This is a genomic window from Chitinophaga sp. 05T412 (assembly GCF_056396465.1).
The window spans coordinates 346,029-576,714 of sequence record NZ_JBFTLN010000002.1; the positions used below are offsets into that span (position 1 = coordinate 346,029).

General features: G+C 44.6%; 204 protein-coding genes, 8 tRNA genes and 1 other RNA gene (2 of these 213 only partly in view). 77 read left to right on the plus strand and 136 right to left on the minus strand.

All coding sequences use genetic code 11. The annotated features are described in order from the left end of the window. The 4 genes from AC1DFM_RS04995 to AC1DFM_RS05010 all read right to left on the minus strand — a co-directional run. Positions 1-1,055 carry the start of a TonB-dependent receptor gene (locus AC1DFM_RS04995; protein ID WP_477075630.1) on the minus strand. It extends 2,305 nt beyond the left edge of the window, so the window shows 1,055 of its 3,360 coding nt (coding positions 1-1,055); its start codon is at positions 1,053-1,055; its stop codon lies beyond the left edge, outside the window. Between the two features lie 106 nt (positions 1,056-1,161). Further along, on the minus strand, positions 1,162-2,193 hold the full coding sequence (locus tag AC1DFM_RS05000) for a FecR family protein (RefSeq protein ID WP_477075631.1): 1,032 nt from the start codon (positions 2,191-2,193) through the stop codon (positions 1,162-1,164). An 89-nt stretch (positions 2,194-2,282) separates the two neighbouring features. Further along, on the minus strand, positions 2,283-2,834 hold the full coding sequence (locus tag AC1DFM_RS05005) for an RNA polymerase sigma factor (RefSeq protein WP_477075632.1): 552 nt from the start codon (positions 2,832-2,834) through the stop codon (positions 2,283-2,285). A 97-nt stretch (positions 2,835-2,931) separates the two neighbouring features. After that, positions 2,932-4,470, minus strand: coding sequence for a hypothetical protein (locus AC1DFM_RS05010; RefSeq protein WP_477075633.1), 1,539 nt, complete (start codon positions 4,468-4,470; stop codon positions 2,932-2,934). Between the two features lie 248 nt (positions 4,471-4,718). Here AC1DFM_RS05010 and AC1DFM_RS05015 point away from each other — a divergent pair, with 248 nt between their 5' ends. Continuing rightward, positions 4,719-6,407, plus strand: coding sequence for a hypothetical protein (locus AC1DFM_RS05015; protein WP_477075634.1), 1,689 nt, complete (start codon positions 4,719-4,721; stop codon positions 6,405-6,407). A gap of 308 nt (positions 6,408-6,715) precedes the next feature. On the opposite strand, the gene AC1DFM_RS05020 is transcribed toward AC1DFM_RS05015, so the two are convergent. Together AC1DFM_RS05020 and AC1DFM_RS05025 are read right to left on the minus strand one after the other, a co-directional pair. After that, complete coding sequence (locus tag AC1DFM_RS05020) at positions 6,716-7,075, minus strand: cupin domain-containing protein (RefSeq protein WP_477075635.1); 360 nt, start codon at positions 7,073-7,075, stop codon at positions 6,716-6,718. A 300-nt stretch (positions 7,076-7,375) separates the two neighbouring features. Further along, positions 7,376-8,473 carry a Fic family protein gene (locus tag AC1DFM_RS05025; protein ID WP_477075636.1) on the minus strand — a complete coding sequence of 366 codons (1,098 nt, stop codon included), beginning with the start codon at positions 8,471-8,473 and terminating at the stop codon, positions 7,376-7,378. 394 nt (positions 8,474-8,867) lie between these two features. On the opposite strand from AC1DFM_RS05025, the gene AC1DFM_RS05030 reads away from it, so the two are divergent. The 10 genes from AC1DFM_RS05030 (at position 8,868) to AC1DFM_RS05075 (ending at position 24,041) form a co-directional block, all read left to right on the plus strand. Continuing rightward, positions 8,868-9,470: an RNA polymerase sigma factor gene (locus AC1DFM_RS05030; RefSeq protein WP_477075637.1), complete on the plus strand. Its 603-nt coding sequence runs from the start codon at positions 8,868-8,870 to the stop codon at positions 9,468-9,470. Positions 9,471-9,527: 57 nt separating this feature from the next. Beyond that, complete coding sequence (locus tag AC1DFM_RS05035; RefSeq protein WP_477075638.1) at positions 9,528-10,709, plus strand: FecR family protein; 1,182 nt, start codon at positions 9,528-9,530, stop codon at positions 10,707-10,709. A 140-nt stretch (positions 10,710-10,849) separates the two neighbouring features. Continuing rightward, complete coding sequence (locus AC1DFM_RS05040; RefSeq protein ID WP_477075639.1) at positions 10,850-14,278, plus strand: SusC/RagA family TonB-linked outer membrane protein; 3,429 nt, start codon at positions 10,850-10,852, stop codon at positions 14,276-14,278. Positions 14,279-14,290: 12 nt separating this feature from the next. Continuing rightward, a complete protein-coding gene (locus AC1DFM_RS05045) occupies positions 14,291-15,790 on the plus strand; it encodes a RagB/SusD family nutrient uptake outer membrane protein (protein WP_477075640.1) in 1,500 nt (499 codons plus the stop codon). 13 nt (positions 15,791-15,803) lie between these two features. After that, positions 15,804-16,553, plus strand: coding sequence for a hypothetical protein (locus AC1DFM_RS05050; protein WP_477075641.1), 750 nt, complete (start codon positions 15,804-15,806; stop codon positions 16,551-16,553). Positions 16,554-16,629: 76 nt separating this feature from the next. Next, a complete protein-coding gene (locus AC1DFM_RS05055) occupies positions 16,630-17,550 on the plus strand; it encodes an ABC transporter ATP-binding protein (RefSeq protein WP_477075642.1) in 921 nt (306 codons plus the stop codon). A gap of 15 nt (positions 17,551-17,565) precedes the next feature. Beyond that, on the plus strand, positions 17,566-19,884 hold the full coding sequence (locus tag AC1DFM_RS05060) for a Gldg family protein (RefSeq protein ID WP_477075643.1): 2,319 nt from the start codon (positions 17,566-17,568) through the stop codon (positions 19,882-19,884). 12 nt (positions 19,885-19,896) lie between these two features. Then, positions 19,897-21,204 (plus strand): MutS-related protein, encoded by a 1,308-nt coding sequence (locus tag AC1DFM_RS05065; protein ID WP_477075644.1) that lies wholly within the window; start codon positions 19,897-19,899, stop codon positions 21,202-21,204. A 10-nt stretch (positions 21,205-21,214) separates the two neighbouring features. Further along, positions 21,215-22,528: a MutS-related protein gene (locus tag AC1DFM_RS05070; protein ID WP_477075645.1), complete on the plus strand. Its 1,314-nt coding sequence runs from the start codon at positions 21,215-21,217 to the stop codon at positions 22,526-22,528. Between the two features lie 16 nt (positions 22,529-22,544). Beyond that, complete coding sequence (locus AC1DFM_RS05075) at positions 22,545-24,041, plus strand: S41 family peptidase (RefSeq protein ID WP_477075646.1); 1,497 nt, start codon at positions 22,545-22,547, stop codon at positions 24,039-24,041. A 77-nt stretch (positions 24,042-24,118) separates the two neighbouring features. Here the strand turns inward: AC1DFM_RS05075 and AC1DFM_RS05080 are convergent, their stop codons facing one another. Both AC1DFM_RS05080 and AC1DFM_RS05085 read right to left on the minus strand, forming a co-directional pair. Beyond that, complete coding sequence (locus tag AC1DFM_RS05080) at positions 24,119-24,739, minus strand: hypothetical protein (RefSeq protein WP_477075647.1); 621 nt, start codon at positions 24,737-24,739, stop codon at positions 24,119-24,121. An 86-nt stretch (positions 24,740-24,825) separates the two neighbouring features. Next, positions 24,826-25,011 (minus strand): hypothetical protein, encoded by a 186-nt coding sequence (locus AC1DFM_RS05085; protein WP_477075648.1) that lies wholly within the window; start codon positions 25,009-25,011, stop codon positions 24,826-24,828. Between the two features lie 339 nt (positions 25,012-25,350). Here AC1DFM_RS05085 and AC1DFM_RS05090 point away from each other — a divergent pair, with 339 nt between their 5' ends. Next, positions 25,351-26,199, plus strand: coding sequence for a hypothetical protein (locus tag AC1DFM_RS05090; protein WP_477075649.1), 849 nt, complete (start codon positions 25,351-25,353; stop codon positions 26,197-26,199). Positions 26,200-26,548: 349 nt separating this feature from the next. Next, positions 26,549-28,153, plus strand: coding sequence for an NAD(P)/FAD-dependent oxidoreductase (locus AC1DFM_RS05095; protein ID WP_477075650.1), 1,605 nt, complete (start codon positions 26,549-26,551; stop codon positions 28,151-28,153). Positions 28,154-28,270: 117 nt separating this feature from the next. Here the strand turns inward: AC1DFM_RS05095 and AC1DFM_RS05100 are convergent, their stop codons facing one another. Then, entirely contained in the window at positions 28,271-29,449 is a 1,179-nt protein-coding gene (locus AC1DFM_RS05100; RefSeq protein WP_477075651.1) for a hypothetical protein, read from the minus strand. A gap of 164 nt (positions 29,450-29,613) precedes the next feature. Continuing rightward, positions 29,614-30,552 carry a helix-turn-helix domain-containing protein gene (locus AC1DFM_RS05105; RefSeq protein ID WP_477075652.1) on the minus strand — a complete coding sequence of 313 codons (939 nt, stop codon included), beginning with the start codon at positions 30,550-30,552 and terminating at the stop codon, positions 29,614-29,616. A gap of 143 nt (positions 30,553-30,695) precedes the next feature. Here AC1DFM_RS05105 and AC1DFM_RS05110 point away from each other — a divergent pair, with 143 nt between their 5' ends. Genes AC1DFM_RS05110 through AC1DFM_RS05130 form a run of 5 tightly spaced genes read left to right on the plus strand, consistent with a single transcriptional unit; the run spans position 30,696 to position 34,991 of the window. Next, positions 30,696-31,547 carry an aldo/keto reductase gene (locus tag AC1DFM_RS05110; protein WP_477075653.1) on the plus strand — a complete coding sequence of 284 codons (852 nt, stop codon included), beginning with the start codon at positions 30,696-30,698 and terminating at the stop codon, positions 31,545-31,547. A gap of 54 nt (positions 31,548-31,601) precedes the next feature. After that, positions 31,602-32,687 (plus strand): alpha/beta hydrolase, encoded by a 1,086-nt coding sequence (locus tag AC1DFM_RS05115; protein ID WP_477075654.1) that lies wholly within the window; start codon positions 31,602-31,604, stop codon positions 32,685-32,687. Positions 32,688-32,720: 33 nt separating this feature from the next. Next, positions 32,721-33,452, plus strand: a complete 732-nt coding sequence (locus AC1DFM_RS05120) for a carboxymuconolactone decarboxylase family protein (RefSeq protein WP_477075655.1) — start codon at positions 32,721-32,723, stop codon at positions 33,450-33,452. A gap of 10 nt (positions 33,453-33,462) precedes the next feature. After that, positions 33,463-34,530, plus strand: coding sequence for an alpha/beta hydrolase (locus AC1DFM_RS05125; protein WP_477075656.1), 1,068 nt, complete (start codon positions 33,463-33,465; stop codon positions 34,528-34,530). An 11-nt stretch (positions 34,531-34,541) separates the two neighbouring features. Continuing rightward, complete coding sequence (locus AC1DFM_RS05130) at positions 34,542-34,991, plus strand: cupin domain-containing protein (RefSeq protein WP_477075657.1); 450 nt, start codon at positions 34,542-34,544, stop codon at positions 34,989-34,991. A gap of 33 nt (positions 34,992-35,024) precedes the next feature. On the opposite strand, the gene AC1DFM_RS05135 is transcribed toward AC1DFM_RS05130, so the two are convergent. The 6 genes from AC1DFM_RS05135 to AC1DFM_RS05160 all read right to left on the minus strand — a co-directional run bounded on the left by AC1DFM_RS05135 (position 35,025) and on the right by AC1DFM_RS05160 (position 38,757). Beyond that, a complete protein-coding gene (locus AC1DFM_RS05135; RefSeq protein ID WP_477075658.1) occupies positions 35,025-35,573 on the minus strand; it encodes a YcxB family protein in 549 nt (182 codons plus the stop codon). A gap of 168 nt (positions 35,574-35,741) precedes the next feature. Next, entirely contained in the window at positions 35,742-36,140 is a 399-nt protein-coding gene (locus tag AC1DFM_RS05140; protein WP_477075659.1) for a hypothetical protein, read from the minus strand. 171 nt (positions 36,141-36,311) lie between these two features. Beyond that, positions 36,312-37,061 (minus strand): hypothetical protein, encoded by a 750-nt coding sequence (locus tag AC1DFM_RS05145; RefSeq protein WP_477075660.1) that lies wholly within the window; start codon positions 37,059-37,061, stop codon positions 36,312-36,314. 458 nt (positions 37,062-37,519) lie between these two features. Next, positions 37,520-37,726 (minus strand): hypothetical protein, encoded by a 207-nt coding sequence (locus AC1DFM_RS05150; protein WP_477075661.1) that lies wholly within the window; start codon positions 37,724-37,726, stop codon positions 37,520-37,522. Between the two features lie 424 nt (positions 37,727-38,150). Then, positions 38,151-38,221 (minus strand) — tRNA-Gln (locus AC1DFM_RS05155). 77 nt (positions 38,222-38,298) lie between these two features. Continuing rightward, on the minus strand, positions 38,299-38,757 hold the full coding sequence (locus AC1DFM_RS05160; protein ID WP_477075662.1) for a DUF4126 family protein: 459 nt from the start codon (positions 38,755-38,757) through the stop codon (positions 38,299-38,301). A gap of 263 nt (positions 38,758-39,020) precedes the next feature. Between AC1DFM_RS05160 and AC1DFM_RS05165 the strand changes: the two genes are divergently transcribed. Next, positions 39,021-39,353 (plus strand): magnetosome magnetite crystal formation protein family, encoded by a 333-nt coding sequence (locus tag AC1DFM_RS05165; RefSeq protein WP_477075663.1) that lies wholly within the window; start codon positions 39,021-39,023, stop codon positions 39,351-39,353. Positions 39,354-39,426: 73 nt separating this feature from the next. On the opposite strand, the gene AC1DFM_RS05170 is transcribed toward AC1DFM_RS05165, so the two are convergent. Beyond that, positions 39,427-41,361: a hypothetical protein gene (locus AC1DFM_RS05170; RefSeq protein WP_477075664.1), complete on the minus strand. Its 1,935-nt coding sequence runs from the start codon at positions 41,359-41,361 to the stop codon at positions 39,427-39,429. Between the two features lie 368 nt (positions 41,362-41,729). Between AC1DFM_RS05170 and AC1DFM_RS05175 the strand changes: the two genes are divergently transcribed. Genes AC1DFM_RS05175 through AC1DFM_RS05185 form a run of 3 tightly spaced genes read left to right on the plus strand, consistent with a single transcriptional unit; the run spans position 41,730 to position 43,634 of the window. Next, positions 41,730-42,383 (plus strand): FadR/GntR family transcriptional regulator, encoded by a 654-nt coding sequence (locus AC1DFM_RS05175; protein ID WP_477075665.1) that lies wholly within the window; start codon positions 41,730-41,732, stop codon positions 42,381-42,383. Between the two features lie 11 nt (positions 42,384-42,394). Beyond that, the gene (locus AC1DFM_RS05180; protein ID WP_477075666.1) at positions 42,395-43,228 is read left to right on the plus strand and encodes a sulfite exporter TauE/SafE family protein; all 834 of its coding nucleotides are present in this window, start codon (positions 42,395-42,397) and stop codon (positions 43,226-43,228) included. A gap of 10 nt (positions 43,229-43,238) precedes the next feature. Then, positions 43,239-43,634, plus strand: coding sequence for a DUF1634 domain-containing protein (locus AC1DFM_RS05185; protein ID WP_477075667.1), 396 nt, complete (start codon positions 43,239-43,241; stop codon positions 43,632-43,634). Between the two features lies 1 nt (position 43,635). On the opposite strand, the gene AC1DFM_RS05190 is transcribed toward AC1DFM_RS05185, so the two are convergent. Genes AC1DFM_RS05190 through AC1DFM_RS05220 form a run of 7 tightly spaced genes read right to left on the minus strand, consistent with a single transcriptional unit; the run spans position 43,636 to position 54,217 of the window. Continuing rightward, positions 43,636-44,028, minus strand: a complete 393-nt coding sequence (locus AC1DFM_RS05190) for an acyl-CoA thioesterase (RefSeq protein WP_477075668.1) — start codon at positions 44,026-44,028, stop codon at positions 43,636-43,638. Between the two features lie 34 nt (positions 44,029-44,062). Next, positions 44,063-45,247: an N-acetylglucosamine-6-phosphate deacetylase gene (nagA, locus tag AC1DFM_RS05195; protein ID WP_477075669.1), complete on the minus strand. Its 1,185-nt coding sequence runs from the start codon at positions 45,245-45,247 to the stop codon at positions 44,063-44,065. A 10-nt stretch (positions 45,248-45,257) separates the two neighbouring features. Continuing rightward, positions 45,258-45,995 (minus strand): glucosamine-6-phosphate deaminase, encoded by a 738-nt coding sequence (locus AC1DFM_RS05200; RefSeq protein ID WP_477075670.1) that lies wholly within the window; start codon positions 45,993-45,995, stop codon positions 45,258-45,260. Between the two features lie 23 nt (positions 45,996-46,018). Then, the gene (locus AC1DFM_RS05205; RefSeq protein WP_477075671.1) at positions 46,019-47,461 is read right to left on the minus strand and encodes a Gfo/Idh/MocA family protein; all 1,443 of its coding nucleotides are present in this window, start codon (positions 47,459-47,461) and stop codon (positions 46,019-46,021) included. Between the two features lie 28 nt (positions 47,462-47,489). Then, positions 47,490-49,511: an alpha/beta hydrolase family protein gene (locus AC1DFM_RS05210; RefSeq protein WP_477075672.1), complete on the minus strand. Its 2,022-nt coding sequence runs from the start codon at positions 49,509-49,511 to the stop codon at positions 47,490-47,492. 22 nt (positions 49,512-49,533) lie between these two features. Further along, positions 49,534-51,090, minus strand: a complete 1,557-nt coding sequence (locus tag AC1DFM_RS05215) for a SusD/RagB family nutrient-binding outer membrane lipoprotein (RefSeq protein WP_477075673.1) — start codon at positions 51,088-51,090, stop codon at positions 49,534-49,536. Positions 51,091-51,109: 19 nt separating this feature from the next. After that, positions 51,110-54,217, minus strand: coding sequence for a SusC/RagA family TonB-linked outer membrane protein (locus AC1DFM_RS05220; protein WP_477075674.1), 3,108 nt, complete (start codon positions 54,215-54,217; stop codon positions 51,110-51,112). A gap of 133 nt (positions 54,218-54,350) precedes the next feature. Here AC1DFM_RS05220 and AC1DFM_RS05225 point away from each other — a divergent pair, with 133 nt between their 5' ends. After that, entirely contained in the window at positions 54,351-55,364 is a 1,014-nt protein-coding gene (locus AC1DFM_RS05225) for a LacI family DNA-binding transcriptional regulator (protein WP_477075675.1), read from the plus strand. Between the two features lie 303 nt (positions 55,365-55,667). On the opposite strand, the gene AC1DFM_RS05230 is transcribed toward AC1DFM_RS05225, so the two are convergent. The 4 genes from AC1DFM_RS05230 to AC1DFM_RS05245 form a co-directional block, all read right to left on the minus strand. Then, positions 55,668-57,143, minus strand: coding sequence for an RICIN domain-containing protein (locus tag AC1DFM_RS05230; protein ID WP_477075676.1), 1,476 nt, complete (start codon positions 57,141-57,143; stop codon positions 55,668-55,670). A 360-nt stretch (positions 57,144-57,503) separates the two neighbouring features. Then, complete coding sequence (locus tag AC1DFM_RS05235) at positions 57,504-58,292, minus strand: TerC family protein (RefSeq protein ID WP_477075677.1); 789 nt, start codon at positions 58,290-58,292, stop codon at positions 57,504-57,506. A gap of 175 nt (positions 58,293-58,467) precedes the next feature. Continuing rightward, positions 58,468-59,937 carry an RICIN domain-containing protein gene (locus AC1DFM_RS05240; RefSeq protein WP_477075678.1) on the minus strand — a complete coding sequence of 490 codons (1,470 nt, stop codon included), beginning with the start codon at positions 59,935-59,937 and terminating at the stop codon, positions 58,468-58,470. A 182-nt stretch (positions 59,938-60,119) separates the two neighbouring features. Beyond that, on the minus strand, positions 60,120-60,971 hold the full coding sequence (locus tag AC1DFM_RS05245) for a helix-turn-helix domain-containing protein (protein WP_477075679.1): 852 nt from the start codon (positions 60,969-60,971) through the stop codon (positions 60,120-60,122). A 103-nt stretch (positions 60,972-61,074) separates the two neighbouring features. Here AC1DFM_RS05245 and AC1DFM_RS05250 point away from each other — a divergent pair, with 103 nt between their 5' ends. Next, on the plus strand, positions 61,075-62,139 hold the full coding sequence (locus AC1DFM_RS05250; protein ID WP_477075680.1) for an SDR family oxidoreductase: 1,065 nt from the start codon (positions 61,075-61,077) through the stop codon (positions 62,137-62,139). Positions 62,140-62,505: 366 nt separating this feature from the next. Further along, on the plus strand, positions 62,506-63,246 hold the full coding sequence (locus AC1DFM_RS05255; protein WP_477075681.1) for an alpha/beta hydrolase family protein: 741 nt from the start codon (positions 62,506-62,508) through the stop codon (positions 63,244-63,246). Positions 63,247-63,306: 60 nt separating this feature from the next. Here AC1DFM_RS05255 and AC1DFM_RS05260 read toward each other — a convergent pair. From AC1DFM_RS05260 to AC1DFM_RS05290, 7 genes are all read right to left on the minus strand, one after another. After that, a tRNA-Gln gene (locus AC1DFM_RS05260) sits at positions 63,307-63,377 on the minus strand. 129 nt (positions 63,378-63,506) lie between these two features. Next, positions 63,507-64,544, minus strand: a complete 1,038-nt coding sequence (locus AC1DFM_RS05265) for a glycosyltransferase family 9 protein (protein ID WP_477075682.1) — start codon at positions 64,542-64,544, stop codon at positions 63,507-63,509. 11 nt (positions 64,545-64,555) lie between these two features. Further along, entirely contained in the window at positions 64,556-65,161 is a 606-nt protein-coding gene (locus AC1DFM_RS05270) for a DUF4254 domain-containing protein (RefSeq protein WP_477075683.1), read from the minus strand. Between the two features lie 746 nt (positions 65,162-65,907). Further along, complete coding sequence (locus tag AC1DFM_RS05275; RefSeq protein WP_477075684.1) at positions 65,908-67,332, minus strand: APC family permease; 1,425 nt, start codon at positions 67,330-67,332, stop codon at positions 65,908-65,910. 78 nt (positions 67,333-67,410) lie between these two features. Beyond that, positions 67,411-68,019: an OmpH/Skp family outer membrane protein gene (locus AC1DFM_RS05280; RefSeq protein WP_477075685.1), complete on the minus strand. Its 609-nt coding sequence runs from the start codon at positions 68,017-68,019 to the stop codon at positions 67,411-67,413. A gap of 115 nt (positions 68,020-68,134) precedes the next feature. Beyond that, positions 68,135-69,166: a glycerophosphodiester phosphodiesterase gene (locus tag AC1DFM_RS05285; protein WP_477075686.1), complete on the minus strand. Its 1,032-nt coding sequence runs from the start codon at positions 69,164-69,166 to the stop codon at positions 68,135-68,137. Between the two features lie 26 nt (positions 69,167-69,192). Beyond that, complete coding sequence (locus AC1DFM_RS05290) at positions 69,193-69,882, minus strand: DUF4397 domain-containing protein (protein ID WP_477075687.1); 690 nt, start codon at positions 69,880-69,882, stop codon at positions 69,193-69,195. 138 nt (positions 69,883-70,020) lie between these two features. Between AC1DFM_RS05290 and AC1DFM_RS05295 the strand changes: the two genes are divergently transcribed. Continuing rightward, the gene (locus AC1DFM_RS05295) at positions 70,021-70,578 is read left to right on the plus strand and encodes a hypothetical protein (RefSeq protein WP_477075688.1); all 558 of its coding nucleotides are present in this window, start codon (positions 70,021-70,023) and stop codon (positions 70,576-70,578) included. 967 nt (positions 70,579-71,545) lie between these two features. On the opposite strand, the gene rpoC is transcribed toward AC1DFM_RS05295, so the two are convergent. From rpoC to AC1DFM_RS05405, 22 genes are all read right to left on the minus strand, one after another. Further along, positions 71,546-75,844 (minus strand): DNA-directed RNA polymerase subunit beta', encoded by a 4,299-nt coding sequence (gene rpoC, locus AC1DFM_RS05300; RefSeq protein ID WP_477075689.1) that lies wholly within the window; start codon positions 75,842-75,844, stop codon positions 71,546-71,548. Between the two features lie 122 nt (positions 75,845-75,966). Beyond that, the gene (gene rpoB, locus AC1DFM_RS05305; protein WP_477075690.1) at positions 75,967-79,776 is read right to left on the minus strand and encodes a DNA-directed RNA polymerase subunit beta; all 3,810 of its coding nucleotides are present in this window, start codon (positions 79,774-79,776) and stop codon (positions 75,967-75,969) included. A gap of 217 nt (positions 79,777-79,993) precedes the next feature. Further along, positions 79,994-80,365 (minus strand): 50S ribosomal protein L7/L12, encoded by a 372-nt coding sequence (gene rplL / locus AC1DFM_RS05310; protein ID WP_477075691.1) that lies wholly within the window; start codon positions 80,363-80,365, stop codon positions 79,994-79,996. Positions 80,366-80,461: 96 nt separating this feature from the next. Continuing rightward, a complete protein-coding gene (gene rplJ, locus AC1DFM_RS05315) occupies positions 80,462-80,989 on the minus strand; it encodes a 50S ribosomal protein L10 (protein ID WP_477075692.1) in 528 nt (175 codons plus the stop codon). A 58-nt stretch (positions 80,990-81,047) separates the two neighbouring features. Beyond that, the gene (gene rplA / locus AC1DFM_RS05320) at positions 81,048-81,737 is read right to left on the minus strand and encodes a 50S ribosomal protein L1 (protein ID WP_477075693.1); all 690 of its coding nucleotides are present in this window, start codon (positions 81,735-81,737) and stop codon (positions 81,048-81,050) included. Positions 81,738-81,781: 44 nt separating this feature from the next. Beyond that, on the minus strand, positions 81,782-82,225 hold the full coding sequence (gene rplK, locus AC1DFM_RS05325) for a 50S ribosomal protein L11 (RefSeq protein ID WP_079470671.1): 444 nt from the start codon (positions 82,223-82,225) through the stop codon (positions 81,782-81,784). A 220-nt stretch (positions 82,226-82,445) separates the two neighbouring features. Next, complete coding sequence (locus AC1DFM_RS05330; RefSeq protein WP_477075694.1) at positions 82,446-83,657, minus strand: transglutaminase domain-containing protein; 1,212 nt, start codon at positions 83,655-83,657, stop codon at positions 82,446-82,448. 93 nt (positions 83,658-83,750) lie between these two features. Then, positions 83,751-84,950 (minus strand): transglutaminase domain-containing protein, encoded by a 1,200-nt coding sequence (locus tag AC1DFM_RS05335; RefSeq protein WP_477075695.1) that lies wholly within the window; start codon positions 84,948-84,950, stop codon positions 83,751-83,753. A 73-nt stretch (positions 84,951-85,023) separates the two neighbouring features. After that, positions 85,024-85,590: a transcription termination/antitermination protein NusG gene (nusG, locus tag AC1DFM_RS05340; protein ID WP_145672408.1), complete on the minus strand. Its 567-nt coding sequence runs from the start codon at positions 85,588-85,590 to the stop codon at positions 85,024-85,026. Continuing rightward, positions 85,591-85,791 (minus strand): preprotein translocase subunit SecE, encoded by a 201-nt coding sequence (secE, locus tag AC1DFM_RS05345; RefSeq protein ID WP_106527941.1) that lies wholly within the window; start codon positions 85,789-85,791, stop codon positions 85,591-85,593. A 110-nt stretch (positions 85,792-85,901) separates the two neighbouring features. Next, positions 85,902-85,975 (minus strand) — tRNA-Trp (locus tag AC1DFM_RS05350). 101 nt (positions 85,976-86,076) lie between these two features. Then, positions 86,077-87,264, minus strand: coding sequence for an elongation factor Tu (tuf, locus tag AC1DFM_RS05355; RefSeq protein ID WP_477075696.1), 1,188 nt, complete (start codon positions 87,262-87,264; stop codon positions 86,077-86,079). A gap of 72 nt (positions 87,265-87,336) precedes the next feature. Further along, positions 87,337-87,410, minus strand: a tRNA-Lys gene (locus tag AC1DFM_RS05360). A gap of 113 nt (positions 87,411-87,523) precedes the next feature. Next, a tRNA-Thr gene (locus AC1DFM_RS05365) sits at positions 87,524-87,595 on the minus strand. 40 nt (positions 87,596-87,635) lie between these two features. Continuing rightward, a tRNA-Gly gene (locus AC1DFM_RS05370) sits at positions 87,636-87,708 on the minus strand. 194 nt (positions 87,709-87,902) lie between these two features. Further along, a tRNA-Tyr gene (locus AC1DFM_RS05375) sits at positions 87,903-87,987 on the minus strand. A 54-nt stretch (positions 87,988-88,041) separates the two neighbouring features. Further along, positions 88,042-88,115 (minus strand) — tRNA-Thr (locus AC1DFM_RS05380). Between the two features lie 236 nt (positions 88,116-88,351). Then, positions 88,352-88,651 (minus strand): HPF/RaiA family ribosome-associated protein, encoded by a 300-nt coding sequence (locus tag AC1DFM_RS05385; RefSeq protein ID WP_291917423.1) that lies wholly within the window; start codon positions 88,649-88,651, stop codon positions 88,352-88,354. Positions 88,652-88,813: 162 nt separating this feature from the next. Next, positions 88,814-89,800, minus strand: a complete 987-nt coding sequence (locus tag AC1DFM_RS05390; RefSeq protein WP_477075697.1) for a tyrosine-type recombinase/integrase — start codon at positions 89,798-89,800, stop codon at positions 88,814-88,816. A gap of 42 nt (positions 89,801-89,842) precedes the next feature. Next, positions 89,843-90,040, minus strand: coding sequence for a 30S ribosomal protein S21 (rpsU, locus tag AC1DFM_RS05395; protein WP_079470678.1), 198 nt, complete (start codon positions 90,038-90,040; stop codon positions 89,843-89,845). Between the two features lie 71 nt (positions 90,041-90,111). Then, positions 90,112-90,438, minus strand: a complete 327-nt coding sequence (locus AC1DFM_RS05400) for a cupin domain-containing protein (protein WP_477075698.1) — start codon at positions 90,436-90,438, stop codon at positions 90,112-90,114. A gap of 162 nt (positions 90,439-90,600) precedes the next feature. Then, positions 90,601-91,353 (minus strand): XRE family transcriptional regulator, encoded by a 753-nt coding sequence (locus tag AC1DFM_RS05405; protein ID WP_477075699.1) that lies wholly within the window; start codon positions 91,351-91,353, stop codon positions 90,601-90,603. Positions 91,354-91,462: 109 nt separating this feature from the next. Here AC1DFM_RS05405 and AC1DFM_RS05410 point away from each other — a divergent pair, with 109 nt between their 5' ends. Next, on the plus strand, positions 91,463-91,909 hold the full coding sequence (locus tag AC1DFM_RS05410) for a hypothetical protein (RefSeq protein WP_291917433.1): 447 nt from the start codon (positions 91,463-91,465) through the stop codon (positions 91,907-91,909). 86 nt (positions 91,910-91,995) lie between these two features. Here AC1DFM_RS05410 and AC1DFM_RS05415 read toward each other — a convergent pair whose 3' ends face one another. Beyond that, on the minus strand, positions 91,996-92,667 hold the full coding sequence (locus tag AC1DFM_RS05415) for an SdpI family protein (RefSeq protein WP_477075700.1): 672 nt from the start codon (positions 92,665-92,667) through the stop codon (positions 91,996-91,998). A 323-nt stretch (positions 92,668-92,990) separates the two neighbouring features. On the opposite strand from AC1DFM_RS05415, the gene dinB reads away from it, so the two are divergent. The 4 genes from dinB (at position 92,991) to AC1DFM_RS05435 (ending at position 98,354) form a co-directional block, all read left to right on the plus strand. Then, complete coding sequence (gene dinB, locus AC1DFM_RS05420) at positions 92,991-94,208, plus strand: DNA polymerase IV (RefSeq protein ID WP_477075701.1); 1,218 nt, start codon at positions 92,991-92,993, stop codon at positions 94,206-94,208. A gap of 211 nt (positions 94,209-94,419) precedes the next feature. Beyond that, on the plus strand, positions 94,420-97,374 hold the full coding sequence (locus AC1DFM_RS05425) for a DNA polymerase III subunit alpha (RefSeq protein ID WP_477075702.1): 2,955 nt from the start codon (positions 94,420-94,422) through the stop codon (positions 97,372-97,374). Between the two features lie 42 nt (positions 97,375-97,416). Continuing rightward, positions 97,417-97,869, plus strand: coding sequence for a type II RES/Xre toxin-antitoxin system antitoxin (gene parS / locus AC1DFM_RS05430; protein ID WP_477075703.1), 453 nt, complete (start codon positions 97,417-97,419; stop codon positions 97,867-97,869). A 26-nt stretch (positions 97,870-97,895) separates the two neighbouring features. Next, the gene (locus tag AC1DFM_RS05435; protein WP_477075704.1) at positions 97,896-98,354 is read left to right on the plus strand and encodes an RES family NAD+ phosphorylase; all 459 of its coding nucleotides are present in this window, start codon (positions 97,896-97,898) and stop codon (positions 98,352-98,354) included. 69 nt (positions 98,355-98,423) lie between these two features. On the opposite strand, the gene AC1DFM_RS05440 is transcribed toward AC1DFM_RS05435, so the two are convergent. From AC1DFM_RS05440 to trpS, 10 genes are all read right to left on the minus strand, one after another. Next, a complete protein-coding gene (locus tag AC1DFM_RS05440; protein ID WP_477075705.1) occupies positions 98,424-99,746 on the minus strand; it encodes an aspartate kinase in 1,323 nt (440 codons plus the stop codon). Between the two features lie 81 nt (positions 99,747-99,827). Next, a complete protein-coding gene (locus AC1DFM_RS05445; RefSeq protein WP_477075706.1) occupies positions 99,828-100,901 on the minus strand; it encodes an Ldh family oxidoreductase in 1,074 nt (357 codons plus the stop codon). A 10-nt stretch (positions 100,902-100,911) separates the two neighbouring features. After that, entirely contained in the window at positions 100,912-101,223 is a 312-nt protein-coding gene (locus AC1DFM_RS05450) for a DUF3467 domain-containing protein (RefSeq protein WP_291917457.1), read from the minus strand. 82 nt (positions 101,224-101,305) lie between these two features. Further along, positions 101,306-101,803, minus strand: coding sequence for a lipid-binding protein (locus tag AC1DFM_RS05455; protein ID WP_477075707.1), 498 nt, complete (start codon positions 101,801-101,803; stop codon positions 101,306-101,308). 27 nt (positions 101,804-101,830) lie between these two features. After that, positions 101,831-103,327, minus strand: a complete 1,497-nt coding sequence (locus AC1DFM_RS05460; protein WP_477075708.1) for a SusD/RagB family nutrient-binding outer membrane lipoprotein — start codon at positions 103,325-103,327, stop codon at positions 101,831-101,833. Positions 103,328-103,348: 21 nt separating this feature from the next. Beyond that, positions 103,349-106,549, minus strand: coding sequence for a SusC/RagA family TonB-linked outer membrane protein (locus AC1DFM_RS05465; RefSeq protein WP_477075709.1), 3,201 nt, complete (start codon positions 106,547-106,549; stop codon positions 103,349-103,351). A gap of 682 nt (positions 106,550-107,231) precedes the next feature. Beyond that, positions 107,232-109,304, minus strand: a complete 2,073-nt coding sequence (locus AC1DFM_RS05470; protein ID WP_477075710.1) for a ComEA family DNA-binding protein — start codon at positions 109,302-109,304, stop codon at positions 107,232-107,234. Then, positions 109,271-110,065 (minus strand): hypothetical protein, encoded by a 795-nt coding sequence (locus AC1DFM_RS05475; RefSeq protein ID WP_477075711.1) that lies wholly within the window; start codon positions 110,063-110,065, stop codon positions 109,271-109,273. Before AC1DFM_RS05475 ends, AC1DFM_RS05470 begins: the two co-directional genes overlap by 34 nt. A 229-nt stretch (positions 110,066-110,294) precedes the next feature. Next, positions 110,295-110,930, minus strand: a complete 636-nt coding sequence (locus AC1DFM_RS05480) for a deoxynucleoside kinase (protein WP_291917476.1) — start codon at positions 110,928-110,930, stop codon at positions 110,295-110,297. Positions 110,931-110,978: 48 nt separating this feature from the next. Beyond that, on the minus strand, positions 110,979-111,986 hold the full coding sequence (gene trpS / locus AC1DFM_RS05485) for a tryptophan--tRNA ligase (protein WP_477075712.1): 1,008 nt from the start codon (positions 111,984-111,986) through the stop codon (positions 110,979-110,981). Positions 111,987-112,131: 145 nt separating this feature from the next. Between trpS and gatC the strand changes: the two genes are divergently transcribed. From gatC to AC1DFM_RS05510, 5 genes are all read left to right on the plus strand, one after another. Next, on the plus strand, positions 112,132-112,422 hold the full coding sequence (gene gatC, locus AC1DFM_RS05490; RefSeq protein WP_477075713.1) for an Asp-tRNA(Asn)/Glu-tRNA(Gln) amidotransferase subunit GatC: 291 nt from the start codon (positions 112,132-112,134) through the stop codon (positions 112,420-112,422). Positions 112,423-112,427: 5 nt separating this feature from the next. Beyond that, a complete protein-coding gene (locus tag AC1DFM_RS05495) occupies positions 112,428-113,129 on the plus strand; it encodes an ABC transporter ATP-binding protein (protein WP_477075714.1) in 702 nt (233 codons plus the stop codon). A gap of 87 nt (positions 113,130-113,216) precedes the next feature. Then, positions 113,217-113,777, plus strand: coding sequence for a cob(I)yrinic acid a,c-diamide adenosyltransferase (locus AC1DFM_RS05500; RefSeq protein ID WP_477075715.1), 561 nt, complete (start codon positions 113,217-113,219; stop codon positions 113,775-113,777). 21 nt (positions 113,778-113,798) lie between these two features. Next, positions 113,799-114,389 (plus strand): riboflavin synthase, encoded by a 591-nt coding sequence (locus tag AC1DFM_RS05505; protein ID WP_477075716.1) that lies wholly within the window; start codon positions 113,799-113,801, stop codon positions 114,387-114,389. Between the two features lie 36 nt (positions 114,390-114,425). Beyond that, positions 114,426-115,115: a hypothetical protein gene (locus AC1DFM_RS05510; protein ID WP_477075717.1), complete on the plus strand. Its 690-nt coding sequence runs from the start codon at positions 114,426-114,428 to the stop codon at positions 115,113-115,115. Here the strand turns inward: AC1DFM_RS05510 and AC1DFM_RS05515 are convergent, their stop codons facing one another. Genes AC1DFM_RS05515 through AC1DFM_RS05535 form a run of 5 tightly spaced genes read right to left on the minus strand, consistent with a single transcriptional unit; the run spans position 115,116 to position 120,479 of the window. Beyond that, positions 115,116-116,468 (minus strand): DUF58 domain-containing protein, encoded by a 1,353-nt coding sequence (locus AC1DFM_RS05515; protein ID WP_477075718.1) that lies wholly within the window; start codon positions 116,466-116,468, stop codon positions 115,116-115,118. It lies immediately after the preceding gene. 24 nt (positions 116,469-116,492) lie between these two features. Then, on the minus strand, positions 116,493-117,473 hold the full coding sequence (locus AC1DFM_RS05520; protein WP_477075719.1) for an AAA family ATPase: 981 nt from the start codon (positions 117,471-117,473) through the stop codon (positions 116,493-116,495). A gap of 3 nt (positions 117,474-117,476) precedes the next feature. Then, positions 117,477-118,703: a DUF4350 domain-containing protein gene (locus AC1DFM_RS05525; RefSeq protein WP_477075720.1), complete on the minus strand. Its 1,227-nt coding sequence runs from the start codon at positions 118,701-118,703 to the stop codon at positions 117,477-117,479. Then, on the minus strand, positions 118,700-119,482 hold the full coding sequence (locus tag AC1DFM_RS05530; protein WP_477075721.1) for a hypothetical protein: 783 nt from the start codon (positions 119,480-119,482) through the stop codon (positions 118,700-118,702). Before AC1DFM_RS05530 ends, AC1DFM_RS05525 begins: the two co-directional genes overlap by 4 nt. Before the next feature lies 1 nt (position 119,483). Continuing rightward, positions 119,484-120,479, minus strand: a complete 996-nt coding sequence (locus tag AC1DFM_RS05535) for a stage II sporulation protein M (RefSeq protein ID WP_477075722.1) — start codon at positions 120,477-120,479, stop codon at positions 119,484-119,486. A 127-nt stretch (positions 120,480-120,606) separates the two neighbouring features. Here AC1DFM_RS05535 and AC1DFM_RS05540 point away from each other — a divergent pair, with 127 nt between their 5' ends. Further along, positions 120,607-121,344, plus strand: coding sequence for an RDD family protein (locus AC1DFM_RS05540; protein WP_477075723.1), 738 nt, complete (start codon positions 120,607-120,609; stop codon positions 121,342-121,344). 45 nt (positions 121,345-121,389) lie between these two features. Here AC1DFM_RS05540 and AC1DFM_RS05545 read toward each other — a convergent pair whose 3' ends face one another. After that, positions 121,390-121,842 (minus strand): DUF5684 domain-containing protein, encoded by a 453-nt coding sequence (locus tag AC1DFM_RS05545; protein ID WP_477075724.1) that lies wholly within the window; start codon positions 121,840-121,842, stop codon positions 121,390-121,392. Between the two features lie 192 nt (positions 121,843-122,034). On the opposite strand from AC1DFM_RS05545, the gene ffs reads away from it, so the two are divergent. The 5 genes from ffs (at position 122,035) to AC1DFM_RS05570 (ending at position 126,871) form a co-directional block, all read left to right on the plus strand. Then, positions 122,035-122,134: signal recognition particle sRNA small type (ffs, locus tag AC1DFM_RS05550), an RNA gene on the plus strand. A gap of 125 nt (positions 122,135-122,259) precedes the next feature. Continuing rightward, positions 122,260-122,910 carry a fructose-6-phosphate aldolase gene (gene fsa / locus AC1DFM_RS05555; protein ID WP_211971751.1) on the plus strand — a complete coding sequence of 217 codons (651 nt, stop codon included), beginning with the start codon at positions 122,260-122,262 and terminating at the stop codon, positions 122,908-122,910. A gap of 156 nt (positions 122,911-123,066) precedes the next feature. Beyond that, positions 123,067-124,560: a glycerol kinase GlpK gene (gene glpK, locus AC1DFM_RS05560; RefSeq protein WP_477075725.1), complete on the plus strand. Its 1,494-nt coding sequence runs from the start codon at positions 123,067-123,069 to the stop codon at positions 124,558-124,560. Positions 124,561-124,588: 28 nt separating this feature from the next. Further along, positions 124,589-125,299 (plus strand): MIP/aquaporin family protein, encoded by a 711-nt coding sequence (locus AC1DFM_RS05565; protein ID WP_477075726.1) that lies wholly within the window; start codon positions 124,589-124,591, stop codon positions 125,297-125,299. Between the two features lie 261 nt (positions 125,300-125,560). Then, positions 125,561-126,871: an NAD(P)/FAD-dependent oxidoreductase gene (locus tag AC1DFM_RS05570; protein ID WP_477075727.1), complete on the plus strand. Its 1,311-nt coding sequence runs from the start codon at positions 125,561-125,563 to the stop codon at positions 126,869-126,871. Between the two features lie 61 nt (positions 126,872-126,932). On the opposite strand, the gene AC1DFM_RS05575 is transcribed toward AC1DFM_RS05570, so the two are convergent. Then, entirely contained in the window at positions 126,933-128,222 is a 1,290-nt protein-coding gene (locus AC1DFM_RS05575) for a type IX secretion system plug protein (protein WP_477075728.1), read from the minus strand. Between the two features lie 158 nt (positions 128,223-128,380). Between AC1DFM_RS05575 and AC1DFM_RS05580 the strand changes: the two genes are divergently transcribed. Beyond that, on the plus strand, positions 128,381-129,616 hold the full coding sequence (locus tag AC1DFM_RS05580) for an FtsX-like permease family protein (RefSeq protein WP_477075729.1): 1,236 nt from the start codon (positions 128,381-128,383) through the stop codon (positions 129,614-129,616). Here the strand turns inward: AC1DFM_RS05580 and AC1DFM_RS05585 are convergent, their stop codons facing one another. Genes AC1DFM_RS05585 through AC1DFM_RS05595 form a run of 3 tightly spaced genes read right to left on the minus strand, consistent with a single transcriptional unit; the run spans position 129,617 to position 133,688 of the window. Continuing rightward, entirely contained in the window at positions 129,617-131,941 is a 2,325-nt protein-coding gene (locus tag AC1DFM_RS05585; RefSeq protein WP_477075730.1) for a hypothetical protein, read from the minus strand. After that, on the minus strand, positions 131,907-132,941 hold the full coding sequence (locus AC1DFM_RS05590) for a hypothetical protein (RefSeq protein WP_477075731.1): 1,035 nt from the start codon (positions 132,939-132,941) through the stop codon (positions 131,907-131,909). The genes AC1DFM_RS05585 and AC1DFM_RS05590 overlap by 35 nt, the downstream gene beginning before the upstream one ends. Before the next feature lie 6 nt (positions 132,942-132,947). Next, entirely contained in the window at positions 132,948-133,688 is a 741-nt protein-coding gene (locus tag AC1DFM_RS05595) for a TrmH family RNA methyltransferase (protein WP_477075732.1), read from the minus strand. Between the two features lie 102 nt (positions 133,689-133,790). On the opposite strand from AC1DFM_RS05595, the gene tamL reads away from it, so the two are divergent. Then, positions 133,791-136,220 carry a translocation and assembly module lipoprotein TamL gene (tamL, locus tag AC1DFM_RS05600; RefSeq protein ID WP_477076032.1) on the plus strand — a complete coding sequence of 810 codons (2,430 nt, stop codon included), beginning with the start codon at positions 133,791-133,793 and terminating at the stop codon, positions 136,218-136,220. Here tamL and truB read toward each other — a convergent pair. Further along, complete coding sequence (gene truB / locus AC1DFM_RS05605; protein ID WP_477075733.1) at positions 136,201-136,896, minus strand: tRNA pseudouridine(55) synthase TruB; 696 nt, start codon at positions 136,894-136,896, stop codon at positions 136,201-136,203. The two genes, tamL and truB, sit on opposite strands and share 20 nt — an antisense overlap. 122 nt (positions 136,897-137,018) lie before the next feature. Here truB and AC1DFM_RS05610 point away from each other — a divergent pair, with 122 nt between their 5' ends. Further along, entirely contained in the window at positions 137,019-137,831 is an 813-nt protein-coding gene (locus AC1DFM_RS05610) for a class I SAM-dependent methyltransferase (RefSeq protein ID WP_477075734.1), read from the plus strand. Between the two features lie 118 nt (positions 137,832-137,949). Here AC1DFM_RS05610 and AC1DFM_RS05615 read toward each other — a convergent pair whose 3' ends face one another. From AC1DFM_RS05615 to AC1DFM_RS05625, 3 genes are all read right to left on the minus strand, one after another. Further along, on the minus strand, positions 137,950-138,690 hold the full coding sequence (locus AC1DFM_RS05615) for a shikimate dehydrogenase family protein (protein WP_477075735.1): 741 nt from the start codon (positions 138,688-138,690) through the stop codon (positions 137,950-137,952). A gap of 138 nt (positions 138,691-138,828) precedes the next feature. Then, entirely contained in the window at positions 138,829-139,593 is a 765-nt protein-coding gene (locus AC1DFM_RS05620; protein WP_477075736.1) for a phosphosulfolactate synthase, read from the minus strand. Between the two features lie 181 nt (positions 139,594-139,774). After that, the gene (locus AC1DFM_RS05625; protein ID WP_477075737.1) at positions 139,775-141,196 is read right to left on the minus strand and encodes a tetratricopeptide repeat protein; all 1,422 of its coding nucleotides are present in this window, start codon (positions 141,194-141,196) and stop codon (positions 139,775-139,777) included. A 149-nt stretch (positions 141,197-141,345) separates the two neighbouring features. Between AC1DFM_RS05625 and AC1DFM_RS05630 the strand changes: the two genes are divergently transcribed. Beyond that, positions 141,346-141,768: a hypothetical protein gene (locus tag AC1DFM_RS05630; RefSeq protein WP_477075738.1), complete on the plus strand. Its 423-nt coding sequence runs from the start codon at positions 141,346-141,348 to the stop codon at positions 141,766-141,768. 462 nt (positions 141,769-142,230) lie between these two features. Here AC1DFM_RS05630 and AC1DFM_RS05635 read toward each other — a convergent pair whose 3' ends face one another. The 3 genes from AC1DFM_RS05635 to pafA are packed head-to-tail and all read right to left on the minus strand — an operon-like array spanning position 142,231 to position 145,428. Beyond that, on the minus strand, positions 142,231-142,878 hold the full coding sequence (locus AC1DFM_RS05635) for a hypothetical protein (protein WP_477075739.1): 648 nt from the start codon (positions 142,876-142,878) through the stop codon (positions 142,231-142,233). A gap of 49 nt (positions 142,879-142,927) precedes the next feature. Then, a complete protein-coding gene (locus AC1DFM_RS05640) occupies positions 142,928-143,707 on the minus strand; it encodes an enoyl-CoA hydratase/isomerase family protein (RefSeq protein WP_477075740.1) in 780 nt (259 codons plus the stop codon). Positions 143,708-143,760: 53 nt separating this feature from the next. Beyond that, positions 143,761-145,428: an alkaline phosphatase PafA gene (pafA, locus tag AC1DFM_RS05645; RefSeq protein WP_477075741.1), complete on the minus strand. Its 1,668-nt coding sequence runs from the start codon at positions 145,426-145,428 to the stop codon at positions 143,761-143,763. Between the two features lie 174 nt (positions 145,429-145,602). Here pafA and AC1DFM_RS05650 point away from each other — a divergent pair, with 174 nt between their 5' ends. The 3 genes from AC1DFM_RS05650 (at position 145,603) to AC1DFM_RS05660 (ending at position 150,923) form a co-directional block, all read left to right on the plus strand. Next, complete coding sequence (locus AC1DFM_RS05650) at positions 145,603-146,844, plus strand: aminotransferase class I/II-fold pyridoxal phosphate-dependent enzyme (RefSeq protein WP_477075742.1); 1,242 nt, start codon at positions 145,603-145,605, stop codon at positions 146,842-146,844. Positions 146,845-147,513: 669 nt separating this feature from the next. Beyond that, a complete protein-coding gene (locus AC1DFM_RS05655; protein ID WP_477075743.1) occupies positions 147,514-148,587 on the plus strand; it encodes a PepSY-associated TM helix domain-containing protein in 1,074 nt (357 codons plus the stop codon). 8 nt (positions 148,588-148,595) lie between these two features. Beyond that, a complete protein-coding gene (locus AC1DFM_RS05660) occupies positions 148,596-150,923 on the plus strand; it encodes a TonB-dependent receptor (RefSeq protein ID WP_477075744.1) in 2,328 nt (775 codons plus the stop codon). 121 nt (positions 150,924-151,044) lie between these two features. Here AC1DFM_RS05660 and purL read toward each other — a convergent pair whose 3' ends face one another. Beyond that, positions 151,045-153,273, minus strand: coding sequence for a phosphoribosylformylglycinamidine synthase subunit PurL (purL, locus tag AC1DFM_RS05665; RefSeq protein ID WP_477075745.1), 2,229 nt, complete (start codon positions 153,271-153,273; stop codon positions 151,045-151,047). 291 nt (positions 153,274-153,564) lie between these two features. On the opposite strand from purL, the gene AC1DFM_RS05670 reads away from it, so the two are divergent. The 3 genes from AC1DFM_RS05670 (at position 153,565) to AC1DFM_RS05680 (ending at position 157,651) form a co-directional block, all read left to right on the plus strand. Beyond that, entirely contained in the window at positions 153,565-155,754 is a 2,190-nt protein-coding gene (locus AC1DFM_RS05670) for a glutamine synthetase III family protein (protein ID WP_477075746.1), read from the plus strand. Positions 155,755-155,905: 151 nt separating this feature from the next. Beyond that, a complete protein-coding gene (locus AC1DFM_RS05675) occupies positions 155,906-156,712 on the plus strand; it encodes a hypothetical protein (protein WP_477075747.1) in 807 nt (268 codons plus the stop codon). Positions 156,713-156,829: 117 nt separating this feature from the next. After that, positions 156,830-157,651, plus strand: coding sequence for a hypothetical protein (locus AC1DFM_RS05680; RefSeq protein WP_477075748.1), 822 nt, complete (start codon positions 156,830-156,832; stop codon positions 157,649-157,651). Positions 157,652-157,711: 60 nt separating this feature from the next. Here the strand turns inward: AC1DFM_RS05680 and accC are convergent, their stop codons facing one another. From accC to efp, 3 genes are all read right to left on the minus strand, one after another. After that, entirely contained in the window at positions 157,712-159,049 is a 1,338-nt protein-coding gene (accC, locus tag AC1DFM_RS05685) for an acetyl-CoA carboxylase biotin carboxylase subunit (protein WP_477075749.1), read from the minus strand. A 134-nt stretch (positions 159,050-159,183) separates the two neighbouring features. Continuing rightward, complete coding sequence (gene accB, locus AC1DFM_RS05690) at positions 159,184-159,663, minus strand: acetyl-CoA carboxylase biotin carboxyl carrier protein (RefSeq protein WP_477075750.1); 480 nt, start codon at positions 159,661-159,663, stop codon at positions 159,184-159,186. Positions 159,664-159,789: 126 nt separating this feature from the next. After that, positions 159,790-160,356: an elongation factor P gene (efp, locus tag AC1DFM_RS05695; RefSeq protein WP_477075751.1), complete on the minus strand. Its 567-nt coding sequence runs from the start codon at positions 160,354-160,356 to the stop codon at positions 159,790-159,792. A gap of 234 nt (positions 160,357-160,590) precedes the next feature. On the opposite strand from efp, the gene AC1DFM_RS05700 reads away from it, so the two are divergent. The 3 genes from AC1DFM_RS05700 to AC1DFM_RS05710 all read left to right on the plus strand — a co-directional run bounded on the left by AC1DFM_RS05700 (position 160,591) and on the right by AC1DFM_RS05710 (position 162,793). Continuing rightward, positions 160,591-161,049 (plus strand): peroxiredoxin family protein, encoded by a 459-nt coding sequence (locus AC1DFM_RS05700; protein ID WP_477075752.1) that lies wholly within the window; start codon positions 160,591-160,593, stop codon positions 161,047-161,049. 98 nt (positions 161,050-161,147) lie between these two features. After that, complete coding sequence (gene mdh, locus AC1DFM_RS05705) at positions 161,148-162,089, plus strand: malate dehydrogenase (RefSeq protein WP_291917597.1); 942 nt, start codon at positions 161,148-161,150, stop codon at positions 162,087-162,089. 242 nt (positions 162,090-162,331) lie between these two features. Next, complete coding sequence (locus tag AC1DFM_RS05710; RefSeq protein WP_477075753.1) at positions 162,332-162,793, plus strand: MarR family winged helix-turn-helix transcriptional regulator; 462 nt, start codon at positions 162,332-162,334, stop codon at positions 162,791-162,793. Here AC1DFM_RS05710 and AC1DFM_RS05715 read toward each other — a convergent pair. The 3 genes from AC1DFM_RS05715 to AC1DFM_RS05725 all read right to left on the minus strand — a co-directional run bounded on the left by AC1DFM_RS05715 (position 162,790) and on the right by AC1DFM_RS05725 (position 166,136). Continuing rightward, a complete protein-coding gene (locus tag AC1DFM_RS05715) occupies positions 162,790-164,025 on the minus strand; it encodes an MFS transporter (RefSeq protein ID WP_477075754.1) in 1,236 nt (411 codons plus the stop codon). The two genes, AC1DFM_RS05710 and AC1DFM_RS05715, sit on opposite strands and share 4 nt — an antisense overlap. 81 nt (positions 164,026-164,106) lie before the next feature. Next, positions 164,107-164,793 (minus strand): DedA family protein, encoded by a 687-nt coding sequence (locus AC1DFM_RS05720; protein ID WP_477075755.1) that lies wholly within the window; start codon positions 164,791-164,793, stop codon positions 164,107-164,109. Between the two features lie 65 nt (positions 164,794-164,858). After that, the gene (locus AC1DFM_RS05725; RefSeq protein WP_477075756.1) at positions 164,859-166,136 is read right to left on the minus strand and encodes a dicarboxylate/amino acid:cation symporter; all 1,278 of its coding nucleotides are present in this window, start codon (positions 166,134-166,136) and stop codon (positions 164,859-164,861) included. 198 nt (positions 166,137-166,334) lie between these two features. Here AC1DFM_RS05725 and AC1DFM_RS05730 point away from each other — a divergent pair, with 198 nt between their 5' ends. Beyond that, entirely contained in the window at positions 166,335-167,834 is a 1,500-nt protein-coding gene (locus AC1DFM_RS05730) for an amino acid permease (protein WP_477075757.1), read from the plus strand. Positions 167,835-168,002: 168 nt separating this feature from the next. Then, positions 168,003-168,713 carry a YebC/PmpR family DNA-binding transcriptional regulator gene (locus AC1DFM_RS05735; RefSeq protein ID WP_477075758.1) on the plus strand — a complete coding sequence of 237 codons (711 nt, stop codon included), beginning with the start codon at positions 168,003-168,005 and terminating at the stop codon, positions 168,711-168,713. A gap of 106 nt (positions 168,714-168,819) precedes the next feature. Here the strand turns inward: AC1DFM_RS05735 and AC1DFM_RS05740 are convergent, their stop codons facing one another. Then, entirely contained in the window at positions 168,820-169,542 is a 723-nt protein-coding gene (locus AC1DFM_RS05740) for a response regulator transcription factor (protein ID WP_477075759.1), read from the minus strand. Between the two features lie 247 nt (positions 169,543-169,789). Further along, positions 169,790-170,746: a D-2-hydroxyacid dehydrogenase gene (locus AC1DFM_RS05745; protein WP_477075760.1), complete on the minus strand. Its 957-nt coding sequence runs from the start codon at positions 170,744-170,746 to the stop codon at positions 169,790-169,792. A 401-nt stretch (positions 170,747-171,147) separates the two neighbouring features. Here AC1DFM_RS05745 and AC1DFM_RS05750 point away from each other — a divergent pair, with 401 nt between their 5' ends. Beyond that, positions 171,148-171,447, plus strand: a complete 300-nt coding sequence (locus AC1DFM_RS05750; protein ID WP_477075761.1) for a hypothetical protein — start codon at positions 171,148-171,150, stop codon at positions 171,445-171,447. A gap of 101 nt (positions 171,448-171,548) precedes the next feature. On the opposite strand, the gene AC1DFM_RS05755 is transcribed toward AC1DFM_RS05750, so the two are convergent. Together AC1DFM_RS05755 and AC1DFM_RS05760 are read right to left on the minus strand one after the other, a co-directional pair. Beyond that, positions 171,549-171,695 (minus strand): hypothetical protein, encoded by a 147-nt coding sequence (locus AC1DFM_RS05755; RefSeq protein WP_477075762.1) that lies wholly within the window; start codon positions 171,693-171,695, stop codon positions 171,549-171,551. 237 nt (positions 171,696-171,932) lie between these two features. Beyond that, a complete protein-coding gene (locus tag AC1DFM_RS05760) occupies positions 171,933-174,311 on the minus strand; it encodes an alpha-ketoacid dehydrogenase subunit alpha/beta (protein ID WP_477075763.1) in 2,379 nt (792 codons plus the stop codon). 224 nt (positions 174,312-174,535) lie between these two features. Here AC1DFM_RS05760 and AC1DFM_RS05765 point away from each other — a divergent pair, with 224 nt between their 5' ends. Both AC1DFM_RS05765 and AC1DFM_RS05770 read left to right on the plus strand, forming a co-directional pair. Then, complete coding sequence (locus tag AC1DFM_RS05765; protein WP_477075764.1) at positions 174,536-174,940, plus strand: DUF1573 domain-containing protein; 405 nt, start codon at positions 174,536-174,538, stop codon at positions 174,938-174,940. Between the two features lie 109 nt (positions 174,941-175,049). Continuing rightward, a complete protein-coding gene (locus AC1DFM_RS05770) occupies positions 175,050-176,249 on the plus strand; it encodes a pyridoxal phosphate-dependent aminotransferase (protein WP_477075765.1) in 1,200 nt (399 codons plus the stop codon). Between the two features lie 747 nt (positions 176,250-176,996). Here AC1DFM_RS05770 and carA read toward each other — a convergent pair. Further along, a complete protein-coding gene (gene carA / locus AC1DFM_RS05775; RefSeq protein WP_477075766.1) occupies positions 176,997-178,109 on the minus strand; it encodes a glutamine-hydrolyzing carbamoyl-phosphate synthase small subunit in 1,113 nt (370 codons plus the stop codon). A 138-nt stretch (positions 178,110-178,247) separates the two neighbouring features. Further along, entirely contained in the window at positions 178,248-179,075 is an 828-nt protein-coding gene (locus AC1DFM_RS05780) for a hypothetical protein (RefSeq protein WP_477075767.1), read from the minus strand. Positions 179,076-179,309: 234 nt separating this feature from the next. Here AC1DFM_RS05780 and AC1DFM_RS05785 point away from each other — a divergent pair, with 234 nt between their 5' ends. The 5 genes from AC1DFM_RS05785 (at position 179,310) to AC1DFM_RS05805 (ending at position 187,644) form a co-directional block, all read left to right on the plus strand. Beyond that, on the plus strand, positions 179,310-179,873 hold the full coding sequence (locus tag AC1DFM_RS05785; protein WP_477075768.1) for an RNA polymerase sigma-70 factor: 564 nt from the start codon (positions 179,310-179,312) through the stop codon (positions 179,871-179,873). Between the two features lie 77 nt (positions 179,874-179,950). Beyond that, on the plus strand, positions 179,951-181,075 hold the full coding sequence (locus tag AC1DFM_RS05790; protein WP_477075769.1) for a FecR family protein: 1,125 nt from the start codon (positions 179,951-179,953) through the stop codon (positions 181,073-181,075). A 203-nt stretch (positions 181,076-181,278) separates the two neighbouring features. Next, entirely contained in the window at positions 181,279-184,770 is a 3,492-nt protein-coding gene (locus tag AC1DFM_RS05795) for a TonB-dependent receptor (RefSeq protein WP_477075770.1), read from the plus strand. Between the two features lie 19 nt (positions 184,771-184,789). Continuing rightward, on the plus strand, positions 184,790-186,289 hold the full coding sequence (locus AC1DFM_RS05800; RefSeq protein WP_477075771.1) for a RagB/SusD family nutrient uptake outer membrane protein: 1,500 nt from the start codon (positions 184,790-184,792) through the stop codon (positions 186,287-186,289). A gap of 5 nt (positions 186,290-186,294) precedes the next feature. Then, complete coding sequence (locus tag AC1DFM_RS05805) at positions 186,295-187,644, plus strand: glycoside hydrolase family 16 protein (RefSeq protein ID WP_477075772.1); 1,350 nt, start codon at positions 186,295-186,297, stop codon at positions 187,642-187,644. A gap of 74 nt (positions 187,645-187,718) precedes the next feature. On the opposite strand, the gene rplQ is transcribed toward AC1DFM_RS05805, so the two are convergent. From rplQ to fusA, 34 genes are all read right to left on the minus strand, one after another. Continuing rightward, entirely contained in the window at positions 187,719-188,210 is a 492-nt protein-coding gene (rplQ, locus tag AC1DFM_RS05810) for a 50S ribosomal protein L17 (protein ID WP_477075773.1), read from the minus strand. A gap of 154 nt (positions 188,211-188,364) precedes the next feature. Further along, positions 188,365-189,360, minus strand: coding sequence for a DNA-directed RNA polymerase subunit alpha (locus tag AC1DFM_RS05815; RefSeq protein ID WP_079470750.1), 996 nt, complete (start codon positions 189,358-189,360; stop codon positions 188,365-188,367). 69 nt (positions 189,361-189,429) lie between these two features. Beyond that, positions 189,430-190,035, minus strand: coding sequence for a 30S ribosomal protein S4 (rpsD, locus tag AC1DFM_RS05820; protein ID WP_477075774.1), 606 nt, complete (start codon positions 190,033-190,035; stop codon positions 189,430-189,432). Between the two features lie 155 nt (positions 190,036-190,190). Then, a complete protein-coding gene (gene rpsK / locus AC1DFM_RS05825) occupies positions 190,191-190,592 on the minus strand; it encodes a 30S ribosomal protein S11 (protein ID WP_291917657.1) in 402 nt (133 codons plus the stop codon). 107 nt (positions 190,593-190,699) lie between these two features. Beyond that, positions 190,700-191,080 (minus strand): 30S ribosomal protein S13, encoded by a 381-nt coding sequence (gene rpsM / locus AC1DFM_RS05830; RefSeq protein ID WP_477075775.1) that lies wholly within the window; start codon positions 191,078-191,080, stop codon positions 190,700-190,702. Between the two features lie 59 nt (positions 191,081-191,139). After that, positions 191,140-191,256 carry a 50S ribosomal protein L36 gene (rpmJ, locus tag AC1DFM_RS05835; protein WP_073083232.1) on the minus strand — a complete coding sequence of 39 codons (117 nt, stop codon included), beginning with the start codon at positions 191,254-191,256 and terminating at the stop codon, positions 191,140-191,142. Positions 191,257-191,325: 69 nt separating this feature from the next. Next, a complete protein-coding gene (gene infA / locus AC1DFM_RS05840; RefSeq protein ID WP_012789309.1) occupies positions 191,326-191,544 on the minus strand; it encodes a translation initiation factor IF-1 in 219 nt (72 codons plus the stop codon). A 148-nt stretch (positions 191,545-191,692) separates the two neighbouring features. After that, a complete protein-coding gene (gene map, locus AC1DFM_RS05845) occupies positions 191,693-192,493 on the minus strand; it encodes a type I methionyl aminopeptidase (RefSeq protein WP_477075776.1) in 801 nt (266 codons plus the stop codon). A gap of 246 nt (positions 192,494-192,739) precedes the next feature. Continuing rightward, positions 192,740-194,083 carry a preprotein translocase subunit SecY gene (gene secY, locus AC1DFM_RS05850; RefSeq protein ID WP_291917667.1) on the minus strand — a complete coding sequence of 448 codons (1,344 nt, stop codon included), beginning with the start codon at positions 194,081-194,083 and terminating at the stop codon, positions 192,740-192,742. A 78-nt stretch (positions 194,084-194,161) separates the two neighbouring features. After that, a complete protein-coding gene (gene rplO / locus AC1DFM_RS05855; protein WP_477075777.1) occupies positions 194,162-194,608 on the minus strand; it encodes a 50S ribosomal protein L15 in 447 nt (148 codons plus the stop codon). Positions 194,609-194,727: 119 nt separating this feature from the next. Continuing rightward, positions 194,728-194,913, minus strand: coding sequence for a 50S ribosomal protein L30 (rpmD, locus tag AC1DFM_RS05860; RefSeq protein WP_291917673.1), 186 nt, complete (start codon positions 194,911-194,913; stop codon positions 194,728-194,730). Positions 194,914-195,023: 110 nt separating this feature from the next. Continuing rightward, positions 195,024-195,542 carry a 30S ribosomal protein S5 gene (rpsE, locus tag AC1DFM_RS05865; RefSeq protein ID WP_291917675.1) on the minus strand — a complete coding sequence of 173 codons (519 nt, stop codon included), beginning with the start codon at positions 195,540-195,542 and terminating at the stop codon, positions 195,024-195,026. A gap of 51 nt (positions 195,543-195,593) precedes the next feature. After that, the gene (gene rplR / locus AC1DFM_RS05870; RefSeq protein WP_477075778.1) at positions 195,594-195,947 is read right to left on the minus strand and encodes a 50S ribosomal protein L18; all 354 of its coding nucleotides are present in this window, start codon (positions 195,945-195,947) and stop codon (positions 195,594-195,596) included. 90 nt (positions 195,948-196,037) lie between these two features. Further along, entirely contained in the window at positions 196,038-196,592 is a 555-nt protein-coding gene (gene rplF / locus AC1DFM_RS05875; protein ID WP_291917681.1) for a 50S ribosomal protein L6, read from the minus strand. Positions 196,593-196,719: 127 nt separating this feature from the next. Beyond that, the gene (rpsH, locus tag AC1DFM_RS05880) at positions 196,720-197,118 is read right to left on the minus strand and encodes a 30S ribosomal protein S8 (RefSeq protein ID WP_477075779.1); all 399 of its coding nucleotides are present in this window, start codon (positions 197,116-197,118) and stop codon (positions 196,720-196,722) included. Between the two features lie 137 nt (positions 197,119-197,255). After that, the gene (rpsN, locus tag AC1DFM_RS05885) at positions 197,256-197,525 is read right to left on the minus strand and encodes a 30S ribosomal protein S14 (protein ID WP_142685981.1); all 270 of its coding nucleotides are present in this window, start codon (positions 197,523-197,525) and stop codon (positions 197,256-197,258) included. A 20-nt stretch (positions 197,526-197,545) separates the two neighbouring features. Beyond that, positions 197,546-198,121, minus strand: coding sequence for a 50S ribosomal protein L5 (gene rplE / locus AC1DFM_RS05890; RefSeq protein WP_477075780.1), 576 nt, complete (start codon positions 198,119-198,121; stop codon positions 197,546-197,548). Then, complete coding sequence (gene rplX, locus AC1DFM_RS05895) at positions 198,121-198,459, minus strand: 50S ribosomal protein L24 (protein WP_291917691.1); 339 nt, start codon at positions 198,457-198,459, stop codon at positions 198,121-198,123. Before rplX ends, rplE begins: the two co-directional genes overlap by 1 nt. A gap of 159 nt (positions 198,460-198,618) precedes the next feature. Next, positions 198,619-198,987: a 50S ribosomal protein L14 gene (rplN, locus tag AC1DFM_RS05900; protein WP_079470765.1), complete on the minus strand. Its 369-nt coding sequence runs from the start codon at positions 198,985-198,987 to the stop codon at positions 198,619-198,621. 75 nt (positions 198,988-199,062) lie between these two features. Then, positions 199,063-199,323, minus strand: a complete 261-nt coding sequence (gene rpsQ / locus AC1DFM_RS05905) for a 30S ribosomal protein S17 (protein WP_079470766.1) — start codon at positions 199,321-199,323, stop codon at positions 199,063-199,065. 88 nt (positions 199,324-199,411) lie between these two features. Then, positions 199,412-199,612 (minus strand): 50S ribosomal protein L29, encoded by a 201-nt coding sequence (gene rpmC / locus AC1DFM_RS05910; RefSeq protein ID WP_079470767.1) that lies wholly within the window; start codon positions 199,610-199,612, stop codon positions 199,412-199,414. 71 nt (positions 199,613-199,683) lie between these two features. Further along, entirely contained in the window at positions 199,684-200,103 is a 420-nt protein-coding gene (gene rplP, locus AC1DFM_RS05915) for a 50S ribosomal protein L16 (protein WP_079470768.1), read from the minus strand. 55 nt (positions 200,104-200,158) lie between these two features. Beyond that, positions 200,159-200,950, minus strand: a complete 792-nt coding sequence (gene rpsC / locus AC1DFM_RS05920) for a 30S ribosomal protein S3 (RefSeq protein WP_477075781.1) — start codon at positions 200,948-200,950, stop codon at positions 200,159-200,161. A gap of 63 nt (positions 200,951-201,013) precedes the next feature. Further along, the gene (gene rplV, locus AC1DFM_RS05925; RefSeq protein WP_106527845.1) at positions 201,014-201,361 is read right to left on the minus strand and encodes a 50S ribosomal protein L22; all 348 of its coding nucleotides are present in this window, start codon (positions 201,359-201,361) and stop codon (positions 201,014-201,016) included. A 97-nt stretch (positions 201,362-201,458) separates the two neighbouring features. Next, positions 201,459-201,725, minus strand: a complete 267-nt coding sequence (gene rpsS / locus AC1DFM_RS05930; RefSeq protein WP_079470771.1) for a 30S ribosomal protein S19 — start codon at positions 201,723-201,725, stop codon at positions 201,459-201,461. Between the two features lie 66 nt (positions 201,726-201,791). Next, on the minus strand, positions 201,792-202,625 hold the full coding sequence (rplB, locus tag AC1DFM_RS05935) for a 50S ribosomal protein L2 (RefSeq protein ID WP_291917706.1): 834 nt from the start codon (positions 202,623-202,625) through the stop codon (positions 201,792-201,794). A gap of 84 nt (positions 202,626-202,709) precedes the next feature. Beyond that, positions 202,710-203,009: a 50S ribosomal protein L23 gene (gene rplW, locus AC1DFM_RS05940; RefSeq protein ID WP_291917710.1), complete on the minus strand. Its 300-nt coding sequence runs from the start codon at positions 203,007-203,009 to the stop codon at positions 202,710-202,712. 61 nt (positions 203,010-203,070) lie between these two features. Further along, a complete protein-coding gene (rplD, locus tag AC1DFM_RS05945) occupies positions 203,071-203,709 on the minus strand; it encodes a 50S ribosomal protein L4 (RefSeq protein WP_089903233.1) in 639 nt (212 codons plus the stop codon). 1 nt (position 203,710) lies between these two features. Continuing rightward, positions 203,711-204,328: a 50S ribosomal protein L3 gene (gene rplC, locus AC1DFM_RS05950; protein WP_477075782.1), complete on the minus strand. Its 618-nt coding sequence runs from the start codon at positions 204,326-204,328 to the stop codon at positions 203,711-203,713. Positions 204,329-204,520: 192 nt separating this feature from the next. After that, the gene (rpsJ, locus tag AC1DFM_RS05955) at positions 204,521-204,826 is read right to left on the minus strand and encodes a 30S ribosomal protein S10 (RefSeq protein ID WP_012789286.1); all 306 of its coding nucleotides are present in this window, start codon (positions 204,824-204,826) and stop codon (positions 204,521-204,523) included. A 1,966-nt stretch (positions 204,827-206,792) separates the two neighbouring features. Then, complete coding sequence (locus AC1DFM_RS05960) at positions 206,793-207,410, minus strand: outer membrane beta-barrel protein (RefSeq protein ID WP_477075783.1); 618 nt, start codon at positions 207,408-207,410, stop codon at positions 206,793-206,795. 386 nt (positions 207,411-207,796) lie between these two features. Beyond that, positions 207,797-208,570, minus strand: a complete 774-nt coding sequence (locus AC1DFM_RS05965) for a polysaccharide deacetylase family protein (RefSeq protein ID WP_477075784.1) — start codon at positions 208,568-208,570, stop codon at positions 207,797-207,799. Positions 208,571-208,576: 6 nt separating this feature from the next. Beyond that, the gene (locus AC1DFM_RS05970; RefSeq protein ID WP_477075785.1) at positions 208,577-209,302 is read right to left on the minus strand and encodes a glycosyltransferase; all 726 of its coding nucleotides are present in this window, start codon (positions 209,300-209,302) and stop codon (positions 208,577-208,579) included. A gap of 336 nt (positions 209,303-209,638) precedes the next feature. Continuing rightward, complete coding sequence (gene fusA, locus AC1DFM_RS05975; RefSeq protein ID WP_477075786.1) at positions 209,639-211,783, minus strand: elongation factor G; 2,145 nt, start codon at positions 211,781-211,783, stop codon at positions 209,639-209,641. A gap of 455 nt (positions 211,784-212,238) precedes the next feature. Between fusA and AC1DFM_RS05980 the strand changes: the two genes are divergently transcribed. The 8 genes from AC1DFM_RS05980 (at position 212,239) to AC1DFM_RS06015 (ending at position 224,703) form a co-directional block, all read left to right on the plus strand. Continuing rightward, positions 212,239-212,745, plus strand: coding sequence for a T9SS type A sorting domain-containing protein (locus AC1DFM_RS05980; RefSeq protein ID WP_477075787.1), 507 nt, complete (start codon positions 212,239-212,241; stop codon positions 212,743-212,745). 41 nt (positions 212,746-212,786) lie between these two features. Next, positions 212,787-213,965 carry a type IX secretion system outer membrane channel protein PorV gene (gene porV, locus AC1DFM_RS05985; RefSeq protein WP_477075788.1) on the plus strand — a complete coding sequence of 393 codons (1,179 nt, stop codon included), beginning with the start codon at positions 212,787-212,789 and terminating at the stop codon, positions 213,963-213,965. 61 nt (positions 213,966-214,026) lie between these two features. Then, entirely contained in the window at positions 214,027-214,470 is a 444-nt protein-coding gene (locus AC1DFM_RS05990; RefSeq protein WP_477075789.1) for a hypothetical protein, read from the plus strand. Positions 214,471-214,498: 28 nt separating this feature from the next. Continuing rightward, a complete protein-coding gene (locus AC1DFM_RS05995; protein WP_477075790.1) occupies positions 214,499-218,191 on the plus strand; it encodes a hypothetical protein in 3,693 nt (1,230 codons plus the stop codon). Positions 218,192-218,637: 446 nt separating this feature from the next. Next, a complete protein-coding gene (locus AC1DFM_RS06000) occupies positions 218,638-219,144 on the plus strand; it encodes a T9SS type A sorting domain-containing protein (RefSeq protein WP_477075791.1) in 507 nt (168 codons plus the stop codon). A 33-nt stretch (positions 219,145-219,177) separates the two neighbouring features. Further along, positions 219,178-220,356: a type IX secretion system outer membrane channel protein PorV gene (porV, locus tag AC1DFM_RS06005; protein ID WP_477075792.1), complete on the plus strand. Its 1,179-nt coding sequence runs from the start codon at positions 219,178-219,180 to the stop codon at positions 220,354-220,356. A 39-nt stretch (positions 220,357-220,395) separates the two neighbouring features. Beyond that, positions 220,396-220,833, plus strand: coding sequence for a hypothetical protein (locus AC1DFM_RS06010; protein WP_477075793.1), 438 nt, complete (start codon positions 220,396-220,398; stop codon positions 220,831-220,833). 12 nt (positions 220,834-220,845) lie between these two features. Beyond that, positions 220,846-224,703: a hypothetical protein gene (locus AC1DFM_RS06015; RefSeq protein WP_477075794.1), complete on the plus strand. Its 3,858-nt coding sequence runs from the start codon at positions 220,846-220,848 to the stop codon at positions 224,701-224,703. 218 nt (positions 224,704-224,921) lie between these two features. Here AC1DFM_RS06015 and rpsG read toward each other — a convergent pair whose 3' ends face one another. The 3 genes from rpsG to AC1DFM_RS06030 form a co-directional block, all read right to left on the minus strand. After that, the gene (rpsG, locus tag AC1DFM_RS06020; protein WP_291917749.1) at positions 224,922-225,389 is read right to left on the minus strand and encodes a 30S ribosomal protein S7; all 468 of its coding nucleotides are present in this window, start codon (positions 225,387-225,389) and stop codon (positions 224,922-224,924) included. Positions 225,390-225,418: 29 nt separating this feature from the next. Further along, entirely contained in the window at positions 225,419-225,799 is a 381-nt protein-coding gene (rpsL, locus tag AC1DFM_RS06025; RefSeq protein WP_012789278.1) for a 30S ribosomal protein S12, read from the minus strand. Between the two features lie 406 nt (positions 225,800-226,205). Then, on the minus strand, positions 226,206-227,300 hold the full coding sequence (locus AC1DFM_RS06030; protein WP_477075795.1) for a branched-chain amino acid aminotransferase: 1,095 nt from the start codon (positions 227,298-227,300) through the stop codon (positions 226,206-226,208). A 131-nt stretch (positions 227,301-227,431) separates the two neighbouring features. On the opposite strand from AC1DFM_RS06030, the gene AC1DFM_RS06035 reads away from it, so the two are divergent. Genes AC1DFM_RS06035 through AC1DFM_RS06050 form a run of 4 tightly spaced genes read left to right on the plus strand, consistent with a single transcriptional unit; the run spans position 227,432 to position 229,612 of the window. After that, positions 227,432-227,929 (plus strand): hypothetical protein, encoded by a 498-nt coding sequence (locus tag AC1DFM_RS06035; protein WP_477075796.1) that lies wholly within the window; start codon positions 227,432-227,434, stop codon positions 227,927-227,929. A gap of 29 nt (positions 227,930-227,958) precedes the next feature. Continuing rightward, entirely contained in the window at positions 227,959-228,543 is a 585-nt protein-coding gene (rdgB, locus tag AC1DFM_RS06040) for an RdgB/HAM1 family non-canonical purine NTP pyrophosphatase (protein ID WP_477075797.1), read from the plus strand. Positions 228,544-228,563: 20 nt separating this feature from the next. Then, positions 228,564-229,016: an acyl-CoA thioesterase gene (locus AC1DFM_RS06045; RefSeq protein WP_477075798.1), complete on the plus strand. Its 453-nt coding sequence runs from the start codon at positions 228,564-228,566 to the stop codon at positions 229,014-229,016. A gap of 2 nt (positions 229,017-229,018) precedes the next feature. After that, positions 229,019-229,612: a nitroreductase family protein gene (locus AC1DFM_RS06050; RefSeq protein WP_477075799.1), complete on the plus strand. Its 594-nt coding sequence runs from the start codon at positions 229,019-229,021 to the stop codon at positions 229,610-229,612. Positions 229,613-229,650: 38 nt separating this feature from the next. On the opposite strand, the gene AC1DFM_RS06055 is transcribed toward AC1DFM_RS06050, so the two are convergent. Further along, positions 229,651-230,686, minus strand: the 3' portion of a protein-coding gene (locus AC1DFM_RS06055) for a glycerol-3-phosphate dehydrogenase/oxidase (RefSeq protein ID WP_477075800.1). The gene runs 536 nt beyond the window's last position; only the last 1,036 of its 1,572 coding nucleotides appear in the window; its start codon lies beyond the right edge, outside the window; its stop codon occupies positions 229,651-229,653.

Sequence of the window (230,686 nt, forward strand, 5' to 3'; positions counted from 1 at the left end):
AAGCCGTATTGTGATTTATAGCTGATGGCTACTTTCCCGCTTTGTCCTTTTTTGGTGGTGATCACAATCACGCCATTGGAGCCACGGGAGCCGTACAATGCTTTAGCAGAAGCATCTTTCAGCACGGTAACGGAAGCAATATCTTCGGGGTTGATGCCCTGAAAGGCGCCGGATTCAATGGGAATACCATCCATCACGTATAGTGGTGCAGAGGTACCATTGAGCGTCCCCACCCCTCTAACGGTTACGGTAGCACTGGCGCCGGGTTGTCCGGAGCCGGCCGAAACCACCATGCCGGGTACGCGGCCCTGCAGGATCTGGTCGAAGCTACCCATAGGTACCTGCGTAATTTTATCGGCGCCCACAATGCCGGAAGCGGCGGTAGATTTATCCCGGGCATAATTCGTATAACCGGTAACCGTTACTGCGTTCAGGGTCTTGATATCTTCAGTGAGTTGTATGTTGATAACCTGTCGGTTGTTAACTGGTACTTCCTGTGGCACATAGCCTACCAGTGAGAAGCGCAGGGTTTTCACCTGGTCTGGAATGTTTAAGGTATAAGTACCATCGGCTTGCGTGAGGGCGCCAGCGGTGCCGCCTACGGCTCTTACCGTAACACCGGGCAGGGGGAGGTTATCCATGCCGCGCACCGTACCGGTAATGATGATATTGTCAGCCACCGTGGTAGCCGGGGTTTGGGCATATACCACTACGAGGCCGTCTTCCTTCAGCCGGTAAGCCAGATTGGTACCTGCAAAGGCTTGTGTTAACACAGCATCGAGGGTAGCATCTGTTGCAGCTACCGTCACCTTCCTGTTGTCAGGAAGTGTTTTATCGTGAAACACAAAGCGATAGGTCGTTTGCTGCTCCAACGTTTTCAGCAATTGCCGGATACTTGTTTCTTTTACCTGCAGGGTAATACTTTCCTGCCCAAAACAAATAGCCTGCACCTGAAGGCAGGTCAAAAAAAGTAGAATTGTCAATTTCATAGTTAGCAGCAATTTGCCGGCGGGAACAGGCTTCCCTTTCCATTCCAGGAATACAAGTTTTAACATACCTTTGATGTTGGTTTAGTAAATGATCAATCCCGACATTTCTGAACTTTTCGGGGGAAGTGTGCCACCACTTCCCCTTCTTTATTTTTGGTTGACTTACACTACTTTATTTGCTGATAATAATGGCGCCATCGACCATTTTAAAATTGAAAGGATACGATAACTGTAAAGCATCCAATGCTTTGATAATCGTTTCACTTTCGAAGGTGCCGGAGTAACGGTATTCTTTCACCGTATCATCTGCAAACTCCACCCGGATACCATACCACTTCTCCAGTTTGGCGGCAATGGCTTCCAGGGTTTCATTTTCAATTTCGAGCCGGTTACGTACCCAGGCAATTTCTTTGGCTTTGTGGTTCACCGGATCAGCATCCAGTGGCGCTACTGCAAAAGGTTTGGTCGATGCGGTGATTAACTTCTGATTTGGTTGCAATACAATTTTCTGTTCGGGATGCCCTGCCACCGTCACTTCTACTTTGCCCTTAAACAAAGCTGTTTCCGTTTGACGATCCTGGTACGCGCTGACATTAAACACCGTTCCCAGTACTTTGATATCTACCGCCGCCGTATGTACCATAAAGGGATACTGCRCATTTTGCGTTACATCAAAGAAGGCCTCGCCGGTAAGGGTGAGCTGCCTGTTGTGCCGGTTAAATCCGGGCGCCAACTCCACGGTACTATTTTCCCGCAGTACCATAGACGAGCCATCGGGCAATACCACGGTTTTACGGGGATCTTTACCGGCATTGATCACTACCTCTTTTCCCGGTGTTTGCTGGTGCCGGTAAAAAAAGAAGCCGCTGCCTGCCAGTAACAGGATACCTCCTATAGCGGCGGCATATTTCCACGTCCGGAAGCGGGAACCAGAATGACCAGTGTCCTCGTCTACCACCTGTTGCAGCAGATCATACCGGGCAATCCCATCTTCCAAATGCCTCAGCTGCTCCAGGCGATTACCCTGCCCGGCAGATAACAGCTTTACGATACTACGCGCTTCCGCTACCATCGCTGCTTTTTCCGGATGCTGCCGTTGCCAGTCTTCCCAGAACAACACATCCTTATCATGTTCCTCCAGGCAATAGCGCTGAAAGGATTCATCACATGCAAAATCGATGACTTCGTATTCCTGGAAATTCATGGAGGTAATGCCTTTGATTATACAGACGGCAGAATGCATTACTTTTCCTAAGTGTTTTTAAAATTTTTTTTCGGGAGATAGATACCTGCTTATTTCAGCATCTTCCGGAGGGCTTTGATGGCATCATAGATGGTATTATAGGCCGTTTTCACAGTTTGCGACGTTTGTGCCGCTATTTGTTCATAGGACAGGCCTTCAAAGAATTTCAATCTTACCAGCTCAATCTGTCGGGGGGTTAATGTTTTCAGGGCTTGCTGCAGGCGCTGTTTCAGTTCTTCATCCTGTTGCACCTGGATGATAATTTCTTCATAAGACAATTCACGCTCCGCGCCATTATCCGTCATCCGGTGAATGGCAGTATGGATTCGCTGCCGGTAGGCCAGCTGGTCCAGCAGTTGCCGTTTAAGGGCGGTAAACAGATAGGCCGGAACGTTAGTCACCGGGCGCAGGGTTTGGTGGCGGCTCCACAACTGCAAAAACAACTGTGTGATACAGTCTTTCACCAGTTCATCGCTACCACTTATCTTTATCCCAAATCGCAGCAGATGTGAATAAGTGTTGTTATACAAAGCAAACAACGCCTGCTTATCGCCGCTTCTCAGACGTTCCCAGAAAATATTATTGTCTTCTTCATAAGACATACCAGTTGCTATGCCGGATAGTTTACCGCAATCATCCGCTGATTTCGCGCATCCTGGGGTTAAGATACTGCGAAAATTATTTTTTGCTGCATTTCATTCAGATACCCAGCATAATCCGTTCTTCTTCCAGCTCCGCTTCTTCCTTTGAAACAGCCGGCCGGTCTATTTCTCCGGTAAGCAACAGCGTATAGGCCAACAGCAATACAATCAGCAATACCTGGTAACGTAGTACGATAGGCGCCGCCAGCACACTAAAACCAAAATTGATCAAAATAAATGTCCAGCACAATAACAGCGCGATATTAAATTTACGACTGGATTTCCGGATGCCTTTCTTAATCAGATAACGAATGGTTTCTTCCAAAAACAATAAATGGCAAATAACGATCAGCGAAGGGAATAAGGCCATGAGTGTACTTTGTAGCTCATCGTATTTACTCTTTGGCTTCTGTATTTTTCCGTCTGTAAAAAAGCTGGTCACACTTGCGGTATCAAATAGCATAAATGGACGATTATAAGCCGCTAACACCTCTGGCTCCGGCAGCAAATACAATCCTGCATTCTCCAACAGGTAGTAGTGTGCAAAATCTACCGGATATTTTTTAATCGTGTATGCTCCGTAACTCCTGAATAGTGGCGCCAAATTGGCCCAGCCAGTATAAACGTCCGCTCCTTTATGTGCCTGGCCATACTCTCCTAAAATCATTTTCTGTGGACCTGCATTATCCCACATAAATACGGCACCTTCCCATACATGTCTCTTTTTAGGGCTTCTCCGCAAATTTTCGCTGTAATTATACACCAGCTTGTGCAGGTGCTCAAATTGCGATGGCACCCCGGTAGAATCCAGCTTCCGGTACTGCAGCATGTACATAGAATTATTCATCAGCTGCCAGCCACTGAAAACAGAAAACTCCCGGACACCGGTGTGCTCATAAGTCCGCTGCCGGACAAACATCACAAAGGAAATGATCAGTACCACCGGCAATAACACCGCTACTCCCTTCTGCCATTTTTTATACCGCGACAACAATATAGGAATCAACGCCACTAACGGATAAAACATCGCGTTATAACGAATGGTAAAGGCCAAACCCAGTACCAGTCCGTGTAGTACGAGGATGAAATTTGTTGGCCTATGCAACATCCAGAGCAGCAGCGTAATCCAGGTAAGTCCCAGTGATAAAAACACTGCATCTGAAATGAAATAATTACTGAGGAAAGGAAACAACGGATTAATCAGCAAAAACGCGTAGAAGCCATACCTGAAATAACCATCCGGCCGAAAAATATACACGATGCTAAAGTAAAAGAACCAGGCGCTCATTTCCAGCAAAGTCAATTGCAGCACCGCCAGCGCCGTTTCCGAATGTGATACCTGGTGAAACAACCACAGAAATTTAGAGTAGCCAAGCGGCCAAAGATTATGATTAAGATTTTGTAACGCCGTTTGCATGTAAGCGCCAGTGTCGGAAGTAAAATCCATATAGGGAAAAAAATGCTTGAATACCACCATCTTGATAATCACTACAGCCAACGCTATCGCTAACAACAGGCGATTCTGACGATCAACGAAAACGAAAGCGCCGAAGCTACGGGCAGGTGTATTAACAGGCAGCAAAGGTGATAATAGCATAGCTTTACTTTTAATGATCCTACCGGCCGGACCTATGGTTTTATGCGGTAATGAGGGTTTCTATTCAGGGTTGACTGTATGTACAAGTATAAGGGCAACAACTGAAACTGCAATTCAGTGAAACAGATTAATACTTTCTCCCCGTCCCCGGATACGGCTACTCTCATGATAATCTAATCGTTTTATAATCTCATCATCCTAAAATAGATACGACCTTTGCTGCGCTTATCTCACACTCAATATCCTGTATGAAAAACGCGGTATCCTGGTTGCTGTTATTTTTTTTTATTGTAGTAGTGCAACCCCTCTTCGCCCAATCGGATTATATCAACCTGGGGAATAAACAATATCAGCTATTGGACCGGCTGGATATCCGGACACAGAACGACTCCCTGCTGGGATTTACCACGGTGAAGCCATATGACCGGCGCAAAATGACGGTTAGCGTACAGCATATTGATTCTTTGGACAGGGCCGGGCAGCTCCCCTTTCACCTGTCCAATACCGACCGGTATAACATCCGCAGACTGCTCATGGACAACCAGGAATGGGCCGCTGGATATGCCGATTCATTCCATGTGCGCCCGATATGGCACACCTTTTACCGCACACCGGCGAACCTTTATGCCGTAAATACCACCGATTTCAAACTGGTGATCAATCCGCTCCTAAACCTGCAATACGGCCATGCAAACGACGGCACCGGCAGCATTTATCAGAATACCCGCGGTGTTTCTTTACGGGGAAACATCGCCAACAAAATTGGCTTCTATAGCATTCTAACCGATAACCAGGAGCGCGATCCCGCCTTTGTCAGGGATTTCGTTGCCAAATACGACGCCGTACCCGGCGCCGGCTTTTATAAGTTCTATCATAAAAATGGATACGATTACTTCGATGCCCGTGGAGGGATTTCTTTCAATGCCGCCAAATACTTCAACATCCAGTTTGCCTACGATAAGCTGTTTATCGGCAATGGGTTCCGCAGCCTGTTCCTGAGCGACTTTAGCAGCAACTACCTCTATCTGCGCATCAGCACCCGGATATGGAAGTTTGATTATGAAAATATCATTGCTCAAAGCCTTGCACCGTTTGTACCGGATGGACAGCGGAATCTACGGCCTCAAAACTATATGATGATGCATCACCTGAGCTTACAGGTAACCCGGTGGCTGAATCTGGGCTTTTATGAACATATTATGGAAGATGGAAAACATGGATTACAACTCGCCTACCTCAATCCTGTTATCTTTTACCGGTCTATTGAACAGCAGCTGGGCGCTGCCGGGAAAGCCAATGTTGGCTTCGACTTCAAGGCCAATGTTGCCAAATCAGTACAGTTATACGGACAATTGCTGATCAATGAATTTGTAACAGACGAAGTATTGCATTACAGTCGCGGTAACTTCGCCAACAAACAGGCCTTGCAGTTAGGCGCCAAATACATAGATGCTTTTCATGTCCGGAACCTGGATCTGCAGGCGGAAGCCAATTACATCCGTCCGTTTACCTACACTAATTTCGACAGCACCACCAACCTGACGCATTATAATCAACCGCTGGCCCATCCGCTGGGCGCCAATTTAAAGGAGTTTATCGGCATTGTACGTTATCAGCCATTGCCCAAACTATACCTTACCGGCAAGCTGATGTATCATGAACAGGKACTGGATTCGGCAGGTTTGAATTTCGTCAGCAATGTATTCCGCAGCTATAACAGCCGTCCGCGTGACTATGGGTTCTTTATTGGCAGCGGTATTCCGGTGAAAAGTACCACCGCCGCCTTCAGCGCTTCCTGGGAAATATTCGAAAATATGTTTATTGATCTGAATACTACGTACCGGACTTATAATGTGAAGTACCAGCCTGATAACAACACTTTTTATTATACGGTGGGGATTCGGGTGAATTTGCAGCCGAGAACATTCGATTTTTAGCGTTGCCGTGAAATGTAGGCCGGTATTATACTTACGCCGCTCTAAACCTTTAAAATTCAAGGTTTTTTTGAAAAAATGCTTTCTAAAATTTGTTCTTGTTGCGAAAAGTTCTAATTTCGCGGTCCTGAATTACTATTGCCTGATAGTATAACGGTAGTACTCGCGACTCTGACTCGCTCAGTCTTGGTTCGAATCCAGGTCAGGCAACAATGATAAACGCCGCAAATTTGCACCAAAGCATTTGCGGCGTTTATCATTTTAGATAGTTGTCGTTTTGGTGGTTGTTTTATTTTTAAGCGGCCAATTGCCTACCCTTCCCGATTCACCAGGTCAATAGAAAACGCCGGCATACAAATCGCCATGTACTCGCAAGGCTCTTCAAAAGGGTTGCTATACCTTACTCTGGCACCTTTTTTAACCAGAATACTTTCTCCTTTCTGTAATGTCACGCTTACACCATCAATTTCAAATTCCTTCTTTCCGGAAATGATGTAAGTGAATTCGTCGAATTCAGGCGTTTGATGAGGCTCACTCCAGCCGGCAGGAGCTACCATGTGCGCAACAGAGATGTTACCATGACCGGTAGAATTGCCCCATATTTCTTCAATTAGTTTGCCATCTGTTGTAGGCACCACGAACGGACTTTTTTGTACTACGTAGTTTTTCATGGACTCGTTTGTTTATACCTAAAGTAACGTAAAAAACAAATGACCCACATCTCCCTAAAAATTTCCCTAACAAAAAGACAGCATACAGCGGAAAAATATCATCCTCACTACTATGCTCCAGCACAGTATGGCGTAATAAAAAGCAGGTTCCCTCATAACGAAATAATTAAGTGATAATCACATGATAACCAGACGACTATTAATATTAACTATTACACGGTGAGGGGACAAAACCCTTATGTGGGAGGAGAAAAATTCTGATGAAGATAACCAGCGCGTATATACTATTTCATGATATACTTATCTTAAAACATAGCTCGTACTTCTTCCGCCTCCAGGCTCTTTTACCAACACTCCTTTCTCTACCAACTCATTGATATCCCGCACAGCCGTATCAGAGGAGCATTTGGTGATCTTTGCCCATTGGGAAGAGGTTAGTTTTTCTATAAAGCCATCCATCAGGCGGAGGAGCATATTTTTCTGACGCTCATTAAAAGCATGCTCCCTGTGTTTGTCCCAGAAGCGGGCTTTCTTTACCACGTGTGCAAGAATATCATCTGTAGCCATCATAGCGCGGTAGAGGCATTCCAGAAACCATTCCATCCATTGGGTGATATCGAGATTTCCTTTTTGCGTTCTTTCCAATATCGTATAGTAGGCATTTCTTTCATTCATAATCTGAGCGGACATGCTGTAAAAACGCTGATTATTTTTATCGGCACGTGCCAGCTGCATATCTGTAATAGCTCTGGCGATGCGACCGTTGCCATCGTCGAAGGGATGTATAGTAACAAACCATAAATGTGCGATGGCGGCTTTAATGATGGGATCATTATCGGTGTTATGATTAAACCAATCCATGAAACGATTCATTTCTGCAGTTAATCTAYCTGCTTCCGGCGCCTCATAATGCACTCTTTCTTTTCCATAGGGGCCAGATATTACCTGCATGGGCGCTGTATCCGGGTTCATTCTCCAGGAACCGGTAATGATCCTTCTAATACCGCTTTTCCCCATCGGAAAAAGTGCAGCATGCCAGTTAAATAATCGTTCCTCAGTAAGGATGCTTTCATAATGCTGTGTAGCATCCAACATCATTTCTACTACACCCTCAACATCGCCATCTGCATGCACCGGACTAGCGATATCCACCCCTAATCTTCGCGCAATAGATGATCTTACCTGATTAATATCAAGTAGCTCTCCTTCAATTTCGCTGGTTTTGAGTACATCAAGTGTAAGTGTTTGCAGGGATGCTTCTGCTTGCAGATTAAATCCTAAGCTCTCCATGTAACCCAGTATTCTTCCCTGACGGAAACGTACGTCCGCTAAAAGACCAGCCAGTTTTCCGGCATCCCATTTAAATAATGGCCAGGTAGGTTGTTGATGAATGTACATGTAATCGCCGCATTTTATGCGGTGAATATAGGCATTATTCGCCGCATGAAGCGATTTATTCACCGCATTTTATGCGGCGATTATTTCTTAATTATTTATAATCAATCTATTAAAATAAATTCTATAATATTATAAATACATAATATACCTCTACGCTACTGCGAATTCATCTCTCCCAAAAATGATAGGTGATAGTATCAGGTGATACTATCACCTTTTCCCAACTCCGCCTCCAGCTTGAAAATAACGCCTTTGATAGTATCACATGATACTATCAAACCTCCTAATATCCATCCCAGCAAGCGTTTCATTATATCAAACTTTTATGCTCCCGTACCGCGTACTATGTTTTATCCATAATTTACTTTAAGTTTACCCGGGCTATAGAATAATTATGGTGGAGAAAGACTTACTCTTTAGTGAACAGGAGTTATTCAGGCGCATATCAGAGGGCGATACTGCTGCATTTTCCAGCATCTTTCAAACTTATGCCGATCCGCTTCACTGGCACGCAGTTAAATTGTTGAAATCTGAATTCTGGGCAGAAGAAATTGTACAGGAAGTATTTGTTCAGCTATGGGCAAAGCGGGATTTACTGACTCATATTGAATCTCCGGGCGCCTATCTGTACAAAATGCTGGGCAATAAAGCCATGGACCGGATGCGCCGCGATCAGCTGGAAATCAAAATGCAATACCTCGTGGCGCAAGCGCTGCACCTGTCGCAATCAAACGAACCTATACAAGGCGAGCGCTGGGACCGTATGCAAACATTATTACAGGCAGCCGTAAATCAACTACCGGAACAACGGAAACGCATATACCAACTGAAATACCGCGATGGCTACAGCTATGAAGAAATTGCCGCCATCCTGTCTATTTCTGTGCATACTGTACGCAACCAAATGTCGAAGGCCTTACACGCCATCCGCACCTTCTTAATGGAAAAAGGCGCCGATTTATTCCTGCTACTTATCTGGATGGCAGCCCTCCAATAATTTTTTTTCAGGGAGTAGTATTTTTTCTGACAGCTATTCGTCTTACTAATATCAGGTATGAAATCATCCAGGGATCAACTAAGCTATTTGTGGCAGCAATACGCTACCAACCGCGCTACACCGGCCGAGTTAGACAAATTATTCGATTTGTTGAACGACCCGGCGCAGGACGACGAACATTTCATGATGTTCCGGGAGGCGCTGTCTACTGTGCAGCAAGATGAACACCTGGGTAGTAGCAGCCAGGCAACCATGTGGGATCATATTTTACATACCGCACAAATCGACACTATTCCAACCAGGATTGCCGAATTAACGCCGACCCGGCGGAATACCGCCATTTTCCGCTGGGCGGCTGCGGCAACCGTATTGGCGCTATTGGCCACCGGCCTATACTTATGGCAGCAGCCACCTGCTACCACCGGTAAGGTAATTGCCAACAATACCGTGCAACCCGGCAAAGCAGGCGCGATACTCACCCTCGCAGATGGTTCAGAAGTATCCATGGATAGCATCAGTAACGGGATAATTGCAAAACAAGGTGGCGCATCCGCCAAAGTAATTAATGGCGCGCTGGTATATGAAACCGCCGGCAACGAAGTGGTTTTTAATAAAATCACCACTCCTAAAGGACGGCAATTTAAATTAACACTGCCCGACGGATCTGTAGTGTGGCTCAACGCTGCCAGTACCATCCGCTATCCCACTGTTTTTGCAGGGAAGGAAAGACGGGTAGAGATTACGGGAGAAGCATACCTGGACGTAGCCGCCAATGCTACCATGCCTTTCCAGGTGGCCATCAACAACGGTACTACTATTGACGTATTAGGCACGTCCTTTAACGTCAACGCCTATCCGAATGAGGCGGATATGAAAGCAACACTAGTCAACGGAACAATCAGGGTAAAGTATAACAAACAAACAATTACGCTACAACCAGGTCAACAAGTAGCACAACAAAGTGAACAACTACTACTCGTCAAACAAGTGAACATCCAACAGGTGACTGCCTGGAAAGATGGATTCTTCAACTTCGATGGCGTTCCATTAGCGGAATTAATGCGCCAGATCGAACGTTGGTACGACATCACCGTTGAATATGAAAATGGCGTACCGGACATCACTTTCGGAGGAAAGATGAGCCGGCAGGAAAGCCTGGAAAGCTTATTGAAAGGGCTGGAAGAATCCGGCGTACATTATCGTTTAGAAGGCAGAAAAGTCATTGTGATTAATAAATAATACACAACCAAAATAAAAACGGAAAAATCAAATATGCAGATGCCGGCAAAAAAAACCGGGAGCGATTGGCGTCGCCTCCGGCTAGTATTCGGTTGATCCGTTGTATTCGCATTCAACGATTATTTTAAACAACCAAACTGATGCAATTTAACCAAAAAACTGCAATTCGGTACAGGCGTCGTGTGTTCACCAACGTCTGTACTGGCCTGGATTTCCGGCAAGGATTCAGTAATATAAGCACGCGGGCTATTCAGCTATCGCTATTATTCCTCCTGGCCATCAATTTATCAACCAACGCACAAACATTAAAAAATGCGATTTCATTTTCCGGGGAGAATGTGCCGCTTTGTAAAATATTCCCTGTTATAGAAGAACAATGCGGTTATACAGTCATGTATAACAAACAGTTACTGTCGGCTGCACATCCGATTAATCTGAAGGTGCAAAACATGTCGCTGTCCGACTTCCTGGAGCTGGCATTTAAAGACCAGCCACTGCTATTCAGAATTGGTGACCGCACCATCTTTCTCTCTGAAAAATCTTCCGGCCTGCCTTTCTCCTTCCCAGTAGCTATACCTAAAGACACCACCTATACCATCAATGGTGTTATTTATGAAGCCACTACAGGTAAGCCTTTGATTGGTGTTACGGTGATGGTCATGAAAAATGGTAAAGGCACACAAACAGATGAAAAAGGTGAATTCAGGATCGCTAAAATTGCCGGCCCTGATGTACTCAGCATGAGCTATATCGGGTACCAGCCAGTTAAAATAAAAGTGGCCGGTGCTACCAGCAAAATTTCTATCAGCATGGCGCCTGCTACAGATCAGCTGGATCAGGTGGTGGTACAAGCCTACGGCATTACCAGTAAACGTCTCGCTACTGGCAGTATTACGAAAGTAACAGGCGAGGAAATTGCCAGACAAGCGGTGCTAAATCCTTTACTCGCGCTACAAGGTAAAGTACCTGGTATGATTGTGACCCCGAATGGCGGGCATTCCAGCGGAAATGTGCGGGTAGAAATAAGAGGAAGAAATTCTGTGGGATTTAACGCCATTTCAGACCCACTATATATCGTGGACGGCGTTCAGTGGAATATGGCGAATGCCAATGCGCCCATTATGGGAATGACCCCTGGCCTCATCCAGGGTGGCTATTCGAATGTAGGTGGCCAAAGTCCGCTTTTTGCACTCAACCCAAAAGATATCGAAAGTATTGAAGTATTAAAAGATGCTGATGCTACCGCCATCTATGGCTCCAGGGCCTCCAACGGTGTAATACTCATCACCACCAAAAGGGCAAAACCGGGAAAGACGGCCTTCAATGTTGATTACACAGAAGGTTGGAGTACACCCTCCCGCCGCATTCCTTTGATGAGTACACCTGACTATATTGCCATGCGTAAAGAAGCCTTTGCCAACGACAATATTACACCCAATGCAGATAATGCACCTGATCTGATGAAATGGGACACCACTAAATACACCGACTGGCAAAAGCAACTGGTGGGTACCGGCAGACAACGTGTGATAGCAGTGGGCCTAAGCGGAGGTGATTCCCATACTACTTTCCGGTTAAATGCGAATTATGATAAAACCATCGATCTGATGAATGTCTCCGGTGGCAACACAAGAGGATTGGTACAATTTAACCTCAATCACAAAAGCCCGAATGAGAAGCTACGCGTAGATCTGAATGTAGGCTACAGCAGTATGTTGGTGGATGCAGTCAACTATTCCGGCTCCTTCTCCTGGTTTATTCCGAATGCGCCTCCCATCTTTGATGAGCATGGAAAGCTAAACTTCGAAGGATGGAATTTTGGTTATAATTCATTTGCATTTCCGTTTTCTTACTTACTGACACCCAGTGTTAGCAAAACCAATTTCCTGACCTCGTCACTCAATATGTCCTATAAGCTGGCCCAGGGACTAACAGTCAGCGTTCAGGGCGGTATTGCTCAAAATACGGGTAGCAGTAGTTATAAAATACCCATCGCCGCACAAAATCCTTTGTTTGGAGACCTGACCGGCCAGGCTACTTTTGGGAACACGCTCTCCCGGAACTTTAATGCCACCCCTCAACTGGAATACGTGCATATGCTCGGAAAATCGCGTATAGCCGTACAGGTAGGAGGCACTATTCAACAGGCCACTACCACCGGCACCACCGCCGTCGGCTCCGGATACGAATACGATGAACTAATGAATACGATTACCAATGCGCCTTCTCAGCAAACTACTGAAATGCGTACTGACTATAAATATGCCGGCATGTTCGCCCGGGTGAATTATAACCTGGAGAATAAATATATGCTGAACATCAATCTCGAAAGAGATGGTTCCTCCCGGTTTGCGCCAGGAAAACAGTACGGCAATTTTGGCTCAATTGGTGCCGGCTGGGTCATCAGTGATGAAAAATGGATGAGACCTCTCCTGCCGCAATGGATCAATTTCTTCAAATTCCGGGGAAGTTATGGTATGACAGGTAGCGATGGTTCTATGGACTATCAGTACATGAAAGAATGGGCTCCCAAGGACCCTGATTACAACAGAATACTCATGCCCGGTTATAACGGCATTAAACCATATCTGTTGCAACATTCCTTCAATGATCAATATCGATGGGAATCCAGTAAACAACTGACCCTGGCAGCTGAAAGCGGATTTTTTGATAGCAAACTGATGATCTCGGTGGAATGGTATCGTAAACGTACCGACAATCAGCTCACGCAGTTTCCCACGCCTATATTTACCGGCTTCCCTTTTGTACTGGGTAACTGGACCGCCAATGTACAAAACAGCGGCATCGAGGCAAGTGCGAACTGGCAGGCCATTAACAAAAGAGATTTTTCGCTTGTTCTGAACTTCAATATTGGCGCAAACAAAAACAAATTAGTGTCTTACGATGGTATCGAAAATTCACCTTATGCCCTGACTTACAAGGTTGGCAGATCGCTCAGTACCATGTACCTGCTTCATTACCTGGGTGTAGATCCCAGAACCGGGCAATACAGTTATGAAGATCACAACAAAGACGGAGCCGTTACCTATGGTACCGATTTGCAGACACCCAATGCTGACGACCGGTACATTGAGCTGGATATGACACCCGCCTTTGCCGGCGGCGCAGGCGCGATCATTACTTACAAACAGCTCACCCTTAACCTCGGATTTTCCTTCAGAAAACAAATGGGGCAAAATTTACTGGCGAACGTTCGTCCGGGGAAAATGGAAAACTTATATCTCCCTGCGGACTATGCGAAAAATCGCTGGCGTAAACCGGGTGACATTGCACTATATGCGCCTTACTCTACCAACATAGACGTGATGAGTGAATCTGATCGCACCTATACGGATGCCTCTTTTCTCCGGCTGAATAACCTGAGTTTGGGGTATGAGTTACCATCGTCTTTTGCAAAGAAAGCAGGCATGCACAGTTGCAGCCTGATGATGAGCATACAGAATGTTTTCTGGATCAGCAGGTATATGGGATTAGATCCTGAGATTCAGCAGCTATCCACTATTCCTACTGCCCGCACGTTGACTGGCAGATTGTCCTTTACTTTTTAAATCATGAAGTATATGTCTTTAATACGCGGTGTATTCGCCAGTTTTTTGATTTTACTGCTATCTTCTTCCTGTAAAAAATTAATAGAAATTCCAGATCCTGCCACTTCGGTGACTTCGGACAAAATATTCTCTTCTGATAAACAGGCAGAAGGTGCGCTGGCAGGAATTTACTCCCGGATGATCAATTCAAACGGATTCACTTCATGGCAGGCCGCCACCGAGAGTACCACCTCCGGACTGGCCACCATACTGGGAGGATTATCATCAGATGAACTTTATTTAAGAGCAGGCGTACAAAATACTGCCTTCTATTATTTTAGTACCAACAAACTAAATGTAGAGAATAGCGGCACCAGTGCCCAGAAAGCCTGGGCCAGCGCCTATAAAACAATCAGTACCGCCAATGCGGTGATTGAAGGATTGAACGCCTCTACCTCTCCGGGCTTGCGGGATAGCGTTAAAAAAGTTTTCAGGGGAGAAGCCAAACTGGCGCGTGCCGTCTGCTACTTCTACCTCACAAATCTATTCGGAGAGGTGCCCCTGGCGCTCGTGATGGATTACAACACTACGATAAAATTACCCAATGCCACCCAGCAGGATATATACCGGCAGATAGTAGCCGATTTGCAGGAAGCCTATACCGTATTACCTGGCGATTACACGGCTGGTCGCGGTGAGAGAGTACGACCCAATAAGTGGACTGCAGCAGCATTGCTTGCCCGTGTAGCGCTTTATTTACGCGATTATCCGGAGGCAGCGGCCAAAGCATCGGAAGTATTGGCACAAACTTCCCTATATGAACTCGATGATCTCAACAAAGTGTTCCTGGCCAATAGCCGCGAAGCTATCTGGCAACTGAAACAGACCACAGAGGACCTTTATATCCTGAAAAATGCCACCCAGGAAGGGTTTGCCCTACTACCCGTTGGCAGCTTCACTTCCGGTGCCACTCCTTATTGCCTGACAACAGAATTACGTCATGCCTTTGAACCAGGCGATAAAAGATATACCGCGTGGGTAGACAGCACCAATAATAAACAGACGAATCCTAACGCACCTTTCTTTACCTGGTATCCGAAAAAATACAAAATAGGTGGTCCTAATGCAGTGGCAGGCGCACCTGCCCCGGAGTACTATATGGTAGTACGTTTGGCGGAAGTACTGTTGATCCGTGCGGAAGCGGCAGCACATGGCGCCGGAGGTGGCATAGGCGTAGCGATTGATGACCTGAATCAACTCCGTCATCGTGCCGGCATTCCTCTATTATCAAAAGACCTTTCCGCCGCAGCCGTACTGGATGCAGTAGCCGCGGAACGGCGTATCGAATTATTTGCTGAATGGGGACATCGCTGGCTGGATCTTAAAAGAACAGGCAAAGCCAGGGAAGTGCTTTCTAAAATAGCACTTAAGCAACCCTGGGCAGGCGACTATCAATTGCTATATCCCATTCCAAAAGATGAAATCAACAAAGCACCTTTCCTGAAACAGAATCCTGGATACAATGCACTATAAAAAGAACTGGCATATGAATAATTACCGGATCAACAAGAAAATCTCCACCCTGCTGTTGTTAATTGGTATAGGCATTATTTCCTGTAAGAAAGACGCCACGCCTCCAGGGACCTCCTCACTCATAGTGATGAACGCCATCGCAGGAAGCACCGACGTAGCGATGAATTTTAACGGCATTGCGCCCATAAATTATTTGCTCACCAAAAGAATTTCTTATAACACGGCACAGTCATTCAGCTCCTATAGCGGTATACAGCCATTAGGCATTTTTGAATATCCTGACACCACAGCGGATCATGTATTATATAACTTGTCGCTTTCATTACCGGTAGGCTCCATTACCACATTGATCCTGACTGGTAGCAGGGCTAAACCAGACAGCTTCCTCATTCACGATGACCTGCCGTATTATCCGCCGGGCGACAGCGTAATGGGCATACGATTAATACATGCCGCCGGCATTGCACCAGTAAAGGTGGTACTGAAAGGAGATCCACAAAAAGAACTGGCACAGCTTTCCTTTAAAAAGCAGACCAGTTTCTTTAAAGTGCCGGTACTCGCAGGAATAGACAACTATGTATTTGAATTTCGGGATGCGATCACCAATACACTGATCGCCTCTTATACAGCGAACGGTATTGGACAATTTGATACGGACAATAATCCCTGGCTCCGTCGCAATATTAGCCTGGTGCTAACAGGGAACACGGAGGCAACAGGCGCTCAGGCTCCTGCTGTAGTGGATATCAGGCACTCGAGATAGTCAACTTCTTCACCAAAAAATCCTAACGGAGGCCGCAAATGCGGTCTCCCGGGGAACCTTTATTCATAAAAATAATATGAGCGTACTTAAAATTGAAGGACTCTCGCACAGGTACAGCAGCTCCTGGGCAGTCCGCGACATCAACCTGGAGATTAATCAGCATGGCATTGTTGGCCTGCTCGGCTCCAATGGCGCAGGAAAATCTACCATGATGAACATCGTCTGCGGTGTACTCAATCAAACGGAAGGTTCGGTAACCATCAACGGTGTAGATACCCGCAAACAAGCGGAACTGGCGAAGCAGCAAATAGGATTTCTGCCACAACAGCTCCCCTTGTATACTGATCTTACGGTAGATGAATACCTCCAGTATACCGCGGAGCTAAGAGCTATTCCCAAAGACCATATAAAGAAAGCCATCACCGAAGTAAAAGAGAAAGTAGGCATTGCTCATTTCAGTTCCCGCCTGATCCGCAATCTTTCCGGTGGTTATAAACAACGTGTAGGCATTGCACAAGCTATTATTCATAAGCCGAAGCTGGTAGTGATGGATGAACCCACCACCGGCCTCGATCCTAACCAGTTGATTGAAGCCAGGAAGCTGTTACAGGAAATTGGGAAAGAGCACACCGTATTACTGTCATCTCACATCCTGCCCGAAATACAACTGATGTGCCGGGAAATTATTATGATAGAAGGAGGACGCATCATCTTCTCAGACAGTATGGATGCGTTCAACAACTATATCCAGCCGGGAAGTGTGCTGATATCGATGGAGAACCCTCCTGCAGAAGCGGACTTATTACAAATCCACGGCGCAACGAAAGTAGAATACCTCACCAAAAAACAAATACGCCTCTATTTTGAAGGAGATGCAGACATCACAGAACGCCTGGTACACGCCAGTGTTCAACACAATTGGCAGCTCCGGGAATTAAGCCTGGAACGCTCTCTCCTGGATGATATCTTCAAGCAACTCTCTACTAAAACGAACTAATAATATACCGCGCAGATGAAAATTACTTTAAAAATTGCCCGAAATGAACTTCGCAACCTTTTCTATTCGCCGGTAGCCTGGTTTTTAGCCATCGCCTTCTTTGTGTTTTGCGGATACTTTTTTGTTGCGTCCACAGAAGAAACAGCCAAATGGCAAGATATCTACTTCAAGAATAGCCCCTTTTTCAAAGGCTTTCCCGGCTCCCAGACACGTGGTGTTTTCCTGGGTGCCAACAGTTTGTTTATCAGCGCACTGAAAAATTTATATCTCTTTGTGCCATTGCTGACGATGGGCCTTATCAGCCGGGAATTTAACAATGGTACGATCCGGTTACTTTACTCCTCTCCGGTTAAAACAAGAGATATCGTACTGGGAAAATACCTGGCTATTCTAACCTTTAATATGGTACTGGTAGCTATTGTCAGCATCTTCGTAGTAATAGGTCTTTTTGGTATTAGTCACGTTGACTATGGCGTTCTCCTTTGTGGGCTATTCGCTTTCTTTCTGCTTGTTTCCGCCTATACCGCTATCGGTATGTTTATGTCTTCCCTCACCAACTACCAGGTACTCTMCGCTATCGGCTGTTTCATCCTGCTTTTTGTGTTGGGTTCGGTAGGGCAACTCTGGCAAAAATATGATTTCATAAGAGACCTGACTGCCTTCATCTCCATCAATGGCCGTACACAAAATCTATTGATGGGACTCATCAACAGCAGTGATATCGCTTACTTTCTGTTGATAGATGCTATGCTGATCCTGTTTACCTATCTCCGGTTACAGAACGCCAGAGCGGTACTTCCCTGGTATGTTAAAACAGCCAAATACCTGGGTGCATTCCTGATTGTATTAGTCATCGGTTTCTTCACCTCCCGTTTAACGAATATCTGGTATTACGATACCACTGCCCAACAAGTCAATACACTGCATCCCAAAACACAGGCAGTAGTGAAAGAACTGGGAGATGAGCCTTTACAGGTAACCATGTACGTTAATTTGTTAGGTGCTGGCTTAAACAATGGGTTTCCGGAAACCAGAAATGCATACCTCGCACAGATGTGGTCACGCTACATACGTTTTAAACCCAATATTGAATTTAAGTATGTTTACTATTACGATGTTCTCGATGGCGATAGCACCTATTTTAAATATTTGCCCGGTAAAACACTGGAACAGATAGCAGCGTTGACAGCAGAAGGCAATAAGGTAGATCTTTCCTCCTTCCTTCCACCAGACAGTATCCGGAAAGTAATAGACCTGGCGCCGGAAAATATGCGACTGGTAATGGAACTGAAATACAAAGGCAGGACCACTTTTCTGCGCACATTCGATGATCCGCTCTTCTGGCCTACAGAATCGGCTACTGCCGCCGCCTTCAAAAGACTGTTACAGAAAGAAATGCCGCAGGTGCTTTTCAGCGCAGGGCATTACGAACGTAATCCATCTAAACTGGGCGAACGGGAATATGCCGGCCACTCCGCTTCAAAGTGGGTACGCGGCTCCTTAACCAATCTCGGTTTTGATATAGATACAATTAATCTTGAACGTCAGGACGTTCCTACCGACATATCCAGCCTGGTAATAGCTGATCCGAAAACAGACTTCAGTGAACAAGCCCGTCAAAGGCTGAGCAAATACATTGATCAGGGAGGGAACCTGTTTATACTGGCAGAAAATGGCAAACAAAATACAATCAATCCACTACTGAAACAATTAGGCATTACTGCACAAGATGGCTTACTGGTACAACCATCACCACATGAAATGCCGGATCATATCGGTTTATATGTAAGCCGCCCTGCGATGGATATGGCGGATAATGAAACCGCCTATCTCGCCAAAGAAGGAGGCGACAGTATCAACATTATGATGCCTGGCGCGGTACCATTAAAATGGTCGGATTCCAGTGGGTTCGCCATAAAATCCATCCTGCTTACTCGGCCACAATCTACCTGGCACAGCGCCCATGGCATTGTAGTTGATTCTGCTGCCCCTGTATTTAATGCTGCTGCCGGCGATATACAAGCCGATAGTTTTGTAACAGCCCTTCAACTGGTACGCCATATTAAGGGAAAAGAACAACGTATTGTAGTGACCGGGGACGCCGACTTTATGAGTAATGGCCGCCTCCAGAACGATTATATGTATAGCACCATTTATAGCTGGCTGGACTTTAACCGCTTCCCGATTTTCGTATACCTGCATTCGCCGAAAGACAACCTGATACTATTAACCTATGCACAGGTAATGACCATCAAATGGACATTCGTCTGGATCATTCCCGGATTACTGTTAATAGGTGCCACGATTTTATTAATCCGCCGTAAAAGGCAATAACCACTTTGTCAGATGCATTTACAAACTGATGAGCAAACAATTGATGATCTGCGCTTATTTAGCAAAAGAGATATAGTGGGCATCTATGAAATATATAATCACGCCTGCACCCGGGGAGGAGAAGCGCTGCTACAGGATATGTTCCGCCATCCGCTGACAGATGCCACCGCGATCCGCCAAAGAGGTAATATTATCCGGCATTTCGCACAAGCGCGTATAGACTTCCCTTTCAACGGCTCCCTCTTTGACCTGGCTGAAAAATATTTCGCTCACCCGGCACAACAATCGGGAAGAAACAGTCAACCTGAATTGGGAGAAAAAGATATCCAGAACGGCGTTGCTGCCGTTCTGGAATTACTACAGCGGGTAAAAGCCTTTATTGCAACAGATGCCGTCACCAGCAATACCGCCTTTACATCCTTGCGTCAGGAAATGGAAACGCGTTTGTCTGATCCGGCATTTACACCTGTATTCCGTGAAAACCTAAAAAGTAAATTATCATTTGCAGCCAACGCTGCATTTGATAATTTACTTCGTATCCGCGAACGCGAAAAAGTGCAACATATATTGCACTTCATATATGAGCTCGATGTTTATATGGCCGTAGCGCAGGTAGCTAACAAGCATCATTTCATCTTCCCAACACCATTGGAAAAAGAAAGCAACACCCTGACTCTCGAAGGCMTGTACCACCCGGCTTTAACCCAGCCTATAGCCAACGACGTGGAAATGGGATTATCGCAGCGGGTCATCTTTCTCACCGGCGCCAACATGGCCGGAAAGTCTACTTTCCTGCGGTCACTAAGCACCGTAATGTACCTCGCGCATATGGGTTTCCCGGTAGCAGCGCGCAAGATGGAGTTTTCCGTGATGGATGGTATTTATACCACCATCAACTTACCCGATAACCTGGGCATGGGCGCCAGTCACTTCTACGCAGAAGTATTGCGTGTAAAAAAAGTAGCTGCAGAACTCAGCGCCGGAAAGAAAATATTCGTGGTGTTTGATGAATTATTCCGCGGTACCAACGTAAAAGATGCGCATGAAGCTACAGTAGAAGTAACCAAAGCTTTTGCATCTAAAACAGCCAGCCGGTTTATTATCTCCTCTCACATCGTGGAGGCTGGTGAAGACCTGCAACAACAACCCGGCATCGGCTTCCTCTATCTTCCTACGCGCATGAATGGTCATACACCGGAATATACCTATCGCCTGGAACAAGGCATCACCGCCGATCGCCATGGGATGATCATTATCCAGAATGAAAAAATCCTCGACATCTTAAAAAACGGGAAGAAGAATATTAACGTAAACGTTTAAACGAAGTGACATGAGCTTTTTTATTGACAAACAAACGTTAGAGGAACTGAACCTGTTAGGCAAGTATCGTACGGGATCTATCTTTCATTTGTTCAATCACGTGAAAACAAGAGGCGGAGAAAAAATGCTGGATGATATGTTCCATCATCCGCTGACAGATATCCACGCAATTAATACACGCACAGATATATTCCGCTTCTTTCAGGCGCTGAATATCCCTTTTCCCTTTGATGAACAACAAATCATCAATATGCGGGAATACCTCGATACCTCGCCCGGCAGCAACCGGCTGGCTGCATTTGTGGGCACATTTACCCAGAAATGCCTGGCAAACCTAACGCGCGACGAACGCTACAAAAAGAAAGTACAGGGCTTGCAATCCACCATTGGCGTACTTCATCATTGCACCGCATTCCTGCAGGCACTCCCCGGCGAAGGCCCCTTTGCGCATAAGATTAAAGAAATGCGCAGCCTCCTGGAAGAGCCGATGTTGAAAACGCTCGCCGCCACGGATATCTACCAAACGCTTTCCTTAACAGCACTGGCTCACTATGACTACCTGCTAAAATCGGCCTATGCGGCCAAAATGGAGGCAGTATTGCGCTTCATCTACGAAATAGACGTATACATTGCCGTTAGCAAAGTAGCCGCCAAAAGAGGCTTTAATTATGCCCGTGCACTACCAAAAGAGACAAACATCCTGGCAGCGGAAAATCTCACACATCCGGCGTTGGCGAACGCAGTAGGCAATCATCTCACCATGGATGAACACAGCAATGTATTATTCCTGACAGGCGCTAATATGGCTGGTAAGTCTACCCTGATGAAATCGGTAGCCATTGCGGTATACCTTGCCCACATGGGATTCCCGGTGGCTGCTACCAAACTGGATTTTTCTATAAGGGAGGGATTGTATACGTCCATCAACGTAGCAGATAACATAGGATTAGGTTACAGCCATTTCTATGCGGAGGTAATGCGGGTAAAGCAAGCCGCAGAAGCCACCGCCAGCGGTAAAAGACTATTCCTCCTTTTCGATGAACTCTTTAAAGGTACCAACGTAAAAGATGCTTACGACGGCACCCTCGCGGTTACCGAAGCCTTTTCCGACTATCAGCATTGTCTTTTTGTGGTATCCACACATATCATTGAAGTAGGGGAAGCACTGAAAGGAAATAAACACATTCGCTTCTCCTACATGCCAACTATCATGGAAGGCAGCATACCTAAATACACCTATCAGCTGAAAGAAGGCATCACAGCCGATAGACAAGGAATGATGATCATCAGGAATGAGGGTATTCTTGACCTTATTTATTCTTAAAAACTTTACGCACTATATGAAACAATTTATTAAGACGGGTTTGGCTGCAATGCTGGCAGTACAAAGTCTGGGAGCCCATGCACAGGAAAAAGAATTTTCCCAACTATCAAAAGAAGATCTGTTATCCGATTTTCGTTTAGCCGTGGATATCTTAAAGAAACAGCATCCAAATCCTTACAAATTCACCGATTCCACCACCTTTAACAAACAGGTAGATTCCCTGTTAAAGCTGGCATCTCAACAAAAGGATATCCTCAGTTGTCTGCAATACTCGCCGGTGCAACTACTCCATGATGTGCATACTGCGTTTAATTTCTCACCAGAACATATCCGCGAGGTTTATAATAATATTCAGTTCTTCCCCTTCCCCGTTGTGATTGAAAGAGGCAGAATCTTCATTAATTTAAAAGGAGGCGAAGTTCCTTACGGATCAGAGATAGTGAGCATCAATGGTATGAATGTTCCCGATATCCTGCGGGTACTCGCCAGTGCAGCCTACAGCGACGGCTACATCAAAACCGGCACTGACAGGGTATATGAAGAATTCCAGCTGCTTTTCAGTCTCCGCGCCGGTGTTACCCGTTCCTTTGACATTGTATACAAAGCACCTGACAATAACAAAGAAAGTAAAATCACCCTTCCTTTCTCATCACCCACAGATGCTTTTCATGCCACAAAGAAAGCCGTCATGCCTATTAATATGCTCCAACGCGCATATTATGTGTACCGGAATTATGATGACGCTACCAAAACAGGGCTGCTAACCGTCAACACCTTCTCCCTCGATGAAGCTACTGCCTACAAAGAGTTCAGCGATTTCTTTAAAGAAATCAATCGCCGGAATTACAAACAGGTAGTGATTGATATCAGAAGTAATGGTGGCGGCAACCCTGCCATCAGTGCATTGCTCTACTCTTTTTTAGCAAAAGGTCCGTTCCGCAATGTGTATAACTACCGCACCAAAACTATTGACATCGCCTACCCGGAATATGCCGTAGCAGACAATGGCCGTGTATTATCTGAAGATGATATCCGTCGTAATCTGAATTTCCTCTATCAACGTTTTGATAAAGACAGCACTGGCTTCTTCGTAGGAAATGCCCGTTTAAGAGATGGACTACTGGAAGATTTTCCGGCCGATAAAGATGCCTTCAAAGGAGAAGTATATGTATTAACCGGTGGAGGCACCGTATCCGCAGCTACTTACTTTGCATCGCTGGTACAAAAAAACAAACGTGGTGAAATCATCGGTAAAGAAACTGGTAGTGGTGTAGATGCTACTACAGCAGCCTGGTTCCTGAAATATATGTTACCTAAAACAAAATCTATTCTCACGGTACCCATGTCTGAGTTGTATTTCTTCAATGCCTCAAAAGACAGTGGGCGTGGTATTATGCCTGATTACGAAGTGCCGTTGAATCAGTTCATTGCATATGTGCGGGAGAGTAAAGATCCTGAACTGACATATACATTTGAGCGAATAAAGACTAAATCGGATTTAGCGAAGAAGTGATGAGAGAGAACGCTGCAAAGGATTTTGCAGCGTTCTCTTTTATAACAAAAAATTACTCCTACCTACCACCTCAATATTCAAGGCCAGTTTGCCTGTTTTCTAGGCACGAAGAAAGCTTTAATACAATTAGGATTTCGGATACATATTTGCAGGTGTGATTTATCGTTAAATGCAGCTCCTCTGTACACAGGCTTTCCTTCTACAAAAATGCCTCTTACTGTATCAAAAACAGGCATAGATGTTTTGTCTGTAATTGTATGAACATTTGAAAGCACTGCACAATCCAGCGCTCTAATCACCTTATCTTTTGAGCGGCCTTGCCCTATCGGGTTTTTATTGACAGGCAACTTCTCCCCATCCCTTAAAGCAGAGTCTTTTAGACTCTCGTATGAAAGTTGTATCATATTAATAAATCGCTGATCTGATAAATCCAGGCAATTCCCAAGGTTGAATACGGCGCCAAGTACAGAAGGCTTTTCAATGTGTACCTTGGGAGGAGGATTGGTTGCGTAATGTATGGCGCGCTCATAATTATTTTGCCAGAAATACATTCCTTCTCCTAGCCAATCCCAATTATTCTTACTTGATTTAAGCATCGTATGTTGCAGAACAATACGATCTCTTATATCTTCGTCACAGCCATGAAAGCCGATAAGTAAACCTGGGTCGGATGAGTATAATAACTTTGAGGTAGTCATTGAACATGTGGTATTTTATAGTATTTTATTTGTGTTTTTCAATAATATATGGAAGTGGTCAACAAGCAAGTATCACTGAGATTAAACTATTTTTTAGATGCCGATTTTTTAGTGGCTTTTTTTGATGCCGTCTTTTTTCCCGAAATAGGAATTAAAAGATGTCTAATACCCAGTTCATCAAGCAACTTCGCTGCCTCTTCCCGAGATTCAGAAACACGTTTTCTTTGCTCGATTAAAGCATTACAAAGGATTTGGTAAGTAGCGTCTGTCATATAAATATATTTTTAGTGAAAAAATCTTTTTAAAGAACTCAACTCATTAACTATTTCTTGTTACCCTTATGCTACAAAATTAAGTGCTATCCTCATTTTCCGGTTGCTCATGTTGATCTAATTTTACGGTTATTGATATTACCTCTATCATCTATCGTTTCTGGATAACAATGATGATAATTAAGAATCATTGAACTAATAAAATTCAATATTTCCTCTTCTTCACATCCGCACCCACAACGGAGATGTATTCTACGATCCGTTAAAAGAAACCTTACCATTTCCACAAAAAAAACCTGAAAAAAATCTCCATTCCGGCAGTTTTCTGTAAATTAACATATGCGTTTACTCCTCCTTTCCATGCTTTGTACCTTGTTTGCTGCTGCATCAGTAGCTCAAACAGTGACACCCGATATACTCGGTCGTCTTGAAACGGATAAGATCCGGGAAGCTTCTGGCATCGCTTCCAGCGTGCCTTTAAAGGGCTGCTATTGGACGCATAACGATAGCGGCAATAAACCGGAAGTATATCTGCTCAATCACAAAGGTGCGTTGATCAGCACTATCAAACTGGAAGAAGTCAGCAACCGCGACTGGGAAGATATTGCAGAAGGCATCGGGCCGGAAAAAGGAAAGTACTATGTATATGTTGGCGACATCGGCGACAATGCCGGCATCCGTAAACACATCCGCATTTATCGTTTTCCCGAACCGGAAAAAATGCCTGCAGAAAAAGAAAGTGTCACACCCGATGTACTCACGCTGAAATTCCCCAATGGCGCCAGAGATGCAGAATCATTGATGATAGATCCTATTGGCAAACAAATTTATATTATCAGCAAAAGAGAAAAAGAAGTTAGTCTTTATAAAGCCGGTCCGCTATTTTTCAAAGATGGCGATAAAGTCATGCTGGAAAAATTGATAAAGCTCCCTTATACCTGGGTAACTTCTGGAGATATTTCTAAAGACGGCCACCATATTGTGATCAAAACATTAACCACTGTCTACTACTGGCACCGGAACGCCAATGAAAGCGTGGAAGAAGCCATGTCTAAACCTGCGAAAATACTGCCGTATGTGGTAGAAAAACAGGGAGAAGGTATCACCATTACTCCGGCCAACGATGGTTATGTAACCATCAGCGAAGGCAAAAATGCACCCATCTATTTTTATAAATGGAAATTCTAATCCACTCCCTATCCATTTAACAAAAATAAAACCCTTTACCGTATAGGCGCTGCGTTCAAAGCCGCAGCCAAAGTAGTAATGCTGCTGTCGCATTTCAGTAACTACTCCTATACTTGTATAGTGCGGGCAGCCCTCATCATCTGCTGCTAACCCAAAAAAATATACACCCTCAAAACAGGTAATTCCTTCACCAGAAATACCTGCATAAAACCATTTTGCTATGCCAATGTTCAACAGGTTCCGCCTTTTTTACATCCGGGGAATACCTCTCCAACACCTTATGATAAGTACTCTGATTACCACCATCTGCTCACCTCAGCAATCACTTATTTAATAACCTCATTCGCTCATGCAAAAGAAAGCTATCATCATCGGCGCCGGCCCGGCAGGGCTTACCGCCGCCTATGAACTCTTACAGCGCACCAGCATTATACCGGTAGTACTGGAAAAAAGTACCGATATCGGTGGCATTTCCAAAACAGTCAACTATAAAGGTAACCGCATCGATATTGGAGGACACCGTTTCTTCTCCAAATCTGATCGCGTGATGGACTGGTGGATGACCATGATGCCGCTGGATAAAGAAGCAGCGGAAATATTCTCTATCAGCTACCAATCGAAAACGAGGGAAGTAAAAGCACCCCGCAACAACAATAACAATACCGACACACTGGTAGCCACTGATCCGGACTTGATCATGCTGGTGAGACAACGCCTGTCACGCATCTACTTCCTGAAAAAATTCTTTACCTATCCCATACAACTTTCCATTGATACCCTGAGAAAACTTGGCTTCACCACCACCATCAGTATCATGTTTTCTTACCTGTGGGCACAAATATTTCCCAGGAAAAATGAAAAGTCGCTGGAAGATTTCATGATCAACCGCTTCGGCAAAACCCTCTACCACCTTTTCTTTAAAGACTATACAGAAAAAGTATGGGGTATTTCCTGCAGCTCCATTTCTGCAGAATGGGGCGCACAAAGAATCAAAGGTATCTCCATCGGTAAAGCGATCGCACATGCTGTGAAATCAGCCATCGATGCGGGTAAACCGAAAGATCTCAAACAGAAAAATGTAGAAACCAGCCTGATTGAACAATTCCTCTACCCCAAACATGGCCCCGGCCAGCTCTGGGAAGAAGTAGCTCACCAGGTGATCAATAAAGGCGGCACCGTACTCATGCAGCACGATGTCAAAAAAATTCATACTTCCGGCAACCAAATTGTTTCCATTGAAGCACTCGATCGCGCTACCGGCGAAGTAGTCACCCTCGAAGGCGATTACTTCTTCTCTACCATGCCTATTAAAGAACTGGTGGCCGACCTGGAAGCGAATGTACCTGCCAATGTACGGGAGATTGCGGCAGGACTGCATTACCGCGACTTCATCACCATCGGCATCTTACTAAAAAACCTGAGCTTTGAAGATAAAAAAACAGGTCAGCATCAACCATTATCTTTAAAAGATACCTGGATTTATATACAGGAAAAAGATGTAAAAGTAGGACGCCTCCAACTCTTCAACAACTGGAGCCCCTACATGGTAAAAGATCCCGATACCACCTGGGTAGGCATGGAATACTTCTGTAATAAAGGAGACGATTTCTGGGAGCTGACAGATGAACAAATCAGGCAAACTGCCATCACCGAACTCTGTAAAATCGGACTGGCACAACAGTCGGATGTACTAGATGCTACCGTGCTCAGGATGGAAAAAACCTACCCCGCTTATTGGGGTACCTACGAACGCTTCGAAGAACTGAAGGCGTATATTGATACGTTTGAAAATCTGTTCCTCGTAGGTCGTAATGGTATGCACAAATACAATAATTCCGATCACTCTATGTTAACAGCCATGGTAGCGGTAGACAACATTACCAACGGTATTGTTACCAAATCCAATATCTGGTCTATTAATACAGAGCAGGAATATCACGAAGAAAAAAAATAACCCATTAATTCCACCAGGAAACTTTGTTTTGAATGACGGACTTCAGAACAAGGTTTCCCGGTAAGCTACTACCTAATAAAAAAACCGCTACAGGAAATGTTTGTAGCGGTTTCTTATTTACTTAGCGGCCAATATCAACATTTGCACCTTGGTATTAAAATCTTCTTTCGTAATGCCGGTTATCTCTGCTAAAGTCCTGAAATAGTTGCTATTCCCCGCCTCAAGCTTCCCACAACATAATAGTTCCATTACTTTCGGGAACCCTTTCTCCGCTTCAATCATTTTTACGATCAATGCATTAATCGCAAAATCAGCTTTTAAAGGGCGTTGAGCGTCCTCTGAAAAATTGTACGACTCATTATACAAATTAAGCCAGTTAGCGTCCGGATGAGCCGCTGCATAGCGTTTAACGATATCCATGATCTTAGGCCAGGGAATGCCCCAGCTGCCCCCGTATAAATAGGCACATCCTTCATCCACCGGACGATTAATTTTTTCCACAGATACCTTGCTATGCAGCCGGTCGTGCCACAGATCGTGGATATCCACCTCATTAAATCCGTCCTTGTTATCTGCACCCGCTACACAGATGCTTTTACTTCCATGAGAAGCGCTTAATGAGTTGAAAGCAATCCCACTGTAATCTGCCTTGTACTGCAGCCCTATCAGCTGCTGCGCTTCATTGAAATTATCGCAACAATAAAATTCAGTGGTGTAGCCGGAAAGTCCCAGCTTCGCATCAAAAGCCTGTAACTTTTGTGCATACACAGTGGCTCTTTTTTCGTTTATCCGATCCTTGTAGTGGAAAGTAACATTACTTATTCTACTGGTTTTCCAGGATTTTGTCAGCTGCGACAATGGTGAATAGAAATAATAATGTTCACCCGTTTTTTTTGCCAGGAGATGAAAGCTGGCTCTTAGCAACGGAGTACTGTCATACACCGCTCTATAGGAAAACTGAATAGAAAAGAGACCATCACTTTGCGCGGTGAGGTTGTTCAGATAACAACGATAAAAATACTCATTCTTATATTTAGCACTTCTTTCGACACCATTCAACTCATCGAGTAAGGCAGCCGTTTCCAGCGCATATTCCGGCGCTACACGGGTATTGCTGTCCAATGGTTTGTTTTTCTGCGCCAGAAAATCGTTCAAATCATTGAAAAGTTGTGCCTTCACTGTACTGTCGGTAATCGGAATCCGGATACCGGGAAGGATTCGGATGTTAGTTTGTTGCGCTTGTGCAAATGGAATCTGGAGAAGGAAGAACACGGGGAAAAGCCATGTATAACGCATTACATTTGTTTTTGAGGATTAAATAGGTTTCAGTGTATTAATCTATGAAAATTGGCGGAGAATGATCTTTTCAAGATGCAAAAACCGCGCTGGCTGAAAATAAAAAATGGACAAAATAGCATCATTCTATTTTGTCCATATCTATCGGTTTTAATGAATCTCTATCAATTAACACTCCTATACTCATTCGGCGTATACCCTACACGGCTCTTAAAAAACCGGCTAAAGTGTTGTGGATACTTAAACCCCAACTCAAATGCAATTTCGTTGATCGTTTTATCATTATCTAAAATCATGCTCTTAGCAAGATCTATAATTTTATACTGAATATATTCTTGCGCCGATTTCCCGGTTTCTTTCTTGATCAGATCACCAAAATAATTGGGAGATAAATGAAGGTCATCTGCAAAATAGGCCACAGACGGTAATCCGTTACTATCCGTTTTTCCGGAAGAAAAATAACTATTCAGAGAAGCTTCAAATTTCTCCAGTATCCCTTTGTTCACATGCTCCCGGGTAATAAACTGACGGTCATAAAACCGCTCACAATAATTCAGGAACAATTCAATATTGGATGCAATCAATTTTTTGCTATGCTTATCAACCGGCTGACTTAATTCATATTCAATTTTAGCAAAGCAATCCAAAACGATTTTCCGTTCCTTCTCTGATAAATGCAGGGCCTCATTGGTATTGTAGCTAAAAAAACTATATTCATTCAATGTCTTGCCCAGGGGAGTACCTTTAATTAAATCTGGATGAAACACTAATCCATGCCCTACAGGTTGATAATAATCAACTTTGTTTTCCACATCAAGTACCTGACCAGGGGAAACAAATACCAATGTGCCGCTTTCATAGTCATAGTAATTACACCCATACTTTATATCACCGCAATGTACTTCTTTGAGGAAAATACAGTATAAACCAAAGGTCATCCGGGAACCCGTCCTTTCTTTTGCCTTTGAGAAATCAATCACACTGACTAAAGGATGTAACGTTTCATGGTTATTGAAAGCATTGTATTCGCTTACAGTATCAAATTTATATGTCTGCGCCATGATTGTATCGTTTTTGTTAATTCTCCAAACAAAATTACCCATTCGGCTGTAACTGCAACAATAGAGGAAGCTTAATAAGTAATAGTGGTAGAACAATCCGTAATCTATATACCAACTCCTTCTTCATCAAGCCGGAACTTTGTACCATCAAAGCATGATATTAATAATACTTAAAATAAATGGAAATGAAAACGGTTAAATTGAATAACGGACTGGAAATGCCCATACTGGGGTTTGGCGTTTTCCAGATTCCCGACCCGGCAGAGTGCGAAAAGGTAGTGATCGATGCCATTGAAACGGGTTACCGGTCAATAGATACGGCCGCTTCCTATCTTAATGAAGCGGCGGTAGGCAGTGCCATCAAAAACAGTGGCATTGCCAGGGAAGAGTTATTTATTACGACCAAACTCTGGCTACAAGGCACCGGCTACGAGAAAACAAAAGCAGCCTTTCAAAGGTCTTTGGAAAGATTACAATTGGATTACCTGGACTTGTATCTTATTCATCAGCCCTATGGAGATATTTTCGGTTCCTGGAGAGCGATGCAGGAATTATATCAGCAGGGAAAAGTAAAGGCCATTGGGGTGGCTAATTTTCATCCTGATCGTATGATCGATTTAATTATAAACAGTGGTTTTACCCCCGCTGTTAACCAGATCGAAACCCATCCTTTCCATCAACAAATAGAGACGCAAAAATTCCTGCAGGAAAACAATGTACAAATTGAATCCTGGGGGCCTTTTGCAGAAGGGAAAAATAATATTTTTCATCAGGAGATGTTAGCCGGCATCGGACACAAATACAATAAAAGCATCGCACAGGTCATTCTGCGCTGGTTAACCCAACGAGGTATTGTTGCTATTCCCAAATCGGTCCGCAAAGAAAGAATGAACGAGAACTTCAACATTTTTGATTTTGAACTTTCTGCGGAAGACATGCAGGCTATCGCTACTTTGGAGACCGGCGCCAGCCTGTTCTTTGATCATAGAGATCCTGCCACGGTAAAATGGTTGAGCGAAAGAAAACTGGACGTATAAAGCGGCTTCAAACATAGCAGCGTATCTGCAACATTCACAAAACAGCGCAGGAAAATGACTAAGAAACTAATGAATTGCCTCAGCGTATGGACCCTATTATTGGCAACTACGATCACACTGAATGCCCAACATAAACAATCACCCTTAGTGATTGCCAGTCAGGGGAGCTTTGCGGTAGGAGGCACTATCATTACCACTCCGGGCATCTTTGATCTCAATAATGCCATGAGTCCACAGGGACAAACCTTTCATGGTGATCACGCCTATGTCTTTTATCAGATACCGGTAAAGGCACACAGATATCCAATGATTTTTCTACATGGTGCCGGACAATCTAAAAAAACCTGGGAATCTACTCCTGACGGGCGTGAAGGCTTTCAGACTATTTTTCTCAGACGACGCTTCGGAGTTTATCTGCTTGATCAACCACGGCGTGGTGAAGCAGGGAAAAGTAACGTTGCCTCTACCATCTCTCCTACTGCGGATGAACAATTTTGGTTCACGCAGTTCCGGATCGGCAATTACCCGGAATATTTTCCCGGTGTGCAGTTTCCCAGGGATACTGCGTCTTTAGAGCAATTCTTCCGGCAAATGACTCCCAATACCGGTAGTTTTGATAGCGATATTATAGCTGAAGCAGTATCAAAATTATTTGACAAAACCGGTGAAGGCATTCTGATCACGCATTCCCAGGGAGGCGGCCCAGGCTGGCTGACAGCCATAAAGAACCCAAAAGTAAAAGCAGTAGTAGCCTACGAACCATACAGCAGCTTCCTGTTTCCCAAAGGAGAACTACCTGAGCCCATAAAATCAGCAGGACTTTTTGGAGCACTCAAAGGCACGGAAGTCCCATTGGATGATTTCATGAAACTCACTAAAATACCTATTGTGATCTATTATGGTGATAACATCGCCGAAGAGCCTACCAGGATCTGGAATAAAGATCATTGGCGTTCCGGGCTGGAAATGGCGAGAATATGGGCGGCCACCATCAATCAGCATGGAGGAGATGCCACCGTTATTCATTTGCCGGAAATCGGGATCAAAGGCAATACCCACTTCCCTTTTTCCGATCTGAATAATGTGCAGGTAGCAGATGAATTATCAAAATGGCTACATAAAAAAGGGTTGGACAATTAATCCTTCATCTATTACTCAACACCTATTTTTTGTATGAAAGCAATTAAAATTTTTGCAGGATTCTTCATTGCATGGTGTGTTATTGCTTTTACGCTTAAAACACAAACTACGCAAATGAAACAGGAGACCTTGAATTCCAAAGAACAAAACATCATTAGTATTGCTGCTCTTGCAGCAATCGGCGATTTACCCAAGCTAAAAACGGCGCTGAATAAGGGACTTGACGCAGGATTAACGGTGAATCAGATCAAGGAAACGCTGATTCATTTATATGCCTATGCCGGATTTCCCCGCAGTCTTCGTGGATTGCAAACCTTCATGACCGTATTGGAGGCACGCAAAGCGGAAGGGATCAACGATGTGCCAGGCGCAGAAGCAACTCCCATTCATGATGAGCGCAGGAAGTACGACAGGGGCAAGGCGATACTGGAGAAATTAACCGGCGTGCCGGAAACGGGACCTAAAACAGGATACGCCGCTTTTGCACCTGAAATAGAAATCTTTCTCAAAGAGCATCTGTTCGCCGATATTTTTGAACGTGATATATTGACTTACACGGAAAGAGAGCTGGTAACAATAGCTGTACTCAGCAGCATTGGCGGAGTGGAGCCCATGTTAAATTCTCACTTGAATATTTGCCTGAATGTGGGATTAAAACCTTCGCAGCTGCAACAATTCATTGAGATCATACAACAGACCATTGGTAAAGAAAAAGCGGAAGCAGCACAACAGGTGTTGGACGAGGTACTTAAAAATAAAAAGTAAAATTTGGAAGATGAAAAAGCTAACATCCATCATGGCATTGGCCATGTCCGTATCTACTACAGATCTGGTAAATGCACAATCAATACAAAAAGAAAAACAACAAAATCCTTATACATTGGTATATGACGGCGCCATCATCAAAAATGAAAAAGGCAAAGTAAACATTCATCCGGTAAAATATAAACTGAACGGCATTGACATCTCCGCCAACGTTTATACTCCGGCGAATTATGATACGTCAAAAAAATATCCGGCCATAGCTGTTGCCCATCCTAATGGTGGTATAAAAGAGCAAACCGCCGGATTATATGCACAGCGCCTGGCGGAAGCTGGTTACATTACCATAGCGGCGGATGCCGCCTATCAGGGCGCCAGTGGCGGAGAACCTCGTCATACCGACAAACCGTTCTACCGCATAGAAGATATTCATGGTATGGCTGATTTTATCACGCAATATCCGGGAGTTGATGCCAACCGCTTAGGTATTCTGGGTATTTGTGGTGGTGGTGGTTACACTATAAAAGCAGCCCAATCGGATAAACGGTTTAAAGCCGTAGCCACCCTCAGTATGTTCAATACCGGTGAAGTAAGGCGTAATGGTTTTCAAAATTCACAGCTAAGCACCATTCAGGAACGCTTAAAACAAGCTACTGACGCCCGTGCGCAGGAAATGGCGGGCGGTAAAATAAAGTATGCCGGTGAAACGAATCCCAATCTGACAAAAGAAGAAATTGCCAAAATCCCCACCGATTTATATCGTGAAGGATATGAATACTATTTTAGAACGCATGCACATCCCAATTCCACTTTTCTTTACACCATGGGTAGTCTGCTCGACTTAATGACCTGGGATGCCACTACAAATATGGATTTAATCAACCAGCCCCTGCTTATGATGGCCGGCAGCAAAGCCGATACAAAATACATGTCGGATGAGGCTTTTAGCAAAGCAACCCATGCAAAAAGTAAAGAATTGTTTATTATTGATGGCGCCACCCATATACAAACTTATTGGATGCCTGCTTACGTAGCACAAGCCGTGAGCAAATTGGTGAATTTCTATCAGACTAATCTTTAAAATTTGGTAAGATGAAGTATGCGATCAGGTTCCTGCTGTTAAATCTTATGGTCATTTCTATGGCTTGCAACAACCATAAAAATACACCGGTTTTTCCCCAGGGTGAAAAAATCACCAACAACAACTTCACTGGCACAGCCTATCTGCAAACATTAGCGGCTACAGATAGTCTGAACACCATATCTGTTGGAAATGTAACGTTTGAACCCGGTGCCAGAAGTAAATGGCACTTGCATCCGGCGGGGCAAATACTATTAGTAATAGATGGAGAAGGATACTATCAGGAAAAAGGGCAGCCCAGGAAAATATTACACAAAGGGGATGTGATAAGATGTCCGCCCAATATTCCGCATTGGCACGGCGCCAGTGCTAACAGGGCTTTTGTGCAGGTGGCTATCACCGGAAGGGAAAAAGGCGAAACGGTATGGCTGGACGCTGTAACCGATGCAGAATATTATTAACCAATCTTATCCACTGCCGCAGCAAAGCCTGGATTATGACCACTGCCAATCATATTCTTCACAATAGGCAATCCCTTGATTAGTGCATATGTTTTTAAAAAATGTTTTAAGAGCAGGATAGGCCTGAATCTGGGCTTTGGGAAAAATGAGAAAGTCTGCGCCCTTCAGCTTAATGAAGAAGTGCTCGCTAGTTTCGGTAATATATTCAAAATTACTGAAGTAGTACTTTGCTTCCATCTGATCATTCTTTATCTCCATATATTCATCGCCAAAACTAATATCATAGAATTGCCCCACGCGGTTTTTGTAATCACTACTTTTAACCGCTCTGGCCATATATCGCTTATAATAGAAGGCCAGGTATTTGGGGAAGAAGATAAAAAATACTGCACCTATAATAAGTACCATTAAACCGATCAGCGGCCAGGAATACATCAGCAAACCTCCCGCCAGCACAATAATTACCGCAAAGAGCATACGGGCTGTCTTCCTTGATTTTTTTAGCTGGTCAGACTTTGATGCCTGGTACAACATAGCATCTAACAGTACTTTTTCATTAAGGGTCAACCTTATATTCTCCATAAATTTATACTTAAAACTAATTACCCGGGCTGTAGGGCTAATTCATTAAAAGGAAGAATTTGAAACTACTCCAGATCATGAACGTTATCTAAAAACTGTAACTACCCGTAAAATTACATTACGATAACTATTAAGTTGGTTAGAATTTTTTGCTCGTAACAATGTCTATCAACCGGGCAGTTTATCATTTTCAAATGCCTGCATCATGCCGTCTATAAAATCGTTTTTTGCGTCTGTCAGCATGTACCCGATGAGCAGATCAATATCTTCAGAAACATATGCAGCCAGGTCCGGATGGTGAGTTTTTTTTATCACTTTTTGATAAAACAACACCCTCCATTTCTCTTTGATCTGCTCTATTTCTTCCATTTCTTTCTCAGAAATATGTTGATCAAAATATGCTTCTACATATTTGTTTGCTGCTGTCCAGTTTGAATCAAATGGATCTGAATCCCGCTTATCCAAATAACTATCTACGAATTCTTCTTCGCAATATTTTTCATTGATAAAGTCTCTGTTGAATAAATTACTTATCCAATTTTCAGTAGCTGAAGTATTCAAAATCATATCATGGGTTTCTATAATTGTATTTTCGATGCAGGTTAGTACCAAATATAGTTTATTAAATGATCCCGTGATCTTTTCAAGGTTTTGAAAAGCTGCAGGTGAAAACAAAAAATGAGCAAAATGGAATCACTCCATCTTGCCCATTTTTATTGCTGTGCTCAAATAAACTATTTAGTTTTCATTTTTAATCCATTGCGCAATTACTTTCTTTTGTTCCTCAGTAAGGCTATCTGGTTTATATTTCATTTCAAGCGCTACACGATCCCCACTTGGATATAATACTTCCAATCGTACTAGCGTTGCGCCGTACTTTGCATTTAGTATTCTACTCAATTGAAGAGGTGATTCCTCCTTTATTGGTTTAAAATAAGCAACGAAATTGGCAGCACCGGTGTCTGATTTAAGTAACACACGTTTAAAATTTTCACTACCGACTAATGTATCACTTAAATCCTTAACTACTGACATGGCCAACGAATAGTCATTGAACTCATCCAAATTAACACGCTTCTCAATAGTACCTTCTTGACTTTTCACAGCCGAAGTTGAAAATGAGGTATAACGTGTGTATTTTCGCTTTTCCAAATTAATTAGATCGTACCAATCAGTTGAATAAGAAATTGTCCGAGTTGTAATTGATTCGTGGCTAATGGAGTCTCGATCCGCCATTGAATTATCAATTGTTCTGGTAACCACATTCACAAAGTATTTATCATAGTATAAATATTCCTGCGGAGGCATCACAGGAATAGGACAGAATTTGCCAGAATCCTGATTAAAGTATGACATATAAAGCAACTGAGACCCAGATGGAATTTCATGAGGCAGTTCTTTTTGTAAAGTATGCGAGGGACTGGGGGCACAGCCTCCAATTTGAAACCAAAATAAACCAAGCACCCCAATTAGGTTCAGAAAATACATGTGAATGGATTTTGAAAAATACTAGTGACTATCAAACATTTTCGATTTGAAACTCAAAAGAAAATAGAATGACAAATTTAGTTATTGAAGAAAAAATCTCTAAAATTAAATCCTTTAGTCCGGTCAATATATTTGCTATTCCCAATGTACTTCACATCAAAATGACCAGCCCTATAATCATAAACCGTTGTTTTAGCTGAGTCCAGCCATGAATACGCAGCTGTCTCAGTCCAAGAAGCATATCCTAATGTAGGTCCTGTGACATTGGCACCCTTGGGGTCATTAGTTAAAAACTTTCCTGTTTTAGGATCTCCCGTACATAAGAGTGTGGCCTCAACCGTCCAAATATTCCAAGCACTTTTTAGTAATACGTATATCTTAGCTCGATGGACAATCTGATCTGTCGTCCAAAATCTTGACCCAAGTACGGATTCCCCCCATGAAGGAGACACAGCCATCTATTCTTCCTCTGTATGTCCTCCAGGCCCTTCTCCAAAGAGCATCTTCTGGTTAACTTTTCCTGTATCAACAATAGCAGCATCGCTTTTCTTTAAGGTTGATAACCCGGAGTTTCCCTTCTTTACCTGCKACAATTGAGTGTTATCCTTTTGACAGGCGAATAAAAACAATGCAGCTACGGGCAACAAAAATTTGATGGTTCTCATAAATATACTATTTGGGTTTGGTGATAAAAACTATGGGATACTGTGGTTAATAACTGCTACTTTTTAACGTGACAATACTGGCATTCTTACTTAGCTTATCAATAAATAGATTCAGGGAAATGTTTAAGGTTAACGTTTCACTTAGACAAATTCATTGTTCTATAAAATTGAAGATATAGTAAGTTATTTAATGCAAAAAATAAAAATCTCAACTAGATATCTAGTAGCCTAAATTTAAAAATGCAATGCTTAGCTATGAAAATCGATTTTTTTTCCTGTTCCAAATGGGTAAGTACTAATTCAATGTTTGCAGAAAAAATCCATGTTAATAACTAATCGGGGCACACGGTAAGGGTTAAACGTAGCAAACTATCCAAACAAAAAAGGACAAAACGGAATCACTTCCACTTTGTCCTTTTCTTTGTTGCCCAACCTGGATTCGAACCAAGACAAGCAGAACCAAAATCTGCTGTACTACCATTATACTATTAGGCACTGTTTCAACGGGATGCAAATGTAGTTTTTTTCTTAAATAAAACAACACCTGCAAAAATATTTCTAAGAAAAAATAATTATTTCCGGATAGCCGCCGACGCGATACCCAATGCCATGGCGTCTTCTACGCCCCCTAAAGCCGCGTCTTTTATCTGGTATTTACGTCCTGTTTCCCGGCGCAAATAGAAAAAAGCATAGGCCGCAGCTACTGCTACCACTGCCCCGAGCAGGCCGCCCTTCCACGCTTTGCCGCCTTTAGCCTGGTAAAGTGTTGCTCCTGCCAAGGCGCCCGACAATGCGCGACCGGCAATACCGGCAGCGGCTATACGATTTCCTACACCCGGCGATTTATCAATAACCAGTTCACCGGCAGCCAGTGTTTTCAATACCCGGGCGGTGGTGGGTTGTTGCATAAAGCCTAAAGGCGACCGACGTAATTTGTCGGAAGGTTGCTGGTTCATGGCATAACTGGTGAAGGCAGGGCCCATGGCACTACGCATGCCGGTCACAATTCCCAAACCAATTACTTGTAACATAGAGGGTACAATTGCTTTTCTCATACCAATAGGGCATCAATCATTGTGCCACGCCGGGCAGGACCGCTGTGTATGCTTCTTTATAAAATATAGAATATTATAAATAAGTAAATAATTGATTTTAAATAACTAAAAGAAGATGTAGTCATTTTGTAGTAGCCCTTTTTCCGTAGTGTAGACACCGTGTAGTACGCCATTTCTCGTCTTTGCCATTTCCCCCTCCTACATTTGCACCACATCGTTAAACCACAAAAACAACAACTATGAAAGCAAACCAATGGGCTATGATTGCTTATATCACACTGATAGGATGGATCATTGCTTACGTAAAACGTAATGACCAAAAAAGTTCCCTGGTTAATTATCACCTGGAACAGGCGCTGGGACTGATTATCGCCAGCATCGCATGGGGAGTGGTATTAGGAATTGTGATTTCAATTTTACCAGCATCGCTGGCGGGAATACTGTCTATTGCAGGCGCATTGCCACTGGTGTTCATGGTTTTTGGAATCATCAATGCCAACAACAACGCGCAACAACCGATTCCTGTAATAGGAAAAATGTTTGAGAACAAATTTGTTTTCCTCAGAGATTAATGAAAATCCTGCCCCAAAATGTGAACCCCTTGAATGAGACTGTCTACTGTAGCCAGTCTCATTCTTTTTTATATTAATGCACAATACTCATCAGGTAAGCATCCAGGCCCTCTTCCTTGCCCAGTGCCAGCTTTTGCTTAATCCGGTAGCGCGACATCAGGATACTCTTAGGCGCTACACCCATTCTCGAAGAAATTTCTTTCGTAGATAAGCCCATAGAAATATAGGAACAATGCTTCAAATCCAGGCGGGTGAGGCTATTACCAGCCTTCTCCTGCAAGCGGCTGAAAAACTCCGGATGAATATTTTCCAGCTCTGTTTTCGCCGTTTCAAAATCTTCGTCCATGCGTCGATGCTGATCGATCATGCGGGTAATTTGCCCCACCAGGTTACGATCGCCCGACTTCTCCGATAGCTTATCCTGCAAGGTTTGCAGCAATTCATTTTTCTGCTCTACCTGTAAAGCGCCTGCCAGCAAGTCTTTCTGCAGTTGCTCTTTTTGTGCCTGCATCAACTCCTGCTCCACCTGTAAACGCGCGGCTTCCTCTGTTTGTAAACGTGCCTGCAGCGCTGCCTCCTGCTTCTCCAATGCCAACGCCCTGGCCTCTTCTTCTTTCAACCGCACCTGCAACACCGCATCCTGCTTTTCCTTTTCCAACAAGGCTTGCTGCTGCATTGTAGATTTCAACCGGAAATGGTACGAGCGGAAAAGGAATACCAGTGCCAGTATACAGGCCACTATCAGTATCACATATACGATATTCAGCTTTTTATTGAAGGCCGCTTTTTCCTGTAAGGCGGTCAGCGCCTGCTCTCTTTGCTGCGATTGATACTGAGCTTCCAGCCTTTTGGCAATCGACATTTTCTCTGCATTGAAAGCAGCGGTATAATATTTAATGTACTCCCGTGAATAATCCAATGCGCCACGCAGATCCCCTTTTCTTTCCGATACCTCCGACAATGAGCCCATCACATGTGCCATTACATTGTTATCGGGAGATGTAGAGCGCTGCAGGGTTTCCAGCGCTGCCAACAACAAATTCGACGCGCGGTCATAATGCCCCTCCTCTGTTTCAAAGTTGCTCATCATGCCATAGCTGCTGGCAATGATTTCCTGCTGATTGGTGGCCACGCCTATTTCCAGGGAAATGTGCAGATAATTCAACGCCGAATCGCGGTAACTACGTGGAAAATATTCCGCATATAGGTTCGCGGTGTTCAACGCCACCAACCCCAATATGCTGGGGAAGCTGATCTGATTTTTATGTTGCTGATAATATTGGATGGCCGCCCGGTTGTAGTACAACGACGAATCCAACAATTGCCGGGCGCTGGTATCGCCGGTAAAGCGATGTTCATAACTACTGGCAACCGCCTGATAAGCATTACACTGATCATCCGGATCAGGGAAACGCTTGGCTGCATCGAGGGTCGCAAACGCGTAGCGCGACTGGTTCTCCAGATCATCCCAGTCGGCATAAATAGAAGAAAGATTATATAAGATGCTTGTCTCCAGACTATTGGCAGGCTGACCTACACCATATTTCAAGGCCTGTTGAAAACTCTTCACCGCATCATGTGGCTTGCCGATTCTGTTCTCCAGCCAACCTTTCCGGTACCATACATTTTCCATGGTGAGCGGATCACCGGATTGTTCTGCCAGCAGGAAAGCGCTGTCCAGCTGCTGCTGCACTTTCTTCACCTCTTCCTGTCCGAACATCAATGACACTAATGAGGAATGGCATTGTGCGGCATACTTACTATCCTTGATAGAACGGCTCATCGACAACGCCACCTGTGCATTGGCAAGCGCCTGTTTCTGATCGTAGCTCAATAAAGCACGACTTAATTTCAGTCTTGTTAATACCTGCTCCTCTGCGGTGAGCCCGGGTTGAGTTAACACCCGCTTCAATGAATCCGCCACCGTTTGGGCAGATAAGGTAGTAGTAGTTATCAGGCTAACAATGGCACATAATAAAAATACCAGCCCCGTTCTGATATGGTTCATCCGGCAAAAATACTATTTGTAGTTGTTTTGTAGATATAAAAATTACACCCCTGTAGTCACGTTGTAGATATACAAAACACCCCTAATCCGCCACTGTACTGTATTTTTGCATCAGAGTTCAATAAAAAAAGGAGCCATATGGAAAAATTGAAAAACCGGCATCCTACACCTGAACTTAACATCGCATATATACGGCCTTTCCTCTTTTGTTAGTCATCCCAAATTCTTTTTTTACATCTCTATAAAAAAAGATCATGCAGTAAACCGGCTCATTCCGGTTTACTGCATTTTTATTTTTACCGGGTTTTGAAAATTAAACATCTGATGTTTAAATAAACATCATACCTTTGTATCGCAAAACAAGGAAAATGGAACCGACCTCCAAATTATCCGATCGCGTCATCAACGCCATCCAGAAAGATATCTCCCAGGGGAAATATAAGCCCGGGCAAAAGATACCGGCGGAGCCGGAACTCATGGTACAATATGCCGTTGGCCGCTCCACCATCCGGGAAGCGATTAAAACCCTGGCCATGTCCGGTGTGCTCCGGGTACAACAGGGAGCCGGCACTTTTGTGAATGAAACCATCAAAGCAGAATCGCTGGACCAGCGCTTACGCCGGGCCGACTTCGAAGAAATTAACCAGGTAAGGCGCATGTTGGACTACGAAATCGTAAAGCTGGCAGCTGAAAACCATACCAAAGAAGATATTCATGAGATCAAGCTCCTGCTGGAACAACGGAAAAAAGCCATCCTGGAACAACAGTACCAACAATGCCTCGATGCGGATATCGCCTTTCATACAGCCATAGCCAAAGCATCCGGCAACAACGTACTGGCCGATCTGTTCCGCAGCTTCACAGTAGTGATCCGCGACTTCTTCACCAAACGCGATACCCAGAGCATTAGTCATTTTGCCATCAGCCATCATTTACATGAGGCACTTTATAAGGCCATCAAAAGCGGCAACGCCAAACAAGCCAGACAAGTGATGGAAGATATCCTGGACAACAATTATTAAATTTTTGAGAGATGAATATTTTGATTTTTAGTGTGATCCTGCTTGGAAGTGCGTACATGGCAGGACTGCTCGGCTCCATCACCGGATTGGGCGGCGGCGTGATTCTTATTCCCCTGCTCACCCTCATATTTCATGTGGATATCCGTTATGCCATTGGTACCGCCCTCCTGGCCTCTATCGCCAATTCCTCCGGTGCGGCCACTGCCTATATAAAAGAAGGCATCACCAACATCCGATTGGGCATGTTCCTGGAAATAGCCACCACCGCAGGTGCGGTAGGCGGCGCCCTCATCGCCATATTTATGCCGGTCAACGCTATCGCCATTCTGCTGGGCGTTGTATTGATTTTTTCCGCAGCCATGACCATCCGAAAAAAACACGCACATGTAGAGGAAACAGGGAGTAAACTATCTTACTTATTAAAATTAAATAGCAGCTACCCTACCCCCAATGGTCCAGTGGCTTACAAATTAAAAAATGTAGGTGGCGGATTTTCTATTATGCTGGTGGCAGGTGTCCTCTCCGGCTTACTGGGCATCGGTTCCGGCGCCTTAAAAGTATTGGCCATGGATAGCACCATGCGCATTCCCTTTAAAGTGAGTACTACTACCAGCAACTTCATGATCGGTGTTACCGCCGCCGCCAGCGCCGTAGTATACCTGCAACGGGGTTATATAGATCCGGGCATTGCCTTTCCTGTAATATTGGGTGTACTGGGCGGTGCCTTTACCGGAGCCAGAATACTCACGTTCATCAACCCTACTACGTTACGGATCATCTTCGGCATCGCCATTACGTTTGTAGCCATAGAAATGATCTATAACGGATTACATCATCAGTTTTAACAGCAATAATATGACACCATTTAAAAAATTATTGGGCGACCGCGATATTGAGTTATTCATTGGTCAGGTATTGAGAACCGGCGTGATCACCGCCAGCGGTACTGCTTTACTGGGTGGAATTTTTTATCTGGCACAGCAGGGCGCTGCCAGCGTTCCGGATTATAGCGTGTTTAAAGGAGAAGGCGCAGATTACACTTCCTTCCGTGGTATATTTCATGGGGTAGCTGCCGGCAATGCCACAGAAATTATTCAACTGGGCGTACTCATATTACTGGCTACTCCTATTCTCCGCATCTTTTTCTCCCTCATTGCCTTTGCACTGGAAAAGGATAAATTGTATGTGGTGATTACCACAATAGTGCTGGGGATTATTCTGTTCAGTATGTTCGGCGGACTGAAAATATAAACTACTCTTCTCTCAGTCGTTCATCCGTATACGTTATTTCCGTACGGCCATGTGGCACGGGTTTACCCTGTTCATCCACACTCACAAACACCATTTTATCAACAGTCAGAATGGTTTTCTGTGTAATCTTATTTCTCACCTGACAAGTCAGCGTTAAAGACGTACGACCGAAGTGCGTGGCCTTTATACCCAGTTCCACAATATCTCCCTGCCGGGCGGAGTTGATGAAGTTGATTTCAGACATGTACTTGGTAACACAACGATTGGTGCCCAGCTGAATAATTGAATAGATAGCCGCTTCCTCATCAATCCAGCGGAGCAGGCTACCGCCGAATAAAGTACCATGTGCATTCAGGTCCTCGGGCTTTACCCATTTCCGGGTGTAAAAATTCATGACAAATCAATTTTGGGCAAAGCTATCCCATTTCTTACATACGGTGTACAACTTTTCCGGCCACCATAGTTAACTGCACGTTAATGTCTTTATCAAAAATAACAATATCCGCGTCTTTCCCCGCTACCAGTGAACCTTTGCGGTCATTCACTTTCATAATGCGCGCGGGGGTATAACTCATCATCCGTACTGCTTCCGCCACAGGTACGCCTGCCAGCTGAATCATGTTACGCACCAATCGGTCGGCAGTAGCTACACTGCCTGCAAAAGCGCTACCATCGGTTAATTTGGCAACACCATCTTCTACCAGTACTTCCAATCCGCCGTTGAGTGGTCCCAAAATACTTTTACCCGGAGGCATGCCGGCTGCCCGCATGGCATCCGTGATCAATGCGGTACGATCCGCCCCCTTTATTTTGTAAATCAATTTTAACAACGATGCTGGTAAATGCACACCATCTGCAATTACTTCCGCATCTATTTCATCTATGAGATATACACTTTCAATAACGCCGGCATAGCGATACAGGTTACGCCGTGTTACGCCTGACATGGCAGAATAAAAATGCGTGGCCAGTGTATAACCACAATCTACCGCCTGAACTACTTCTTCATAAATGGCATCGGTATGCGCAATAGCCGGCAATATATGACGGCTACGCAGGTAATTGCCCATCTCCAGCGCGCCGGGCAATTCGGGCGCAACGCTCCAGCGAACGATATCGGAGCTGTATGCCAGTATTTCCTGGTACTCMGCCGGGTCGGGATTCCGGATATACCGTGGGTCCTGCGCACCACGCTGGCTCAGCGCAAAATAAGGCCCTTCCAGATGCATGCCCAGAAAAGCAGCCCCCTGATGAGGACTCGCCACGGCCTGCCGGTAGATATCCAGCGTATGCAGCAAATGCTCTTTTTCAGCAGTCAGCGTAGTAGGCACCATCGCGGTAGTGCCATAGCGTGCGTGCGTTTCCGTTATACCGTGAAATGCGGCTACAGTACCGTCCATGAAATCATGCCCACCGCCTCCATGAATATGCAGATCTATAAAGCCGGGAGCAATATAATTCCCCCCGGCATCAATAATAGTATCTGCATGTTCCGTTAAGGTGCCTTCTCCGACCGCCATTATTTTTCCTTCGCTGATCAGCAAACTTCCATCCGCTATTTCTCTGAAAGGGGTAATAATGCGGCCATTGATGATCTTAATTCTTTCGGGCATGTATATTATTTTAGGTAGATTGCAATTGCGCTGCCGATGCTTCATCCAGGTAAAACACACAGTTGGCATGTGTTTGCAATATGCTGGCGGGAAACAGATTGCTCACATCCTGTTCCAGGCTGTCTTTTACAGCGGCTGCTTTACGCGCTCCCGGCACGGAACAAATAATATGTTTCGCCAGCATGATCTGATGCACCGACATACTGATGGCCTGTAACGGCACGTCTGCCACACTATTAAACCAGCCTTCGTTGGTTTGCTGTTGCCGGCAGGCGGCATCCAGGTTCACTACAAGATACGGTTTAGTAGTGGTAAAATCTGCCGGTGGATCATTAAATGCCAAATGCCCGTTCTCTCCTATTCCTACCAGCGCTACATCAATAGGATGTGCGGTGATAATATCGCTCAGCCGCGCGCATTCTTMTTCAGGATTCGATTCCCCGTTGATCAGGTACACCGATTTAAGTGGCGGTACTTTTTCCAGAAATCGCTCTCTCAGGTACTTCCGGAAGCTGGCCGGGTGTGTTACCGGTAAGCCAATATATTCATCGAGATGAAACATATTTACTTTTCCCCAATCAATATCTGCGGTGATGAGCTGACGAAGGGTTTCAAACTGACTGGTACCGGTGGCCAATATCACATTGGCACTACCTTTTTCTTTGATGGCGGCCTGTATAAGCACAGCAGCGGCATCGCCCGCGGTGATTCCCAGGGCATGTGGGTCTTTGGATCTGATTATTTTCATGATAATTGTTTTTCGGGAGATGATTATTTTTTGCCCTTTACACCAGTGGTACCACCCTGCTGTAAAGAAATGTCTATGGGCTTATTGGTTTTCCAGGAGCCATTTGTAAAATCGGGGATATCAATGGACGCAGAACGATTAGCCACAGACCATTCACTCAGCGGACCAATAGCACTCCAGGCGGCGGCATCGTATACATCAATATCCACAGGCAAACCATTGCGAAGGCAATCTATCAATCGCCAGTCCATCAGGAAATCCATCCCACCATGGCCGCCTACTTGTTTCGCCATTTCGCCTATTTTTTTTATCAGCAACGGCGTATACTTTTCTTCGAGCTGCTTAAAAGCTTCCGGCGTAATCCAGCCTTCATGGCTGGTGGCAATTCTCGGCTCCAACGGATACTTCTGCGCAGTGGCTTTGGTACCACTCACCAGGTGAAGACGGGAATATACCCGCGGAGAGGTGACATCGTGCTGTAACATAATGGTACGTCCCTTCCGGGTACGAATAGTAGTGGTATTCATATTGCCTCGGAAATGAGCGCCCACATAAGGTTTAAAGGCATCGTCCTTTTCAGTGGAAGTAACCGCCAGGTCATGCATCATAAAATCATTGCTTTGCATAGACACCAAATATTCCATGCTATCGCCACGATTTACGTCCAGTACCTGACATACCGGCCCCAGTCCATGCGTAGGATACAGGTTGCCGTTGCGATGCGCATTTTGTTTGAGTCGCCATAAATCATAACGTGCTTTTTTATCGAAAAGGCTCGGTAAAATATCGTGGATATAGGCGCCCTCACAGTGTACAATATCTCCGAAAAATCCTTGTCGCGCCATATTCAGCGTAAGTAGCTCAAAGAAATCGTAACAGCAGTTTTCCAGCAATACGCAATGTTTCCTGGTTTTTTCAGAAGTCTCCACCAGTTGCCAGCATTCTTCCACGGTAACGGCAGCGGGAATTTCCGTGGCCACATGCTTACCATGCAACATGGCATACAATGCAATAGGCGTATGCAAATCCCAGGGCGTAGCAATATATACCAGATCTATGTCATCGCGCTCGCAAAGTTGCTTCCAGGCATCCGCAGAGTCCGTATATACGTGAGGGTTATATCCGGCGCCTTTAATACGCTCTTGCGTTTTCGCAACCATCTCCGGACGGATATCACACAACGCTTTTATTTCAATGCCCTGCAGATAAGTAATCCGCTCTACCGCGGCTGATCCTCGATTTCCCAAACCAATGTAGCCAATGCGCACCGTATCTATTTTAGGCGCGGCATAACCACTCATGTTAAACTGCTGCTTGTACTTACGGCCCGCCTGCTTACGGATCTGATCCAGCGCCTTACCAGCTTTTTCCTGTGCGGTGAGGGCGCCGGGTAATAGCGCACTACCGGTAACTCCAGCCCCTGCAAGCCCCAAAAGTTTTAAAAAGTTTCTGCGATTATTTTTCATGTACGTGTTTTTCGGATGATATATTTTGCTAACGACCAGCCACCATCACCGTTTCACCGGCCTGTTTGCATTGCTTCCGCTGTGTGTTAAAAGTATTTTTGTAACTATCCAGTTCTTCACCACTGATAGCGCGACCACTCATACTCACAGGCCCATGAAACACGACTTGTGTTCCACTCAATGCCGCTGCCAGGGACATATCTCCCCATACTATAAATCCAGGGATATGCACCGCCATGCTGAAAAAGTCGATGCCCTCACGTTCATCAAACCGATAGCTAACCGGGCTATTCTCCAGCGTTACCGCTGCTATACGGTTGCCCAATGCAGCTGTTAGTAAACATGCCACGCCAGCTTCCTTACTACCGTTGAGCCATATACGAACATTCCCATATTGTGTTTGCAAATATTGTAAGATGAGTTGCAGATCATTGACCCACTTGCCCTGCACCGTGGCGCCCAGCCACAACGCAGAACGGGCCAGCGTATGAAAGGGCGGCAATGCACCATCTACAGTGGTAGCCATCGCGGAACTTTGTTCTCCCGTGCCCCATAGGTCCACCAGCACCACACCACTACCGCTGTTCGTTAATTCATGCAATAGGGAAGCAGCGATACTGTCTTTCCCACCGGGATGCGTTACTACCACAAATCCTTTATTCGGATCGGCTGGCGCGCGCAGCAGTAGCGGTATTAACGACCCATCCGTTGCTTCGATGGCCATTCGTTTCCACCCCTGTTCCGGCGAATAGCTATGCGTCGTTTTAATAGCCCTGTTTTCGTTGAGGCCTAACAGTTGCTTCAGTGCATTTCTCTTCTCTGTTACATTCACAGGAGTGGTAGGCGGCAATGAATGTCCTTGCTGCCGGCACCAGGCGGCCGTACTCATCACTACATCCGGTCTTTTTGCATCCGGGAACGTGAGTAGTTGTGCAGGAGGGAGTAATTCAAAAGGCGCTTCCTTCTTCGGTGCACCGGTGCCCGTACCTTTTAAATACAGGTCCATCCAGCCCAACATAGCTTCTCTTATTTCCGGCCAGTAACCATGCGTAGTATTGAACAGCTGATAGCTCAGCTGTTGATGGGCGCGCAACAGATCATAAACAGCGCCGGCATTTTTGTAGCTGCGCAACATTTCCGATGGCGCAAATGCCTTATTATTATCATTCAGTGCATTGCATATTTTTAACGCCCGCGGCGCCACCAGTGAAAGTACGCCCGCTTCTTCTGTATACGTTAATCCGCCGGGCAACAACTCACATACACAATTGCTGTTCAGGATATACGATTCAAAAGTGCCAACACTCACCACGGGCACGGATGCCTTAATCCGTTCATCCATTGCCGTTAGCCACATCGTTTGATTGCCTCCTCCGCTGGCACCGGTAGCGCCTATACGTTCCTTGTCTACTTCCGGCATACTGCATAGGAGATCCACGCCCCGCATATTATCGGTGAGCTGCATTCCCAATAAGGTGTTGCCGGTATTCATCAGCGATGCGCCCAGGTTGGCGCCGTGGTATTCTGCTACACCGGCAACGGTGGTTCTTTCACCGGCGCCCCAGGCATCTGCTGATAAACACACGTACCCATTCATCGCGAGTGTTTGCGACACACCGCGCACGGTTTCCCCCATACGGCCGTCTTTCCAGTGGCCGTGCATATTTACTACGGCGGGAAACGGCCCTTTGCCATCCGGGATATATACATTGGCGGTTGCATATACCCCCGGACGTGTTTGAAAATAAATATTCCTGATACTGTAGCCCTGCTGCTGCGTGCGACCGGTTTCTTTTACATCCAGGGGCAGCGCATGATCTATCACCGCCCCGCTGGAGCGCAGGATGGCCGCCCGCAGTTGCTGACGCTGCTGCTCCCATTCAGCTGCGGTGCCAGGCAGTACTTGCCGCTGAAAAGCAGTAGCTGCCTGTTGCCGGAGCTGTTGCTGCAGGATGTCTGTGCGATCGCCGGAAAAAACTTTCGGCAACGGCCCCTGCGGAGAAAAGAATAGTGAGGACAATACCATACCAATGAGAAAGAAATATTTCAAGTGTTCCTGATTTTAAAAGTGATCAATCCACATCCCACCATAGGCGCGTTGCGGCATTATCCGCGCCACCCAGTAACTGTATACCTTTTTTCAGTTCAATGCCGTTATTGATAGCTTCCGTTGAAGGATAAGGCAAACGCTTAATGAAAGTACCTGCCGGCAAATCAGGATTGTCTGATTGCACCACCGGGTACATCACCGGGAAGCCACTACGGCGGAATTCCGCCCAGCCTTCCAGTCCATCCGGATAAATAGCCAGCCATTTCTGCGTGCCAATCTGTTGTCTTTGTACCGCTATGGCGGTACCGAATTTAACCGGTATATCGGCTACCGCAGGCGAATTCTCCACATCACCCGGTGCTGCCGGCACCGCGGTAGAATTCGTATAGGCAGCTACGATAGTGGCATCTTTTATACCCCAGTTTTCCATGCTCACAGCAATACCTTTTTCGTACAGGTCTTTCGCGTTGCCATCCATATTCCAGCCGTTCAAAGCGCCCTCTGCCCGGAGGAAATAAGCCTCTGCGGCCATCATCACGTGCTTGGAGGCCTCCAGTAATGGATTCCAGGATTTATTTAAGGCATTATAAGATACCCAATAACTGCCAACATTCGAAGTCTGCGCCGGCTGATTCAACGGGTTATTTAGCGCCACCGCCGGAGAACCATTACGCACCCCTCTGAAAGTACCGCCGTTGGCTGCCGGTTGAAAGAAAACACTCATACGCGGATCATTATAGCCTTTCAGGTAAGAGGCCATAGTAGCACTCATGCTGAACTCATTGTAGGAAGCCACCCGCGCCAAACCATTGCCATCATTGCCGTTTAATGATTTTTTCATCATAGCTGTATGTGAAACGGCTGTCATTACACCTGCAATCACCGCAGCTTCTGCTTCTGTTTTAGCGCGCTCTGGCTGCACTTTGGAGATACGCAACGCTAAACGCAAACGGAGGGTATTGGCAAAACGAATCCACTGTTGCACATCTCCCTGGTAAATAATATCATAGCTCCCAAATACATTGGTAACACTTCCCGCTTTCAGACTCTTCACCGCATGATCCAGGCGCTTGAAAAAGTCGTCGTAAATTTTATCCTGCGCGTCATATGCAATTACATCCTGTGCTTTACCAGCATCAAAATACGCTACCGGCCCAAAGTAATCAGTAAGGTGATGAAACGCATATACCCACATGATTTCTGCCAACGCATACTCGCCGGAATTCTCGGGGGTGTTTTCAAAGATGGTACGCAACTGCGGTACCGTTTGCACATACGCAATAATGCCGGGACGCGGCAACCAGCCATCATTAATCACATAACGATCCGTTTGAAAACTGGTAGTGCTCAATGCAAAATATTGTGCATATAAATCGACGTAGAGATTCTGTACCGTTTGATAATAGCTCTGGCTAATGCCCGCAGATGATTCCGCTCTCGCAAACATAAACGGCAGCTCTCCTTTGCCTACCCCCGTTAATGCCGACGGGTCGGTATTCATGGCATCAAAATTCTTGGTGCAGCTGCCCAGCATAACCGTCAGCGCCAGCGGAAGTATATATCTCATTTGCTTTTTCATGACAGGTGTTTTTTAATAACTAAAACGATACGTTCAAATTCAGACCAAAGCTGCGTACTGCAGGCGGCAGGCCCGCTTCCACCCCCTGGTAATTGCTGGTTCCCACGGCGGACTCCGGATCTACCGGCAAAGTACGTTTAGCCATTCCCGGTATATCCAGCTGTGCTTTTCCTCTGTACAGGAAGAAGAGATTGCGCCCCGTAACAGACAAGCGCGCCCGCTTAATCAAACTATGTGATACATCAAAGTCGTATCCAACAGATAATTCCCTCAATCGGAAATTAGTAGCGCTGAAAGCGAAGAACTGCCCCCATCCGTCACGGCCACCCTGAGAGACTTTAGTCCAGAATTTTTCCGCATCAATCGCAGTAGTATTTGCCGAACCATCTGCATGTACACCCGGCAATACCCAGCCACCATCACGATAAGCAGTGGTATAATCCGCTACGCCATAAGCCGCTATCATGGCATCGGTACCGGATATAACAGTACCGCCTACACGTCCATCTAATAAAAACGACATGCTGAACTTTTTATATTGCAACTGGTTGCTCCATCCTAATGTAAACCTGGGATTAAAGTTGCCCAGGTACTGGTTTTGCGCGACCTGTGGTAAACCATCCGTACCAATCAGGTACTGGCCGGTTTTAGGGTCTTTCGCCCACGCATATCCATACATATCTCCATAGCTGCCACCCGTTCTTACCTGCACTGTGGCAAAGTTCGGAGAAGAAGACAACGCCGTTTGCGTTACCTTATCTGTCAGGTACAGAATTTTATTTTTATTGGTAGCGAAGTTCACGCTGGTATTCCAGGTAAAATCTTTTCCTTGTACCGGTGTACCATTCAACATCAGCTCCAGCCCGCGGTTTTCCACATTACCGGCATTGATGTACTGGTCGTCAAATCCGCTGGCCTGCGGCAAGCCCACTGGCAACAACTGATTGATGGTATTGTTTTTATACACCGTGGCATCCAGTCCCAGACGGCCACCCAGGAACTTCCACTCCAGGCCGACTTCATACGATTTGGTTTGTTCCGGCTTCAGGTTATGAATGGATTTGGTGCTACCGCGATATACAAATCCTTTACCGGCGCCTTGCACATAATAATAGGGCTGCAACAACTGGTAAGGATCTGCATCATTACCCACCTGTGTATACGCCGCACGCACCTTACCAAACGTAATCCAGGCAGGCATCTTCATCATATCAGACAATACAGCAGATAAGCCTGCAGAAGGATAAAAATAGCTGTATGGACTTGGTAAAGTAGAAGACCAGTCGTTACGCGCACTCACATCCAGGTAGAGGTACTGCCTGAAATCCAGTTGCGCATTGGCATATACCGATTGTATTTCCCTTTCAATGGTAGTATTGGTAGTAGCTGGCGCCGAAGCAAACATCAGGTTAAAACGATTAGGAATACTCAGCCCATTGGCTAATGCCTGTGAATTGTAGCCGCGACTGGTGAGCACGCTGGCGCCGGCATTATAGCTCACATGGAAATCACCGGATAATTTGTTGGTACCGGATAACAACACATCCATATTGCGCTCCCAATGATTCACAAAGGCTTCCTGGTAACGTCCACCCGGCTGCACCGGAAATGCCGTAGTACCATTGTAATACGCGGCGGTGATTTTATCATCATAACGGTCAAGGCTATATCTTGCCTGCAGGTTCAGCCAATCGGTGAGCCGGTATTTCGCAGCACCCACCAGCATAATACGATTGCGGGATTCGTTTAACGTATTGCGGTACACATCCCAGTAAGGATTCTGGAAGATGGTAGAGGTGGTCCAGTAAAGTGGATATGGTTGCCCTGTTGCATCAATTGCCTCAAAACGCTTTAGCGAATCCTTACTCAAATCACGCGGCATCATATAGGCTTCATTGGCTACGCCCTGATCGCCCAAACGTGGCTTGTGCTTGATATCCTGGCTCATATAAGTGAGCTTTACATCGGCCGTTAAGCGGGGCAATACGTCGGCGCTTACACGCAAATTCAGCGTATTTCTATCCAGCCGGTTATTACGAATAATACCATTGCTGATATTGTTGGTATAGGAAGCGTACCCCCGCAACTTTTCGCTACCGCCGGAAATATCGATGGAATTATTGATGGTGCTGCCATTGGTAAAAAAGCTCCGCACATTATCCGGATAAGTAGTGGCTTTAGCTCCCCAGCTGGCCGCAGCCTGCGAACCTGCCTGCCCCTGGCTGCCACCGCCATAAGTGTTCTGAAATTTCATCAGCAAATTAGGCTGATCTAAAGAGGCACCACCATTGTAGTTCACCTGTAGCTTTCCGGTTTTACCACTTTTGGTAGTGATAATGATCGCTCCATTTGCCGCGCGACTCCCATACAACGCCGCTGCCGCAGGGCCTTTTAGGATATTCATGGACTCCACATCCTGCGGATTGATACTGGCCGCGCCATCACTACCGGAATAGCTGCTGCTGATTCCCTTGGGCTGGGTAGACACCGCATTGGCAGAGCCACCACCGCGAGGTTCGGTAGACATCGTATTATCAATGGGTACCCCATCTACCACAATCAACGCGTTATTATTACCGGCAATAGAACGATTACCACGTAATACTACCCGCACTGCGCCACCAGGGCCGGAAGCCGCCGGTGTTATTACCACGCCGGCAACCTTACCACTCAGTGTATTCATGATATTAGCACTGGGATCTTTTACGGTATTAATGGCCGCATTATTTAGCTGCTGTGTAGAATAGCCCAGGGAGCGGGTTTTACGCTCAATACCCAGCGCGGTGACTACCACTTCATTCAAACCCGTAGCACTTTGTTTCAGGGAAATGTCAAGTGTTTGTTGGTCATGCACTACTACTTCTTGTTTGTCATACCCCACATACGTAAACACCAGTACGGCGCCGGAAGTGGCACTGATACTAAAGGTTCCATTGGCATCCGAACTAACGCCACGGGAAGTTCCTTTTACATTCACATTCACACCTGGCAGTGGCGCTCTGGTAGCGGCATCACGTATTACGCCTTTAAGAGATATTTGATTTTGTGCAGACAATTGCCACGGCATGATAAAAATAATCATCGACAGAAAGTACAGGTGTAGCTTATAGCTGGTACAACTTCTCATAACGTTATGAAGTTTATTAGTGATCCTGGTTGGTATTTATTAAATCTAAAATACACGGGATCAGATCTTTGTTAAGAAATATCACCGAGAACGTTACCGATTCACTATATTTATCACAACCACCTGAAGAAGAATGCGCCGACACTATGCTACTATAAAAGATATTGCTCATGCGTTAAACATTTCTGTGTCCACCGTTTCCCGGGCATTGAGAGATACGTATGATGTAAGTGCAGACACCCGGAAGCTGGTGCTGGAAATGGCTACCACCTTAAATTACAAGCCTAACTTCAACGCTACGGGATTGGTAAAAAACAGTACCCATAACCTGGCAGTGATTTTACCCGGCATCACGAATTATTATTTCTCTACGGTATTCACGGGCATACAGGAAGTGGCGTATAGCCACGGCTACAACATTATTTTATACGTTACCAACGATGATGCCGGGCGAGAGCTGAATATCATCCGGAATCTTTCTTTCAGCAGCCTGGATGGCCTGCTGGCATCGGTTTCTTCACAGGCAGATTCCTGTGATCATTTTCAGGAAATCATTGACGACGGTATTCCCGTGGTATTTTTCGACCGGGTAGCCGCCAACATTCCTACTTCTAAAGTAATGCAGGATGACTACAACGGCGCTTTTGAAGCTACCGAACACCTGATCGCCAACGGCTATACGAAAATTGCGCACATCGCAGGGCCGGAAGGCCTCACCTTTACCACCAGCCGCTTGAACGGTTATCTGGACGCGCTGCATAAACATAAATTACCCGTTCGCAAAAAATGGCGGATACATTCCGGATTTACGCAGGAATGTGGTGAAAATGATATGGAACAACTATGGAAGCTGAATGATAAGCCAGATGCGGTGTTTGCGGTAAACGACCGCAAAGCGGTAGGCGCCATACTCACACTAAAGAAAAAGAATATCGCGGTAGGGAAAGAAGTGGGGGTAATCGGTTTTACCAACGACCCTGTATCGGCTATCATCTCTCCCTCCCTTACTACTATAGCAGAACCAGCTTTTGAGATAGGAAAAAGAAGTTGCCAGCTGCTACTGAATCATATCAAAAAGAAAAATTTTATCCCCGAAGAAATTATCCTGCCCGGAAAATTAATTATCCGGGAAAGCAGCATACGGTAGAAATTACGAATTACAAATTACGAATTACGGATTTGTGAGAAGATATAAGCGAAGGTGATATTCGCGTTTACTATCTTCTCACAAATCCGTAATTCGTAATTTGTAATTCGTAATTTCTACCGTATACCCTTTTCCGTTATTATTTAGCTTCACACAGGTGCAAACCGCAATACGCTCCTTTTTTAATAGCAGAAAGCATAAAGCCGAAGGCAAAAAGCTATTGTCGCGAGTGATGATCCGCTATCATAGCTTTTTGCTTTCGGCTTTATGCCTTTTGTTATTCCTGAAAACTAAATTGTTCTTTTATAACTTCTCAATTTGCCATTGCTGGTTACCACCGGCATTCCAATACCATTGAATGATACTGGCGCCATTGGCAGTGGAAGCGCCATTTACATCCAACGCCATTCCACTACTTACATTCATCACCCGATAATAGCCAAAACCTATATCTATGATGTTCCATTGCTGATTTACACCACCCCAGTAATCCCACTGAATAATACCAGTACCGCCATTATTGGAGGGAGTATCCAGTGATTTATTACTGTTACGGTTGGTAATAGCAAAGTTTCCGCTGCCCAGGTCAGTCATTTTCCACTGCTGGTTATTACCACCCCAATAAGCCCACTGGTTAATGGTTCCGCCGTTGCTGGTGGAGCTGTTATACACATCCACCGCTTTGCCGCTCAGCGAACAAATCATCTTATACCAGGCATTACCATCAAAGGTAGCAGCAGGTTGGGTAACGTTTGTCAGTCCCCATGCATACTGCAGGCGGGTCAGACCGGAAGTATTGGTAGTAGTAACGGTACCACCATTAATGGCCGTTATCGAATAATAATCACCGGTACATAACCCTGGCCAATACACGCAGCCTATGCCACGGTTACGGATACCATTGGTCATCCCCTGATAATAAGTAGCATCGACATTGGTGCCTGGTGCTGCCAGGTAATCCACACTGGGGGTGGTGGTCATAGGAACTCCAAATTCGGTGACTACGGTTCTGTCGGGGTAAGCCAGTGCATTGATGGCTGTTTCCCACTCGGCGCTCGTGTGTTTGTCCGGTTCAAACCAGGTGTAGTCGTGGAAAGACAATAAACAGGAACTAAACCGGCTATCTGCGCCCACGCCGTTAACATCTCCTGCATACCCGGCCCCATCCAGCATGATGCGGTTTCTGGGTACATTCGGATAATGCGAGAGCCAGTCTGCATAAAGGTTGTTCAGGTTAGCCAGGCTATACCCGTGAGGCTCATTAAATACCTCGAAAAAAACGTTATCATTGCCACTGTATCTGTTAACCACGGCTTGCCACATGGCCCAGAATTGCGTTAAATTGTCCACTGTTCCATCCTGGGAGCTGTACGCTTCCCAATAAGCGATGATGACTTTCATACCACTATTGGCTGCGGTATCAATAGCGCCTACGTAACTATTCCACCAGGCGCTGGAGGTAGTAGGTGGGTTAATGGGAATACGAATAGTATTGGCACCTCTAACTTTAAAGGCATTCACAATATTAATCGCTTTGGCGGCGGTAGTAGCATAGCTGTCCGACGAATTCAGCCCGCTGATTACCAACGCATTGTCATTGAAATTATTTGCCGGATCGGCCCAGTTCATGCCCTTGAAGTCCGAGGAAGCCGTTAGTAGCTCCGACTTGGCTATCATGGTCTTTTCTCCTGGTATTTTTGCGACTATATTTTCTTTCAGGTTCTTAGTACAGCCAGCAAAAAGGACGACCAACAGCAAATAGAATAGTAATCGTTTCATGATGAATTACTTTTAAACGTGAAAAATGGAGGGTTAATAAAAAAATCAGCTTTCTGTGGAATAACGCCGGCAATATAGAGGTGTTCCGATCGTACCCTGGGGGAGTAAATCGTTTAAAACAGGGGGTAAATTAGTATTCTTGTAAAAGTGAAATTAATAAGACAATTTAACTGCGGGGTCGCTTCAGTAGCCCATTTCCGGAGAAGCCTGCGCCTGCCCGATAAGCTGAAGGACTAATACATATTAAGTATCCTGGAAAAAATTATCCTTCCCGGGAAATTGATTGTCTGGGAAAGCAGTATACGAAAATAAACGTATACCCCTTCCCGTTATTATGTAGTTTTCCGGAAGATAAATACCTTATTGTTCACTATCCGGAAATTCGGGCTGATGGAGCTTTACCGGCTTTTCCGAACGTGCTCTCATTTTGAGGTTGAGTACTTCTATGAATACGGAAAATGCCATCGCAAAATAAATATATCCTTTAGGAATATGCTGATCAAAGCTCTCTGCAATCAATGACACACCAATCAGTAACAGGAACGACAACGCCAGCATTTTTACCGTAGGGTGCTTGTTCACAAAATGACTGATGGATTCAGATGCCAGCATCATCACACCTACGGCAATCACTACCGCTGCAATCATAATTTCCACATGATCTGCCATACCCACTGCTGTAATCACAGAGTCCAGCGAAAACACAATATCCAGTAATAAGATTTGTACAATCACCTGCCCGAATCCTAATGCTTTCGCATTGGCATTTCCATGTTCTCCTCCTTCCAGTTTCTCGTGAATTTCGGCCGTACTTTTATAAATCAGGAACAACCCACCAATCAGCAAAATAAGATCTCTGCCGGAGATAGCAGACTTCTCCAGCCAGTCCGGATTTTGCAATCCTATCCACTCCCCTACATTAAACAACGGTTTGGTCAATGACATGATCCAGCTAATGGAAAGCAGTAATAAAACGCGGACAAACATGGCCAGCCCCAATCCCAGACGGCGCGCCTTCTTTTGCTTTTCCAACGGCAGCTTCCCCGCCAAAATGGAAATAAATACAATGTTATCGATCCCCAATACTATTTCCAGTACGGTCAGCGTCAAAAGACTAATCAGCGCATCTACGGTGAGCAGGTGTTCCATAATTGACAGTTATCTATAGGTTGTTACATGTGTAAACCGTAAGATACTTCCTTTTTTTATAGCAAAAAGCATAAAGCCGAAAGCAAAAAGCTATTATAGCGAGTGATTATCCGCGCAATAGCTTTTTGCTTTCGGCTTTATGCTTTTTGCTATTCCGGAAAGCTGATAGATTTTCTTATAACTTCACTATCTGCCATTGCTGATTTCCACCAGCATTCCAATACCATTGAATAACAGCAGCACCATTGGCAGAAGAAGCCCCGTTTACATCCAACGACATTCCACTACTTACATTCATCACCTGGTAATAACCAAAACCTATATCCACTACATTCCATTGCTGATTAACACCACCCCAGTAATCCCACTGAATAATACCAGTACCGCCGTTATTGGAGGGTGTATCCAGTGATTTATTACTGTTACGATTGGTAATAGCAAATTTTCCGCTGCCCAGGTCACTCATTTTCCACTGCTGGTTATTACCACCCCAATAAGCCCACTGGTCAATAGTTCCGCCGTTGCTGGTGGAGCTGTTATACACATCCACCGCTTTGCCACTTGAGGAACAAATCATCTTATACCAGGCATTACCATCAAACGTAGCGGCAGGTTGCGTAATGTTGGTTATTCCCCACGCATACTGCAGACGGGCCAGACCAGAAGCATTGGTCGTAGTAACGGAACCACCGCTGAGTGCTGTTACGGCATAATAGTCGCCGTCTCTTAACCCCGGCCAATACACGCAGCCAATTCCACGGTTATGGATACCGTTAGTCATCCCCTGATAGTAAGTAGCATCTCCATTGGTGCCCGGTGCAGCCAGATAATCCACACCGGTGGTCATGGGAATACCAAATTCAGTGACTACGGTTCTGTCGGGGTAAGCAAGTGCGTTGATCGCTGTTTCCCAATCCGCGCTGGTATGTTTGGTATTATCAAACCAGGTGTAGTCATGGAAAGACAACAAACAGGAACTAAACCGGCTGTCTGCCCCTACACCATTGACATCTGTGGCGAACCCGGCACCATCCAGCAGGATGCGGTTTTTAGGTACGTTTGGATAATGTGTAAGCCAGTCTGCATAGAGGTTATTCAGGTTAGCCAGGCTATACCCGTGAGGTTCATTAAATACCTCGAAATAAACGTTGCCATTGCCACTGTATCTGTTAACCACAGTTTGCCACATAGCCCAGAACTGCGTTAAATTGTCCACTACTCCATCGCGGGAGCTGGCGGCCTCCCAATAAGCGATGATTACTTTCATGCCACTATTAGCCGCCGTATCAATAGCACCTATGTAACTATTCCACCAGGCCTGGGAAGCTGTAGGTGGATTAATGGGGATACGAATAGTATTGGCGCCCCTTTGCTTGAAGGCATTCACAATATTAATCGCTTTGGTGGCGGTAGTAGCGTAGCTGTCTGATGAACTCAGCCCGCTGGGTACCACCCAATCATCTTTGAAATTATCTGCCGGATCGGCCCAATTCATTCCCTTGAAATCCGAGGTGGCTGCTAATAGCTCCGAATTGGCTACCACGGCTTTTTCTCCGGGGATTTTGGTGACTAAATTTTCTTTCAGGTTCTTAGTACAGCCAGCAAAAAGGACGACCAACGGGAAATAGAATAGTAATCGATTCATGGTGAATTACTTTTTAAACGTGAAAAATCGAGGGTTAATAATATCAGCTTTCTGTGGAATAACGCCGGCAATATAGGGGTGTTCCGATCGTACACCGGGGGAGTAAATCGTTTAAAACAGGGGGTAAATTAGTATTCTTATAAAAGTGAAATTAGTAAGACAATTCAACTGTCGTGCCCGCTTCAGTGGCGCGTTTCCGGAGAAGCCTGCACCTGCCCACGATAAGCGGAAGGGCTGATCCCATGATACTTCCGGAAAAACTTATTCAGGTGACTCTGGTCATTGAATCCCAGTTCATGRCTAATTTCTTTTAAGGAAAAAGCGCTGTAGTGTAACCTGTTCTCCAGTAAATGCAGTTTATATTGATTCACATATTCCCGCAGGGTACTACCGGTTTGCTCTTTAAAAAAAGCGCCAAGATAATGTTTGGAATAACCGAAAATAGCCGCCAGCTGCTCTATCTGCACTTCATCGGTTTCGTGAATATGTTCGTGAATATGATGGAGAATGGCCGTCACCCGCGCACCACCCGCAGTAGCCGCTTCCGGTAACGCTTCGCTGGCAGCCTTTTTAATTTTAGTAAATAATGCCTGCAGCAGGAAAAAAATGGTTTCATTGTTTTCTCCGGCTGCCGCCTTCCATTCACTGCTGATCAACTGCACCAACGGCTCCATACCCACTGCGGCCGTGGTGAATATTCGCTGCTCCCGAGCCTGTAGTAATAACCGGTCCAGCTCCTGGTTCCAGCGTTGCTCTAACCGCATATGCCCACTGCCCTGGAGATATACATTGGTAAACTTAATGAAGGTAAAGGTAGTAGCGGAAGTGATGTTGAAATGATGGGCATCGCAAGGCGCCAGCAGAAAAAGACAAGGCCCGTTATAAGGATACTCCACACCCGATATAGTATGCGTACCATTTCCCCGATGAATAAAAATCAATTCAAAATGATTGTGGTTATGCACAGGATGCTGCCACTCCGTAGCCGTAAAATGCGACACTTTCAGGTACTCCAGTTGTATGTATCTCTTCATTCGTTGAAATATACCAATTATCCCCCGCGATGTACAAGTCCGGTGAATCCCCGGCCCGCGATCTTTGTGTTATCAAAATCAATACTAAAAATACAACAGTAATATGAAACAGCATAATAATCGGAAAGTAGCGCTGATAGTAGGCGCACAGGGCGTAATAGGACGTAATTTATCCGCTTACCTGGAAGCGCAGCAGCAATGGGATATCATCGGTTTATCGAGAAGATGCGGCGAAGATAGCCCTCTTGTAACACACATCGCAGTGGACCTGATGAGCGAAGAAGACACCCAAAAAAAACTCGGTCATCTTACCACGGTAACGCATATATTTTATGCCGCCTACCAGGACGCCCCCACCTGGGCAGGACTGGTAGCTCCAAATATGACCATGCTGCAAAATGTGGTCAACGTCGTAACGCCTATCGCTACGCAACTGCAGCATATCAGCCTTATGCAGGGCTACAAAGTATACGGCGCCCACCTCGGCCCATTTAAAACACCTGCCCGGGAATCCGATGCCGGCACCTTTATGCCGCCGGAATTCAATATGTCGCAACAACACTTCCTGGAAAATAAGCAACGCGGCCAATCCTGGACCTGGTCTGCCATACGGCCTTCCGTAGTAGGTGGATTTGCACTCGGTAATCCCATGAACCTCGCCATGGTGATTGCAGTATATGCGGCTATTTCCAAAGAACTGGGAATTCCCCTCCGTTTTCCTGGTAAACCTGGCGCTTATCATACCCTGATGGAAATGACGGATGCCAACCTACTCGCCAAAGCCACTACCTGGGCCGCTACCAGCGATGCCGGCGCCAACAACGCCTTCAACATCAACAACGGTGATCTGTTTCGCTGGTCCGATCTGTGGCCACGCATTGCCCGCTATTTTGATATGGAAGTAGCAGATCCGCTGCCTATACCACTGGCAGAAGTAATGGCGGATAAAGCACCATTATGGAACAGCATGATGGAGAAATATGGATTACAATATAGCTATGAAGAAGTGTCGTCGTGGAAATTTGGGGACTTCGTATTTTCGTGGGACTACGACTTTTTTGTCGATGGCTCCAAAGCCCGGCGGGCAGGGTTTAACGAGTTCGTGGATACGGAAGTGATGTTTATGGAAATTTTCGACAATTTTAAGAAGATGAAGGTGATTCCGTAAGTAGTTTTATTTTTAGATACCCATTTAACCGGAACATCCGGTCAAATGGATATTACTAACACCTATACGCATCGCATGAACCCTGCTATTTTAAGAAACGGGATCACCTGTTTAATACTCATCATTTTTCCATCCCTGATACATGGGCAAAACAATCCTCCCACACATTATGGATTCAGACATCTGCAAACAACTTTCAAAGGAGATACTGTTGACATCTTAATAAAATCTAAAAAAGGAGAAGAAACAAAAAAGAAACCATTATTCCTTTTCTGTCAGGGCAGCTTACCTATCCCATTAATCATTGTGTATGATACCAGTAAAGACAATGGAATTTATAGTGTATTTCCGTTTAACGCTGATAGTTTGAGTGAGCAATATCATCTGGTTATTATTAGCAAGCCATATGTTCCATTGATGATAAATCAGAATCTATTGAACAGCGATTTGACTTACACTGATAATACAGGGAAATACCCGCGAAAATATGTTGAACGAAATCTGTTGGAATATTATGTTGACAGAAATAAACAGGTATTGCTCTTTTTACAAAAACAAAGCTGGGTATCAAAAAAGCAACTCATTGTAGCCGGACATTCAGAAGGGAGTACCATTGCTGCTAAGTTGGCCATAATGACGCCTGCCGTTACTGCATTAATATATTCTGCAGGTAATCCGATGGGGCGGATAATGACTATTATTGAGCGCAGCAGGCAGACAGAAACGAATAGTGTGAGCAACGCAGAAACAGTTATCAATAACTGGGAAAATATTGCGGCGCATCCGGAAAGTATGGAAGCATTATCAGGTGATCCTAATAAAACAACCTGGCAGTTTTCCATTCCACCAATTAACTATCTTAAGATGCTAAAAATTCCTGTTTTAGTAACATATGGTTCAAAAGATGCCAGCGCACCATTTAATGATTATTTAAGAGTGGAGACCATCAGCACAGGACGCAAAAACTTCACCTTTAAAACGTATATAGGTACTGAACACAACTATTTTCCGCTAAAAAAAGATGGCAGTATTGATTACGATATTTTCAACTGGGACAAAGTAGCGGCAGATTGGCGAAGGTGGCTGGCAGGTGAAATCATTAAATGATGATTTGCTCCCGGATAAAAAAAAACGAGATGGAAATAATTTCCATCTCGTTTTTAGTAGTTGCCCAACCTGGATTCGAACCAAGACAAGCAGAACCAAAATCTGCTGTACTACCATTATACTATTGGGCAATACCCTTGTTGTTTGGGATGGCAAAAGTATAACTTTTTTTATTTCTGCAAAAAAAACTTGCAATATTTTTTAAATATTCTTTGCAATCCGCCACAGTCAAGCATTATGAACGGCTCTCACCTGGATGATCAAGCCAACTTATTTACTTTTTCGCTTATCTGTTCAGGCTTTATCCATTCCATACAGGCGTGGTCTCCTCTGAAACAGGGCTTATTCCCAAAAACAGAGCAGGGCCGGCAGCTAAGATCATCGATTTGCACGGCATTATCGGCCGATTGTGCGTAACCCATAAAACCCGCAAAAGGATGCGTAGCGCCCCAAACAGATACCACCGGTACCCCAAACAGAGAGGCCAGGTGCATGTTGGCAGAATCCATGCTGATCATCACATCCAGCTGGCTGATAATGGCCATTTCTTCTGCCAGCGCAAAACGTCCTGCTATCAATATGGTTTGTGGGTATTTAGCCTGCAATTCCGTTAACAAAGCTACTTCCTGCTTCCCCCCTCCCATCAGCAATACCCGATGATGTGGTTCCTGCAGTAATAGCGCCAGTACCTCCGACATTTTCTCCAGTGGATACATCTTTTCCCGATAAGTGGCAAAAGGAGCCATTCCCACCCACTTTTCGGCACTTTTCGCACCAGTGACCGCCGTAATGGATTCCGTTAAAGCACGGGGCTGGAAAACGGGTTTATGGCCCATTTCACAGCGCAGGCCCAACTGCCGGAAAACCACAGCATAACGTTCAATAGTGCTGGTAAGCGGCTGTAGTACTTTATCCTCCTTCCTTGTCAATGCCTTTTTGGCGGCGCGACCTTTATCTATCGCGGCTACTGGTGTACCCGTAAGCCGGAAAAAGGTGCGTATAATCTTTGACCGCAATACATTATGCAAATCGGCTACCGCATGGATACGATGCGCCTTCTTTACTTCCCGGAATAAACGGTATAAACCCTTTACGCCTTTATGTGCGCCCTTTACATCTGCCGGGAAAAAGGTTAGCCGGGGAATGTTGGCACACAAAGCACCCCAGTTCCGGTTGGTCACAAAAACAATCTCCACTTCCGGATTATCCTCCAGCACCTGCTTCATCACAGGGATGGTCATGGCTACGTCGCCCATGGCCGACAACCGGGTAACCAGTATCGTTTTAACAGTGCCCAATGATTGCAGCTTTATTTTTCAGTTTTGTATAAAACAGGGTTCAGAGAAGGATCATTATACATTTTCATCTGCTTATATACCTTCATAAACTTTTTACCTGCTTCAATATCTGCCAGTAACGCCTCTATCGCAGTTCCCAGATCCTGTTGCTGATCCAGCAGAATATTCAGTTTCGTCTGACAGGCTGCCCGGTGCTCCGGTGTAGCATCAGCACGATTGGCCTCCTCCTGCATATGATAAATCTTCAGCGCCAGGATAGACAAACGATCTATCGCCCACGCCGGACTCTCCGTATTAATGCTGGCTGCTGCCACTGGTACTACTTTGCTGTACTTTTCCAGGAAATAGCTGTCGATATACTCCACCACATCGGTGCGCTCCTGGTTGGAACGGTCTATCCAACGCTTAATGCCCAGGGCTTCTACCGGGTCTATTTGTGGATCACGGATAATATCTTCCAGGTGCCATTGCACCGTGTCTATCCAGTTTTTCAGGAAAAGCAGGTGCTCTATGCTGCTCTTTTCATAAGGATTGGAAATGGCCTGATGCACATCGTTATGCTCGTGGTAGGCCGCGATACTTTGGTTAAATATCTTATTGCACAATTGTGTAAACATGCCGCGAAGGTACAAAAAACAGCCATTTTCAATAGCTGAAAGCAGAAAGCAAAAAGCTATTGTAGCGGATAACAAGCCTGGTATTCGCTCCTGTCACTCGCTACAATAGCTTTTTGCTTTTTGCTTTCTGCCTTCAGCTCAAAAAAGAAGCGCATGGTAGAAACCATACGCTTATTGTAAAAGATTGTCATGTGAATGTTCGAGAATGCAAATCGTGAAGGCTTTTAATGGTTATCTTGGGGTTGAGATGCCGTCAAGGTTATACCACCTTAATTTCCTTTTTACCCTAAAATGATGATGCAATACACCACTTGTTGGCAATAATATCTTTATTGACTGTTTATATTGTTTGAATATTGTTTGAACGAAGTAAAAATCACTCACTCTAATGGATATACGTTTTTTGAGGGTATAAATAAAAAATAACTAATCGCTGCAATTGTTAACAAAATCCAAATCACAAATTACAGGGCCGGATCACAGACATTAAATTTCATAAATGGGAGTGGCCTCTTACCACTAGCTTTATGGGACCTCCTATGCTTATGTTGACAATTCCTTTTGTTTAAATATTCTCTATTACTACTGGGTTTTCTAAATTATTAGGGTTCTGTTGGCAGACATCACGTTGTCCGTTTGTCTTAGTGCAAATTAAGAGTGGCCACTGCAGTATGCACTGCAGTGGCCACTCTTTTTTATACAACGTTCGTTGTAAATCTTATATTTTCTTGTCCAATTTAGCTGAATCAAGCCTTCGGCTGACGCGCCATGGCAATGTAATAGAGCGGAATACCCAACAAAATGATGCCAAGACCAGGTATCGTAAACTTACTCTCAAATACCAGCAATAACGCTGCAAGCGACAAAGCCACAATGATATAAATCAGCGGCAGTAGCGGATATCCGAAAGCTTTGTAAGGCCTTTCTATCTCCGGACGCTTACGCCTTAAAATAAAAATACCCAAAATGGTCAGCACATAAAATATCAATACCCCGAATATCACCAGCGCCAGCAAATCATTGTACCGACCCGTCAAACACAGCATAGACGCCCAGGCACATTGTATCCATAATCCATATGCAGGTACACTATGCTTGTTTAATTCACCCGCTTTTTTGAAAAACAATTTATCTTGTGCCATGGTATAATAAATCCGCGCACCTGATAAGATTAACCCATTATTGCAGCCAAAAGTGGAAATCATAATCATCACCGCAATAATTATCGCACCACTCGACCCAAAGATCTTTGCCGCTGCAGCCACCCCTACACGGTCGTTGGCAGCAAAAGCAATTTCATTCAACGGCAATACTGCCAGATACATCAGATTACAACTCACATAAATAATCGTTACAATCAATGTACCCAGGAAAAGAGAACGACCAATATTTTTAGCCGGGTTCTTAATTTCCCCTGCTATGAAAGTCACATTATTCCAGGCATCGCTGGAAAACAATGACCCCTTCATGGAAACAGCAATCGCCCCCATTAACGCCAGACCGGATAACCCTGCTGTTACAATATCCCCATTCAGCGATGTAACAGACGCCGCATCCCAGGCATGCTGCCAGTTAGCCTGCCAGATTTCCTGCTTAGCTCCCACCGCAAACCCGAAAATAATCAGGCCAAATAAAGATAGCAGCTTCGCCAGCGTAAACACCGTTTGTATCAGTTTACCATGATGTACACCACGTGTATTGATAAACGTTAGTAAGATAATAGACACAATGGCCACAATTTGTGCCGCGGAAATCTGCACGATACCTGCATCTAACAAAATATTCTTTTCACTGAACCCGGGAATAAGATAAGCGGTAAACTTGGCAAAAGCCACCGCCACCGCAGCAATAGTACCCGTTTGGATAACGCCGAACTGAGTCCAGCCAAATAAGAAAGCAATAAATGGATTGTAGGCCTCCCGCAAATAAACATACTGCCCACCGGCTTTGGGATACATACCGGATAATTCTCCGTAACTGAGCGCGGCAATCAGGGTAACCACGCCCGCCAATACCCACATGGCAGTAATCCAGCCAGCACCGCCTACACTACGGGCTATTTCGGCTGTTACAATAAAAATACCGGAACCAATCATGGAACCGGCTACGATCATGGTGGCATCTAACAGCCCCAGGGATGGCTTGAAAGATTGAGTTTGGTTGATTTCCATATTGTTATTTATAAAAAATCCCGGTTCCTTTATGAACCGGGACTATAAGGTAGAAAAAATTTCGAAGGTTTTATGCGCTTATTTTGACGCCCCCACACCACTCTCATTCATTCCCTTAATAACATCCGTTGTGACATCATAAGCCGGATCTTTATACAGGATGTTGCTCGCGTTGCTGCGGTAAGAGAATATATAAGCGTAACGTTTGTCTGCATTGAAAGATTTCAGGAAATCGTCCAGTTTTTTCTGCAACTCCTCGTTAAACTTGGTTTGCTGCTCTGTATAAGAAGCACCCAGGTTCTGCGCTTCCTGATCCAGCTGTTGCTTTTTAGCCATCAGACTGCGTTGTGCTGCCTCACCCTGCTCCTGCGTAAGTGTAGACGCTTTACGTTGCAGATCTTCATACTCTGCCTGTAAAGCCCGGGCCTTGCCTTTCAGCTGATTGTCCATCTGCTCTTGCTTCTGCTCCAATAACGCCCTCTTTTCTTTAAAATACTCGAAATGCGCTTCCAGTGAATCCAGATCTACATACGCAATTTTAAAACTTGCTGCTGCCGGAGTACTGTTACCTGCTGCTGGCGTGGCTGGTGTACTGTTACCAGCTTTATTTCCCTGGCAAGACATCAATAATCCGGCTGCTAATGCCGCTAATAATCCTTTTGTCACTAATTGTTTACGAGTGCGCATGTTAATAGGTGGATTTGTGCTTCTTTAGTACATTTTTAAAATGGAACGGCTAAAATAAGGTTTTTACCGGATTTTCATATTCCGATCAACTTTTTTAGCTAGGATTTAACTAATATTAGTGTTTTACCTTCTGCAACAGCACTTCCGGCTCATTGGTGGTAATAAAATCAATCCCATCTTTCAATAACGCATCCATTACTTCCGGTTGATCAACCGTCCACGCATTGGTGGTTACCTGTTGCTGGCGCGCGTTGGCAATCAGTTGCGCATCTTTTTTAAATACCTGCTGGTTGTAATCCAGTCCCCAGATACCATCAGCCCGCAATTGAGCTGGTGTCTTATCACCGTTCAGATAAGCAACTTTAGCAGTCGGGTCCAGCTCTTTTATTTTTTGACAGATGTTATAATCAAAGCTGATGTAAAACATCCAGGCCTGGGCTTTTTTGGCATGCACCATGGCTACTGCCTGCGTAGCCAGTTGCGCTCCCTTCCCTTTGGCAGAAGGTTTCAGCTCCAATACCAGCCTGGTTTTATGCTGCTCCATGATGGTATGGATATATTCTTCCAGCGTAGGTACCCGGTCGCCATTTTTTAACTGCACGGTTTGCAACTCCGCCAGGGTGCTTTCTTCCACCTTCCTGCCTCCTATCTCCGGATCATGTGATATCACCAGCTGATCATCAGACGATAACCAAACATCAAATTCAGATCCTTCACAACCCAGTTTGATAGCATCTTTCAGAGAAGTCAAACTATTCTGACTGCCTTCATGATGCTTCCAGGCACCACGATGTGCAATCACTTTATTACGGATAAACTGGTCTGCCACTAACAGAAAGTCGGCAGTATCATTGCCCGCTTTTATACGCACCGGGTAAACCATTTCTCCATCACCGGCCACACTGGCCTTCTTCTTCAGCTTCAGCTCATTACCACTGATGGTAAATAATCCGGATTTATCTTCCAGAATCACCGCTGAACCTACCTTTCCCTCCTTATCATACACCTTTCCAATAGTGGCATTCTTCTTCTTCAAAGGAATCGTATAGGCATCCAGGTATGGAGCCGTTGCCTGCTGTGCACCTGCTGCTACAGCCCCCAGCATAGCCATTCCACCAAGAAGAAATATCTTTTTATATTGATTCATATAACAAACGTTTGTATGCCTTCCCCTTAATTATGTTGTACTGTCAATATATTAAACCTCGCGGAGTCCAGCGGATAACCAGCTGTCACCAGCGTATACACCTTACCCTTTTGCGTTTGCAGCGGATGATATCTCAATGTCAGTGAAGAATCCACATAATTGAAACGGATGGCATAAGCGCTGTCGCTTGCCAGTGATACAAAAGCAGTCCGCGAAGGGAAAGTCAATCCTTTAAAAAAGATAGGCCCCTGCCCGGAAAGAATATCCATGCCCAGCGGCGTCCTGTTTGGTTTAAATCCCTGACTGAAATTAATCACCCTGAACTTGGCACTGTCGCCGCGCGCCGGAGTCAAATCATCTTCTGAAATAATTAAAAGAGGCTTATTTAAGCTGTCTCCTCCCAGGAATGCGGTGTAGTAGCGGTTATTCCGCAGAAAAATCCCGTTGTTAAATAATATTACCTCCGGCTGTCCTGCCGGCGTAATAATCAGATTATACTTTTGTGCCCGATAGGATTTATAACCGGTCACCGTTTTAAAGCTCACATTGCTGGCAAAAGCAATGGCGTCCAGCCGGATGTCATACTGTACACCATTAGGCAACGCATCAACCACCATAAAATGGCCATGCGTATCAGGCACGGCGCTGTCGCTGTTCTTCTTACATGCTACCAGCAAAGTCAGTCCTATAATAATGGGTATAATCAGGTATTTCATGAAATCCGCTTTCGTTTTTACGGAATCAAAAATAGGTTTTAATTAGTTTTTAATGAGCCCCGGTTAAACAAATATTATTCTTCCCCGTCTATCTCTCACAAACAATTTATTTATCATATAACAAAAACCTGCAACGAAATGAAAATGCCAGCTATCCTGATTCCTGCCCTTATTCTAGGCCTTGTTTCCCTGAATACCAGCGCCCAGAAACGCGCCAACCACGACCGGCAGGATATCCACCACGACCGTAACGACATCAAACATGATAACCATGATATCAGCAATACCAAAAAGGATATCAAACGGGATCGCAACGAAGTAAAACAGGATAACAACGATATCAATCACGACAAAAAAGATATCAATGCCAACCACAAAGACTTACAACATGATCGCAATGATGTCAGCAAAGACAAAAAAGATATCGCACAAGACCGCAAAAACGGCGATACCAAAGACCTCGCAAAGGATAAAGCAGATCTGAAACATGACTACAACGATATTCATCACGACAAAAAAGATCTCCAACAGGATAACAAAGATCTGAATAAAGACCGCCAGGACCGGAACCAGGACAATAAAGACATTCAACAGGATAAGCGTCAATTAAACCGGGAAAGAAGAGATAAAAAACATGATGTAAAAGATTTACAGCACGATAAAAAAGACCTGCAACAAGACGCCGGTAAACAATAGTTTTTATTTGAAAAATCTATACTGCGCATTCATTGAGTTGGCCCCAAAAACGGGTGTTTATTCAACACCCGTTTTCATCTGTTTTCCCCAGTGTATACGCTCCTGAAGATATCGGCAAGCAATAAATATTGATCCAGGAAGATGTATACTTCACGTCCATTGGTTTACTTCAAAAATATAGCGGGTGTTTCCGGTTGGGAGCACCCGCTTTTCTATGTATTGCGCAAGCATTTTACGCACAATAATAACAGCGGGTATAAGATACTTATTTAGTGAGATGAATACCGCTGCGTCCATTCATTCACCACAAAAAAAAGCGGGTATCTCCTGTTGGAAACACCCGATTATATGCGGTTTCCGCGGGTCTCAGGTATTTATTTAGTGAGATAAATACCGCCGCATACATTCATTCACCACAAAAAAAAGAGGATCTCCCCCATTAGAAACACCCCCTTATATGCGGTTTCCGCCAAATAACAACAGCGGGTGTCAGGTACTTATTTAGTGAGATGAATACCGCTGCGTCCATTCATTCACCACAAAAATAAGCGGGTACCTCCTATTGAAAACACCCGCCTATATGCAGTTTCCGCGCAATAACAACAGCGGATATCAGGTGCGTATTTAGTGAGATGAATACTTCAATATCCATTCATCCACCACAAAAAAAGCGGATGTCTCTTATTAGAAACACCCGCCTATATGCGGTTTCCGCGCAATAACAACAGCGGGTATCAGGTGTTTATTTAGTGAGATGAATACCTCAATATCCATTCATTCACCACAAAAAAAACGGATGCCTCCTATTAGAAACACCCGCCTATATACGGTTTCCGCGCAATAACAACAGCGGGTATCAGGTGTTTATTTAGTGAGATGAATACCTCAACATTCATTCACCACAAAAAAAAGCGGGTGTCTCCTGTTGGAAACACCCGCTTTCGTATGTTGAATATGCTTTTCAGCACTATTCTTCTTCGTCGAACTGGAACACTTCTTTAGAAGAGGCCAGGATATCGTATTCTTCTTTAGAACCTACGATCATGTTTTCGAACTCACGTAAACCAGTACCGGCAGGGATCAGGTGACCTGTGATCACATTCTCCTTCAGACCCATCATATCATCGGTTTTACCGTTGATAGCCGCCTGAGACAGTACCTTGGTAGTTTCCTGGAACGAAGCAGCTGAGATCCAGCTGCGGGTGCCGAGAGACGCCTTGGTAATACCTTGCAGGAGTGGGCTGGATGTAGCTGGCTGTGCATCGCGGAACTCAACCAGTTTCTTATCTGCACGACGTAACAGAGAGTTTTCTTCACGAACCTGACGGAGCGTTACAATCTGACCTGCTTTCAGGTTAGCTGATTCACCCGCTTCAGTTACAACCTTCTTATCGAAGATCATATCGTTTTCTTCAAAGAAGTCAAATCTATCTTCAGTATCACCTTCGAGGAAGCGGGTATCACCCGGATCTTCGATGTTTACTTTACGCATCATTTGACGAACAATCACCTCAATGTGCTTGTCATTGATCTTCACACCCTGTAAACGGTATACTTCCTGGATTTCATTTACCAGGTATTCCTGTACAGCAAACGGTCCTTTAATAGACAGGATGTCTGCAGGAGTAGTAGAACCATCGGAGAGAGAAGTACCAGCCTTCACGAAGTCACCGTCCTGTACCAGGATGTGACGTGTTAATGGCACCAGGTATTTCTTGATCTGACCTTCACGGCTTTCGATGATGATTTCGCGGTTACCACGTTTGATGTTACCAAATGCTACCACACCGTCAATTTCAGAAACGATGGCAGGGTTGCTTGGGTTACGTGCTTCGAAGAGCTCCGTTACACGTGGCAGACCACCCGTGATATCTCGCAGTTTACCGATAATACGTGGGATCTTCACAATTACCTGACCAGCTCTCACCTTATCACCTTCAGTGATTACGATGTGGGAACCTACTGGTAAGTTGTATGATTTCACCTCTTTATTACCTTCTACGAGGATAGACGGAATCTTATTCTTGTCTTTGGTTTCAATTACCACTTTCTCACGGTGACCGGTTTGTTCGTCCGCTTCTTCACGGAAGGTGATACCTTCTATGATGCTATCGAAACGAATGCTACCAGGGATTTCAGACACGATAACGGCATTGAACGGATCCCATGTACAGAGCATGTCACCTTTCACTACTTTTTGTCCGTCTTTCACCAGTAAGGTAGAACCGTAAGGGATGTTGTTGGTAACCAACAGACGATCATTTTTCACGTCCATGATACGCAACTCACCGGTACGACCGATAACGATCTGTACTTTTTCACCCTGGTTATTTTCGTAGGTGGTAGTACGTAAGCCATCAAATTGAACAGTACCATCAAACTTAGCTGGCAAACCGGATTCAACGGAAGTAGAACCGGCCACACCACCCACGTGGAAGGTACGCAGTGTCAACTGAGTACCAGGCTCACCGATGGACTGCGCAGCGATGATACCTACAGCATCACCTCTTTGTGCAGTATAACCGCTCGCCAGGTTTTTACCGTAACATTTCACGCACACACCACGACGGCTTTCGCAAGTCAGTACGGAGCGGATTTCTACGGTTTCAATCGCACTTTCTTCAATTCTGTGTGCAATTTCTTCAGTGATTTCAGCACCTGCTGCTACGATCAGTTCCTCGTCGTTATGAGGATCAAATACATCGTGCAGGGAAGTACGTCCGAGGATACGGTCGTACAGGGTTTCGATCACTTCTTCATTATCTTTCAATGCAGAAGTAGCGATACCACGGAGGGTGCCACAGTCTTCCTCATTGATGACAACATCCTGCGCAACGTCTACCAGACGACGGGTCAGGTAACCCGCATCCGCCGTTTTCAACGCCGTATCCGCAAGACCCTTACGGGCACCGTGCGTAGAGATGAAGTATTCCAATACGTTCAAACCATCTTTAAAGTTGGACAATACCGGGTTTTCGATGATCTCGGAACCGGTAGATCCACTCTTACGCGGCTTAGCCATCAGACCTCTGATACCAGCCAGCTGTTTGATCTGCTGCTTGGAACCACGCGCACCGGAATCCAACATCATGTATACTGAGTTGAAACCTTGCTTGTCTGTTGCCAGCTCACGGATCAGGGTTTCAGTCACCTTCGTATCCACACGTGACCAGATATCAATGATCTGGTTATAGCGCTCGTTGTTGGTGATCAGACCCATGTTATAGTTATCCCAAACTTCTTCTACTTCACCAGCTGCACCATCAATCATGTCTTGCTTAACGTCTGGGATGATCAGGTCATTAATGTTAAATGACAGACCACCGCGGAACGCCATGCGGAAACCTAATTGTTTGATGTCATCCAGGAACTTCGCAGTTTTAGGGATGTCAGTTGCTTTGATGATATCACCGATGATTTCACGCAGTGATTTCTTGGTCAGCAGGGCGTTTACATAACCGGCTGCTTTAGGTACGAACTGGTTGAACAGTACGCGGCCTACAGTAGTTTCGATCAGTTTTCTTTCCAGCGTACCGTCTACATTTCTTACGTCCGCTTTCACACGGATGTGAGCATGCAGGTCAATGCGGTCTTCATTCAGCGCGATGATTACTTCTTCAGCAGAATAGAAGGCTTTACCTTCACCTCTTACTACTACATCGCCCATTGTTTTCTTACCCTTGGTAATGTAATACAGACCAAGAACCATGTCCTGTGAAGGCAGGGTGATTGGCGTACCATTCTGCGGGTTGAGGATGTTGTGAGAAGACAGCATCAGCAGTTGGGCTTCCAGGATTGCAGCGTTGCTCAAAGGCACGTGAACCGCCATCTGGTCACCATCGAAATCCGCGTTGAACGCAGAACACACGAGTGGGTGCAACTGTATCGCTTTACCTTCTACCAGTTTAGGCTGGAATGCCTGGATAGACAAACGGTGCAGGGTTGGTGCACGGTTTAACATTACCGGGTGACCTTTCAGTACATTTTCCAGGATATCCCAAACTACCGCTTCTTTACGATCTACCAGCTTCTTAGCTGATTTCACGGTTTTAACGATACCTCTTTCAATCAGCTTACGGATAATAAACGGTTTGAATAACTCAGCCGCCATATCCTTAGGCAAACCACATTCGTGTAATTTCAGTTCAGGACCTACCACGATAACAGAACGTCCGGAGTAATCCACACGTTTACCGAGCAAGTTCTGACGGAAACGACCTTGTTTACCTTTCAGTACGTCTGACAGTGATTTCAGTGCACGACCACCTTCCGCTTTCACCGCGTTGGATTTACGGGAGTTGTCGAACAGAGAATCCACCGCTTCCTGCAGCATACGTTTTTCGTTACGAAGGATCACCTCAGGTGCCTTAATTTCGATCAAACGTTTCAGACGGTTGTTACGGATAATTACCCTGCGGTAAAGGTCGTTCAGGTCGGAAGACGCGAAACGGCCACCATCCAATGGAACTAACGGACGCAGTTCTGGTGGTACTACCGGGATATATTGCATTACCATCCATTCAGGACGGTTTTCTACACGACCATTGGCTTCACGGAAAGCTTCCACTACGCTCAGACGTTTCAGCGCTTCCGCTTTACGTTGCTGGGAAGTTTCAGTAGCTGCCTGGTTACGCAGCTGATAAGAAAGGCTGTCCAGATCAATACGGGCCAGCATCATTTCTACCGCTTCCGCACCCATTTTAGCAATAAACTTGTTAGGATCTTCATCCGGTAACAGTTGATTGTCTTTTGGTAAGGTGTCCAGGATATCCAGGTATTCTTCTTCAGTGAGCAAATCACCGTAGTTCATACCTTTCTCCTGTTTCATACCCGCCTGGATAATCACGTATCTTTCGTAGTACACGATGGTTTCCAGTTTCTTGGAAGACATTCCAAGCAGGTAACCAATCTTGTTAGGCAGGGATTTGAAATACCATATATGTACAACGGGAACCACTAAACGAATGTGACCCATTCTTTCACGACGTACTTTCTTCTCCGTTACCTCAACACCACAACGATCACACACAATACCCTTATAACGGATACGCTTGTATTTTCCGCAATAGCATTCGTAATCCTTTACAGGCCCGAATATTCTTTCGCAGAATAAACCATCACGTTCCGGTTTGTAAGTACGGTAGTTGATGGTTTCAGGTTTCAGCACTTCACCGTATGAACGCTCCAGAATAACATCCGGAGAAGCCAGACTAATGGTAATGCTGTTAAAATTTGATTTAGGACGATTTTCTTTCTTGATAGCCATCTGTTATTAGCTTTTAGCTGTTAGCCGTTGGTGATAAGCCAGCGACAAAAATTTTATTCCTGCGAAATATCCAAGCTATCAGCCATTAGCATTTACTGCTAATGGCTGGTAGCTAAAAGCTCTTAGTCAAATTTCAGATCCAGACCCAGACCACGCAATTCATGGATCAATACGTTGAAGGATTCAGGTACACCCGCTTTAGGGATGTTGTCTCCTTTCACGATAGATTCATATGCTTTGGCACGACCAACGATATCATCTGATTTAATAGTAAGCAGTTCCTGCAGGATGTTAGATGCACCGTATGCTTCCAGTGCCCACACCTCCATCTCACCAAAACGCTGACCACCGAACTGGGCTTTACCACCCAAAGGCTGTTGGGTAATGAGACTGTACGGTCCGATAGAACGGGCGTGCATCTTATCATCCACCATGTGGCTCAGTTTAAGCATATAGATAACACCTACGGTTGCTTTCTGGTGGAAGCGGTCGCCCGTTTCACCATCACACAGGTAAGCGTGACCAAAGCTTGGTAAACCAGCTTCATTGATATATCCGGCAATTTCTTCTGTAGTAGCACCATCAAAGATCGGAGTCGCAAAACGTACACCCAGTTTCAGACCTGCCCAACCTAATACGGTTTCATAGATCTGTCCAAGGTTCATACGGGAAGGTACCCCGAGTGGGTTCAGTACGATATCCAGTGGTGTACCATCTTCCAGGAATGGCATGTCTTCATCACGCACAATCTTGGCAACGATACCCTTGTTACCGTGACGTCCCGCCATCTTATCACCCACTTTCAACTTACGCTTGCTGGCCAGGTAAACCTTCGCCAGTTTCAGTACACCCGCTGGCAGCTCATCACCGATAGAGATGTTGAACTTCTCACGTTTGTAACGACCCAGCTCTTCGTTGAACTTGATGTTATAGTTATGCAGCAGGGTATTGATCTGATCGTTCACCACTTCGTCTGTTGTCCAGCCCAGTGGGTTTACGTTCATGAAGTCAATATTCACGAGGTTCTTTGGAGAGAACTTGGATCCTTTTGAAATCAGTATTTCACCGTAAGTGTTGGTAATACCCTGAGAGGTTTTATCCTTCAGTAATATCAGCAATTTGCTCATCAACACTTCCAGCAAATCTTCCGCATTCTTCTGGTGAATTTTCTCCAGTTTCTCGATCGCCGCTTTTTCACGGGTTTTGGAGTTCTTGTCTTTCTTAGCGCGGCTAAACAATTTCTTGTCGATTACCACACCTTCTGTAGATGGAGGTGCTTTCAGAGAAGCATCTTTCGCATCAGAAGCCTTGTCACCGAAGATCGCTCTTAAGAGTTTTTCTTCCGGAGAAGGATCAGACTCACCACGTGGGGTAATTTTACCGATCAGGATATCACCTTCTTTAATGTGCGCACCAACACGGATAATACCGTTCTGGTCGAGGTCTTTAGTAGCCTCTTCACTTACGTTAGGAATATCTGGTGTCAGTTCTTCTTCACCCAGTTTGGTATCACGAACTTCCAGTTCATATTCATCGATGTGGATGGAAGTAAAGAGATCTTCACGTGCAACACGCTCAGAGATTACGATCGCATCCTCAAAGTTGTAACCTTTCCAAGGCATGAACGCCACCTTCAGGTTGCGTCCCAGCGCCAGTTCACCACCGCGGGTAGCGTAACCTTCTGTGAGGAAGTCGCCATCCTTAACGCGCTGACCTTTCTTCACGCAAGGTCTGAGGTTGATACAGGTGCTTTGGTTGGTTTTAACGAATTTGGTCAGTGTGTAAACGATCAGATCGTCTTCAAAGCTCACCAGTTTCTGCATTTCATCACGTTCGTAGCGAACATGGATTTCATTTGCATCCACAAATTCGATCACACCATTACCATCTGCAGTAATCTGCAAACGGGAGTCACGTGCAGCTTTGCCTTCCAGACCAGTACCTACGATAGGCACTTCAGGATTCAGCAATGGAACTGCCTGACGTTGCATGTTTGATCCCATCAACGCACGGTTGGCATCATCGTGTTCCAGGAACGGAATCAGCGATGCACTCAAACCTACGATCTGGTTAGGTGCCACGTCCATGAATTCCACTTCATCTCTGTCGAGAATCGGGAAGTCACCGGTTTCGCGGGATTTCACCTTATCATTTATGAAATGACCTTTATCGTCCAGTGGGGCGTTAGCCTGTGCAATCTTCACAGAATCTTCTTCCTCAGCGCTCAGGAACTCCACTTTATGCATGTCAACTTTACCGCTGATTACTTTACGGTAAGGCGTTTCAATGAAGCCCATTTCATTCACTTTCGCGTGAACGCAAAGTGTAGAAATCAGACCGATGTTTGGTCCTTCTGGTGTTTCAATGGTACACAGACGGCCATAGTGGCTATAGTGAACGTCACGCACCTCAAAGCCTGCTCTTTCACGACTCAAACCACCGGGTCCGAGAGCGGAAATACGACGTTTGTGCGTGATTTCAGATAACGGGTTTGTTTGATCCAGGAACTGAGATAACTGGGAAGTACCGAAGAAGGAGTTGATCACGGAAGACAAAGTCCTGGCGTTGATCAGATCTACCGGTGTAAATACCTCGTTATCACGTACGTTCATTCTTTCACGGATGGTACGCGCCATACGTGCCAGACCAACACCAAACTGAGCATATAACTGCTCGCCTACAGTACGCACACGACGGTTAGACAGGTGATCGATATCATCGATTTCCGCCTTACCATTCGTCAGCTGTACCAGGTACTTGATGATGGAGATGATGTCATCCTTCGTCAACACTTTCATGTCTAACGGAGTAGGAAGACCTAATTTTCTGTTGATCTTGTAACGACCCACGTCACCTAAATCGTAACGTTTATCGGAGAAGAACAATTTATCGATGATGCCCCTTGCAGTTTCATCATCCGGCGCATCGGCACCGCGCAGTTGGCGGTAGATGTGCTGAACGGCTTCCAGCTCGGAGTTAGATGTATCCTTATTTAATGTATTGTAGATGATGGAGAAATCACCGCTCACCTCTTCCTTCTGAACGAAAACGCTTTTCAGCCCCATGTCTACGATGGTTTCGATATTCGCTTCATCCAGAATGCTATCACGCTCCAGCATAATTTCATTACGCTCGATGCTCACCACTTCACCGGTATCTTCATCCACAAAGTCTTCCACCCAGCTTCTTAAAACACGGGCAGCCAGCTTTTTGCCGGCATATTTATCAAGACTCTTTTTGTCTGCTTTTACTTCATCTGCCATGCCAAACAGCTGCAGGATATCCTTATCTGTTTCATAGCCGATGGCACGTAACAGGGTGGTAACCGGGAATTTCTTCTTACGGTCGATGTAGGCGTACATCACGTTGTTGATGTCCGTTGCAAACTCCATCCACGCGCCCTTGAACGGAATCACCCTTGCAGAGTAGATTTTAGTACCGTTCGGATGTACGGATTGACCAAAGAAAACACCAGGTGAACGATGCAGTTGGGATACAACTACGCGCTCAGCACCATTAATAACGAAAGTACCTCTTGGAGTCATGTACGGAATGTTTCCTAAGAACACATCCTGAACAATCGTCTGGAAATCCACATGCTCCTCATCATTACAGCTGAGGCGAAGTTTCGCTTTCAACGGTACGGAATAAGTAAGCCCACGCTCAATACACTCCTCAATGGTATAACGCGGCGGATCCACGAAATAATCGAGGAATTCCAGATTAAAGATATTTCTGGTATCCGTAATCGGGAAGTTCTCTTTAAATACTTTAAAAAGGCCTTCGTTGTTTCGCTTGTCTGGTGTGGTTTCTAATTGGAAGAAATCCTTGAAAGATTGGATTTGGATAGCCAACAGATCCGGTGTCTCAGTAACTTGTTTGATCTTTCCAAAATTTACTCTTTCGTTTGTTTGGGCTTTTTTTAGAGACATATTCGAAGTTAGCAGTTATATGACTTGTAAGAATTAGGGAAATTAAGATTTCTTTGCCAATACCATCCCGATTTATTTATGCCTTCTACACGTGGTCAAAGTCACCTCAAGTGATTCCCCGTTTTGACTCTCTGAAAAAGACACTTTCCCAAAGGGAATAAGGCCAAAAGTGCAAAAGCACTTTTGACCTTTAAAAGATGTATACTTAAGCAAAGAATTACTGAATTTCAACTTCAGCACCAGCTTCAGTCAGCTTAGCTTTCAGGTCTTCAGCCTCAGCTTTGCTTACGCCTTCTTTGATAGATTTAGGCGCACCGTCAACCAGTTCTTTCGCTTCTTTCAGACCTAAGCCGGTCAGATCTTTAACGATCTTCACAACGTTCAGTTTGCTTGCACCTGCAGCTTTCAGAACTACGTTGAATGCAGTTTTTTCTTCAACAGCAGCAGCTCCGCCACCATCGTTAGAAACTACAACTGCAGCAGCAGCTGGTTCGATACCATATTCTGATTTCAGAACGTCTGCCAGTTCTTGTACTTCCTTAACAGTTAAACCTACTAATTGTTCAGCTAATGCTTTTACGTCTGCCATTTTATAATGTTTTAATGTAATGTTTGTAATGTTGTTGTTAATTATATTGTGACTTGGAAGCCAATGTTGTAGATGGGTAGCCAACGGCTAACCATACTATTCTGCTGCAGGTGCTTCCACCGCAGCTTCTTCTTTCTTGCCTTTTTCCAGCAAAGCAGCGATAACGCGTTTTGCAGGAGATTGCAACAGACCGATAACTTCGCCAATGAGCTCGTTCTTGGTCTTGATGTTGGTCAGCGCCTTCAGTTGGTTGTCACCTACGAAGATTTCGTCAGCAACAAATGCAGCTTTCAGCACTGGTTTTTCCAGTTTACCGTTTGCTTTACGGAAATCAGAGATGATCAGAGCCGGCTCTTTCGGGCTGTCAGAGAACATCAGGGCAGTTACGCCATGCAGACTGTCAAATACACCTGCATATTTTTCGCTATCCAGAGACTCCAAAGCCTTGCGGATCAGGGTGTTTTTAGCCACCTTCATTTCCACCTGCTTGTTGAAGCACACTTTCCTCAGGTCATTCACCTGTGCTACCGTTAATGATTCGGTATTGGTGATATAAAAGTTGCTGTATTGAGAGAACTTACTTTTCAGCAGTTCGATCACTTCATTTTTTTGATCTTTATTCATATTAAAACGTTTGTAGCAAGCCCCATCTTTGCAGATAACGACTACAACTCGTGATCAATTAGTTTTGAACAGATTTAGTATCGATAACAATACCAGGACTCATGGTGCTAGCCATAGACAGACCTTTCAGATAAGTACCTTTTGCAGTAGCTGGTTTCAGCTTGATGATAGCATTGATCAGCTCCTGAGAGTTCTGCTCAATTTTATCAGATGCGAAAGATACACGACCGATAGAAGCGTGGATGATACCAGCTTTATCAACCTTGAAAGTGATTTTACCGCCTTTAACATCGTTAACTGCAGCTGCAACGTCGTTAGTAACAGTACCGGTTTTAGGGTTTGGCATCAGGTTACGTGGACCTAAAATCTTACCCAGTTTACCGATTTTCGGCATTACAGATGGAGTAGCTACGATTACATCAACATCAGTCCAACCAGCTTCGATCTTCTGGATAAATTCATCCAGACCAACGAAGTCAGCACCTGCTTCTTTTGCAGCAGCTTCTTTATCAGGTGTGCAAAGTACCAACACCTTCTTAGTTTTACCAGTACCGTGTGGAAGCGTTACGGAACCACGGATAGCCTGGTCTGCTTTCTTAGGATCAACGCCTAAGCGGATATGTAAATCGACAGAACTGTCGAATTTAGTACAGTTAATATCTTTAACTAAGCTAGAAGCTTCTTTCAGGCTATAAACCTTATTTTTTTCCAGCTTCGCGTCAGCTACTTTTCTTTTTTTAGTTGCCATTTGTCAAAATGATTTTAAGATCCTGCCTTAACAGGGTGAAACAATTAGTTTTCCCAAGGAGCTTTACCATCAACAGTAATACCCATGCTACGTGCAGTACCAGCAACCATTTTCATAGCGCTGTTCAGCGTAAAGCAGTTCAGATCAGCCATCTTATCTTGAGCGATAGCTTCTACCTGAGCCCAGGAAACTTTACCCACCTTGTTACGGTTAGGTTCTTTAGAACCACTTTGTAATTTAGCAGCTTCCAGCAATTGTACAGGTGCCGGAGGAGTCTTAATTACGAAGTCGAAAGATTTGTCAGTGTAAACAGTCAGCAACACAGGCAATACTTTACCCATTTTATCCTGGGTACGGGCATTGAACTGTTTGCAGAACTCCATGATGTTCACACCTTTGGAACCCAAAGCGGGACCAATTGGAGGTGCAGGGTTGGCCTGGCCGCCTTTAACCTGCAATTTCACGTACGTTGCGATTTCTTTTGCCATGTTTTTTGTTTTAATTTGGTTAAACGCCTCACCTTACGGGGAGACTCCCAAAACTAAAAGGACTGAAAATAACCTTTTAAAGGGGATGCAAAGGTATATATTATTATGAAATTGTCAAAAAGTAATTGAAATTGGGCATCCTTTTTGCTTCGGAAAGGATTTTTTTTACAAATCTATTGCATTTCCCGAAAAATTTCCCTATTATCCGAAGCGTGCAAAGTTACGATTTCTCCGCCACTTGTACATAAAACAATTCCCTGCGTTTTCCTTTCTCCGTTTTAATGTACTTATTCACAAAAACCTGCTCCCCACTCACTTTTCCCTTCATATCTGTAATCGCCTGCAGCAACTCGTCCATATTATGCTTAATCGTATCATCCTGGATGTGAAGCCCCGAAAGCGACTTTTCCGCCACAGCCAACCTGCCCGCAATGCCATCAATCATCTTCTTTAATGCGTCATCCTTCATTTCCGGCATAAACTGCTTATTCTTAAAGGCTACATACTCATTATATAACTTCACCACCTCCGTATAATCCCGGTTTACCTCATTAAACTGATCCACCCGCCGGTTCCGGGCCTCAATTTCCTGGTTGGAAGCCAGTACCTTAATCGTTTGGTCCATCCAGTCCAGCTCCGACATAATGAAAGGATTGGCAGCACCACCAAATTGCCGTATCCTCGCAGAAGCATGTTGTAACCGCTCCAAACGGGATTGTCTAAACCAGGCATTCAGCGAATCACTAAATCCAAATACCGGCCGCCTGTTAGCCGCTGCGAAGCCCTGGCTATTCAGTTCATCATGGCGTAACGGAAAAGATAACATCTGCCACATGGGATCATAGGGCATATGTGTTTTTACCGCCAGCTGCGGCAACGCCTGGAACCAGGTCCAGTTGATTTTAGGGATAAACCGGCCGTTATCCACCCCACCGGCTCCCCAGGTGGGATCTGTAATGGTCCATTGAGTACCATTTTTTATCAGCACCCAATCATGCGATCCCGTAGGAATCATAATATCGTTCTGCAAACCATAACCTGTTACCACAATGGCATTGATACCGGCCTCCCGGCATACCTGTGCATACAATACCGCGTAATCCGTACATAATCCTTTACGGGTACGCAAGGTCCGCTGTATAGCAGCAGCCGAATCCCGGTAACTGTTGGGATGATTCATATTGGGTACATCATAAGCAATGTTGGTGGCCACCCAATTGAATAATGCCTGTTGCAGCGCTGTAGGGCTGCTGGTATGCGCCTTTAACCATTGAGCCATAGCAGCAGGCGAAGTAGTAGCGGCTTCTGGTATCTGCGGAATGGCTGTAGTAACAACTGGTTTAACGGGCTTAGTTGGTTTAGCAGATTTACTGCTTTGAGCACTGGCTGATATACATGCCATTGCCAGCAAAAAAGAAATAACTGATTTCATATAATCATGAGATATAGGGACCGATATTGATTTCTCCGGGCAAGGTTCGGATGATATGCTAAAATTATAAAAATACAGGACTTTTCCCCCCTCCTATTTCCAACTCATTTTATAAAACAGGCCTTTTCGGAATAACTTTCCGGTCTTAATATATTTTGTAACAAAAGCCTGCTCTTCTACCACCCGTTGCCTTATTCCTGTTACAGCGGTTTTTATCTCCGCCACATTACTAACATGAGATGGTTCCTTAGCAGTGACTGTCTGTAATAGTTTGTCGATATCATCCAGCTGCGTAGCCATTCCATCTACCCATTCCTTTATTTCCTTATCCGGTTTGGCGGGTGTATACTGGTTATTCTTAAATACCACATATTGGTTGAAGGTGTTTGACACATCATTATACAGGCTGCTGGCTTTATTGATTTTCCTGATCTGCTTATTCTGCTCATCCGCCTGTTCATTATGTTCCATTGCAGCAATGATATTATGCAGGTTGGTTAATTCAACAGAGATTAGCTGATTACTGATACCATACTGTGTAATGCGGTTTACGGCATTTTGTGCGCGGCCTTTCTCCGACATCGCGATATAAGCAGCTAAGGTATCCTGGTAATTGAATACTGGCCGGCCATTGCCTGCTGTCCATTTCCCATCACGGATTTCATCATGTCTTAAGGGGTGGTCCATGAACTGGAACAGTGGATCAAATGGCGCGTGTGTTTTGATAAATACAGTTGGCGATACCAGGAAGTGGTCCCAGTTTAAGTGCCGTACAAATTTATTGTTGTCGGCATAGCCAGATCCCCAGGTAGGATCAACCAGTTGCCACTTATTGTCTGTCAACACCGCCACCCATGTATGGCTGGCATTATCAGGTTTACCGGCAGTAATAGGATATCCGGCTACCAGCAAGGCAGGAATTCCTGCGCGGCGACTCACGTCCATAAAGAGACTGGCATAACCATGGCAAATGGCGATACGCGTTTTCAGGGTTTTGTTGATGGCGTCAGCAGTATCTGTATAATAATCAGGTTTAAAGGTGTTCACCATATCGTAGCTGATGTTGTTACCTATCCAGCCATAGAGAGACTTCAACATGCCGATCTGGCTACTGCGATTATTCTTTAAATACGCGGCGATCGTAGCGGAGGTAGCAGTTATTGAATCTGGAATGGGCTCAAAAGTAATAGTATTGGCAACAACGGGCTTGATGGGCTTTTTTACAGTTTGGGCGGTCAGGCTTCCCATCAGGAATAAGCACATGACCCACACAGCAAGGGATTTGATGTACATCGTAATATAGGTAAATGAGAAAAGCGTTCCGAATCACCGGAACGCTTTTCAATAAAGTAGTTGTATAATAGAATTATGCGAGTTTTTCCACCTGCATAAAATTCAGCTCTACTGGTGTAGCCCGACCGAAGATCTTCACAGTTACTTTCAGTTTCTTCTTGTCTTCGATTACTTCTTCAATCACACCGTTGAAGTCGTTGAACGGACCATCGATAATCTTAATGGTTTCACCAACGATGAAAGGTTCGCTCATGGTTAATCCCTGATCGCTCAGTTCATCCACTTTACCTAACATTTTATTTACTTCTGCTTTACGGAGTGCGATTGGTTTTTCTTTTCCGAGGAAGTGGATAACACCGGATACATTGCGTATAGCCTGTATTACTTCATCGGTCATTTTACCATCTACAGCTTCGATCATCACATATCCGGGATAGAAGTTTTTTTCGCGCATTACTTTTTTACCAGCCTGCACTTTATACACTTTTTCTACCGGCAGGAAAATCTGGCTGATGACGTTACCCCAATCGGAGCGACGTACTTCAATATCCAGGTATTCCTTCACTTTTTTTTCCTTGCCACTAACAACGCGGAGTACATACCACTTTGTTTCCTGAGCAGGAAGATTGGCTGCATCCATTTATTTAGCTTTGAAAATTTCGTAATAGTGAGTTAACACAAAATTGGAAGCGGCATCCATACCCCATACCAGCGCAGTAACAAATATTGTTGCTATCAGGACAATCATGGTAGATGACTGGAGCTCTTGCCAGGTAGGCCAGGACACCTTGTAAACCAATTCATGATAAGACTCGCGGAAATAATTTCTGATCTTATTCATTCTATAAAGTTAACTATTTATGGTCAATTGTTTAAAGCCTAAAAAATGGTTGACTTGTCTTATTTTGTAATAACAACAATTCAACCATTTAGTTATATTTTCTTAAACCTTGGCACGGGTACTAGGATTCGAACCCAGATCAAAGGTTTTGGAGACCCGTATGCTACCGTTGCACCATACCCGTGTATAAAGCCATTAGCAGTGAGCTTTCAGCAGTCAGCAAATCTATATAAATTTTCTGACATTTAATTGCCAAAGCTAATGGCTTTTAATATTATCAGTCGCTTATTTCAGGATTTCAGTAACCTGACCAGCACCTACTGTACGACCACCCTCACGGATAGCGAATTTCAGACCTTTGTCCATAGCGATAGGCTGGATCAGTTTAACTGTCAGGCTAACGTTATCACCAGGCATAACCATTTCAACACCTGCTGGTAATTCAACTTCACCGGTTACGTCAGTAGTACGGAAGTAGAACTGAGGACGGTATTTGTTGAAGAACGGAGTGTGACGGCCACCTTCTTCTTTGCTCAGTACGTATACTTCGCATTTGAATTCAGAGTGTGGTTTGATGGTACCTGGCTGGCAGATAACCATACCACGACGGATTTGAGTTTTCTCAATACCGCGGAGCAACAGACCAGCGTTATCACCTGCTTCACCTTCGTCGAGGAGTTTTTTGAACATCTCAACACCAGTACAAGTAGATTTCAGTGGTTCTTCCTGCAGACCTACGATTTCAACGTTCTCACCAACTTTGATGCGACCGCGTTCGATACGACCTGTAGCAACAGTACCACGACCGGTGATAGAGAATACATCTTCAACTGACATCAGGAACGGTTGATCAACCGGACGTGGAGGCAGTGGGATGTAAGTATCAACAGCTTCCATCAGTTGGTCGATAGCACCTACCCATTTTTCGTCACCAGCGAGAGCGCCAGTAGCAGAACCTTGGATAACTGGAGCGTTGTCACCGTCAAAACCGTTAGAAGACAGCAGATCACGGATTTCGATTTCTACCAGTTCCAGCAGTTCTGGATCGTCTACCAGATCAACTTTGTTCATGAATACTACGATACGAGGTACACCTACCTGGCGAGCCAGCAGGATGTGCTCTCTTGTTTGCGGCATAGGACCATCTGTAGCTGCCACCACGAGGATAGCACCGTCCATTTGAGCAGCACCGGTGATCATGTTCTTCACATAGTCAGCGTGACCAGGACAGTCAACGTGAGCATAGTGACGAGCAGTTGTCTGATACTCAACGTGAGCTGTATTGATAGTAATACCTCTTTCTTTTTCTTCAGGAGCAGCATCGATCTCATCATATCCTCTCTTCTCTGCCAGACCTTTGTTAGCCAAAATTGTGGTAATGGCAGCAGTCAAAGTAGTTTTACCATGATCCACGTGGCCGATGGTACCAATGTTTACGTGGGGTTTATCCCGCTTGAAGGTTTCTTTTGCCATTGTATTTTCTTTTTAGATGGTTTGTAAAGATTGTATTGATTGTTGTTTTAAAAAAACGGTTTTACAAACTTGTACCGTTGATGAGAATTGAACTCATGGCCTTCCCTAAATAAAAATGGGTTGCTCTTCCATTGAGCTACAACGCTAAGTTTTAATTTCGGAGTGCGGAATTTATAAATTCGAATTCCGAAATTCGAATTTTATGGAGTTTGTTGAGGCGACAGAAATTTCACTACAACTATTCTTCTAAAATTCATTGAGCTGTTGAAGAGAATTGAACTCTCGACCTCTTCCTTACCAAGGAAGTGCTCTACCCCTGAGCTACAACAGCTTGAAAAAATTGCATCACACGCAAAGCGTGCTAAAATACGAGCGGGAGACGAGGTTCGAACCCGCGACCTACAGCTTGGAAGGCTGTCGCTCTACCAACTGAGCTACTCCCGCATTTTGAATTCACTAAGTTTCCAGCAAACAATATTGCTACTTTCCACTTATCGAATTAAAGAATAAAAAAAAGAACTTATAAAGCTGTTGTATTACAGGTTTAGGGTAATCTGGTCTACTTCTTCTGAATTGATCACCTTCCTCTCAACAACCATGTTCCGCCTCTGCACGGGCAAAAGCGGAACACGCTGTATTGGTGGGCAGGATAGGATTCGAACCTATGAAGACGTAGTCAGCGGATTTACAGTCCGCCCCATTTGGCCGCTCTGGAACCTGCCCTAACATCTTTGGATTTTGTCATCCGGTTATGCACTAACCAAATAAAAATCGATGAGCCAGCAGAGGGATTCGAACCCCCGACCCACTGATTACAAATCAGTAGCTCTGGCCAACTGAGCTATGCTGGCATCTTTTCAAAAAACATTCTTTCAATAAAGTAACTCGTTGAAAGAGAGCGCAAAATTAAACGAATTTTTCAATTCTCAAAATCTTTTTTTCAGTTTGTTACAAATATTTAAAAATTTATCTGCTTCCCTGAAAACGCCCTACCATAAAGAACTTTGCTACCTTTACCGACCCTCTTTTTGAATCGGGATGGCAAAGGTAGCAAAGAGATTAATATTTCCAAAATTATTTCAGAAAATTATTGAAATTTCTTTTCCTTCTTTCTTTTTACCTGCTCAACAAGGGATTCGAAGGCAAGGTCGAAAGACTCTTCGAAGGACTTAGACTCGTGCTTAACAAACAAGTCCTGGCGGGGTATTCGGACTCTGATCTCAGCTATTTTATCTTTGATCTGATGGGCTAAATTATCAACTTTTAAAAAGACATCCACGCTAATAATACGATCGTAAAACGTGGTTAATTTCTGGAGTTTCTTGTTCACATGATCAATCAACTTAGAATCCGCATCAAAATGCACAGTTTGAATTTGTACGTTCATAGCACTAATTTTTTAAATATTTAACAATCTAGGTTCTAGTTAGTAAAGAACGGTCATAGGCATTCTCTTGTAGTATTAATGAACTTCATTACTAATATAGTCACTTTTGCAATGCAATGCGGAATAGCTGCGTAATATTTTGTTAAAAGCCTAAAATAATTGCTACGCCTTCGGGTGTGCCTGGCGATACACCTTCTTTAATTGTTCAATCGTATTATGCGTGTAAACCTGTGTGGCAGCGAGACTGGAGTGTCCTAACAGCTCCTTTATGGCATTCAGATCTGCACCATTGTTTGCCAGATGTGTAGCAAACGTATGGCGAAGAATATGCGGGCTTTTCTTTTTTAAAGTAGTGATTTGATGTTCTGTGAGATATTTTCGCACTGTCAGATACACGTATTTGGGATAGAGTCGCTGACCGCTATGCGGGTGCACCAGCAATACGCCTCCCTCAAATTCTTCCAGGCTACTGCGCTTCTGCTGCATATAATGATCCAGCTGTGTTAACAGCCCTTCGCTGATGGGAATAATCCGCTCCTTGCCCCCCTTTCCCATTACTTTAATAGAAAGGTTGCTTTTATCTATCTTGAATTCCTGCAAAGCAATCAATTCAGACAAACGGATACCTGTTTGATAAAAGATATCAAAAATGAGCCGGTGAGTAGTGCCTTCGAAATCATCGGCAAAAATCCGCGTAGCAGTCAGGGATACAGGGCTGATATTATCTTCTATGGCACGCATCCCCTTCTCCTCAATATAACCCGGCAAACGACGGCTTATTTTGGGCGCTATGACTTTGACCATGGGCGACTGTTTCACGAGGCCCTGGCGCAGACAGTATTTAAAAAAGGATTTAAGTGTAGAGATTTTCCGGTTAACGCTTTTGGCAGTCATGGCATCCTCCATGAGCCGTGCCAGCCAGCTACGGATCATTACATGGCTAAGATCCTCCACAGGAGTACTGTTATAGGAAGCCGTAATGTAATCGATAAATTGGAAGAGATCATTGCGATAGGCAGTGCAGGTATGCGCCGAGTATCGCTTTTCGAGCTGGATATAAGCTATAAAGCGCTCTACTAAGGAGTATAATGGTTCGTTCAACACAAAAAGATTGATGACTGTAAAGTTATTAAATAACCTTACAATCATCAAATATTTTGAGTTGCGTTCAGCTTATTGCTGAAAACAAAATTAATCTTCAAATTTACCGGTAGCCAACTGCTGTTTGTAAACGGCTTTCAACACCTGGTTACGACGTTTAACAGAAGGTTTAGTAAAAGACTGGCGCGTTCTCAGCTGCAGTAATATGCGAGCTTTTTCAAACTTCTTTTTGTATTTTTTAAGCGCCTTGTCTATGTTTTCGCAATCTTTAGAATCAATGATCAACATAATTTTTGCCTCTTATTTTTAGGATCGCAAAGATAACACAACATTTATAAAAAAACAAAAGACAATCAGAATTATTCTGCTTCCCCTCCTTCCGGCCCGTAAAATATGACCCATAACAGCAGATCCGGCGTAAAATTCCGGAACCGGTGAGTAGCGCCGGCAGGCACAAAAAGGAAATCGCCTACCCCTACCTGCACTTTTTTGTCTTCCAGTTCAAACTCCCCACTCCCTCTCATTACCAGGTAAATTTCATCCTGAATATGGGGTTCCTGCCCATCTATCTCCTCCGGACCAAAAATAATCCCCCGCATGGAACCGTGTTCGAACAATACAGCGAAATCATCGTCGCTTTTCTGTAGTTGTCTTAAAGACTCGGCAAAAGAGACATGGAACCTCATACTATGGCTATTTTAACGTATTCTGAGATAACCCGAATTTAAGAAAGAAACATGAATTTGAACTAAAAGTATAAAGGCATACAGCTATTTTTCCGCATGATCATACCTCTGGTATAGTCATGCGGAAAAATAGCTGTATGCCTTCGGCTTTATCGTTTTCTGCTAATCTTTCAGCTTCTTCTTCAGCAGGCTTACCTGGTCCTGGAGACTGCTCACCATATCGGCCAGGTGGTTCACGCTCATACGGCTTTGTTGTCCGGCTTTGCTGATCACTACATCAGACTGCCATAATTCCAGCACGTCCTCCATTTCCACTCCATACGGTTCAAACTGTTCGTTGTCCGATGCCAGTGTAATTTTGGATTTAGAACGATTATTTTTCTGGACTCTTTTAAACACAATGCCTCCTCTGGAAGTAACCACCACATAGGTTTCATTGTTTTTAATTTCCTCCCAACCTTCTACCTTGTGGCAAACGATGACAGATCCGGAAGTAACCGGCAGCATAKAATCCCCGGTTATTTCAAAAGCCCGGTAATCACCGGCGCCCAGCATAGGTAAGGTAAACGTATTCAGCTCCTCAATAAACTCCTCATCGTTATACCCTGCCAGATAACCGGCGGCCGCTTTTACCGGCACAAATTGTATCGCCTGCCGGGCGCTGCCCAGCTTCTGCTGACGACGCTTTTCCAGGAAGCTGTCTTTCTGGGAACCCAAATCACGACGAAGCAGATCATCGATGGAGACCCGGAACATATCACTTACCTGTTCCAGGATTTCTGTACGGGGCTCTGCACGCTCTTCCTCATATGCACCCAGCAGGGAACGCTTAATACCGAGTTTATCGGCAAACTCTTGCTGCGTCCAGGCTTTTTGCTTACGCAGATATTTCAAATTCTGACATACTACGGACATAACCTAAATAATTTAGTACCTTGCTAACAAAATTAGCAAATATTTTTATGAATTACCAAATATATTCGGGACGCTTCGCTTATTTTTGCCCGGTAAAATCCAACTCGATATGTTAAATTATATACACTCCTTTTTAAGATGGGCATTATTACTCGCTGGGATCTGGGCCGTTATCCGTTCTTTGAAGGGCGTAACAGGCAAAACACCGTTTACTGCAGCAGACAGTAAAGCAGGACTTTTCTTTATGATATTTTGTGACCTGCAGTTGTTGGTGGGACTTATCCTTTTCTTCGTAAGTCCGTTGTCACAAGCTGGCATATCCAATATGGGCGGTGCTATGAAAGATCCTGTTTTAAGATTTTTCACCGTAGAACATGAAACCATGGCTATCATTGCTATTGCACTGGTACACATTGGTAAATCTAAAATAAAGAAAGCCGCTTCCGACGCGCAAAAACATAAACTGGGGCTGATCTTCTTCGGACTGGCACTGGTGCTGATACTGGCACTGATTCCATGGCCTTTCCGCGCTGCGCTGGGCAAAGGATGGTTTTAATAACTTTTCACTACAGATATTACTGAAAATGGCGTCCTTATCAGGGACGCCATTTTCTTTTTCCGGTTTTATAGATTGACCACTGGTTAGCCTTTGTCTTTGTTATATAATCTGAACGAGTAGATATACGGCAATGCCGCCAACACAATGGCGACAAAGAAAATAATAAATACCCCCGTAATCAGCGACAGGAAAAATCCCGCTACAATAATCACCACCCCGGCACTTACCCATAAATTACTGGCCATTAGATGGGTTTCTGTCCATACGCCTGTGTTTTGTAATGTCCACGGCGTTCTGACCCCTACATAATTATTAGGCTTCAGATTGCGCAGATAAAAGCCAATACCCGTAATCAGCAACCCTACGCCGATGAATGCCCAGCGCTCCACAATAAATGATTTACCCTGGCTAACGAGAAAGATAATAACACAGGTAAAAATAGCCTGATAAGCATGTATAAGGAAACGGATGCGGTAATATTCCTTATGCTCCAGCTCTATTGCAGACGGAGTGATTTGCTTTTCCCCTGCAGCCGGAATATAGCGGAACAGGAAATAGATCAGTGCGTTTGTGAAAAAAAGGAAAATCATCAATAACAGAAAATCGCGCTTTGTGCTTACTTCTGTTGTATCTAAAGCATTTGCGTTGGTGGAGAGCACTGCCGGTATCGAATTCCAGATGATGGCAAGGTAGGCCATGGGTACCAGCAGTAACGCAAGAATCAGCAATTCTTTGGTAAAATCCGGCTGTTTCATTTGGAGGTCAGTTTAAAGGTTAAACCACTCACATACGTCCCTTTTCCTTCATTTCCATTCTCTTATCTATTACATATTGGATGCCAGTTCTGTTTATTAAAGTTACGAAAATTGAATGGTGAGAAGTTGTAATAAATTTTACTAAATTTATTAGTATTACTAAAATAATTAGTAATTTAGCAGTCCCAGATTAATCAAATAGAAGTGATTCCGGCTGGCAGGCTTGCTGCTCTACTATCCTCACCCTTTGCCCGGCCCGCCATCCGTATCGCTTTTATCCTATCGGGAATTCCGTCCTTGTTTATCCCATAAACCAACGTTTTATGATTACGCTACAACAACGGACCATTGCGCATTTTGACCTGGACTGTTTTTTCGTTTCAGTAGAATGCCAACGGGATAGCCGGTTAGCCGGACAGCCCCTGCTGGTGGGTGGCAGCAGCGACCGGGCCGTCGTGTCGGCGTGCAGCTATGAGGCCAGGCGTTATGGCATTCATTCTGCGATGCCCATGAAAACGGCGCTGCGCCTTTGTCCCCATGCTATTGTCCGCAGCGGGGACATGGAACTGTATAGTGCCAAGTCCAGAGAAGTTACGGACATCATTGCCGGGAAAGCTCCCCTGTATGAAAAGTCCTCTATCGATGAATTTTACCTGGATCTTTCGGGGATGGACAAATTTTTCGGATCGCTGAAATGGACCACCGAGCTGCGGAAAATGATTATGAAAGAATCCGGACTGCCTATTTCATTTGGACTGGCGTCTAACAAACTGGTGTCCAAAGTAGCAACAGATGAAGCAAAACCCAACGGTCAACTGGAAATACTGTTTGGGGATGAAAAAAGTTTTCTGGCACCGCTGGCGGTGGAAAAGATTCCAATGGTAGGCCGTGAAACCGGTGCCCAGCTGAGGCGCCGTGGCGTAGAAACCGTGAAGACACTGAGTGAAGTGCCCATCTCCCTGCTGGAAGCATGGATGGGGAAAACCGGGATAGCGCTCTGGAAAAAAGCCAATGGTATCGATGAATCGCCGGTAGTGCCTTTTTATGAACAAAAATCTATTTCTACGGAAAGTACTTTTCCTGCAGATACCATCGACATGGAGTTTCTACATGCTGAATTGGTACGCATGACAGAAAAAATAGCGTTTGAACTAAGACAACAAAATAAACTCACCGGCTGTGTGACACTGAAAATACGCTACTCCGACTTTGAAACTGTTACCAAACAGATGACCGTTGCCTACTGCTGCGCAGATCATGTGCTGCTACAACATGTAAAAGAACTATTCAAAAAACTGTATGATCGCCGGCAGCTGGTACGCTTGATTGGCGTACGTTTCAGCCACCTGGTACAAGGAAATTATMAGATCAGTTTATTCGATGATAAACAGGAAATGATCGCGCTGTACCAGGCGATTGATCAAATTAAAAATCGCTTTGGCTGGGAGTATTTAATGAAAGGCACCAACGTGGTACCACCTGATAAAAGAAATCAGCGGCGACCAGAAAAAGACATCATGCCGTATTTTAAAGTGAAGTAAGTAGATGAAGAGAGGCCATGATAGCAGATGCGCATAGAATAACGCATCACTGCGTATCTCATCTCCGGAAAAAACATTAGCGCATGTATACAAAATAATCAACAACAATATTACCGCGAGAGACCATGATACCAGATGCGCATAGTATAACGCATCACCGCGTATCTCATCTCCGGAAAAAAACTAACAAAATGAACCCACCCGTTCGACTATGTACTTAAACTGCAAAACATTTTTCAGCCTGCGCTATGGCACCATGCACGCAGAAATGCTCGTAAAAAAAGCGTTTGAGCTGGGTATCAGGACGCTGGCGCTCACGAATATCAACATCACTTCCGATGCATGGGAGTTTGTGGAACTTTGCCGGCAAAATGACATTAAACCCATACTGGGACTGGAATGCAGGAACGGAAACGACTTCAAATACCTGTTGCTGGCACGCAACCAGGAAGGTTGGTATGGCATCCACCATTTTTTATCCCAACAGCTGCAACAAGAAATTCCATTTCCTGATCAGGCACCTGTTATTCCCCATACCTACGCCATTTATGGATGGGGAACCCGCGATCCCACTACATTAGCCGCACATGAACTAATAGGGGTAAAACCCTGGGAACGAAATAAATTATTCCGAACAAATACACTCGCTCTTCGCAATAAACTGGTGATACTGCAACCGGTAACTTTCCAGGATGCGGAATATTTTGAACTGCATCGCCTGCTACGGGCAATAGATCAAAATATCCTGATTTCACAGCTAACACCTGCTATGACTGGCCATCCGGCAGAACAATTTATGCATCCGGCCAAACTGGTGGAACACTTTTCCGACTACCCACATATTGTGCAAAATACCCTGGAAGTCATGGAAAACTGTCAGGTAGAAATGACCTTTTCTCCCCACCTTACCCGCAATAAAAAACATTTTACCGGAAGCGTGGAAGGCGATCGCGCCAAACTACGGGAACTGGCGCTGGCAGGCATGTACTATCGCTATGGCGACGATCACGAAGAAGCCCTGCGACGAATTGAAAAAGAATTGGCCATTGTGGCGCAAATGGATTTTGAAGCCTACTTCCTGATTACCTGGGATATTGTGCGATACGCACAGGAACAGGGATTTTTCTATGTAGGACGCGGCAGCGGCGCCAATTCTATTATTGCCTACTGCATAAAAATTACTGATGTAGATCCTATAGAACTGGATTTATACTTTGAACGGTTTCTTAACCCTTCCCGCAGTTCTCCGCCGGATTTTGATATCGACTTTTCCTGGCGCGACCGCGACCAGGTGATTCAATATGTTTTTGATACCTACGGAAAAGAGTATACCGCGCTACTTGGTACAGTCACTACATTTCAGACCAACGCCATTATCCGGGAACTGGGCAAGGTATACGGACTTCCCAAAAAAGAGATCGATAAAATATTGGAAAACGGCTTTCAGCTGCAGTTAGACAATGAAGAGATTCATCGGAAAATAGCCCACTATTGCGATCTGATGGACAGAAAACCTGCTTTCCCGAATCACCTGAGCATTCATGCTGGCGGCATATTGATCAGTGACGCTCCTATCCATCATTACTGCACTACCTACCTCCCGCCGAAAGGCTTTGTGACGGCCCAACTGGATATGTGGCAGGCCGAAAGGGTCGGGCTCTATAAGTTTGATATCCTCAGCCAGCGTGGACTGGGACATATCCGGGATGCGATTGATATTATCCGCGAAAACCGGCATGTGCATATCGACATTCACAATGTGAAAGCATTCCAGATAGATACCCGGGTAAAAAATAATCTGTCTACCGTTAATACCATTGGTTGTTTTTATATCGAATCACCGGCTATGCGGCAGCTGTTGCTGAAGTTACGTTGCGATAATTACCTGTCGCTCGTAGCGGCCAGTTCGATTATTCGCCCGGGGGTAGCTCAATCCGGCATGATGAAAGAATATGTAGAGCGTTACCGCCATCCTGAGAAAGTGGTATACCTCCACCCGGTGATTGAAGAATTACTGAAAGAAACTTTTGGTATCATGGTATATCAGGAAGATGTGATTAAAGTGGCGCATCGGTTTGCCGGGCTGGAACTGGCTGATGCGGATACGCTGCGTCGCGCCATGGGTGGGAAATACCGTGATTCAGATCAACTTGCCCAAATAGCAAACCGTTTCCTGGCTAACTGTGAAGAGAGAGGACATCCCAGGCATATTGCAGAAGAAGTATGGCGGCAAATTGCCAGCTTTGCCAGTTTCTCTTTTTCGAAGGCCCACTCCGCCAGCTTCGCGGTGGAAAGTTATCAGAGCCTGTACCTGAAAACTTATTTCCCGGCAGAATTTATGGTGGCCGTTATTAACAACTTCGGCGGCTTTTACAACCGGGAACTATATTTCCGCGAACTGCAGAAAACCGGTGTAAACCTGCATCCACCCTGTATTAACAACAGTGACTACTATACCAATATCAAAGCACAGGAGGTGTATGTAGGATTCATTCATGTAGAAGGACTGGAACAACTACTCACAGAAAGAATATTGGAGAACCGGAAATTGTATGGACCCTTTGTTGACCTGGAAGATTTCACCCTCCGTATTGCGCCGGGGCCAGAGCAGCTGGAAATATTGATTCGTATTGGTTGTTTCCATTTTACCGGGCACACCAAAAAAGAATTGTTGTGGAAGAGCAGTTTGCTTGTAAAAAACAAAACTACGCAAACCCAGGCATTACCACTGTTTGGCCCTGCCACGGTTGACTGTGAATTGCCCACCCTGGCCTATCATGCACATGAAGATGCTTTTGATGAAATAGACCTGTTGGGCTTTCCCCTGCAATCGCCCTTTAGTGTACTGCAACATCAGCAAAATACGTATATGCCTGCCCGTGAGTTCGGAAAACACGTGGGATTACCGGTTACCACCCTCGGCTACCTGGTAACTACTAAGTTTTTACGCAGCAGCAAGGGGGAACCCATGTGCTTTGGGACCTTCCTGGACAGAGAAGGTACTTTCATAGATACAGTTCATTTTCCTGACAGTTTGCGTCAATTTCCTTTTCAAAAAGGTGGTTTTTATGTTTTACAGGGAAAGGTTGCCCAGGAACATGATGTAGTGACGCTGGAAATCAATAGAATGTGGAAGATTGGGTATTTTGAAGATAAAAAGCCTTAAAACCGACAAATTGTTGTATTTTTGCGACAAATGTCGGGTATTATGAAACACGTAAAAGGGTACCGCGTACAGGAAAATGCGTTGCTTATAGTAGAAGCACCTGGAGCGGCTTTCAGTGCCGGTAGCGGCTATTTTGATTTTATACAACTTTCCCGTAGTGGAATTATTAAGCAGGCATTGTTAAACCTGAGCAGGCAGCTATCTTTTTCTTTATCAGAGCTGGCGCAGGTAGTACATGTGTCTGAAAGAACATTACAGCGTTATGCAGATGATGCGAAACTCTCTGCCGATACGTCTGAGCGGGCTATATTGCTGTCTCAGCTCTATCAACGCGGCACCGAAGTATTCGGGCAACTGGAAAATTTCAAGGAATGGATGAGAACACCATTGCCAGCATTTAATTATCAAACCCCGATTTCGCTGTTGGATACTACTTTCGGGTTCCAACTGATCCAGGATGAACTGGGACGCATCGAACACGGCATCTTCGCATAATCAAACTAACTAACGAAACCCTCAACATGGAAGTATACAGGATCAGTAAGTGCGCTTACATCAATGATCTGAGTGGAACAGGTGCGCGTTTATACGGTGGACGCTGGAACAGTCCGGGACATTCTATTGTGTATACCGCGGGCAGCAGGGCATTAGCCGCCCTCGAAGTGCTGGTACACGTTCCGCTGAAAAATATTATCCAGGACTTCTGCATTGCTACCATCCATATTCCCGACAACATCGCTATTAAAGTATTGACCAAGCATGACCTGCCTTCCGGCTGGCAATCGCTTGCTCCTGATCCAACGCTGCAAGCCATTGGTGATGAATGGGCCGATACCACCAGATATGCCGTATTAAGAATTCCTTCCGTTATCATCGCAGATGAAAATAATTACCTGATAAATCCGCTTCATCCAGATGCAGCGGCCATTACCATTTCCAATACACAACCCTTTATTTTTGATCAACGACTAAAAAAATAAAGGATCAGTTATAAAACAAAATGCCACGGAATATCTCCGTGGCATTTTGTTTTATAACTTTTTATATCGCTATTCCAGGCCGAACAATCCTTTATTCAGCACCTGCAATGTTTTCTCTTTATACTGACCATTGATCAGGATAGAGATATTATGCCGGCTGCCACCATAGGAAATCATGCGCAAAGGAATTTCTTCAATGGCATCAAATAATTTGGTGATAATAGAAGGTGTTGCAGCCACTTCGTTACCTACAATTGATACGATTGTCTGGTGGTAATCCAGTTCCACCGTACCAAACGGCTGCAGTTCTTTCAGGATCTGATCAAGGTATTGCTGGTTATCGATTGTCACAGATACTGCTACTTCAGAAGTAGTGATCATATCTATAGGTGTGCGATATTTCTCGAATATTTCAAAAATCTTGCGGAGGAAACCATATGCCAGCAACATACGGCTGGATTTGATTTTAATGGCGATAATGCCATCTTTTGCCGCGATGGCTTTTACACCATTGCCATTAGGCAGCTCCGTAATAATGGTGCCTTTGGCATCTGGTTGCATGGTATTCAGCAATTTCACCGGGATGTTGAAATGCTGCGCTGGCCAGATAGAAGCCGGGTGGAGGATCTTAGCACCGAAGTAAGCCAGCTCCGCCGCTTCATCAAAAGAAAGCTGTTCGATGGGGAACGTTTTTTTCACCACCCGCGGATCATTATTGTGCATACCATCGATGTCTGTCCAGATCTGCACTTCGCTGGCTTGTATCGCGGCACCTATCAGGGAAGCGGAGTAGTCACTACCTCCACGTTTCAGGTTATCTACTTCGCCACGCGCATTGCGGCAAATGTATCCCTGAGTGATAAATATGCGCTTGTCTTTATGCTGGCTGGTAAGGGTGGCCAGTTTAATTTTTATTTTAGGAATTTCCGGTTCTTCGTATTCATCGATACTCATGAAGTCCAGCGCGGGTAATAATACCGCTGGAATGTTTGCTTCTTCCAGATAAACGCAGAACAAACGGGTAGATAATAACTCCCCTTGTGCCAGGATATCTTTATTCAGCGCTTCATTGAAAGAGATTTTCAGGATGATATTCAGAAATTCGAAGTGTTCATCAACAATCGCTTTGGCATTGGCGCGGCCGGCGTCCTGTTTCACCAGTTCATCACAAAAGTTGCGGTAGTGGCTCTCAAGCTTATCTATCTGCTGTTTCGCCTGTTCTTTTTTACCTTCTGATAGTGACTGACTAATTTCCACCAGCGCATTTGTAGTGCCTGACAGTGCAGACAGAACCACAATTTTCTGATCGTTATCGGCTGTGATCAGTTGCGCTACCGACTGCATACGCTCTGGTTTTCCCACGGAGGTTCCACCAAATTTTAACACTTTCATCTGAATGTTTTGTTTTTGCTTTAGCTACCTGAAATCCAGCATCGGCTTTATTCCTGGCGTTTTTTTATGAACGATTATGATTTAAAAATTCAAATTAAATTTTGCAGCCACTTCTTTCATATCCTTTACCACAGGGGCTATTACAGGAATTCCCTTTTCCAGCCGTTCGTGCTGCATTTCTCTTTCCGGATCTCCGGGTATCAATACTTTTTTTCCGGCTACCGGCTCTGCTGCTCTGAAGCGGCTGATCCAGGTATCCATATGCTGCTTAAATTCATCTGCCGGGCGGAAGGCGTCTACCCGCATTGCGCCGAAGAAATGCCCCAGCCCTTCCCCTACCGGGTCCGGAGCCAATGGCAAAAAGCTCACAAATGGAGGCGCCCACGGGCCATAATTGGCACCGGAAAGAACGGCCGAAAATATATCCACAATAGCTCCCAGGCAATATCCCTTGTKGCTTCCATGATCTCTGTCGCCGCCTAATGGCAACAAGGCTCCACCACTTTTGAGTTCATGAGGATTTTTACTGGGGTTGCCTTCTTTATCCTGTATCCAACCATAAGGGGCTTCCTCATTTTTGCGTTGCAGGATTTCCAATTTGCCATTGGCAGCAGTGGTTGTAGCAAAATCAGCTACAAAAGCCGGCTGTTGTTTGGCTGGAATCGCTACCGCAATAGGATTGGTTCCTAACATGCGTTCGATGGAGAAGGTAGGGGCTACCAGCGGACTGGCATTAGTCATGGCCATTCCGATCATGTCCTTTTCCAGCGCCATCATGGCATGATAGCCGGCAATACCAAAGTGATTGGAGTTTTTTACGCTCACCCAACCTGTACCTACTGCTGCCGCTTTCTGCATGGCTATTTCCATCGCAAAAGGCGCCACCACCAGTCCCAGGCCGGCATCGCCGTCAATTACGGCGGTGCTGGGCGTTTCATGTACTATCCGAATATCTGGACGGGCGTTGATCCGCTTTGCCTCCCATAAACGAACATAGCCCGATAAACGGGCTATTCCATGAGAATCTATACCACGCAAATCAGCCGACACCAGTACTTCACTGGCCAGGGCAGCATGCTCGAGGCTACATCCCATATGGATAAACACCTCTTTGGTGAATTCTCTCAAATGATGATAAGAAAAAATATGTTCCATCTGATGAGAATTAAGCCTGAGCGGTAGGACCACCAAAATTCAATGGAACGGAAACCTGTTCCTGATCCTGAATGGGGCCATGTATAGATTCGTATTTTTTGATATTATCCAGCATCGCTTTCATAAAACGCTTGGCATGCTGTGGGGTGAGTATAATGCGGGATTTAACCTTTGCCTTAGGCAGACCTGGCATCACATTCACAAAGTCTACCACAAATTCGGCATTAGAATGAGTGATGATCGCAAGATTCGCATATTGACCTTCGGCGATTTCTTCATTCAGCTCTATATTAAGCTGATTCTGTTCTTCCTGATTTTCCATGTTGTACGTTTTTGCCGTACAAAAATAGAAAAAGAGGACTCAAATGAGTCCTCTTTTTTTAGAAACCGCCGATTATCGGCTTTTAGTAATCATCATCATCAAACTTTGTGCGTAAGGTGCCGGACACCACGTACTTCTTTCCAGGGTCTGTAGACACCTGTACTTCCATATAAATACTGTCTGTTACACGTCCGCTTTTGGACTTTCCCTGACCGGGAAATACCTTTCCGGCAGTAATGGTAACAGTAGCCGTACTATTGGCATCCGGGGAATTTGTAGCAGTAAAGGACAGATCTCCGAGATTTACGTTCACCCTGGCCTTGAAATCGTCTGTAAATCCAAGACCCAGATCCTGCACCCACATCTCTTTTCCGTTATCATTAGCGGTATTGAAGGTGTTGATCTTCACATGGTCGCCCGGAACACCATTCAGTTGTCTGGTAACCCACCAGGTACCTGCCAGTTTCTCCACCTGCATATTAGGTATATCAGGCAACTCTTTTTTGCAGGAAGAAGCAATTGTCAATGCAGCGATCATCAAAGCGCCGACGAAATATCTTTTATACTTATTTGTTGTCATGGTACATAATTTTAGATCCGTATACAGTTATAGCGCCCACCATACTTTTTGATAAATAGGTACTTCGGCAGGTGTATTCTTATTTCTACTTCTTTCAACATCCGGGAATACCAATCGTTTTGGAAACTTACCGGCACCGGTAACACCGTTACGGGAGTATACCAGCTGACCCGGCACATAAGAAGGATCGGTAGAATATACCGTGCTGTACTTTGGATAACCCGTTCTGTTTTGTTCAAAGAAGCCTTCCAATGTATGGTTGCCTGGGAAGGAAGCCCATTTCTGCGTAATGATTGCTTCCAGTTTCTGGGCGAAAGTACCCGCTGCAGGGTATTCATAGGCCCCGCCAGCTTTCAGATAGGACGAATCTTTGATATCTATTTTATACTGCTGGAAAGCAGCTGCTACCCCTGCATCGTAGTATTGTTTTGCTTTTGCACCACCGTAGTAACGTTCCTGTACTTCCGCCAGCATAAACATGGTTTCTGCACGGGAAATGAGATAGGCCGTATCTATAGGGGTTTGCCTGTAATAACAGGATACATTATAGATAGGGTTCAAACTGGTGAAATCTCCCTGGTTAATACCATAATACACGCCACCTGCAGCACCCGGCGCTCTGAAGATTTTAGTCAGCCGGTTATCTTTATTCTTCTTCAGCCATAATAAAAAGGTATTGCTGGCGCGTATGTTAGTAGTGGTATTCAGGTTTCTCACATTCATTTCATACAGTGGATTATCCAGTCCGGGACCATCTTTAAAAAGGCTCAAATTGGCATCCACATCGGTCAACAGCGGAGCGTTGGCATCAATCAATGCTCTTACACCAGCTTCTGCTTCTGCTGGTTTCGCGTTGACCATACGCAGGTACATTTTTAATTTCAACGTGTTGGCAAACTTTACCCATTTGTTCATGTCGCCCTTATAAATCATATCCCGGGTCAGGTTCTCTGTCAAAATAGCTACTGTGAGATCTTTCCCTAATGCTTTGTCAATATCCGCCAACGACCATTTGTAAATGCTATAGCCGTCGTCAAACTTAGGCTGCAGTTGTGATAGTCCTCCAAATGCTTCCTGATAGGGCACCTGGTCGTACAGATCCACCAATACCTGAAAGGTATAAGCTTTCATGACTGTACCCATTAAACCAAAATTATTATCATGCAGGCTATCGCATAATTTGAGCATCACGCTATAATCTTCCAGTGCGCCTGAGAACAACATCGTGTAAAGCGCATTATAATCTGTACGCTGTATATTATAGGCATCAATGGTTTTGTACTGGTTAGAGGCATTGCTTTGTGTCCAATACTGGGACCATATACCACCTATCACAGCCCCTTCCGTTCCTATACCTGCTACCGTAGCCAGTGTTGCGGGCGGAAATAATACATAGGGCGATGCTTTATCCAGCGGTGCATTATTGGGATCATTATTGATATCCAGGTTCTTTTTGCAGGAAGTCCCCAGGAAGACTACCACTGCAAGCAGGCCGAGTAAATATTTGTTGCTATACGTTTTCATAATGCCAGAAAATTTAAATTTTTAGAAAGAAACCCTCAGGGAAGCTCCATACGACTTAGTGGTAGGCATAGACCTGAATTCACCCATTTCACTTCTCAGGTCATTTCCATAGTTAGATACTTCCGGATCTATGAAAGTATTACCTGAAGGAGTCCAGATAAACAGATTACGGGCAAATAATGTCAGTTGCACGTTGCTGGCATGAATTCTACTCGCTGCAGCAGTTGGCAAACTGTAGGAAAGCGTAATATCACGCACCTTCAGGAAGGTTTTGTCGATGATGCGTTGTTGATAAGCAAATCCTTTGTTGGTAGTATGATACCAATAAGCATCGTAGTTATCGTCTGTAATTGGAGTGGTGTTTTCTACATATACCGGTTTAAGTTCTGTACCGGTATTGATCACGGAATTGGGTATTACAAACGCTCTTCTGTCGTTCATAGTAGTCTGATACGCGTTTCCAACGAAGTAAGTCAGATCGGCGGTACCGGAATAGAACACGCCACCTTTTCTCCAATCAATTGAGCAACCCAGTGTAAAATCTTTATAGCGCCAGGTATTCACCAAACCCATGGTAAAGTMGCGCTGTGAAGTACCGTAGTAACCATCTGTTTGCGCTGCTTTTGGTAAACCTGTTGCATCGACAATGATCTTTCCTTCAGCTGTAGTAGCCGCTACCGGTGCATAGAATACGCCCAAAGGATCGCCCTGACGTGCTACAAACTTAGCGTCATAGGCGGTATTCAGTACCACTTGCTCTAAACCGGCAGGTAACTCTTCTACCCTATTCTTATTCTTGGAGAAGGTATAATTCATGGTCCAGTTGAAATTCCTCGTTTCTACCGGTACCAGATTAATAGACAATTCCACCCCTTTATTCCTTACTTTACCAAAGTTCTGTGTAATGCTGGAATAGCCAGAGCTGGGAGTTACCGGTACAGAAATGATTTGTCCGGTAGTCAGCTTATTATAAAAAGCAACATCGAAGCCCAGACGATTATGGAAGAATTTCACTTCACCTCCAACCTCGTATTCTGAACTGATTTCAGGACTGAGTTGAGGATTACCAATATTATCACCCACTGTATACCCCGGTATGCCATTGAATGGGAACAACAATGACCCGAAAGGCAACAAAATAATTTCTCCGGTATTTAAAACTGTTTTAGTCAGATAAGGTCCAGCATCGTTACCTGTTTTACCCCAACTGGCGCGCAGTTTCGCAAAAGAAATTCCGCTGGGGTCCATTTTTAATGCCTGAGATAAGATGAAGGCCGCATTTACTGCCGGGTAGAAGTAGCTGTTATTTTTGTCTGGTAAGGTAGATGACCAGTCGTTACGGGCATTCACTGTCAGGAACAGATAATCGTGATAACCAACTGTGGCCTGTGCATACAAACCATACAGTCTGCGTGTAAACTCCTGTGTAGTAGAAACAGGTGCATTGGGCGAGTTAGAAATCACGTAGAATCCCGGAATAGTCAATCCTTTTACGGCAGAATTGAAAAGCTTTCCTTCCCGTTGGTTCAGGTTAAAACCAACTACTCCATCGAGGGTAAAATCTGATGATAATTTTTTATTAACAGAGAGCATCAGGTCGGAATTGTACTCACCTCTGTAATCGGTATACTCGCGTACATAACCTACGTCTTCTGCACGCTGAGAGCCTTCTACGTTGTTACCGTCGTTCCAGCTGCCGGCAGTAGGTCTGTTCTTAGCTTTATAGGCATTCGAACCGGTGTTGGTGAGGTCCGCACCAACACGCCATTCAGCATTTAACCAATCGTTGATACCATACTTGAGGAAAATATTTCCGAACACCCGGTTACTCCTGAGATTGTTCCCATTTTCATATAATGAATAATAAGGGTTCTCTGCGTACGGAGTGAAATAATTATCTACGTTGTAGAATTTACCTTTGTAATCCTTAAACTGAGAAATATTAATATCCACGGGAATCTGGATAATATCTTCAAACAGTGAAGAACCAAGACCAGCCTCGCTACGTGTAGATGGCGCCTTGGCATTTTTATTCACGTAATTGAAGGAAGCAGCCGCAGAGAATTTTCCATATTTGGTAGTAGCCCTGACAGAAAATGTATTTCTTTTGTAAGAATCCGCATCTGTAGGCAGTACTCCATCACTATATACATTACCGTATGACAACAGGAAGGTAGAGGTTTCATTACCACCGCTGAGTGCTACCGTATTGTTATATTCCTTTCCGGTAGTGAAGTAATTACGTACATTATTTTTCACAAAAGAAAATGGTTTGGATAGTTGGTCACCATCAACTGTAGCACCCCACTTCTTGTTTTCACCGGTTAAACGAGGTCCCCAGCTGCCGTTTTCAGACAGAATGAAAGTACCTCCCCAGCCCTGACCGAATTGCTCCTGCATGGTTGGTAGCATTGCTACCCTGGAATAGTCTGCGGAAGAAGCTATATCGACTTTCAGCTTACCGCTTCTTCCTTTTTTAGTGGTGATTAATACAACGCCGCTGGCTGCCCTGGAACCATAAATAGCGGTAGCTGCGGCGCCCTTCAGAATACTGATGGCTTCGATGTCATTGGGGTTAATATCATTAGCATTGTTACCAAAATCATAACCACCCGTGATGTTGCTACCCTTGATATCTGTGGATCCGGGACGATCATTGTTTAGTGGTACCCCATCTACCACATACAGTGGTTGGTTATTTCCCTGCAAGGAAGAATAACCGCGCAGGATAACTTTGTTGGAAGCGCCCGGAGAACCGCTGATGGTGGATATTTCAGCACCGGCGATTTTACCGGACAAGCCATCCATCATACTTACAGGTGCTACTCTGTTAATTTGCTCTGTAGCAAAACTGGTGGTAGCATAACCTACCGTTTTCTTTTCTCTTACCAGTCCTAAACCGGTCACTACTATTTCCTGTAAATTTTTGTTGTCGGATGCCAACACAATACTGAGTACATTGTCACTCCCCACCGTAATTTCGCGCGTTTTAAATCCAACGCTTCTTACGACCAGCACGGTTCCTGTCTCAGCGACATTTAACTGAAACACCCCACTTGGGTTTGCAGTGGTACCGGTGTTAGTACCTTTTATCTGAATGGTGGCAAATGGAACGGGATTACCATCATTTCCCTTGACTGTGCCTGTAACCTTTCGCTGCTGCGAATAGGCCAGGCTTACAAGTGCCATAAGCACGGCAAAAAGGAGTAGAACCTTTTTCATAAATAATTCAGGTTTTGGTTGAAAAAGAAATAAACATTGAGTCTTACAAGTTGCCTTATTATTGGGCAACAGCAGATTATTACACCAGATATTATCTGATGCTTCATCATGCTGCTCGCATAAGCAATAGCATACCTATCCCATATCGCATCCTTTGATGCAATCACTAAATATCATGAGATATCCTGTTCCCCAACAAAGGGAAATATGGGCACATTATATACCGTATGGGCTCACGGTATGACTATGTAAAAGGACAATTACCTTTCTTCATAAACAGTTCAGATTTTGGTTGTTTAAATATTCATCTTGTATTCCRAAAAATTAAGCGAAATACAATTAATCTATTATTGACGACTGGTTCAGATATTATTACAGAAAAGGCTACTGAGCATTACATTCCAGGTGTTGGTAGAAGTCCAGGCTAATGTGATGAATCCTAATGTGATTGTGGCTAATTGGGTACTATTCTTTAGGTTGAATGCAATTTATCTTGAATCACAAGCTACTACTCATAAAGAAGGTTCCACTCATAAAGCAAATTAGATTTAGATTTCGGTTGACTATCACAAGTTAGAAAAAAAAAGAATGCCGTACTCAATCTCGTTAACATTTTTTTAACTGGCTGTAAAGATGACGATTCAATAGTTTGATAATCAAGATGATTAATTCGTCTATTTTTCTACCTGCCTATCAGATATTGCCATTGAAATTGAAGCATTGTTTTTTTGTTGCCTTTGATCCTGTCATTACCACTACCTATCTGATCGGCATCCTGATAAATGGATTGATGAAAACGCCACCAGCCGGAAAGCCGACGATTCACTTTCCATTTTACATTCCCGTAATATTGCCAACCGCGGCCATATAGCTGGGATACAGCGTTCTCATATAATACACTACTTTCTGTGGCATAAATACGTGCGTCATAGCTACTGGTTTGAAAACGCGACAAGCGTGCGTTAACGGAAACGGGTAAACGCTTAAAATGATATCCTGCATCCAGATACATCATCCACCCCTGCTGTGTGATGGCAGCGGTATGATATCGGCTGCTTTCCAATCGCAGTTTTGTGTTGAATTGCTTGTGCTGTTGCCAATCCCACTGTATACGTATGTGCGTTGCCGTTATTACCTCCGGCGCTTTAACCGGGTTATCGGGTAACAATACATTTTCGGCGCCCTGCCTACAACTATAACGGCATTGCCAGGTCATTCTTTTATTAAGGGCATAACTCCCGGACATGAAAAACTCCTGTCCGGCGGAAGGCGCATTAATACGATATTTCAGCCAGGGAAATTGAAAGAAGTCAGCATACCCATCCAGTTTACACCGGGCATTTATCCGCAGTGTGAGTCCCATGTATATGCCCGTTTCATTCTGGGTGCGGTAACTATCTCCGAACCCTTTCGCAAAAAAGGACTGATAAGCTTTATCATAGTAACGATATAGCAATGCAACATCTGCGGCAGGCGCAATGCTGGTGAGCAGTCCTTGTACAAAGGCAAGTTTTCCGTTATCACTGGCGGCCAGCTCACCGAATACATGCACATTTTTCCAGCTGCCCGCATAGTCAATACTGCCACCTACCAACTGCTGACCACGAAAGTCGAACTGATTATAAGGAGCGATCTTTTCCTGCAGGGCGGGTGTAAATCGTTGTCCAATCACATTTCCACCCAATTGCCAGCGATGCGTTACATACCGGATATTTCCACCGGCAATACCTGCCTGTACCTTCCCTCGCTTGCTGATTTCAGCCGCCGTGCGATGATAACCGCTGCTGTTCACGCTTTCCGCTACCAACTCCTCCATCAGTGTATCCGTGCTGGCATCCTGTTTACGCCAGGACCCGAATGCAGTTACTTCCCAATGCCGCTGCTGCAGTGTGATAGCGGCGCCTCTGAAAAAATAAAACTCGCCCGGAGAGGTATACGGCCGCAACACTTCCCCTTCCCGTTTTATCTGCATCACAGAGGCTCCCTTGCCATAGGCCTGCGCCTGCCAGCTCAACAGTCCTTGTCCAAGATTAACGGTATAATCACCCAAAGCCAATGCTTTTATCTTCCCAACATTCCTGATAAAAAGATGAGCACTGTAGAAGTCGAATCCCCGTTGCTGCGCACCTTTAAAAAGCGCTTCTCCGGCGTCTTTCTCCATTACCACCCCCCAACTGATGTATCGGGGAAAGTTATAACGGTAACGTATAAACAGTTTTTCGGGGCTTCCCATATAAGCAGGCTGGGTGCTGTCGGTATGCTGGTATCCTTTTGCTTTTTCCAGCGGACGTGCGTAACGCAGCAGCACCGCATGGTCACCTTTATGTAAATAGTCTTGCATGGTGTAATGCGGCGCCAGGTCGTTTCCTACTGTGACATAAGGGAGTATGCGCCGGATCACTTCCGGTTCAAAACCAGGGATGGCCTGTAGTTCATAGATGCTCAGCAGGTCTCCCAACACCAAACGATACTGCAGGAAATAGCTGATCTGTAGCGGCGTTAACAAGCCAAGCGATTGCAGGGTCGCCTCGTCCGCCGTATTCAGGGATATGCGGTGCCGTGTCAGTGCATTTAGCCGTTGCCATTGCGCATCGTCTTCTGATACCGCTTCCGTGCCGGCGGTTGTTTGTTCCAGGTTATTGGCCATTACTGCCGGCAGTGACTCCTCTTGTTGTTGTGCCATGGCAGCCCTGCATAGATACAACAGTAACGCGCCGCAAATTATTCCGCAGCGGGTGGCGTAGCAGGTTGCCATATCAGCGATGTTGAAGGAGTGATACCTAGTTGTGGATGAAAGCCGGCGGCAATATCTATACGCAGAGAGCGCAGATAAAAAATCACGGCCGCATTATGATAAGCCGGCCCGGATGCTATGCCCATTTCCAGTGCCAGGGCGCTGATCAGCCGATAATAAACTGCTGCTTTTATACTGGTCATGCTACCTGTACTGGTAACCATGGCCGTTAGCAGGCAATCGCGGGAGGCTTCGAAACCTGCGCCACCACTATAGCTCACCTCTTTACCACTCCCTTTACGCACCTGCAGGCCGGTATGCACTCTCTCGTTGTAATGCCACAATATCCCCGCATCAACGCTCAAAGCGCTGGCAGTACCGGCACCCTGCACGGCAGTAGATTCATAATTAAATTGTAGGCCTATACCAGCCCTACGCCCGAGATTACGGCCATAGGCGCCGCTCAGCTGCTGCTGATGCCAGGCACTGTTGCCCAAACGCACCAGGCTACCGCCAAATGTACCACCCGGCGTAGGAAACGCCATCATCACCGCATATAAAGATGCCGCCTTCAATAAAAATCTGTTCTCTGAATAAATACCGGCGCTAAATACCGGCAAATCCGATAATCCGGCAGGATGATTCCATACCGACACGATCTGCTGAAAATGACGGCTATAACTGCCAATGCCGGCATTCTTGCCGATAGGCAGCAATAAAGATTGCGCAGATAACAGGGAGATCCACCACGTGGATACAAGGGTTAACATGAAATGTTTCATCCGGAATTTGCGTTTAACAATAAATGCAGCGGATAGCATACAATAGTTGGGTTAACGGCTATCCACTACAACAAAGGTAGGTACCCTTTAATGACAATCTGTTAATGAAACATAAATAGAGCGAAAAGCAGAAAGCAGAAAGCAAAAAGCTATTGTAGCGAGTGATATACGCGACAATAGCTTTTTGCTTTCTGCTTTATGCTTTCTGCTCTTTATTTACTAGTTCCTCCTAGAATAATCCATACAACTGAGAATCAATTTTGGAAATAATTTCTCCCAGATCCTCATCACTTTCCGGAAATTTATTTTTATCAATATCAATAATCAACAAAGGACCTTCATCATACTTCTCGATCCAGTTGTTATAATATTCGTTGAGGCGTTTCAGATAGTCCAAACGGATATTCTCTTCATACTCTCTTCCTCGTTTCTGGATTTGCGCCACCAGCGTAGGAACGGAGGCCTGCAGATAAATCAGCAGATCCGGTGGCTTCACCATGCTTTTCAGCGTTTCAAAGAAGTTGAAGTAGTTATCGAAATCACGCTTGGTCATCAATCCCATTTCATAGAGGTTGGGCGCAAAAATGTGCGCATCCTCATAGATGGTGCGATCCTGGATCACCGTTTCTTTTCCGTTCTGCACTTCCAGCAGTTGCTTTAACCTGCCGTTCAGAAAATACACCTGCAGGTTGAAAGACCAGCGGGGCATATCTTCATAAAAATCATTCAAATATGGGTTGTGTTCTACATCTTCATATTGCGGATGCCATTTGTAATGACGACACAGCATTTCTGTTAATGTAGTTTTGCCAGCTCCGATATTTCCGGCGATAGCGATATGCTTTATCTTATTCTGTTTTGCCATGCGATGATAGGTGGTAAATATTGAAAATAGCTACAGTTGGCGACTTTTTCAATAATAATTTAAACCAATAAGTTTTCTCGCCTGTTGCAAAGTTTGTGCCGCATTCGCTCTTGCCTTCTCTGCACCGGCTTTCATAATTTTCTCCAGATAGTTAGTATCCCTTTGCAATTCTTTCGCTCTTTCACGGATAGGAGAAATGAACTTCACCATATCTAATCCCAGCTGTCCTTTCAGATCTCCAAAGCGCATATTACCAGTGGTATTCCATTGGTCTGTGAAGAAAGGCGCAGCGTCTGGTGCAGATACCAACTTCATTAAATCCAGCAGGTTTTGCACAGAATCCGGAATAGGTGTACCTGGAACACCAGTACCAGTATCGGATTTAGCCTTCTTCACCTTTTCTATAATCAGTTTATCCTCATCTGCCAGATAAAGCGTAGCCATTTCATTTTCGCTTTTACTCATTTTTCCTTCACCATCGAGGCTGGGAATACGCACCAGTCCATCTCCATAGTTGAATGCTTCCGGCTCAGGGAACAAATCTCCATAACGATGATTGAAACGTTGTGCAAAGTTGCGGGCCATTTCCAGGTGTTGTCCCTGATCCTTACCTACCGGCACTTTTACTGCACGCTGAATTAATATATCCACACTCATGAGGACTGGATAAGTCAGCAATCCCGCATTCACGTTCTGTGGCTGCAAACGTACTTTATCTTTGAACGTAGGTACTCTTTCCAGCTCGCCCACATAGGCCAGCATATTCATCAGCAAATACAATTCTGGTATTTCAGGAATATCGCTCTGCGCATACAACGCTACTTTCTCCGGATCAAGTCCGGAAGCAATATTCTCCGCCAGCACCCTCATTACATTACCTTTCAGGTCCTTAGGATCAGGATGTGTTGTTAATGAGTGCCAGTCTGCCACAAAAAAGTAGCAGTTAAATTCTTCCTGCATCCGGATATAATTACGGATTGCGCCAAAATAGTTGCCTAAATGCAAATAACCGGTGGGGCGTATGCCGCTTACCACAATTTCTTTTTGAGTAGCCATAACAGGGCGCAATTTAATCAAAAACCCGAAAGCAGAAAGMAAAAAGCTGCCCCTCCTTTCTGTGTTTTCTGGCCGTTTATCCCTAATTTTGAGATACTATCATATTTACCATTTATATTTCATTATCTTTTGATTTAATTTGATTATGGAAGTGAACGACGCGCTGGTGCAACAACTGGCAGATCTGGCCAGACTGGAATTTAACGACCAGGAGAAGGTAGAAATACGCGGAGAACTGCAACGCATGATTACCTTCGTGGAGAAACTGAATGAACTGGATACCTCCAACGTGAAACCATTACTTCACCTGACAGATGATTATAATGTTTTCAGGGAAGATAAGGTTATCCCAGGTATCAGCCGTGAAGAAGCCCTGCAGAACGCACCTTCCGCTACTGAGGAATACTTTAAAGTGCCGAAAATTATAAAGAAATAACCCACATGCAAAAGTCCGTCATTCATCTCGAAGGAATCAGGAAAAGTTATTTTCTCGGAAAAAATGAACTACCGGTACTCAAAGGAGTCGCACTAGACATTTTTAAAAATGAATATGTAGCGCTCATGGGGCCTTCCGGTTCCGGCAAATCCACCCTGATGAATATCCTGGGATGCCTCGACACACCTACCTCCGGTAAGTATGTGCTGAGCGGACATGATGTGAGTAAAATGGAAGACAATGACCTCGCTACCGTGCGCGGCAAAGAAATCGGCTTCGTTTTCCAACAATTTAACCTGATGCCCCGGCTGACCGCACTGGAAAATGTGGCCATCCCACTGATTTATGCCGGCATCGGTAAAAAAGAGAGAACAGAAAGAGCCATTGCCATGCTGGAAAAGGTAGGGCTGGGCGAACGCTATAAACACAAACCCAACGAACTGTCCGGTGGTCAATGTCAACGCGTGGCCATTGCCCGCGCGCTGGTCAATAACCCTTCCCTCATCCTCGCCGATGAGCCTACCGGTAACCTGGACTCCAAAACATCCGTGGAAATCATGGATATCTTTGGTAGTATCCACGCCTCCGGCAATACCGTAGTACTGGTTACACACGAGGAAGATATTGCCGATCACGCCAGACGCGTGATCCGGTTAAGAGACGGCGTCATTGAATCAGACCGGATTAATGAGAAAGTAATCGCATAAGAGAAAAGTTATAAACGTGAAAGGCGCTGGTATCAGCGCCTTTCACGTTTATAACCACTAATTCGTAATTTGCACCAAACAGCCACCATGTCATTCAAGATATACACTAAAACAGGCGATAAAGGAAAAACATCCCTCATTGGCGGTACCAAAGTACCCAAAAGCGACGTACGCATTGATGCCTACGGCACCGTTGATGAACTCAACTCCTACATCGGCCTCGTGAATGATCATATCGCAGACCCGGATACTAAACTACTACTCCGCGAAATACAGGACCGCCTCTTCACCATCGGCGCCGCCCTGGCCTGCGATCCCGATAAAGAAACCAAATTAAAAATACCCGACCTCCACGAAGCAGATATCACCCTGCTGGAGAAAAGCATCGACCAGATGAATGAAGAACTTCCTGCTATGAAGTCCTTCATTCTGCCCGGTGGCCATGTTGCAGTATCTACCTGCCATATCGCCCGCTGCGTTTGCCGCCGCACAGAACGCCTCTGCGTAGGCATGCAGGAGCACGAGATGTTCATTGAACCACTGGTACTCAAATATATTAACCGCCTTAGTGATTACCTTTTTGTGCTGGCACGCTGGGTAGGACACAAATTGGGCGTAGATGAAATTCCGTGGAAACCCCGGGTATAGAAATTTTCTTAAATTAGCTTCATGTTTACAGGAATCATAGAAACACTAGCAGAAGTAGTATCTACCAGGAAAGACGGCGGTAACCTGGTTATCACGATACAAACACCACTGGCCCGCGAATTAAAAGTAGACCAGAGCGTGGCACATAACGGCGTATGCCTTACCGTCACCAACATCCAGGGCGATACTTACGAAACCATTGCCGTAACAGAAACCCTGCAAAAATCTAACCTCGGGCAGCTTTCACCTACCCAGTTCGTAAACCTGGAAAGAGCCATGGTCTTCAACGGCCGCATAGATGGCCACCTGGTACAAGGCCACGTAGACAGCGTAGGAGAATGCATTTCCTGCGAAGAACAAAATGGCAGCTGGTTATACCGCTTCCGCTTCCCTTCCGAATTTGCCGCACTCATCGTGGAAAAAGGAAGTATCTGCATGAACGGTATCAGTCTCACCGTATTTGATGTAACCAGCAATGAATTTTCTGTTGCCATCATTCCATACACTTACGAACATACCAACGTATCTAAAATAAAGAAAGGTGCACTCATCAATCTGGAATTCGATATTCTTGGTAAATATGTGGCCCGGCAATTAGCAGTAAGGAACTAACCTTCCTTGCTATCATTGACTAAAGTTGACAGCTGAATGTTAAAACACTTTCTCTGCTACGCCCTGCTTTTCTCTACCCTGTTGGCAAACGCCCAACAGGCACGCGTAGTGAGAATACAGGGAAGCTATGATCCATCGGCAGTAGCCGAATTGTATAACAGCGCCCCCATCGCCATTACACTGTTCTTCAGCGATAGCTCCACACAAGCTACTACCGGCTATGGAAAAGGCAACTACCGGTGGAATAAACTAAACGTCAGCAGCAGCAACGGCAACATCCGGAACGGCATCCTTTATTTCGACAGGGCACAACTGATCAGCGATCAATACCACGTGGTACTCACCGTAGCTGCCGGCAATGATAATCCATTACAAACCACGATCACACTGCCTTATATTACCGGCATCCGTTTTAATCATTATGCCGATAGCATCAAACGCGATATACGCTTTTATCTGAATGTAGAAGGGAAATTTAATAGTGGGAAAGTGTTTCCCCTGGATACCACTTCCATCAGGTTCGTCACCTCTGATGGCGCCATCATTGGACAGGATCTGCTATTACCTAAAAACGATACCATCAAAACAGTAACAGTGGAAGCCTGGTACAAGTACAACAATCGCATGTACCTCAGGTCTGTTATCCCCGTAAAACAAGCCCCTGACAATGATTCCCTGATCATAAAAACTTCTCCCGAAGGGAACAAAAGAAAAAGAAGACAATAACTATATCAGCATACGGGATTTCAACTCCAGGTATTTATTCACCACATTCAGGGTTAAATGTTCCGGTGTACTTAACAACGACATAATACCATATTTGGCCAGCTCTTTTACAATCAGCTTTTTATCGTACGCAAATTTTTGTGCGATCGTTTGTTTGTAAATTCCTTCTATGTCGTGCGCCGGCTGCTCCGTGATTTTCTTTAGCTCCGTATTCTCGAAAAATACCACCAGCAACAGGTGATAACGCGCCAAACGACGCAGAAAAGGTAATTGCCGCTGTAAACTGGACATCGACTCAAAGTTGGTATACACCATCAGCAACGACCGGGTAGATACGCTGCTACGCAATTGTACACTCAACGCTTCATAATCACTTTCCTGCCACTGCGTTTCCTGCCCATAAAGCATCTCCAGGATTTTGTTTACCTGGATCTTTTTATTACTTGCCGGTAACACTTCTACTTTATTCTCCGTAAAGGTGACCAATCCTGCTTTATCCCCTTTGTTAATGGCTACATTACTGAATACCAGCGATGCATTAATGGCATAGTCCAGCAACGACAATCCATTAAACGGCATCTTCATAGTACGCCCTTTATCGATGATAGAATACACCTGCTGAGATCTTTCTTCCACATAATTATTCACCATCAGATTACCGGTACGGGCAGATGCCTTCCAGTTTAACATGCGCACATCATCGCCCTTGGTATAAGGCTTAATGTGATCAAACTCCATACTATGACCAATAACACGGCGCTTATGCACACCTATCTCGTTCAGCCGGTTCATGTAGGAGTATAATTCAAAATGGCGTAACTGGTGAAAGCTGGGGTACACGCTGATGGCCTGCTCATTATTAAACACAAAACGGCGACTGATAATCCCCAGCGCACTTTTCACAAATACATTACTATAACCAAAATGATAGCCGCCTCTTTCAACCGGACGAAGTACATACCGGAAAACATGTGAGGTACCCGGTCCTACTTTGGCTTTCAACAGGAAGTTTCGTTCCTGGAACTGAAAAGGCAATTCATCTATGATATTTACAAATACCGGAAAAGGATAGCGGTTATAAAAATCCAGCAATACTTCATTATCATCTCCATTACTAAAACGGTTACTGGCTTTGCGCTCCAGCGAAACTATATCTGATGGCCGCAGGATCAATAATACTATATCCATCAGCACCAACGCCATCAACACAATGAACACCACGATGGCCACATTGTACAGGCCAGGGAAAAAGAATGCCAATACAAACAACAGGCTATTCAATCCCAGCAGGAGATAAAGCCTGTTGGTAAAAAAAAGTATCTGGTATAAATTATTCTTTACAGTTGCGGACATATTCTCTTAGCTTTTAGCTGGCGGCTATCTCGGTACTTCTACCATCTTAACAATCTGTGCAATCACATCATCCGTCTTAATGCCTTCCATTTCTTTTTCAGGCGTCAGGATGATGCGGTGACGCAATACATGTGGCACCATTTCTACTACGTCGTCAGGAATAACGAAATCCCTGTTCCTCATAGCAGCAGTAGCTTTGGCACAGTTCATAATAGCAATAGAGGCGCGTGGGGAAGCTCCCAGGTACAGCGATGAATTCATACGTGTTTCATTCACAATCGCCGCGATATAGTGGAACAATTTATCGTCTACTACTACTTGCCTTACCTGTTGCTGATACGCAATAATCTGTGCGGTAGTTACCACCTTGCTGATCATTTTGGTGAGATCTGTTTCTCCATTAAAATGATGAATGCTGCGCAATACGGCTACTTCTTCCTGCAGGTCAGGATATTTTACTTCTATTTTAAAAAGGAACCGGTCCAGCTGTGCTTCCGGCAGGCGGTAAGTACCTTCCTGTTCAATGGGGTTTTGGGTGGCAATCACCATAAACGGGCGGTCGAGCGACCAGGTAGTACCGTCATTGGTAATCTGTCTTTCTTCCATCACCTCAAAGAGGGCAGATTGTGTTTTAGCCGGTGCCCGGTTAATTTCATCAATCAATACCAGGTTGCTGAAAATAGGTCCTTTCTTATATTCGAACGTTCTTGTTTGCGGATTAAATACGGAAGTACCCAATACATCCGCAGGCATCAGATCCGGGGTGAACTGGATACGGCTGAAGTCAGCGTCCACACATTGAGCCAGCAGTTTAGCGGTCAATGTTTTGGCCACACCAGGAACACCTTCTATCAGTACATGCCCCTGCGTCAGTAAGCCTGTAATCAGCAGGTCTACCATCTGATGCTGCCCTACAATTACTTTTCCTATTTGCTCTCTGATGGCTTCTACCCCTTCGTGTAAAGCAGAAAAATCAGTTCTGGGTTGAAATGTATTGGTATCCATTATTTATTTCGTGTTTAAATAAAATAGTTGAATGCGTTTATAAAATTCTCTCAGGTAATCATCACTTATATTTCCTTCGATCTGTATGTGATGCATCATTTGTAACAGTGTTCTGATATCAGCCTCCGGCATGGCGGATTTACGCGATAAAGCAGCTACAAATTCCTCATTGAGTATATTGGTATTAAGATAATAACGGGTACGTATATACTCCAGCAAGTGCAGGATCATTTTATGCGCCAGGTTATCGTTATTGTGTTGCTGATAATACAGCTGCCCGATAGCGCCTACAAACTCCACAGATGTATTGTTAAACACTGGTTTATCCGGGATGATCCGCTGCCGGCGTTTACTTTCAAATATCACATACAGCAGCAGCAAAGCGAGGCCCAGAAAAAATGCCCATCGCATAGACGGATACCGCATCAGCACCTGCCATTCACTGAAATCGCCTGACTGTGCGCTGTGTTGTGCGTTGTAAAAATCATCCCAATATACACTGCCGGCGAGATCCCGCAAATAAGATATCTGTGTTTCCAGGGCCGCCACATTCTTCTTATGTAATACAAAATAGTTGGTAAAGGTATAAGGGTTCAGCAACAGATAAACATATCCGTGGCTGTAGGCAATGCGGATAAAGTTAGGTTTGTGCTGCCCGTTACTACCTAAAATAGTCGTGGTGGTAGTATCTACAGACGAGAAGCTGCTGCCACTGATCATGCCTTCATACGCGAAGCTGGTATCTATTGGCGCAATAGAATCCTGATAGTATTGTGCCACCCGTTCTTTGAAGTCTTGATGGTTGCCTCCCCAGGTTGTTTTGAAATTGAGTTGTTTGGCAAGATAGGGATCGGGATTGTTGACAGCAATAAACAGATCATTTCCACCAGACACATATTCCAGCATGGCATCCACATCTTTTTCAGTTGTATACATTTGGTCTGCCACCAAAATATAGCTATTCCCGGGCTTTTTCAGCTCAGGATCTTTTTCATAAGTGCGCGCAAATGGCTTGGTCACTACCTGTATGGAATATTTGGAAAATAACTCCGGCAGCATTTTAAAGGCAGCATAAGCCCCTCCGGCTTTCTTATCCTTACTGGAAAAAGAAGACCAGCTCATCTTGTTGCTTTGCTCTTCCCGGTTAATACCGAGGTTGCCAACAATGGCCATCAGTAATACCAGTACCAGCACTACCGATCCGATGATATAAATGGGTCTAGTATTCACGAAGCTTTTCCTATTGCGTTATTAAAATCCCGGAATTCCTGGTTGATATTCCTGAAACTGTCTTCACTTACCTCAAATCCGCCATACCAGCTATATTCATAATCCAGCGTGAGTGCTGCAAACTTTTTATAGTAAGGAGAACTACGCATACTACGCAGGTAATCATTGTTGGTTTTCTCCCTGCCGGCTACAATCATTTGTTTAGCGGCCAGCTGAAAGAGTGTATAGAGATACCACCAGCGTATGGCCTGCCGGGTATCTCCCGTTGCAATAGCTGATTTAATTTTCTCTTCATATTCTTCCCCGCTGTGCAGTTCTTCTGTTTGTATTTCTGTCAGACCGTCAATGAGCGCCGGCTTACGAAACAAGGTCATGCCATTGGCTTTCATATACCGGTATACCAGGAAACCTAATCCAGCCAGCACTAATGCCATCAACACATAGCGAAGCGTTCCGAAAGACTTTGCCAGGAGATCGAAAAATCTGTCCAGCCAGCGAAATTTTTCCGAAGAGGTATCCTTGATAGTCTGGTACTGTAATTTTTTATTGGCTTTCAGTGCGTTGACCAATGAGTCAGGTACATGGCGCATTTGGTGATAAGGTGCATACTCCTGATAATCCTCTTCCTCCTCTCCGCCCGCTGCCACAGATGCACTATCTATTTGCTCAGTGACAGTGCTATCGGGCAAATCAGCCGACGCTGTTTGCGCTATATTTTTTAATGGAAGCAAACAAAGCAACAACAGTACAGCGCTCTTTATCCAAAAATATTTTATCATGTTACTGCTTTGAAAGGGTAAATGGGATCATGACTTTCCCTTCCGCACTTAAACGATATCCTTTTTTATGCAGATAGATGGGATAAAAAACAAAGTAGCCCAGTATAAAACTCAATGACGACAACAAGATAAAAAGACTTAATACCACCGGCATCCCTGTATGTCTGGTAACAAAGCTTTCCAGAAAAGCGGCCACAATAAAAACCGGTATCAGGGTGACCATGATCTTAATACCATCTTTGGCTCCTTTGCGAAGAGAGTCAATCCGTTTACGGGTGCCGGGGAAAAGTATACTTTTCCCCAAAAGTATGCCGGCGCAGGCAGCAATAACAATACTCGAAATTTCCAGGGTACCATGTATCCAGATGACCAGTATGGACTTCCAGCCCAGTCCATGTGTAAAAAACAGGTACTGAAAAACGCCCAGCATCACGCCATTACGCACCAGCAGGTATAAGGTACCTGCGCCGAAGAGGATACCTCCTACATAGCACAGGAATGACACCTGTATATTGTTGATGGCGATACGGAAAAACATTAATACCGGGTTGTTATCCTTATACACGCCAAAAGGGTCACCGGCGGCTATATTCCGTTCCGTCATATTCACATATTCATCTCCCAATACACCACGCACGAAGGTTTCATCATGGGCAGAAGAGAAAACGCCGATGGCGCAGAACAGGACGAAAATGGACAACGTAAACAGTAGCAGGCGATGATATCTGCGAAACAGTAATGGTAATTCGTATTTGAAAAAKAGCTGAAAACGGCCTACCTCTTCCTTACGATTCTGATAAATACGGTGATAGATACCAGCAGCCAGCCCATTGATATAGCGGGTTACCTTACTAAAGCTATAAAATGTTTTAGCGTAAGACAGATCATCCAATACTGATACAAATCTTTCCGCCATTTCATCAGGGTCATCTGTGGGCTCCTCCTGGTATTGTTTCCAGCGGGACAAATTCTTTTTGATAAACAGCGATTCTCTCATAATGAGTTCTTCTTTCCCTTTTAAATACAGATATTACCTACACTACAGTAATGGGTTACTAATGGGGGAATACCAGCAAACTTACTAAATCGTTTAACAATATATAAACAAATATGTAAATTTGAGTATGGCAGATATAAAAATACCAACTTCTTTTAATATAGATCTCGAATTTGAGTCGGCTGATATTGTCAAGCGTTTTCTGGCCTGGTTAATTGATTTTGCTATACGCGTGGCGTATATTTTTGCCATGCAGGCTGCGCTGGATGCGTTCCATCTGAGCATGGATGCCGATATCATTGTCTATATATTCCTGGTATTTCTTCCTGTCATGTTCTATTTCCCGATGATGGAAATTCCCATGCAGGGATCTACACCGGGGAAAAAGCTGTTGCATATAAGAGTAGTAAGTATGATGGGGAATGCGCCCAGTGTTAGCCAGCACCTGATAAGATGGATTTTCCGGCTGATTGAAACACCCCTCTATTTTATGGCAATAATCCCCATACTGGTCCCTATCATTTCTATTGTAAGAACCCCATACAGTCAGCGTTTGGGAGATTTGATTGCAGGTACCATCGTTATCAGCACCAAGCGAAAAGGTAGCATTGAAGAAACTATTTTCCGGGATCTTTCCCACAGTGATTATAAACCACATTTCCCGCAGATCATGAAATTATCCGACAGGGATATGAACAAAGTGAAGGAGTTGCTGGATCGTGCGTTAATGGCAAAAGACGATGAACTCGCTGCCCGGGTGGCTTATCGGGTAAAAGATGTATTGCATATTGACAGTGATATGTCGCACACCCACTTCCTGGAAACGGTATTGAACGATTACAACTATTATACTACCAGAAACTAAAAAGGCGGCCCATGCAGGCCGCCTTTTTAATTATTTGTTTATCGATTAGATAGTTTTACCGATCGAATTTAAATCATCGTTGACGTTGTTGAAACGGGTAGGATCACCTGCCGGACCTTTATACGTGATAGTACGGTCGAATGCGAGAATTGGATAAAAGACAATGCCCAGGAATAATAATCCCAGGGTGAATCCAATATCTTTACCGAAGCTTTTAGCTAGCAGATTCACCAGCATGATGGCAATCACGATGTTGACAATAGGAATACATAACAGGAAAATCCACCACCATGGCTTACCTACAATTTTAAGCTGTATGATGTTGCTATAAATAGGAATAATGGATTTCCATCCTTCCTCACCAGCTTTTTCAAAGATCTTCCAGCCACAGATAATAAAGAATACCATTATTACGAGCCAGAAAACTAAGAAAGTACCACCGAACATTGCGCCCATGGCGCTACTTCCTTCATAAGGATTTGCTTGAAGAATTTGCATAAGAGGTTAAATTTAATAGTGTTTAAACAGTGAACAGAGGTTCGTTACCCAAATATATATATTTTCCCGCTATATACATAGTTACTACATTATTAACATGCAAAGAATGCGTAGAAATACGGATTGAAAAAAAACTTCAATTTTTTTTCAGCTAATATTTGGAGATTCAACACATTATATTACCTTTGCAACCGGCAAGTCTTATACGACCAGCTCCTACTGAACTCCCCCAGGACAGGAATGTAGCAAGGGTAGGTGGTTGTAGCGGTGCGATATAAGTAACTTGCCTTTTTTTTTCTTTTTTTATTGTCATTAGTTGCTCGTCAATAGTATCTGGTTGCTATTTTCTCCACCTCTTTCACTAATGACAGCATCTTCCACAAAAGGTTCATTTCCTGACAACTAATTTATCATAGTATGAAATTCTTTATTGATACAGCTAATCTGGCGCAAATACAGGAAGCTCATGACCTTGGCGTTCTTGATGGTGTAACTACCAACCCATCCCTGATGGCAAAAGAAGGTATTAAAGGTGAAGCAGCGATCATTAAACATTACGAAGATATCTGCGAAATAGTAGATGGTGATGTGAGTGCAGAAGTGCTTTCCACTGATTTCAAATCTATAATTGAAGAAGGTAAGAAATTGGCCGCTATTCACCCCAACATCGTGGTGAAAGTACCAATGATTAAAGACGGGGTAAAAGCCATCAAATGGTTTACTGATAACGGTATCAGAACAAACTGTACCCTCGTATTTTCTGCAGGTCAGGCGATCCTGGCTGCGAAAGCAGGTGCTGCTTATGTATCTCCGTTCATTGGTCGTATTGATGATACCAACTGGGATGGTGTTGAACTGATTGCACAAATTGCACAGATCTACAGCTTACAGGGTTACAAAACTGAAATCCTCGCAGCCTCTATCCGTAGCGCACTCCACATCGTGAAATGTGCAGAAGTTGGTGCTGACGTATGTACTTGCCCGTTAGACTCTATCCTGGGCCTGCTAAAGCACCCATTAACGGATATCGGTCTGGCGAAATTCCTCGAAGACGCAAAGAAAATGTAATTATCAGATATTTTTTTAGATGGTGTATCCCCGGTGCAGTAATTGCGCCGGGGATTTTTTTTGCAAACCCGCTCCCTGCGGGAAAACATTTTATTAAAGAATTTAGTTAAATTCAAAGATAATATCCACGCATACCCACAATAAACTGAAAACCTAATGGGAAAATATATCCTTTCGCTGGATCAGGGGACTACCAGTTCACGCGCCATCATCTTTGATCACGATGGCAGCATCAAAGCAGTAGCCCAAAAAGAATTCAAACAAATATTTCCACAGCCCGGATGGGTAGAACACGACGCGATGGAAATATGGACTTCCCAGGCCAGTGTGGCAGCTGAAGCCATCCTCAAAGCAAGAGTAAGCGGAGAAGACATCGCCGCCATGGGTATCACCAATCAACGCGAAACCACCATCGTATGGGATAGAAAAACCGGCAAACCAATCCATAACGCCATCGTATGGCAGGATCGCCGCACCGCCGCCTATTGCGACTCACTTATCAAAGCAGGAAAAGAACAATTCGTTAAAGATAAAACAGGCCTTCGCCTCGACGCCTATTTCTCCGGCACCAAAGTAAAATGGATATTAGACAATATCCCCGACGCCCGCAAACGTGCGGAAAATGGCGAACTGGCATTCGGTACTGTAGATAGCTGGCTGGCCTGGAACTTCTCCAAAGGACAGCTCCATATCACAGATGTGAGTAATGCTTCCCGCACCTTGTTGTTTAATATCCACGACATGAAATGGGACACCGAATTACTCGCACTCTTTGATATCCCCGCTTCCATGTTACCGGAAGTAAAACAATCCAGCGAAGTATATGGCTATTCAGAAGCCGTGCTCACCCCCTATCGCATTCCGATTGCCGGTATTGCCGGTGATCAGCAGGCCGCACTTTTCGGGCAGCTATGTACCCAACCCGGTATGATCAAAAATACCTATGGCACCGGCTGTTTCCTCGTATTAAATACCGGCGACAAGCCCATCCCCTCTAAAAATAATTTGCTCACTACCGTAGCCTGGCAAATTAATGGCAAAACCAGCTACGCACTGGAAGGCAGCATATTTATCGGTGGCGCCGTGGTACAATGGCTCCGCGATGGACTGGGTATTATCCGTCACTCCGCTGATGTGGAAAAACTCGCCGCTACGGTGCCTCACAGCGACGGCGTATACCTGGTACCTGCATTCGCCGGATTAGGCGCCCCCTACTGGAATCAACATGCACGCGGTACCATGGTAGGATTAACCAGAGGCTCCACTGCCGCCCACATTGCCCGTGCTGCGCTCGATAGCATTGCCTTCCAAACCATGGATGTGCTGAAAGCGATGGAAGCCGATGCCGGCATGCCCATCACCGAAATACGCGTAGATGGCGGCGCTACCAAAAACAATATGCTCATGCAGTTTCAGGCAGACATCACCCATCTCCGGGTAGTACGTCCTACCATTACTGAAACCACCGCACTCGGCGCCGCTTATCTCGCCGGCCTCGCCGTAGGCTACTGGGATAGCATCGAAACCATTGCGCAACAATGGAAAATAGATGCCACCTTCGACGCTTCTATGGAAATGGCAGAGAGCCAAAGATTATGTAAAGACTGGAAACGCGCTATCAGAGCAGCACAGGCATGGACTGAAGAATAATTTATCTACCTAATATTTCACACAACTTATGTCACCTTATTTAGCGGAGGTTCTTGGAACCGCATTTCTTATTGTGCTGGGAGACGGTGTAGTCGCAAGCGTTATACTAAATAAATCCAAAGGCAATCTCGGTGGCTGGATGGTCATCACCATGGGATGGGCCATGGCTGTATTTGTGGGCGTATATGCCACAGCAAAATACAGCGGCGCCCACCTGAATCCTGCGGTTACTTTTGCACAGGCATTACAGGGAAAATTTGCCTGGGAGCTGGTACCCGGATATGTAGCGGCACAAGTGGCCGGCGCTATGTTGGGCGCGCTCATCGTATGGCTTTGTTATAAACAGCATTTCGATGAAACTCCCGACGCCAATACCAAGCTGGGCGTGTTTTGCACCATTCCTGCCATACGCAGCAACAAATACAACTTCCTGACCGAGTTCCTGGCCACCATGGTATTTATACTGGCTATTTGCTTCATTACCGGCCCTACTGCCGGCATCGGCTCGCTGGATGCCCTGCCGGTAGCCCTCGTGGTACTGGCCATTGGCTTATCACTCGGCGGACCTACAGGCTACGCCATCAACCCCGCCCGCGACTTTGGTCCCCGGTTAATGCACTTCCTCCTTCCTATTCCCGGAAAACGCGACAGCGACTGGAGCTATGCCTGGATTCCCATCCTCGGCCCACTGTCAGGTGCCGCCGCCGCCGCTTTTATTTTTAAATTTTTCCTGCAGTAAATAAACTTTCTTCACGAATAACAAGGAGAGCTAAGAACGCGCAAAACAGCGCCCATCTTCGCTCTCCTTCTTTTTTATCTTCCCAAAAAATAAAAACAAGGTATTCATCTCCCTAAAAAATAAAACAAAACCATTATAACTTTCATTTTTTTCTGAAAGTTTAGTAACTTTGATAAAAATTAGCACTGGTATGCCATTTGAGGCCCAATGACATACTATTCGATATCATCAAAATTTCTGCACCATATAAACTGATGAATTATGATTCAGCCCAACATACCGGACAGCAGACTACCCCGCGTAGTAATTGTAGGCGGCGGATTCGGAGGCGTCAACCTGGCCAAAGCATTGAAACATGTGCCCGTACAGGTTGTACTATTAGACAGGAATAATTATCACCTTTTTCAACCCCTGCTATACCAGGTATCTACTGCCGGCCTGGAACCAGATAGCATCGCGTTTCCACTCCGCGGCATATTCCGGAAACAAAAAAACCTGGTATTCCGCATGGCGGAAGTAACCGGCCTACGAACATCAGACAATATACTGGAAACAGGTATCGGTGAAATTCATTACGACTACCTCGTTTTCGCTACCGGCAGCAATACCAACTTCTTCGGCAATAAAGACATAGAAGAAAATGCCATCGGCATGAAATCACTGATTGAAGCCGTGCAAATCAGAAACTATGTAGTAAAACAGTTTGAAGAAAGCCTGCTGCTCCAGAACCCGGAAGATATCAAACCCAAACTCAATTTCGTCATGGTAGGTGGTGGCCCTACCGGCGTAGAACTGGCGGGCGCTTTCGCAGAATTGCGCAAGTACATCATGCCTAAAGATTATCCCACTTTACCGCAATCGTTGATGAATGTATACCTCATTGAAGCCGGTCCCAAATTACTGGCCTCTTTCAGTGAAACTACTTCTCAGAAAACACTGGCAGCCTTACAGGACTTAGGCGTTCGCGTAATGACCAACACCGGCGTAAAAGAATATGACGGCAAAACCGTTACCCTCAGCACCGGCGAAATGATACAAACGCAATCCCTCCTATGGTCTGCCGGCGTAAAAGGCATTCCTGTAAAAGGTATTCCACCGGATATCATACTTCCCAATGGCCGCATTATTGTGAATGAACTGAATCAGATAAAAAGCCTGACCAATGTATACGCGATCGGTGATCTGGCGCAAATGACCAATGATCCCCGCTACCCTAAAGGATATCCAATGGTAGCGCAGGTAGCCATACAACAAGGTAAAAATCTGGCTCATAACCTTCGCCTCTCACTGGCTAACAAACCCATGAAAGGCTTTACCTATAAAGACCTGGGCAGTATGGCCACCATTGGCCGTAACAGGGCCGTAGCGGAAATTGCCGGCATTCGCATGAGCGGTTATCCGGCATGGCTGGTTTGGATGGTGGTACACCTCATGAGCTTACTCGGATTCAGAAATAAACTGGTGGTATTCATTAACTGGTTTTACCGCTACTTTACTTATGAAAGAGGTACCCGCATCATTATAAAACGTGGTGCTGCCAACATCGTAAAACTTAGGCAGAGCATCAATTAACTATATAAAAATAAAGGGAGATGAGTACCTCATCTCCCTTTATTTTTATTCGCTTTTCTCCCTATTTCCTGTTTAAGATAGAGTTCAACGTAATAGAAGATACTAACTCATCAGACCTTCCACCCAACGCCCGATAGTACAGCAAGATGGTATAGTTGTTCTCCGTTTCCCACCAATCGCCCTCCGTCAGTGAGGTATCAAATTTAGGGTTAGGTTGGGTTTTATCTACCAATCCATAAATATAATTGTAGTAGCCCTGCTTCAACAGGAAAGTGCCTTCATAAGCGCGGGTAGCGCCATTGTAAGTTAACTTGTTGGTATTGTTACACTCGTAATTGGTAAACTCTCCAAACAGGTACATATCGTATCCGGCATAGGGTTCAGGCGACACAAAAGAGAAATGCACAGATGCATAATCTCCTTCAAAATTAGGATCATAATCATCCAGCGTGGCCAGATAGTACCGCCCATTGATATCTTTAATGAACTGGTATATTTTATCAGCGCGTTCCACATCAGGTACTGCAAATACATCGGTACTACTGCTATGATATTCCGATCGCTGCACCCGCTCCGTTTGCAGGCGGAAACTGCGCAAGTCTATCCACCGGTATTCCTTTCCTGCCGGCATCACGCAATCCTGTTCCGCATTATACTTTAATACACTACCGTTGATAAATTGTGGTTTAAGTCCAATAAGAGCGTTGTCCCAACGATAATTTTGTAACACGACTACCTTAATCTGATCAAACGGATTCTGGATATTAAGCGACGCTGTATTTACTTCGAAGTTAATCTTCTGAAACGTACGGAATAATTTAGGCGCAATAGGTTGCTGAATAAAACCTGAAATACCTGCCTTATTCTCTACTACATACATCCTGCGGGTAAATGCCAGCTGCGAGGTATCACTATCCAGGTATACTTTCAGCACATAATTCCCTGACTTCACGGGGTAACTGTTGGTACCCGGCAGCTGCACCGTGTAGTGCGTATAACGCTCCAGGGCCACACTGGACATTTTATAATTCATGATCCTCGTTTCCGAAAAACCTCGCAGATAATCGAGCTGATTCACCTGCGCAGGTGTCCAGTCAGCATTACAAAGCACAAAGGAATAGTAATAGTTTTTCACATCATTGTCCATATCGTCAAAAGACAATACCAACTTATCTCCGCCGCCAATAGTATACATCGGCATACTTAGCGGATCACCTGCCTGGTTAAATTTTACCGATCTGATATTGTTGTAATACACATGGTCTGGGGTAATAGCACCTACCTGTGCCGCCATCTTTTCACTCAACAAACAAACAGTAATGGCTATTAAAAAAAATGCTGCTATACGCATATCAGGAGTTTGATAATGTTGAAGTTACTACAATTAGCCGAAAGCAAAAAGCCACTGAAGCGAATAACTACAGCACATGATATCCCATATAATCATCTGCTTCAATGGCTTTTTGCTTTCGGCTTTATGCTTTCGGCTTTTCCGTATATATTTGTCCCATGCGTTTATCATTTTTTATTGCTAAAAGAATCGCTTTCAATAAGGGATCTACTTTTTCCAAATTCATTATCAATATTGCAGTTGCCGCTACGGCGATCAGCGTTGCGGTAATGATACTGGCTACAGCATTGGTAAACGGCTTTCAACAGGTAATCCAGGAAAAAATATTCAGCTTCTGGGGACATATTCATGTTAACCAATACCAACCCAATGCGGGTCCTCTTACAGAAGAAATCCCCTTTACCGGAAGAAATAGCCTGATAGACAGCATAAAACTGGCCCCCGGCATCAAAACCGTTAGTAGCTATGCTACCAAGTCGGCCATCGTCAAATCAGAAAAAGAAATAGACGGCATTATCTTTAAAGGAGTAGATAAAAGCTACGACTGGCCACAGTTAAAGCGTTTCCTGCAATCAGGTCAACTGCTACAGTTCAATGATTCAGCTTACTCACCGGAAATTATGATTTCCGAGTACATGGCCAGAGAACTGCAGCTGAAAGTAAATGATAAAGCGATCATATACTTTATTCAGGGCGGCGGATTACCTCCCCGTGCCCGCAAACTAACGGTAACGGGTATCTATAAAACCGGTATCGAAGAATATGATAAAACATACGTGATCGGTGACCTGAACCTGGTGCGTAAGCTCAACGACTGGGAACCCACACAGGTAGGTGGTTACGAAATAACGCTGAACAACTACCATAACATGGATTCTACGGCCATCTATTTATACCATAACCTGTTACCGGAAGAGTTGTTTACCCGCACTGTCAGAGACATCTATCCCAATATATTCGACTGGCTGCAACTACAAAACCAAAACGAATTAATCATCATTATCATTATGACGATAGTGGCTATCATTAACATGATTACGGCTATACTCATCCTGATACTCGAACGTACCAACATGGTGGGCATTACCAAAGCACTGGGGATGCGCAACTGGGATATTCAAAAGGTGTTTATTTTCCAGGCCGCCTACATCATCTTGCTGGGTATTCTGATTGGCGACTTCTTCGGACTGGGCATTGCTTTCCTGCAACAGAGCACCGGCATATTTAAATTACCGGAAGAATCTTATTACATGTCGGTAGCAGCGATCTCTATACATTGGGTAGATATCCTGTTGATCAACATTGGCACCTTCCTCATTTGTACTTTGATTTTGCTGCTACCTTCACTTATCATAAAACGCATCACGCCTGTTAAGGCTATTCAGTTCAAGTAATTATTTCTTACGGGTAACTTTTACATAATCGCGCAGGTAACTGCACTGATTGTATACTTGCTGATAGAACTTCGTCTGGCCAAAATTATCTTTCAATAAAGGAAAATAACGGTTACGTATCAACGCAGTAACGTATTTGTCGTGATCCGTATTTTCAGCGGTATGTTTCTGAGAACAACGGGCAGCCATAAACGCGCATCTGGCCCTGTATTCCCTGTCGGTGCTGGCTTGCGCTGCTTTTAAATAATAGCTTTCTGCGTTATAGCATCCGAAATACTGCTTTTCAAACGGATCTTTGTCACATTTGGATTCGTACCAGAGCGTAGAGGGACGATAATCTTTTACGAAATACCAGGTTTTGCCATAGTAAGAAATGCTGAATAACCCGGACGCATACTCGTAGTAAACATTGGAAGGTACCGGAGCGGTTTTCATTTTTTCTTCTAACTGCACCATGCGTTCGCAAAACTGTTGCTGGGTAATTGGTTTGTTGAAACCAGCCCTGGCAGTGTCTTCTCCAAAATCCTGCAGTTGCTCACGAAATACCTGATAGGAAACAGCCTGTACTGCTGCAGGTACTTTTTTGAACCAGTCGCGCGCATTAGCAAAATCATGTACCCGCATATAGCTTTCTCCAATCACTTTATTCATATTCAGTGATTTTGGGAAGAAGCCCGCCAGGTAAGTTTCATACGGCGTTTTCGTTGGTTGATGCAGGAAATCGTTGAGTTTAAGCAGGTCGGCCGACTTCATATCATCCGTTACCTGACCAATCGCTGTTTGACCGGAAACACCCCAGCCATTCATATACAGAGAATCGCAACGTCCTCTTACCAGCACTTCTTTCACCTGATCGCCTTGCTGATGGTAGCGCGGCGCCAGTACTGCGAATAACAGATTGCGATATGTTTTCCGGAAAATATAGGATTTATCTGTACCGGTCCACCATTCATTCGTTTTAGGATTTTGCGGCGTTTTGCTGTCCAGCCATTTCAAAGAGGCCAGCAGGCTGGATTCAAAGGCATTGTCAATAACCTTCTGTTGATTAATATTCACCAGCAGACGCACTATTTCCCATTGATCTTTCACTGCGGGATCTTTGGTTTTTACTTCGGCTAACTTCGCTTGTGCTGCCGGATAATCTCTGCGGATATAGGAAATATAGGCAGATGATACCCGCCACAGGTCCATATCTTTTAACTGGCCCTTACTCACGAGGCTATCCACCACGGTTTGCAGTGCATTTGTGCGGGTGATTAACGCTTTTTTCTCTTCAGCAGAAGAGCTACGGTAGCTTACGTATCCCGGCTGCGCTTCTTCCAGGGTAGGACTCAGATAGTCACTTTCCATTTTATTGATTTCCCTGGCCAGTAATATATTTAAAGCGGGAGAAGCCGGGTCCAGGGCGTATACCTGCCTTAAGGCGTCAACATCCGGTTCGCTGTTGGCAAAGCCGTAAACCGCTGCTACCATTGCCTTTTCGTGGTTATCCTTACACAGCGGATACACCTGCTTTCGGGTAGTATTGCACCACATCAGGCTGGTAAAGCAGGAAATGCGCAAGGAAGGCGCTTTCTCAAACACACGTGAAAATATATAGGCACTTTGTACGGAATCTTTCAAACGTAGCAGGGCACCGGCTTTCAACGCCAATGCTTTGAAATATACAAGGGAAGACAATTCCTTTCCTTCAAAAAAATGATCAAAAGCGGTAATGGCATCGTGATAATCTTTGCGGTAGTGTTTCAGACGAATCAGCTGAAAGGCATATCTGTCGCGTATATCCTTATCTTTTGCTTTATTCAGCAACTCTTCTCCGGTTTTGTACAGATTACCCAGTAGAATATTATTCCGCTCTGGCACAGACCATGGGTCGGCATTGATCACAGCAGGTTCACAGGTTTTAGCAAATGATAAGTATTGCGCTGCTTCCTGGTTTTTATCTTTCAATAAAAACTGTGCAAAGCTATTCTGCTTCACACTATCCGGTAATGAGTTGTTGCCGGTAGCAATGGCCGACAATTGCTCGGCGGTATAGGTATAAATGCATTCACGTATATCCTTCTCCGTTACCTTACTGCCGGTATAGTTTTGCCAGTCGGCCACATTCGCCGTTTCTTCTGAAGGCGTAGGGTCCGCATAAAACTGCGACATCGAGGTATAATAAAATGGCTCATAGCCTCCGCCTTTCGTCAGTGGGCTAAAGAAGGAAATGTAATAATCGTAAGGGTCTGGATCGGGGCCACACGACAACGTGTAGATCACATTCCCGAAAAAAACAGCAAAAAAGCTAATTAAAAAGGCGGATAATTTCTTGTAGTTCATTCAATGGATATTTTTCAAGCGTCAACGAGTCAAGATGATAAAATATAATAAAAGGATCTTTTGTTTGCAGTTGTTTGGCCACCAGTTTAGCCGCTGCCGTCAATGCGGCCGGGTCGCTGGTTTCCCTTCGGATAACACTTCCTTTCGTGAGCGGATAGCCATTCAGTATGGTGTCTTGCAGTACCGTGTATAGGTTAGAGGGGCCTGGGGCAAAAAGCTTTGCATTTCTCAATTCCGGTGCGCCAACATTCCTTAAAATTCCTGCATACCCAACATCACGGCGGAATAAAACACTCCATTCGAAAAGCGGTAATGCGATATCCAAAGGTAAGGGATATTCCGTCACCCTGCTATCTCCCAGATAGGAGTCCATTACTTCCGGGTCAAGGATAGAGTTATGCGTGCCGGGTTTACGCAGATCTCCCATATTATAGCACATCAGCAAGCCCTTATCTACCGGCGGAATACCGGCACGGGTAGTATATTTCACCTGATACATACGGATGGTGGCGGAAATACGTCGCTGCCGGAAGAAAGGTGTTTGTTTGATTTGCCTGATAAAAGAGAAATAGGCATCGCGGGTGCCCTGGGTCCAGTCGCAGTCCAGCTGTATTTCCGGAATCCTCGCTCCCGGGATGCTGTCGCATAGCCCGGCTATTAACCTGGCCACATTGCCGGCCAGTGTACTGTCCGCCTTTACCCATACTTCATTCATCAGGAATACCACGGGAACGATATCCACATTCGCCGGTAAGGGCGCTGTTTTCCTGAAAATAGCTATTGGTACCGGGGCTTTGGTCACCTCATCGAGGTCTACATCAAACAATTTAATGTATAAACGCTTTGCCGGCAGCTGGTCAACATATCGCTGCTCCTGGGGGTTGCCCGTCCAGGTTTGTTTCCAGTAATAAAAGGCAGGCGTTACTTTCCCACGATGCGTAGGCTGATGACAAGCCGCCATTAATAATAACAAGGTAATAAAACAGATGCGGGGTATCATGACAGATTAAATAAGCAGGCGGCCACAGATAATACCTGCTGCTACTGCAGCATTCAATGATTCAGCACCGCCGAGGCGGGGGATGGTGATCCGGTGGGTAGCCAGGCGAATCACTTCTTCCGTTAATCCCCTTCCTTCATTACCAATCAGGATAACCCCTTCTTTCATGACCCGAAAATCAGCGATGTTCTGACCATGTAAAGTTGCTGCGTAAGAAGGCAGGGAAGTTTGTTGTAATAATTCCCGGATATCGTACTCGGCTATACGTACCCGTATGATGCTACCCATGGTAGCCTGAATTGTTTTAGGATTATATACATCCACGCAATCAGGGGAACAAATAATCTGCGTAATGCCAAACCAGTCGGCAATACGAATCAGTGTACCCATATTACCCGGGTCCTGTATGGCTTCCAGCGCCAGCACTACCGTGCCGGCTGCCGGCAAAGGATCAACCGGTGCAGGCATGTCCAGTAAAGCCATAGCCCTGTTAGGCGTAGTGAGCGACGACAATTGTTTCAGTACCGCTATATCCACTGTTACTACTGCACCCGCAGGCAACCTATCCAGCAACGCAGTATGCTGCTCCAGCCAATCGGCTGTTGCAAATACTCCTTTCACGGGCATGCCCGCCTGTAGCAGCTCCTGTACGATCTTATCACCCTCGGCTACATACTGGCTGGATTTTTGCCTGTTTTTTTTGTGCTGTAATGATTGAATATATTTAATTTGCGCCTTTGACAACATGGGACCAAACCTACACGTTTTCTTTTAATCAGCCAAGTAGCGGCATGGTTCCTGGTTTGTTCAGCATGGCTTTTAACACTACTAATAACGTTTTCACCCGTGATGCAGCTGCTTCCCAAATCCAGAATTTTACTGCTGAAAAAATGGCTGCTATTAGCGGTAATATTCACGTTGGCAGCATGCTCCAATACAAAATACCTCCAGAAAGATCAAACACTCTACACCAATAGTAAAGTGGATGTACAAGGAGAAATACTCAGCGCCGAAAAACAGGACCTCCGCAGCTCCCTCTCCTCTAAATCGCTGATGACACAGCAACCCAACAAAAAATTACTGACCACCCGCATAAAAGTATGGCTCTATAACCAGAAGTATAATGAGAAAAAATCAAACTGGTTCTGGAACCTCGTACTGGCAAAAAGAAATCTCGAAGAACCGGTAGCATACGATTCTACTAAATCCGTAGAATCAGTTACCCGTATGACCAGCTATCTCCATAACCAGGGATTCTTCTACGCTACCGTAAACTATGATTCCAAAACCAAACATAGAAAAACCAATGTCACCTACCATGTGAACACCGGCAGAAACTTCGTGATAGATAAAGTGACCTACGTTGTTCCGGATACCGCCATTTTAAATATTGTAAAAGCCAATGAGAACCTATCCCTGGTACGTAAAGGCGTAGTGTTCAAATCGTCCACACTGGGCAGTGAAAGGGAAAGACTCACCCGCCTCATCAGAGATGCCGGCTACTACAAATTTAACCGCGATGCGATTGAATACAGTGTAGATACCCTGAATAAAGCCCTCTTCCGCAATAGCCTCAACCCTTTCGAGGGATTTGTGAATATCTTCAACGAAAATAAGGGAAGGGAAAAACTGACCATGGACGTGGAAATCCACATCAAAAATCCGGAAGACACCCTCACCGCCTGGCAACAATACCACATCGGTAAAATATACGCCTACCCTGATTATTCGCTGAATGGCAACCCGAACGACAGCACCCTGAAACATGACGACCGCAAGTATATCAACATCCGTTATCACCAGGAAATTCTACGACCTAAAATTCTTTCCAAATCAATACTCCTGCGGCCGGGAGAAAATTATTCCATACAGCAATACAACAATGCCATCAATAAATTATATGATATCGGTATCTGGCAATTTGTAACATTACAATATAAAGAGCCCAAAGATTCCGCTAAAACCCTGGATGCGTATGTATTTCTTACCCCACGCCGCAAACAGGAACTGGGGGTAAGCTTTGAGTTAAGTAACAGCTCCGACTATACGCTGGGATCTGGTATTACACTCAACTACCGGCATATTAATTTAAACAGAACCGCCACCCAGTTTGGGATGAGCCTCAATACCGGTATAGAACTGGTGAAACAACAATCCGGATGGGACCTCCAGTCCAAACAATTTGGCGGAGAGGTAAGTCTTACCTGGCCACGTTTTGCGCTGCCATTCCATATCAAACAATCTGCCCGGTCGAACGTGAAAACCCGGTTGATACTGGGGGCTAACTACCTGTCGCGCATCGAAAAATTTGACGTAAAAAGCATCAACGCCTCCTATGGCTACGATTGGAACGAAACGGCTTACAAACGCTGGATTATCCGCCCCATCACGTTAAACTATGTGGGTGTAACGTTGAACCCTACGTTCCGTGATAGCATCGTAAATACCAACCCTTACCTGAAACGTAGCTTTGAACCGGCATTAATTGGTGGAGAAAGTGTGTCTTTCATTTTTAACAACCAGGACCTGCTGCATCAACGCCACTACAGCTATTTCAGGATAAACCTGGAAGAATCAGGCCTATGGCTCAGCGGTATCAACAGTGTGATGAACAGCATTTCCGGTTCCAAAACCAACCTGGAAACACTGACCAGTGTAAATATCTCCAACTTCGTAAAACTGGAAGCTGATTACCGCCATTTCTGGAAGCTGGGCATCCATAGTGGTTTGGCCRCCAGGGCTTATGCAGGCATCGGTATTCCCTATAGTCATTCACAGGTATTGCCTTACATCAGGCAGTTTACCTCTGGTGGTCCCAATAGTATCCGGGCGTTCCGCTTACGTACACTGGGTCCCGGCGCCTATAAAGACACCYCCGCCACCGCACAGACTTTCCCCGACCAAACCGGCGACATGAAGCTGGAAGGCAATGTGGAATATCGTTTCGACCTGTTGAGAATGTTCGGAGGTAGTGTAAACCTGAAAGGCGCCACCTTCGTGGATATGGGAAATATCTGGATGATCCGGAAAGATTCCACCAGGCCCGGCTCGGAATTCCAATTCAACCAGTTATATCATGATCTGGCAATAGGAACCGGTGCGGGCCTGCGGTTAGATTTCTCTTTCTTCCTCATCCGCGTGGATTGGGGTATTCCACTGAAAGTACCCTACTTTACCGGTAATAAAAACGGCTGGTATTTAGGTCAATGGGATTTGAAAGATGGCAAATGGCGGCGGGATAATATTATCTGGAATATCGCTATTGGTTATCCGTTTTAGGTACCGTGTTGGCAGCAATGAAATCGGCCATATCAGTAGCATCCGACAACTTGAAATTACCAATCCTGGTTCTGCATAAACTACTTAGATAAGCGCCGCAACCCAGTGTGGCGCCATAATCATTCGCCAAAGAACGTATATACGTACCCGTGCTACATACTACCCTGAAATGTACTTCCGGCAATGCTATTTTGGTGATCTCAAATTCGGTAATCGTCAATTTACGTGGCTCTACTTTCACATCTACACCTTTTCTGGCCAGCAAATAAATAGGCTTACCATTTTGTTTAATAGCAGAATGTATAGGAGGGAATTGCATGATTTCACCGATAAAAGGCTGTGTAGCAGCTAATATAGCGGCTTCATCGAGGTGACTGATCTCTTTAAAATTTTCCGGTTCAGATTCTTTGTCGAAAGTAGGCGTAGTTGCGCCTAATGTAAAAGTGCCGGTATATTCTTTTTCCTGTGCCTGGTACTCATTAATTTTTTTGGTCATTTTTCCGGTGCAGCAAATGAGCAAACCGGTAGCAAGCGGGTCCAGTGTGCCGGCATGACCTATTTTAGCTTTGGTGGTGTTCCTTATTTTACGCACTACATCGAAGGAAGTCCATGTCAGTGGCTTATTAATCAATATCACTGCTCCTTCCTGGTAATTAATATTTTCGTTCGTTTGCATGCCGCAAAGATAGGAAATAGCTGTTAGCCATTAGCGCTTAGCTTTTAGTCAATACAACTGCGACTATAATCAAAAGTTAAAAGCTAGCAGCTTTTTACTAAATTCACGGAATTTTCAAATACATGGCATTAGAACATCACTTAGACGCAACACTACGGCACAAGCAACAGGTAGATAACTCGCGCGACTACGTACTGCCATTCATTCAGCAGGAATTCCCTCAACTGGAGGGCTTGCGTGTAATGGAGGTGGGATGTGGGGAAGGCGGTGTATTGACCCCGTTCCTGGAAAAAGGCTGTAATTGTGTAGGCGTGGACCTTGCACCTGACCGTATCGAACTGGCGAAAAACTTCCTTCAAAAATACCTGGATGGCGGACAATTAAAACTGATCGCCAAAAACATCTATGACCTCGACTTCCTGGGAGAATTTCAACATTCCTTTGATGTCATTATTTTGAAAGATGCMATTGAACACATTCCTGACCAGGAAAAAATTATTGGACACCTGAAGCAATTACTCACGCCACGCGGGCAGGTATATTTCGGGTTCCCACCCTGGTACATGCCTCATGGAGGACATCAGCAGATTTGTCATAATAAATTTCTCAGCATGATTCCGTATATCCACCTTCTGCCCAAACCGCTATACAAAGGGGTATTACGCATGTTTGGGGAAGGAGATCGGGTAGTCGTAGACCTGATGGATGTAAAGTCTACCGGTATTTCCATCGAGCGATTTGAACGCATTGTAAAACGGCAACAGTATAAAATTACGCAGCGTCGTTTCTACCTGATCAATCCCATTTACAAATATAAATTCGGGGTAAGCGCAAGAGTGCAGTGGAAGCCGATTGCAGCGATTCCTTTTGTCAGGAACTTCGTGACCACCTGTATGTATTATATGATTAAGCCCCAACAGAACGGGGAAGCATAAGGCATAAAGCCGAAAGTAAAAAGCTATTGAGGCGAATGATCAAAGCGGATATAATTCGCTAAGTTCATTCGCCTCAATAGCTTTTTACTTTCGGCTTTGTTTACAGATGCTTTAGCATCTATACTTTCTGCTCTGTCCATATGTCCCACGAAGCTTCTGCCTGCAGGATCAGCATTTCATGGCCATTCTTAATGGTCGCTCCCTGTGCAGCGCCCCGTTGTAAAAAGGCTGTTTCTGCCGGGTTGTAAACGAGATCATACAGCAGATGACGGGAAGTAAGGTATTGATAAGGTATTTCAGGGAAGGTATCTATTTTGGGATACATCCCTAAAGGGGTGGTATTTACAATAATGGTATGTGCAGCCATGGTAGCCTCATCCAGGGCATCATAAGTAATAGTACCATTACTTGCCTGCCGGCTTACCACGGTATAAGTGATATTAAGTTGCTCCAGCGCATACATAATGGCTTTGGCCGCGCCGCCGGTACCTAATACCAGCGCCTGGGTATGATGCGCTTGCAGCAGGGGTTGCAGCGATTTAGTAAACCCAATCACATCGGTGTTATAGCCGGTTTTCCTTCCATCTTTCAAATGAATACAATTCACGGCGCCGATTTGCGCGGCGGCTTTGCTCAACTCATCCAGGAAAGGGATCACTACTTCTTTATATGGGATGGTGACGTTGAGTCCGTGTAATTGCGGATGTTGTTCCCACAGGGCCGTAAATTCGGAAATACCGGGGATCGGAAAGTTTTCGTACACGCTGTCAGTGATCTGTTCTTTTTCAAACTTCTCTTTAAAGAACCCTTTGGAGAAAGAGTGGCTAAGTGGGTAGCCTATGAGTCCGTAAATCTTCATGAAGCGATAATTAGAATTACGAATTACGAATTACGAATTACGGATTTGTGGGTAGAAGGTAAACGCGAAGATTCCCTTCGCTTATATCTGCCCACAAATCCGTAATTCGTAATTCGTAATTCGTAATTATTTATAAAACTATTCTCTATCTAAAAACAGGTTAAAGGTATCTCCTCTTAAGCCAATACGCATGGCTTCCAGGGAAATCACTTCATTTGGTGCGAGGTTACCGAGGTTGGCGTTGCAACCTACCAGTTCCAGGAAATAAAGCTGTTGGGCTTTCTGAGGCGCTTCCCAGATAATTTTCTCGGCAGGGATCTGGGTCAGAATTTCCTGTACCAGGCCTTCACGTACTTCACCACTACCGCGATAAATACCAACGTTACCGCTTTCACGGGCTTCAGCAATTACATAAGTAGCGCCGGCAGCCAGTTCAGCACGCATCAGTTCAATCCATTTATAGGGAGGGATGATGTGTTCGGCATCTTTAGAGCCTACTTCGCTCAACACCAATCCAATTTTGGCCAATTTTTCAATGTAGCCACATTTTTCTGCATGTGGGATGGTAATAGAGCCGTCAGATACTTCCATGTAGCTGATGCCGTAATCTTTTACCACGTTGATGTATTCTTCAAACTGGTTGCGGATAACAAACGCTTCAAACAAAGTACCACCAAAGTATACGGGAATATTTGCCGCCTGGTAAAGTTCAATTTTTGCGCGCAGGTTAGGCGTTACGAAGGCAGTGCCAAAACCGAGCTTCAGGATATCAATGTGCGGACCTGCTGCCGATAAAAAATTTCGTGCTTCTTCCAAACTCAGGCCTTTATCCATTACCATGGTCAATCCATGCGTACGGGGCTTCTTTGTCCTTTCCGGGATTTGTGTCAGATTAAAATTCATTTGAAATATTTTTATCTTCTTATTTGGTCAGTAAAACACATACTAATTTTCGCCAGGCACTTCGGGATAGCGTAGATGCAATTTTAGTAACCGGAAATACTGTTGACTTTTGTCCATGACAATTAAAAGCCGGCGCAAAAATAAGAAGTATACTTTATTTTATTAAAGTAAATAACACTGGTTAACGTTTACGGCGATATTGTGCTATCAAATCGACCACACTCACATGCTGTAACACAGCAGGGTCAAGCTCTACGAGTTTTTTAACAATTTTAGGCGCTTGTTGCAGGGCAGTTTCCAGATGCAACAGTCCTTCTTTGGTTTTCCCCATAGCAATCAGGATGGCGGCCCGGTAGTAGATAAATATAGGCTTACGGCCGGCCTTTTCCTCTGCTATAGACAGCTGTACCAGGGCTTCTTCCAGGAATCCGGACACATACAAGCCTTTTAACAGCTCCTGCCAGGTAACGGCGCTCTTAGGGCGGGTACGCACGGCGTTCATAAAATGAACCAGTGCATCTTTATTTTTACCCAGCTCCAGGTAGCACTCACCCAGGCTCATATTATACTCTGCGTTGGTTTTATTGATTTTAAGGGCGCTCAGCAACGATTTCACGGCATTTTCCCAATTTGCCTCCATCATATACGCCACGGCGATCTTGTAATACAGCTTATCGTCGTTGGGGCTCAGATGCGACGCCTTACGGTAGTAGTACCGGGCCTGGGTAAATTTGCGTTGTCTTTCGTAGCAATGGCCAATCGCCTCATAGATCACGTCCTCTGGTTTGGCTATTTCCAGGTGTTTCTGCAGCACTTCTATGGCTTCGGCATACTTACGCAGGCGGATATACGCATCTCCCATATTCCGGTAGGCATAATCGAACTTCTCGTCAATAGCTACGGCATATTGGTAAGCGTCTATGGCTTTTTCATACAACTTCAATCCCTGAAAAGCCGTACCCAGGTTGAACCAGGCCAGCTGATTGAAAGGATGTTCGTCTATGATGGCGTTATGCAGGCGGATACTTTCTTCATTACGACCCGTAAACTCCGTCCAGAAGCAAATCTTATGGAGGGCTTCTTCACTGTTGGGATCATATTCCAGGGCCATTTTCAGGCAATCGAACACTTTTTCAAATTCTTCCCAGTCGTCATACACATCAGCCAGCTCCAGTAATAATTCCGTCCGGTCTTCCCCTGAAAATTGCTCTATCTGCTCTTCCAGCACACTGGCGGCTTTCTGGTGCTGATTCAGCGCCAGGTAAACATCCGTTTGAAGTATATAAAGATTAATATCAGTGCGGTCGAGTACTTCTGCTTTTTCCAGTAAATCCAGGGCTTCCTTATACTTTTTGGTTTCTATCAGTAAGTTGGCTTTTTTTAGCAGTAAGGTAGAAGAGTAGGGGAATTGTTCGATGGCTATTTCGGCGGCCTGCAATGCGATCGGCATTTCGTCATGCTCGTCATAATAGTCTATGATCTGCTCAAATGAATCTTCGTCCAAAAAAGAATGAGACTTACCAGCCCTGAGGTTTTCAAACTGCTGCAACAAGTCTCTCAGATCATCAAAATCTTCGTTTAAAAAGGAAAAGTCTTTACTCATTAATGTAAATATAGTACTTTTATTTATGCCCAAATCTGGGGGCTTCACAACCTTTTAAATATTTTTTAACAATTCTTTGTGATTTAATCGTATCTTGCGTTAAGAATTTGTTATATAATATATCAAAAAGTTTGTACATTTGTGTTACAATGAAAGCGAAAACAAACATATCACGCACTTTTTCATTGTCTTGCTTGTTAGCGGGCGCTTTGGCGTTTTTTGCTCTCAATGCGCTGGCAAATAGTAGCTTTTTGCCTTCCGATAATAATAAAGACAAAACGAAAAAAACGGCCGACAGTCCTCATTTTGAGTTGACTACAGCCATTCCGAAGACGAGTTTAAGCCTGGATGCAGGTTACCGTTATTCCGGAACGTTCAGCTCTGCCTTTAAGTTTAATACCAACACCGTTGTTAATAACTACAATAATGTCATTAATCTGAAAGCGGTTACCACCTACACCAAGGGCAATGTCACCTACGTGGTGCCTACCAATGTCCAGGTACAGTCACAGCCGCCGGGTAACATGAACTTCCAGAAGTTGCAGATCATTCTGCCACTCAAAAAGGGATAATAAATTCTACGTTTCTTCAATTACAATATGGGCCGGTTAATAACCGGCTCTTTTTTTTGCCCGTATTTTCCATTTTTTGATATTTTCCGGAGAAGTAGTACGCTCCGGAGTTCATATGCTGCAATTTATACCAATGGCAATTACTCGCATTTTAACCCCTGTTTTTGCCGGGATCAGAACAGGTTAGGGCATTTACATCCGGATGTATAAACCGGTGCTGTTTGGCCTTCTTTTTCAGTCAGGTGAAAGGAGAATAGTTTGGAGCTGGAATTAGGTTAAAAACAGTTAAATCTTCCCAAAAAGACGCAAAAATCTATATTGCGATGATCGAAAAGGATATAAAGTATCCTATAAAGTTTGTTGGTTTTTTCGGAAGATATTAAACGTCCAGCGCGTTCCTGGCATCAATTGATGCCCCTTTATGACGCCAAAAAGTATCAAATCTTCCGAAAAACATAACAATTACATATTCTTCAACTCCTCCTGACTTACCTCTTTATACCCCGTTTTAGGCACATCAAAATAAGAAGCAGGAATTGGATACAAATCTACTTTAGTAGCAATAACCCTGGTTTTAGCGCCTGTTTTGGTCAGGATCTCAAACTCCAGCGGGATGCCTTTCAGGTTCACAAAACGACGGTTATATTGCCTGTTTTCCGGCACCAGGTCCACAGCATAGAACACCTCAAAAGTTTGCCCATCCGGCATAGTGCCAATGGCTTTTCTGCAGGTATACCCTGCTATGTCCTTTGTTTCTGTCTGGTCTTTGAACTGTATATTCTCATACTGCTTCAAATCCTTATTGTACTGGTCTTTCCCGGCGCGGATCAGGTACTTATTCCCATGCTGATCAATCAGCGTGGTCATAGTTTCTGTTTTGCTGTTAATGAGATAAGTATAATGAACGATGTTGAAATTCATGTCTATTCTGCTCAGTGGCCCGCGCAGATATTGTGTAAAGGTGCTTCCTTCCAGCATAGCATCCATTTGCAGCTGCTCCGGCGGCAGCTCCATCTTGTATACAATTTTTGCATCTGAAACAATGCGTTGCGCCAGTAATGAACCCGCGCAGCAAGTCAGGATAAAAGTGAATATCAACCGGTATGACATAGTATGGTGTATTAGTTGAATGGTGGTATAGTTAAGGCGGATAAACTAACTACCAGGTAAACTTTTCTTTATTTAAAAATGCGGCGATACCGCGTTTACAATCGTCGTGCCCACGGGTAGCGGCATTCAATTCTGCAGCAAGCTGCAACCCATCCTTTAATGGTAAGTCCAACACTGTGCCAATCAATTTTTTGGTTACTTTCAGAGAGTTGGCAGAAGCATCCTTACACAGGCTGCTGGCCACTTTAGCTACATAGGCGCCTATTTCCGCTGCTGGTACTACCGCAGTAATTAATCCATCGGAAGCCGCTTTTTCAGCGGTGACCAGCTTTCCGGTTAATAACAATTCCCTGGACCGCCCCTCCCCTATTTTGCGAACCAGGAAAACCGCTACCAGCGCCGGGATAAATCCAATCTTCACTTCTGAATAACCCATTAAGGCCTCCGGTACAGCATAACTCAGGTCGCAGAGTGTTACCAGTCCGCAGCCCCCTGCTATGGCGTGTCCTTCCACCTGGKCAATTACAATCTTGTCAAGGTCGTAAATCTCCCGGAATAGCTGCATCAGTTCGCGGGAATCAGCGAGATTTTCATCGTAAGTATTCTTTTGCAGTTGCTGCAGGTATTCCAGGTCGGCGCCAGCGCAAAATGCCTCGCCATTTCCTTTCAATACCACCACTTTTACGGCTTCATCTGCTGCTGCAGCACGAAAAGCTTCCCTTAACTCCGCTACCAGCTGGCCATTCAGCGCATTACGCTTCTCCGGCCGGTTCAATGCAATGGTGGCAACCCGCGCTGCCACCGAATATTCTAAAAAAGAAAATGCCATAAACAAAGAATTATAAAAACAACCTTGTTTATGGCAATCTAAGCAAAAAAAATTTAATGGGTAATCTCTTGTATTACCTGACCTACGTTACCGCTAGGCATCTGAATATGTAATAATGCCGCCAGTGTTGGTGTGATGTCTGTCATACCAACGGTACGATTGGTTTTACCTGGTTGAATACCCCATCCCATCCATACCAGTGGAATATGCGCGTCATATGGATACCATAAACCGTGTGTGGTTCCGGTTTTACCACCATCAATATAGCCGGGAGTCAATACCAACTGGATATCGCCGCTTCTTTTGGTATTAAATCCGTTATTCATCATGGTACGCATAGGCTCCGGTAAATTGGTCACCATCAGATTTTCTATCGGGAAAGCTTTCGCAATAGCCGGTGATTTCAGCAAACGGGCCATGATAAACTGACGGATCTCGTTTTCATTTTTACCTGCTGCACTAATGCCATCGTGATCCAACCACAGCTGGTAGTTATCAGATCCTTTTACAACACCTTTCACCCCAAACTTAGCAGCCACCTGCTCGTTCAGGTCTTTTACCGCTGCCTGCTCATCCCAGGTACCACCGGGCAGTTTATTTTCTTCCAGGAAGCCTGGTACATGTGCCACTCCATGATCTGCGGTGATAAAGAAGAGGTATTGGCCTTTACCCACGCGGGCATCCAGATACTTGAAGAGTGTAGCCAGGTCCTGATCCAGGCGCAAATAGGTATCTTCTACTTCAATAGAGTTAGGCCCAAACTGGTGTCCTACGTAATCGGTAGAAGAAAGGCTGATGGCCATAAAATCAGTGACGTCTCCTTTACCCATATCATACGCCTCCATGGCCTTTTTAGCAAATTCCAGGGTCATGGTATTTCCAAAAGGAGAAGCCGAAATTGCTGTATTGGAGATATCAGCAAGGGTGTGTGGGAAAGAGGTATTGGTGGCGTTTTTATACTTGCCTTCGTAAGGTTTTTCGTCAACAGTGCTGAGGGTATAGGTAGATACCGGATACAGGGTAGTCCACGGTTTGCTCAGATATTGCTTAGGATATTGCTGTTGATTGAATTCCTGCGCCCATGATGGTAATTCTTTCATATACCAGGTGCTGGTAACCCAGTTGCCGGTGCTGCCATCATACCAGAAAGCCGCGTTGGCACTGTGTCCGGCAGGCAAAATAGCGCCACGATCTTTAATCGCTACCCCAAGTACTTTACTCTGGAAGTTGTTAGATAAGCGGAGTTCATCGCCGATAGTGGTTACCAGCATATTGCGCGGGCTCATTTTACCAGCGGCTGAAGTGCTGCCCACAGTGGTAACAGTGGTATCTTCCGCACAATATACCGTGCGGCCCAGCTCCGGACTATACCAGGAATTTCCGATAATACCATGAATAGCCGGTACAGAACCGGTATATACGCAGGTGTGACCACAAGCTGTGATAGTAGGCGTATAATTTATGAGGGTATTTTCGCAGGAAAAGCCTTCCTGTAACAGGCGTTTAAATCCACCAGCGCCATAACGGTTACCATAGCGGTAAAGATAGTCCCAGCGCATCTGATCTACCACTACGCCTACTACCAGCTTAGGTTTGGCAGACATTTTGGAAGGTTTAGCGGCCACGTGGTGATTAAATGGTTTGGGAGAAGTGGCTTTCTGCGCCTGCACAGCTGAAGCAGAGAATAGCAGGACACCTGTCAGGAAATGTGTAAATTTCATTAGATTATAAATATTTAAAAGTACCTGAAATACAACGAGATAAGGCATCGTTATGTAACAAATAATTTGTTTACAACGAGATGCCAAATGTAAACCAAGATTACAAAAACTAATATTTTAATACCTTTGTGTCCATTTTGAAAGGAATGAATTAACCATTACATAATATATCGTATGGATATTTTCGAGAAACTGCTGAAACATCTGGGCCCTATCGGGGAACATTCAGACAGAGCCCATGGCTATTTCGCATTTCCTAAACTGGAAGGTGAAATAGGTCCCCGCATGAAATTCCGGGGCAATGACAAAATTGTGTGGAGCCTTAACAACTACCTGGGGTTAGCCAACCACCCGGAAGTGCGGGCTACTGATGCGAAAGCCGCCGCTGATTACGGCATGGCCTCTCCAATGGGAGCGCGTATGATGAGTGGTAACACCAACTACCATGAGCAGCTGGAAAATGAATTGTCCGACTACATGGGCAAAGAAGCTACTACTTTATTAAACTATGGCTACCAGGGTATCATGAGTGCAATTGATGCCATTGTTGGTCGCAGAGATGTAATCGTATACGATGCAGAGTGCCACGCCAGTATCCTGGATGGTTTACGCCTGCACCCGGGCAAACGTTATGTATTTAAGCATAACGACATGGAAGATTTCGACAAGCAGATGAAACGTGCTACTGAACTGGCTAAAACCCAGGGCGGTGGTATTCTCGTGGTAACAGAAGGCGTATTCGGTATGGCCGGTGACCAGGGTAAACTGAAAGAAATTGCTGCTTTTAAAGATAAATATGAATTCCGCCTGCTGGTAGATGACGCCCACGGCTTCGGTACCATGGGTAAAACCGGTGCTGGTACTGGTGAAGAGCAAGGTGTACAGGACCAAATCGATTTGCTGTTCAATACCTTCGCGAAATCCGGTGCGTCTATCGGTGCTTTCATCAGCGGTGAAAAAGCGATCATCAACTACCTGCGCTACAATATGCGCTCGCAGATTTTCGCTAAATCTATTCCATTACCTATCGTTATCGGACACCTGAAACGTGTGCAGCTGATGCGTCAGCATCCTGAAATGAAAGCGAAATTGTGGGAGAATGTGAATAAACTGCAGAATGGCTTGAAAGAACGCGGTTTCAATATCGGCAGAACCAATTCTCCGGTAACTCCGATTTACCTGCAGGGCGATATTCCGGAAGCAACCGCTATGTGCCTCGATCTGCGCGAAAACTATAACATTTTCTGCTCTATCGTGGTATATCCGGTAATTCCTAAAGGACAAATCATTTACCGCCTGATCCCAACCGCTGCCCACAGCGATGAAGATATTGAACTGACCCTCAAGGCGTTCAGCGAAACCAAGGCGAAACTGGATGAGAAAGTTTACCAGGTAGCGGAAATTCCAATGGTATAACCGTCAACTTGCTATAATATTAAAAGCCTTCCTGCTCTTCAGGAAGGCTTTTCTATTTAAAATGGGAAAAGGCAGCGTAAAAGGTGGTATAGGTAGCCAAACATCCAAAGGAACGGAAAAAGAAGCATAAAAAGTCTTCGCTGCCCTACTACTTTGTTCCTTTGAGGGAAAACAAAAGGGCTGACGTTAATCAGCCCTTACTTCAAATCGTTCTTTCACTAGGTGTAATTTTTCATTAGATTTCATCAGGACATGGTAGAGAACAAATGGTTTTCATAGAAATTGGAATAACCAAGTGATTCCAAATATTTTATAAAATAGGTTTTATTTTAATTCAGTATTTCTTTTCATTGATGCTTATCAAAAATAGGCGAGATTTTAGCATTTTCCATAACACGTAAGTTGGATTTTGTTAACAGCTTGTTAAAGATTAACACTGCGGTAATATATCACCTAAATGTAAAAAGGCCCATTTTTTCCTAATCTGATTAAAAAATTTCCCTTTTGCGTAACAACTTCCCGGGCACACCGTGATAACTTTGCGGCGGAAGCAAAACATATTCAGGCTTTTAACCATAAAAGCAAGGCCGCATTCAGTGTCTATAGCACATTCGTTGTTTCGCCAACTGGATATCATCATCTAATAAGGGGTTTATTAAACGATTTGCATTGAAAATTCAATGGAGTAAACAATTTTTCCGGATACACCGGATTACGGGATTAATAGCTGGCATCCTGCTATTGCTGTTAAGCATAACCGGCAGCATGCTCGTTTTCAGCGATGAAATAGACCATGCACTCTACACCGAAGCCTATCACATTACACCCGGCACTACCCCCAAACCGCTGCAGGACCTGATGCAGGATGCCCGCCAGTCGCTTCCCGGCAATCCTTACCTCATCGTTATCCGGCTACCACAGGCACCCGATGAAAGCATTGTGATGAGAGCGGAGTATACTGCCGACCACAAGGTATACATCTTGCTAAATCCCTATACCGGTAAAATATTACAGCAATACGCCAATACAGACCATTTCACGGGCTATGTGCTCTACCTGCACTTTACCCTGCTGAATGGTAAAACCGGGGCTACTATCATACTCATAGCAGGAATAGGGCTATTCCTTTCGGTGCTGACCGGACTGTTTATTTACCGGAACGCTGTGATAAAAGTGCTGACCTTCCGGGTAAAACTGGAATGGCAGAACCGCACCCGGCGCTGGCGCAACCTGCACCGCATCATCGGTGTGTGGGCACTACTCTTTAATCTACTCATCGCCTTTACCGGCTTTATGATGGAACTAAAAGTGCTGGATAGCCGGAAAAGTCCCAAAGCCCCGCTCACGGCTGTTCCCTTCTCCGGCGATTATGAGCCCCTGTTGATGAAAGCACAAGTCAGCATACCCGGCTTCAAAATCATGGGCGTTCGCCCACCCAAAAAAGCCGGTGATCCCATCCGGATACTGGGTCACGCCCGGGAATCTGCCTTCTTCGGCGAATATTCCTCCTCCGTATTCATCAATGCCGATGGCACCGTTAAAAAAACAGTGAACTTCAGCAAAGCTTCCTTTGGCGATAAATTCAATGCCTGCATAGCCCCGCTCCACTTCGGCAATTATGGCGGCATCTTACTAAAAATCATTTATTCACTCCTTGCCTTAACCCCAGGCGTACTCTCCGTTTCAGGCTTCCTGATCTGGTACCGCAGAAAATATATTATTAAAATACACAACAGGATATAGTAATAGATATGAAGAAGATTTTTGTTTTGGGGATGGTGTTAATGATGGCTACTTTACAATTAGCCGCGCAAAGCATACAAGGCACTATTAAAGATACCGCGCAAACAGCTGTGCCACTGCTGAGGATTTATCTTTCCGGCACACAGAAACACGCGGTAACCGGCGCCAATGGCCAATTTACCATCAACGATGTAAAACCAGGCACGTATACCTTACTGGCAGCCGGTATCGGCTTCCAGACACTGGAACAATCCATTATCGTAAAAGAAGGGACCAATCCCCTGCAGCTCACCATACAACCTTCAGATGTAGGCCTCAACGAAGTTGTAGTGACCGCCAGCCGTAACAAGGAAACACTGGGTACCGTGCCTTCCTCCATTACCATTATTTCCKGGAAACAACTACGCGAACAAAGCGCCATCACTACAGATATCAACCAGCTGCTCAGTATGAATGTACCGGGTTTGACACTGGGTACCAATACCTCCACCAACAAGGGCCAAACCCTCCGTGGACGCGGCATGCTTATTATGATTGATGGTATCCCACAATCTACTCCGCTACGCAACGGCGATAAAGATATGCGTAGTATAGACGTTTCCGTTATTGAAAGAGTGGAAGTAATTAAAGGATCTACGGCTATTTATGGTAACGGCGCCGATGGTGGTATCGTTAACTTCATTACCATCAAAGCCAACCAGAACAAGCGTTTCAGCGGTACTACTGATGTAAGCAGCGCCGGTTCCCTGCTGCATCCTTCCAACACCATTGGCGGCCGCATCTCACAAAACTTTACCGGCAAACTCAACAAATTTGATTACGTGGCCAGCGGCACCTACGAACAAACCGGTGTGGTGAAAGATGCAGACGGCGTTATCATTGCGCCTTTCCAGTCGCTCGCACAAAATAAAAACGTTAATCTCTTCGCCAAACTTGGCTATGATATCAACGCCAACAGCCGCATTGAAGTGATGTACAATTACTACCGTACCATGCAATACAGCAGCTATGTAGACTCTTCCACCGGTAAATTTGGCGAAGCGCCGATTATTGGCGTGAAAGGCAGCAACCCCGGCGACAAACAAGGCACTCCGTATAACCATAACGCCTATATTAATTATACCAACAAAGACATTTTCAAAAATACTTCACTCAACGTAAACCTTTATTATCAAAGCTTTTACACGGTTTTTGAATATTCCGATTTCTATGCACCTCCCGGCAACTCTGCGATTGTTTCCAAAAAAATGGGCGCAAGAATAAACTTCAATACGGTTTTCAATTTCCATCCGAATGTATTCGGTGATGTCACCTGGGGTGTAGACATCCTGAACGATAAAACCTCCCAGCCGCTCACCGATGGCCGTGGTTTTGTACCAGAGATGAATATGAAGAACTATGCGCCTTATGCACAGTTAAAAACTTATCTCTTTAAAGACTTCCTGGTAAAAGCAGGCGTACGATATGAAAATATTTCCCTGAACATTCCTGATTATACCACCATTAAATTCGGCAACTATGCCGGTGGTGTATTTGTAAAAGGTGGCAACCTCCCTTACGAAGCGCTGGTATTCAATGCAGGCTTACGTTATACCAAATTCCCGGTATTCAATCCGTTCGTAAGTTATTCACAGAGCTTTTCGCTGTATGACCTGGGCCGTACCCTGCGCCTGGCCAAAGCCGTATCTAATGGGGCTACCAGTATTAAAACCATTGAAACAGAAGCCATTATTACCAACAACTACGAAGCAGGCTTCAACAGTAATATTGGCAAATTCAATGCTTCCGGTTCCTATTTTATCAGTACTTCCAACCTGGGTACCAGTTTGAAAGATGTAAACGGGGTAGCCATGCCGGAGCGTGCTCCTGAAAGAGTGGAAGGCTTTGAATTAACAGCCGGTTACCAGTTCCTGCCTAACCTGTCTGCCAATGCTTCTTACGCACATGTGGAAGGTAAAAAAGATGTAAACGGCGTGCATACCTGGTTACCTACTACCCGCATTTCTCCGGATAAGATGACCATCAATGTGAACTACTCGCCGCTGAAGCAATGGGATCTGGGGGTATACTATATCTACTCAGGTGTACGTAAGCGCTTCGACATTAATCCTACCACGAAGCAATATGACCTGGGCAACGGACCTGTCGGTGATTTTTCTCTTGTTAATTTCTATACTGCCTGGCGTTTCAACAAAGCCATCGCTATTCGTTTAGGTGTGGATAACCTCCTGAACGCCGACTACTACCCGGTAATGTCGCAAGGAAGGGTGCGCACGGATTCTTATATTAAAGGTAGTGGCGCCAGGTTTAATGTAGGGTTTAAATATTCATTTTAAAAAGAGCTAAAAGCTGAAAGCCGAAAGCAAAAAGCTATAAAAGCGAATGACCTGAGCGTATGAGTTTGAATACTCGCTCAGGTCATTCGCTTTTATAGCTTTTTGCTTTCGGCTTTCAGCCTTATGCTTTCTTCATGATTTCTTCGATCGCTGTATCGTAGGTATTTTTCCAGGTGGATACAGTACCCCAGTCTTCACCATTTACTTTGATGTGACTGCCGGTAACAACACCCAGTTTCTCGTGACGTACAGAGTTATCGGAAGCGTCTACGAGGCTGTGCATCAGTGCTTCGAACTTCTCTTTATCTTCCGGCTTAACGGTTACGACTACACGGCTCTGGCTTTCACCAAACAGGTAAGCATCTTTACGGAATTTATTGTTGGTAGTCAGTTCAAAGCCCAGACCTTGTGGCATAGCGCTTTCCAGCAGGGTAACGAATAAACCGCCATCGCTCACGTCGTGTGCAGAGCGGATCAGTCCTGCTTTGTTCAGTTTAGTAATTGCCTTGTGCAATTGCAGTTCTTCCTCGAGGTTGAAATGCGGTGCAGGGCTATATTCTATACCGATGATTTTGTGCAGGTATTCAGAGCTGCTGATATCGTTGCGGCTGCGGCCGATGAGATATACCAGGTGACCTTCTGCTTTGAAATCGAGGGTGATACGTTGGTCCATGCTATCCAGGATACCCACCATACCGATGGTTGGTGTTGGATATACTGGTCCGTCTGGTGACTGGTTGTAGAAGCTCACGTTACCACCGGTAACAGGTGTATTGAACTTGCGGCAGGCTTCACCCATACCTTGTACAGCGTGTACAAACTGGTAGTAAACTTCCGGATCATAAGGATTACCGAAGTTCAGACAGTTGGTAATAGCCACTGGCTCACCACCAGAGCAAACGATGTTACGGGCAGCTTCTGCTACAGCAATTTGTCCGCCTTTATGAGGATCAGCAAATACATAGCGACCGTTACAGTCGGTAGTCATTGCCAATGCTTTCTTAGTTGGTTTTACCAACACGATAGACGCATCGCTTGGTGCGTTGGTGCTGGCGTTAGCCGTACCTACCATGCTATCGTACTGGTTGTATACCCAGCGTTTAGAAGCGATGTTAGGCAATGCCACCATTCTTTCTGCTACAAACTGAGGGTTGTCTGTATCAGGGATATTCTGGATATCGAATGCTTTTACTTTAGCGAAGTAAGCTGGTTCTGTGTAAGCGCGGTGATATTGGGGAGCGCCGCCACCCAGTACCAGACTTTCAGCAGGAACATCTGCTTCCAGTTCGCCGTCCATATAGAACTTCAGATTTTTATCTTTGGTTACTTCACCGATTTGTACGCAGTGCAGATCCCATTTTTCGAAGATATCCAATACTGCTTTCTCTTCACCTTTCTTTACTACGATCAGCATACGCTCCTGGCTTTCGCTCAGCAGCATTTCCCAGCCTTTCATATCTTTCTGGCGGGTAGGTACTTTATCTAACCAGATATGCATACCATGTTCGCCTTTAGCACTCATTTCAGCAGTAGAGCAAGTGATACCGGCAGCGCCCATATCCTGCATACCTACAATAGCACCTGTTTTAATGATTTCCAGGCAGGCTTCCAGTAATTTCTTTTCCTGGAATGGATCGCCTACTTGTACTGCTGGTAAGTCTTCCACGCTGTCTTCTGTGATATTGGCAGAAGCAAATGATGCACCACCGATACCGTCTTTTCCGGTAGCAGAACCTACAATGAAAACAGGATTGCCTTCACCGTGGGAAGTAGCGGAAACAGTTTGACCTACTTTTACGATACCGGCGCTGAATGCGTTTACCAGTGGGTTGGTACCGTAGCAGTCTTCGAAATATACTTCGCCACCTACGGTAGGAACGCCGAAGCAGTTACCATAGTGACCTATACCATGCACCACACCTTTTACGAGATGTTGTGTTTTCTTATCATTAATATTACCGAAGCGCAGGGAGTTCATGGCAGCAATTGGTCTTGCGCCCATGGTGAATATATCGCGGTGAATACCACCAACTCCGGTAGCTGCACCCTGGAAAGGTTCGATAGCGGAAGGGTGGTTATGCGATTCTATTTTAAATACCACTGCATAGCCATCGCCAATATCTACCAGACCGGCATTTTCTTCACCTGCTTTTACCAGCAGTCTTTCTCCGTCGCGTGGCAGGGATTTCAGCCAAACGATTGAGTTTTTGTAGGAGCAGTGTTCACTCCACATTACAGAATACATACTTAATTCTGTAAAGTTGGGGGTACGGCCTAAAATAGATATAATTCGTTCAAACTCGTCAGCGGTAAGTCCTAGCTGTTCAGCAATTTCTACGGTGGTTTGCATGTATTTAAGTATAAAAAACGAGTAATTTAAAAGAAGTCGCAAAAGTACATGATTTTCCTACAAATGCCAAGAGGTTACCCGGTAGCTATTATGGAGTAAATTTTATCAGCGCCTAATCATATTATTAATTTTTTAATTTATCAGTTTTCAGACACATACAGGCAATTATTTTGACCAAACAGCAAAAAACAACCCTTTTAAAAGACCCAAATGTAATTTTTCAGTTAAAATGAACAATTTATTTGCATTTTCAGCGAGGGTTGCGTTCTTTTGTGTAAAATAATTTACAGCATGCAATCGTTACGTTTCAAAGCGCTGGAAGGATTAGCTGGCGTAGACTCCACTCTCACCGAACATGACGGTAAAATCACCGATGTATTTGGCAGCAACGTTTTCTCCGGCAAAGTTGTTCGGGAATATTTGAGCGATGAGGCTTATAAAAGCCTGATGAACTCTGTTAAAAATGGCACCAAGCTGGAACGTAAAATGTCCGAGCAGATTGCTTCCGGCATGAAAGCATGGGCCATGAAGAAAGGTGTAACTCACTACACCCACTGGTTCCAACCATTAACTGGTACTACCGCTGAAAAACACGATTCTTTCTTCACCCTGAAAGGTGACGGTACTGCACTGGAAACTTTTGATGGCGATGCACTGGTACAACAAGAGCCAGATGCTTCCAGCTTCCCTAACGGTGGTTTGAGAGCTACTTTCGAAGCACGCGGTTACACTGCATGGGACCCTTCTTCTCCAGCATTTATCCTGGAACAAGGTTATGGTAAAACACTCTGCATCCCTACTATCTTTGTTGCCTACACCGGCGAATCTCTGGACTACAAGGCACCATTGCTGAAAGCACTGGCTGCAATGGACAAAGCTGCAGTAGACGTATGTAATTATTTCGATAAAAACGTTACCAAAGTAACTGGTACCCTTGGTTGGGAACAGGAATACTTCCTGGTAGACGAAGCAATGGCTAACGCCCGTCCTGACTTGATCATGACTGGTCGTACTGTGGTAGGTCACGCACCTTCCAAAGGTCAACAGCTGGAAGATCACTACTTCGGTGCTATCCCTGAGCGTGCATACGCTTACATGCGCGATTTCGAAGTAGAATCTTACAAACTGGGTATTCCTTTAAGAACCCGTCATAATGAAGTAGCACCTTCTCAGTTTGAGTGTGCTCCTATCTTTGAAGAAGTAAACATCGCAGTAGACCACAACTCTCTGCTGATGGATGTAATGAATAAAGTGGCTAAACGTCACAAACTGAAAGTGTTACTGCACGAGAAACCTTTTGCAGGCATCAATGGTTCTGGTAAACACAACAACTGGAGCATGTCTACCGATACCGGCGTTAACCTGCTGGCTCCTGGTAAAACTCCAAAGACCAACCTGATGTTCCTCACTTTCTTTGTGAACACCATCAAAGCGGTACATGATTACGCTGACCTGATGAGAGCTGCTATTGCTTCTCCAAGCAACGACTTCCGTCTGGGTGCCAACGAAGCGCCTCCGGCTATCATCTCTGTATTTACCGGTAAATACCTGTTCGACGTACTGCAGGAAGTTAAAAACCGCGTAAACAACAAGTTCGACGAACAAGACGAAGCCATCCTGAAAATKGACCTGCACCGTCATATTCCTGAACTGATGCTGGATAACACCGACCGTAACCGTACCTCTCCTTTTGCTTTCACTGGCAACAAGTTTGAGTTCCGCGCGGTAGGTTCTTCTGCCAACTGTGCTTCTGCTATGACTGTAATGAACACCATCATGGCTAAAACACTGGTTGACTTCAAAACTGAAGTAGACGGTCTGATTGAGAAAGGTGAGAAAAAAGAGATTGCAATTATGCAAACTCTTCGGAAATATATTGTAGATTCGGAAAAAATACTGTTCGAAGGCGACGGATACAGTGAAGAATGGGAAAAAGAAGCGGAAAAAAGAGGTTTGGCTAACGTAAAAACCACTCCTAAAGCGCTGGATGCAATGATCACGCCTAAAGCCGCCAAACTTTATACAGAAACCGGCGTTTACAACGAAAAAGAACTGCACGCACGCCACGAAATACTGCTGGAAGACTATGTGAAGAAAGTGCAGATCGAAGCCCGCGTTATCGGCGACCTCGCAACCAACACTATCCTGCCATCGGCTATCAGCTACTTAAATGAACTGATAACTAACATTAATGGCCTGAAAGCAATCGGATTAGGCGACGAAAGCGTGAAAGCACAAAAACAAATTGCTGCTAAAATAGCTGAACATATTAACGTAATTAGTGAGAACGTACAGGCAATGATTGAGGCGCGTAAAGTAGCTAACAAGCTGACTGACAGCCGCCAGAAAGCAATCGACTATTGCGAAAAAATCAAGCCTTACTTTGATGTTATMCGCTACCACTCCGATAAACTGGAATTCCTGGTGGACGACAAAAAATGGGCACTGCCTAAGTACAGAGAACTGCTTTTCTTGCGATAAAACCGTAAGATTGTTTTGGTGTATGATTAGCCCCGGATTTTCATCCGGGGCTTTGTTTTTCTTAATATTCTCCGTAAATTCCATTACCCTAATAACCACTACACCCCAAACCTGTTTCTGTTTTTCTCATTCTCCATTAACATCCAACACCATGAAACAAAAACAACTGCTGCAGCACTGCAGTATAGTCATTGCTGTTAGTACCTGTTTCTGCGCCTGTATCAAGCCTGGTGGCACTATTCCCAATGCAGACTATTACCGGGTGGATTCCCTCATCACCAACAACGACACCGGCAAAGTAGCCTACAATGCCAAAGGAGACCCTATCAGCATTACCTTCCACCACCCCGGCACCAGCGCCCCTAACTGCATTTTCTGGTACGATCAGCAAGGCCGCCTGACCGATGAAATAGGCGCCTATGCCTACCCCAACAACAGCTTTGACACATGGCACCGCTATGTATACGACCAACATAGCTCCGTTCCCAAAGCAGATACCGTATTTGAATTCGGTGAAGTCGGCCCCCATGGCCCTCTCCCCGATAATCGCGGCAAGCTCCCCATCCGTTTCCTCATCACCTTCGATAAATTTGATGCCCTCCACCGGATCAGCAAAGTAACCATCAACAACGTAGGACATATCCGGGTATTCAACTACTACTACAACGCGGAAGGAAATGCATGGAAAATAACAGAGGAAAACAGCTACGAAACAACTACCTACGCAAAAGCAACCCCCACACCTACCATCTATTATCCAGCCTATGATAATAAAGTCAACATCCGGCAACTGCATCCTACCTGGCAACTATCAGATCTTAACTACAGTCGTAACAATCCTTTTACTGCCAGTAGTTATAATATTTACGGATTACCCCTGCAAATTATCGGGCAATATTACGACAGAGCCATGCTAGGCACTATGTTCTTAAACATGCAAGTGAAATACAGGCACTAACGTCTACTCATACACGCGTCCGGCCACCCACTGGACGCCATTCTTCAAGATTCCTGTTAACCAAAACACCCCTCCGTAATCACCATTTTTTTCATCAAAAAAACCCTCATTATTAACATGAAAAATTATCCCCTGCTGGCACGTGCTGCCGCCACTATGCTGTTTGTAGTCTTGTTTTCTCATTGTGCTAAACCACCTGTTATTCTGCCTGGCCCACAGTCTTATGAAATCACACAACTAAGCGGCCTGATTCCCAGTGAATGGAACGACACGATCAAAGTCAGTTACAATACAAAACACAATCCTATTCAGATCGCTGGCCAACACATTAGTACCGGCAACCCACAATTCCTGTTCGGATACAATACCCAACAGGCGCTCCGTGTTGTGATCGGCGCCTATTACGATGGCAATCCCTACTATGAAGTAGCACATACCTATCTGACTGACAACAAAAAACGAGTGACTACCGACAGCATTTTTTCCTTTGGTACTTACAACAGACCTGCGCTCACCCTCAATAATAACGGCACTTTTATGGGAACAAAAAAATACACCTATGATAGCCAGGACCGGGTAACACAGGTAAAAGAACAACGCTTCCCGGGCAAACCCTACATGGAGGTGATTACTACTACCTATACTTACAACGCTGCCGGAAATGCCTGGAAAATCAATACTTCCACGCTAAATTCAGATGGTACGACCAGCACTGATGATGTATTTCCAGTGTATGATACCAAAGTAAATCCTCACCAGTTGCATCCTGTATGGCAGTTTGTAGACCTTGATTATAGCAGAAACAATGCTTTTGTAGCAGATAGCTATAACAGCTACGGATTACCGCTGCAGATCAACTTCAATATGCCTAAATACCAGGGAAAAATATTCCTGTTAACGCCCTTCCAGACACTCAATATTGTATACGGGCATCATTAAAGCGCATAAAAAAAGTCCTCCTGAGCAGGAGGACTTTTTTAAATAGTATATCCGTTTCCGTTATACCAGCTTGAATGTTTCTGTAAACTTGGTGGTAAAGTTACCTTTACGGAAGTTTTCATCACGCATCAGCTGTTGATGGAATGGAATAGTAGTTTTAACACCTTCAATCACAAATTCGCTCAGTGCGCGTTCCATGGTATTGATCGCTTCTTCGCGGGTTTGTGCCATGGTAATAATTTTTGCCACCATGGAATCGTAGTAAGGAGGAATCACATAACCGGCATAGATGTGAGAGTCAACTCTTACACCGTGACCGCCAGGAATGTGAAGCGTAGTAATTTTACCCGGAGAAGGACGGAAATCGTTGTAAGGATCTTCCGCATTGATACGACACTCGATGGCATGCATCTGTGGTGTATAATTTTTTCCGGAGATAGGAATCCCTGCAGCAATCTTGATCTGTTCTTTTACCAGGTCAAAGTTGATCACTTCTTCCGTTACGCCGTGTTCTACCTGGATACGGGTATTCATTTCCATGAAGTAGAAGTTACGGTGCTTATCTACCAGGAACTCAATGGTACCAACACTTTCGTAGTTGATAGCACTGGCAGCTTTGATAGCAGCTTCACCCATTTTCTCACGCAGTTCAAGCGTCATAAATGGAGAGGGTGATTCTTCTACCAGTTTCTGGTGACGACGCTGGATAGAGCAATCTCTTTCGCTGAGGTGACATACTTTACCGTATTGATCACCCGCTACCTGAATTTCAATGTGACGGGGTTCTTCCACGAATTTCTCCATGTAGATACCATCATTACTGAAAGAGGCACGGGCTTCATTTTTAGCCATGTTGTAGGCATTCTCCAACTCACTTTCTTCCCATACTACACGCATACCTTTACCACCACCACCAGCAGTTGCTTTGATGATTACCGGAAGGCCCATACCTTTTGCAATGGTTTTAGCTTCTTCCACGCTCTGCAGCAAACCTTCAGATCCTGGAATAACTGGTACACCAGCAGCAATCATGGTTTCCTTGGCAGTCATTTTATCACCCATTTTGCGGATCATATCCGGAGTAGGGCCAATAAATTTAATACCGTGTTCACCACAGATTTCAGCGAAGCGGGCATTTTCAGCCAGGAAGCCGTATCCAGGGTGGATAGCGTCTGCATTGGTGATCTCAGCTGCCGCCATCAGGTGAGGGATGTTCAGATAAGATTCGGTGCTTTGTGGTTTGCCTATGCATACTGCTTCATCGGCAAATTTCACGTGCAGGCTGTCCTTATCTGCTGTAGAATAAACTGCCACCGTTTTGATACCCATTTCCTTACAGGTACGGATAATCCGAAGGGCAATTTCACCACGATTGGCAATCAATATTTTTTTGAACATTGTTTTCCTTAATAAGTTAATAATAGCTTTTAGCGGTTAGCAATTAGCTTTCAGCTATTAGCCTTTAGTATTCCGGCTTGACAATATGCACTCCGGAAGGCTAAAGGCTAACAGCTAAAAGCTAAAGGCTATTATTATGGTTCAACTAAGAATAAAGGCTGATCGTATTCTACCGGAGATGCGTCATCTACCAGTACTTTCACGATTTTACCACTTACTTCACTCTCGATTTCGTTGAATAACTTCATTGCTTCGATGATGCACACCACTTTGCCAGAAGTTACTTCGTCACCTACGTTAACGAAAGCGGCTTTATCTGGTCCGGCGCTGCGGTAGAAGGTACCGATCATTGGAGATTTGATGGTAACCAGGTTGTCTGTTTTAGTAACAGCAGGCGCAGCTGCGGCTGGAGCTGCGGTAACCGGCGCTGCTGCAGGAGCTACAGGGGCTGCTGCCGGTACGGATGCCATGGTTGCAGGAACGGTGATTACTTGTTGTACTTCGTTGTCCTTCTGCTTTATTGTAATCTTAAACTTGTCCTGTTCAATGCTCAGTTCACTGATATTTGATTTGTTGATCATTTTTACCAGTTCCTGAATCTGTTTAAAGTCCATGTAGACAGTTTTTGGTTTAGAAATATAGAATATGATGGACGCTGATTTACGGAGTCAGGAATTTTGTTTCAGAAAGAGGCTCTCAGAAACAAAACTCCTATCACGAAAATCAGCAAGCCAAATGATTTATGCTTTTACTCTCTCGATATACTCACCATTCTTGGTGTTCACGCGGATAAATTCTCCTTCATCCACAAACAGCGGCACCATTACAGTAGCTCCTGTTTCAACAGTAGCTGGCTTCAGGGTACGGGTAGCAGTATCACCTTTCACGCCAGGCTCAGAATAAGTAACCAGTACTACAATTTTGTCTGGTAACTCAACTGCCATGTACTGCTCAGTTTCAGTATTGATCTGTACACTCACTTCCTGACCTTCTTTCAGGAACTGAGGTGCATCGATCGCATTCTCCGGCATAGCAATCTGCTCAAACGTTTCATTATCCATGAAATTGTAGCCGGTGTCATCTTTATATAAATACTGGAAAGCTTTCTTTTCAATGCGAACAGGATAAATAGTATCTCCTGAGTTCCAGGTGTGCTCTATGGAACGGCTATTGTCAACGCCTTTCAATTTTGCCCAAACCTTTGCGGCTGCACGGGCGGTTTTGTTCTGACCAAACTCTACAACAGAATACAAGCTGTTCTCCAGCTTGATAATTAATCCTGTTCTGATATCTGCGGTGGTAGCCATAAATAGGTTACTGATTTTAAGTTAAAAATTTATACGGATTGCAAAAGTAAAAATTTTCGCATATGAACAAGCAACTAATTCCCAAAATTAGCGAGATTAGTCCCTTTTTGGCCCAATTTTCGTCTTTTTTATTCAATAAATGACATTTATCCGGTAAATTTAAACTCAAATCAAGAAACTTTTATAAGTATGCGCTACGTGTTTTTGTTAATTTTAGGGTGTTTACCTGTGTTTTTGAAGGCTCAAAACACCGCCACTCCTCCTTCTAAACCGGCTTATTTACAATACCCAATTATTCCGGCTTTCCCGCTTAGCCTTGTTGATGGGCATTCTATTACCAAAAACGATCTCAAGCGTAACGAAAAAACCATGGTATTTGTATTCAGTGTAGATTGTGATCACTGTAAACACCTGACGGAAGAAGTGTTGAAAAATATCGACAAGTTCAAAAAAACACAAATCCTGATGGTCACTCCTTTCAAAGTGGAGCAAATGAAAGAATATTACGATCATTATAAGATCAAAGATTACCCCAACGTCATAATGGCCAGCGAACCAACCCGGCAAATCATGTACTTCTATGACCTGCACTACTTCCCCGGTCTATACATATATGATAAGAAACAACAGTTTGTAAAAGGTTTTGAAGGAACAGCCAAACTCGATTCTTTGCTGTTTTACCTGAATAAATAATCCTTGCGAAAATGTGTCTACCCGGCCATTTATTCTAAGGTCGAATCCTTACATTTGTTTAATCACAATCATTCTTCACTTTTAAAGCTATAGACAAAATGAAAGTTACAGTAGTAGGAGCCGGGAATGTAGGCGCAACGTGTGCCAATGTACTGGCCCACAAAGATTTTCTGCAGGAGGTGGTTTTATTGGATATCAAAGAAGGAACGGCTGAGGGTAAAGCCCTGGACACATGGCAACAGGCTCCGATTGATTATTACAGTACTAAAATTACGGGTGTTACCAATGACTACACCAAAACTGCTAACAGCGATGTGGTAGTCATTACATCAGGTCTGCCCCGTAAGCCTGGAATGAGCAGAGATGACCTGATTTCTACCAATGCTAACATTGTGAAGTCAGTGACTGAAAATATTACCAAACATTCTCCGGATGCGATCATTATTATTGTGAGCAACCCATTGGATGTAATGACGTATTGCAGCTATCTGACCGCTAAAAAAGACAGCAGCAAAGTATTTGGCATGGCCGGTATACTGGATACTGCCCGCTATCGCGCCTTCCTGGCCGATGAAATTGGCTGTTCTCCAAAAGATATACAGGCAATTCTTATGGGTGGACACGGTGATACCATGGTACCATTGCCTCGTTATACCACTGTAGGCGGCATTCCCGTAACAGAACTGGTAGCCAACGATAAGCTGGAAGCCATTATTCAACGCACTAAAGTAGGTGGCGGTGAAATCGTAAATCTGCTGGGAACTTCTGCCTGGTACGCACCTGGCGCTGCTGCCGCTCAAATGGTAGAAGCTATCGTGAAAGATGAAAAACGCATTTTCCCGGTATGCGCCTGGTTATCCGGTCAATATGGACTGAAAGATATCTACCTGGGTGTACCGGTGGTATTGGGTAAAAACGGTATAGAAAAAATCATCGAACTGCAACTCAATGCAGCAGAAAAAGAATTACTGAATACCTCTGCCAAACACGTTAAAGAAGTAATGGACGTACTGGATAATATGCAGTCGGCCACAGCTTAGGCGAATTGCTCATTTTAACCAACACAATATTTGAAGATTAGCGGTGGACCGATGTGGATAACTCCCATCTATCACCGCTAATCTTTTTTCATATCCCTCAGGAAAAATCACCAGAATCAACACCGGACAAAATCCGCAATTCTGTTTTTATTCGTAATTTTACTAAGCCTTTATAGTGGCTAAAACAGTATAAATGAAACACTTCTAAATTGTTTCATCAAATTTGGTTTAACTCTCAATGTATGTCTAACCTGGAAAAGCTGATTACACAGAAAGCATTTGAAAATGAAAATCAACGGGGCCTGGTCAGCCTTATTTTTATTGGTAACTGGGTAACGTCCCGTCACCAGCAATTCTTTAAGCAATATGGTATTACCATGCAGCAGTATAATATACTGCGCATCCTGCGTGGGCAACACCCCAAAGCAGCTAATATCAACATTCTCAAAGAAAGAATGCTGGACAAAATGAGCGATGTATCGCGCCTCGTGGAAAGACTCCGCAAAGCCGATCTGGTAGAACGCAAAAGCAGTGAAATGGACCGGCGCGCAGTAGACGTTCGCATCAACGACAAGGGCTTGCAGTTGCTTGCCACTATTGACGGTGAAATCGGACAGCTTAACAATACCCTTAAATCATTGAACGAAAAAGAGGTAATACAATTGAATAAATTACTGGATAAAATGCTGGACAGCTATCACTAAATTTCTTCCAGGTAGTTCAGGTCCTTACCAAACGTTTCCTCTACTTTCCACGCAGTAATCAGTGCGATGCCAATGCAGACAACCGCTACAATAGCCCCACTTTGCAGAAAAGTATAATAGTTTTGCACTTTTATAAATAGTAAAGAGATTAAAGGAAGCATGCCCCTGGCGAAGTTGGGAACTGTAGTTGCCACTGTTGCCCGTAGGTTGGTACCGAAGCTTTCAGCCGCTATCGTTACAAAAATGGCCCAGAAACCCACACTAAATCCTAGTATAAAACACACTGTATAAAATACCCAGGTTTCCGCTCCGTGCAGATTTAAGTATACTGTTACCATCACACCGGTGAGTACMAGAAACAACAACATTACCTTGCGGCGGCTTTGCCATAACTGGCTGATAAGGCCTGTGGTAAAGTCGCCCAACACCAGCCCCGCATAACAAAATGCTACTGCATCTCCCGGACTGATGGCACCTTTTACATTCATCACCGTTGCAAACTTGTTGGAAAAGGCAATGAGTATACCCACCACAAACCAGGTAGGTGTACCTAACAGCATGCACTTCAGGTATTTAAGAAAACGTTCCTTATTGGTAAACAAGGCGATAAAACTGCCCCTCGATGCAGATGATTCCCTTACCGCATTAAATAAATGCGACTCCATTACACTCACCCGAAGAATCAGCAAAGCCAGGCCCAGCCCACCTCCTATGAAATAACAAATACGCCAGTCGCCCACCAGTTTAGCAATCAGGTTGGCAGCTACAGCCCCTGAAACTCCTACCGTGGCCACTATCATTGTACCATACCCTCTTTTCTCTTTGGGTAATATTTCAGACACCAGGGTAATACCTGCGCCCAGCTCTCCTGCCAGGCCAAAGCCCGCCACAAAGCGCCACAACACATAACCATTGATACCATGTACAAAGCCATTGGCAATATTAGCTACGGAATAAATCAGGATAGAGCCAAACAACACGCTTAAGCGTCCTTTTTTATCGCCAATAATACCCCAGAAAATACCCCCAATCAGCAAACCAACCATCTGCACGTTAATCAATAACATTCCCGCACCGGCATCGATTTCACTTTGTGGTAGTCCAAGMGATTTTAAGCTGGGTACTCTTACAATCGTAAACAGCAGGAGATCATAAATATCAACGAAATAGCCCAGAGAGGCCACTATCACAGCGATATTGAAAATAGAAACAGAACGATTCTCGGTTTTCATTTTAATTTGGTTGACAAGCTTTATAACGGGAATAAATAAAAAAAAGGGCCTCGTAAAAGGCCCTTTTAAAGATATAAAAAATTATAATGGAGAATCTGTTTTTTCTACCTTTTCGGAATGCTCAGGTTCATGCTGATGTTTTACCTTCCCGAAAATCACTTTGATCAGTACCGGTAAGGTGGTGATCAGGATGATAACCAGGATAATCAGCTCCAGGTGTTCCTTCAGGTTAGGGAATAATTTATCCAGGTAATGGCCAGCCAGCATCATGGAAAATACCCAGGCAAAAGAGCCTATGATATTAAAGAACATAAACTTCTTGCTTTCCATTCCTACGATGCCTGCCACAATAGGCGCAAAAGTACGGATGATAGGCAGGAAGCGGGCAAAGAAGATAGCACCACCGCCATACTTCACGAAAAATTCATGGGCCTGGTGTAAGTGTTTCTTCCGGAAAAAGAAGGTGTCTTTCTTCTTAAATAATAAAGGGCCAGACTTTTTACCAAACCAAAAGCCCACCATGTTACCCAGCACACCTGCGGTAGCTATCAGGAACATAATGACTACAAAAGGCAGGTCAAAGAAGCTGTGGCAGAGGTCTTCACTGTAAATACCGGCAACAAAGAGCAGGGAATCTCCCGGCAGAAAGAAACCAATAAATAACCCTGTTTCTGCAAAAATAATCGCCAATAACAGGTAAAGGCCACCATGTTCAATAATCCACGAAGGATTAATGAGGTGTTTAAAAAACTCTAAAATCTGGTCCATGCTAGTACGCTATTTCTATTTCTGAGGTGGTAAAATAAACATTTAACTGTTACGCATTTGTTAAGTTAGGCGTTAGTGGCATCTCCGGGCGTAAGTTTATTCTCCCATTTGGACACAACGGCGGTAGCCATCGCATTCCCGATTACGTTGGTAGCGGAACGGCCCATATCCAACAAATGGTCTACTCCCAGCAGCAGGATCAGGCCTGCTTCCGGAATGTGGAACATGGACAGGGTACCTGCAATCACCACCAGGGAAGCACGCGGTACACCCGCAATACCTTTACTGGTAATCATTAATACCAATAACATCGTAATCTGCTGATCAATACTCAGGTGCATACCATACGCCTGGGCAATAAATAAACTGGCAAAGGTCATATACATCATGGAGCCATCCAGGTTAAAGGAGTAGCCCAGGGGTAATACAAAGCTTACAATGCGGCTATCGCAGCCAAATTTTTCCAGTTCTTCCATGGTCCGTGGGTAAGCCGCTTCGCTGCTGGCAGTACCAAAAGCCAGTAACAACGGATCTTTGATTAACCCCAGCAAGCGGAATACGGGTTTGCCGAGGATCATCCAGCCTACCAGTGCAATGACTATCCATAAGGAAAGTAGTCCGGCGTAGAACTGCAATATAAATTTACCATACGTCACCAATACAATAGGGCCTTTTAAAGCAATGATACCTGCCATCGCGCCAAATACGGCGAAAGGAGCAAAATTCATTACAAAGCCGGTTACTTTCAGCATGATGTAGGCCACGCTATCCAGGAGCTTTACCACCGGCAGTGCTTTTTCTCCGATAGCGGCGGCGGCCACACCAAAGAAAATGGCAAATACTACTATTTGTAATATCTCATTGTGTGCCATGGCATTTACCACACTGTCCGGTACTACGTGCTGGAAGAAGCCTTTCAACGTCATATCTGCTTTGGCGATGCCGGTAGCCGCATGTTCGTCAGGCAATGGTAACTGCAGGGATACCCCCGGTTTCATCAGATTTACCAATATCAAACCAAGAAACAATGATACAAAGGTTGCACTGATAAACCACAGCATCGTTTTACCACCTATACGTCCTACTGCCTTGATATCGCCTAGTTTAGCCACACCAACCACCAGGGTAGAGAATACCAGTGGGGCGATGATCATTTTAACCAGTCGTAAAAAAATGTCTGTCAGGATAGAAATATTATCGGCGAAGACCTGCGGTGTATCCTTCACTCCAGCCGGAACGGGAGTTGCACTGCCATAGGTAAGGAATACGATGTAACCAGTACCTATCCCGATTACCATAGCGAGGAATATGTATAATGTGAGCAGGTTCGATGATTTCTTCATGCAGTGCAGATGTTTATCTTGTAATAATTAAAAGTTGTAACCAGGAAAATTTCCCAAAAATAAGGTTAAGCTGGTAAAGATGCGCGTTAGCAGCCAAAATAAAAGTATCTGTTCTTGATTTTAGATATTATATTTGGCGACCACAAAACAACAACATAACTAAACTACCTTAAAACATCAACCACAATACGACTGCGTATGAGCAAACTCTTTGCTAAAAAACAACTGTCTGTTTTATTGGCGGAAGCTGGAGAATCCGAAAAGGGTCTGAAAAGGACACTTGGGGCAGGTTCTCTGATCGCCCTTGGGATCGGCGCCATTATTGGTGCGGGCCTTTTTGTAAGAACAGCTGCAGCTGCAGGTCAACATGCCGGCCCTGCTGTAACCATCTCCTTCATTATTGCCGCTATTGGCTGTGCGCTGGCGGGTTTATGCTATGCCGAATTTGCTTCCATGATTCCTATTGCCGGAAGCGCTTACACCTATTCTTATGCTACTTTAGGAGAATTTATTGCCTGGATCATTGGCTGGGACCTGGTACTGGAATATGCACTGGGAGCCGCCACTGTAGCCATTGGATGGTCACAGTACCTTAACAAATTACTCACCAACGTATTCCATATTACCATCCCTTATGAATGGTGTCACAGTCCATTTGAAACATCGGACGCCGGGGTACAGGGTATTATGAACCTTCCTTCTGTATTTATTCTCCTGGCACTTACATTATTGCTGATCAGGGGTACACAAGGTTCTGCTATTGTTAATAACATCATTGTTATCACCAAAGTAGCCATCGTATTGCTGTTCATCTTCCTGGGATGGAAATTTATCAATCCTGCTAACCATACGCCATTTACCATCCCTGCTACTGCCGGCACGGTGAAAATGCATAACGGCCAGGTTGTTGATTATTCCAATTTCTGGAACCACGGATGGGCCGGGGTGCTAAGGGGAGCCGGGGTTGTATTTTTTGCATTCATTGGGTTTGACGCGGTATCTACTGCTGCTCAGGAAACCAAGAATCCTAAGAAGAATATGCCTATCGGTATCCTGGTGTCACTGGCTATCTGTACCATCCTCTATATCCTGTTCTCTTTTGTACTGACAGGTATTGCACCTTTCCAGGATTTCCTGAAAGCAGGTGGTGAAGCATCTGTAGCTTATGCGATTGATACCTATATGCCTGGTTATGGTTGGTTATCTACCTTCATCACCGTAGCGATTCTGGCAGGATTCTCCTCCGTAATCCTGGTGATGTTGCTGGGTCAGACCAGGGTATTCTACTCCATGAGTAACGACGGCCTGGTACCCGGTGTATTTGCTAAACTGCATCCTAAATACCGTACACCATACCGTTCACAGTGGATGTTCTTCGGATTTACCACTTTGTTTGCCGCCTTTATTCCGGACAATGTGGTAGGTGATATGACCAGCATTGGTACCCTGTTTGCCTTTGTACTGGTATGTATTGGTATCATTGTAATGCGTAAAAGCAATCCTGAATTACCAAGAGCCTTCAAAACACCGCTGGTACCGTTAGTTCCTGTACTGGGAGCTTTGATCTGCTTAACCATGATTATCAGTCTTGGTATAGAAAACTGGGCGCGTCTGTTTGTATGGCTGGGTGTTGGATTTGTTATTTACTTCGGCTACAGTGTAAAACACAGTAAAGCCCGTAAAGCAATGGATAAATAGTCCTTGCCTATATAAAGATTAAACAAAGCGGAGAACAAAGCGACGTCGGGAAACGGCTCGTTTTTGTTCTCCGCTTTCGTTAAAAAGTAAATCCCGCTACGCCTAAATCTGAAAATCCTTATTTTTGCGTTCTATTTTTACAAGTAACTATAATTACATACCACTCTAATGGGAAGAATATTTGAAGTAAGAAAATCGACCATGTTTGCCCGCTGGGATAAGATGGCGAAAGCATTTTCAAGAATCGGAAAGGAAATAGCGATAGCTGTAAAGGCTTCCGGCCCTGATCCTGACAACAACCCTGCACTCCGCCGCTGTATCCTCAACGCAAAGAGTGTGAACATGCCTAAAGACCGTGTAGATGCTGCTATCAAGCGCGCTATGGGTAAAGACAAGACTGATTACGAAGAAGTTGTATACGAAGGCTATGCGCCTCATGGCGTAGCAGTGATCATTGATACTGCTACCGATAATACCACCCGTACCGTAGCTAACCTGCGCATGCACTTCACCAAAGGTGGTGGCAGTTTGGGTAATAGCGGTTCGGTAGGTTTTTTATTCAATCGCGTAGGTGAGTTCAAAATCAAAAATAGCGGACAGAATCTGGAAGATCTGGAACTGGAGCTGATTGATTTTGGTTTGGAAGAAATTGGGGAAGATAGCGAAGGGAATATTATTATCCGTGCTGCGTTCACAGAATTCGGCAACATGGCAAAGGCCCTGGACGATAAAGGCATTGAAGTAGTCAGCTCAGAGCTGAAACGTATCCCGGCTACCACAGTGGAGCTGAATGATGAGCAAGCCAAAGAAGTACTGGAATTAGTAGATCGTCTGGAACAGGATGACGACGTACAGGCAGTATTCTATAATCTGAAATAAAGAAAGGGCCGCGGAATGCGGCGCTGATAGCTTATAAAAAAAACGTCCCGCCTATAGGTGGGACGTTTTTTCATTGGATACGGTTAACTTTCTAAACCAAAAACAGCTAAACTTTAGCGATGGAATGTGAACGATCCAGGTCATCCGCTATAAACATAAGTCCTTTGCCATGGTAGGTTTCGAGTTTTACGGCAGGATCTTGTGCAATATGTTTACGGAGACGTGTCAGGTATACGTCCATTACACGTGATGCGAAGAAATCTTCCTGTCCCCAGATGCAGGACAGGATGTCATCTTTCTTCAATTTTTTATTAGAATTCTCACACAGAAAGCGAAGCAGTTCCGCTTCTTTTGGGGCCATACGAACATGGGAATCGGCCGATTTATGCCTAATATGATATTGGGAATAGTCAAATACAAGGTTGCTGATGGTATATACGATACGGCGTTCGCTTTTAAGGAGGCGGCTGCGTTGCATATACACTTTAACGCGGCACAGCAGCTCCTGCATATTAAATGGCTTTATGATATAATCATCTGCTCCTGATTCAAAGCCCTGTAGCCGGTCTTGTTCCATATACCGGGAGGTTGTAAAAATGATAGGTACGTTTACATCCATCGTGCGGATATCCTCTGCCAGCGCGAAGCCATCTTTTTTAGGCATCACTACATCCAGTAAACAAAGGTCGAAAACGTGTTTTTGAAATTTTTCCCAGCCTTCAAGGCCATTTTCACAAAGGGTAACGTTATAACCGGCGCGTTCCAGTTGTCTTTTTACCACCTTGGCAAAAAAGATATCGTCCTCCGCCAAAAGAATGCTTGGTTGCATGTACGTTGGTTTTAAAGCGAGTAAATATGAGATTTTAGTTGTAGAACCTAAATGAATGAGCGTATCTTGTACGTTTATTCAAAAATAAATAACATAACCATAATCCTGTTCGTTCATCCTTGTTCAATTCTGAGTTGGACGTTCATTTTAACCATTATGGCTGGCCTAATACCCCTGTTGTTATTATTTTCGGTTTAGCATTCCTTACATCTATAAAAACATATTTTTCTGCTTCACGGGGTATTCACTAGTTGATAATATTTTGAGGGGCCCCACCCTTGAAGGCTTTTAAATTTTCCACCACCGTATACATCAGCCGTTTTCTGGCCGCCTGTGTAGCCCAGGCAATATGCGGAGTAATAATAGTATTAGGAGCAGCAATTAACGGATTACTGGCCGGAGGCGGCTCTGCAGATAATACATCCAACGCCGCACCAGCAATTACCCCTTCCTGCAACGCCTGCGCCAGATCAGCCTCACGGATCAATGGTCCACGGCTGGTATTAATCAGGAAAGCGGAAGGCTTCATCGTACGCAATAAACTCATTTGCACAAACTCCTTGTTGTCCGCATTCAGTGGACAATGCAGCGAAATAATATCCGCCTCCCGGAAACAGGTAGCCTGGTCCACAAAAGTAACACCAGCCATCGCGTCCCTGTCGGGGTGCTTATGGTTGGCAATCACCTTCATCCCGAATGCCAGCGCTATACGCGCCACAGCCTGTCCTATCTGCCCAAATCCAACTATCCCCAATGTACGGCCGGACAACTCCACTAAAGGCGTTTTCCAATAGCTAAAATCAATACTGCTGCTCCACTCCCCTGCCCGCACACTGGCTGCATGCAAACCGATATGGTGACAGAGCTCCAGTATCAACGCAAATGTTAATTGTGCCACCGAAGTGGTGCTATAAGCCGGTACATTCGTCACCGGAATATGCCTTGCACGGGCCGCGGCAATATCTACCACATTAAATCCCGTGGCAGTGACCCCAATATATTTCAGTTGCTTCGCCTGCTCAATAGCCGCTGCATTCACAATGGCTTTATTGGTCAACACCACATCTGCCGTTGCAATCCTTTCAGCTACCATTGCCTCTGGTGTACGCTCATACACCGTTACATTCCCTAATGCCTGTAAGGCGCCCCAATCAAGGTCGCCAGGATTTAACGTATGGCCGTCCAGTACAATTATATTCATCATGATTGTTGTAGTTTAAGACAAGAAACGGGAAACTTATTCAATAATTTTTTCTGCCGGATCTTCGATATGATAAATGAGGCATCACCCATAAAGCTGGCCCTGGTCGGTCATCTTTCCATTCTCAGCAAAATCCACCAACTTGATTAATTTAAATTGCAAACCTTTCTTCACGAACTTCTTTGTCAACCCATCTGCTACCGGACTTCTGTTGTGCTCATTGAGTTGCGGATAATCCCTGTAATATTTGCGTATAAAAGGATTCACAAACATTATCTGGTGCTCGCGGTTAGAACAACCATTTTCATATAATTGTGATCGAAAAGTGAACAACGAAGATATCAAATTTGCCAGTGTACATCTTCCTAATTATCATTTATATTTATTTTTTATATTGTTACACTATGTTGAAATTCATTTCTAAAAACCACGCATCTATACTGGATGCCAATTCCCTGGGCGACTTCATTGATAACCTCGATGCCCGCATCAGTAGCCCTGTACTGAACAACCTTGTAGACACACTGAACAAACACTATAGCAAAGTGAAATGCAGCGATCACAGAGATGCAGCTGTTACCGTGATGGTGGATTACCTCGGTCTGGGAGAAAAACAGCTGACGTTTAAAATGGTGAATTGCTGTTGTGATAAGTTTGAAGCAGAATTACAGGAGAGATTAGGAGAGATAAAGGTGAGGGAGTAGGATGTAGCTAGTCACCTTGTAACACCAACTATCTTATGATGATTGTTGGTGTTTTTTTTATTTATTTTATATATATAGGATTCCTATCATTAATAAAAACACTATACTTTTTTTGCTATTTCAACATTAAAATCGCTCCATCGCTGGAGATTATTTTTCAGGATAAGAAACGTTCTACGACTATCTGTTACCAGGCAGATGATAACGCCATGTATATTTTCTACTTCCTTCAGATCAGACATCAACATGAAATAATCATTAACTCCATCCTACCCCCTTCTTACATTCAAAAAATCCCCACACCTTTGCTGCGCCATAATAGCAACATACTACTAAGCCTACCAACTGCTTAATTTTAAAAGAGGCCATCATTTCAGCAGATACATGCTGTTATGATGGCTTCGCCAATTCCGGTCATCGTATAAAAAGAAAAGCCGGTTCCTGTTAAGAAACCGGCTTCGCGATATTTTTATTAGCAGCTGCTACTATTCCTGCATCATCTCCATAACTACTTTTACTACATCTTCTGTATTAGGCTTAGAGAAGTAATCTCCATCAGAACCATATGCCGGACGATGTGCCTGCGCACTCAAGGTACGTGGCGCCACATCGAGGAAACGGTAACCGCCCTGATTTTCTATTACTTCCTGGAACATATACGCGGTGCCGCCACCAGGTACATCTTCATCCACAAAAAGGATGCGGTTGGTTTTCTTAAGTGATTCCACAATGCTGTGGTGAACATCGAAAGGTAATAAGGTTTGCACGTCGATCAGCTCACAGGAAACACCGACTTCATTTAAAGTAACAATTGCTTCTTCAATGATGCGGGTCATAGAGCCGTAAGTAACAATTGTTACATCTGTTCCTTCGTGCAATACTTCCGGAATCCCTAATGGTACGGTAAATGACTCCAGGTTAGCCGGTAATTTCTCTTTTAAACGGTAGCCGTTCAACGATTCTATTACCAGGGCTGGTTCATTGGCTTGCAGAAGGGTGTTATACATTCCCGCTGCCTGCACCATGTTACGAGGTACGCATACATACATACCACGAAGAGCGTTAATAATCATCCCCATTGGAGAGCCGCTATGCCAGATGCCTTCGAGGCGGTGGCCACGGGTACGTACAATGATAGGGCAAGCCATACCACCTTTGGTACGGTATTGCAGGGAAGCTACGTCATCGCTGAGTGGTTGTAGACCATACAGCACGTAGTCGAGGTATTGTATTTCCGCAATCGGGCGAAGGCCACGTAATGCCATACCAATACCTTGTCCCATGATGGTCAGCTCACGTATACCGGTGTCGGCTATACGATTTTTTCCATGCTTCTGTTGTAAACCGGCAAAGCCCTGGTTTACGTCTCCTATTTTACCCACATCTTCTCCGAAAGCAAATACTTTAGGGTTGTTGGTAAACAGTTGATCAAAATATTTATTCAGTATTTCGTAGCCATTAACGGTGATACCATCTGCTTCGTAAGCGGCTGGTACGGCTGGTACATTCAGTGCAGAGTTTGTACCGGTGGCATGTAAATAAGAATTGTAGTTTTCTTTTTCTTCCTGCAGATAGGTATCATAATACTGTTGCAGTGCCTGAATAGTGGCAGCTGATTTCAGGTGTTTATGTTTCAGCAGGATGGTAGCCGCTGCTTTCAAAATATCCCGGCGAAGTGGTTCGCGGTTATTTTGCAGGTCACGGATCGCCAGGTTGATCATGTTCACATCGGCGCCGGCTTCTTCCGCGATGGGAGCAGCCAGGGCAACGAACGACTGTACATGTTCTTTGATAGGTGTTACATATTTTTCCCAGGCGCTTTTGCGGGCCTCCTGTGCTTTTACTTTGGCTTCTGCTTCTACTGCCTGCAGCTCTTCTTCACTACATAGTGCGTTTTCAATGATCCAGGAACGCATTTTCACGTTACAGTCAAATTCCCTTTCCCAGGAAAGACGTTCCTTGCTTTTGTAGCGCTCATGCGAACCACTGGTAGAGTGGCCTTGCGGCTGCGTGATTTCCTCTACGTGGAAGAGCGCAGGAACATGTGTTTCACGGATTTTGCGGATGGCCGCTTCAAATACTTCACACATGCCGGCATAATCCCAGCCTTTTACGTTATAGATATCAAAGCCGTTGGAGTCTTCTGTTTTACGGAATCCTTCCAGGGCGGCGCTGATAGAATTTTTCGTTGTCTGATATTTACGGGGCACCGAAATACCGTAGCCATCATCCCACACAAATACGGCGAGAGGAACCTGTAATACGCCAGCTGCATTAATGGTTTCCCAGAAATGCCCTTCCGACGTTGAGGCGTCACCGATAGTAGCGAAACAGATTTCGCTACCATTATTGGAGAGTCCTTTAAATTGGTGTAAGTCTTCTACTTCCCGGAACATTTTGGAGGCATAGGCCAGACCGAGTGCGCGGGGCATCTGGCCGGCAGTAGGCGCCATGTCTGCTGCGGAATTTTTCGTTTCCATCAGATTCAGCCAATTGCCATCCTTATCAAGATTTGGGGTAGCAAAGTGGGAGTTCATCTGGCGGCCGCCGGAAAAAGGATCATTTTTCAGGTCGGGATCAGCATATAACTGCGAAAAAAATTGTTCGGGAGTAGCGATACCTGTGGCAAATGCAACAGTTTGGTCGCGATAATAACCGGAACGAAAGTCCCCTGGCTGAAAGTATTTTGACATTGCTATCTGCGCCACTTCCTTTCCATCACCAAAAATGCCAAACTTTGCCTTCCCGGTAAGGACTTCCTTACGGGCCAGCAGACTAATTTCCCTGCTATCACAGGCCAACCTGTAATCATTTAGCACTTCCTTACGAAATTCTTCGAATGACAACCGGCTTTCTAAATTCATAGCTAGTTCGTTATTTTCTATCATGCCTCATGGTTAAAGTACAAAAGTAAGGTTAATTATACAGTAGAAAAACGCATCGAAACTTACATTTAAAATAATCTGATTTTTTTTAATAAGAATTTAATAAATTGTAAGGTTTATAATGCTTTTTGGCCGTAAATTTGTCCATACCAGAAAAGATATCAATATTTTTTAACCGGTCGTTTTAAAACCATCATATGAAAATGAAAAAGTTTATCTTATCCCTGTTTGCGAGCATGCTGCTAACGACAGCACTGTGGGCTCAAACCACACCTACTCAGAATCCTGCTGATGCAAAAGTGAAATTCGTGAAGGAAACTGTTGATTTTGGCAAAACTGATTTAAATAAACCAGTAACTGCTGATTTTGAGTTTACCAACATCTCCAAAGAGCCAATTTTGATTGAAGCTGCCCGCGCAAGTTGCGGTTGCACCACACCAAAATGGACGCAAGAACCTATTCTTCCTGGTAAAAAAGGAAAAGTTACCGCCACTTATAGCGCTAACGGTGTAGGTCAGCAGAACAAAACCATCTGGGTGAAGTTCAGAGGCGTGGATCAGGATAAAGAACTGCACCTGACCGGTACAGTTGGTTCCAACAACAAGTAGTCGTCCACACTTTAAACATACTAAGACCTTACAGTACAATGTGCTGTAAGGTTTTTTGTTGCCCATACGATCCCCTATCTTTGCACAGCAAAAGAATCAAAACAATTTTATGCCTACCATTAGCCAGAGAGGTGTGCAAATGCCACCATCTCCCATCAGAAAGCTCGTACCATTCGCAGAAGCAGCCAAGAAAAGAGGTGTGAAGGTATACCACCTGAACATTGGACAACCAGATATCGAAACACCAAAGCCGGTACTCGATGCGGTGCGTCATTCCGATTTCAAAATCCTCGAATACAGTCACAGCGCCGGAAACGAGAGTTACCGTAAGAAGCTGGTTACCTATTATGAAAGATTCAACATCGCGCTGAATCACAACCAGATTATCGTTACTACCGGAGGTTCTGAAGCCATTGTGTTTGCATTTATGGCCTGCCTTGATCCGGAAGATGAAGTAATTGTACCGGAACCTTTTTATGCTAACTATAACGGCTTTGCCGTAGAAGCGGAAGTAAAGATTAAAACCATTACTGCCAGTATTGATACCGGCTTTGCATTACCTGCGATGGCTGATTTTGAAAAAGCCATTACACCGCGTACAAAAGCCATCCTGATCTGTAATCCCAATAACCCTACCGGTTACCTGTACAGTAAGGAAGAAATGGAAGTGCTGAAGCAATTGTGCCTGAAATATAACCTGTTCCTGTTTTCTGATGAGGCGTACCGCGAGTTTTGCTACACTGGTGAGCATTTCTCTGCGATGAACCTGGAAGGCATGGAAGATAATGTGATCCTGATGGATACCATTTCCAAAAGATATAGCGCCTGTGGCGGCCGTATCGGTGCTTTTGTGACCAAAAACCAATCAGTGCTGGATGCCACCATGAAGTTTGCACAAGCCCGTTTGAGCCCTCCGTCTTTCGCTCAAATTGCCGGTGAAGCAGCTGTTGACTTGCCGGTGAACTATTTCGACGGTATCAAAGCAGAGTACCAGAGCCGCAGAGATATCCTGGTAAAAATGCTGAATGAAATTCCGGGAGTATACTGCCCTAATCCGGGTGGAGCTTTCTATGCCATGGCTAAATTACCGATCGATGATTCGGATAAATTCTGCCAATGGATGCTGGAATCTTTTTCTCATGAAGGACAAACGGTGATGATGGCGCCTGCTACCGGATTTTATGCGACTCCAGGCCTGGGTAAGAATGAAGTTCGTTTGGCGTATGTATTGAATACAACAGACATTAGTCATGCAATGGTCTGCCTGGAAAAAGCACTGGAAATATATCCGGGAAAAACTTCCAAATAATTTTCATGAAAAATCGTGTATAAAATACACTAAGCTATCAAACAAATACATTATAAATAATTATATGTTTATTTTTTTAGTCAAAAACACGATTTTTTAACATCAAGTACTTGGAATTTTCATGTTTTGTTTTGTATATTTGATGTAGAAACAACAACAAAGACAAAAAATATCAAATTATAAAAATATTTACAAATACGATGTACGGCAAAATCTAAACTTGTTTAAGAAAAATTTAACCTGCATTATTTCTTAGAACGTTTATTTGGTCCGACCTTTGAATTGTTAAACAGAAGAAGAATTATCAATCTTCTGTCAAACTCAAAGAATTACTAAAACGTTTTAGCAAAATATCGTATTTTTGTATCAGTTTTTCATAACGTGGAATTTATAAAGGCAAACGGCTCTGATCACAGAGCCGTATTTTTTTGCCCTTTTTTGCCGATTTCTTCCTAAAACAAGCAAAAAAGCAATTTTCAGAATAAATATTCCAAAAAATTTCCCCTTCTACTTTACCTTTTTTCTATAATATTGTTATGTAATAAAACGGGCGGAATAATTAACACAACGTGTTACCGTATTTCGTTTGTTTTCATAACGTGGAATTTTAAAATGCAACGGTCCCGATTCTTCGGGACCGTCTCCATTTTTTGAAACGGCTAAAAGCTATAAAAGCGAACGACCGAAGCGATTAATTAAATAATCTCACTTCGGTCGTTCGCTTTTATAGCTTTTAGCTTTACGCGCTTATTTTTTGTGTTCCCGGATCATTTTGAAGAAATCATCAAACAGGTAACGGCTATCAAACGGTCCTGGTGTGGATTCCGGGTGATATTGTACGCTGAATGCCGGCTTATTTTTAATACGGATACCTTCTACAGAATTGTCGTTCAGGTTAATGTGGGTTACTTCCACATGTTCGCTGGCGGCTACTGCTTTAGGATCTACCGCAAAACCATGGTTCTGGGTAGTGATTTCGCACAAACCTGTTTGCAGGTTCTTTACCGGGTGATTTAATCCACGGTGACCATGGTGCATTTTATAAGTTGGGATACCATTGGCCAATGCCAACAACTGATGTCCCAGGCAAATACCAAACATTGGTCTTTCTGCAGCCAGAATCTGCTTTACCGTTTCAACGGCATAAGTCAGCGGAGCCGGATCACCAGGGCCATTGGAAATAAAGTAAGCATGTGGTTTAAATGCTTCACATACTTCAAAAGGAGTATCTGTAGGGAATACCTGCAGGTAAGCACCTTTTTCAGACAGGCATTTCAACATGTTTCTCTTTACACCATTATCCAGTACTGCAATACGGATGTCCGCTGCCGGATCACCAATATTGTATACTTCCGGAGTAGTTACTTCTTTGCACAGCGCCAAACCTTCCATGGAAGGGACTTTAGCTAACTCTGCTTTCAGTTGCTCTACATCCAGGATGGAGGAAGAAATGATACAGTTCATAGCACCTTTGCTGCGGATGTGGGAAACCAGCGCACGGGTATCTACGTCATAAATGGCTACCAGCTCATTATCGGTCAGGAACGTTTCCAGGGAAGCATCAGCCATCTTCCGGGAGTAGTTATACGAGATATTTTTAGCGATCAAACCGTTGATCTTCACACTACTGCTCTCTACGTCATCCTTCTTGGTGCCGTAGTTCCCAATATAGCAGTTGTTCATTATCAACACCTGTCCTTTGTAAGAAGGGTCTGTAAACACTTCCTGGTAACCCGTCATACCGGTATTGAAAGCTAATTCACCGGCAGCAGTGCCAATTTTTCCAAAAGCTTTTCCCTGAAAAACCGTACCGTCGTCTAACAGCAGTATGGCAGGTTGGATGGTTCTTGTCTGAGGCATTTCTGGTATCTGTCTTGTTTTATATTTTAAAAAAAACCTTCAAGGGTACAATAAGCCCTGAAGGTTCGGATAAAAAACCGTGCAAAGGTATGAAATGCAACAGTTAATTATAGATTTTTTTTAGCAGAAATGAATATGTTACTTAATTTTTACAGATTTCAGTATTCTTTGCGCTACCTGATACCCTACCTGGTCATCATCCCGATAGTTTATCAGTATCTGCCACCGGGCACTGCCCTTGATCATTACCAGATTACAAAAGGCCAAACGGATACCTCCTTTATATAAATAATTTCCTTCTTCCAAAATCCCCTTCATACCTGAAATAAGCACAGGCACTGATTTACAGTTCATATCACTGGCGGTTTCACTGAGCTGCATATCGTTGTGTGATGCCGCCATCGCGGTTTCCAGGTCGTTCGCAGCATTGGACTGATAGTTATACATATTCACTGCAATCCGGATACCGCCACCATCTTCATTTCTATAGCTCTTGGCATATTCTATCATCTTAGCCTCCTCTCCTTCCAGTGGCTGATCATGCACCCACAACTTCACCGGTGTACTTATTTCAAGTGCCTGCCGGCCGATGGTAGCCGTTTGCCAGCTATTATATAATGAACTAGCCGGTACTTTCGGATAGATAAACGTAAACACCGCCCTCTTTCCGAATAAAGTGCCGGTCACCGCAATTAACACCAGAAACACAGAAAAAAACAGGATCACCTTTCCCCTGTTGCCCGGCTGAAATTGTGCTTTCATCCAGGACAGCATAAAGTTGGGTTTATTGATTTTCAGGGAGATGCCTACTTCCTGGGAGTACTCTGCAAATGAGCCCATGGGACGATGCTTCTGCCAATCAGCAAATGTCTTTGGTAACTTCTTACCACAGGCTTCACAAAAGGTCAGGTATTCTGATTTCAGTGGGTTGGCATGTCCACAACCGTCACAGTGCAGGTATTTCATAGGAGTATCATTAAATCGGAATAAGTGTAATATTACGAAATATATTTATCTAATATCCGGGAGATTTTCTTTTAAAAAACAGATAACCGCGCTTAGGCGGCAAAAGAAAGCACTGCACACGGAAATAACCGCAGTGATTTATTGCGCTATTCATAAAAAAGTAGCAAATTTGGATCGGGAGAGCTGGGCAAATTCGCACTCCAGGAAAAGTGGCTGCTGAAGACTAAAGCGTATATGAGGGATTACAAACTATTAAGCGATGACGAATTACTTCCTTTAATAAAGAAAGGAGAAGTACAGGCGTTCAACGAAATATACTTCCGCCACTTCACCACCCTTTACCGCTTTGCCTATAATATCCTCAAAAACGAAGAAGAATGCCGTGATGCCATACAGGAAATATTTGTATGGATTTGGGAGAATAGAGAAAAGCTGGATATTACATCTCTCAAAAGCTATCTCATTGCTTCCGTAAAATACCGGCTGGCCAGGGTTATACAAACATCCCGCCGCCATGCAGAAATTATCGCCGCCAACGTACCCATAGCCACCTTCACCGTCATAGAAGAAGATATAGAAGCGAAGGAACTGAAAAAAGTAATCAGCGACTGGACCGACACCCTTCCTCTGCGCGCCAAACAAATATTTCAACTCAGCCGGGAACAACACCTTAGCAACAAAGAAATTGCCCTACAGCTGGGCATCTCCGAAAAAACAGTAGAGAATCAAATCACCATTGCCCTCAAAAAACTACGGTCCGATTTAACCAAACGGATGCTCTCCATATTATTTCTTTAACTTTTTTTTATCCCGCTTGGGGGCTGGCCTCCCTTTATGTCTCTTACTATACAAACCAGGGATCTAAAAGGCTTTGAATGAATCAGGAACAACTCACGTCACTTGTTGAACGTATTGCGAATAACACCGCTACAAACGAAGATATCTCCGTTTACAATGCCTGGTGCAATGCCCGGCAGGATCAGGAGTTGGAGTTAAACGACCTGTCAGATATAGAAGCGCAAACCTTCCGCGAAATTCAAAGAAGAACCGGGCAATCTACCCGGAAATGGATACTAATCCGTCGCATTGCCGCAGCAGCCGCTGTTACAGGTATACTAGCCGGCAGTTTGTATTTATATAAACATGTCAATCGCCCGGTAGCTCCGGCACCCATCGCCGCCGTTACTACAGATCATCATATTTCCGCCGGAAAAAATACGGCGACCTTAACACTGGCCAACGGAAAAAAGATTGTACTGGCGGATAGCCAGGACGGAAAACTGACCAACCAGGCAGGTTCGGAAGTGACCAAAACAACCGACGGTACATTGGAATATCATCCCGTTGCGACCGGCGCCGCCATCGATATTCAATATAATAAACTAAGCACCGCACGGGGAGAACAGTATCAGATTACATTACCAGATGGTACCAAAGTATGGCTAAACGCTGCTACCACACTTACTTTTCCTACTTCCTTCGCTAACCTGCCTGCCCGCAAAGTAGACGTCACCGGCGAAGCTTATTTCGAAGTAGCACCAGATGCGGCACATCCATTTATTGTACGCACCACCCAACAGGAAGTGAAAGTATTGGGTACCAGTTTCAACATCAACAATTATGCGGACGAACCACTTGCCAAAACAACACTGATTCAAGGCGCCATCAAAATAAACAATGAAAAAACTTTAACACCAGGACAACAGGCCATCAGCACCAAAGATGGCACTATAAAGATTACCACCGTAGCCACAGAAGCTACCATCGCCTGGAAGAACGGCTATTTCGAATTCAACGACGAAAACATTTATGAAATCATGCGCAAAGTATCGCGCTGGTATAATGTAGAAGTAATTTATGAGGGCGACATTCCGACAAATGCCATGGAGGGCACCATCTCCCGGTTCGAGAATGTTTCCAAAGTTTTAAACACCATACAAAAAACAGGACTGCTCAGATTCAGAATAACACAAAAGAAAATTTATGTGAGCAAATATTGATACCACGAAGTGAACAATTTTTGAAAAAACACCATTTAAATTCCAAACAATTATGAAGTAAACAAACAGCCAAAATTTTCTTTGCTGCATAAAAAACGTGAAAGTGAGGAAGCACTTCCACGTTAGCTGTAAGGCTGAATCAGCATTGAATGTTCGTCAGTAGAAAGATCAACATCTAATTCAAAACCAAACAAAGTAAAGGTATGAAATTAAGCCTTCTTGACAAGGAGGGCAGGGCTTACTATTGCCTGTCTTCAAAAATCATCTTTTTTATGCGACTCGCCACTCCGGTATTACTTGCTCTTTTCGTCAGCCTCAGTGCTGCAGCCAGTGCGCAGAACGTTACACTTTCCGAAAAGAACAGTTCACTGTATTCCGTGCTCCGTAAAATACGGACACAAACCGGCTACAACTTCTTCTATGTAAAGGACTACCTGAACACAGCAAAGCCGGTTAACGTAAATCTGTCGAATGCATCATTGGCAGAGGCTTTGAAAGCAGTGTTTGCAGATCAGCCACTGACCTATGCTATAGAAGACAAAGAAATCACCATTAAAAAGAAAGAAAGCCCTGCCACCACTATCAGCAGCTTTGCCGAAGTAACTGGTAGAGTGATGGATGAGGAAGGGCATCCCATACCCTTCGTCAGTGTGGTTATTAAAGGGAGTACTAAAGGTGCTATTTCCGCTACTGACGGTAGTTTCAAATTACAGGTAACCAAAGGGGATATCCTGTTGGTGACCAGTGTAGGATTTGAGCCTAAAGAAATTCCTTACGCCGGCCAGACTACGCTCGATATCACCATGAAAAAATCTACCAGCAGCTTAACAGATGTGGTGGTGATTGGTTATGGTACGGTAACTAAAAAGAACCTKACCGGCGCCGTGGCAACTGTGAAAGGAAAAGATCTGGATGTAAGTACTACTACCTCTTTCCAGTCGGCCCTGCAAGGTAAAGCGGCTGGCGTACAGGTGACACAAGCAACCGGACAACCCGGTGCTGGTGTGAAAGTACAGATCAGAAGTAATCCTTCTTACGCAGATGCAGGTGTATTGTATGTAGTAGACGGAGTTCCTGTGAATGATGCGGCCGACCAGCCTCAACTTAGCGGTGGTGTAGGTGGTGCTAAATATGGTATAGGCGGTGTGGATAAATCTCCCTTAAACTTTATCAACCCAAATGACATTGCATCCATCGAAATATTAAAAGATGCGAGTGCTGCGTCCATCTATGGCGCCAGGGCGGGATCTGGTGTAGTATTAATTACTACGAAAAAAGGTACCACCGGCAAACCCAAAGTGGATTATACCGGCAGCTATGGTATACAAAGGGTAGATAAAATGTACCCTGTATATGGTGCAGCTGACTACATGCTCCAACGGAATTTATTCAGCGAAGAAATGTGGTACCGGCAAGACTCCATTGGTCCTTATTATGGTAACAAAAACATCTCCGATGCTGCGAATCCTTTCATTCCTATCTACTCCAAAGATCAGATTGACGCTGCCCGCAATAATCATGAAAAGGCAACTGATGCCATCACCAGAGCCGGTTTTACTACACAACACAACCTCTCTATTTCTGGCGGTACCGGCAAAACTACTTATTATGCTTCCGGCAACTATTTCGACCAGAAAGGTGTGATCATCGGAACTGATTATAAGCGCTACAATGGCCGTTTGAGCATTGACCAGGCAATTTCCGACAAAATTAAAATAGGTGCCAACGTTATTCTTTCCAATTCTTCCGCCAATAATACCGTTACCGGTGGAGCCAACGAAAATGGCGGTATTATCACAGCGGCTATTTACTGGGCACCTGTACAACCGCTGCAGAATCCAGATGGCAGCTACCCTGTAAATCCATATTATCGCAATATCCCGAATCCGGTGTCATACAGTACTGTTACTGACCTGACTGTTTCAAATCGTGCGTTGAGTAGTGCATATGGAGAATGGACTATTACTCCGGATCTGAAAGCTAATGCCCGTTTTAGCCTGGATAACTCCAACTCCAAGCGGTCATCTTATTTCCCAAAAACCTTTAGTTATGGGGCCACTGTAAATGGCTCCGCAGGTATTGCAGAATCTGATGCTAAATCAAAATTGCTGGAGTATACATTGTCTTATAACAAAACATTATCTCCTAAACACTCTATCAGTGCGGTAGCTGGCTATAGCTACCAGCGTACTGACTGGGAAGGTCTTAATGCATCCAACCAGAATTTCCTGTCAGACATCTCTAAATATTATAGCTTACAGTCTGGCCAGTCCACCACTCCTACAGTTGGTTCCAGCAAATCACAAACTACCTGGGCATCTTATTTTGCAAGAGCCATGTATGTGTTCAATGGTAACATCACCTTGCAGGCTTCTCTTCGCAGAGATGGTTCCTCTGTTTTCGCCGACAACAAGAAATGGGGCTATTTCCCTGGTGTGTCAGCTGGTTGGGTGATCTCAGACGAATCGTTTATGCAAAACCTGAAAGCCTTGTCATTCCTGAAACTGAGAGCAGGATACGGTGAAACCGGTAATAGCTATTTCGGTAAAACCGGTACCATCAGCGACATGGCTGCTGCCTTTCCTCTTTATAACACAAGTCTCAGCCCTTATTTTGGGAATGGAACTATCAACTCTGCACTGGTACTTGCCCGCGATGGCAATCCTAATCTTAGCTGGGAAACTGCAGGAGAGTTTAACCTCGGACTGGACTTTGCATTGTTCAATAACCGGATCAGTGGATCAGTAGATTATTTCAACAAAAACATCCGCAATCTGATTGCGTATGTTAAGTATCCCTCCAACTTCATTATTGACGGTGTTTACAGGAATGCTGGTCAAACCAGATCCACCGGATATGAAATCACATTACAAAGCAGGAACATTATTTCTCCCAGTGGATTCACCTGGTCTACCAATGTCAATTTCTCCCATTATCTCAATTATTGGGTAAAGAGAAGTCCGGAAATGCTGGCGGTTTTGGAAAAATACAAAGCAGCCAGCGGTAGAGATGCCGTATTCAATGGAATATATGGTTATGAATCTACTGGCATTTACAAAGGTGATAAAGCCAATATGCCGTCTTATATGCCCAACATGCTCCCTGGTGGCCTTGTTTTGAAGGATATTCATGGATTTGATGCTTCTGGGAATGTAACAGGACCAGATGGTGCTATCACGGCTGCTGACCAAACTTTATTGGCCAACGGAGACCCGAAATTCAACTTCGGTATCGGAAATACTTTTTCCTATAAAGGTTTTGATCTGAGTATTTTCATGTCAGGATTGGTACAAAAGAAATGGTCTCCTTATGCATCGGGCAGAATACAGGAAAGCACTACCAATAGATTCGGCTTTAATGCTATGCCAATATCTTCCAGTCGCTGGAGCTTCCAGAATCCAACTGGCAATTTCCCTACGTCTCTTACAGATGGATCTTATTCCCAGTTCCAGGATGCTGCCAGCTATTGGTTAGCCGATGCCTCTTTCTTACGTTGCAGAAACATCACCCTGGGCTATGCGCTTCCTGCCAAAATGTTGTCTAAGCAGCATACGTTTTCTGCAGTGCGGTTTTCTTTTGATGTACAGAATCCTTTTACTATCACGAAGTACCCTGGCCTGGACCCGGAACTGGACCCAACCAACTTCTATCCATTAGTGAAAAGTTATGTTTTTGGTGTTAACGTATCCTTCTAACAATTAACAGAGAGAAATCATGAAATGTATATATAACACACTCAAATTAGCGTTGCTGGCCGGTACGGTTACCTTGACCGCATGCGAAAAGGGACTCGATTATAAAAGTTATGGTGACTTATCCACCGTTGTTACTACTCCGGAAGGAGCGGGAGCAAACGTCAATGCCGCTTATACCGGATTAGCAGGTGGAGCTGATTGGCAGGGAGGCTGGGATGCCGGCACTTATGCCTGGCGTACACAAGCCATGATGACAACAGATGAAGGCGTTTGCGCCTGGGGCGGTAACTGGCTGCCACTCCGTGCACTCAACTATACACCGGACTTCGACTGGGTAACGCATAACTATACCCGGTACATGCCATATATTTCGCGGATTACCATCTCCCTGAATGATATTTCGAAACTTACGCTCGATGAAACACTGAAGAAAAGATATCTCGGTGAACTGAAAGGACTGAGAGCCCATTATGCGGAAATGCTGTATTTCAACTATGGTCCCATCACCATTGTTACAGATGCCCAAATAGCGGCAGATCCAAAAGCACCTTATGTTCCAAGACCTACAAGTGCGGAAACAGTAGCCCAAATAGAAAAAGATTTCAAAGATGCTGCTGATGCATTACCAGACAGATTCACCGGACAAGACTATGGCCGCTTCTCCAAAGCTGCTGCGCTTACCGGATTGATGAAATTGTATATGCATGAAAAGAGATGGAATGATGCAGTAACTACTGGTAAAGCAATTACCCAGATGGGGTATTCACTGCAGACGAACTACGAAGATAATTTCAACATCAAAAACAAAGCAGCTGCTTCTACTGAAATAATTCTGGCAGTAGTATGTTCTGCTACCGGTGGAGATCAATACTCCAATATGTGGCTGGCACACTCACTCCCGGGCGACTATATCGATTCAACTGGTATTCCGCTTACCGGATGGGGTGGTTATAAAATGCCATGGTCCAGCTATGATAAATTCGATAAAAGAGATAAACGCTTAAATGTGCTGCTGGAAAGCTACCCGGTAGGTAAAACAGCCGATGGTAAAGTGATCTATAAAAATGCCAGAACAAGCGGAGATATGGGCGCAATACCTATGAAGTTTGGTCCCGATCCATCCAAAGCAAACTCTCAAAACAGTGCAGTAGACTTCCCGATATATCGCTATGCGGATGTACTGTTAATGCTGGCAGAGAGTATCAACGAAGCCAATGGCGCTCCTAATCAGGAAGCTTACGACGCGATTAATGCTGTTAGAAAAAGAGCAGGCTTAACCGGCTTAGATGCTGGCTTATCTAAAAGTCAATTCCTGGCTAAAATACAGGACGAAAGACTGTTTGAATTATGGGGTGAAGGCTGGAGAAAAGATGATCTGATTCGCTGGAATAAGTACATCCAACGTGCCGTAAGTGATGGATCTACCACCGCTCAGGCTTATAAGGTACTGCTGCCTTTACCAAGACTTGTGGTGAACCAGAGCAATGGCATTATCAAGCAAAACGAAGGATATAACTAGTGATTATGAAACAACTGTTTGGTCTGTTTTTATTAATATCATCCAACCTGTGGGCGCAGCAACCAGCTGCGCCCACAAAGTCTGTAAAAGGCTGGGGGAAATCAACATTGGACACAGCGGCGCTTGACATTCCCAGCTCCGCCGCTGTACCGGAAGGCATGAAGCTGTTCTGGCACGATGAATTCAATGATACCCTTTTAGATAGGAGTAAATGGTTTACTACCTATTATTCCAACATTGATTTTCTGAAGAAGGATAACTTGCAGGCCATGCGGGACGACAGTCTTCCGCAGGCGGCTTATACTTTTACGGGACATTCCATTCACCTGTTTACCAACGACTCCCTCCCCGCCAAGGCCTTTTATCCCGGCAGTAACCGGAAAATTTCGTCTATCCAGACATACGATTGGAGAACCAACGAAAACAAGCTCGATAACAGCCGCGGAGGGTATTTTGAGGTAAGAGTGCGTCGAAGCTATACCGGGCGTCCTAAAGGGCTTAATACGGCCTTCTGGTTCGATTCTCCGGGACCGGATCTGAAATACTATCTGCAGGAAGGAACTACTCTGGAGGGAACCACCGGTATCCGGCCCAAAGGACAGGTATTTGAAATAGATGTATTTGAAAACCTGGATGCGCAGTTTGTACTGCATGGGCATGTAGATGACAAAGGTAATTTCGTACATAACCTGGCTACGCATATCGCCGAAGGCTTTACACATGAAAACAACTGGGTGCTGCATGGTATTCTATGGACCCCCAACAGTATCAAACATTACATCAATGGTAAGCTGATCAAGGCTTACACGGATAAACACCAGGTATATTCTCCTAACCACTTCATGAACGTGTTCCTGGGTAGCTATGGCGCCGGAGGATCAGTAGACATGGAAGTAGATTACATCCGCGGTTATCAATGGCCGCTGGAAGGGGGGAATGAATTGCCCAATCCGGGCTTTGAGGCCAACCTGCAGGGATTGCCCTGGGAAGGTAATGTGACGCTTTCTACTGATATCAAACGAAGCGGCAAACAGGCCTTATTACTGGCGCCTGGTCAGGAGATCATGCAATATGTATATCTGAGCAATGAGAGGCCTTATGAGCTCACCTATTGGGCGAACGGAAAGAGCAGCCTGTATGCGGCTGTTGATAACGTGAAGTTGGTTACGGGAGATATAGAAAAAGCGGTGGCACAAACTACTGCGGGTGGTGAATCATTTGGTCGCCATGCCATGCGCTTCCGTACAGGTAAAGAGTATGGCGATAATATGAAAACGGTGCGTATTTACTTTAAGAATACAGGAAAGAGTAATATCGTGATAGATGATGTTACCCTCATGAAAACAGGCAAATAAGCGATTGGCTATAAAACGGAAAGAGGGTGTCATGTTGAATGACACCCTCTTTTTTCGTATCGTAAGATATAAGATTACTCAGCAGATTTTTCTTCTGTTGCAGTATCAGCAGCTTTAGTTTCAGTTGCTTCATCTGCTTTCTTCTTAGCACCACCGGCACGACGGGTTTTCTTAGCAGCAGCTTTTTCTTCTGATTTACCGTAGATTTCGTTGAAGTCTACCAGTTCAATCAGGGCAACTTCTGCGTTATCCCCATGACGTTTACCCAGTTTAATGATACGGGTGTAACCACCAGGACGGGTAGCTATTTTCTCACTGATCGTACCGAACAGTTCCTTGATAGCTTCTTTATCCTGCAGGTAGCTGAACACAATTCTACGGTTGTGGGTAGAATCGTTTTTACCTCTTGTCAGCAGCGGCTCAACATACACACGCAGAGCTTTCGCTTTAGCGAGGGTAGTGGTGATACGTTTGTGGCTGATCAGTTCGCAAGCCAGATTGGACATCAGGGCTTTACGGTGGGAAGCAGTTCTGCTTAATTTGTTTAATTTAACTCCGTGACGCATGACATTTGTTTTTTACCCTTACACCGTGTCAGGAATTGTAAGGTCTGTTTAAATATAAGCTGATAGCGGTTGGCTATTAGCCGTTGATATAAAAATTTTTAGCCTTTAATCCCTGGCCGGTTGGCGTAGGACTAAAGGCTAAAAGTTATTTGAACTATTCTTCTTCTAATTTCAGTTTAGACAGATCCATACCGAAGTGCAGACCTCTTTCGCCTAATACCTGTTCAATTTCGCTGAGTGATTTCTGGCCGAAGTTTCTGAACTTCATCAGTTCTTCCTGTTCGTATTGTACCAGTTCGCTGAGGGAATTGATTTTAGCTGCTTTCAGACAGTTGAATGCACGTACGCTCAGATCGAGATCTTCGAGAGGTGTTTTCAGTATCTTACGCAGTTGCAGTGTTTGTTCGTCTACTACATCTTCTTTTTCAGTGTCTTTAGTATCAAAGCTGATGTTTTCATCAGTAATGATCATCAGGTGCTGAATGAGGATGCGGGAAGCTTGCTTCACTGCTTCTTCCGGATGGATAGTACCGTCTGTGATCACCTCCATTACGAGTTTCTCATAGTCAGTTTTTTGCTCCACACGGGTATTTTCTATGCTATACTTTACGTTTTTGATAGGCGTAAAGATAGAGTCGATTGCGATGTAGCCAAATACAGCATCTTTGGGTTTATTTTCCTCAGCTGGAACATAACCACGGCCTTTACCGATAGTCAGTTCGATATCCAGCTTGGCAGAAGGGTCCAGGGTGCAGATTAACAGCTCAGGGTTCATGATCTGGAAAGCACTGGTGGCTTTTTCGATCATGTCTGCGCGGAATTCTGTTTTACCTTTGATGGACAGTGTGATCTTTTCGTTCGTTACATCACTTTCAGAGATTCTTTTGAAACGTACTTGTTTCAGGTTCAAAATGATCTCAGTAACGTCTTCAGTAACACCTTTCAGCGTAGCGAACTCGTGATCTGCTCCTTCAATTTTAATACCCACAATGGCATAGCCCTCCAAAGAAGACAACAGTACGCGACGTAACGCATTACCGACTGTCACAGCATAACCTGGTTCTAATGGACGGAATTCGAATTGAGCTTCAAAGTCGGTAGACTTCTGCAATACGATCTTATCAGGTTTCTGGAAATTTAAAATTGCCATTGATGTGATAGATTTATTTGTTAAATATGAGGTTAGTCCATGACCTTTGGGCCATGGACTAATTATTTATTACTTAGAGTACAATTCTACGATCAGTTGTTCCTTGATATTTTCAGGAACGCTCTCTCTCTCAGGATAAGCAATGAATATACCTTTCATTTCTTTTTCATTCCAATCCAACCAGCTGAACTTTGGATTTTTTCCACGGATAACGCTGGTCAGTGCAGAATTGTTTGCAGTTTTATTTTTCAGGCTGATTACATCTCCTGGTTTCAGTTGGAAAGAAGGAGTGTTTACCACATGACCGTTAACAGTAACGTGTTTGTGAGAAACCAGCTGACGTGCAGCAGGACGGGAAGGAGCGATACCCAGACGGAAAACAGTGTTATCCAGACGGGCTTCGAGCAATTTGATCAATACTTCACCGGCAACACCTTTTCTACGGGTAGCTTCGTCGAACAGGTTACGGAACTGACGCTCCAGCAAACCGTAAGTGTACTTTGCTTTTTGTTTTTCTCTCAGCTGCAGTGCGTATTCGCCTAATTGTTTGCGTTTACGGTTTGCACCATGCTGACCCGGAGGGTTGCTATTCTTACTTAAATATTTACCATTACCGAGAATGGGTTCACCAAAAATTCTGGAAATTTTGGTCTTTGGTCCTGTGTACCTTGCCATGTTTTAAATATACTTTAGATTTTTTAGTTAATGATGTATGCTCTTCAAAAAATCTGAAAACCTGATCATACACCCATTTATTAATAATAAATCACAATGTCCAGAAACCAAACTTCGGTTGAAATTTGGTATCTGGATATTGTAAATATATATTACTATACTCTTCTCTTCTTAGGAGGACGGCAACCGTTGTGAGGTAAAGGCGTAACGTCTTTAATCATGTTCACTTCGATTCCAGAGTTGGCGATAGCACGGATAGCGCTTTCGCGACCAGCTCCAGGGCCTTTCACAAAAACATCTGCTCTTTTCAGACCTGAGTCCATAGCTACTTTAGCAGCATCTTGAGCAGCCAGCTGAGCTGCATATGGAGTGTTCTTTTTAGAACCTCTGAAGCCCATTTTACCAGCAGAAGACCAGGAAATAACCTGACCATGCTTGTTGGTGATGCTAACAATGATGTTGTTAAAGCTAGCAGAGATATGAACATCTCCGTAGTTATCTACTTTTACTACCCTCTTTTTACTAGCAGCAGTTTTTGAATTATTTGCTTTTGCCATAATGATTTAAATTCCAAATATGAAATTCCAGATCCCAAATTTACACGACTCACGGTCATTGAAACCCCTCGATTCGGAATTGGGATTTCAACCTGGGATTTTATTTATTATTTCTTAGTTGCTTTTTTCTTACCAGCCACTGTCTTACGCTTACCTTTACGGGTACGGCTGTTAGTACGTGTACGCTGACCTCTTACCGGTAAGCCTTTCCTGTGACGCAGACCGCGGTAGCAAGCGATATCCAGCAAGCGCTTGATATTCATTTGTACTTCGGAACGCAATTGACCCTCTACCTTAAACTCACCGTTGATTATGTTACGGATGGCAGCTTGTTCATCGTCATTCCATTCCCGCACTTTTTTATTGAAGTCAATTTCCGCCTTGTCCAGGATATATTGGGCGGTAGAACGGCCTATACCAAAGATATAGGTGAGGCCAATTTCTCCTCTTTTATTTTTAGGAAGATCTATACCGGCTATACGTGCCATATTTCTATTTTAGATTTTATGATTCTGATTAAAAAACCAAATTCCGTTATGGGAACCGATTAACCCTGGCGTTGTTTAAAACGAGGATTCTTTTTGTTGATTACCAACAAAACTCCTTTTCTACGAACTATTTTACAATCCGCACTTCTTTTTTTGATTGCAGCTCTTACCTTCATGATTAATACTTTATAAAAGGTTATGATATTTATTAAATTATTCTCCCAATCACCTCAACCCGTTCCGGCTTATTTGTACCTGAATATTATACGGCCTCTTGACAAATCGTATGGGCTCATCTCTACGCCAACCTTATCTCCTGGCAGAATGCGGATGTAGTGCATTCTCATTTTTCCAGAAATGGTGGCCAGGATCTCATGCCCGTTTTCCAACTTTACACGGAACATAGCGTTCGACAAGGCTTCTAATATAATTCCATCCTGTTTAATGAGTGCCTGTTTTGCCATAAAAATTTTTAGGACTGCAAAGATAGCATTTATCTTTTGAAATAGAAAAATTTACCCTTATTTTTATTATTATTGCCAGTTTTTGTGTTAAATCCTGTCTGACTGATCGTTTAAACGCGCTTATTTTAGACAATTGCAAATGCTGAAATCAATAATTTGAGTTCAATGCAGGATTGTTCTTCTCTTCTTTTTCTATATCCACATAGGTAGATAACACATCTGCCTTGCCCTTACCAACAGCTACGGTATGCTCGAAGTGTACAGAAGGACTACCATCGCGGGTAGCTACTGTCCAGCCATCTTCCAGGTATTCTACATCTTTGGAGCGGAGATTGATCATTGGCTCAATGGCAATCACCAGGCCTTCTTTCATGACCGGTCCACTGCCTCTTTTACCATAGTTAGGTACCTGTGGGTCCTCATGCAGGTTACGGCCGAGACCATGTCCTACTAGCTCCCTTACAACCCCATAGCCACGTTCCTTTTCGGTGTATTCCTGTATGGCGTAGGAAATATCTCCTACCCTGTTCCCTATAATCGCTTTTTCGATGCCTTTGTAAAGGGCTGCTTTGGTAGCAGTCATCAGTCGGAGCACATTTTCAGGAACATTACCAATCGCAAATGTATAGGCACTGTCAGAATGATAACCATTCATATAAACACCCACATCTACTGTCAGGATATCACCATCTTTCAGTACGTAGTCATTAGGAATACCATGCACTACCTCTTCATTCACAGAAATACAACAGGCGTTTGGAAATCCTTTGTAATTTTTGAAAGAAGGGGTTCCACCGTTTTCCACGATAAACTTATCTGCAATAGCGTCAACTTCCAGCGTGCTCATCCCTGGTTTCAGGTTTTTGGCCACTTCAGCCAATGCAGCACTCAGGAGCAAAGCACTTTTGCGCATCAGCTCTATTTCTTCCTTCGTCTTATAGTGAATCATACGTTGAGCTTTTAGCATTTAGCGGTTAACCATTCAACTAACAGCTATTTGCTACTAATAATCAGACTTCAGCCATCGTCTGCGGGTTAAAACTGACAGCGAGCTGTTAAGAATCAACCCCTTAGCCATCATGCCTGGCTAAAAGCGATGGCCAATAGCTAACGGCTGTTAAATAATATAGCCACTAAAGCGTAGAAGCTTCTGTGGCTATTTTATTGTTATTATAACACTTTCGTGTTCAAATACTTATGCATTAGCCGGCGCAGTTCTGCCTTTGATTCGGCCGGTGCTCATCAAACCATCGTAGTGACGCATGAGGAGCTGGCTTTCAATCTGTTGCAATGTATCCAGGATAACACCTACCATGATCAGCAGAGACGTACCACCGAAGAAGGTAGCAAAGTTGCTGTTGATCTTGAAGGCAGCAGCCACACCTGGGAGGATACCTACCAATGCCAGGAAGAATGCACCAGGCAATGTGATACGATCCATTACCGCACCGATGTAATCAGCGGTAGCTTTACCAGGTTTAATACCCGGAATGAAACCGTTGTTACGTTTCATTTCATCCGCCATTTGGGTTGGATTGAAAATCAACGCTGTGTAGAAGTAAGTAAATACGATTACCAGTACTGCGTAGATCAGGTTATACCAGCCGTTAGTGTGGTCACTAAAGATGCGGATAAAGCCGGAAGCACTTTCAGAAGAAGTAGCAAAGCCTATCGCAGTAGCCGGGATAAACATGATTGCCTGGGCAAAGATGATAGGCATTACACCAGCTGCATTCACTTTCAGTGGAATGAACTGACGTACACCACCATATTGTTTATTGCCTACAATACGTTTTGCGTAGTTTACCGGTATTTTTCTTGTACCCTGTACCAGGAGGATCAGACCAACGGTAATCAGGATGAAGATTGCAATTTCAATGAGGAACAGGATCGGGCCACCCGCTTCACCTGCCACCTTACTGGAGAATTCTGCGACCAGTGCCTGTGGCAAACGGGCGAGGATACCCATCATGATGATGATGGAAGTACCATTACCAATACCTTTATCTGTGATCTTTTCACCGAGCCACATTACGAACAGGGTACCTGCTGTAAGTACAACGGTGGTAGAGAGCCAGAAGAAAAAGGAGCCATACTCAGGGATAATAGCGCCACCGGATTGATTACGCAGATAGGCTACGTAAGCGCTCGCCTGGAAACCTGTTACTATTACTGTGAGATAACGGGTATACTGGTTAATCTTTTTACGGCCGCTTTCACCTTCTTTCTGCAGTTTCTGAAAATAAGGAACTGCTATCGTTAATAACTGAATAGCAATTGATGCAGAGATGTAGGGCATAATACCCAATGCAAATATGGAGGCCCTTGAAAACGATCCGCCCGCAAACATGTTCACCAAACCTAAGATACCCTGATTAGAATTTTTCTCAAAGTTGGTCAGCGCGTTTGCATCAATGCCAGGCAAAGCGATATAGGATCCTACACGGTAGATGAGGACCAGGAGCAGGGTGGTCAGGATGCGGTTACGCAAATCCTCAATACTCCAAATATTCTTAATCGTTTCGATAAATTTCTTCACAGGAAGATAAAGGTTTAATAGCGCTATTAAATATGAAAAGACGCACTACTCCGTAGGCGTCTCCTCAGTCGTAAAGTCTTATACCAGTTCTACTGTTCCACCTGCTGTTTCGATGGCCTGTTTAGCTTTTTCGCTGATAGCGTTCACTTTAACAGTAACCTTGGTTTTGATTTCTCCGTTAGCGAGGATCTTAACTTTAGCTGTTCTGTTAATCAGACCGTTCATGAACAGGTTTTCCAGATTGAACTCCTGGAGACCGTATTTCTCAACTAATTGATCAATTTGGCCCAGGTTGAAGATTTTGTACTCTTCACGGTTATTATTGATGAAACCGCGTTTAGGCATACGGCGTTGGATCGGCATCTGGCCACCTTCGAAGCCTCTTTTGCTCGAGTAACCAGCACGTTGCTGGATACCTTTGTTACCTTTTGTAGAGGTACCACCTTTACCGGAAGCCTCACCACGTCCAAGACGTTTTTCTTTATGTACAGCGCCTTGTGCAGGCTGTAATGAATGCAGATTCATGTTTAATTGTTTTACTTGCGCGGAAATTAACCGCTCGCTTATTCTAAAATAAAAATGGTAAAGTTACAAATGTAAAGGTAAGATTATCAACAGACAATCCCACAGCAGTGTTACTTAAATTAAGCGTTTACTGTTTCTACCGATACGAGGTGATTCACTTTACGGACCATACCCAGGATCTGAGGAGTTGCTTCTACTTCAACAGTAGCGTGCATCTTAGTCAGGCCGAGTGCCTTCAAGGTCAGTTTCTGCCTCTCAGGACGGTCAATACCACTTTTCACTTGAGTGATCTTAATCTTTGCCATAAACCCCTATCCGCTTTTAAGGCGGAGTAATTTAATTGTTAATGAATTATTTTCAAAATTTCCACGGAGGAAAAAAGTACCAATGCTCTCCGGAGAGAGCCGGCGATTAATTATCCGTTGAAAACTTTCTTCAGGGCAACGCCTCTGGTTTTAGCGATGCTGATAGGCTCACGCAGCAGACCCAGTGCTTTGAAGGTAGCTTTTACCACGTTGTGTGGGTTAGCAGAACCTAAAGACTTAGCCAATACGTCAGTTACACCAGCGCTTTCCAGCACTGCACGCATAGAACCTCCCGCGATCACACCAGTACCATGAGCAGCTGGTTTGATTAACACTTTGGCAGCGCCTTCTTTAGCAAACTGATCGTGAGGAATGGTACCGTGCATTACCGGAACCTTGATCAGGTTCTTTTTTGCATCGTCTATACCTTTGGTGATCGCTTGCTGTACTTCTTTCGCTTTACCAAGACCGTGACCAACAACACCGTTTTCGTTACCTACTACTACCAGTGCGGAGAAACTAAATGTACGACCGCCTTTTGTGGTTTTAGTAACACGGTTGATCGCCACCACTTTTTCTTTCAGCTCCAGATCACCAGCCTTTACTTTATTGAATGAATTCTTTGCCATTTTATTTTATAAGAATTACTTGTTCAGAATTATAAGATTCGGACCTCGTGATTAAAACTGAAGACCGCCTTCTCTTGCTCCGTCAGCTACGCTTTTAACGCGGCCATGATATAAATAACCACTTCTGTCGAAAATGCAGGTGGTCAGACCCAGTGCCAGTGCTTTAACAGCCAGCGCTTTTCCTACCAGTACAGATTTTTCAGATTTGGTTCCTTGCTGGGCTTTGATATCCTTATCACGGGAAGAAGCTGAAGCCAGGGTAGTGCCATTGGTATCATCTATCAATTGCACATAGATATCGCTGTTGCTACGAAATACAGATAATCTCGGTGCTTTTGCAGTACCGGAGATTTTCTTGCGGATGCGGTAGCGGATTTTCTGTCTCCTGTTAACTTTTGTGCTCATTTTGAGTTTTATTTTATTACCCCGATGCTGCCGGGATATCTGTTAAAATCGGCTAACCAGCTTAAAAAGCTGATTAGCCAATTAAAAATTTTATTTACCAGCTGACTTACCAGCTTTCTTACGTACCACTTCATCACTGTAGCGAACACCTTTACCTTTGTAAGGCTCTGGTTTACGCAGGCTACGGATTTTAGCAGCCACCTGACCCAGCAATTGATTATCGATACCTTCCAGCATGATCTTAGGGTTCTGACCTTTTTCAGTCAGTGTAGCTACCTTCAGTTCTTTTGGAATTTCGAAGATGATATTGTGAGAATAACCTAAAGCGAGATCGAGCAACTGACCATTGTTTGCGGCTTTATAACCAACACCCACCAGTTCCAGTTGTTTCTTGAAGCCATCAGTTACACCAGTAACCATGTTTGCCAGCAAAGCGCGGTATAAACCGTGCAGTGCTTTGTGACGGATCTGTTCAGTAGGGCGGATGATAGTCAACACGCCATCCTTCACTTCCACTTTCATATCCCTGTCGATGTTCCTTTTCAGTTCACCTTTAGGGCCTTTTACGGTTACTTCATTGGTAGCAGATACAGTAACTGTAACGCCGCTAGCCAACTTGATAGGACTTTTACCTATACGAGACATAACTTTAATTTAAAAAGTTGTTTGATATTATTGTACCGGTTATCCGTGTTCAGCGCCGTATAGAGAGCTTAATTGTCAGATAACTTAAGTGATTGACTGGTTGAGCAACAACCAATCAATCAATATATTAATATACGTAGCAAACTACTTCGCCACCTACGTTTTGAGCTTTTGCTTCTTTATCGGTCATTACACCTTTAGAAGTAGAGATGATCGCCACGCCTAAACCGTTTTTCACACGTCTAAACTCTTCTGGTTTAGCATACTGACGCAGACCTGGACGGCTAATACGTTGTATTTCTTTGATAGCGGGCTCTTTGGAGATTGGATCGTATTTCAAAGCGATTTTGATAACGCCTTGTTTGTTATCCTCTTCGAATTTGTACTTCAGGATATAACCTTTATCGTACAGAATTTCTGTAATGCGTTTTTTCAGCTTAGAAGCCGGAATTTCCACAATCCTGTGKGTGGCCATTTGCGCGTTCCGGATACGTGTCAGGAAGTCTGCTATTGGATCAGTAACCATTGTTGAAATAGTTTGATAATGTTTACAATGCGATATCCAATCGTAATAAGATGGGAATCAAAAATAACTTACATTCAGAGATATACGGACTTGATTATTTGTTCATGGAATAAATAATCAAATGCGTCAATCTTTAATTACCAGCTGGCTTTTCTAACGCCAGGGATTTTACCTGCCAGAGCCAGGTCACGGAACATGTTCCTGCAGAGACCGAAGTGACGCATGTATCCTTTAGGACGACCGGTCAGTTGGCATCTGTTTTTCAGACGAACAGGAGAAGCATTTTTTGGAAGTTGATCCAGTGCAGCGTAGTCACCGGCAGCTTTCAGGGCAGCACGCTTTTCAGCGAACTTTGCTACCATAGCTTCTCTTTTTCTTTGTCTGGCTTTTACGGATTCTTTTGCCATAATTATATTATCGTTTCGATTTACTGATTATCTTTTTTCATACCCTTGAACGGCATACCCATTTCTTTCAGGAGCTCGTAAGCTTCTTCGTTAGTGGTAGCAGTGGTAACAAAGGTGATATCCATACCGGACATTTTAGTTACCTTATCGATATCGATCTCAGGGAAGATGATTTGTTCGGTGATACCCATAGTGTAGTTACCACGACCATCGAATGCTTTTTCGTTCACACCTTTGAAGTCACGTACACGTGGCAGAGATACCGCGATCAAACGATCCAGGAAGTCGTACATATTAGTGGCGCGTAAAGTTACACGTGCACCGATAGGCATGTTCTTTCTCAGTTTGAAGTTGGAGATATCTTTCTTAGACATAGTAGCGATAGCTTTCTGACCAGAAATACGGGTCATTTCGTCTACTGCGATGTCTACCAGTTTCTTATCACCTACTGCACCGTTAATACCCTGGTTCAGGCAAATTTTTACCAGACGAGGAACCTGCATTACGCTTTTGTAGTTGAATTTCTTCATCAGAGCAGATTTTACCTCCTCGTGGTATTTTTTCTGCAGTCTCGGAGTATATTTTGCGTTTGACATTATTTAATTTCCTCCCCTGATTTTTTAGCGATACGAATTAATTTCCCGTTTTCTCTCTTTCTGTTAATTTTAGTTGGTTTGCCAGTTTTAGCATCCCACAGCATTACGTTAGAGATAGCAATAGGAGCTTCCTGCTTAACAATACCACCTTTGGTATTCTGAGCAGTAGGCTTCGTGTGCTTGGTAATAATGTTAACGCCTTCTACAAGAATGCGGGCTTTGTCAGGCTGTACTTCCAGCACTTTGCGTGCTTTGGTTCTATCCTTGTCATCACCGGCAATTACCGCAACCAGGTCGCCCTTCTTAATGTTGAATTTAGGCTTAAATCTAGTTTTCATTACTTTGATTTATTTATAAACGCCAAGCGAAACAATTGTTTCGCTTGATTAATGTTTTTTCTCGTTTTGCAAACGGGCTGCAAAGATAAGAAATATTTATGAATTTTGGGATTCAGGAAATTTTTGTCAAAAATCCTGAATCCCATCATCGATAATATCTTATAATACCTCAGGAGCGAGGGAGATAATTTTCATATAACCCTTGTCTCTCAGCTCACGTGCAACCGGACCGAAAATACGGGTACCGCGAGGTTCGTCTGAGTTATTCAGCAGTACTACTGCGTTATCATCGAAACGGATATAAGAACCGTCTTTACGACGTAATTTGTTCTTAGTTCTTACGATTACCGCTTTGGTAACCATACCTTTCTTAACACCACCGCCTGGCATTGCATCCTTCACGGTTACTACAATCTTATCGCCTACGCCAGCGTAGTCCTGACCGGAGTTACCTAACACGCGGATGCAAAGTACTTCTTTCGCACCGCTGTTGTCAGCTACACTCAGTCTTGATTCTTGTTGTATCATCGAAATGAGATTTGATATTGTTTAGTCAGCGGCTGAACCCGGGATTGCCGGATACAGCTTGAAACAAATAATGAATTATTTTACTTTAGCGATTACTTCTACCAGTCTCCAGCACTTGTTCTTGCTCAAAGGACGAGTTTCCGCGATTTTCACGGTATCGCCAATGCTGCACTCGTTCTTATCGTCGTGTGCCATGAACTTGGTAGTTTTTTTCACGAATTTACCATAGATCGGGTGCTTTACCTTACGCTCCACCTTAACGGTGATGGTTTTATCCATTTTGTTGCTGGCAACCACACCAATCCTGGTTTTTCTTAATTTTCTTTCGGTCGTCATTGTTGAAAGTATTTAACCCTCCGTGAGGAGGTCATAAATTGTTATACTAATGCTATTCAGCAGCCCCGGTGTTACCGGGACTGAAGATTTAGAAGCCCAGTTGTCTTTTACGCAGTTCGGTATTCATCCGAGCGATATCGCGTCTTACGGCGCGGATGCTCATTGGATTTTCGATTGGCGTAATTGCGTGACCAAAGGTCATTTTTTTCAAGCGGAGTTCCTCAGCAGAGATTTTCTCTTTAAGATCTTGTTCGCTCAGGCCTTTCAGTTCCAGCTTTTCTTTTGCCATTGTATTGAGTTTGATTCGGTTAGCTGCCGGAGCAGTGTTACCGGATTTTTTTAGTTATTGTGTACCTGTGATTAAGCTACGTAGTCGCGGCTGGTAACAAATTTTACTTTGATGGGCAGTTTCTGAGCTGCGAGTTCCATTGCTTCTTTCGCTACCTGTAAGGAAACGCCGTCTGCTTCAAATAAAATTCTACCTGGTTTTACTACTGCTGCCCAATGGTCAGGAGCACCTTTACCTTTACCCATCCTCACTTCCAAAGGCTTAGCAGTGATAGGTTTGTCAGGGAATATGCGAATCCACACGTTACCTTCACGTTTCATGTGTCTGGTAAGTGCCACACGGGCAGCTTCGATCTGCCTGTCGGTGATCCACTTAGGTTCTAATGCTTTAAGACCGAAAGTACCAAAGGAGAGGGTAGCGCCTCTTTTAGCGTTCCCTTTGATGCGGCCTTTGTGCATCTTCCTGTGTTTCGTTCTTTTTGGCTGTAACATCGTCTATGTTGTTAATGTTAATAGTAATTGTTAATGTCTGCTCAACCGCCAGATACTATCTGCGGCCGCCGCCACGGTTTTCTCCACCGCCTCTTCTTTCGCCACCACCGCGGTTGTCTCTACGTTCACCGTGATGTTCTCTTCTTTCACCACCATGACCAGCGCCACGGTTATCACCTTCTTTACCGGTTAAAACGTTCGGGTTAAGATCGCGTTTACCCAGTACTTCACCTTTACAGATCCATACTTTGATACCGATTTTACCATAAACGGTTAAAGCGAACAGGGAAGCGTAATCGATGTCCATACGGAAAGTATGTAATGGAGTACGGCCTTGTTTCATTTCTTCCGAGCGGGCAATTTCAGCACCACCTAAACGGCCGCTGATTTTAACCTTGATACCTTCTGCACCCATTCTCAGAGCAGTAGCAATTGCCATTTTGATAGCGCGTTTGTAGTTAATACGGCTTTCGATTTGTTTAGCAATTGTTTCAGCAACGATGTTAGCATCCATTTCAGGACGACGGATTTCGAGGATGTTGATCTGAACATCTTCTTTACCTGTCAGCTTCTTCAGTTCTTCTTTGATGCGATCAACTTCGTTACCGCCTTTACCGATGATGATACCAGGCTTAGAAGTATGAACAGTGATGATTAACTTACCTAAAGTTCTTTCGATCACAACTCTTGAGATGCCACCTTTGTTGATACGGGCATTCAGATAAGTTCTGATCTTGTTATCTTCGATCAGTTTGGTAGCAAAATCTTTTTTGCTGCCATACCAATTAGAGTCCCATCCTCTGATGATACCTAACCTGTTACCAATAGGATTTGTTTTCTGACCCATGTTCTGGTTATTTGTCTATTAGTTTAAATAGTTTTGTTTCTATCTCGTTTCCGATTGCACGAATTATTGTGCTTTACCGTCCACTACAATCGTTACGTGGTTACTTCTCTTGCGAATACGGTAACCCCTTCCTTGTGGAGCTGGGCGCATTCTTTTCAGCGTACGGCCACCATCAACAAAAACKGTTTTTACGATCAGGTTAGCATCTTCTACCCTTGCACCTTCGTTCTTAACTTTCCAGTTAGCGATTGCAGATACCAGCAGTTTCTCTAAAGGTACGCTTGGGTGTTTCGGATGGAATTTCAAAATATTCAAAGCCTTTTCTACATCCAGACCACGGATTAAGTCTGCCAGCAAACGCATTTTGCGGGGAGATGTAGGATTATTATTCAGCTTAGCTACTGCTTCCATTGTAATTAATTTCTTTTATTATTAAGTGTCTGATGCCTGATGTTTGATGTTGCAGGTTTGAAACTGGTACTTCAAACCTCAAACCTCAGACTATAATTTACATTTTCTTGTTAACGTGTCCTCTGAAGTTACGTGTTGGTGCAAATTCGCCCAGTTTATGGCCAACCATGAATTCTGTTACATAAACAGGAATAAATTTGTTGCCATTGTGAACTGCGAAAGTGTGACCCACGAAATCAGGAGTGATAGTAGAACGACGGCTCCAGGTCTTGATAACAGAACGCTTGGTACCGGTATTCATCTTCTCAACTTTTGTTTCTAATTTCAGGTCTACGTAAGGACCTTTTTTTATGGAACGAGCCATGTCTTACTGATTTATGATTTTTCAAACCCGGGGTCCGATATTGCTACCGGAGCCCGAATTCAGAAATTATAATTTTTTACCGTTTTTTCTGCTAATGATCAGCTTATCAGAACTCTTATGCGGTTTTCTGGTTTTCAGACCTTTCGCATATTTACCAGTTCTTGATCTTGGATGGCCTCCGGAAGATTTACCTTCACCACCACCCATTGGGTGATCCACAGGGTTCATAGCCACACCACGGTTGCGGGGGCGGATACCTCTCCAACGGTTAGCACCTGCTTTACCGATGGATTGCAGTGCGTGGTCAGAGTTAGAAACAGTACCTACAGTTGCTTTACAAGTATTCAATACTTTGCGGAGCTCACCAGAAGGCATTTTCAGTACGGCATACTTTTCTTCCTTGTTGGATAACTGTGCATAAGCGCCGGCGCTTCTTGCGATCGCACCACCTTTACCAGGTTGCAGCTCGATGTTGTGCACAACAGTACCCAGTGGCATATTTTTCAATGGTAAAGCGTTACCTACTTCAGGTGCAACGTCAGTACCGCTGATCACAGTACCGCCAACTTGCAGGCCCTGTGGAGCGATGATATAACGTTTTTCACCATCTGCATAGCTTACCAGTGCGATGAATGCGCTACGGTTAGGATCGTACTCGATCGTTTTAACTGTAGCTGGTACATTCTCTTTATCACGCTTGAAATCAATTACACGGTATTGTTTCTTGTGACCACCACCTATGTAGCGCATGGACATTCTTCCTTGCGCATTTCTACCGCCGGTCCTTTTAATTGGTTCCAGCAGGCTTTTTTCAGGGGTATCCGATGTCAGCTCAGCGTAAGCGTTGCCTATTTTCCAGCGGGTACCGGCCGTCATTGGTTTGAACTTCTTCAGTGCCATTACTTCCTAAAAAGTTAAATGTTAATTAATATAAAAGTGATCTGCATATACATCCACATCCCGGCTGTTCAGGCCGGAACGGCACTACATGTTAGCATACAGATCTATAGTTTCACCAGCTGCAATGGTAATGATCGCCTTTTTGTAAGACGGTTTTTTACCTGCGATGAAACCGGCTTTAGTAAAGCGGAATTTAGCTTTACCTGGCATTACAGCAGTGTTTACATCTGCTACGGTTACGCCGTAAAATTCTTCTACTGCTTTTTTGATCTCCAGTTTGTTGGCTTTTTTGTCAACGATGAAGTAGTAGCGGTTGAATTTTTCGGTTGCTTTGTTAACCTTTTCGGATACCACCGGTTTGATTAAAACGTCAGAAAGTTTCATTTTCTTTATATCTTTTAGCTATTAGCGCGTAGCTCTTAGCTTGTTTTGTTAATTGTTATCCTTACGCTTCAGCAGGCTCTTCAGTGAAGATCTTAGCTGCGCTTTCTGTGAACACGATATAGTTACTGTTCATGATGTCGTAAGTGTTTACGTCGCTCAGAACGGTACCGTCTACAGTAGGAATGTTTCTCAAAGACAGATAAACGTTGTCATTGTATTCAGGCGTGATAAACATAGTTTTTCTGCCTTCTACATTGATGTTCAGGTTCTTCAGGAAACCAACGAATTGTTTGGTTTTAGGCGCTTCGAGTTGCAGATCTTCAACGATGATGATGCTGTTTTCTTTAGCTTTTACTGACAGGGCGGAGATCTTAGCGAGATCTTTCACTTTTCTGTTCAGTTTGAAACCCCAACCGTGCGGTTTTGGTCCGAAGATGGTACCACCACCTTTATACAATGGGTTACGGATGTTACCTTTACGGGCACCACCAGTACCTTTTTGTTTGTGCAGTTTACGGGAAGCACCTTGTACTTCAGCTCTGGTTTTTACCTTGTGGGTACCTTGACGCTGAGCAGCGAGGTATTGTTTAACAGCCAGGTAGATAACGTGGTTGTTAGGCTCAACACCAAAGATCTCCTCAGGAAGTTCAATAGACCTTCCGGTTTTTTTACCTTCTATATTTAAAATATCGATTTGCATGTTACTTCTGGATTAAAACGATTGAACCAATGTGGCCGGGAACGGAACCACTTACCAGGATATAATTCTTCTCAGGGAATATTTTCACGATCTTCAGACCTTTCACTTTCACTCTTTCATTACCTGTCTGGCCGGCCATACGCATACCCTTGAAAACGCGGGAAGGATAAGATGATCCACCAACAGAACCAGGAGCTMTGCTTCTATCGTGCTGACCGTGGGTAGCTTCACCCACACCACTGAATCCGTGGCGTTTTACAACACCCTGGAAACCTTTACCTTTGGAAGTGCCTACAACGTCAATTGTTTCACCTTCTGCGAAGATTTCGCAGGTGATAGATTCACCGAGGGCTTTCTGTACATCCGGGTTGCGGAGTTCTTTTACGAAACGTTTGGGAGAGGTGCTTGCTTTCGCGAAGTGACTGCTTTCTGCTTTTGTGGTGTGTTTTTCTTTCTTCTCACCGAAAGAAACCTGAATTGCATTGTAACCATCTGTTTCCAGGGTTTTAACCTGAGTTACAACGTTGGGACCCGCTTCGATAATGGTAACAGCAGTTTGTTTACCATTAGCTTCGAAGATGCTGGTCATACCAATCTTTTTGCCAATAATACCTTTCATTTTTTATATGATTTTACCCAGCGCCTGGGGGATTTCGTGCTATCCCCAGGATGGGCGGTTTAAATACATTTATTGGGTGGTTGCCCAGAAGGCGCAACCTATGTTTGTTGTTAAAATTGTTATCTTGTTGGAAACCAACAAGATAACCATAAATCAATAAAAGGCCGGCCTTTCGCCCGCCTTGCTGTTGTCCTATGCTTTAATTTCAACTTCTACCCCAGATGGCAGATCGAGCTTGCTCAGCGCGTCTACAGTTCTGGAAGAAGACGTGTAAATATCCAGTAAACGTTTGTGTGTACACAGTTGGAACTGCTCGCGCGCTTTCTTATTTACGTGCGGAGAACGTAATACTGTAAATATTTTCTTCTCGGTAGGTAAAGGAATTGGACCTGTTACCACGGCACCCGTGTTACGCACGGTTTTAACGATCTTCTCAGCAGACTTGTCTACCAGGTTATGATCGTAGGACTTCAGCTTGATTCTTATTCTCTGAGACATATGCAATGAACTTCTTCTAGTTTTTTCCCAATACAATTTGGGAGGGCAAAGGTAACCCGTTTTTTCTATTTGGCAAATAAATCTCAGAAAAAAATGAAAGTTCCGGGGCAAAAGGCCAGCTCCGGCAGTAGTTGGAAGAGGAGGAAAACAAAATTGATTGGCATTAAGGCTTCAGAAAACATTCATTGTGTGTGTGTTAAGCCTTAAGGTAACTTCACATGCTCGTTTTGACAAATATAGGAAAACAAATTTCAAAACCAAAAAAAGGTGAATTTCTTTATATTTTTTTCGGGAGAAGGGATAAAACTAGCTCCCATCAGGCGGAAAATCCCGCCCAGTGGGCTTCAATGATTTTTATTGGACCCCAGGTGACCAGTTTACGGATGCCAATAGCCCGCTTAGTGAGTAAACGGCACTGAAATGGGGCTCCCCTCCCCCTTCTCCCGCAATTATCCCCAAAGGACTATTCCTTCCCTTCATTTACTCCAGTGCCCATATCCGGCATATGGTAACCGATTTCATTAAAACAGGCAATGGTGTCATCATTAAAAACGGAAATAAAAGGAAAGGACTGCCAACATTCAGCAAGTACACAACACCTTCTTTTAACACAAAGGGTTGTTCCGGCTTTCCCGGAACAACCCTTTGTTGAATAATTAAAGTGATTTGGGTACGTCTATAGCCAAATGGCCACCCTATTAAAGCGGTAAGCCACCGCCTAAACCACCCAGTAATGATCTTACTAATCCTAAGATTAATGCCAGCAGTTGATTCAGTAAATCCATGGAAAAAAGGTTTTAATAAGATATTGCCTACTCTATTGTCTGGTTTTCGGCATTCCCAGTTGTTATTCAGTTAACAATACTAAAATTAAAAGCAATCATTCAATATGTAATCATTCATTTTGTTCATTCGTAATACAATGAACCCATCCTGTTCATTCAGCTATCAGCACTATTTAGCGAGGATAGCTGACTCATAAAAAAAGAGGCTGTTCATAGGATGAACAGCCTCCGGATGATGATGTGCGTAAGGGAAATAGCATGATTTAAATACTGCATCCCTTAGCGGGGGTATCTGTGATTACAGACCACCCAGCAGAGATTTCAGCAATGCAACGATGGTTGCCAGCAGTTGAGACAGTAAAGCCATAAGATAGTTTTTACTACGGGTGATACCTACTCTTTTGATTTGGTTTTCGGCAATCCCAGATACACTCTCTTTTTAAGTGTTCGCCGAAATTAAAGTCTATTCACAAAAAACCGTTCGTTCATTTTATTCAGTTCGGATTCCTAAAACGTTTTTTGTTCAATCCGCTACCACAGGCCATTAAACCAGATCACCTTATTCTAAACAAGAAGGCCCCCACTCGACAGCGGGAGCCCTTGCTCAATTAAAATAGGTTGTGAATTACTGAAAAAGACGAATGATATTCGTGCACTGCCTTACATTAGCTAAAACACTATTGCCAGGTCAGTTGCTTGTGTCAACAACATCATTATATACCGCCGAGCGCAGATACCAGCAATGCCAGCAGGCCCTTCAGAAATGTGTTTAACGCATCGAGGATCATAAGTGGGTTATTTTCTTTTATGCCTACTCTGTTGTATGGTTTTCGGCAATCCCATCAGGAAAATATCCTTGTGTAATAACGCAGAAAATTACAGCGCACCAATTACAGTTTGCCAAAACTTCAGGAGCGCGTAGAGAATAGTGTTAATCATACGGAGATATTATGGACGTAACGCCTACTCTATTACGGGTTTTCGGCAATCCCCCTGACTGCGTCTACGCAAACAGGTTACTAAAATAACTGCTTCCTGCTAAAAAGCCTTCATTCACTTAATTCATTCATTCTCCCGCTGTTCATTTTGTTCAACCCTTATCCCTGTTAGGACTACTAATAAAAAAGGTTACGGAGAACATAAAATGTCACCGTAACCCAGTAGATGTTATACACACCTGATTATTTTCCGCTTCTTTCTTCTTTATAAATAGCTTTTGCTTTTGCAGAAGGCAGGTAAATCTGGAAACCTATACCCAGACTAAGACGGTTAGCGGTAGTTGAGTTACCACCACCTACAGTAAGATCATATTTGAATAAACCTTCCAGACCGATGTTTGGCGTAATAAAATAAGAAATGCCGGGTCCGATACCTACGTTAAAACCATTCGTAGAAGCTCCACTGGCCGGATTCTGACCAGCAAAACCAGCATTCACTTCTGCAAAAAACCGGACTCTCTTCGAAAATTCGAGTTTCCTTACATTCTTATCTTCTACAAAATAACGGGCAAACGCACCTATACCATAATTGGTATTAGAAGCACGGGTATCCGTTGTTTTATTCTTAGTGGTATTGGCACCAAAATCAACATAACCGCCAATGGCCAGCCCATCCTTGATAAACCAACCTACTTTGGGCGACAGGTTGAAGCTAAAAGCAGTACTTTCTTTTTGGAAGGTAACACTGAGGTTGGTGAGATCAGCCCCCACCATAATATTTCCTTTCTGAATCTGGGCATTAGCAGCAGAACMAAACAATACAGCTGAAAGTGCAAGGGTCAAGAGACGAATTCTTTTCATAGTCTGATTTTTTGTTTTAACAATTAACGTGTTGAATGAATAAGAAAATTCCAGGCAAACGCATCCATTTGCATCTAAGCTGTCAATAGTCAGCCGTCAAAAAACATAAAAGGCAGGGGGATAATGGGGGTAGTCATCGACATCGTTCAACAAACACCACATGACAACAGATATCATCTGTTCTTACAAAACTACTGAAAATGAATATACTAAGCGCTTCTTCTTTAAAAAAAATGTTATTGTACAGTTCGGAAATTCTCTGAACATGAACACTTATCATTATTCATTATTACTATAACATTTATAACTTAAATGTTGTTGCATAAAAAAACATCTTTCGCAACCAGATGGTCCGGTTGTGAAAGATGTATATTATAAAGTAGGTACTAGCGTGATTTTAACAGGTCGGCATGCGTACAGAAAGTCCCCTGTTGTTGTAAAAAACTTAGGAATCCATCCATTTTACGCTGCATTTTTTCTCCGGATACGCGTCGGATATAACCTGGTAACGTATACGAATTAATATCCATCAGTTCCCAGGGATGGAAATAAAAGGACAGGTAATTGTCTTTCTTTAATACCCTTTTACTAAAATGCCGGGTTATCCAAAGGGGCATATTTTTGATGCTCAGCCAGAATATAGGGTATCTGATAAGCGGTGATACAGAAGATGGGATAATCCACGTATCATTTTCCTTAAAAACAGTTCTCGGCAGATGCCAGTTATTATATCTTCCCGGCAGCCAGGTGGGATTCACCGAGGCATCATATAGATATCCTGCTGCCTTTAACGCTTCCATGTTTACTTTACGCAAACGGGGCATGCGAAATCCTTGTATCTGTTGACCGCTTATTTCCTGCAGGGCTAACCTGGAACCTTCCAGATCTGCTTCGGAGAATGAGCTATGATAATATGCGTGAGAGGCTATCTCATGTTTCGCGGCCATTTGCCTGATTAATTCAGGATAATGCTGCGCCCAGTAAGCCGTCACAAAAAAAGTAGCGCGTACGTTATATTTATCAAATAATGCCAGTGTAGCCTGTAACCCGCTCCTGGAAACTTCCAGTTTCTCCTGTAATGAGACTTGTTGACCAAATTCTTCCGGGATATCAAATTCCTCCACGTCAACGCTGATCAATATCCTGTTCGTTTGTTTCATAAAAAACTAAGCGGCTTTGGAACCGACGATAATCCGGCAATAATTCAGCAATTCTTTCATTAAAAGTTTCATGCGGAAAGAAGAGAACTGAATACCGGGGCGGCAAGATACGGCAACTGCTCCAATTTTAATGTGTGGGCGCTTCCCTGCATGGTATAAAAACTCGCTATCATACAGGAAGCCATCTATTTGGGTTTTCAGCAGTATGTTTCTACCGTAGGCATTAAACCCTTTCAATCCAGCCTGTGCATCTTCCACTTTCAGATCCAGCACTACTCTGTTCAATGCGCGGCTGATGCGGGTAATGATACGGCGCTTGCGCGGTAATTCCCGGAGATAAGCAGCCCCCCTCTCCCCTGCTACTACATCCAGTCCCTGTGTGAGACGATCGTAGGCTTCTTTTACGGCGTATATGCCAAAGGGGAAGTCCAGGTCTGTGTAAACCTGAAAAGCATGTTGGGAGCGTTTTACGCCTTCTCTCACGGCATATCCCTTACCGCGATTGCGGGTATAGCTTACAATAATAATGTTGGGAATGGCTGCCTCGAGCCAGGCAATATGTTGCGCCGTGAAATTTCTCACTGATCCGTCATTCACCAGAATCAGCTGAACAGGCACTTTTCCCATGATGGTGGTTACTTCGTGGTAATGCCTGATAAGTGATTCCACCCAGGGGCCCGAAGGGTTCCAGCAGGGCAGAATCAAGTCGAGGCCGGAAGTAAGCTTGATCATTTCTCCCGATGTAGAAACCACAGTTGTAGGAGGTGCTTGCAATAACTCTAATGACATAATTTCAAGACTGTCTAAAAAATATAGGTGAAGTGGATTACATTCTATCAAAAAGACGCTTGAAACGACATTCCCCTCTATGGGGAGATAAAAAATAAAAAAGGTCCTGTAAAACAGGACCCTGGCAGTTAGCAAAAAGTAAATTTCAGTTGTAGGTTATTACACCGAAAATATCAAATATTCTTATCCTGGCAATAGCATGTTCATGTCAGTTGGCTATAAAAGCAGAAAGGTTGTTCCGCTTGCGCAGAACAACCTTTCCGGTATAAAGAGCTGTGATTAAGCGTTTACTTTGCCTTTCACTTTAGCAATCACTTCTTCAGCCACGTTGTTTGGAGCTGGAGCATAGTGAGAGAACTCCATGATGGAGCTTGCGCGACCAGAAGACAGGGAACGCAGCTGAGTTACGTAACCGAACATTTCGCTCAGTGGCACTTTAGCTTTGATTACCTGAACACCGTTTTTGGAGTCCATACCTTCCAGCATACCACGACGACGGTTCAAGTCACCTGTAACGTCACCCATGTATTGGTCTGGAGTTAGCACTTCTACTTTCATGATTGGCTCCAGCAATACTGGTTTAGCTTTGCGGGCAGCTTCACGGAAAGCTTGTTTAGCGCACAATTCGAATGACATGGCATCAGAATCCACCTGGTGGTAAGAACCATCAAACAGACGAACTCTTAAGCTGGTCAGCGGGAAGCTAGCGAGAACACCCTGGTTGAGAGATTGTTCGAAGCCTTTCTGTACAGCAGGGATGAACTCTTTAGGGATTGCACCACCAAAGATGTCATTGATGAACTGTAAGGATTTGCCTTCGTTTTCTTTCAGCCATTCTGCATCCGCAGGTCCGATTTCAACCTGGATATCAGCAAATTTACCACGACCACCGGTTTGTTTCTTGAATACCTCACGGTGTTCAATTTTGGTAGTCAGGGCTTCTTTGTAAGCTACTTGAGGAGCACCCTGGTTAACTTCTACCTTGAACTCGCGACGCATACGGTCAACGATGATTTCCAGGTGAAGCTCACCCATACCGCTCAGTACGGTTTGGCCGGTTTCTTCGTCAGTTTTAGCTTTCAGGGTAGGATCTTCTTCTACCAGTTTAGCCAGCGCCATACCCATTTTATCAACGTCTGCCTGAGTTTTAGGCTCGATGGCGATGCTGATAACTGGTTCTGGGAAGGTCATAGATTCCAGGATAATTGGTGATTTTTCATCACACAGGGTATCTCCGGTTTTGATATCTTTAAAACCAACAGCAGCACCGATATCACCAGCTTCGATGAAATCGATAGGATTCTGCTTGTTAGCGTGCATCTGCATGATACGGCTGATACGTTCGTTTTTACCAGTACGGGTGTTCAGTACATAAGAACCTGCATCCAGGTKACCGGAATAAACCCGGAAGAACGCCAGACGACCTACGAAAGGATCGGTTGCAATTTTGAACGCCAACGCAGACAGTGGTTCTTTCGCATCTGGTTTACGCTGGATTTCTTCACCGCTGTCAGGATCAGTACCTTTTACTGCTTCCACATCCATTGGAGAAGGCAGGTAGCGGCAAACCGCATCCAGCATCTTCTGTACACCTTTGTTTTTGAAAGAGGAACCGCACATCATAGGGATGATAGCGATATCGATGGTAGCTTTACGGATTGCTTCGTGGATTTCATCTTCAGAGATAGAGTTAGGATCTTCGAAGAATTTCTCCATCAGCGTGTCATCGTATTCAGCAACTGCTTCTACGAGTTTAGCTCTCCACTCTTCCGCTTCAGCCTGCATATCTTCCGGAATAGGAATTTCCTGGTAAGTAGCACCTTTACCTTCTTCGTCCCAGATGATACCTTTCATGGTAATCAGGTCAACTACACCTTTGAAGGAATCTTCAGCACCGATTGGCAGGGTCAAAGGAACGGGGTTAGCACCCAGCATTTCTTTTACCTGTTTAACCACGTTCAGGAAGTCAGCACCGGAACGGTCCATTTTATTAACGAAACCGATACGGGGTACACGGTAGCGGTTAGCCTGACGCCAAACGGTTTCAGACTGAGGTTCAACACCAGATACAGCGCAGAACAATGCCACCAGACCGTCCAGTACACGCAGTGAACGCTCTACCTCAACGGTAAAGTCCACGTGACCTGGGGTATCGATGATATTGAATTTATATTGTTTGGTATCAGGTAAGGCTTTACCTTGTAAGGTTGGAAAATTCCAGAAACAAGTGGTTGCCGCAGATGTGATGGTAATACCTCTTTCCTGCTCCTGTGCCATCCAGTCCATTGTAGCAGCACCCTCGTGCACCTCTCCAATTTTGTGGGATTTACCTGTATAATACAGGATACGTTCTGTGGTAGTGGTTTTACCCGCATCGATGTGCGCCGCAATACCAAAGTTCCTTTGAAATTTTAAGTCTGCCATAATATTAAAGTGACTAAATAATGCAATTTGGGGGGCAAAGGTAACTTATTTTTGACAATAAATAAAATGATCAGCTTTTCCAAATTGTTATTTCTTTTTAACGAGTACAGGCATTTCATCACATTATAATTCTATACAATAAATAGAAGCGCGAAAACCAGTTTTTAGACTGTACCCACCATTTTTTTATCAAATTCCACCAAAAGTGAAATGCCTGTTTCCTGCTTACCACATTTCAACCATTTTTGCAGTGAATGTTAATAGTTGTAATCCCCCAAGGATCTGAAAAGTTTGCGAAACGAGCACAATAATTATCTAACTCCAGTTAAACGCACATGTATTTATGAATGAAAAACTGTACGCTATTCATGATGTCATTTATTTCCGGCAATAGCAGATCTGATGTAGCACGATAGCCTTATTCTGACATTTATTTACTGATTCACCCCATTTATATGCGAACACTTGTACTCAGTTGCGCCTGTGCACTGCTGTTGCTGCACTGCGTCTGTACGTCATCCCAAGCCCAGGTAATACTCAACCGACAGGTAACCGCCGCTTCAGGCGGCCAGGGAATTGTACAGAACATCCATATTCAATACACGGTAGGAGAAGCCGTAGTGCTCCCCATCACCAATGGTAAAACCCTGCTGACACAGGGATTTCAGCAACCGGAAGAACTCCCCAAACTACCACCGGGCACAACTTCCGTAAAGAATTATGTGATATTCCCCAACCCCGCGGTCACCAATACCAAAATTCAATTTGACCTGCTCAGCAGCGCCAATATCACCATTGAAGTGATTAATCCGGCAGGGCAAAATGTCTACCACCAGTTCCTGAAGCTGAGTGCAGGCCGGAACCTCGTGGTGTTGCCTGTCAACCATTTTGCCGCAGGCATATATACGGTGATGCTGAACGTTGCCGGGAATGTATTTTTTGAGAAACTCATTGTGCAGTAATACGTTACCTGCCCTCCCCGATCACACTTAATTGCTAACACATGAAACACGGTTACACCCTTCTTCTTTTTGCAGGCGTTCTGGCTACCAGTAGCCAGTTATCTGCACAAAAGGGCATCCAGAAACCACCGAACATCGGCGCCAGCTTCCTGCTGGTTAACCCGGACGCCCGCAGTAGTGGTACCGGCGATGCCTCCACCGGGCTAACACCCGACGCCAATTCCCTGTTTTCCAATGCAGCCAAAATAGTATTTGCCGGCGACTGGGGAGTCAGCGCCAACTACTCACCGTGGATGTGGGAGTTGAACAACAATAAGTCGAACATGGCTTATGTAGCCGCCTATAAAAACTGGAATCAATCAGAAGGACTAGGCGTTTCCCTGAAATATTTTAACTACGGTTCGGTCACTTTCAGGGATGACAATGGTACCGTACTCCAGGACTATAATCCCAAAGAATTTGCGATAGACGGCGCTTATTCCCGAAAAATGGGCAAACATATGTCGCTGGCGATAGGTATGAGATATGTTCGCAGCCAACTGGGACAAGGATCTTATAACAGCATGCAACAAAAACCGGCATCCGCAGTAGCGGGAGATATCAGTTACTATTATCAGAACACCAAAGACCTTCTGGATTTTGGCAACCGGTACTGTTTCGGTGTCAGTATTACCAACATCGGCACCAAACTGCAATACACTGATGACAATACAAGAAAGAGTTTTCTGCCGATGAGCCTTCGTATCGGTGGCGGCTATACGTTTGTTCACACCGCCGATCATGAATTCACCCTTTCTCTGGATATCAATAAGTTATTGGTTCCTACTCCTCCTATCTACGCGCTGGACTCCAACGGGATAGAAACTAATCAGATTTTAAAAGGGAAAGATCCAAACCGGGGTGTAACAGCAGCCATCTTTTCCTCTTTCGGTGACGCCCCTGGTGGTTTTAACGAAGAGCTAAGAGAATTTACCATTGGCTCCGGTGTGGAATATGCGTACCGGCAAGTGTTTTTTGTGCGGGCCGGATACTTTTATGAACATCCTAATAAAGGCTACCGGCAGCATTTCTCGGCGGGTATAGGTGTACGGGTATCCAACCTGGCGTTGGATATCGCCTACCAGATGCCTACCGGTGAAAGCCTTGTTCAGAAGAGAACGCTGAAGTTTTCGCTCGTGTACAATATCGGAGGCACCAGGGATGAAGCGATTCAACCTTAGTGACCATCCGCCAAGCTATAGCTAAACATTTTTTATTCATGTATCTATAATTCTCGATCATATGAAATCACTGCTCCTTATTTTATTTCTTCTCGCTACAGGAATGTTTTCCTTTACAAATGCACAAGTGCTACCTCAGGCCAGGAATGAGGCCAATGAAGGGGTTAGCGTGCAAAAGCTCCTGTTTCCTGACATGCAACAGGATCTTTCAAAATTAAAAGCCAGGGAAGCAATACCCCAACCAGATAAAGCGGTTATATCCACCCCATTTGAAAACTGGGCGTTCACGAACTACCAGAGACCGGTAGTTCGTAATAATGCGAAGGCGGGTTCCCTGAAAACGGCGACCAAAGCGTCTTTACCGTCAGATATATCTTCTACGGAAGCCGATAATAAACGGAAAGCTGCGCAGCCCACACACCCTTCAAAACCAGGTGAGATTCCCAGTCAAGGTACTGAGCCTACCTATACTCCTCCTGTAAAGAACCTTAAGAAAAAGAACTAACGCCCCGCTAACTATTAAAACGATGATTATGAAAAAGATATTCTACCTGGCAACTATATTTCTTCTGTTGTTTTTCCAGTATACGTGGGCCCAAAGCGGACTTGCAGGTACCAATTACCAGGCTGTGGCCCGTAACTCAAACGGTACTGTACTTGGGAATCAATCACTGACGGTACGATTTTCCGTATTGGGTGGTTCTGCAGCGGGGCCTGTACAATACCAGGAAACTCACAGTACCACTACCAATAATTTGGGTCTGTTCACTTTACAAATCGGAAAAGGTACACCGTTAACCGGCACCTACAGTGCTGTTCCGTGGGCGAATGCCAATCAATATCTGAAAGTGGAAGTTTCCATAAACGGCAACAATTTTAGTGAATTAGGAACTTCCCAGTTAATGAGTGTTCCTTATGCATTATTTGCCGCCAATGGTAACCCCGGACCTGCCGGTGCTAAAGGTGATCCAGGGGCAGTAGGGCCTGTGGGTGCTATTGGGCCTGTGGGACCAGTTGGCGCTACCGGTGCTACCGGAGCGAAAGGTGATCCTGGCGCAGTGGGTCCCATGGGCGCTACCGGACCTGCTGGAGCTATAGGTCCTATAGGACCCGTTGGGGCACAAGGCGCTAAAGGAGACCCAGGAGCGATGGGACCTGCGGGTGCCACCGGGCCCACTGGAGCTATAGGTCCTATAGGACCAGTCGGAGCAACAGGCGCTAAAGGCGACCCAGGAGCGATGGGACCTGCGGGTGCCACCGGGCCCACTGGAGCTATAGGTCCTATAGGACCAGTCGGAGCAACAGGCGCTAAAGGAGACCCGGGAGCGATGGGACCTACAGGTGCCACCGGACCTGCTGGAGCGACTGGCCCAATAGGACCCGTTGGAGCAACAGGCGCTAAAGGAGACCCGGGAGCGATGGGACCTGTGGGTGCCACCGGACCTGCGGGAGCTATAGGTCCCATAGGACCAGTCGGAGCAACAGGCGCTAAAGGTGATCCGGGAGCGATGGGGCCTGCGGGGGCTACCGGACCTGCTGGAGCTATAGGTCCCATAGGACCCGTTGGGGCGACAGGCGCTAAGGGAGATCCGGGAGCAACGGGACCCGTGGGTGCCACCGGACCTGCTGGAGCTATAGGTCCCATAGGACCCATTGGGGCGACGGGCGCTAAGGGAGATCCAGGAGCAACGGGACCTGTAGGTGCTACCGGACCTGCCGGAGCGATGGGACCTGCGGGCGCAGTAGGACCTCAGGGTGTGGCAGGTTCGGTAGGACCTATCGGACCAGCAGGCCCTCAAGGTATACAAGGTCCGGCGGGCAATATCAATGGTATTGCAGCCGGAGGAGATCTTTCTGGTACCTACCCTAATCCTTTGATAGGAAATGGGAAAGTGACACTGGCTAAAATTGCAGCTGGTGTTATACCTACTACTTTGCCTCCAAACGGACCTGCCGGCGGAGATCTAAGCGGTACCTACCCTAATCCCGTAGTAGCCAAACTGCAAGGGAAACCTGTTAGTAACGTAGCGCCACTGGCCAACCAAATATTAAAATTTGATGGAGCACAATGGCTGGCGACCGCAGCCCCAGGTGGAGGATTGACACTTCCATTTGTAGCCACTGAAAATAATGCCTCTACCCTTTTCAGTATTACTAATGACGGCGACGGTACATCACTGGAGGGCGTCAACAACACGGCTACCTCTTCTATTGCCGCCATACGTGGCATTGTGAGTTCGACGGCACCAGGTGGTTTTTCCAGCGCCGTAAGGGGGATCAATAGCGGCACTGGTGGATTAGGTATAGGTGTATGGGGATCACAGGCAGGTTCCGGCTGGGGTGTTTATGGCGTAACGCCAAATGGACTTGGTGTATATGGCAACTCCAGTGGTACAGGAACTGGCGTATTTGCCAACAGTAATAGTGGCATTGGTTTAAACGCTACCAGTAATAACGGCCAGCCAGCAACTATATCCGTTTTCAATAATGCCAATAACAACGACGCTCTTACTGTAAGTACCTTGGGAAACGGTAATGGCATCACTGTTAGCGTTAGTGGTTCCGGAGAAGGTATATCAAGTAGTTCGGGTACCGGCTTTGCGGTACATGGTAATACTACGCAGCAGGTGTCTGCCGCTATTCTGGGTGACAACACCGGTAGTGGCGAGGCTGTTGTTGGACGCACCAACTCTGATATCGCGGGTGCGGTAGTTGGCCGTAATGATGGTGGAGGCTATGGTGTAAGGGGGTTTGTATCTGGCAATAATACTGGTACTGCGGCCGCTGTATTCGGGCAGATTGGTCTCGGCGGCAGCACCGGAAATTCCGGACGTTTTAGGAACATTAATAATGCTAATCTGGTGGATAACATGACCGTCTATACTAATTCTAACGGTGATCCTGGTGTAGTGGGAGTAGGAGCTGCGGGCGCGTTTGAAGTTGACAACACCAATTCCGTAGCACCAGCTGTAAGGGCAAAAGTGAATACCATATTTGGCAATTTTGGTGCGGCAGGTGTTTATTCAGAATCAGCAGGTACAGGCGGGTTTGCAGGCTTATTTTACTCTTCCAATAACGCAGGCAACGGCAATACTGTAGTCGCTATCAATGACGGCAATGGCAAGGCTGTTGTTGCCAATGTAAAGAAAGATGGCAATGCCATAGAGGGTAGTGTAAACGGTACGGGTAAAGCGGTTTACGGCTGGGTCCCCTCCTTTGGCAAGGGACAGGCAGCCGATTTTGAGAACTTCAATGATGCCAATAACACTACCGTATTAACAGCCAAAACACTAGCAGATGGTACTGCGGGCTATTTTGAGGTAGATAATAATGATGCGACTTCTCCTGCTATACATGGCATTGTAAATTCGAAGTTTGCCAACTTTGGTACGGCAGGCGTATTCGGGGAATCAACTGGTACCGGTGGCTTTGCCGGCCTCTTTTACCAGTCGAATACTGCGGGAAACGGGCCTGCGTTAGTGGCTATTGCGAAGGGAAATGGTAATGGTATAACTGCCAATGCTGACAATGGTGGTGATGGCGTGGAGAGTACAGTAAATGGTACCGGTAATGCCGTTTATGGCTGGGTACCAAACTTTTCTTTGGGACGTGCAGCACGATTTTCAAATTTCAATACCGCTAATGGTAATTCTACTGTGGCAATCAGGAATGATGGTACCGGAAGTGCATTAGTAGTTGATCATAGAGGCGCAAGTGGTAATCCCGCTGTTTTCCAGAACAGTGGTAGTAATATTGCCCGTATCAATAAAGCAGGAAGAGGCTTTTTCAATGGTGGTACACAAAACTCCGGTGCTGACGTGGCGGAATCGTTTGCTGTATCCGGACAAAGAACTGCATACGAAGCCGGAGATGTGCTGGTAATTGCTACACATACAGATCGTACTGTAGAAAAATCGTCTGAGCCTTACTCTACATTAGTGGTGGGAGTATTTGCCACCAAACCTGGTGTATTGTTGACAGAACATGATATTGAAACAGATCTTTCTGAAGAAGTACCTATGGGTGTGATAGGTGTAATTCCCACCAAAGTATGTAATGAGAATGGTATGATCCGCCGGGGAGATTTGCTCGTTACTTCGGGTAAACCTGGATATGCCATGAAAGCAGATCTGGACAAAGTAAAACCAGGACAGGTGATCGGGAAGGCATTACAGGAATTTGACGGCGATGGTGGTATTATCAAAGTAATGGTAAATGTGAAGTAGGCTGTTTATCGTTAGTCTTCAGCATTAAATAGTTATGACAGCAGGTATCTTCGGATACCTGCTTTTTTATTGTTAGGATAAATAACCAATGATCAATTTTTCGAGGGACCCACCAATACATTACGATAATTAAAAATAACTGGTTTAGCGAAAACCAATTTTAGTGCTATAACTACCATTTTCTTATCAAATTCTACCAAAAGATAAATGTAGGTTTTCCAGCAAGCTGAATTCGTTCAAATTAGCGGTTGATTGTAACTAGTCGAACATAATTCCCCCAAAGAAAGGAACGAAAAATTGGAGCAAAAAACGACGTAACGCCCTAAAAACAGCTATTTAATGAAATAAAGCTTTATTGCAGCGACGGCACATGGTCTGTTTCGCATCAAAGTCCATTGCGCCACGCAACCCAGTATCCCCATCCTTTTATTGATTAACTACTTAATATGAGAACATTTATACTCACCTGCGCGTGTGCGCTATTTTTATTGACATATATTAACCTCTCCTCTCAAGCCCAGATCATTCTAAACCGGCAGGTTGTAGCGAGCACCGGAGGCGCAGCAACAGTTCAAAAAATGATGATTCAATACACCGTTGGAGAAGCGGTGGTACAACCCGTGACCAATGGCAAGTTTTTTTTAACCCAGGGCTTTCAGCAGCCAGAAGAGCTTCCTAAACTGCCCCCGCTGACGAATCCGGTCAAGAACTATATACTGTTTCCCAATCCTGCTGTTACTAATGCCAAAATCCAGTTTGACCTGCTATCTAACATAACGCTTACCCTGGAAGTGATCAATCCTGCAGGACAAACTATTTACCACCAGTTCCTCGAACTAGGCGCAGGCAGAAGTACGGTGATACTTCCTGTTAATCATTTTGCAGCAGGTATCTATACGGTGATGCTGAATGTAAATGGGAATGTGACTTTCGATAAACTGATTGTGCAATAGCACTCCCCTCATGACTACTTAACTGATGAAATTATGAAATACAGTTTTACAATTATGCTTCTTATAGGTGTATTGGCGGCTGGCATTCCATTATCAGCGCAGAAAGCAACGCAAAGGCCGCCTAATATTGGAGCCAGCTTTCTGTTAGTTAATCCGGATGCCCGCAGTAGTGGTGTGGGAGATGCCACCACCGGACTTATGCCGGACGCCAATTCGCTGTTTTCCAATGCTGCCAAAATAATATTTGCCGGAGATTGGGGTGTTAGTGCCAACTATTCGCCCTGGATGTGGGAGCTGAATAATAACAAGTCTAATATGGCTTATGTATCTGGCTATAAAAACTGGAATGAATCTGAAGGTATAGGGTTTTCCATGAAATACTTCAATTATGGTTCCGTGACTTTCCGGGATGATAATGGTACTGTTCTGCAGGACTATAACCCGAAGGAATTTGCCGTAGATGGCGCTTATGCCAAGAAGCTCGGTAAGCACATGTCGCTGGCGATCAGTATCCGTTATATACGCAGCCAACTGGGACAGGGCTCCTATAATAATTTACAACAGAAGCCTGCATCCGCTGTTGCTGGCGACATTAGTTATTACTACCAAAACAGTAAGGACAAACTGGATTTTGGCAACCGTTACTGTTTTGGTGTGAGTATTACCAATATAGGTACCAAACTGCAGTACACTGATGATAACACGCGCAAGAGTTTTTTACCGATGAATCTTCGTATCGGTGGCGGCTATACGTTTGTTCATACCGTTGATCATGAGTTCACATTGTCGGTGGATATCAATAAACTACTGGTCCCCACTCCTCCCCTGTATGCGTTGGACTCCAATGGGATAGAAACCAACCAGATTCTAAAGGGTAAAGATCCCAACCGTGGTGTAGTGAGCGCCATCTTTTCCTCTTTTGGGGATGCACCTGGCGGGTTTCATGAAGAATTAAGAGAGTTCACGATAGGTTCAGGGATAGAATATGCCTACCGGCAGGCCTTTTTTTTACGGGCGGGTTATTTCTATGAACATCCTGATAAAGGTTATCGGCAACATTTTTCGGCAGGTGTAGGGGTACGGGTATCTAATCTGTCGCTGGACATTGCCTACCAGATGCCTACCGGGGAAAGCCTCGTTCAAAAAAGAACATTAAAATTTTCGCTGGTATATAATATTGGCGGAACGCGGGATGCGTCCACTCAACAATAGGTACTATCTATCATTCACCTTTTTTAAATATAGCAACAGATGAAACTATTCTACACTGCGCTTTGCCTGTTGATAACAGTCATTGCCCATGCGCAAACGGGAAAAGTTCCCATGCGGAAAAGCGATCCGCCTCCGGGTGCTTCTATTATTCAACCCCAACAATTATCACAGGCCAAAGGGCAGGTGCCGATTAAAGCAGGAGATGCGCAGGCAAACAGCAACCTATCCCGTATGGCGGTATTAAACAATAAAGTACCAGTGCAAACAGGCGGTGCGCAGACATCCAATACGAATCGTCGGGCTGCTGTTGCTGCCCCACAGGGAAACAGCAAAGGTCCTTCTTCCCAGGATATTCCCGTTTCCAGACCGGCATCTAAAGCAGTAGTACCTCCCGTGATAGAGCAACAAGGTACACCTCCTCCCACTATACAGCCCTTCAAAACGATTACTGGTATCAAAAAAGCTGTAAAAAACTAAATCTGATTCCTTATGAAACGAATGCTATTCCTAACCGTTGTTGCCTTATTGGCTGTACTGTTACAACTGCACGCCCAGAGCGGGTTAACGGGTATCAATTACCAGGCAGTTGCCAGGAATGCCAATGGTACTACTTTACCCAATCAGGCATTGAAAATCAGATTTAGTATCCTGGGGGGATCAGCTGCCGGCAACGTGCAATACCAGGAAACACATGATGTAACTACTAATCAGCTCGGGCTTTTCACCGCGCAGATTGGTAAAGGAGATCCTGTGTCTGGTACATTGGCCAGTGTTCCCTGGACGCAGGCGAATCAATATCTGCGGGTAGAGGTTTCTTCCGGCGGAAGCAATTTTGCAGAATTAGGTACATCTCAGCTTATGAGTGTGCCTTTTGCCATATACGCCGCTAATAGTCAGCCTGGGCCAGCAGGGCCACAAGGAGTGAAAGGTGATCCTGGTCCGCAAGGGACAAAAGGCGATCCTGGCACAATTGGACCTGTAGGACCCGTAGGACCTATTGGCGCGACAGGCGCCACTGGATCACAGGGTGCAAAAGGTGATCCTGGTGCAATTGGCCCTATTGGTCCTATCGGACCGATAGGTGCTACCGGAGCTACAGGACCGCAAGGCACTAAAGGTGATCCTGGCGCAGTTGGTCCCATTGGACCGATGGGTGCGACCGGAGCTGTAGGACCGCAGGGAGCTAAAGGTGACCCTGGGGCTACTGGCGCTACTGGTCCTATAGGTGCTACCGGACCAGCTGGACCACAGGGTGCCAAAGGTGACCCCGGTGCAGCCGGTGCTACTGGTGCTACTGGTGCTACAGGACCGATAGGTGCTACAGGACCAGCTGGACCACAGGGTGCCAAAGGTGATCCCGGTGCAATTGGTCCTATTGGCCCCATCGGACCGATAGGCGCGACTGGACCAGCTGGACCACAGGGAGCTAAAGGTGACCCTGGTGCAGCCGGTGCTACCGGTGCAACAGGCGCTGTAGGCCCCATCGGACCGATCGGTGCTACCGGACCGGCTGGACCACAAGGAGCTGTTGGTGCAACCGGACCACAAGGGCCTGTAGGACCACAGGGGTTACAAGGGTTGCAAGGTATACAAGGTATTCCGGGAACCATTACCGGTGTTGCTGCAGGTGGTGATTTGGGTGGTACTTATCCCAATCCGGTAGTAGGAAATGGTAAAATAACTGCTGCTAAAATCGCTGCGGGGGTTATCCCCACAACGCTTCCTCCCAATGGGCCGGCTGGCGGTGATCTGGGAGGTACTTATCCCAATCCGGTAGTAGGAAATGGTAAAATAACTGCTGCTAAAATCGCTGCGGGGGTTATTCCCACAACACTTCCACCCAATGGGGCCGCAGGTGGTGACTTACAGGGTACCTACCCCAATCCTGGAGTAGCAAAACTACAGGGAGTGAGTGTAAATACGGTGGCTCCGGTAGCCGGACAGGTGTTAGCATATGATGGTACCAAATGGACGCCCACAGCGGCGGCTGGCGGGCTCGTACTGCCTTATAGCAATACTGTAAATTTAGCAGGTAGCGTATTTTCTATCACCAACCAGGGTGATGGTACCGTATTGGATGGAATTAGCAATAGTATCAACAGTAGTATTTCTGCTTTACGTGGAACCGTTTCTTCTACTACGCCGGGAGGCTTTTCTTCGGCGGTGAGAGGGATAAATAGTGGCACTGGTGGATTGGGAATAGGTGTGTGGGGATCTCAGAGCGGTAGTGGCTGGGGAGTATATGGTACAACTCCCAATGGCCTTGGTGTATATGGTAATTCATCAGGAGCAGGAACAGGCGTATATGCCAACAGCACTAACGGAAATGGTTTATTTGCTACCAGTACCAATGGAGGTGCCGCTGTTGTATCCATTCTCACCAATACCAATAATTCAATTGCTTTACAGGTGAGCACAGCGGGAGGAGGCAATGCAGTGGATGTCAATACCAGCGGTAGCGGAGTAGCAGTTAATGCTGTTACCACAGGAACCAGTGAAGCGGTATCGGCCTCCAGTGCAGCCAGTATAGCAGTGCATGGTACTACTGCCGCGCTATCCGGCGCTGGTGTGCTGGGAGATAATACTGCCGGTGGTGAAGCTGTTACTGGTCGGACAAAAAGTGCAGGAGCTGCAACAGGTGCGGTAGTAGGCCGAAATGATGGTCCTGGCTATGGCGTATATGGATTCATCAATGCTGATGCGAGCGGAAATGGCATCGGTGTACATGGCAGGGTAGGTGGCGGCGCCAGTACTGGCACCGCAGGATTCTTTGAAAATGTCAACAACCTCAATCCCAGTAATACACTGGCAGCAGTAAGCAATGGTACTGGCAGCGCAGGATTCTTTCAAAATACTAACAACCTCAACACTAGTAATACGCTGCAAGTGGTAAGTATTGGTCCTGGTGTAATTGCCGATCATACCCAGGGAAACGCGGGTAATTTCTTCGCTAATAATACAAGTGGCGTAGGAGCGGGTGTGCGTGGAGAAGTAAACAGTATTTTCGGGAATAACGGTACTGCCGGTGTTTATGGTGTTGGATCAGGTACCGGGGGATATGGTGGTTACTTTGAACATTCAGAAGCCACTGGTTTTGGGCGTGCACTGTTTGTAACCAGTATAGGGAAAGGAACTGCTACAGAACTGATGCATAATGGTCCCAGTGGTAATGCGGCATTCATTCACACCGATGATAATACCAATACTGATAATGTACTCCAGGTAAAGTATATAGGACCTGGTGTGATTGCAGACCATTCACTGGGTAATGCCGGCAATTTTGTTGTGAGCAATACATCTGGCGTGGGCGCCGGTGTACGGGGGGAAGTAAACAGTATTTTTGGGAATAATGGTACTGCCGGTGTTTACGGCGTTGCATCTGGTACAGGAGGATATGGCGGTTATTTTGAACATACCAGCACTACCGGTTTTGGACGTGCACTACTTGTTACCAGTGTAGGTCAGGGTACGGCTACTGAATTAATACATACGGGCCCTACTGGTAATGCTGCACTCATTCATACAGACAATAATACCAATACTGACAATGTACTCCAGGTAAACTCTATAGGGCCTGGTGTGATTGCGGATCACTCACTGGGTAATGCCGGCAATTTCTTTGCTAACAATACTACCGGGGTTGGCGCCGGTGTACGGGGAGAAGTGAATAGTATTTTCGGAAATAGTGGAACCGCTGKCGTATATGGTGTTGCTTCTGGTACCGGCGGATATGCTGGCTATTTCGAGCATAAAGAAACTACTGGTTTCGGAATAGCATTACAGGTGGTGACCAATGATTTGGGAAATGCCATGGTCGTAGATCACGAAGGTGCCAGTGGAGATCCGGCTATATTTCAGACAGGAGGATTGAATGTGGCCAGGATTGATAGAACTGGCAGAGGCTTTTTTGATGGAGGTACACAGAACTCCGGAGCCGATATGGCAGAATCGTTTGCCGTATCTGGTCATAGGGATGCCTATGAACCAGGGGATGTACTGGTGATTGCCACACATGCTGACAGGACTGTAGAAAAATCATCTGAACCTTATTCCTCGTTGGTGGCGGGTGTTTTTGCTACCAAACCAGGGGTATTGTTAACAGAGCATAATATGGCAACAGATCTTGCTGATGAGGTACCTATGGGAGTAGTGGGAGTGATTCCTACCAAGGTATGTAATGAGAATGGCGTTATTCACCGGGGAGATTTACTGGTAACTTCCAGTAAGCCAGGATATGCCATGAAAGCAGATGTGGATAAAGTAAAGCCTGGACAGGTAATAGGAAAGGCCTTACAGGAATTTGTTGATAATACCGGGGTGATTAAGGTATTGGTGAATGTGAAGTAAGTTGTCTCGTTAAAATAGAACTTATAAAAGCAGGTGTCTTCTGATGCCTGCTTTTTTTTATCCCATGAGATGGGATCATCGGCAGTTGATTCTGGGGGCGCTCAACGCCCGATGGTAGCAGGTATATTTGGATACTATCCTATGTAGGCACACAAAAAGGCAAACAGCTCCAAAGGAACTGTTTGCCAAATATATTGAGTTGCCTGTTAAGGCTATAACTAGATTCTGAAGTGAGAGAAAGCTTTGTTAGCTTCAGCCATACGGTGAGTATCTTCTTTCTTCTTGAACGCTGCACCTTCACCTTTGCTTGCTGCTACGATTTCATTCGCCAGTTTATCAGCCATGCTCTTACCGTTTCTTTCACCAGCAAAACGTACTAACCATTTGATGCTCAGGGAGATCTTTCTGTCAGGACGTACTTCCGCTGGAATCTGGAAGGTAGCACCACCGATACGACGGCTTCTAACTTCTACACCAGGTGTAACATTAGCCAATGCTTTTCTCCAAACCTCGTAACCGTTTTCGCCGGTCATTTGGCTTACTTTATCCACAGCATCGTAGAAAATTTTATAGGCAATGCTCTTTTTTCCTTGTTCCATAACGTTGTTAACGAAGCGGGTTACCAGCTTGTCATTAAACCTAGGATCTGGAGCCAGAGGCAATTTCTTTGCAGCTTGCTTTCTCATTTATTGAAAATTACGACTATTTATAATTATTATTTTTTAGCCTTTTCCTTCTTAGTACCATATTTGGAACGGCTCTGCTTTCTGTCTTTCACACCTGCAGTATCCAAGGAACCGCGAACGATGTGGTAACGAACACCTGGTAAATCTTTTACCCTTCCACCACGGATCAGTACGATAGAGTGCTCCTGCAAGTTGTGACCTTCACCAGGGATATAGGCAATCACCTCAACTTTGTTGGTTAAACGCACTTTCGCTACTTTACGCAGAGCGGAGTTCGGTTTCTTAGGCGTGGTAGTGTATACACGAGTACAAACGCCACGACGCTGAGGGCAGCTATCTAATGCCCTGGACTTAGACTTAGCCCGGATAATTTCTCTTCCTTTTCTTACTAATTGTTGTATAGTAGGCATTCTTTACCTAGTTTTTTATGTCGGTTTACAATGACATCCAAATTCCCCACATAGGGATTTTGGGACGGCAAAGGTAAAACTATATGTGTGAATAACAAAATTGTTTCGAAAATATTTTTACCCGGATGATCTTCTGTGTCTAAACAGGGAAAGGTCTTAATTATTCTGGTAGCAGCTCAGGATTACCAAAAACCGGAGTGCAAATGTATGCTTTCCTTGAGAAACAACCATAAAAAATATTGAGTCCCAGCAAAAGTCTGGAGGCTAAAAGCATAAAGCGGAAAGCAAAAAGCTATTGAAGAGAATAACTGTCTGAGCTAATAATATGATATTCAAAGCAAAAAGCTATTAAAGTGGCTTATTATCCGCTTCAATAGCTTTTTGCTTTTAGCTTTATGCTTTCGGCTTATTTAATGATGTAATTCCAGCCACGGGTATCTGCAGCACGTCCGGTGCGGATACCGTCCAGGCGCTGGATTACTTCGGCGCCAATAGTATATTTAGTGGTATCCAGTTTAATCTGGGTATCGAGGTAATCGAGTTCTTCTACGTAGGCCACGCTGGAAGCGGTACCAGTCCCAAATACTTCACGGAGAGTACCTGCTTTATAGGCAGCTACTACTTCGTCGATGGAAATAGGTCGTTCTTCTACCTGGAGGCCCATATCAGCCAGGATGTCCATTACGCTGGCCCTGGTTACCCCTTCCAGGATGGTTCCCTGAGTGAGGTCTGGTGTGATAGCAGTATTGCCTATGATCGCAAAAACGTTCATCGTACCGCATTCCTGGAGGTATTTATGTTCGTATCCATCTACCCATAAAATCTGGTCATACCCCTGTTTCTTTGCCTGCATGGTAGGATACATAGTACCGCCATAGTTACCGGCAGCTTTGGCATAACCTACGCCGCCAGGGAAGGCACGTACATATTTGTCCTGTACCAGTAATTTGATAGGCTTATTAAAATATGCTCCGGAAGGAGAATTGATAATAGCGAATTTGTAAGTATCGGAAGGACGAACACCAATAAACTCATCTGCGGCAATCATAAAAGGACGCAGGTACAGGGAGCAGCCTGCTCCGGTAGGTACCCAGTTGCGATCCATATCTATTAATATATCCATTCCGCCAATAAACAACCACTCAGGTACGTGGGGCATCCCCATTCTCTCTGCAGAGGTGTTAAAGCGTTTGTAGTTATCATATGGGCGGAAGATCATAGGATTATCCTGTGGATCTTTATAGGCCTTGATACCTTCAAAGATGGCCTGTCCGTAATGCCAGGCAGCGTTTGAAGGGCTTACAGACAGATTTTGAAAAGGCAGGATTTCAGCATTTACCCACTCTTTACCATTAAAATCGGCTACCAGCATATGGTCGGCATACATTTTACCAAATGCCAGGTTATTGAAATCCACTTCACTCAGTCTGCTATGCGTAGTTCCGGTGACTTTGATCTTCTTTAGCGCCTCTTCCTTAACTGTTGATTTTTCTACCATCATGGTTAATCGATTTTATCTCAATATTTTTACATTTCAATCGTTGTGCCGCAGGAGCCTTTCCGCTCCGGCTGTGCAAATAAACAGATTTTTCCCCAGCGGGGACTTTCATATTAAATTAAATAATAATAAACATGTCGCTTGAGCAATTCCAACTGGATCCTTACTTTCTGGCTAAAATCTTTACCCAGCCAATCATTCCGGGGAAAAGCGTGCCGGCTGAGGCTGCAGAAAAAGTGGCGCCTAAAGTCAAATATTTAGGAGAAAATCAAAAAAACATCGCGCTCTTCGTAGAAAACGAAAAGGAAGCCTACTTAAACGACGAATTATTCAACCTCCTCACCAATATATTAAATGCCTGTAAACTAGGCATGCAGGATGTATCGCTTATGAACGTATCGCACTACCGTTCTTTGACATTTCCTGACTGGCAGGCAGCAGTAAAGATAGAGAGGGGCGTTGTATTTGGCATTGCACCGGAACAACTTGGGCTCAGTGATATTCCCTTGTATCAGCTGGTCACCGTAAATGGCGCTACCCTGCTTTTTTCCGATGAGTTATCGCTCATTGGCAGTGATAAAGTGCTGAAAGCGCGGCTTTGGGCAGGATTAAAACAATTATTAGGTATTTAATACAATAAAACGCTTTTTCATCCGACTATATGAAATTGATATTTGCTACCAACAATCAAAACAAAGTAAAAGAGTTCCGCTCCCTGCTGGGCGATCAGTTTGAGATCATCACCCTGCTGGAAGCTGGCATAGACATCGATATTCCGGAACCACATGATACGCTGGAAGCTAATGCCACAGAGAAATCTGCTACCATTCACCAGATGACCGGCGAAAATTGCTTTGCAGAAGATACCGGCCTGGAAATTAATGCCCTCCATGGTGCACCAGGTGTTTTGTCTGCCCGTTACGCCGGTGAACAGAAGGAAGCAGCCGATAATATTGTGAAGGTGTTACAGGAAATGGAAGGTCAAACTGACCGCAGCGCTCAATTCCGCACCGTCATTTCCCTGGTACTGGATGGCAAAGAATATCAGTTTGAAGGCGTGAGCAAAGGACATATCACCACTGCCCCGCAAGGGGGCCAGGGATTTGGCTATGATCCTATTTTTGTACCGGAAGGTGAAACCAGGGCATTTGCAGAAATGAACCTGACAGAAAAAAATCAGTATAGCCATCGCGCCAGAGCCTTCGCGAAATTTGTGGCCTTCCTGAAACAAACAACAAACGTTTAGCATCTCCCTAAAAAATAATAATGGCAAGGATTAAGATAGATTTACCGGAAACATTCCCATTTAGCATAGCAATACCCGTACGCATACAGGACGTTAATTATGGCAACCATGTAGGCAATGATGCAATTTTGTCCATCATGCACGAAGCCAGAATTCAGTTTTTGAGCAGCATAGGATATAAAGAACTGGATCATGAAGCCGGTAGTGGTTTTATTATGGCAGACGTAGCTGTAGCCTACAAAGGAGAAGGATTTCATGGAGATATTTTTGAAGTAGCCATTGCAGCAGGAGAATTCAATGCCTTTGGCTTTGAATTATTTTATCGCATCACTACTAACAGGAATGCACAAACGATCACTATTGCCGAAGCTAAAACCGGCATGATCTGCTTTGATTACAAACTTCGCAAAATAGCGAAATTACCGGCCCATCTGAAGGCCAGCCTGGAAACAGGAAAACAAATACCGTTATAATTATGATAGATACCAACACATTAGCCTCCGCCGTGGAGCAGGTAATCACTGCCCGCCGCACCGTGAAGCCTACCAGCATGAATGGCCGGAAAATACCCAATGAAACGGTACAACAATTATTGCAACTGGCCGACTGGGCACCTACCCATGGCCATACAGAACCCTGGTACTTCATGGTATACAGCGGCGATAAAGTACCCGAATTTTGTTTGGATCATGCTAATTTATACAAGCAATACACCCCCGCAGATAAATACATTGCCGGCAATTACGAAAAGCTGAAGAACCAGGGCAACCTGGCCTCTCATGTACTGGCTATTTGTATGAAAAGAGGTAATAACCCCAAGATTCCGGCCATAGAAGAAATTGCGGCCGTATCCTGCGCGGTAGAAAATATCTGGCTGGGTGCTGCTGCCCTTAACCTCGCCGCCTACTGGGGTTCAGGCGGGATGACCTACCACCCTGCCATGCAGGATTATCTGGGTTTGGGAGATGAAGACCTGGTACTGGGTTTCTTTTACCTCGGTTATACCGACGAGCCCGCGCAACCGGGAAGAAGGCTGAAGCCTTTCGATCAAAAATTCAAATGGATGTAATGATAATAACAAAGGGCCCTCACAGGCCCTTTGTTATATTATACAGGTAATAAATATCCATTGGCTTCTGCTTCGAAGCTACTGATTTGTGTCGCCACCCAATGTTCATCTTTATGTAATTCGGCGGCCATGATCCTGGCTACGGCCGGGGCTATACGTATTGCTTCTTTTGCATCCAGGAAAAGCAGGCGGGTACGACGCGCCAGAAAATCTTCCACATTGCGGGCCATCTCTTCCCGTACTGCCCACACCACCTGTGCCTTAATGATGTGATACTCCCGGCTCAGCTCCTCCTGCAGATCCGGCTGGCGGGCTACCATCTGGTGGATATGCAATGCATCGCTGCCATAGAAATACCAGGGATCTTCCCAGTTTACATTATCTGTAGCGCCATGAATTTTAAGGTGCGTAGTAGCAGTGGCCGTTTCTTTCCAGCGGAGCACTTCCTCCAGCTTATGCACAACATCTTCCGCCATGCGACGGTAGGTAGTCCACTTGCCACCAATAATGGTGATCAACCCGGATTTGGCCACAATAATTTTATGGCTGCGGGAAATTTCTTTTGTTTTATGTCCTTCCGCTTTGGCAGCAGCCAATGGCCGGAGACCAGCCCACACGCTGCGTACGTCCGTCCGCTGAGGCGGCCTGGACAAATACTGACCAGCAGTACTGAGGATAAATGAGATTTCGTTCTCCAATGCACGGGGTTCCAGGCTGATATGATTTACCGGCGTATCTGTAGTGCCTACCACTACTTTGTTGTGCCAGGGCACCACAAACAACACCCGACCATCACTGGTGGAAGGAATCATCAAGGCATTATGACCTGGCAGAAACTCACTGTCCAATACCACATGCACGCCCTGACTGGCCGCAATAGACTTAGGTGCCTGCGGGTTATCCATCTCCAGAATATCATCTGCAAAAACACCAGTGGCATTAATTACCGCCTGGGTATTGATGTAGATATCTTCTCCTCCATTGAGTGTATCCTTTACCGTTAGACCGCTGATTTTCCCCTCTCCATCCTTGCGCAGACTGGTTACCCGCATATAATTTAACGCCGTGCCTCCT

Excerpts from the sequence above, each read along its gene's own strand:
- AC1DFM_RS05005 (WP_477075632.1), bottom strand. The coding sequence starts at position 2,834 with ATGTCTTATGAAGAAGACAATAATATTTTCTGGGAACGTCTGAGAAGC.
- AC1DFM_RS05010 (WP_477075633.1), bottom strand. The coding sequence starts at position 4,470 with ATGCTATTATCACCTTTGCTGCCTGTTAATACACCTGCCCGTAGCTTC.
- AC1DFM_RS05020 (WP_477075635.1), bottom strand. The coding sequence starts at position 7,075 with ATGAAAAACTACGTAGTACAAAAAAGTCCGTTCGTGGTGCCTACAACA.
- AC1DFM_RS05030 (WP_477075637.1), top strand. The coding sequence starts at position 8,868 with ATGGTGGAGAAAGACTTACTCTTTAGTGAACAGGAGTTATTCAGGCGC.
- AC1DFM_RS05035 (WP_477075638.1), top strand. The coding sequence starts at position 9,528 with ATGAAATCATCCAGGGATCAACTAAGCTATTTGTGGCAGCAATACGCT.
- AC1DFM_RS05040 (WP_477075639.1), top strand. The coding sequence starts at position 10,850 with ATGCAATTTAACCAAAAAACTGCAATTCGGTACAGGCGTCGTGTGTTC.
- AC1DFM_RS05045 (WP_477075640.1), top strand. The coding sequence starts at position 14,291 with ATGTCTTTAATACGCGGTGTATTCGCCAGTTTTTTGATTTTACTGCTA.
- AC1DFM_RS05050 (WP_477075641.1), top strand. The coding sequence starts at position 15,804 with ATGAATAATTACCGGATCAACAAGAAAATCTCCACCCTGCTGTTGTTA.
- AC1DFM_RS05055 (WP_477075642.1), top strand. The coding sequence starts at position 16,630 with ATGAGCGTACTTAAAATTGAAGGACTCTCGCACAGGTACAGCAGCTCC.
- AC1DFM_RS05070 (WP_477075645.1), top strand. The coding sequence starts at position 21,215 with ATGAGCTTTTTTATTGACAAACAAACGTTAGAGGAACTGAACCTGTTA.
- AC1DFM_RS05075 (WP_477075646.1), top strand. The coding sequence starts at position 22,545 with ATGAAACAATTTATTAAGACGGGTTTGGCTGCAATGCTGGCAGTACAA.
- AC1DFM_RS05080 (WP_477075647.1), bottom strand. The coding sequence starts at position 24,739 with ATGACTACCTCAAAGTTATTATACTCATCCGACCCAGGTTTACTTATC.
- AC1DFM_RS05085 (WP_477075648.1), bottom strand. The coding sequence starts at position 25,011 with ATGACAGACGCTACTTACCAAATCCTTTGTAATGCTTTAATCGAGCAA.
- AC1DFM_RS05090 (WP_477075649.1), top strand. The coding sequence starts at position 25,351 with ATGCGTTTACTCCTCCTTTCCATGCTTTGTACCTTGTTTGCTGCTGCA.
- AC1DFM_RS05095 (WP_477075650.1), top strand. The coding sequence starts at position 26,549 with ATGCAAAAGAAAGCTATCATCATCGGCGCCGGCCCGGCAGGGCTTACC.
- AC1DFM_RS05100 (WP_477075651.1), bottom strand. The coding sequence starts at position 29,449 with ATGCGTTATACATGGCTTTTCCCCGTGTTCTTCCTTCTCCAGATTCCA.
- AC1DFM_RS05105 (WP_477075652.1), bottom strand. The coding sequence starts at position 30,552 with ATGGGTAATTTTGTTTGGAGAATTAACAAAAACGATACAATCATGGCG.
- AC1DFM_RS05110 (WP_477075653.1), top strand. The coding sequence starts at position 30,696 with ATGAAAACGGTTAAATTGAATAACGGACTGGAAATGCCCATACTGGGG.
- AC1DFM_RS05115 (WP_477075654.1), top strand. The coding sequence starts at position 31,602 with ATGACTAAGAAACTAATGAATTGCCTCAGCGTATGGACCCTATTATTG.
- AC1DFM_RS05120 (WP_477075655.1), top strand. The coding sequence starts at position 32,721 with ATGAAAGCAATTAAAATTTTTGCAGGATTCTTCATTGCATGGTGTGTT.
- AC1DFM_RS05125 (WP_477075656.1), top strand. The coding sequence starts at position 33,463 with ATGAAAAAGCTAACATCCATCATGGCATTGGCCATGTCCGTATCTACT.
- AC1DFM_RS05130 (WP_477075657.1), top strand. The coding sequence starts at position 34,542 with ATGAAGTATGCGATCAGGTTCCTGCTGTTAAATCTTATGGTCATTTCT.
- AC1DFM_RS05135 (WP_477075658.1), bottom strand. The coding sequence starts at position 35,573 with ATGGAGAATATAAGGTTGACCCTTAATGAAAAAGTACTGTTAGATGCT.
- AC1DFM_RS05140 (WP_477075659.1), bottom strand. The coding sequence starts at position 36,140 with ATGATTTTGAATACTTCAGCTACTGAAAATTGGATAAGTAATTTATTC.
- AC1DFM_RS05145 (WP_477075660.1), bottom strand. The coding sequence starts at position 37,061 with ATGTATTTTCTGAACCTAATTGGGGTGCTTGGTTTATTTTGGTTTCAA.
- AC1DFM_RS05160 (WP_477075662.1), bottom strand. The coding sequence starts at position 38,757 with ATGTTACAAGTAATTGGTTTGGGAATTGTGACCGGCATGCGTAGTGCC.
- AC1DFM_RS05165 (WP_477075663.1), top strand. The coding sequence starts at position 39,021 with ATGAAAGCAAACCAATGGGCTATGATTGCTTATATCACACTGATAGGA.
- AC1DFM_RS05170 (WP_477075664.1), bottom strand. The coding sequence starts at position 41,361 with ATGAACCATATCAGAACGGGGCTGGTATTTTTATTATGTGCCATTGTT.
- AC1DFM_RS05175 (WP_477075665.1), top strand. The coding sequence starts at position 41,730 with ATGGAACCGACCTCCAAATTATCCGATCGCGTCATCAACGCCATCCAG.
- AC1DFM_RS05180 (WP_477075666.1), top strand. The coding sequence starts at position 42,395 with ATGAATATTTTGATTTTTAGTGTGATCCTGCTTGGAAGTGCGTACATG.
- AC1DFM_RS05185 (WP_477075667.1), top strand. The coding sequence starts at position 43,239 with ATGACACCATTTAAAAAATTATTGGGCGACCGCGATATTGAGTTATTC.
- AC1DFM_RS05190 (WP_477075668.1), bottom strand. The coding sequence starts at position 44,028 with ATGAATTTTTACACCCGGAAATGGGTAAAGCCCGAGGACCTGAATGCA.
- AC1DFM_RS05205 (WP_477075671.1), bottom strand. The coding sequence starts at position 47,461 with ATGAAAAATAATCGCAGAAACTTTTTAAAACTTTTGGGGCTTGCAGGG.
- AC1DFM_RS05215 (WP_477075673.1), bottom strand. The coding sequence starts at position 51,090 with ATGAAAAAGCAAATGAGATATATACTTCCGCTGGCGCTGACGGTTATG.
- AC1DFM_RS05220 (WP_477075674.1), bottom strand. The coding sequence starts at position 54,217 with ATGAGAAGTTGTACCAGCTATAAGCTACACCTGTACTTTCTGTCGATG.
- AC1DFM_RS05225 (WP_477075675.1), top strand. The coding sequence starts at position 54,351 with ATGCGCCGACACTATGCTACTATAAAAGATATTGCTCATGCGTTAAAC.
- AC1DFM_RS05230 (WP_477075676.1), bottom strand. The coding sequence starts at position 57,143 with ATGAAACGATTACTATTCTATTTGCTGTTGGTCGTCCTTTTTGCTGGC.
- AC1DFM_RS05235 (WP_477075677.1), bottom strand. The coding sequence starts at position 58,292 with ATGGAACACCTGCTCACCGTAGATGCGCTGATTAGTCTTTTGACGCTG.
- AC1DFM_RS05240 (WP_477075678.1), bottom strand. The coding sequence starts at position 59,937 with ATGAATCGATTACTATTCTATTTCCCGTTGGTCGTCCTTTTTGCTGGC.
- AC1DFM_RS05250 (WP_477075680.1), top strand. The coding sequence starts at position 61,075 with ATGAAACAGCATAATAATCGGAAAGTAGCGCTGATAGTAGGCGCACAG.
- AC1DFM_RS05270 (WP_477075683.1), bottom strand. The coding sequence starts at position 65,161 with ATGTTTACACAATTGTGCAATAAGATATTTAACCAAAGTATCGCGGCC.
- AC1DFM_RS05275 (WP_477075684.1), bottom strand. The coding sequence starts at position 67,332 with ATGGAAATCAACCAAACTCAATCTTTCAAGCCATCCCTGGGGCTGTTA.
- AC1DFM_RS05280 (WP_477075685.1), bottom strand. The coding sequence starts at position 68,019 with ATGCGCACTCGTAAACAATTAGTGACAAAAGGATTATTAGCGGCATTA.
- AC1DFM_RS05285 (WP_477075686.1), bottom strand. The coding sequence starts at position 69,166 with ATGAATCAATATAAAAAGATATTTCTTCTTGGTGGAATGGCTATGCTG.
- AC1DFM_RS05290 (WP_477075687.1), bottom strand. The coding sequence starts at position 69,882 with ATGAAATACCTGATTATACCCATTATTATAGGACTGACTTTGCTGGTA.
- AC1DFM_RS05295 (WP_477075688.1), top strand. The coding sequence starts at position 70,021 with ATGAAAATGCCAGCTATCCTGATTCCTGCCCTTATTCTAGGCCTTGTT.
- rpoC (WP_477075689.1), bottom strand. The coding sequence starts at position 75,844 with ATGGCTATCAAGAAAGAAAATCGTCCTAAATCAAATTTTAACAGCATT.
- rpoB (WP_477075690.1), bottom strand. The coding sequence starts at position 79,776 with ATGTCTCTAAAAAAAGCCCAAACAAACGAAAGAGTAAATTTTGGAAAG.
- rplL (WP_477075691.1), bottom strand. The coding sequence starts at position 80,365 with ATGGCAGACGTAAAAGCATTAGCTGAACAATTAGTAGGTTTAACTGTT.
- rplJ (WP_477075692.1), bottom strand. The coding sequence starts at position 80,989 with ATGAATAAAGATCAAAAAAATGAAGTGATCGAACTGCTGAAAAGTAAG.
- rplA (WP_477075693.1), bottom strand. The coding sequence starts at position 81,737 with ATGGCAACTAAAAAAAGAAAAGTAGCTGACGCGAAGCTGGAAAAAAAT.
- rplK (WP_079470671.1), bottom strand. The coding sequence starts at position 82,225 with ATGGCAAAAGAAATCGCAACGTACGTGAAATTGCAGGTTAAAGGCGGC.
- AC1DFM_RS05330 (WP_477075694.1), bottom strand. The coding sequence starts at position 83,657 with ATGAAATCAGTTATTTCTTTTTTGCTGGCAATGGCATGTATATCAGCC.
- AC1DFM_RS05335 (WP_477075695.1), bottom strand. The coding sequence starts at position 84,950 with ATGTACATCAAATCCCTTGCTGTGTGGGTCATGTGCTTATTCCTGATG.
- nusG (WP_145672408.1), bottom strand. The coding sequence starts at position 85,590 with ATGGATGCAGCCAATCTTCCTGCTCAGGAAACAAAGTGGTATGTACTC.
- secE (WP_106527941.1), bottom strand. The coding sequence starts at position 85,791 with ATGAATAAGATCAGAAATTATTTCCGCGAGTCTTATCATGAATTGGTT.
- tuf (WP_477075696.1), bottom strand. The coding sequence starts at position 87,264 with ATGGCAAAAGAAACCTTCAAGCGGGATAAACCCCACGTAAACATTGGT.
- AC1DFM_RS05385 (WP_291917423.1), bottom strand. The coding sequence starts at position 88,651 with ATGAACGTACAAATTCAAACTGTGCATTTTGATGCGGATTCTAAGTTG.
- AC1DFM_RS05390 (WP_477075697.1), bottom strand. The coding sequence starts at position 89,800 with ATGATTGTAAGGTTATTTAATAACTTTACAGTCATCAATCTTTTTGTG.
- rpsU (WP_079470678.1), bottom strand. The coding sequence starts at position 90,040 with ATGTTGATCATTGATTCTAAAGATTGCGAAAACATAGACAAGGCGCTT.
- AC1DFM_RS05400 (WP_477075698.1), bottom strand. The coding sequence starts at position 90,438 with ATGAGGTTCCATGTCTCTTTTGCCGAGTCTTTAAGACAACTACAGAAA.
- AC1DFM_RS05410 (WP_291917433.1), top strand. The coding sequence starts at position 91,463 with ATGTTAAATTATATACACTCCTTTTTAAGATGGGCATTATTACTCGCT.
- AC1DFM_RS05415 (WP_477075700.1), bottom strand. The coding sequence starts at position 92,667 with ATGAAACAGCCGGATTTTACCAAAGAATTGCTGATTCTTGCGTTACTG.
- AC1DFM_RS05425 (WP_477075702.1), top strand. The coding sequence starts at position 94,420 with ATGTACTTAAACTGCAAAACATTTTTCAGCCTGCGCTATGGCACCATG.
- parS (WP_477075703.1), top strand. The coding sequence starts at position 97,417 with ATGAAACACGTAAAAGGGTACCGCGTACAGGAAAATGCGTTGCTTATA.
- AC1DFM_RS05435 (WP_477075704.1), top strand. The coding sequence starts at position 97,896 with ATGGAAGTATACAGGATCAGTAAGTGCGCTTACATCAATGATCTGAGT.
- AC1DFM_RS05440 (WP_477075705.1), bottom strand. The coding sequence starts at position 99,746 with ATGAAAGTGTTAAAATTTGGTGGAACCTCCGTGGGAAAACCAGAGCGT.
- AC1DFM_RS05450 (WP_291917457.1), bottom strand. The coding sequence starts at position 101,223 with ATGGAAAATCAGGAAGAACAGAATCAGCTTAATATAGAGCTGAATGAA.
- AC1DFM_RS05455 (WP_477075707.1), bottom strand. The coding sequence starts at position 101,803 with ATGACAACAAATAAGTATAAAAGATATTTCGTCGGCGCTTTGATGATC.
- AC1DFM_RS05460 (WP_477075708.1), bottom strand. The coding sequence starts at position 103,327 with ATGAAAACGTATAGCAACAAATATTTACTCGGCCTGCTTGCAGTGGTA.
- AC1DFM_RS05470 (WP_477075710.1), bottom strand. The coding sequence starts at position 109,304 with ATGGCAACCTGCTACGCCACCCGCTGCGGAATAATTTGCGGCGCGTTA.
- AC1DFM_RS05475 (WP_477075711.1), bottom strand. The coding sequence starts at position 110,065 with ATGAAACATTTCATGTTAACCCTTGTATCCACGTGGTGGATCTCCCTG.
- AC1DFM_RS05480 (WP_291917476.1), bottom strand. The coding sequence starts at position 110,930 with ATGGCAAAACAGAATAAGATAAAGCATATCGCTATCGCCGGAAATATC.
- trpS (WP_477075712.1), bottom strand. The coding sequence starts at position 111,986 with ATGGCTACTCAAAAAGAAATTGTGGTAAGCGGCATACGCCCCACCGGT.
- gatC (WP_477075713.1), top strand. The coding sequence starts at position 112,132 with ATGGAAGTGAACGACGCGCTGGTGCAACAACTGGCAGATCTGGCCAGA.
- AC1DFM_RS05495 (WP_477075714.1), top strand. The coding sequence starts at position 112,428 with ATGCAAAAGTCCGTCATTCATCTCGAAGGAATCAGGAAAAGTTATTTT.
- AC1DFM_RS05500 (WP_477075715.1), top strand. The coding sequence starts at position 113,217 with ATGTCATTCAAGATATACACTAAAACAGGCGATAAAGGAAAAACATCC.
- AC1DFM_RS05505 (WP_477075716.1), top strand. The coding sequence starts at position 113,799 with ATGTTTACAGGAATCATAGAAACACTAGCAGAAGTAGTATCTACCAGG.
- AC1DFM_RS05510 (WP_477075717.1), top strand. The coding sequence starts at position 114,426 with ATGTTAAAACACTTTCTCTGCTACGCCCTGCTTTTCTCTACCCTGTTG.
- AC1DFM_RS05515 (WP_477075718.1), bottom strand. The coding sequence starts at position 116,468 with ATGTCCGCAACTGTAAAGAATAATTTATACCAGATACTTTTTTTTACC.
- AC1DFM_RS05520 (WP_477075719.1), bottom strand. The coding sequence starts at position 117,473 with ATGGATACCAATACATTTCAACCCAGAACTGATTTTTCTGCTTTACAC.
- AC1DFM_RS05530 (WP_477075721.1), bottom strand. The coding sequence starts at position 119,482 with ATGATAAAATATTTTTGGATAAAGAGCGCTGTACTGTTGTTGCTTTGT.
- AC1DFM_RS05540 (WP_477075723.1), top strand. The coding sequence starts at position 120,607 with ATGGCAGATATAAAAATACCAACTTCTTTTAATATAGATCTCGAATTT.
- AC1DFM_RS05545 (WP_477075724.1), bottom strand. The coding sequence starts at position 121,842 with ATGCAAATTCTTCAAGCAAATCCTTATGAAGGAAGTAGCGCCATGGGC.
- fsa (WP_211971751.1), top strand. The coding sequence starts at position 122,260 with ATGAAATTCTTTATTGATACAGCTAATCTGGCGCAAATACAGGAAGCT.
- glpK (WP_477075725.1), top strand. The coding sequence starts at position 123,067 with ATGGGAAAATATATCCTTTCGCTGGATCAGGGGACTACCAGTTCACGC.
- AC1DFM_RS05565 (WP_477075726.1), top strand. The coding sequence starts at position 124,589 with ATGTCACCTTATTTAGCGGAGGTTCTTGGAACCGCATTTCTTATTGTG.
- AC1DFM_RS05570 (WP_477075727.1), top strand. The coding sequence starts at position 125,561 with ATGATTCAGCCCAACATACCGGACAGCAGACTACCCCGCGTAGTAATT.
- AC1DFM_RS05575 (WP_477075728.1), bottom strand. The coding sequence starts at position 128,222 with ATGCGTATAGCAGCATTTTTTTTAATAGCCATTACTGTTTGTTTGTTG.
- AC1DFM_RS05580 (WP_477075729.1), top strand. The coding sequence starts at position 128,381 with ATGCGTTTATCATTTTTTATTGCTAAAAGAATCGCTTTCAATAAGGGA.
- AC1DFM_RS05585 (WP_477075730.1), bottom strand. The coding sequence starts at position 131,941 with ATGAACTACAAGAAATTATCCGCCTTTTTAATTAGCTTTTTTGCTGTT.
- AC1DFM_RS05590 (WP_477075731.1), bottom strand. The coding sequence starts at position 132,941 with ATGATACCCCGCATCTGTTTTATTACCTTGTTATTATTAATGGCGGCT.
- AC1DFM_RS05595 (WP_477075732.1), bottom strand. The coding sequence starts at position 133,688 with ATGTTGTCAAAGGCGCAAATTAAATATATTCAATCATTACAGCACAAA.
- truB (WP_477075733.1), bottom strand. The coding sequence starts at position 136,896 with ATGCAAACGAACGAAAATATTAATTACCAGGAAGGAGCAGTGATATTG.
- AC1DFM_RS05615 (WP_477075735.1), bottom strand. The coding sequence starts at position 138,690 with ATGAAGATTTACGGACTCATAGGCTACCCACTTAGCCACTCTTTCTCC.
- AC1DFM_RS05620 (WP_477075736.1), bottom strand. The coding sequence starts at position 139,593 with ATGAATTTTAATCTGACACAAATCCCGGAAAGGACAAAGAAGCCCCGT.
- AC1DFM_RS05625 (WP_477075737.1), bottom strand. The coding sequence starts at position 141,196 with ATGAGTAAAGACTTTTCCTTTTTAAACGAAGATTTTGATGATCTGAGA.
- AC1DFM_RS05630 (WP_477075738.1), top strand. The coding sequence starts at position 141,346 with ATGAAAGCGAAAACAAACATATCACGCACTTTTTCATTGTCTTGCTTG.
- AC1DFM_RS05635 (WP_477075739.1), bottom strand. The coding sequence starts at position 142,878 with ATGTCATACCGGTTGATATTCACTTTTATCCTGACTTGCTGCGCGGGT.
- pafA (WP_477075741.1), bottom strand. The coding sequence starts at position 145,428 with ATGAAATTTACACATTTCCTGACAGGTGTCCTGCTATTCTCTGCTTCA.
- AC1DFM_RS05650 (WP_477075742.1), top strand. The coding sequence starts at position 145,603 with ATGGATATTTTCGAGAAACTGCTGAAACATCTGGGCCCTATCGGGGAA.
- purL (WP_477075745.1), bottom strand. The coding sequence starts at position 153,273 with ATGCAAACCACCGTAGAAATTGCTGAACAGCTAGGACTTACCGCTGAC.
- AC1DFM_RS05675 (WP_477075747.1), top strand. The coding sequence starts at position 155,906 with ATGAAACAAAAACAACTGCTGCAGCACTGCAGTATAGTCATTGCTGTT.
- AC1DFM_RS05680 (WP_477075748.1), top strand. The coding sequence starts at position 156,830 with ATGAAAAATTATCCCCTGCTGGCACGTGCTGCCGCCACTATGCTGTTT.
- accC (WP_477075749.1), bottom strand. The coding sequence starts at position 159,049 with ATGTTCAAAAAAATATTGATTGCCAATCGTGGTGAAATTGCCCTTCGG.
- accB (WP_477075750.1), bottom strand. The coding sequence starts at position 159,663 with ATGGACTTTAAACAGATTCAGGAACTGGTAAAAATGATCAACAAATCA.
- efp (WP_477075751.1), bottom strand. The coding sequence starts at position 160,356 with ATGGCTACCACCGCAGATATCAGAACAGGATTAATTATCAAGCTGGAG.
- mdh (WP_291917597.1), top strand. The coding sequence starts at position 161,148 with ATGAAAGTTACAGTAGTAGGAGCCGGGAATGTAGGCGCAACGTGTGCC.
- AC1DFM_RS05710 (WP_477075753.1), top strand. The coding sequence starts at position 162,332 with ATGTCTAACCTGGAAAAGCTGATTACACAGAAAGCATTTGAAAATGAA.
- AC1DFM_RS05720 (WP_477075755.1), bottom strand. The coding sequence starts at position 164,793 with ATGGACCAGATTTTAGAGTTTTTTAAACACCTCATTAATCCTTCGTGG.
- AC1DFM_RS05725 (WP_477075756.1), bottom strand. The coding sequence starts at position 166,136 with ATGAAGAAATCATCGAACCTGCTCACATTATACATATTCCTCGCTATG.
- AC1DFM_RS05730 (WP_477075757.1), top strand. The coding sequence starts at position 166,335 with ATGAGCAAACTCTTTGCTAAAAAACAACTGTCTGTTTTATTGGCGGAA.
- AC1DFM_RS05735 (WP_477075758.1), top strand. The coding sequence starts at position 168,003 with ATGGGAAGAATATTTGAAGTAAGAAAATCGACCATGTTTGCCCGCTGG.
- AC1DFM_RS05740 (WP_477075759.1), bottom strand. The coding sequence starts at position 169,542 with ATGCAACCAAGCATTCTTTTGGCGGAGGACGATATCTTTTTTGCCAAG.
- AC1DFM_RS05745 (WP_477075760.1), bottom strand. The coding sequence starts at position 170,746 with ATGATGAATATAATTGTACTGGACGGCCATACGTTAAATCCTGGCGAC.
- AC1DFM_RS05750 (WP_477075761.1), top strand. The coding sequence starts at position 171,148 with ATGTTGAAATTCATTTCTAAAAACCACGCATCTATACTGGATGCCAAT.
- AC1DFM_RS05755 (WP_477075762.1), bottom strand. The coding sequence starts at position 171,695 with ATGTTGATGTCTGATCTGAAGGAAGTAGAAAATATACATGGCGTTATC.
- AC1DFM_RS05760 (WP_477075763.1), bottom strand. The coding sequence starts at position 174,311 with ATGAATTTAGAAAGCCGGTTGTCATTCGAAGAATTTCGTAAGGAAGTG.
- AC1DFM_RS05765 (WP_477075764.1), top strand. The coding sequence starts at position 174,536 with ATGAAAAAGTTTATCTTATCCCTGTTTGCGAGCATGCTGCTAACGACA.
- AC1DFM_RS05770 (WP_477075765.1), top strand. The coding sequence starts at position 175,050 with ATGCCTACCATTAGCCAGAGAGGTGTGCAAATGCCACCATCTCCCATC.
- carA (WP_477075766.1), bottom strand. The coding sequence starts at position 178,109 with ATGCCTCAGACAAGAACCATCCAACCTGCCATACTGCTGTTAGACGAC.
- AC1DFM_RS05780 (WP_477075767.1), bottom strand. The coding sequence starts at position 179,075 with ATGAAATACCTGCACTGTGACGGTTGTGGACATGCCAACCCACTGAAA.
- AC1DFM_RS05785 (WP_477075768.1), top strand. The coding sequence starts at position 179,310 with ATGAGGGATTACAAACTATTAAGCGATGACGAATTACTTCCTTTAATA.
- AC1DFM_RS05790 (WP_477075769.1), top strand. The coding sequence starts at position 179,951 with ATGAATCAGGAACAACTCACGTCACTTGTTGAACGTATTGCGAATAAC.
- AC1DFM_RS05800 (WP_477075771.1), top strand. The coding sequence starts at position 184,790 with ATGAAATGTATATATAACACACTCAAATTAGCGTTGCTGGCCGGTACG.
- AC1DFM_RS05805 (WP_477075772.1), top strand. The coding sequence starts at position 186,295 with ATGAAACAACTGTTTGGTCTGTTTTTATTAATATCATCCAACCTGTGG.
- rplQ (WP_477075773.1), bottom strand. The coding sequence starts at position 188,210 with ATGCGTCACGGAGTTAAATTAAACAAATTAAGCAGAACTGCTTCCCAC.
- AC1DFM_RS05815 (WP_079470750.1), bottom strand. The coding sequence starts at position 189,360 with ATGGCAATTTTAAATTTCCAGAAACCTGATAAGATCGTATTGCAGAAG.
- rpsD (WP_477075774.1), bottom strand. The coding sequence starts at position 190,035 with ATGGCAAGGTACACAGGACCAAAGACCAAAATTTCCAGAATTTTTGGT.
- rpsK (WP_291917657.1), bottom strand. The coding sequence starts at position 190,592 with ATGGCAAAAGCAAATAATTCAAAAACTGCTGCTAGTAAAAAGAGGGTA.
- rpsM (WP_477075775.1), bottom strand. The coding sequence starts at position 191,080 with ATGGCACGTATAGCCGGTATAGATCTTCCTAAAAATAAAAGAGGAGAA.
- rpmJ (WP_073083232.1), bottom strand. The coding sequence starts at position 191,256 with ATGAAGGTAAGAGCTGCAATCAAAAAAAGAAGTGCGGATTGTAAAATA.
- infA (WP_012789309.1), bottom strand. The coding sequence starts at position 191,544 with ATGGCAAAACAGGCACTCATTAAACAGGATGGAATTATATTAGAAGCC.
- map (WP_477075776.1), bottom strand. The coding sequence starts at position 192,493 with ATGATTCACTATAAGACGAAGGAAGAAATAGAGCTGATGCGCAAAAGT.
- rplO (WP_477075777.1), bottom strand. The coding sequence starts at position 194,608 with ATGAATCTGCATTCATTACAGCCTGCACAAGGCGCTGTACATAAAGAA.
- rpmD (WP_291917673.1), bottom strand. The coding sequence starts at position 194,913 with ATGGCAAAGATTAAGATCACTCAAGTGAAAAGTGGTATTGACCGTCCT.
- rpsE (WP_291917675.1), bottom strand. The coding sequence starts at position 195,542 with ATGGCAAAGAATTCATTCAATAAAGTAAAGGCTGGTGATCTGGAGCTG.
- rplR (WP_477075778.1), bottom strand. The coding sequence starts at position 195,947 with ATGAGCACAAAAGTTAACAGGAGACAGAAAATCCGCTACCGCATCCGC.
- rplF (WP_291917681.1), bottom strand. The coding sequence starts at position 196,592 with ATGTCTCGTATAGGTAAAAGTCCTATCAAGTTGGCTAGCGGCGTTACA.
- rpsN (WP_142685981.1), bottom strand. The coding sequence starts at position 197,525 with ATGGCAAAAGAATCCGTAAAAGCCAGACAAAGAAAAAGAGAAGCTATG.
- rplE (WP_477075780.1), bottom strand. The coding sequence starts at position 198,121 with ATGTCAAACGCAAAATATACTCCGAGACTGCAGAAAAAATACCACGAG.
- rplX (WP_291917691.1), bottom strand. The coding sequence starts at position 198,459 with ATGAAAACTAGATTTAAGCCTAAATTCAACATTAAGAAGGGCGACCTG.
- rplN (WP_079470765.1), bottom strand. The coding sequence starts at position 198,987 with ATGATACAACAAGAATCAAGACTGAGTGTAGCTGACAACAGCGGTGCG.
- rpsQ (WP_079470766.1), bottom strand. The coding sequence starts at position 199,323 with ATGACGACCGAAAGAAAATTAAGAAAAACCAGGATTGGTGTGGTTGCC.
- rpmC (WP_079470767.1), bottom strand. The coding sequence starts at position 199,612 with ATGGCAAAAGAAAAGCTGGAACTGAAAGGCCTGAGCGAACAAGATCTT.
- rplP (WP_079470768.1), bottom strand. The coding sequence starts at position 200,103 with ATGTTACAGCCAAAAAGAACGAAACACAGGAAGATGCACAAAGGCCGC.
- rpsC (WP_477075781.1), bottom strand. The coding sequence starts at position 200,950 with ATGGGTCAGAAAACAAATCCTATTGGTAACAGGTTAGGTATCATCAGA.
- rpsS (WP_079470771.1), bottom strand. The coding sequence starts at position 201,725 with ATGGCTCGTTCCATAAAAAAAGGTCCTTACGTAGACCTGAAATTAGAA.
- rplB (WP_291917706.1), bottom strand. The coding sequence starts at position 202,625 with ATGGCACTGAAGAAGTTCAAACCAATGACGGCCGGTACCCGCTGGAAA.
- rplW (WP_291917710.1), bottom strand. The coding sequence starts at position 203,009 with ATGAAACTTTCTGACGTTTTAATCAAACCGGTGGTATCCGAAAAGGTT.
- rplD (WP_089903233.1), bottom strand. The coding sequence starts at position 203,709 with ATGCAAATCGATATTTTAAATATAGAAGGTAAAAAAACCGGAAGGTCT.
- rpsJ (WP_012789286.1), bottom strand. The coding sequence starts at position 204,826 with ATGTCTCAGAGAATAAGAATCAAGCTGAAGTCCTACGATCATAACCTG.
- AC1DFM_RS05965 (WP_477075784.1), bottom strand. The coding sequence starts at position 208,570 with ATGAAACAAACGAACAGGATATTGATCAGCGTTGACGTGGAGGAATTT.
- AC1DFM_RS05970 (WP_477075785.1), bottom strand. The coding sequence starts at position 209,302 with ATGATCAAGCTTACTTCCGGCCTCGACTTGATTCTGCCCTGCTGGAAC.
- AC1DFM_RS05980 (WP_477075787.1), top strand. The coding sequence starts at position 212,239 with ATGCGAACACTTGTACTCAGTTGCGCCTGTGCACTGCTGTTGCTGCAC.
- porV (WP_477075788.1), top strand. The coding sequence starts at position 212,787 with ATGAAACACGGTTACACCCTTCTTCTTTTTGCAGGCGTTCTGGCTACC.
- AC1DFM_RS05990 (WP_477075789.1), top strand. The coding sequence starts at position 214,027 with ATGAAATCACTGCTCCTTATTTTATTTCTTCTCGCTACAGGAATGTTT.
- AC1DFM_RS05995 (WP_477075790.1), top strand. The coding sequence starts at position 214,499 with ATGAAAAAGATATTCTACCTGGCAACTATATTTCTTCTGTTGTTTTTC.
- AC1DFM_RS06000 (WP_477075791.1), top strand. The coding sequence starts at position 218,638 with ATGAGAACATTTATACTCACCTGCGCGTGTGCGCTATTTTTATTGACA.
- porV (WP_477075792.1), top strand. The coding sequence starts at position 219,178 with ATGAAATACAGTTTTACAATTATGCTTCTTATAGGTGTATTGGCGGCT.
- AC1DFM_RS06010 (WP_477075793.1), top strand. The coding sequence starts at position 220,396 with ATGAAACTATTCTACACTGCGCTTTGCCTGTTGATAACAGTCATTGCC.
- rpsG (WP_291917749.1), bottom strand. The coding sequence starts at position 225,389 with ATGAGAAAGCAAGCTGCAAAGAAATTGCCTCTGGCTCCAGATCCTAGG.
- rpsL (WP_012789278.1), bottom strand. The coding sequence starts at position 225,799 with ATGCCTACTATACAACAATTAGTAAGAAAAGGAAGAGAAATTATCCGG.
- AC1DFM_RS06030 (WP_477075795.1), bottom strand. The coding sequence starts at position 227,300 with ATGATGGTAGAAAAATCAACAGTTAAGGAAGAGGCGCTAAAGAAGATC.
- AC1DFM_RS06035 (WP_477075796.1), top strand. The coding sequence starts at position 227,432 with ATGTCGCTTGAGCAATTCCAACTGGATCCTTACTTTCTGGCTAAAATC.
- rdgB (WP_477075797.1), top strand. The coding sequence starts at position 227,959 with ATGAAATTGATATTTGCTACCAACAATCAAAACAAAGTAAAAGAGTTC.
- AC1DFM_RS06045 (WP_477075798.1), top strand. The coding sequence starts at position 228,564 with ATGGCAAGGATTAAGATAGATTTACCGGAAACATTCCCATTTAGCATA.
- AC1DFM_RS06050 (WP_477075799.1), top strand. The coding sequence starts at position 229,019 with ATGATAGATACCAACACATTAGCCTCCGCCGTGGAGCAGGTAATCACT.